Source organism: Pseudoxanthomonas daejeonensis (assembly GCF_022637495.1).
Taxonomy (GTDB): Bacteria; Pseudomonadota; Gammaproteobacteria; order Xanthomonadales; family Xanthomonadaceae; genus Pseudoxanthomonas; species Pseudoxanthomonas daejeonensis.
Genome location: NZ_CP093331.1, coordinates 967,393 through 1,194,968 on the forward strand (window position 1 = coordinate 967,393; position 227,576 = coordinate 1,194,968).

Here is a 227,576-nt window from a genome sequence, read left to right on the forward strand (position 1 = left end):
GCTTCGGTGCGACGTTGGCCAGCTGGGCCAGTTCCGGCCAGCTGTCGAGCGCATCGCGCAGCGAAGCCGGCCAGCGCGGCTCCTTCAGCGAGGCCAGCAGCTCGCCCAGTTCGCGCAGCGAGGCGATCGGGCGGTCGCCCAGCGCCAGTTCGATCCGACGGCGGTCGCCGAACAGGTTGCCCAGCAGCGGATGCACCGATCCGGTGGGGTTGTGCATCAGCAGCGCCGGACCGCCCTCGCGCAGCGCGCGCAGGCTCAGGGCGGTGCTCTCCAGCTCCGGATCGACCGGAGCATCGATCTCCAGCAGTTGCTGGTGGCGTGACAGGTGCTGCAGGAAGCTGCGCAGGTCGTGCATGGCGTGGCCGGGGGCATTGTTGACGTCCCGTACGCTAGTGCCGCTGCCGGTCGCCGGCGATGACGCAGGTCAAGCGCCTTGACCGTGATCAACGCGGGGACCGCGCGAGCCGGACACACTGCCGCCACGCCCTCGCCAGGAATCGACCCTATGACACTGCGCCCACGCGCGCGCCTGCTGTGCCTGCTGCTGGTCGCCGCTGCGGCGCCCGGCTGCGGCGGGCCGGCCGGATCCGACGCGACGACCTCCACCCTGGCCGCCGCGGCAACGGCGGCGCCCGTACTGCCACCTGCGGCGTCACCGGTCGCCACGCAGGACGGCCTGCTGCCGTTGCTGGAGGTGTTCCGGTCGCCCGCCTGCGGTTGCTGCGGTGCCTGGGTCGAACACATGCAGCACGCCGGCTTCCCCGTCCAGGTGCGCGAGGTCGACGACCTCGAAGCGGTGCGCCGGCAGATGGGCGTGCCGTTCGGCAAGGGGTCGTGCCATACCGCGCGTATCGATGGCTACATCGTCGAAGGCCACGTACCGGCCGCCGACATCCGGCGCCTGCTGGCCCAGCGCCCCAACGCGCGCGGCCTGGTCCTGCCGGGCATGCCGGCCGGCTCGCCAGGCATGGAAATGCCGGACGGCCACGAGCAGCCGTATACCGTCGAACTGGTAGGGCACGACGGCGTCAGCCGCGCCTGGTCCAGGCACGGCGACTAGGAGCGCGCGGGGCTCGACCGGGCACGCCATCGGCACCGAAGACAGGCCGGCCGGCAAAGCGCCGGCGCGGGTCGCGAACGCGTACGGCGCCGCGACGCCGTTGGCGCTGGCGGCAGTCAGCGCCTGCAAACAGGCGGCGTCGAGGACCGGCTCGGGCAACGTGCCCGGATCAACCGTCGTGACCCTCGTGGTACAGCTGGCCGCGAGGTTGGTGTCGGCGGCGATGGCGATGCCACCGGCCGGACTCACGCTGCACAGCTGTCCAGGTGATGAGAGGATGCTGGCGCTCCCGTTGGCGCCCGTCGGCAGCCGCGCGGCGAATGCGAAATTGCCGTCACCGGTGGCTACGGCCGCCTGCTGGGTGCTGGCGGGATTGCTGGCCCCCAGCTGCAGGACGACCGGCCCGGACTGGCCACTGGCGTGGCCGCGCACCTCGTACGCGAGGCCCCCGAGCAGGTCAGTGCAGCGCCGTTGCCGGCCTGCACCTGCACCTCATTGTTGAAGCTGACGCCGGTCCGTCCGGTCGCCGAGGCGCCCCCAGCACCGTCGCCGCTAGCAGGAGGCCAGCGCCACGCCCGCGTTGCGTCAGTACTTGAAGTTGAGCTTCACCCAGGCCGTGCGACCGGGTTCGTTGATCCGTTGCGGATCGGCGGGATAGCCGAAGGCGCTGTTGCCGGCGAGGTTGAGGTGCTCGCTGTAGGCGCGGTCGAACAGGTTGTCGATGCCAGCGGTCAGCTGCACGTGCTCGCTGAAGCGGTAGCCGCCGTTGAGCGAGAACACCGCGAAGCCCGGGCTCGGGCCCAGGTCGCGTCCGACGACATTGCCCTGGTCGGTGCTGACCCGGTCCTGCGCGGCGGCGATCCGCAGCAGCGTGCCCCACGACCAGTCGCCATGCTCGCCACTGGCGGACAGGCGCGCTTCCAGCGGCGGCATCTGCGGCAACGCACCTTCGGCGGTCTCGCCCCAGGCATAGGCCAGCACGCCGGACAGCTTGAGTCCGTCGCGCACCTTCCAGTCCAACCCCGCTTCGCCGCCGGCGATGTCGGCATCGACGTTCCGTGCGCGCGTGGTCGAGCCCATCGCCATGCCGCCCATCGGGCCGCTCATGTAGTCAAACAGGATGTAATCGTCGATGCGCCCCGCGTAGACCGAAGCCCACGCCTCGAGGTTGCCACGGCGGAACTGCAGGCCCGCGTCCAGCTGCGTGGTCCGCTCGGGCTGCACGCCGGCGAACGCGTTGGCCGCGCCGGCCGGTCCGCGCGTGGGCGAGAACAGCTCCCAGTAGTCGGGCATGCGCTCGGCATGGCCGACGCCGGCGTACCAGCCGAATTCGCCGGCCATGTCGTGCTCGTAGCGGACGAAGCCGCCCGGCAGCGTCTCGCTGCGGCGCTGGCCGGCGGTCGGATTGGGCATCGGCATCATGCCGCTGCCGGTGGTGGCGCGCAGGTCGTCGGCCTGGGCGCGGTCGATGCGCAGGCCCGACATCAGGTGGTGCACCTCGCTGATGTGCCAATGCGATTCGGCGAATACGCCCAGGGTGCGGAAGCGCGCATCCTCCGTCCACGGCTGGGCCTGGTAGGCACCCCGGCCCATCGCGCTGCGCTTGCGGTGCTCGCTCTGGCGGCCGTCGACGCCGGCGGTCACTTCCCAGCGGTCCTGCTGCCAGGTCAACGCCACGCGTCCGCCCTGGGTGGTGTCGCCGACATTGCTGGCCATCGGCATCGGCATGCTGCCGGTCGGGTCGGGGTCGCGCAGGCTGTAGTTGTCCATCACGTGGTCGACCTCGTTGCGGTAGACGTTCGCCGCCACCGCATCGAGCACGTCGCCGATGTGCTTCTTCTCGAAACGCAGGCCCAGGCCGTCGCGACGGAAGCGCGCGCCGTCCATGCCACGTCCGGCGTAGCGGGCCTGCGCATCGCCGGTACCCGCGCTCAGCTCCAGCACCGTGTCCGCATCGGGCGTCCAGCCCACCGCCGCGTCGGCGTTCCACTTGCGCCAGGCCGAGGGCACCTCGTCGCCGTTGCCGTCGCTGTAGTCGTCGGCCTCCGAACGGTTGGCCGACAGGCGCGCATAGCCGGCCGGCGTGCCGGCGCTGATGTCGGCGACCTGGTCGTTGCGGTTGTTGCTGCCGCCCAGCAGGCTGCCCTGCGCCTGCACGCCGGGCCGGTCGAAGTACGGGATCTCGCGCTCGAAGCGGACCGTGCCGGCCGATGCTCCGCCGCCCCACAGCACCGTCTGCGGGCCCTTGATGACGGTCAGCCGGTCGTAGGTCTCCGGGGCGATGTAGGACATCGCGTTGTCCATGCGCGAGGGGCAGGCGCCGCTGAGCGCGCCGTCGTTGGTCAGCAAGGCGATGCGCGAGCCGAACATGCCGCGCAGCACCGGGTCGCCGTTGGTGCCACCGCTGCGCAGCGTGGAAAAGCCGGGGATGGTCTTGAGGTAGTCGGCGCCGTCGCTGGCCGGGACCGGCTGGCGCGGCAGCTTCGGGTCGGTGACGAAGGTGGAGGCGGCGATCGGGGCGACGCCCAGCACGACCACGCCGTCCAGCTGGGTGACCGCCGCGGCTCCGGCGGCGCCATGCACGTGGTCGGTGGCGGGTCGGGCAAGGGCCGGCGCCGACACCGCCGCGCCGAGTACGGCAACGGCCAGGGCACGGGACAGCAGGGTTCTCTTCATGGCGCGTTCTCTTCTCTTTTCTCTCGTTCGATGTGGGCATTGTTTTGCCCGGGGTGCGCCCATGCCTTGATCCGAGTCAAACGTCCGCTGTACTCGATCACGCGCTTGACGTGGATCAAGCCGCACTTCGAATCGTTGCGCGTACGCCCCCGGATTGATGCAAATCAAGGACGCCCTGCCTTGCCCCCCGCAACCTTGGCCCCGTCAACCAACGACCCACAGAGAGAGCCCATGAAATCCCGTCACCCCCGTCTTGGCCGCGCCCTGTTCGCCGGTGCCCTGGCCGTCGCGATCTCTTCCGTCTTCGCCGGCCAGGCCATGGCGGCCAAGCCCGCCGCGGTCGCAGCCGATGCTTCGCTGCCGACCCTGCAGGCGGTCCTGACCTCGCCGCCGATGGTGCCGGCCCCGATCACGCGCAAGACCCCCGCCAAGGTCGTCGTCGACCTGGAGATGGTCGAGAAGGAAATGCGCCTGGCCGATGGCGTCACCTACAACTTCTGGACCTTCGGCGGCAGCGTTCCCGGCAGCTTCATCCGCGTGCGTGAAGGCGACACGGTGGAGTTCAAGCTGAAGAACCACCACAGCTCGCACATGCCGCACAACATCGACCTGCACGCCGTCAGCGGCCAGGGCGGCGGCGCCGAAGCCACCTTCACCCTGCCGGGCAAGGAAACGCAGTTCACCTTCAAGGCGCTCAACCCGGGCCTGTATGTCTACCACTGCGCGATGGCCCCGGTGGCCATGCACGTCGCCAACGGCATGTACGGCCTGATCCTGGTCGAGCCCGAGGAAGGCCTGGAGCCGGTCGACAAGGAGTTCTACGTGATGCAGAGCGACTTCTACACCGAAGGCGCGCACGGCGAACCGGGCCTGCAGCCCTTCAGCCTGGAGAAGGGCATCGCCGAGAACCCGGACTACGTGGTGTTCAACGGCTCGGTCGGCGCACTGACCGGCGACAACGCCCTGACCGCCACGGCCGGCGACAAGATCCGCATGTTCGTCGGCAACGGCGGCCCCAACATGGTGTCGAGCTTCCACGTCATCGGCGAGATCTTCGACAAGGTCTACTTCGAGGGCGGCTCCAAGTACCAGGAGAACGTGCAGACCACGCTGGTGCCGGCCGGTGGTTCGGCCATGGTCGAGTTCAAGGTCGACGTGCCGGGCAACTACGTGCTGGTCGACCACAGCATCTTCCGCGCCTTCCACAAGGGTGCGCTGGGCATCCTCAAGGTCGACGGCAAGGAGAACCACAACATCTACAGCGGCCAGCAGCACGACATCGACTACCCCGAAGGCGTGCCGCAGGGCAGCCACCACAAGTAAGCGGCCATGGAACTGACCCGTCCCCTGATGCTTCTCCTGGCCCTGGCCGCGGCTCCCGCCGCGGCCACGGGCCCGACCGGCACGATCGCCTACCGGTCGATCGAGGGTGGCCAGTTCCGTTCCGCGGTCCGTTTCGAGGAGGCCATCGGCACGGTGCCGGTGGCCTCTTACGCGTTGATGGCCCGTCCGGTCAGCAACCGGGATTTCGAAGATTTCGTGGCCCGCCAGCCCAAGTGGCGGCGCGACCGCATCCCCGCCCTGTTCTCAGGTGCGGGCTACCTGGACCACTGGGCGCAACCCGATGCCGCCGGCACCGGCCTGGACCCCGACGCCCCGGTCACGCAGGTGAACTGGTACGCCGCCGATGCCTACTGCCGCGATCAGGACGCGCGCCTGCCGACCTTCCTGGAATGGGAATACGCAGCCGCCGCCGACGCGAGCCGGCGCGACGCCCGCAACGACCCGCGCTGGCGCATGCGCCAGGTCAACGACGGCACCCCCCATGCCATCGACGCGTCGCCGCAGGCGCCCGCGAATGTGTACGGCGTGCATGGCCTGCACGGCGCCAACTGGGAATGGGTCGCAGACTTCGCCTCTTTGCTCGGCGATGGCGACCGCCGTGGCCAGGAGGATGGCGACAACCTGCGCTTCTGCGGCGCCACCGCACTGGCCTTCAACGACCCGGGCGACTACGGCGTGGTCAAGCGCTTCGTGCTGCTGTCGGCGCTGCAGCCCCGCAACTCCCTCGGCAACCTCGGTTTCCGCTGCGCAAGGAGCCAGCCATGAACCTCACGATCCGCCCCCTCCTCACGCTCGTGCTGCTGCTGTGCGGCGCGGCCGCATCGGCCCAGTCCCCGCAGGACGCCGCCACCGACACCACGACTGCGGCGCTGCCGGGCGATTCGGTCTACCAGCTCGATGCGCGTGCGATCGATACCCAGGGCCGCCTGTTGCGCTGGTCCGACCTGCGCGGCCAGCCGCAGCTGGTATCGATGTTCTATGCCAACTGCCACCTGATGTGCCCGCTGATCATCGAGAACGCCAAGGCCGTGCGCAAACAGCTGCCCGAGGCAGAACGCCAGCGGCTGGGCGTGGCGATGATCAGCCTGGATCCCAAGCGCGATACCCCCGCCGCACTGGCCGAAGTGGCGCGCAACCACCGCACGCCGGAGGACTGGCGCTTCCTGCGACCGGCACCCGATGACGTTCCGGGTCTGGCCAGCGTGCTGGATGTACGCTACCGGTTCCGCGAAGACGGCAGCATCAACCACACCAGTGTGCTGGTGCTGCTCGACGCGCAGGGCCGCATCCTGGCCCGATCCGAGGTCGTCGGCGCCGCACCGGACCCGGCCTTCCTCGCCCAGGTCCGCGCTGCGCTGGCTGCGGCGAACTGAATCCTTCCACCCACCCAAGCACGACAAGTCCTACAGGAGCACCCCCATGAAACTCACCCGCACCCTTGTTGCCATCGCCCTGTTCGGCGCCGCCGGCCTGGCCCAGGCCGCCGGCAACTGCACCATCTCGCTCAAGGGCGACGATGCGATGAAGTTCGACCTCAAGGAAGCCACCGTCTCGGCCGGCTGCGCCACCATCACCGTCGAACTGACCCACACCGGCAAGCTGCCGGCCGCGGCGATGGGCCATAACGTGGTCATCACCAAGACTGCCGACCTCGCCGGCCTCGCCCGCGATGCGATCAAGGCCGGCGCGGCCAAGAGCTACGTGCCGGAAGGCGACGCCCGCGCGATCGCCCACACCAAGATCATCGGCGGCGGCGAGAAGACCAAGATCACCTTCCCCGGCAAGGCGCTCACCGCCGGCGGCGACTACACCTTCTTCTGCAGCTTCCCCGGCCACTCGACCCTGATGAAGGGCAAGCTGGTCGTCACGAAGTAAACCACCCTCCCCGGTGGCTTACCCCGTGCCGCCGCTCCGGCGGCGGCACGGGTCTTTTTCTTCCCGGTTCCGCGCCAAGGCGGCGGAACGCACCACGCGAGGCTCCATGGAACTCGACATCATCCTTCGCACCGGGCCGGTCGACGTCGGACACATCGAACGCCTGCTGCTCGAGGCCGATCCGGCCGGGGTCGTCGACCTCGATGCCGCGAGCGGGCACCTGCGCATCTCCACCTGCGCCGCGCGCGACGAGGTCGCCGCGATCCTGGCCGCGGCCGGGCATCCGGTCGAGGTGCCTGACATCGTGATCGTGCCGTCCGTCTGCTGCGGCGGCTGCAGCGGCTGAGTCGCCTCAGTCCCACTCCATCCGGAACCAGGCCTGCAGGGACTCGCCTGGCTCGAGGATCCGCGGCTCGAGGTTGAACGCATCGGCCGGGCCGGTCTGGGGTTCGATGCAGGTCGAGTGCGCGGTTTCGTCGTAGACCACCCAGCGCTCGCAGTCCGAGGACAGGCGCAGGCGCTGTCCATCGCGATGGACCACCACCTCGCGTGTGTTGACGAAACAGTCGTCCCAGGGACCGGGCGTGGGCGGCACGGTGGGCCGCGTGGCGATGCCCTCGTCGTCGCGCGGATAGATCGCCGACGGGTGGAATTCGATGCGTCCGGGTTTGCGCAACCACGGATGCCAGCCCAGTACCACCGGCATCGCCTGCGCACCCGCGCGCACCGACAGGATCATCGCCAGGTGGCGGGGACCGGCCTCGATCCGCTGCCGCGCACTGCCGCCGAAGGGCCAGCGCAGGTCATGCGGAAGGCGCAGCGAAAGCTCGACCGAATGCGGATCGTGCGCCTCGACCGTCCACGGCAGCCACATCGACACGCCGTGGATCGCGTGGCCTTCGAGATTTCGCGGCAACTGCCACTGGCGTCCCGCGAAATCGAAGCGACCGTGGCGGATGCGCCCGGCCCACGGCAGCATCGGATAGCTGCCCCAGGCGATCGCCGCGGGGAACCCGTCGCCGGGCCCGACCAGCTGCGCGACATCGCGATAGTGGATTTGCGCGATGCGCCCACCGGCCTGCGGCGCGATCTCCACGCGCAAGGTGTCGTCGCCAATGTGCAACAGCGATCCGGGCGCCAGCGGCGCATCCGGATCGCCGACGGACGATGCGCCGTCCTCAGACACCATACGGATCGATCGGTACGATCCTGCCCTGCGCGTCGTGGTGCAGTTCGGCCACCTTGATCGAACGCAGGTGGGTGACGCCGCCCGACAAAAGGGAGTCGTGGTAGAACAGGTACCAGCGGCCTTCGAACTCGCAGATCGAATGGTGCGTCGTCCAGCCGACCACCGGTCGCAGCACCTGGCCCTGGTAGGTGAACGGCCCATACGGGTTGTCGCCCACGGCATAGCACAGCAGGTGGGTATTGCCGGTGGAGTACGAGAGGTAGTAGCGGCCCTCGTACAGGTGCAGCCACGGCCCCTCGAAATAGCGCCGGTTGTGGTCGCCGGCGCTCAACGGCTGCCCGTGCTCGTCCAGGATCAGGATCTCGCGCGTCTCCTCGACCAGCTCCTTCATGTCCGCGCGCAGGCGGCCGATGCGCGGCCCCAGCGCCGGTGCGTCGCCAGTGGGTTCCTCGTGCGCAACGGCGTGGACGTTGTCGCGGTACTTCTGCAGTTGCCCGCCCCAGATGCCGCCGAACAGCAGGTAATGCTCGCCGTCGGTGTCGGCGAACACGGCCGGGTCGATGGAGTAGGTGCCGGCGATCGGCTGCGGCTCGGGCTTGAACGGCCCGGCCGGATGGTCGCCCACGGCCACGCCGATCCGGAACAGCCCGTCGGCGCACTTGGCCGGGAAGTACAGGTAGTAGCGTCCGTCGCGGTACGCGGCATCGGGCGCCCACAGCTGCCGCTCCGCCCAGGGCACCTCGCTCACGTGCAGCGCCAGGCCGCAATCGGTGGCCGGGCCCTGAGGCGAGTCCATGGACAGGACGTGGTAGTCCTCCATGCAGAAGTGGTCGCCGTTGTCGTTGAACGACACGCCGCCCTCGATGTCGTGCGAGCAGTACACGTACAGCTTCCCGTCGAACACGTGCGCCGACGGGTCGGCGGTGTAGATGTGGGTGACCACCGGCGCGGAGATGGCCCGCGCGGCGAGCTCCTGCAGTTCCTCGGTCAGTGCGGTGCGTTCGGTGGGGGAAGGTTCTGACATCGGCTTGTCTCCGCAGGTCACGACGTTGCGCCGGCGAGCGCGCGACGATCGCCCAGCTCGCGCTCGATGCGCGATTCCATGGGCTTGTTGATTTCGTAGAAGAACAGCAGGGCCACGCACACCAGGAACGGCAGCGAGGCATAGACGCTCACCGCCAGGCGGATGCCATCCACGGCCTGTTGCGGCTGGCTGTCTGCGCCGGCCTGGTAGGCGTAGTGCGCCAGGATGCCGGCCACCAGCGCGCCGCCGATGCTCAGGCCAAGCTTCAGTCCGCACAACATCGCCGAGAAGATGATCGCGGTGGCGCGGCGGTTGTTCTTCCACTCCGAGTAGTCGGCCACGTCGGCGATCATCGCCCACAGCAGCGGGATGGTGATGCCGTAGAAGAAGCCGTGCAGGATCTGCGACACGAACACCAGGCCGATGCGGTCCGGCGGGTAGACGTAGAACGCAAGCATGAACAGCGTCGAGACGAACAGCGCCGCGCCGAAAACATCGCGCTTGCCGAAGCGGTCGGCCAGCCTCTTGGAGAAGCCGATGCCGACGATCATGAAGATGATGCCGCCCGCGTTGAACAGGCTGAAGGCCGAGGTCGGCGCATCTTCCGGCCACTGGAACGAGGTCAGGCCGATACCGGTGAGCACGGAATTCAGGCCGGCGATGAACGCGTTGAAGCCGATGCCCTGCAGGAACGCCGCCAGCGCCGCCTCGTCCAGGTAGTACTGGAAGTAGTAGACGTACATGCCACCCTTCAGCGCCAGGGTAGTGAACACCAGGATGGTCAGCAGCAGCATCACCACCCAGGGGCGGTTGCGCGCCAGGTCCGACAGGTCCTGGGCCACGCTGGACTTCTGCTCGGGGGCCGGCACGATGCGCTCGCGCGTGGTGAAGAAGGTGATCAGCAGGAATACGGTTCCGACCACCGCGAACAGCAGCATCGCGTTGTGGAAGCCCTGCACCTTGTCGCCGCCGCCCAGGATCAGCACCAGCGGCAGCAGCAGCGACTGGACCACCAGCTGGGCGACCATGACCGCCACGAAACGATAGGCCGACAGGCTGTTGCGCTGGGCCATGTTGCCGGTCAGCACGCCGCTCAGCGCGGCATACGGCAGGTTGCTGGCGGCATAGACGAGCACCAGCAGCGTGTAGGTGGTGGCGGCGTAGGCGACCTTGCCCGACGGCGCGAGGTCGGGCGTGCTGAAGGCCAGCAGTGACAGCACGCCGAACGGAACGGCGGTCCACAGGATCCAGGGACGGAACTTGCCCCAGCGGGTATTGGTGCGGTCGGCCAGCAGTGCGATCACCGGAGTGAACACGAAGGCACCGAGCAGGCCGACCACGAAAATGATCGTGGCCGCGGTTGCGGCCGGAATGCGGAACACATCGGTATAGAAGAACGCCAGGAACGTCACCAGCGTCTGGAAGATCAGATTGGCCGCGAGGTCGCCAAGGCTGTAGCCGACCTTCTCCCTGACGCTGAGGATTTCCGGGTTTTTGCTCATGTGTCCTCTGGCTGTTCTAGGTTGATCCGGGCAAGACTGGGCCACCGGCGTTGTGCAAGGAAGCGGCCCGCCCCGGCATGACGCCGGAACGGGCCGCTGGTTACCGCTGCATCATCCGTCCCGTGGCTCAGAACGTGCCGCGGATGCCGATGGAGTACGTGGTGCCTGGATCGTAGTAGTCGTTGACCGCATTCGGGAAGGCGAAGTAGGAACGACGCTCCTCGCCGGTGATGTTGAGGATGTTGAAGGTCAACTGCGGCTTGCCGGCGACCCAGTCCAGCGTGTACGAGGAGGACAGGTCGAGCTGGCCCCGGTCCTCGCCGTAGATCTGGGCGAACGGGATGCCCTGCTGGTTCGGACCGGTACCGGTGGCGCCCTCGGCCCAGGTGTACGACAGGCGCACCGAGGCGATGTCGTTCTCCCAGTACGTCGTGGCATTCCACATCGACGGCGACACGCCATAGACGTTGCCCGCCAGGGCCCTGGCGTCCGCGCCCAGCGTCTTGATGTCGATGTCGGTGTAGTTGGCCATGAAGCCGAGGCCTTCGAAGACGAAGCCCAGCGGCTGCACCCAGATCGCCTCCCAGCCGCGGATCTCGAGCTCGGCGTTTGCGTTGACCTGCTGGTTCACGTTGACGGTGGCCACGTTCGGGCCGCCGCGGTTGTTGATCGCCAGCTGCTGGGTGTCGTTCAGGTCATCGAACGGGATGCCCAGGTCGGTGAACGGACGGGTGGTCACGCCCTGGAAGGTGTAGCCCTCGATGCGCTTGTTGAAGAGGGTCAGGCCGACGAAGCCCTCGTCGCCCGTGTACCACTCGCCACCCAGGTCGAAGTTGTTGGAGATGTACGGGGTCAGGTCGGGGTTGCCCTGGTTGGCCACCTGCGCCGACTGGTCGGTGAAGGTGGTGGCAGGCAGCATCGAGCTCGGGTTCGGACGGGTCATGGTCCGCGAACCGGACATGCGCACGACCACGTCATCGGCCACGTCCCACGCTGCGCTGAACGACGGCAGCCACTCGCTGTAGTCGCCATCCAGGGACTGCCACTGGCGCACGCCGCCGATGGTGACCGGGCCGGATACGATCTGGTCGGTCTGGGCGTAACGCACGCCGAAGTTGAAGCGCAGGTTGCGGTTCCAGATTTCCGATTCGCCGTTCACTTCCACGTAGGCGGCGAAGGTGTCCTCGTCGAAGCCACCGGTGGCACCGCCGGTGTTCGGACCGCCGGACTCGGGGGCGTTGTCGCGGAAGAACGCATAGTTGGTGTCGTTCTTGAAGCGGCTGGCGTCGGCCACGATGAAGCCGTGCGGACCCGGGCGCAGGTAGCTGGCCAGCTCCGCGTTGGTGACCGCCGCCAGGGGGCCGCCGGCACAGGCCGGGCGCGGCACGGGCACGCTGCCGTCCGCGTTGAGGCCACGGCAGGCCAGGTCTTCCCAGGCGCCGCTGTTGTCGAAGCCTTGGATGCGGCGCTCGTTCTGGTCCCAGGCCACGCCGACCTTGACGTTCTTGTTGTCCTCGCCGAACTGCAGGTCGGCGCGCACGCCGCTGGTCTCGGTCACGCGCTTCTCGTTCTGCACGTTCAGGCGGCCGCCCACCCAGGTCCAGCCCAGGTTCGGATCATTGAGGTCCAGGCCGGTGTTCCACGACGGGATGGCTCCGCCGTTGGTGTAATCCAAAGTGGTGAACGGCGAATTGACCAGGATCGTGGGCGATTCGCGGAACATCCAGCTGCGGCTGGTGTTGGCCTGCACGTCGAGCCTGATGTTCTGCTCGTCGCCGAACCAGAAGCGGCCGCCCGGGGACACCTGCCAGTACTGCACGTCCTCGATGTACTCGCGGTGCTCGAGGAAGAACTGCGCGTTGGTGAAGGTGGCGCTGGTGACGACGTTGTTCGCGTCCAGCTGCATGTCCAGCGGGATCATGCCGCCGTTGCGGCCGACCAGGTTCATGTCGACGCGGCTGTTGGTGCGGCGCGCCTTGGTGTACATCGAGTCCAGCCAGAAGTGCATGGAATCGTTGGGCCGCCATTCGAACGAACCCAGGAAGCCGTCGCGGTCGCGGTCGCCGCTCATGTGCACCGGGCGGCCCAGGCGCGGGATCAGCGCCTCGCCGATCTGGGCGGGGGTCAGGCCGGGGTTGTTGGCCTGCAGCCAGGCTGCGTCGATGGGCGTTCCGGGGGTCAGTCCGGCAGCGATCGTCGACGGGTTGTTCGGAACCGCGTCGGGGATGCGCCAGCCGTTGCCGCCGGTCACGTTGCAGGGCTGTCCCAGGGCCGGGAAGCCACCGGCCGCGCCGCCGTTGCCGCACTGGGCGTTGGTCAGGTTCGGGTTGGTCCAGCCGATGGTCTCGTAGCCTTCCACGCCGATCTTGCCGCGCGTGGAGGTGAGGCCTACCAGCGCGCCGAAGGTGCCTTCCTCGTTGGTCCAGTTGCCGATCACCGAGCCGCGCGGGCTGACGCCGCCGGAGTTGGTGTTGTGGTCGGCCTGGAGCGAGTAGGTGATGTGGTTGCCGGAGATGTCGAACGGGCGCGAGTTGCGCATGTCGACCACGCCCGACGCGCCACCTTCGACCAGGCTCGCGGTGGGCGATTTGTACACGGTGACCTGGTTGAAGAACTCGGTCGGGAACAGGTTCAGGTCGACTTCGCGGTTCTGGTTGGTCGCGTCCAGGCCGATCGAGGCCGTGGCGACCGACGCACCGTTGATGGTGGTCTTGGTGAAGCTGTTGGGCAGGCCGCGGATGGCGATGTTCAGGCCTTCGCCGTTCACGTCGCGGTTGAGCTGGATGCCCGGCACGCGCGCCAGCGACTCGGCGATGTTGGTGTCGGGGAACTTGCCGATGTCCTCGGCAAAGATCGAATCGGTGAAGCCGGTCGAATCGCGCTTGGCTTCGGTCGAGTACTGCAGGCTTTGGCGGAAGCCCTTGACGACCACGCTGTCCAGGTCGGTGACCTGTTCGGCCGGCGCGGCCTGCGGGCCGGATTGCGCTTGCGGGGCCGCAACTTCCTGCGCCATGGCGGCGGTGGCGGCCATACCGAGGATCGCCGCGCTCAACGCGCGCGACAGCGTGTTTCTTGCAAGATGCTTCTGCACCGTACTCCCCTCCCGTTTCTGGTGATGAACCACCTCCAGAGGGAGGCGGCGCGTTTCGTCCCTACAGATACCCGGCTGGATCGCGTCCTAAACCGGGTCCCGCGAACGATTGCGGATGGTAGCGCTACCATATTTTAACGCGCACGCTGCATAGCAACATAGGATTCCAGCGCACCTGGCGGCGGCGGCGCGATTGATGCGATGCACCATGTTTTCAGGGTTTTTTCGCCGCCACAGCGGATCAGGCCTGTCGCGCTGGGCGCAACCGCGCGGCTGTGTTAATGATAGCGCTATCAGTTTTTCGGCCTCGGCCAGCCCTGGGAGGGGCGCTGCATGTACCGACTGCATGACCACCGCCGCTGCGTACAGGGCGCGAAATGAGCGCGGGCGCGATCGCCGACAAGGCCGCCGACACGCCGGGAGGCCGCTACCGCTGGCGCGTCTGCGCGATGCTGCTGGCCGCGACCACCATCAACTACATCGACCGGCAGGTGCTGGGCGTGCTGGCGCCGTTCCTGCAACAGGACATCGGCTGGAACGAAATCCAGTACGGCTACATCGTCACCGCCTTCCAGGCCGCCTACGCCATCGGCCTGCTCTGCGCCGGCGCGATCATCGACCGGCTCGGCACGCGGATCGGCTATGCGATCGCCATCGCGGTGTGGAGCGTGGCCGCGATGAGCCACGCCCTGGCGGCGACGGTCGGCGGTTTCATCCTCGCCCGCTTCTTCCTCGGCCTGGGCGAGGCCGGCAACTTCCCGGCGGCGATCAAGACCGTGGCCGAATGGTTTCCGCGGCGCGAGCGTGCCCTGGCCACCGGCATCTTCAATTCCGGCTCCAACATCGGCGCGATCGTGGCGCCGCTGATGGTGCCGGTCGTGGCCGTGGCTTGGGGCTGGCAGGCCGCGTTCCTGGTCACCGGCGTGCTCAGCGCGACCTGGCTGGTGGTCTGGCTGCTGTGGTACCGCGCACCGGAGCGGCAGCCGCACGTGTCCGCTGCCGAACTGCAATGGATCCGCAGCGATCCCCCGGAAGCGGTGGTGCGCGTGCCGTGGTCGCAGATCGTGCGCCATCGCCAGGCCTGGGCCTTCGTCGCCGCCAAGTTCCTCACCGACCCGATCTGGTGGTTCTTCCTGTTCTGGCTGCCCAAGTTCCTGCACAGCGAGTATGGCCTGACCCTGACCGGCCTGGGCCTGCCGCTGATCGCGATCTTCGTGATGGCCGACGTCGGCAGCATCGGTGGCGGCTGGCTGGCCGGTCGATTCGTCAGGCGCGGCTGGAGCATCAACCGCGCGCGCAAGACCGCGATGCTGGTCTGCGCGCTGTGCGTGGTGCCGATCATCTTTGCCGCGCGCGCCGACAACCTCTGGGTCGCGGTGGCACTGATCGGGCTGGCGACCGCCGGCCACCAGGGCTGGTCGGCGAACGTGTTCACCCTCACCTCCGACATGTTCCCGCGCCATGCGGTTGGATCGGTGGTGGGCATGGGCGGGTTCGCCGGCGCGGTGGGCGGCATGATGATCGCCACCTTCATCGGCTTCCTGCTGCAGACCACCGGCAGTTACGTGCCGGTCTTCCTGATGGCCGGTTCGGCCTACCTGGTCGCCCTGCTGGTGGTGCACCTGCTGGCGCCGCGGCTGGACCCGGCCAGGCTCCAGCAATCCGGACCCGAACTCCCGGCGGCCTGAGCCGCCACGACCCAAGTACGCAACGACCCGATGCGATCGATGAAGATTCTGCTGCTTTCCCTCGCGGCCACGGTGATGCTGGCCGCTGGTACGCGGGCGCACGCGGCGCAAGCCACCGCTGCGCCGGCATCCATCCACGAGACCGGCGTGCGTGGCTCGCTCGCGCTGATCGACGGCGGCCATCCCGCCGCCGTGCTTGTCGACGCGGGCGACCATCCCGGCGTGTTGCGTGCCGCGCGCGACCTGCGCGCAGACCTGTCGGCGGTGGCCGGTGGCGAGGCGGCGTTCTCGACCGGCCAGTCCCCGCAGCGGCTGGCCGTCATCGCCGGCACCCTCGGCCACAGCGCGCGCATCGACCGGATCGTGCGCGAACACGGCATCGACACGGGCGACGTGGCCGGTCGCAACGAGGCCTACCTGCTGCAGGTCGTCGAGAGCCCCGAACCGGGCATCGACCGCGCCCTGCTCATTGCCGGTGCCGACAAGCGCGGCACGATCTTCGGCGTGTACGAAATCTCGCGCCGCATCGGCGTGTCGCCGTGGACCTGGTGGGCGGACGTGCCGCCGCCGCGCCACGCCAACCTGCACGTCGCACCCGGCCGCTTCACCGACGCACCGAAGGTCCGGTACCGCGGCATCTTCATCAATGACGAGGACCCGGCGCTGGGCGGCTGGCTCAAGGCCACCTATGGCGGCGCCAACCACCAGTTCTACGAGCGCGTGTACCAGCTGATCCTGCGCCACAAGGCCAACTATCTGTGGCCGGCGATGTGGCAGCCGCGTGCCTTCTATGAAGACGACCCGCGCAACGCCGAGGTCGCCGACGAATACGGCGTGATCATCGCCACCACCCACCACGAGCCGATGATGCGCGCCCACGACGAGTGGTCGCGGCACGGCACAGGCCGCTGGGACTACAACAGCAACAGCAAGGTCCTGCAGGAATTCTGGCGCGGTGGCGTCGAGCGTTTGAAGGGCCACGAGGTGGTGGTCACACTGGGCATGCGCGGCGACGGCGACGAGGCCATGGCCGAGGGCACGGCGACCGCCCTGCTCGAGCGCATCGTCGACGACCAGCGCAAGATCATTGCCGAGGTCACCGGCAAGCCGGCCGAACAGACCCCGCAGGTCTGGGCCCTGTACAAGGAAGTGCAGGACTACTACGACGCCGGCATGCGCGTGCCCGACGACGTCACCCTGCTGTTCGCCGACGACAACTGGGGCAATATCCGGCGCCTGCCCGATCCCGCCAGCAAGCGCGCGGGCGGTTCGCGCCTTGGTGGATACGGCGTGTACTACCACTTCGACTACGTCGGGGGTCCGCGCAACTACAAGTGGCTCAACACCACCCAGGTCGAACGCGCCTGGGAGCAGATGCGCCTGGCCTGGGCGCACGGCGTCGAACGGCTTTGGATCGTGAACGTCGGCGACATCAAGCCGATGGAACTGCCGATCAGCGCCTTCCTCGACCAGGCCTGGAACCCGGACGCCGCGGATCTGGAATGGATCAGCCGCTATCCGGCCGCCTGGGCCGCCGAACAGTTCGGCCCGGCGCACGCCGCGGAGATCGGCTCGATCCTCTCCCGCTACACGCAGTACAACGCGCGGCGCAAGCCGGAACTGCTGTCGCCCGACACCTGGAGCCTGGTCCACGAGCACGAGGCCGATCGCGTGCTCGCAGGCTGGGATGCCCTGGTCAAGCGCACGCTCGAGCTCGGCGCGAAGATCCCCGCCAGCCACCGCGACGCCTGGTACCAGCTGGTCGAATACCCGGTGCTGGCCAGCGCCAACCTCAACCACCTGCACGTGGCCGTGGGGCGCAACCGGCTGTATGCCGCGCAGGGTCGCGCCTCGGCCAACCAGTGGGGCGAAAAAGCCCGCGAACTGTTCGCGCGCGACGCAGAACTGCAGCGCGTCTACGAGCAGGACATCGCCGGCGGCAAGTGGACCAGCATGATGTCGCAGCCGCGCATCGGCTACACCCACTGGCAGTCGCCCGAACGCAATGTCCTTCCCGCCCTGGCCACCGTCGACGTGCCGGAGAAGGGCGTCACCGGCGTGGCCATCGAAGGCGACGCGCGCCGCTGGCCCTACCCGCTGCAAGGCCCGCGCCTGCCGGTGCTCGATCCGGTCGGTGCGCCGAGCCGCGAGGTGGTGGTGTTCAACGGCGGCCGCCAGAAGATCGGCTTCACCGCCAGCACGAAGACACCATGGCTGAAGGTCTCGCCCGCGTCCGGCGACGTGCAGGACGCGCAGCCGCTGAAGATCGAAGTCGACTGGAATGCGCTGCCCGAGGGCGAGCACGAGGGCCGGCTCTACATCCGCGGCAAGGACTGGACCGAGGTGACGGTCACCGTGCCGGTCCACAAACCGCCGGCGCACCGTGGCGTGCGCGGCTTCGTTGAAGGCAATGGCGTGGTCGCGATCGAGGCCCAGCACCACAGTCGTGCCGTCGCCCCGGCCGGTGGCGCGTGGCAGGTGGTCCCGAACCTGGGCCGCACGCTCTCGGGCGTCACCGCGTGGCCGGCGACCGGCGAACCGGCGACGCCCGGTGGCGACGGCGCGCGCCTGGAATACCCGCTGGTCATGGACCACGACGGCGAGGTCGAGGTGCGCGTGGTGATGTCGCCCACCCTGGACATCCGCCATCGCGGCGGCCTGCGCTACGCCGTTTCCATCAACGACGAAACGACGCCGCAGGTGGTGAACATGCGCCTGGACCCGACCCCGGGAGACCGCGATTTCCGCGCCTGGGAAGCGGCGGTGATCGACAACTCGCACGTGGCCAGTTCGCGCCATCGCGTCCGCGCCGGTGCCAACACCCTCAGGCTGTGGCTGGTCGACCCGGGCGTGGTATTCCAGCGCATCGAAGTCGTGCGCCGGCCTTGGCCACCCACCACCCTGGGACCGCCGGAAAGCGCGCGCCGCTGACGGCACCCTGGCTACTCCATCCCCACGCACCCGATCCGGATCCATCCCCATGAACGCCACCGGCCGCCCCCTCCAGCTGCACGAAGACCGCCTGTTCCCCACCGAGCCGACCCAGCGCGGCATCGCCCGCCGCCTTTACGCGCAGGTCGCCACGCTGCCGATCGTCAGCCCGCACGGCCACACCGATCCGGCCTGGTTCGCCGGCAACGCGCCGTTCGCGAATGCGACCGAACTGCTGCTGGTGCCGGACCACTACGTGTTCCGGATGCTCTACAGCCAGGGGATAAGCCTCGACGCGCTGGGCATCCCGCGCGCCGACGGCAGCCGCGCCCAGGTCGACCCGCGCGCGGCCTGGCGCGTGTTCGCCGAGAACTTCCACCTGTTCCGCGGCACGCCCTCCTCGATGTGGCTCAACCATGTCTTCCACGACGTGTTCGGTCTTCGCTCGCGCCTGGATGCGGGCACGGCAGACGCGTACTACGACACCATCACCGCGGCGCTGCAGACCCCGCCCTTCCTGCCGCGCGCGCTGTTCGAGCGCTTCAACATCGAAGTGATCGCCACCACCGAATCGCCGCTGGATCCGCTGGAGCACCACGCGGTGATCCGCGAAAGCGGGTGGAAAGGGCGGGTCATCACCGCCTACCGGCCCGATCCGGTGGTCGATCCGGAACACGAGCAGTTCCCCGACGCGTTGCGCCGCTTCGGCGAGATCACCGGCGAAGACGTGCACAGCTGGCAGGGCTACCTGCGCGCGCACCGCCAGCGCCGTGCGTTCTTCGCCTCGATGGGCGCCACCTCCAGCGACCACGGCCATCCCACCTGCGCCACTGCCGACCTGTCGCCGGACGAAGCACGGCTGCTGTTCGCCAAGGTCGTCTCCGGCCGCTTCACCGCCGCCGAGGCCGAGCTGTTCCGCGCCCAGGTGCTGACCGAAATGGCCGCGATGAGCCTGGACGACGGCCTGGTGATGCAGATCCACCCGGGCTGCTTCCGCAACCACAATCGCGGCCTGTTCGAACGCTACGGCCGCGACAAGGGTGCCGACATTCCCTTGCGCACCGAGTACGTGCAGTCGCTCAAGCCGCTGCTGGACCGCTTCGGCAACGAGCCCGGCTTCACCCTGATCCTGTTCACCCTCGACGAGAGCACCTACTCGCGCGAGCTCGGTCCGCTGGCCGGCCACTACCCCTGCCTGTTCCTCGGCCCGGCCTGGTGGTTCCACGATGCCCCCGAGGGCATGTGGCGCTTCCGCGAACAGACCCTGGCCACCGCCGGCTTCTACAACACCGTCGGCTTCAACGACGACACCCGCGCGTTCCTCTCCATTCCCGCGCGGCACGATGTGGCCCGTCGCATCGACTGCGCGGTGCTGGCCAAGCTGGTGGCCGAACACCGGATCGACGAGGACGAAGCGACCGATGTGGCCATCGACCTGGCCTACCACCTGCCAAAGCGCGCCTACCGGTTGTGAGGGACTGCGCGGCCACGTTGCGTCCGCCGGCTACGCCACCGGCCTGCCCCGTAACGCGAGGCCCGTCCCTTTTCCCGGTGGGGGCGCGCGAGCGGCAGCGGAACAGGCGGCGCGCCCCGGGTCGTACAGGCCGGTCGCTTTTGCGGAGGTGTGGTGCCGCCACGAAGCGCATCGCATTGCTCATGGCCCTGGTCGTGTTGGCGCCGGTATCGGCGTCTGCCATCCAGCCTTCCCCTCGCGAACAGTTCCGGCTCGACAGTGGCTGGCGCTTCCACCGCGGCGATCCGCCGGGCGTCGAAGGCCGGCTTGATTACGACGTGCGCCCGGAGGTCGTGCAGAGCGCGGACGGCAAGGACGCCGACGCACGCCCGGATGCCGCGGAGAAGGTCGAAAGCACGCGCCAGGTGCTCAAGCTCTGGATCATGCCCACCGCCAACCTGCTCATTGCCGATCCCGCCAGGCGCCACGCGCGCCCGTCAGCGGCGCCTGGTGCGGGCGATCCAGGCAGCGACGTAGCTTTCGTGCAGGCCGCGTTCGATGACAGCAACTGGGATGAAGTAACCCTGCCGCACGACTGGGCCATCGCCGGCCCGTTCATCGCCGATGGGCCCTATGGCGGCATGGGCCGCCTGCCGAGCTGGGGCGTGGGCTGGTACCGGCGCACGCTCGACCTTCCGGCAAGCGCGGCCGGACGCCAGGTATTCCTCGACGTCGGCGGCGCGATGTCCTATGCCACGGTCTGGCTCAACGGCCATCTCGTCGGCGGCTGGCCTTACGGCTACAACAGCTGGCGCGTGGATCTCACCCCGTATGTCGCATTCGGCGGCAACAACCAGCTGGCGATCCGCCTGGACAACCCGCCCGGATCGGCTCGCTGGTATCCCGGCGGCGGCCTCTACCGCGACGTGTGGCTGACCCTCGCCGACCCGGTGCACGTCGCCCAGTGGGGCACGTACGTCACCACCACCGACGTGTCGGCCAGATCGGCCACGGTCAATCTGCGCGTGGACGTGGATAACGCCGGCGATCGCGATGCGCGGCTGCAGGTCGCCACCGACATCTTCGCGCTGGACCCGCACGGCGCCGTTTCCGGCAAGGCCATCGCGCGCATCGCGCCGCAACCGCTGGACGTCGCTGCCGGCGCCAGCGCGCGCCTGCAGTCTTCCGTCCGCATCGACACGCCGCGCCTGTGGGGCCCGCCGCCGAACCAGCAGCCGCACCGCCATGTGGCCATCACCACGCTCACCCGCGATGGCACGGTGGTCGACCGCTACGAAACCCGCTTTGGCATCCGCGAAGTCCGCTTCGATCCGGACCGCGGCATCGTGGTCAACGGCGAGCACATCCCGCTGCGCGGCGTGAACCAGCACCACGACCTGGGCGCGCTCGGCGCCGCGTTCAACCGGCGCGCGGCCGAACGCCAGCTGGAGATCCTGCGCGGCATGGGCGTCAATGCGATCCGCCTGGCGCACAACCCGCCCGACCCGCAGCTGCTCGACCTGGCCGACGGGATGGGCCTGCTGGTGATCGACGAGGTGTTCGATTCCTGGGAGCGCAAGAAGACCCCGCTGGATTTCCATCTCGTCTTCCCTGACTGGCACGAGGCCGACCTGCGCGCGATGGTCCGCCGCGACCGCAACCATCCCTCGGTCGTCCTGTGGAGCGTGGGCAACGAAGTCGGCGAGCAGTACACCGGCGAGGAAGGCGCGGCGATCGGTCGCCGGCTGAGCGCGATCGCGCACGAGGAAGACCCGACCCGCCCGACCGGCGCCTCGATGAACTGGGCCAAGCCGGACATGCCCTTCGCCAGCGCCTTCGACACCATCAGCCTGAACTACCAGGGCGAGGGCATCCGCCAGGACCCGGAGTTCGAAGGCACCGATCGCATCCGCACGCCGCCGCAGTACCCGGCCTTCCGCGCCGCGTTCCCGGACAAGGTGATCATGGGCAGCGAGACCGCCTCGGCGGCCAGCAGCCGCGGCGTCTACCTGTTCCCGGTATCGCCGCAGGCGAGCGCGCCGATCCGCGATGGCCGTGGCGGCGACTCGACGCTCAGGCAGGTCAGCGCGTACGAACAGCACGCGGTGGATTTCGGTTCCAGCGCTGACAAGGTGTTCGCCGCGCTGGACCGCCATCCCTACGTGGCCGGCGAGTTCGTCTGGAACGGCTTCGATTACCTCGGCGAGCCGACGCCCTACTACGACGCGCGCAGCTCCTACACCGGCATCATCGACCTGGCCGGCTTTCCCAAGGACCGCTACTGGCTGTACCAGTCGCGCTGGCGCCCGGACCTGCCGATGGCGCACCTGTTGCCGCACTGGACCTGGCCGGGTCGCGAAGGCCTGGTCACGCCCGTGCACGTGTTCACTTCGGGCGACGAGGCCGAACTGTTCGTCAACGGCGTCTCCCAGGGCCGCAGGAAGAAAGGGCCGTACGAATACCGGTTGCGCTGGGACCAGGTCGTCTACCAGCCCGGCGTACTGCGCGTGCAGGCGTACCGCGACGGCAAACCGTGGGCGGACGACGCCGTGCAGACCGCCGGCGCACCGGCGCGGCTGGAACTGGTCGCCGATCGCACCCGCATTGCCGGCGACGGCCGCGACCTGTCGTTCCTGACGGTACGCGTGCTCGATGCCGCCGGCCGCATGGTGCCTGCCGCACACAACCGCATCACTTTCAGCATCGAAGGCCCCGGCCAGATCGTGGCCACCGACAACGGCAATGCCGCCGACCTGACCGCGTTCCCCTCGCTTGAGCGCGATGCCTTCAGTGGCATGGCCCTGGCCATCGTGCGCGGCGTGCACGGCCAATCCGGCGCCGTGACCGTGCACGCCCGGGCCGCCGGCCTGCAGGGCGCAAGCATCAATCTCGCTACGTCGCCCGCCACATCTGCCCCACGCAATCGCTAGGAGACCTTCATGCGCGTCCACCTGCTGACACTTGCCGCCGCACTGGGCGTAGCCTCGATGTCGATGCCCTCCCAGGCGCGCGCCGCCACGCCGGCAAAGGCCGCGACGACGCTCAAGGGCGCCTTCGCCGACGACTTCCTGCTTGGCACCGCGGTCAACGACGACATCGTCTCCGGTCGCGACGCGCGCGCGCAGGCACTGGTGCCGCTGCACTTCAACGCGATCACGCTGGAGAACGCGATGAAGGCCGAAGTGGTCAATCCGCGCCCGGGCGTCTACGAGTTCGCCGGCGCCGATGCGTTCGTGGCCTTCGGCGAGCAGCACGGCATGTTCATCGTCGGCCACACCCTGGTCTGGCACAACCAGACGCCCGAGTGGTTCTTCAAGGCGCCCGATGGCACGCCGGTGGGCCGCGATGCACTGACCGAACGCATGCGCCAGCACATCCAGAAGGTCGCCGGGCGCTACGCCGGGCGCGTCGACGCCTGGGACGTGGTCAACGAGCAGATCGGCGAGGACGGCCAGTACCGCGACACCACCTGGGTCCGCGGAATCGGCGACGGCGATGAGCTTATTCGCCTGGCGTTCCGGTTCGCGGCGCAGTACGCGCCCGGTACGGAGCTGTACTACAACGACTTCAACGCCTGGCGGCCGGAGAAGCGCGACGGCATCGTGCGCATGGTGAAGATGCTGCAGGCGCACGGCATCCGCATCGACGGCATCGGCATCCAGGGACACTGGGGCCTGGACTATCCGGCCACCGCCGACATCGAAGCGGCGATCGACGCCTATGCCGCGCTCGGGGTCAAGGTGATGATCACCGAGCTGGACGTGGACGTGCTGCCGCTGACCAAGGAAGGCCAGATCATCGGCCAGGGCATGGCGCATCCGCAGTTCCAGCTGCCCGAGTTCAGGCGCTTCCTCGACCCGTACCGCGATGGCCTGCCGCCGGCGGTGCAGCAGCAGCTGGCCGACCGTTACGCCGAGCTGTTCCGCATCTTCCGCGGCCGGCGCGACAAGATCGACCGGGTGAGCGTCTGGGGCGTGCACGATTCCATGTCTTGGAAGAACGACTACCCGATCCCGCACCGGATCAACTATCCGCTGCTGTTCGATCGCCAGTACCGGCCCAAGCCGGCGCTGGACGCGGTGCTCGCGGTGCCGCGCGAGTAACTCCCCTCCCCGCGCCGGGCTCCCGCGGGCAAGCTGCGGGTTACCTGGCGAGCTCGCCCGAGACGTGTGCGGCAATCTCGCGGGTGCTCCTGACGAACTCGGCCTCGAGGTCGACGCCGCACTTGTTGGCAAGAACCATAATTGACCAGAGGCAGTCCGACAGTTCGTGCGCGAGCTTCGCCTGGCAATCGTCGATCGTGCGGATGCCGGCATGGGCTTGAATGAGCTTGGCCAGATCGCCCACATCGCCGACGAAGCCGAGCGCAAGCTCTTCCGTGTTCCAGGCGCGCCCGTACCTTTTCACCTCGAGCTGCTCGTACAAGCCGTTGAGTTGAAGTGCAGCCTTTTCAAGATCGCTGAAGTTCATCACCCGCCCCATAACGATTGAGCCACGCCAACCCGCCTGGCAGGTGCGGCTCGAAGGAATCGTTGGTCGGCACGGCCATCAAGGCGCGTCCGCCACCGCCAGAATGTTGAGACCGGCATGTTGTCGTCACCGCTTGCGAACCCAATGCCAACGGATGTCCCCCGGCGCATGATCGCGACTGCCTGTGGTTCAACGCCTGAAACACGCCGATCCGCGAAGCGGCTTCGGTTTGAGTGAATTGTCAGGCCGCTGATCAGCGACCACGGAAGTGCGACGCCTGTAGAAAGCGCAGCGCCGCAATCACTTGATCCGTCCGCTGGCTGGAAAGCGACCCGATGCGCTCACCCAAGCGACCCTTGTTGATGCTTGAGACTTGCGAAGAGATCACGACGCTTTGCCGTTCCAAGCCACCCTCTCCTGCATCCAGGAGAACAACTCCAGGTTCAGATACCCGCGTCAGGATGGAACTCAGCGAGCAGACCACAACGGTAGAGATCCTGGAATGGTTTAGCACATCGCTTTGAACCACAACGTGCGGGTGCGGCGATCCCGACCTGGAACCAATGGATTCGTCCGCAGCAACCCAGAAGATGTCGCCGTAACTGATCCGCGGCGCTGTTCCGTGCTCCTGCATCATTGCTCCTCGATCCTTTGCGATCATGCCCCGGCAGCGGGCTAACGCGTGAGTTGAGCCGTGCCGCAGCAGGGTCGGCTTGAACGACTTGTTAGGCCGCGCCGCCCGACAGCCTGGCCCAAGACTGCCGAAGGCCCACAAGATGGACGATGCCGATCAGCAGGCAGATTGAAGAGCTTACTGCCCAGAACGTCGTGCTGTTTCCGGGGAAGTACGCCATCACCGGCACGAACGCGACGCCCCGGACAATGTAGATGGCGGTGATGGCGGAGAGTGCGGTACGCAACAACGGCAGCTTGCGAATCACGCCGGCGCCGGACAGTGCGTAACCACTCCAGACAGCAAGAACGCCGGCAATGGCCAGGGTAACGACGGTGGGATACCAGTGGCCGGCCAAGTGCAGCTGTGCCATTTGCTCTCCGGCGCCCAGGAGCCGAAACAGCGGAGCGCCAACTGCCAGACACGCCAGATGCGCCAGCGCTGCGAGCCCGCTAAGGGCGCCGCCGACTACCAGAAGCTTGTTGGTTGGACTGGCCATGTAGCTCCCCAGCGGCCTAACACGCCTGAGTTAAGCCGACCTGCGAAGCAGGTGGCAGTTCCTACGAGAAAGTGGACACCGGCTCTCTAGCAGCACTGCTCGAACTCCACCGGTGAGCGGTACCCCAGCGCCGAATGCAGCCGCTGGTGGTTGTAGAACCTGACGTAGTCGTCGATGGCCATGCGCAGCGACCGGTCGCTGTCGAATGTGCCACGGTGGTACATGTCCGACTTCATCGACCTGTTCCATGACTCCATGTGCGCGTTGTCGTTCATCCGCCTGGGCCTGTTGACCGACTGCACCAACCCGGCGCGTCCCAGCCGGCGCCGGAAATCCCCCGCCATGAACTCGATCCCCCGATCACTGTGAAACAGCGTATCGCATGCCGGCGAGCGCGTACGCAGGGCCGCGGCCAGGGCGCGGCCGGTCAGCGCCGCCGTGCGCTCCACCCCCAGCGACCAGCCCAGCAGCCGCCGCGAGTACCGGTCCATGACCGTGGCCAGGTAGCGCCATTGGCCTTCGACCTTGAGGTAGGTCACATCACCGACCCAGACCTGGTCCGGCCCGCTACAGGGAGCCTCATGGGCACGGCTGGGGACGCTTTCCAGGAACCGCGCCAGTCCGGGCCGTCGCCGATAGAGCCCGGCCGAACAGGCGCGCACGCCTTCCTCGCGCATCAGGCGTTCCACGCGGCGGCGACCCACCTGCTCACCTTGGCGCCGCAGCGCGGCATGCACCCGCGGGCTGCCATAGGTTTCGCGGCTGGCGCCATGCACCTGCCGGATCTTCTCGACCAGCACTGCATCCTCCATCGCCCGGGCGCTGGCCGGCCGACGAACCCAGGCGTAGTAACCGGCGGCGCTGACGCCGTAAAGGCGGCACATGACCCTCACCGGACAGGCTTCTTTGTGATGTTCGATGAAGGCGAAGATTTCGCCTTTCGACCGGAAGTGAACGCGATCGCTTTTTTTAAAAGGTCATGCTCGACCTTGAGCTGCTCGTACTGCCGCTTGATCTGGCGAAGCGCCTTCAGCTCCGTGGCAACTTCCGGATCAACCTGCACACCCTTGGTCACGATGATTCCCTCCCGGGCGAGTCTGCGCCAACGAGACAGCATGTAGGGATGGATGTAAAGCGACTGGGCGACGTCGCTGACCAGGACGCCAGGTTGCTGGCTTAGGCGGACGGCAGCGGCTTTGAACTCATCGCTGTAGCGAGAGATGGTTCTGGGGCCAGGCTTTGGCATTGGGACACTCCTGAGGGTTAGGTCAGGGTGTCCACTGAACCGAAGGAACTACCGCGTCGGCTTGGACGAATTGTTAGGCCCCAAGCCAGCGCTACGCACTTGAAGACCATTTGTAGTGCATGAAAGCTTCCGGTGCTTCAATTACTAGCTCGACCTCATCCACGCCCGAGCGGATACGCCAGACCCGCCAAGCGCAGGCGGCCGGAATAGTAATGCCCGCAAGCATGAGCAAGTGAGAGGAGACCTCAGCCATGGCGGGCACGGCTTGGAATGGCATCGGTTCACCAAGCTCGTGTGAGGCATCAACCGAAACGCGAGCACCAACAAAGGCAGCCACTTCTGCGAAAGGAAATGCGCCGCGCCGCGCGACTGCGATCTCCACACGCTCTTCGGTGCACGAATCAGGGAACTCGAACTGGTCGGCTACGAAAATCTTCATATGGGGCCTAACGCCGGAGTTAAGCCGACCTGCGAAGCAGGTTCGGCTTGAACGAATAGTTAGACGCCCCACTAAACCTGATAGCCGAGCGCATAAAAGTATGCCTCCAGGTAGTGCACATAGGCGAACCCCACGCCAACTGCGACCAACAAGAGCACCCAGCCCCAGACCGACGGGCGCGTAGTTGGGCCCAGCACTTTTGATGCCCTCTCGCCGAACACAAGATAGGCAGTACCAAGCATGGCAAACAGCGGCTGGATGTACACGAACTTACCGCTGTAGCGCAGCGAGGCGACCTGACCCTGTGCCTCAGTAATCGGAATGTATGTGTACATCCCGAATGCAACTAGGGCCAGCAATAGCAGGATTGCCCCAAATGGACGGCTCGCGAAGTCATCCGGCAGGGCCTTTGCTCGCTTAGCAGGGTCCTTCTTTCGCTCCTCCATGGCGCGAACGATCGCGTCAGGTGAATTCTCTTGGCTCTCCACGTCCCCTTCCCCTTCTTGTCTAACGCCTAAGTTAAGCCGTGCCACGAAGTGGCATCGGCTTGAACGCCTTGTTGGGCAGGAAGAGAAAGAGCCACACGATCAGACGCGACGGCCGCTCCGAATGACCGAAGCCGCAAACCCGGACGCGCGCCCGGCAATCCATCCGCTGCCACCCTGGCCGACCGCGACGAGCCTACCGCTGCGAACCCGACTGCGCGCCCAGCGACGACGCCGAAGAAGAACGATGCCTGCCCACCCACAGGAAGTGACCGCCTGGCAACACCGCGAACTGTCCGATCCATACGAAGCTCCCCAACCTCGCGCTTTTCCACTGCCCAACGCTTGAATTAAGCCGACCTGCGAAGCAGGGTCGGCTTGAATGAATGGTTAGGTGCCAAGGCCAACGCTCTTGCCGCGCCGACCCACGAGCACCCGGACAATAAGTAATACGACAAAAGCTATAACGGCTCCCTGCACCAATGGCGTCGGGGTGACGCCACGTTGCGGCCAGAAGGAAAGCCAGACACTCAAGGCGGCGAAACACGCCAGAGCGAGCAATAGCAGGCCCTTGGCTATACGAACCGAGAACGGTGTCGCAAGAGCTGGGGCTGCGGCGAGCAAGAACCCTATGCCGCTTAGTGCCATACCTATCTGCCCCTGACTGACATTGCCTGATGCAAGAATCGCCAACAAAAGCACACCCACCGCAGCGAGGGCGGCGCCAGCGAGACCGGACAGAACCTTTAAGAGCCGCTGATAACGCATCCCTGGCACCTAACGCCAGAATTAAGCCGACCCGCGAAGCGGGTTCGGCTTGAATGAGTTGTTAGCACCCATTGCTAGCTAAAATTAATCGCAAACTGGATGCCGGAAACATGCGGTGACGCCTCAAGACTTGCCTTGTAGTCTGGAAGCTGTAACGCGGAAGAACTGAAGCGGCCGAAAAACTCCTCCATCTCTTCCCGCGGCACACCGTAGCAGTCAACCCGGAGAGTGACGGGCTTTCCGCGCGACTCGGGAAACTGCTCGGCGAGTTGCCCGTCAATGGCTGCATCCAGGCATGAGTACAGTCGTTGCTGCAGCTTTGTAAGTTTTAATGAAACGTCATGCCACGGACCTTCCTCGACGAGCACCATCTGCCACGGGTCTTTGGCTACGAAGTCGACGGTGATCTCGCCCATGGGTGCTAACTACCAGTAGACCCCCAGCGGGGGTGTAGCGCCGAGTTTGTAGGGCGGATCGGTGGGCCGTCAATCGAGAAACTCCTACGCCGATCACGGACTTGGCCGATACCTTCGTCGCCAGGCGACGTCCATGCTGCCTGCAAAGGCGGCATGGAGACCCCGGTATGTCTTATGACGGCGAGCAGGCCCCGGTACCGGGGCGGATCGGGCAGGCGCGGGAACCGCGGTTGCTGGAGCAAGTGAGCGCGCGGATGCGGCTCAAGCATTACAGCCGGCGCACGGAACAGGCGTATCTGTACTGGATACGCCGGTATATCCGGGCCTGGCTGCCGCGACATCCGCGCGAACTTGACGGGGCGGCGGTGGAGGCCTTCCTCACTCGCCTGGCCACGCGCGACAACGTGGCCGCCAGCACCCAGAACCAGGCCTTGTCGGCGCTGCTGTTCCTGTACCGGGAAGTGCTGGGCGTAGACCTGCCATGGATGGAGAACGTGGTCCGGGCCAAGCGGCCGCAGCGCCTGCCGGTGGTGCTCACGCGGGCGCAGGTGGCGCGGCTGCTCGAGCGCCTGGCCGGGCGCGAGGCGCTGATGGCCGGGCTGCTCTACGGCAGCGGCCTGCGGCTGATGGAGTGCGTGCGCCTTCGGGTCAAGGACGTGGGCCTGGAGCGCAACGAACTGGTCGTGCGCGACGGCAAGGGCGGCAAGGACCGCATGACCGTGCTTCCGTCTTCGTTGCGGGAGGCGCTGTCCCGGCAGGTTGCGGAAACACGCGTACTGCACGCGCGCGACCTGGCTTGTGGACTGGGCCGGGTGCACCTGCCGCATGCGCTCGCGCGCAAGTATCCGAATGCGGCGGCGGAACTGGCCTGGCAGTACGTGTTCCCGGCCACGCGCATCTCGGTGGATCCTCGCGACGGGGAGCGTCGGCGCCACCACATCGACGAGAAGGTGCTGCAGAAGGCAGTGCGGCGGGCGGCGCTGGAGTCCGGCTTCGACCGGCCGGTGACGCCGCACACGCTGCGCCACTGCTTCGCCACCCACCTGCTCGAATCGGGCGCCGACATACGCACCGTGCAGGAACTGCTCGGCCACAAGGATGTCGCCACGACGCAGATCTACACCCACGTGCTCAACCGCGGGGCGCTGGGCGTGCTCAGTCCGCTGGACCGCTGAAGCCCGGGCGACGGCGGGCGAGGCAGCGTGGTGCCCGGCTCGCGCTGGCGGCGATCCACGCCGGCACCGGATCGCCGCGGCCAGCGGCGGCCCTGCGCTCAGCCCAGCACCAGGTCCAGCAACAGCACCCCGGCCAGGCCGATCACCGAGATCAGCGACTCCATCACCGTCCACGACTGGAAGGTCTGTTTCATCGACAGGCCGAAGAACTCCTTGAACATCCAGAACGCGGAGTCGTTGACGTGCGAGCCGAACACGCTGCCGGCGCCCACCGCCAGCACCATCAGCTCGGCCGAGGCACCGGTGCTGGCGATCAGCGGCGCAACGATCCCGGCGGCGGTGATCACCGCCACCGTGGCCGAGCCGATCATCACCCGCAGGATGGCGGTGGCCAGCCATGCGAACACCAGCGGCGGCATGTGCCAGGTGGCGCTGAGCGCGGCGATGCGCGCGCCCACCCCGCTGTCCACCAGCACCTGCTTGAACACGCCGCCGGCGGTGATGATCAGCAGGATCACCGCGATGCCGGCGATGGCGGCGTTGAGCCAGCGCGTCTGCACCTCCAGGCCCACGCCGCGGCGATAGCCCAGCCACCAGAACGCGAGCAGCGTCGCCAGCAGCAGTGCCACGGTCGGACTGCCCAGGAACAGCAAAGCGGTGCGCAGCACGCCCCCGGGCAGCAGTGCGTGGGCCAGCACCGAGGCGCTGATCAGCAGCACCGGCGAGAGCGCGATCAGGAACGAGCTCCGCGCACCGGGCAGCTCGCGCGGCGCGCTGCTGGCGGTGAACAGGTCCGGCAGCGGCGGGTTGATCGACTGCAGGCGACGGCCCAGCCAAGGTCCGGCGATCACCACCGCCGGGATCGCCATCGCGATGCCGTACACCAGGGTCAGGCCCATGTCGGCGCCGAACGCGTTGACCAGCACCACCGGGCCCGGATGCGGCGGCAGGAAGCAGTGGGTGGTGCTGAGCGAGGCCACGGTCGGGAGGGCCAGGTACAGGATCGGCAGGCCGGTCCTGCGCGCGAGCGAGAAAATCAGCGGCACCAGGATGATGAAGCCGGCGTTGAAGTACAGCGGGATGCCGACCAGGAAGCCGGTGAGCAGCAGCGCCCACTGGATGTTCTGCTCGCCGAAACGGCCGATCAGGGTGATGGCGATCTTCTCCGCCGCCCCGCTCTCCTCCAGCACCTTGCCCAGAATCGCGCCGAGCACGATCACCAGCGCCAGCCCGCCCAGGGTGCTGCCGACGCCGGCGTCGATGGTCTTGAGCAGGTCCTGCGGCGTCATGCCCAGCAGCAGGCCCATCGGGATCGCCACGATCAGCAGCGACAGGAACGGACTGAGCTTGCGCGAAGTGAGGAAGATCTGCAGCGCGATTGCCGAGGCGATGATCAGGAACGTGGTCATGCGCCTGGCCCCTTGGCTGCCAGTGCCTCGCGTCCGGCGCGCAGGGTTTCGATGATCGTGTCGACGTCGTACACGCAGCCGGCCCAGGTCCCGCCGCCGGCTTCCTGCAGGGCAGCCCACAGACGGGTGTCGTCGGGCAGGCGCGGATGCGGGGCGATCGCCGGATGCAGCGTGCGCGCGGCCAGCACCACCGCGGCGGCGTCCGGATCGAGCGGCCGCTGCGGATCGTCGCCGATGAAATCCACGCGTCCTTCCAGGCGTTCGCGGTCGATCTGGATGCGCACGACATCGCCATCGCGCAGCCGGCCGAGCGGGCCGCCGGCAAGGGCCTCCGGGCCGACGTGGCCGATGCACGCGCCGGTGGACACGCCGGAGAAGCGCGCATCGGTCAGCACCGGCACGTGCTTGCCCCACGGCAGGTACTTCAGCGCCGAGGTCAGCTGGTAGGTCTCTTCCATGCCGGTGCCGGCGGGCCCGCAGCCGGCGAGCACGACCACGTCGCCGGCGCGCACCGCATCGTCGCCGCTGGACTTGATCGCGCGGATCGCGTCGCGCTCGGAGGCGAACACGCGCGCCGGGCCGGTGTGGCGGTAGACGTTGCTTTCGTCCACGAGCGAGGGATCGATCGCGGTGGCCTTCATCACCGAGCCTTCCGGGGCCAGGTTGCCGACCGGGAACACCATCGTGCTCGACAGCCCGGCCTTGCGCGCCGCGTCCGGTCCCATGATCACGACATCCGGATCGATGCCGTCCAGTTCACGCAGCCGTGCGCGCGCGGCCGCGCGGGTGGCGCTGTGTTCCCACCAGGCCAGGTTCTCGCCGACCGTGCGGCCGCTCACCGTCGCCGCGTCCAGGTGCAGCAGGCCCATGTCGCGCAGGTGCAGCATCACTTCGGGCACGCCGCCGGCCATGAACACCTGCACCGTGGGATGGTGGCGCGGGCCGTTGGGCAGCGCGTCGACCAGCCGCGGCGTGGCGCGGCTGGCGGCGATCCAGTCCTGCACCGTGGGCGGAGAGACGCCGGCGGCATGTGCGATCGCCGGCACGTGCAGCAGCAGGTTGGTCGAGCCGCCGAACGCGGCGTGGACCAGCAGGGCGTTCTCCACCGCGCGCCGGTCCAGGATCGCCGACAGCGGCGTGCCCTGCCCCGCCATGCGCAGCAGCGCCAGCGCCGAACGCCGCGCCATGTCGGTCCACACCGGTTCGCCGGACGGTGCCAGCGCGCTGTGCGGCAATGCGATGCCGAGTGCTTCGGCCACCACCTGCGAGGTCGCCGCGGTGCCGAGGAACTGGCAGCCGCCGCCGGGCGATCCGCAGGCGCGGCAACCCATCGCCGCCGCATGTTCCAGGTCGATGAGCCCATGCGCGAAGCGTGCGCCGATGGTCTGCACCTGGCCGGCATCTTCGGCGCCGCGCGCCGGCAGGGTCACCCCGCCGGGCACGATCACGCCGGGCAGGTCCGAACATCCTGCGAGCGCCAGCATCATCGCCGGCAGGCCCTTGTCGCAGGTGGCGATGCCGAGCACGCCGCGGCGCGTGGGCAGCGAGCGGATCAGCCGCCGCATCGCGATCGCCGCGTCGTTGCGGTACGGCAGGCTGTCGAACATGCCGGTCGTGCCCTGGGTGCGGCCGTCGCACGGATCCGAGCACATCACCGAGAACGGCAGCGCGCCATTGGCGGCGAAGGTTTCGGCCGCGGTGCGCACCAGCCGGTCGATCTCCCAGTGGCCGGTATGCAGGCCCAGTGCGAGCGGGGTGCCGTCGGCGCCGCGCAGTCCGCCCTGGGTGCTGACGATCAGGTACGGATCGCGCGCGACTTCGCTGGCGCGCCAGCCCATGCCCGCGTTCTGGGTCAGGCCGAACAGGTCGCCGCTGGCGGCCTCGCGCAGCATCCGCGCGTCGATCGGCAGGTGCCCGTGCGGGCCTTCGCCCGAGGTGCGCGTGGTGGCGAGCGGCGCACCGTCGCCGAGGATGGCGTCGAGGCCGTCGCCGGTCGCGCTCATCGCGGCGCGCCCGCGGGCGTGGCGTCTTCCACGAAGTTGCGCAGTACCAGGCCGCCGATGTCGATGGTCACCACGTCGCCCGGCTGCAGGGTGAAGTCCTCGCCCGGGACCACGCCGGTACCGGTGAACAGGAACGCGCCCTGCGGAAAGGCCAGCTCGCGGAACAGGTAAGCGGCCAGTTCGGGCAGCGCGCGTTTGATCTGCGAGCTGCGTGTCTGGCCGCCGAACACCGCCGCGCCTTCGCGGGCGATGCCCAGCGTGATCGGCAGGTCGCGCAGTTCATCGGCGCTGCACAGGCGGATCGACGGGCCGATCGCACAGGCACCGTCGTAGACCTTGGCCTGCGGCAGGTACAGCGGGTTCTCGCCCTCGATGCTGCGCGAGGAGACGTCATTGCCGGCGGTGAATCCGCGGATCGCGCCGGTGGCATCGAGCAGCAGCACCAGTTCCGGCTCGGGCACGTTCCAGTGGCTGTCGGCGCGGATGCGGATGCCGGCGCCGGGGCCGCGCACGCGCCAGCCCTGGGCCTTGAAGAACAGCTCCGGCCGCGCCGCCGAATAGACCTTCTGGTAGACGTCGGCGCTCTGCGATTCCGCCTCGCGCGCCATGCGGCTGCTCAGGTAGGTCACGCCGCTGGCCCAGGCCTCGTGGGTGTCCTCGATCGGGGCCAGCAGCGGCGCGTCGGCGCGGTCCCCGCGTGGCTGCGCGGCGAGCCTGGCGTCGGCCTGCGCGGCCGGCAATGCGAGCCACGCGGCGAGGGTGAAATCCAGCGGCAGCCAGTGGCCGTCGAGCGCCCAGCGCGGTCCGTCGGGCGTGGTGTGGCGGGTCAGGATCTCGGGCATGCGGGGCTCCACGGGACGGGTGGGAACGGCTACGTCGGGTGCGAAAACTCCATCGGCACTACGGGCGAACAGGCGAACAGGCGGTGTCGCGATCGATCAATCGGCCAGGGCGCGCGCCACCGCGGCGGGCGTGGCGTCGCCCAGCCGCGCATGGGCGCGGGCCAGTGCATCGACGAAACGCGCGTCGCCAGCCAGCGCACCGAACACGCTGTCCAGGGTGAGGAATGCGTCCACGTCGTGGCTGGCCTCGCCGGTTGTCGCCGCGCCGATCCGCGCCAGTGTGTCGGCCAGCGGATCGACGATCGCCACGCCTTCGCGCGCCTGCCGCCGCACGAACCGCAGCCAGCCGGCGACCGGCAGGCACAGGCGTTCGAGCGGACGGCCGGCGGCCAGCGCATCGGCGATCGTGCCGAGCAGCCGCACCGGGATCTTCTGCGATCCGTCCCATGCGATCTGCGCCAGCAGGTGGCGGATGGCCGGGTTGCGGAAGCGCGCCAGGATCGCGTCGATGTAGGCATCCGGATCGAAACCGCGCGGGAGCTGCAGCGTGGGCACGATGTCTTCGCGCATCAGCCGTTCGACGAAGCCGGCCAGTGCCGGTTCGCGCATCGCGTCGGCCACCGTTTCGATGCGCATGAGCGAACCGAGGTAGGCCAGCGTCGAATGCGGCGCATTGAGCAAACGCAGCTTGGCCCGGTCGTAGCCGGCGATCTCGTTGCTGAGGACCACGCCGGCGCGCTCCAGCGGTGGCCGTCCGTTGCGGAAGTCGTCCTCCACCACCCATTGGGCGTAGGGCTCGCGCTGGATCGGCCAGGCGTCCTCGACGCCCAGCCGCGAAGCGACCTGCGCGCGCAACGCGTCGTCGGTGGCCGGGGTGATGCTGTCGACCATCGAGCGCGGGAAGGCGACTTCGCTTTCGATCCAGTCGGCCAGCCCCTGGTCAGCCCGGTCTCGCTCGAGCTCGCGCGCGAACTGCAGCACCGCGCGACGCAGGCGCCCGCCGTTGTCGGCGAGGTTGTCGCAACTGAGTACGGTGTAAGGCTCGAACCCACGCGCGCGGCGCAGGCGCAATCCGGCGACCAGCCAGCCAATCGCACTTGCCGGTGCTTCCGGAGCAACCAGGTCGTGGACGATGTCAGGGTGCTGCAGGTCGACGCCGTCGGCAGACAGGCAATACCCCTTCTCGGTGATGGTCAGGGTCACCAGGCGCACGTCGCGGTCGGCCAGGCGCGCCAGCACCGCGGCGGCCTCGTCGCGCGCGCACAGCAGCTCGCGGATCGAACCGATCACCCGCAGGCGCGGCGCGCCGTCGGACGCCGATGCATCGGCGCGCGCGTCGCCGGGCAGCGCCAGGGTGTAGAGCCCGTCCTGCGGCCGCAGCGCATCGCGCACGCCGGCGCTGTGCAGCGATACCGCGCTGATCGCCCAGGCCGGGTCGGTCCCGAGCAGGTCGTCGATGTACGCCGCCTGGTGCGCGCGGTGGAACGCACCCGGTCCGAAGTGGACGATGCCGATGCGGGTGGCGTCGCGATCGTAGGCGGGCACCGCCACGCCGTCGCGCACGCGGGCGAGCGTGGCCTGCGACAGGCGGAGGAGCGGGGACGCGGACTGCGGGTTCATCGGGATCCTGTTGCGGAAGTACGTGGACGTGGGAGGGGTTGGCGGAACCGGCGACCCTGGGAGTTGCCACCGGTTCCGCCTCGCCTCGCCCGGCCCGCCTGGAGAGATCGGGCGGGCCGGGTGCAACGCGGGTCGAACGGGGCCGACCGATCAGTCGGCCCGGATCGTGAGCGGGGTGCGGGCGCGGATGTCGGCGCTGGACGCGCCCACCTGCACCTCGTAGCCGCCGGGGCTGACGACATAGGCCTGCGCCTTCTCGTCGTAGTGGCGCAGGTCCCTGGCCGGATCGAGCACGAAGCTGACCTCGCGCTCCTCGCCCGGCTGCAGGTGCACGCGCTGGAAGCCGCGCAGGTCCTTCAGCGCACGTCCTTCGCCGGCCTGGCGCGGATGCACGTACAGCTGCACGACTTCGTCGCCGGCGCGCTTGCCGCTGTTGCGCACCTTGACCGTCGCCTTGACCGGCTGCCCGGCGCGCGCGGTGGCGTGGTCGAGCTTCAGGCCCGCGTAGTCGAACGTCGTGTAGGACAGGCCGTGGCCGAACGGATACAGCGGCTCGCCCTCGAAGTAGCGATAGGTGCGACCGGCCATGGTGTAGTCGTCGAACGCCGGCATCTTCTCGCCGGCCTTGTAGAAGGTGACCGGCAGGCGGCCCGCGGGATTGGCATCGCCGAACAGCACGTCGGCCACCGCATTGCCGCCGCGCTGGCCCGGGTACCACGCGACCAGCACGCCGGGCACGTGTTCCTTGGCCCAGTCCACCGCCAGCGCAGAGCCGGTGGTCAGCACCAGCACCACCGGCTTGCCGGTCGCCTGCACCGCTTCCAGCAGCTTCTGCTGGGTCGCCGGCAGGCGCGTGTCGGTGCGGTCGCCACCGGCGAAGCCCGGATAGTTGACCGTCATCTCCTCGCCTTCCACGTCGCCGGTGAGTCCGCCGGCGAAGACCACCACGTCGGCATTGCGCGCCGCTTCCAGCGCTTCCTCGAACGGCGGCTTGGCCCCGGGCATGCGCCAGGCCAGGCGCACGCCGGCATCGCGTTCGCCTTCCTGGTATTCGAGCTTGAGGTCGTAGGCGCGGCCGGCTTCCAGCTGCACGGTCGCGCTGCTGGCAGTGAGCCGGTCGGCCTGCTGCCAGCGGTCGATCACGCGCTTGCCATCCAGGTACACGCGCACGCCATCGTTGGCGGCCGCTTCCAGTTCATAGCTGCCCGACACCGGCGGCAGCAGCTGGCCGCTCCAGCGGATGGAGAAGTTGTCGGCGGGGATGGCCTCGTCCGGACCGGCTTCGCCACGCGCCATCAGGTTGTCGGTCGGCGAGCCGCGGTCCCAGCTGAAGCCGATCACCGGATCGACGCGGACCAGGGCCGGCGTGCCGGACAGGTCGCGGTTGCGGAAGTATTCGCCGCGCAGGCCGCGTTCGTTCGCACCGGGCGACGGGCGCAGGTACTGCGCTTCGACCAGCGGCGTGGCCGCCGGATCGTTGCGGCCCTCGACCAGGTCCACGCCGCGCGCGTAGACCACTTCGGCCTGCGGTGCGGCCTCGCGGATGCCGCGCAGGATCGTCACCGGATCGGCCGGGGTGCCGTAGTAGTTGCCGAGCAGGGCCATGGTGTCGTCGGCGGTGGGGCCGATCACGGCGATGCGCTTGGCGTCGCGCGACAGCGGCAGCACGCCGTCGTTCTTCAGCAGCACGATCGACTCCTGCGCCATCTTCCGCGCCAGCGCATCGTGCGCCGGCGACTGGTTGGCCGAGTACGGGATCTGCGCCCACTTCACCTGCGCGGGCGGATCGAACATGCCCAGGCGCATGCGCGCGGTCATCAGCCGGGTGAGCGACTCATCCAACTCGGCTTCGGTGATCAGGCCCTTGCGCACCGCCACCGGCAGGTGCTCGGCGTAGGTGTTGCCGCAGTTGAGCTCGGTGCCCTTCTTCACCCCCAGCGCCGCGGCCTCCTCGGCCGTGGCGACGATGGCATGGGTGGTGTAGATGTCGCGGATCGCCCAGCAGTCCGACATCACGTAGCCCGTGAAGCCCCAGTCGCGGCGCAGGGTGTCCTGCAGCAGGAACTGGCTGGCACTGGCGGACTCGCCGTACACGCGGTTGTAGGCGCCCATCACCGCGTAGACGTCGCCTTCCTTGACCAGGGCCTCGAAGGCCGGCAGGTAGGTGTCGTACAGGTCCTGCCTGGACGGGTGCACGTCGAAGTGGTGACGGTCGGCCTCCGGGCCGCTGTGCACGGCCAGGTGCTTGGCGGTGGCGTCGAGCTTGCGGTACTTCGGGTCCAGCGGCTTGCCGGTGACCGGGTCCATGCCCTGCAGGCCGCGCACGAACGACACGCCCATCCGCGAGGTCAGGTACGGATCCTCGCCGTAGGTCTCCTGCCCCCGGCCCCAGCGCGGGTCGCGGAAGATGTTGATGTTGGGCGACCAGAAGGTCAGGCCCTGGTAGCGGCCGTGCTTGCCCTCGGCCAGGAAGCGGTGGTGCTTGGCCCGTGCCTCGTCGCTGATCGCGCTCGACACCTGGTCCATCAGCGGGATGTCGAACGAGGCGGCCATGCCGATCGCCTGCGGGAACACGGTCGCCCCGCCTGCGCGGGCCACGCCGTGCAGCGCCTCGTTCCACCAGTCGTAGGCCGGCAGGCCCAGGCGCTCGATCGCCGGGGAGTCGTTCTGCATCTGCGCGGCCTTCTCCTCCAGCGTCATCTGCGCGACCAGGGCCGCGGCGCGATCCTCGAAGCTGCGCTGGGTGTCCAGCCAGGGCCGCGCGGGTTCGGCGGCCTGCAATCCGGGCAGGGCCACCAGCAGTGCGACCACGCAGGCGCGCGCGAGCAGGCGCCGGCGCAGCGCGCCGCGCGTCAGGTTGGCGGGCGTGGCGGGCCTGGCCCGTGGGGACTGTCGGTTATGGGCATCCATCGTCGGCTTCTCCTGGCGTTCGGTCCGCGGGTTTTCGTGTGGGTCGGGCAGGCCGCTCAACGCGCGGCTTCCAGGCGGGCGTGCGGTCCGAGCGTGGCGCCGACGAATCCGCCGGCCACATCGGTACTCAGGACCGTGCCGTCGGCGTCGCGCACCAGCCACTGCACGCCCTTGCCGTCGTTGGCGTCGAAGCCGAAGCCGTAGACGCCCTGGTCGCCCTCGACATGCAGGGTCAGCTGACTGGCTCCGGCGATGGCCTGGCGGGCCACGACCTCGACGTCGCCACCGGCCTTCTTCTCCAGGAACACCTCGGCGCCGTCGCCATCGCGGCGCACGCCCAGGAAGTACCAGTGGGTATCGCCCTGGAACGCGGCCAGGCCCGCGGCCACGCCCGGCGCCGGCAGGTCCATGGCGGTGCTCGCCTCGAATACCTGGTGCTGCTGGCGGCGCGCATAGAACGCCGGGTTGACCTTCGAGTCCAGCCGTTCGGCGAGCGGGTGGATCGCCAGCCAGCCCGGGCGCGCGCTGCCGTCGTACCACGGCGTCTTCGGCACGCGCGGGGTCATCCAGCCCTTGCCCAGCTCGACGGTGTCGAACTCGTCGCGCCAGGTGAAGTTGCCGGTCATCGGCGCCTGGTCGACGGGCTTCTTCATGAACGATGGCCCCGGCAACACGTACGGGATCTCCTCGCCGTGCGGCAGGATCACCGGCCACCCATCCTTCCAGGTGACCGGCAGCACGAACGCCTCGCGACCGGTGTTGTAGTGATCCACGCCGTAGTTGCGGCTGGCCAGGAAAGTCGCCCACCAGGTGCCGTCCGGCCCCTGCACCAGGTCGGCGTGGCCGGCGTTGGTGATCGGCAGTGGGCGGTTCGGGTCCAGGTCGCGCTGGGTCAGGATCGGGTTGTCCGCGTACGGTTCGTACGGACCCCAGACATCACGGCTGCGCAGGATCACCTGCGAATGCTGCGGACCGGTGCCGCCCTCTGCATTGCTGAGGTAGTACCAGCCGTCGACCTTGTAGATGTGCGGGCCTTCGATCCAGATCGGGTTTTCTTCCGGCTTGACCCCGCCATCGATCAGCACCTTGCGCGGGCCGAACGGCTTCTTGCTGGCGATGTCGATCTGCTGCAGCCAGATGGCGCGGTGGCCGTCGTAGCGCACCGGCACTTCCGGTTCGTCGTTGTTGAGGATGTAGACCTTGCCGTCGTCATCGAAGAACAGCGACGGATCGATGCCACCGATGCCCGGCAGCCAGAACGGATCGGACCAGGGGCCGGCCGGATCGGTGGCGGTGACGATGAAGTTGCCGCCGGCATCGACCGAGGTGTTGACCACGTAGAAGGTGCCGTCGTGGTACTCGATGGACGGCGCGAACACGCCGCGCGACACGCCCAGGCCATCGAAATCCAGCTGCTCCGGGCGATGGATCGCGTTGCCCACCTGCGTCCAGTGCACCAGGTCCTGGCTCTCGAACACCGGGATGCCGGGGAAGAAGGTGAAGGTGGACGCCACCAGGTAGAACTTGCCGTTGGCGGCGGTCACCGCCGGGTCGGAATGGAAGCCCGACAGCACCGGGTTGCGGAAGCTGCCCTCCGGCAACGGAGTCTCGAACGCGGCGTCGCGCCCGGTGTACTCGAACCAGTCGAAGTACGCGGGCGCGGCGGCACCGCCGGCGGACGCCGCCGGCGCGGCCGTGCCTGCGTCCTTGTCCGCGCCGCAGGCCACCAGCAGCAATGCCGCCATTCCCGTCGCCAGCAGCCGCGGCATGCGGCCCTTCCCGTCCACCTGCGTCATTCCTGCTCCCCTCCATCCATTCCGGCTACTCCCTGGCTCGTCCTTCCGTCGTGGGCCGCGTTCGGCTCACCAGTCCCACATCGAGCCGTCTTCCAGCCGCGCGACCGGCAGCTGCTTGGGCGCATACGGATACTTCGCCGCCAGCTTCTCGTCGATGTCCACGCCGATGCCCGGCGTATCGCCGACATGCAGGCGGCCGGCGCGCAGCACGTAGTCGTGCGGAAAGACTTCGTCGGTCTCGTCGGTGTGGAACATGTATTCCTGGATGCCGAAGTTGGGCACCCAGGTGTCGAAGTGCAGCGCCGCGCCCATCGTCACCGGCGACAGGTCGGTGGCGCCGTGGAAACCGGTGCGCACCGAATGCAGCGCGGCGAAGTCGGCCAGGCGGCGCACGTGGGTGATGCCACCGCCATGCACGATGGTGGTGCGGATGTAGTCGATCAGCTGGTTCTCGATCAGGTGCTTGCAGTCCCAGATCGAATTGAACACCTCGCCTACCGCCAGCGCGGTGACCGAATGCTTGCGGATCAGCTCGAACGACTTCTGGTTTTCGGCGGGGGTGGCGTCCTCCAGCCAGAACAGGCGGTACGGCTCGAGGTCGCGGGCCAGGCGCGCGGCCTCGATCGGCGTCAGGCGGTGGTGCACGTCGTGCAGCAGTTCGACGTGGTTGCCGTGGTCCTTGCGCAGCTGCTCGAACAGCTGCGGCACCACTTCCAGGTAGCGCGGCGTATTCCACACCGTTTCCAGCGGCAGTTCGCTTTCGGCCGGCTCGTAGCCCTTGGCGTTGGAAACGCCATAGGCCTTCTTCACGCCGGGCACGCCGCACTGCGCGCGCACCGCCAGGAAGCCCTGCTCGATGAACTTGCCGACCGCGTCGGACGCCTCGGCGATGTCGCGGCCGTTGGCATGGCCGTACACCAGCGCGCCTTCGCGCGAACGGCCGCCGAGCAGCTGGTAGACCGGCAGGTTGGCCATCTTGCCGAGGATGTCCCACAGCGCGACGTCGACCGCGGCGATCGCGCTCATCGTCACCGGGCCGCGCCGCCAGTAGGCGCCGCGGTGCAGGAACTGCCACATGTCCTCGATCCGGCCGGCGTCGCGGCCGATCAGGTTCGGCACGACGTGGTCCTGCAGGTACGAGGCCACGGCCAGCTCGCGGCCGTTGAGGGTCGCGTCGCCCAGGCCGTAGACGCCCGAGCGGGTGGTGATCTTCAGGGTGACGAAGTTGCGGCCCGGGCAGGTGACGATGACTTTCGCATCGACGATCTCGCGATCGTTGCGGGAGCCCGGCTCCGGATGGGTATGGGTACTGGTTTCGGTGGCGGTGCTCATCGTGCGTGGTCGTCGTAGGGGATGGGGGGAATGGAAAGCTCGAACGGGCCGGCTGGCAGGCCGGCGCCGTCGAACAGCGTGCAAACAGGGCTGTCGGCCCAGCAGTAGCGGATGCGCGTGGCTTCATGCGCGGCCGGCGCGCGCAGGGTCACGCGGTGGTTCCAGATTTCCGCGCTCGCATAACGACACGAGCCCTTGTCCACGCCGCACAGCTCGAAGCCGATCGGGCCTTCGGCGCCGTAGGCGACCAGGCCATCGGTGACATCGCCGAACTCGACCACCACCGCGTCGCCATTGCGGCTGGCCGACAGCGGCGCCGGGCCGGTGGCCGCCAGCTTCTCGCCATAGACCACATGGCGCGCCGCGCGGGCCAGGCGCCGGGCGAGCTCCTGCTTGTTGCTCGGATGGATGTCGTAGCGGTCGCCCAGGTCGATCGCCACGACCATGCCCGAGCGCGGATCCTCGCCTGCCACCTGCCGTTGCGCGGCGCGCATCGAGGCCCAGTCGCTCTCGCCGGGCCTGGTCGCCGGCGCGCCGTAGTTGGGCAGCTGCACGATCAGCATCGGCAGGTCGGCGCCGAACTGCGAACGCCAGTCCGTGCGCAAAGCGCGCAGCAGGTCGGCGTAGCGGTCGTGTTCGAAGGTGTTGGACTCGCCCTGGTACCAGAGCGCGCCGCGCAGGCCGTAGCGGCCGAGCGGCGCGATCATGCCGTTGTGCAAGGTCGACAGCCCGGCGGCGGTCTGCCACGGCGCGCGCGGCGGCGTGCCCAGCTCAGGCGGAACGATGCGGTAGCTCCACTGCCCGTCCAGCGGCACGCGGCCGCCATCGGCGAAGTGCAGCGCGTGCACCGCGGCCGGTCCACCCAGGCCGCCATCGCGGTAGGTGTCGAGCACGTTCACCACCACCGTGTTCGCACCTTCGTGCAGCAGGCCCGGTGGCAACGTGTACTCGCGGCCCGGCCCGGCGCCGTAGGTGCTGCCGACCGCGCGCCCGTTCACCCAGGTCATGTCGATCTCGTCGGCCGGGCCCAGCGCGAGTACCGCTCCCTGCGCCGCCTGCGCGGCGGTCAGCTCGATCGTGGTCCGGTACCAGACCATGCCATTGAAATCGGCCAGCGCCGGAACGCCCCATTTCTCCCATGCGCCCAGCTGCGCCGGCGCCTTGCGCCAGTCTCCGGTGGGCTTGCCTTGCGCATTCCACGGCTCGTCGCCAGCGGCCACGCCGGGCCGGCCCGACCACCAGCGCTGCCACAGCGAACCCCAGTCGCCGACCGCGGCCACCGGATCGCCGGCATAGCGCGCCAACACGTCCAGTTCGCCGTCGTAGCCCCCGGCCGCGCGCAAAGCGGGCGCGCTGGTCCAGGCCTGGATGCGCGAACCGCCCCATGCCGCGTTGACCAGGCCCATCGGCACGTCAACGGTCTTCTGCAGCTCGCGCGCGAAGAAGTAGCAGGCCGCGGAGAAGTCGCGGACCGACTCGGAATCCACCGGCCGCCACTGCACCGGACTGGAGAACGTCGGCTGCGGCACGACGCTGCCGGCCTGCGGCACGGTCAGCAGGCGGATGCGGGCGTTGCTTGCGCTGGCGATCTCCGAGCGCGCATCGAGCGCGCGCCAGACCTGCAGCTCCATGTTCGACTGGCCCGAGCACAGCCAGACGTCGCCGACCAGCACGTCGGCGACGGACTGCTTCGCATCGGCGGTACTGGCGAGCAGCGTGTAGGGACCTCCGGCCTTCATCGCCGGCAGTTGCGTTTCCCAGCGGCCGTCATCGCCGGCGCGCACGCGGGCGCGCTTGCCGGCCAGCTCGACCTTCACCTCCTGCCCCGGCTGCGCCTGGCCCCAGACCCGCACGGGCTGTCCGCGCTGCAGGACGGCATGGTCCTGGAACATGGCGTGCAGCAGCGGCGTCTTCGCCTCTTCGGCCGCCGCGGGCACTGCCGCCGCCGCGACCATCGCGGCCAGCAGCAGGACCGTGCCACGCAGGCGGCACGCCGCCGCTTCCATCGCAGGGCTCATTTTCCGTCTCCCGGTGCGAACGGGAACTGCAGCGCCTGGTAGTACTCCAGGTCGTGCGCCGGCGGGGCCGCGCCTGCCGGCAGCGGCCGCTTGGAGAAGGTCTGGAAGTAGGCGATGGAGGCATCGCGCCACCACTGCGCTTCCTGTTCCTGGATCGCCAGGAACGCGGCGACCTGCGCATGCCGCTCCGGATCGATCTTCCCGGCCAGCCCGTCCCAGGTGCGGCGCATGCCGGTCACGTAGTCGACGCCGCGGCCGTAGCGCAGCACCAGCTCGTCCCACAGCGTTCTTCCCGACGCCATCCTGTGGTCCCAGGGCACGTGGTGGAACCACAGCAGGAATTCCTCCGGCACCGTGGACAGGTCCCCGAACTGCGCGGCCAGTGGCGGTGCGTACTGGGCCACGGCATTGGAACCGGTCGCGCTGCGATCAAAGCCAATGCCCTTCGCATCGGCACGGTGGTAGTACACCGAGGTCCAGTCCGCGCGCGGACCGCCGGCCACCCACGGCGCCGGTCCGTAATGGTGGCCCCGGCCCATCAGGTGGTGCAGGCCGAGCGGGGTCATGTAGTCGACCACCGCCTCGCGCGAACCCATCATCATCGCGACCACCAGATCGACCACGGCCGGATCGGTGGAGAAGGTCATCTTTACCCAGTCGCGGGCGATCGCCTCCGCTTCCAGGTACGGATCCCAGGCCAGGCGACCGAACGCGAACCAGTTGGCCTGGTCGAAGTGCGACCCGCTCCAGTTGCGGTCCACGCCGATGTTGGCCACGCCGGCCATGCCGGTCAGGGCGTGTCCGTCCAGCGAACCGTCGACCACCCTGGCCACGGTCGATCCCGGTCCGCTGGCGTGCGTGTCGGCGCGCAGCGCCTCCTCGTACATCGGCGCCAGATAGGCCAGGTGGGTGGCGAAGCCCAGGTACTCCTTGGTGATCTGGAACTCCATCATCAGCGGCGTCTTCGGCATCGCGCCGAACAGCGGATGGAACGGCTCGCGTGGCTGGAAGTCGATCGCGCCGTTCTTGACCTGCACCAGCACGTTCGGCGCGAACTTGCCGTCGTACGGGACGAACTCGGTGTACGCCTGCTTGGCGCGGTCGTCGGGTTCCTCGTGCGAATAGACGAACGCGCGCCACATCACGATGCCACCGTGCGGCGCCAGCGCCTCGGCCAGCATGTTGGCGCCGTCGGCGTGCGAGCGGCCGTAATCCTGCGGACCGGGCTGGCCTTCGGAGTTGGCCTTGACCAGGAAGCCGCCGAAACCGGGGATGGTGCGGTAGACCTCGTCGGTCTTGGCCTTCCACCAGCGGCGCACCGCCGGATCGAGCGGGTCGGCGGTCTTCAGGCCGCCGATCTCGATCGGCGCGCTGAAGCGCGCGCTCAGGTAGACCTTGATGCCGAACGGGCGGAACACTTCGGCCAGCGCCGCCGCCTTCTCCAGGTACATCGGCGTGAGCATCTGCGCGCTGGTGTTGACGTTGTTCAACACCGTGCCGTTGATGCCGATCGAGGCATTGGCACGGGCGTAGTCGGTGTAGCGCGGATCCTTCCAGCCCGGCAGCCTGTGCCAGTCGAAGATCGACTCGCCGGCGTAGCCACGCTCGACGTAGCGGTCCAGGTTGTCCCAGTGGTTGAGCACGCGCACCTTCGTGCGCGGCACCTCGCGGATATCCAGCGCATCCAGCGGCTGCGCGGTCTGGATCAGGCGCAGGAAATGGAAGGCGCCGTACAGCGCGCCGACATCCGTATTGGCAGCGACCACCGTGGCTGCCCGGCCGTCGATGCGCACACTGCGCACCAGGTAGCCCTCCTCGCCCAGTGTCGAGAGGTCCAGCTTCAGCGCGCGCAACTGGGGCGAGGACGCCGGCGTGCCGACCAGCAGCGCACCGGCGCGCCCGGCCTTCGGGACTACGGCCGGCGTGGTACCGAGCAGGCCCTGCAGGCCACGCAGCAATTCGTCGCGGGCAACCCGTTGGGTCGGGGTCGCGGTCGCGGCAGCCAGCTCGGTGGCCTGTGCGCGGTAGGCGGCCACCCGGCTTTCCTGCACCGGCAGGTAGCGCAGCCACAGGTCGTGGCCGTCCTCGGCCGCAGCCGGAAGCGTGGGCAGGAACAGGGCCAGGCCCAGGACGGCCATGGCGGTGCGGCCGATGCGGCGCAGCACCGCCCCGGTCCGGTAAAGGCTGGCGCGTTCGCCTGTGCCGTTTGATAGCGATACCATCAAGTCCTCCGGAGTGCTCTGATCGGGTCGGTTTTCCGTCTCCTGCGTGGTACTGGCGCGGCATGGACCACGACGCACCCGGCGCCATGGCGCTGGCCGTCGCCGCACGATCGAAGGGATACCCGTTGGAAAAGCCAAGGAAATCGGTGCGTCGCAAGGGTCGCGGCGTCACCATCGACGAGGTCGCGGCACTGGCCGGCGTCTCGCCGATGACCGTGTCGCGGGTGGTGAATGGACAGGGCAAGGTCCGCGACACCACGCGCGAGCGGGTAATGCAGGCAGTGCGCGAGCTGGACTACACGCCCAACCTGGCCGCCAGCTCGCTGGCGGCGGCGCAGCACACGCGCATCGCCCTGGTCTACAACAATCCCAGTGGCGCCTACCTGCGCGAGATGCTGGTCGGCCTGCTGCGCGTGGCTTCGCGCACGTCGATCCAGCTGGTGGTCGACTACTGGGACACGTCCGACGCCGATGCCGAACGCAAGGCCGCGCGGGCCATGGCCGGCAAGGTCGACGGGGTGATCCTGCCGCCGCCGGTGTGCGAATCGCATGCGGCGGTCAGCGAATTCGTGCGCGCCGACGTGCCGGTGGTGGCCATTGCCGCCGGCCGTTCCAGCGATGAGATCTCGTGCGTGCGCATCGACGACCTGCGCGCCGGCAAGGACCTGGCCGACTACCTGATCTCGCAGGGCCACAGCCGCATCGGCTTCATCAAGGGCCGCCCCGACCTGAGCGCCAGCGCCCGGCGCTACGAGGGCTTCCAGACGGCGATGTTCGAAGCCGGATTGTCGGTGGACGCGTCCCTGGTCCAGCAGGGCGACTACACCTACCGGTCCGGGCTGAAGGCGGGCGAGAAGATCCTCGCCCACAAGCGGCCGCCCACGGCGATCATCGCCTCCAACGACGACATGGCCGCCGCGGTGATCTCGGTCGCGCACCGGCGCGGCCTGGACGTGCCGCGCGACCTGGCGGTGGTGGGCTTCGACGACAGTTCCTCGGCGACCACGGTCTGGCCGGAGCTGACCACCATCCACCAGCCGATCGCTTCGATGGCCAACGCGGCCATCGACATCCTGTTGCGCACCATCCGCCGCAAGGACCGCAGCACGCGCGTACTGGTGGACCAGGTCGTGCCGCACCGGCTGATCGTGCGCGGCTCGGTCGCCCCGCCCGGCAAGCGCGGCTGAGGGCGCCTGTCGGGCAAGCCCAGCCGCTGAGACCGTGAGAGCGGAACCGGCAGACCCGGCCAACGACGCCGATCGGACAGGTCGGGCAAGCCCGGCCAGCGGCGCCGAACAGGCGGGTCGGGCAAGCCCGACCAGCGGCGCCGAACAGGCGGGTCGGGCAAGCCCGACCCCAATGGCGATGCGGTCGCAGCCGCCCATCGGTCCCCTCCTCTATGGGTGAATCACGCCGCCCCCGCGCCCAGGATGGCCCGCGCTTCCCACGCCTCCCTCAGGCGTGGGCGCCGGCATCGGCGGCGGGGGCGACGTACCGGCTCAACGCAGCAGGTACTGGTTGAGCAGGTTCTCGTAGCGCTCCTGCTTGCCGCTGGTCTGCTTCGGCTCGCCCTGCTTGAGGGCGATGCCGTGCAGGTCGGCGAGGGAGAGCTTGCCGTTCGCGAACGCCTGGCCATCGCCACCGTCGAAGCTGGCGTAGCGCTGCTTGCGCCAGGATTCCCACGGCGAATCGTTGAGCAGCGCGTGGGCCACTTCCAGGCCGCGCGCGAACGCGTCCATGCCGCCGATGTGCGCGATGAACAGGTCCTCCATGTCGGTGGACTCGCGGCGCGGCTTGGCGTCGAAGTTCAGGCCGCCGACCAGGCCGCCCTGGCGCAGCACCACCATCATCGCGCCGACGGTGTCGTACATGTCCGTCGGGAACTGGTCGGTGTCCCAGCCGTTCTGCGGATTGCCGCGATTGGCGTCGATGCTGCCCAGCAGGCCGTGGTCCGACGCGACCTGCAGGTCGTGCTCGAAAGTGTGGCCGGACAGGGTGGCGTGGTTGGCTTCGATGTTGAGCGCGAAGTCCTTCTCCAGGCCGTGCTCGCGCAGGAAGCCGGCAACGGTGGCCGAGTCGAAGTCGTACTGGTGCTTCATCGGCTCCATCGGCTTGGGCTCGATGAAGAACTTGCCCTTGAAGCCGATGCTGCGCGCGTAGTCGCGGGCCATGCCCAGGAAGCGGCCGAAGTGGGCCAGCTCGCGCTTCATGTCGGTGTTGACCAGCGAGGCGTAGCCTTCGCGGCCACCCCAGAACACGTAGTTTTCGCCGTTCAGTTCGACGGTGGCGTCCAGCGCGGCCTTGACCTGCACCGCGGCGCGGGCGACGACGGCGAAGTCCGGGTTGGTCGAAGCACCGTTCATGTAGCGCGGGTGCGAGAACAGGTTGGCCGTGCCCCACAGCAGCTTGACGCCGGTCGCCTGCTGGCGCTCCTTGGCCATCGCCACCAGGTGCTTGAGGTTCTTCTCGTACTGGCCGATGTCCTCGGCGTCCGGCGCCAGGTCCACGTCGTGGAAGCAGTAGTACGGCACACCGATCTTGGTGAAGAACTCGAACGCCGCGTCGACCTTGGCTTCGGCGGTGGCCATCGCCGTTTCCTTCTCCCACGGGAAGTGGCGCGTGCCCGGGCCGAACGGATCGTGGCCGGCGTTGCAGAAGGTGTGCCAGTAGCAGACGCCGAAACGCAGGTGCTCGCGCATGGTCTTGCCGCCGATCACCTTGTTCTCGTCGTAGACCTTGAACGCCAGCGGGTTGTCGGAACCGGGACCCTCGTAGGGGATCGCGCTGATACCGGGGAAATATTCCTTGGCGCCGATGAAGGGCTTGCTGCTCATGTCTGTGCTTCCGTCGGGAGTTGGGGGTGCGTGTCGATAGGGGTGATCAGGCGTACAGCGGCCGGATCGCATCGAGGTGGGAAAGGAAACGCTGGTACTGCGCCGCGTACGCGGCGGTGGCCTCGGCGTGCGGGTGCGCGGACAGGCGCGGATCCAGGCGCACGTGCGCGGCGGCGAGCGCGGCCAGGTCGGTACTGGCGTCACCGGCTCGCCGGGTCGCCCACAGCGCCTGCAGTGCCGCGCCGAACGCGGCGCCTTCGGCCTGTTCGGGCACGTCGACCGGCAGGCCGAACACGTCGGCCACCATCTGCCGCCAGATCGCGCTGTGGCTGCCGCCGCCGGTCAGGCGGATCGCCTCGAAGCGCATGCCCGCATCGATGAAGGCGTCGTAGCCGTTCTTCAGGCTGTAGACCGCGCCTTCCATCGCCGCGCGATACAGGTTGGCCGGGGTGAAATTGGTCGCGGTCATGCCGAACAGGCTGCCGCGGCCGTTGGGCAGGTTGGGCGTGCGCTCGCCGTTGAGGAACGGCAGCATCAGCAGGCCACCGGCGCCCGGCCGGGTGCTGGCCAGCAACGCGTCGCCGTCGCGGGTGGAGAAGTCGCACAGCCCGGCCACCGCTTCGGTGGCCACGGTGCAGTTCATCGTGCAGATCAGCGGCAGCCAGCCGCCGGTGGAATCGCAGAACGCGGCCCAGCGGCCGGCGTCATCGACGATCGGCCGGTCGGCATGCGCGAACAGCGTGCCGGAGGTCCCCAGGCTCATGCTGAGCACGCCAGGCGAGACGTTGCCGGTGCCGATCGCAGCCATCATGTTGTCGCCACCGCCCGCCGACACCTGCACGCCGCGTGGCAGGCCGAGCTCGTCGGCGATGTCCGCGGCGATCGGGAACAGCGCGTCGGCCTCCACCAGCGGCGGCAGGCAGTCGCGCAGGTCGCGGTCGCCGTCGGTCGCGGCGATCATCGCGTCCGACCATTGCCGGGTACGCACGTCCAGCCAGCCCGTGCCGGAGGCGTCGCCGCACTCCATCCAGCGCTCGCCGGTGAGCCAGAAATTCACGTAGTCGTGCGGCAGCATGATCGTCGCCAGCTGTGCGTAGGCCTGCGAGCGGTGCTCGCGGGTCCATGGCAGCTTGGAGGCGGTATAGCCGACCATGATCGGGTTGCCGGCGATATCGATCGCGCGCTGCGCTCCGCCGACCGCATCCATGATCAGGTCGCACTCGGCTGCGGTGCTGGTGTCGCACCACAGCTTGGCCGGGGCCAGCACGTTGCCCGCGCGGTCCAGCGGCACGAAGCCATGCTGCTGTCCGGAGACGCCGATCGCGATGGTCCGCGCACGCAGCGCCGGATCCAGCCGCGAGAAGCAGGCGCGGATCGCGTCGATCCACCATTCGGCGCGCTGCTCGCGGCTGCCGTCGTCGCCCGAGGCCAGTTCCAGCGCCTCGCCATGGGTCGCGGCGACCTGCCGCGACTGCGGATCGTAGGCCACGAGCTTGAGGCTCTGGGTGCCCACGTCCAGGCCGATGACGATCGGGTTGTTCCGGTCCATTCCGCTCATTCCGCCCGCTTGTGTTAGCGCTACCATTAAAATCAGGGAAAAACGGGCGCCTCGGCCCGTTGCTGGCCATGGCAGCGTCGCGATGCGAGCGACCATGGGCAGATGCGACTGTACCAGCCCCCCGGAAAATGGCTTGCTGCACTGCGCAACCGGGGCGGAAAGAGGGGTTTCACAGGCCCAGGCAGGTTCAATCCCGGGGCGCGTCGCGTCGCGTGATCCACCCCCGAGCAGGCGGGCATCCGCCCTCCCGGCGACGGCGCCGCTGTCGCGACGCGTTGATCGCCTGCATCAATGCAAAGCCGGTTTTTCGCCCGATTCCGCGCGAAACCGGAGCTGCCGGGCCGGCGCGCACGGGCAGCCGCCGTAAAATCATCGCGACCTCCTCCCATCGCCGCCCCCGCTGCTGTGCGCAGCGGCAGGACGGCCGTCCACGAGCAGCGCCCGCCATGAACACCCAGCACCGCAAGCCCCTGCCCGGCACCTCCCTGGACTGGTTCGACGCCCGCGAAGCGGTCGACGCGATCCGTCCCGGCGCCTGGGCTACCCTGTCCTACACCGCGCGCGTCCATGCCGAGAACCTGGTCCGCTGCGCCGATCCGGCCCAGCGCGACGCCTACCTGACACAGCTGGTCGAGCGCCGCCGCGACCTGGACTTCCCCTGGTTCCCGGTGCGCGTGGTCTGCCACGACATCCTCGGCCAGACCGCGCTGGTCGACCTGGCGGGCCTGCGCGACGCCATCGCCGACCAGGGCGGCGACCCGGCCCAGGTCAATCCGGTGGTGCCGGTGCAGCTGATCGTCGACCACTCGCTGGCGGTGGAGTGTGGCGGCTACGATCCCGATGCCTTCGCCAAGAACCGCACGATCGAGGACCGCCGCAACGCCGACCGATTCGATTTCATCGAATGGACCCGGCATGCGTTCCGCAACGTGGAAGTCATCCCGCCGGGCAACGGGATCATGCACCAGATCAATCTGGAGAAGATGTCGCCGGTGGTCTACACGCGCGACGGCGTCGCCTTCCCCGATACCTGCGTGGGCACCGACAGCCACACCCCGCACGTGGATGCACTCGGCGTGATCGCGGTGGGCGTCGGCGGCCTGGAAGCGGAGAACGTGATGCTCGGCCGCGCGTCGTGGATGCGCCTGCCCGACATCACCGGCGTCCGCCTCAGCGGCCGGCCGCAGCCGGGCATCACCGCCACCGACGTGGTGCTGGCGTTGACCGAATTCCTGCGCAAGGAAAAGGTCGTCGGCCATTACCTGGAGTTCTTCGGCGAAGGCGCTGCCGCGCTCACGATCGGTGACCGCGCTACCATCTCCAACATGTGCCCGGAGTACGGCGCCACCGCCGCGCTGTTCTACATCGATGGCCAGACCCTGGACTACCTGCGCCTCACCGGGCGCGAGGAAAAGCAGGTGCAGCTGGTGGAGACCTACGCGAAAGCCGCCGGCCTGTGGGCCGACGGCCTGGCCGACGTGGAGTACGAGCGCGTGCTGGAGTTCGACCTGTCGTCGGTCGTGCGCAACATGGCCGGTCCGTCCAACCCGCACCGGCGCCTGCCCACCAGCGCGCTGGCCGAACGCGGCATCGCCGACGAGGCCAAGCTGGAGGGCGCCCGCAGCGACGAGGCCAAGGGCCTGATGCCCGACGGGGCGGTGATCATCGCCGCCATCACCAGCTGCACCAACACCAGCAACCCGCGCAACGTGATCGCCGCCGCCCTGCTGGCGCGCAACGCGAACGCGAAGGGCCTGCTGCGCAAGCCGTGGGTGAAGAGCTCGCTGGCGCCGGGCTCCAAGGCCGTGCAGCTGTACCTGGAGGAATCGGGCCTGCTGCCGGACCTGGAGAAGCTCGGCTTCGGCATCGTCGCGTTCGCCTGCACGACCTGCAACGGCATGAGCGGCGCGCTGGACCCGGCGATCCAGCAGGAGATCATCGACCGCGACCTGTATTCCACCGCGGTGCTGTCGGGCAACCGCAACTTCGACGGACGCATCCATCCGTATGCGAAGCAGGCGTTCCTCGCCTCGCCGCCGCTGGTGATCGCCTACGCGATAGCCGGCACCGTGCGCTTCGACATCGAGAAGGACGTGCTCGGCCTGGACCCGGAAGGCAACGAAGTCCGGCTGAAGGACATCTGGCCCAGCGACGCGGAGATCGACGCGGTGGTCAAGGCCAGCGTCAAGCCCGAGCAGTTCCGCAAGGTGTACGGTCCGATGTTCGACGTGCGCGTCGAACATGTCGGCGCGATCGAGCCGCTGTACGACTGGCGCCCGCAGAGCACCTACATCCGTCGGCCGCCGTACTGGGAAGGCGCGCTCGCCGGCGAACGCACGCTGCGCGGCATGCGCCCGCTGGCGGTGCTCGGCGACAACATCACCACCGACCACCTGTCGCCGTCCAACGCGATCCTGGCCAGCAGCGCCGCCGGCGAGTACCTCACGAAGATGGGCGTGCCGGAGGAGGACTTCAATTCCTACGCGACCCATCGCGGCGACCACCTCACCGCGCAGCGCGCGACCTTCGCCAATCCCAAGCTGGTGAACGAGATGGCCGTGGTCGACGGGCAGGTGAAACCCGGTTCGCTGGCGCGCATCGAACCGGAGGGCGAGGTGGTGCGCATGTGGGAGGCGATCGAGACCTACATGGAGCGCAAGCAGCCGTTGCTGATCGTGGCCGGCGCCGACTACGGCCAGGGCAGCTCGCGCGACTGGGCCGCCAAGGGCGTGCGCCTGGCCGGCGTGGAGGCGATCGTCGCCGAGGGCTTCGAACGCATCCATCGCACCAACCTGATCGGCATGGGCGTGCTGCCGCTGGAGTTCAAGCCGGGGCAGAACCGCCAGACCTTCGGCATCGACGGCAGCGAGACCTTCGACGTGATCGGCGAGCGCCTCCCGCGCGCGGACCTGACCCTGGTCATCCACCGCCGCGATGGCGAGCGCGTCGAAGTCCCGGTGACCTGCCGCCTGGACACGGCCGAGGAGGTCTCGATCTACGAAGCCGGCGGCGTGCTGCAGCGCTTCGCCCAGGACTTCCTCGAGGCGGCGAAGGCGGCCTGACTTGGCCAGGCCCGGCGAGCTGTTCGTCATGTCGCGCGTGCCGCAGGCGCTGCGCGACGCGGGGTTGGGCGTACTGCGCGAGGCCGGGCTGGACACGGTGCTGGGCGAGGCGCTGTATCCGCTGCGCAACTGGCACCAGAGCCTGTCGGACCTGCATGCGCGCGAGGCGCGCGAATCCATGCGGCGGGCCTGCGCCGCCGTGGTGGCCGAAGCCTTCGAGATGCGGCTGGATCGACTGGAGAGCTCGGTGCACCGACGCATCCACTGGCAGTTCGTGCCGTCCGCCGGGCGGCCCGAAGGCCTGGGCAGGCTGATGGCCGCGGTGCGCGGACAGCTGCGCGCGCAGGGCCTGGTCGAAGCACAGGGCCATCGTCCGCATGTCACGGTCAGCTACCGGGCCAACCGGTCGATCGAACCACTTACCTTCGCGCCGCTGATCTGGCAGATCGACACCATCGAACTCGTCGAGGTTGCCGGCCATGGCAACAACTACCGCTACGACGTGGTCGACGCCTGGCAGTTGCGCCCACCGGTCGCACCGCCCGCGCAGCTCGACCTCCTCCAGTAACCCGAGCATTCCGGAACCACCGACCATGACCGCACTTCCGCAGCTCCGCATTCCCGCCACCTACATGCGCGGCGGCACCTCCAAGGGCGTGTTCTTCCGCCTCGAGGACCTGCCACCGGCCGCGCGCGTGCCGGGCCCGGCGCGCGACGGCCTGCTGCAGCGCGTAATCGGCTCACCCGACCCGTACAGCAAGCAGACCGACGGCATGGGCGGGGCGACCTCCAGCACCAGCAAGTGCGTGATCGTTTCGCCCAGCAGCCGTCCCGGCCACGACGTGGACTACCTCTACGGCCAGGTCTCGATCGACGCCGACTTCGTCGACTGGTCGGGCAATTGCGGCAACCTCTCCACCGCCGCCGGTGCGTTCGCGATCCATGCCGGTTACGTCGATCCGGCACGCGTGGGCGCCGACGGCGTGTGCACGGTGCGGATCTGGCAGGCCAACATCGGCAAGACCATCCTGGCGCACGTGCCGGTGAGTGGCGGCCAGGTGCAGGAGGACGGCGATTTCGAACTGGACGGGGTGACCTTCCCGGCCGCGGAGATCGTGCTGGAGTTCCTCGATCCGGCCGACGATGGAGAAGGCGATGCAGGCGGCGCGATGTTCCCCACCGGCCAGCTGGTCGACACGCTCGAGGTGGCCGGCGTCGGCACGCTGCAGGCGACGCTGATCACCGCCGGCATCCCCACCGTGTTCGTCCACGCCGCCGACCTGGGCTACGACGGCACCGAACTGCAGCCGGCGATCAACGGCGACACCGCTGCGCTGGCCCGCCTGGAAGCGGTGCGCGTGGCCGGCGCGCTGCGCATGGGCCTGATCCGTACGGCCGCCGAAGCCGCAACCCGGCAGCACACCCCGAAGGTCGCATTCGTCGCTCCGTCGCGCGCCTACGCCGCCTCCAGCGGCAAGGCCGTCGCCGCGGAGGACATCGACCTCAACGTGCGCGCGATGTCGATGGGCAAGCTGCACCACGCGATGATGGGCACCGCTTCGGTCGCCATTGCCGCCGCCGCCGCGGTGCCGGGAACGCTGGTCAACCTCGCCGCCGGTGGCGGCGTGCGCGACGTGGTCCGCTTCGGCCATCCCTCCGGTACGCTGCGCGTGGGCGCCACCGTGGCGCAGGTGGACGGGCAGTGGACGGTGACCCGCGCGGTGATGAGCCGCAGCGCGCGGATCCTGATGGAAGGCGCCGTGCGGGTGCCTGCCGCCACGTTGTAGGGATCGCCTCGCCAACCGCTGCACGACACGTGCTGCAACCGGCCGCGCGCGCGCAGCGCCGCAGCACGGACGGGTGGCGCCCGCACCTGTAGAATCGCCGCAACCGGCCGTCGGGGTGCAGGGACCGCACTGGGGCAGCGACGACCACGCAGGCACGGAGGCGAATGGATATCCCGCCGTTGAAGCGCAATGGGCTGCAGGCGTTGGCCGTACCGCTGTGCGCGTGTGCGGCGGGACTGATCGCGCAGCTGCTGTCTTTCGCCTTGTGGGTCCGCCCGGTCGGAACCACGGCGCTGTGGTTCCCGGGAGCGTTGGCACTCGCATTCATGGCCGCCCTCCCGCGGCGCCGCTGGCCCGTGGTCCTGGTCGCGCTGGGCGTGGGCGGCACGCTCGCCTTCCAACTCCGCGACGGCCTGTCGGTGCAGGCCGCCTACGGCTACGCCGGGCTGGTCGCGATGCTGCTGCCCACCGGGGTGATGCTGCGCTTCCCGCTGCGCGGCGAGCGCCTTTTCGTGCAGATGGGCGACCTGTTCCGCTACTACCTGGTCGCGGTACTGCTGTTCCCGATGGCCGGAACGGCGTGGGCGGTATACATCATCCTTTCGACCAAGCACCGGCTCGAGCTGTTCGCCGAGATCTGGTTCCTTTCGGTTCCCTGCTTCGCCGCCGCAGCGGCGATGGTGGCACCGCTGCTGATCGAAGGGCGGTCGTTCCTGCGCCTGGATCGTGCGCAGGCCGGACGCGAGGTCCAATGGACCGTGCTGTTCTGCGCGGCCAACCTGCTGCTGGCGGCGTTTCTCTGGAACACGCTTCCCGACAGCACGAACCGGCTGCCGGCGCTGGCGTTCTCCCCCATCCCGCTGCTGGTGCTGTCGGTGTTCCGGCTCGCGCCATTCGGGATATGCGCCACGTTCGTGGTGTCGATGACGCCGGCCACGGTGGCTGCCATCCACATGGACCTGCCGAACCGCAGCGACATCGGCCTGGTCAACACCCAGATCCTGCAGTGGTCGATCATCGCCGTCGGCTTCGTCATCCAGGCCCTGTCGCTCATGGTGCAGAGCTCCAGGTCGGCCCAGGCCCGGCTCGCCGAGACCGCGGCGCTGGCCATCAGGCGCCAGGAAGAGGAGCGGGCCAGCGTTTCACGCGAGCTGCACGATTCGATCGGCCAGCGCATCGCGCTGGCGGCGTTCACCCTGGGCAACCTGCCGGCACACGCCGCGGACGGCTCCACGCAGTCCATCGAAGACGTCAGGAGCAACCTGCTGGACGTGCTCGACGAAGTCCGCACCATTTCCCGCCAGCTCCACCCGTCGGCGATCTCGCAGGCCGGCCTGCCCGCCGCGCTTGAGGCGCTGGCGGGCGAAATCGGCCGCCACTGGCACGGCCGGGTCGAGCTGGACCTGGCCCCGATCGACACGGTGCCCGGCGAGGACGTCGCCCTGCACCTGTTCCGGATCGCGCAGGAAGCGGCGCGCAACGCCATCGAGCACGGCCAGCCGGCGACCCTGCTGTTCCGGCTGGGCGAGGACCGCTCGGGGCTCTACCTGGAAGTCGGCGACGACGGCCGTGGCTTCGACACGGCAAGCGCCAACCCCGACGCCGGGCTTGGGCTGCTCAACATGCGCGAGCGCTGCAGGCACATCGGCGCGGCGCTGGACATCATTTCCGACGACTCGGCTGGAGGCACACGGATATGCGTGAGACTGGAACGGTTGGCGTGACACGTACCCGGAAGTCCACGGTGCTGATCGCGGACGACCACCGGATGATGGCCGATGCGATCCATGTCTTCATCGGCGGACGTTTCGAGGTGGTCGCGGTGCTCGGCGACGGCCATGCGCTGCTCGATTCGATCCGCAGCCTCCAGCCCGACATCGTCCTGGCGGACATCAGCATGCCCGGGCTCACCGGCATCGAGGTGCTGCGCCGCGTCCGCGGGGAGGGCATGGAAACGGACTTCGTCTTCATGAGCGTCCACGCCGAACCGGTGGTGGTGCGCGAGGCCCTGGCCCAGGGCGCTCGCGGCTACGTGCTCAAGGGCGAAAGCGGCGAGAACCTGATCCACGCGCTGGACGAGGTCCTGGCCGGACGCAGCTGGGTGAGCCGTCCGCTGTGGGACCAGGTGCTCGGCCAGGTGCCGGTGCCGCGCCTGACTCCGCAGCAGTCGCGCATCCTCAGGATGATCGCCGAAGGCCAGCGCTCGCGCGAGATCGCCCAGACGCTGGCCATCTCGGTACGCACCGTGGACACCCATCGCCACTCGATCATGAAGCTCCTTGGCGTCAGCACTAGCATCGCCCTGGTCAACCAGGCGCTCAAGCTCGGCCTGCTGCACGCCCCGCACGGAACCACTTCACCGCCACACTAGCCGCTGCGGGCCGGTCACGCGGCGTTGCTGCAGAGACTGACGCCCGCATGGGCGTGAATGGCGAGCCACTGGACCGGTTGCGCACGTTGAATTCCCTCGGCTGGCGCATCGGGAGGCCGGCGCTGTCGCCGTTGTCCAGGCTCCAGCGGCGACATCCGAAGCCATGCCACGGACGCCCGGTACGCCCCATTACGCAGGTGCATCTACGTACTTCCCTGCATTTACAGCGCGCGCGTGCGCGGACGACCCTTCTGCCAGGCGCGACCGGATCGTCGGCGCGCACCGCTGCCGCGCGCAAGGAGAAGGCATGGACCCAAAGATGTGCACGTTCCGCGATCCGGGTATCCACCCGGCAAGCCAGGTGGATCACAGCCATCGCCCGCGGGTCACGGCCCGCCCAGCCACGGTGCGCCGCATCCGGCGCCCGTCGCCGGATGGCTGCATAGCCTTGTGCCTTGCAGTTGCGGGCACGCTCGCATCCGCCGCCCACGCGCAGGAGGTCCAACCGGCTGCGGATGCCCCGAACAACGGCACCGACCCTACCCGGCTCACCACCGCCGCCGTGCTGGCCTACGAGTACAACGACCTGGCGCCGGACATCTCGCGGCATGCACCGCGGCTGGAGCTGACCCTGCCTTTCGGGGCCAGGCAGGACTACAGCCTGCGCCTGCGCGTGCCGGTCGTGCGCAACGACATGGCCGGCAACGGCGACTTCGGCCTCGGCGATGTGACCGTAATGGGCACGCACGTGTTCGGGCACCCGGAAGCGCGGCCTGGTCGCGCAGGGCGAACTGGTCCTGGACACCGGCGCGCGGCCTGAACTGGGCGGCGGTCGCGATGTGTTCAAGGGCACCTTCATCTACGCCCGGTTCCTTCCCCGCGGCATCTTCGCGCCTGCGCTCGTGCACAGCTTCGACCTGGGTGGCGACTGGCAGCGGGCCGAAGTGGACATCACCACGTTCGACTTCTACTACGTGCCCAAGCTCGCCGATCCGGACTGGTTCGTCACCGTCGACCCTTCGCTCAACTTCGACTGGGAGAACGATCGCCGGTTCATCGGCCTGGCGGTCACTTTCGGCCGCTCGGTCGGACACGCGTTCGGTGGGCTGGCACAGCTCTACGCCAAGCCGACCGTCCTGGCAGGCAGCGAGCGCCCGGGCGACTTCAGCGTCGAGGTCGGCGTCAAGGTACTGGGCTTCTGAGTGCGTGGCGACGGCCCGGAGCGGGCCGCCGCGAACGGTCCGGGGGCCGTCCCTGGCCCCGGATCCGCAGCCCAACGCATTGCCTCGCGCGCCGCTACTGCAGCGGCTCGGCCACCGGGAACGACCAGCTGCCGCCGAGGATCTCCTGGCGTGGCCGGTACAGGCGGACCATGTAGTTCCAGCCTTCGGTGATCGGCAGGCAGTTGGGCGTCTGCGCGGTGCAGTCGCCGAACTGCAGGGTGATCGAACCGTCCTCGCCCTTCTCGCCGGTGACGCTGTTGATCGAGTAGGCGTTCAGGTCGTTGGGCTGGTAGTAGCCCTCGGCGTTGTAGACCGCTACCGACCAGAACGCATCCACCGGCACGTCGCCGACCACCAGCCGGTATGGCGTCTTGCCGTCGTTCTTTTCCGGGAACACGTTGAGGTAGACCGCGTCCTTGTCCGGGTTCAGGCCCCAGCCCGAGGCCGCCGCGGCAATGCGCCGCACCGGGTCGACCGAAGCGGCGTCCGGCCCGGCTGCGTAGCGCAGGTCGGGGATGGTGCCGGACAGGGCCAGCAGCGCGTCGCGGACCTTCTTCTGGCTGGCCGGGTCCCAGTCCGGGATCTCGAAGGTACCTGGCCCGCCGGGCTGCTCGACCGTGATCGCGTCCTGCAGGGCCTGGGCCTGCCTGAGGTCGTCCGGGTCGGCCGGGTCGGCGAGGGTGCGGATGCCCACCATCGCGTAGCGGGTACCGACGCTCTCGCGGGTCAGCGTGTGCGCGCCGGGCTCGTAGATCACGGCCGGATTGAAGTGGTCCTCGTTGATCACCAGCATCGACATGAAGCGCGAACCCGCATCGGGCAGGGTGACGGTGACCGGGCCGGCGTCCAGGTCGAAGACCGCCGACGAATAGATCGTGTCGCGGTTGAGCCGGATGATGGGCTGGTTGTCGACCGGGGCCGGCTCGCGGGTGTGCTTGAACTTGCCGAACGCACCCTCCTTCAGCTGCGCGCCCATGTACACGTCGGACTCGGCGCGGATGAAGTTGTCGGGAGTGACTACGATCTTGCCGTCGGCCGTCCGGGTCCAGCGCGAGGGGTCGCCGAGGTCGGGCACCGTGGAGGCGGGTGCGACGGGTGCAGCGGCCGATCCGTTCGCCGGCGCGTCGGCAGCGGCAGTGTCAGCCGCCGTCCCGGTGCGCTCGCCACAGGCGGCCAGGCTCGCCAGCAGCGCGGCGGACAGCAGGGTTGCGGCAATTCGATGGGTCTTCATGGGTGCCTCGTGAGGATTGCGTTCGGGGGTCCGGGCATTGCGGGGTGCGCCCGCGGCAACGGTCATTCGGCGGTGCGCACGGCCGGCGGCGCCTTCCAGGAGCCGTCCAGTGCCTCGGGCTTGGGCCAGTACTCGCGCATCACCATGAAGAACGGGCTCGCGGGCGCCGGCAGCCAGTTGGCTTCCTTGCCCTCGCCCGGCGATTCGTGCTGGATGTAGAGGGTGATCCCGCCGTCGGGATCGCGCACCAGGCTTTTCTCCATCGGCGAGTTGATCAGGTAGCGCTTGATCGGATTCTCGGTCAGCAGGCTGGCGGGCAGTTCGTACATGGTCAGCGACCAGAACGAATTGACCGGCGGCAGCTTGCCCGGCTCGAAGCGCACCGTGTAGCGGTTGTTCGCCCCGTCGAGTGGCTTGCCCTCCGAATCCACGAAATAGGCCGGGTAATTGGCTTCCTCCTTGGAGTTTCCGTAGATGCCCAGCAGGGCCGACGCCATCCGGGCCAGGTAGTCGTTGTCGAGGAACTCGCGCGTGCCGAATCCGTCGGCGCTGCTCTTCTTGCCGGTGTCGATCATCCCGGCCTTGTACTGCGCGAACGCGGCCAGCGCGTCGGCCATGCCGGCTTCCACCGCCTGGCGTTGTTCCGGCGACAGCGCGGCCACGTCGAATGTCTTCCCCGCACCGATGCCGGCCCTGGCGAAGCGCTCCATCAGCGCGGTCTCGCTCGGGTGGGTCGGTGCGTACTGCAGCAGGAAGTTGAGCAGCGCGAAGAACTCCGGCGAGGTCTTCTGCGCCTCGGGCGACAACGGCACCGGGAAGTCCACCGGCCGCAGCGGTTCCGGCGCGGCGGCGGCGGCGAACTGCGACAGCGGCTGCACCCGGTAGCCGGCCTGGACCTGCTTGACCGCGTCGATGTCATCCTCGCCGAACAGCTGGGTGCGGTAGAGCACGAAGGCCAGTTCGGTCTCCGAACGGATCACCGACTTGATCCCCTTCGGCACCTCCCCGTCCCAGCCGGGACCGGCCAGCAGGAAGTGGCCCGCGTCATTGCCGGTAGCCCGGCTGCCGACGTAGGCGAAGTTGTGGGTGTACATGTCGATGAACTGCAGCGAGTAGTAGCGGGCCGGATCCATGGCCGGCACGCTGATCACCAGCGGCTCGGCGCGCAGGTCGGCGCCGAGGAAGGAGTACGGCGTGTCCGAGTTGGGTGTCTGGATCGCCTTGTCCTGCGGGGTGAACACGCGCGCCACGTTGTGGACCTGGTTCCACGAGCCCTTGTACTCGGGGTTGGCCGTGTCGACGAAGTAGGAATGCTGGATCCGGTAGCTGTCGACCATCGGGAAGCCGTAGATGTAAGCCTCCCTGGTGATCGCACGCAGTTCGTCCGGCGAGGCCGCCATGCTGGCCGGTACCGGGCCCGCAGCCGCATCGGCCGGGCCCGTAGCCCGGTTGCAGGCCGCCTGGACCAGCGCGAGCATCGCCAGTCCCAGTAGCCAGCGGAGGCGGCGTCCCCGGATGCCGGCGCCCTCCGGACCTGCGTGTTGCACGTGGCCTTGCGCGATCGCTGCAGGCATAACGCTCATCGTGTCCCCTCCCGTCTGGTTCCATCTTCCGTCGATGACTGCACCGGTAGTGCCTGGTGCCGCGTCGTCACCGCCTACCCGGGCGTGGTGGCCCCTGGGTTGCCATCGTTCTGTTGCAGCTGGAGTGAAGATTGCGCGCACGGGCGGCCCGTGGACATCCGCGAATCAACCTACGGGATGATAGGTAAAAATGCGTAACGACCCGCTGCGGCGCAGCGGCGCTCCGCCCGCAGCGGCCGTTCAACGTCCCCGCACGGGTATGCATGGGTGCAGCCGAACCCGGTATGGATCGCGTGGATCAGCGGCGCGGCACGAACGGGAGCCTGGCGTGCGCGTCCAGCGCCGCCACTGCCGCCTGGCCCACCGCCACCGAGATCTGGTTGAGCCCGCTGACGACATCGCCGATCGCATACAGGCCGGGCACGCCGGTGGCCTGGTGGCTGCGATCGACTGGAATTTCGCCGGTGCCGGTGAGCGTGACGCCGGCCTGTTGCGCCAGCCGGGCACTGCTGCGACTGCCCAGGAAGGGATAGACGGTATCGAACCAGTCGCGGTCGCCATCGATGGCATAACCGCAGCGCCTGCCATCGAAGACCAGCTGCCCGCCCGCGGGCAGTACGCGCGCATCCAGGCCGCCCTCGCCGTCGAGCGTCCCGACCGTGTCGGTCGGCAGCAGGGTCAGGCGCGCGCTGTAGCCGCGCAGGAAACGTGCATGGGAGACGATCGACGCCCATGGGCCATGGATGCCGATATTCCGGTCGGTCACCTCGTAGGCATCGCAGACCGGGCACAGGCGCAAGGCGCCGCAGGCGATGGCGCCCTCGACGTCGTCGACTTCCGGGAGGCGGTCGGCCAGGCCGGTGGCGAGGATCACCGTGGGCGCGCGCCAGCGGTGGCCCTGCGCATCCGCCAGCTGGAATCCGTCGCCGTCGCGCAGCAGGCTGGTCACCGTGGCGCTTTCGAAACGTGCGCCGAAGGAAGTGGCCTGTTCGCGTAGTCGCGCCAGCAGGTCGATCCCGGCGATGCCCTGCGGGAATCCCGGGCAGTTGTTGCTCTCCGGGATCCAGCGGGCGCGGCTGGCGCCGGCGTCGAGCACGCACACCGTGCGCAGCAGGCGGCCCAGGTAGATCGCCGCGGTCAGCCCGGCCGGACCGGCGCCGACCACCACGACGTCGTCGCAGGAACTCCCGGCCATCGCCGCCTCTCGCGCTACTGGACTGGTGCACACGATAGGCATGGCGCGTGAAAGGCATGCGCAGGCCGCGATTCCACTCAGCCGCCTACACCTGCAGCGTCACGTCCATGAGCGTCGCGTCGTCCGCGTCCGGGCGGATCCGGAACCCGAGCTGCTGGCACATCGCCAGCATGGTCACGTTCTCGCGCAGGACCTGCCCTTCGACCACTTTCAGTCCAATGGTGCCGGCGTACTCGATCATGATCCGCATCAGCTGCCAGCCGATGCCGTAACCCTTCAGGTCCGAGCGCACGAGGATGCCGTACTCTGCCCGTTCGTAGTTGGCATCGGCGAGCAGGCGCACCGCGCCGAGCATCTCGCCGTTCTCCGGGTCGATCGCCACCAGCGCGATCGAGCGCGCGTAGTCGAGCTGGGTCAGGCGGGCGATGAATTCGTGGCTGAAATGGCGCACCGCGGAGAAAAAGCGCAGGCGCAGGTCCTCTTCGGTCACCCGCGAGAAGAACTGCAGGAACAGCGCTTCGTCCTCGGGCCGGACGGGGCGCACGAACATGCGCCGGCCGTGGGCCAGCTCGACATGGCGCTCCCATTCCTTCGGATACGGCCGGATCACGAAGCGCGAATGCCACGGCCCCTTCTGCGCCGGGCCCGGGTGCGGTGCCACCGCGACCCTGGCGTCCACCGCGACCACGCCATCCTTGTCGGCCAGCAGCGGATTGATGTCCAGTTCGCGCACCTGCGGGATGTCGGCCGCCAGCTGCGCGAGCTTGACCAGCACCAGCGCAACCGCGCGCTCGTCGGCGGCCGGCACGTCGCGGTAGGCCTTGAGGATGCGCGACACGCGCGTGCGCGAGATCAGGTCGTGGGCCAGGCGCAGGTCCAGCGGCGGAAGCGCCAGCGCCTTGTCGTCGATCACCTCCACCGCCGTGCCACCGCGACCGAACACCACCACCGGTCCGAACGTGGGATCGTCGGCCAGGCCGGCGATCAGCTCGCGCGCCTTGGGCCGCACGATCATCGGATGCACGGTCACGCCCTCGATCTTCGCGTCCGGCCTGAGTTCGCGCGCGCGGGCGAGGATCGCGGCGGCGGCTTCACGCACCGCAGCCTCGGTGGCCAGGTTCAGGCGCACGCCGTCAACGTCGGATTTGTGCACGATGTCGGGCGAGAGGATCTTCAGCGCGACCTGCTGGCCGGCCACCAGCGAAGGCGCGGCCGCAGCCACTGCGGCGTCAGCGTCGCGCGCCAGGGTCACCGGCGTGATCGGGATGCCGTAGGCCGCCATCAATGCGGTGACTTCCAGCGGGTCCAGCCACTGCCGTCCCTGCGCCAGCGCGCCGGCGACCACGGCCTGCGCGGCGGCGCTGTCGACCACGAAATCCTCGGGCAGGCTCGGGGGCGTCTCCATCAGCGCCTGCTGCGCCTCGCGATGCCGGACCAGGTAGGTGTAGCCGCGCACCGCGCCGGCCTCGGTGGTGTAGGTCGGCACGCCGGCCGCTTCGAGTGACTTCAGCGCTTCGGCTTCGCGGCCCAGCCAGACCCCCAGCACCGGCTTGCCGGCACCGGGTCGCGGCCGCCGCGACAGCACCTGCGTCACCGCGTCGGCGGCCTCGCTCGAGGAGGCCAGGGCGGTAGGCACGTTCATCACCAGCACCGCGTCGTTCTCGCGGTCCGACAACAGGGCTTCGAGCGCTTCCGAGTAGCGCGATGCGTCGGCGTCGCCGACGATGTCCACCGGATTGGAGCGCGACCAGGTCGGCGGCAGCACGCGGTCCAGGCGGCGCACGGTCGCCTCGTCCAGCGCGGCCAGGGTGCCGCCCAGGTCGACCAGCCGGTCCACCGCGAGCACGCCGATGCCGCCGCCGTTGGTCAGGATCGCCAGCCGCCGCCCCGGCGCCTGGCGCAGGTGGCCCAGGGTCTTGGCGGCGGCGAACAGTTCGTCCAGCGCCAGCACCCGCAGCAGGCCGGCGCGGCGGAAAGCGGCGTCGTAGACCGCGTCGGACCCGGCCAGCGCGCCGGTGTGCGTGGCCGCCGCCTTCGCCCCCTGCGCATGGCGGCCGGACTTGACCACCACGACGGGCTTGGCGCGCGCGGCCGCGCGGGCGGCGGACATGAACTTGCGCGCGTCGCGGATCGATTCGATGTAGAGCAGGATCGCGCGGGTTTTCGGGTCTTGCGCGAACCAGTCCAGCAGGTCGCCGAAGTCCACGTCCAGCGCATCGCCCAGCGAGACCACCGCCGAGAACCCGATCGAACGGGCCACGCCCCACTCCACCAGGCCCGACGCGACCGCGCCGGACTGGGACACCAGCGCCAGGTCGCCCTTGAGCGGGCTGCGCGCGGCGAAGCTGACGTTGAGCCCGGCGTGCGGCGCCATCACCCCCAGGCAGTTGGGTCCGACGATGCGCAGGCCGTGCGGACGGGCGATGTCGCGCAACTGCTCCAGCAGCGACCCGGGCCCCTGGCCCAGGCCGGCGGAGACCACCACAGCCGCCCGGGCGCCGACCGCCACCGCTTCGGCGATCACCCCGGGCACGGTCGCGGCCGGGGTGGAGACCACGACCAGTTCCGGCTTGAACGGCAGGTCGGCCAGCCGAGCCACCGCAGCCAGGCCGTCGATCTGGCGGTGCTTCGGATTGACCAGGCCCACCGGCCCGGCGAAACCGGCCTCCCGGAGGTTGCGTACCACCGCGCGCCCGACCGAACGCTCGCGGGGGCTGGCACCGACCACGGCGACCGAACGCGGACGGAATACCGCCTCCAGGGCATAGGTGCTCATCGCGTCGAACCTTCCTCGTCCATGGCGGGAACCATACAACCCGTCCGCCGGCAGGCCCACCCGGACAATGTGTCCGGTCCAATCGCCGCGGCCGGCGCGTATGCTGCCGGCCAGGGCTCACCCACTGCCAGCCGGCAGCCAGGCGGTTCTCCGTTCACGGGGCATGGCGACGGCCAGTTTCTATGGGTAACCCGGATGCCATCCGGCGCGCATTGATCACGATCAATGCCCGGATCACCCCACAGGGGGATGATTGCCCCCGTTCAGACTGAGGATCGGGCCGCATGCAAAGCGTGCAGGGGACATACAACGACAAGGTGGTGCGGCAGTTCGCGGTGATGACCGTGGTCTGGGGCATCGTGGGCATGGCCGTGGGCGTCCTCATCGCCGCCCAGCTGTACTGGCCGGCATTGAACTTCGACCTGCCGTGGCTCAGCTACGGCCGGTTGCGGCCACTGCACACCAATGCGGTGATCTTCGCCTTCGGTGGCAGCGCGCTGTTCGCCACCAGCCTGCACGTGGTCCAGCGCACCTGCCACGTGCGCCTGATCTCCGACCGGCTGGCCGCCTTCGTGTTCTGGGGCTGGCAGCTGGTGATCCTGCTGGCGGCGATCACCCTGCCGCTGGGCCTGACCCAGGGCAAGGAGTACGCCGAGCTGGAGTGGCCGGTCGACCTGCTGATCACGGTCGTCTGGGTGGCCTACGGGGCCCTGTTCTTCGGCACGATCGTCAAGCGCCGGGTCAAGCACATCTACGTGGCCAACTGGTTCTATGGCGCCTACATCATCGCCATCGCCCTGCTGCACATCGTCAACAACCTGGCCATCCCGGTCGGCCTGGGCAAGTCGTATTCGATCTACAGCGGCGCGGTCGATGCGATGGTGCAGTGGTGGTACGGCCACAATGCGGTCGGGTTCCTGCTGACCGCCGGCTTCCTCGGGATGATGTACTACTTCGTGCCCAAGCAGGCCGGGCGGCCGATCTACTCCTACCGCCTGTCGATCGTGCACTTCTGGGCGCTGATCGCCATCTATATGTGGGCCGGCCCGCACCACCTGCTGTACACGGCGCTTCCGGACTGGGCGCAGTCGCTGGGCATGGTGTTCTCGCTGATCCTGCTGGCCCCGTCCTGGGGCGGCGCGATCAATGGCGTGATGACCCTGTCGGGCGTCTGGTACAAGCTGCGCACCGACCCGATCCTGAAGTTCCTGATCGTGGCCATCTCGTTCTACATGATCGCCACCTTCGAGGGGCCGATGATGTCGATCAAGACGGTCAACTCGCTGTCCCACTACACCGACTGGACCGTGGGCCACGTCCACGCCGGCGCGCTGGGCTGGGTTGCGATGATCTCGATCGGCTCGATCTATTCGCTGCTGCCCAGGCTGCTCGGCCGCGAACAGATGTACTCGATCAAGGCGATCGACCTGCACTTCTGGATGCACACCCTGGGCGTGGTGTTCTACATCGCCTCGATGTGGATCGCCGGCGTGATGCAGGGCCTGATGTGGCGCGCCACCAACGACGACGGCACGCTGACCTACAGCTTCGTCGAGGCGCTCGCCGCGACCTATCCGTACTACCTGATCCGGCTGTTCGGCGGCCTGCTGGTCCTGGCCGGCATGTTCGTGATGGCCTGGAACCTGGTGCGCACCTACCGCGCCGCCCCCGCGATCGCCGAACAGCCGCTGCTGCCGGTCGACGCTTCCCAAGTGCGCGCCTGAGGCCCCCATGAGCGAACACAACCAGAATCCGCACGAGAAGATCGAGAAGAACGTCGGCCTGATGGCCGTACTGATCGCGGTCGCCATCTCCTTCGGCGGTCTTGCCCAGATCGTGCCGCTGATGTTCCAGGCCGAAGCGATCAAGCCGCTGGAAGGCGTGGAGCCCTACCCGGCGCTGCAACTGGCCGGCCGCGACGTGTACGTACGCGAGGGCTGCTACAACTGCCACTCGCAGATGGTCCGCACCCTGCGCTTCGAGACCGAACGCTACGGCCACTACTCGCTGGCGGGCGAATCGGTCTACGACCGTCCGTTCCAGTGGGGCAGCAAGCGCACCGGGCCGGACCTGGCCCGGGTCGGTGGCCGCTACTCCGACGACTGGCATCGCGTGCACCTGATCAACCCGCGCGACGTGGTGCCGGAATCGAACATGCCCGGCTTCCCCTGGCTGCAGGAAAACAAGGTCGACGGGAAGACAGTGGCCCGACGCATGTCCGCGCTCAAGACGCTGGGCGATCCCTACACCGACGAGCAGATCGCGCAGGCCGCCGCAGACGTAGAGGGCAAGACCGAACTGGATGCGATGGTCGCCTACCTGCAGGCGCTGGGCCGGCACGCGCCGCGTGGAGGCCAGCCATGATCGCCGGGCTGGTGACGGGGGCGCTGCTGGTGCTGTTCATCGGCGGCTGGATCTGGGCCTGGAGCCCGAAGCGCAAGCGTGCGTTCGACGAGGCGGCGCAGCTGCCGCTGGACGACGGCGACGCCGGCCTGCAAGACAAGGGGAACGTGGCATGACAAGCGGATGGACCTGGTTCGTCATCGTCCTGGTGGCCATCAACATCCTCGGATGCGTGTGGCTGCTGTGGTGGACCGCGCGGCGGCGCCCGGGCGATCCCAAGCCCGAGGACACGTCCCACATCTGGGACGGCGACATCACCGAGTACAACAAGCCGCTGCCGAAGTGGTGGATCAACCTGTTCTACCTGACCATCGTCTTCGCCATCGCCTACCTGTTCTGGTTCGGCGGCCTTGGCGGCGTGCCCAGCTACGGCGGCTGGACCTCGGTGAACGAGCACAGCAAGGAAAAAGCCATCGAGGACGCCAAGCTCGAGCAGACGTTCAAGCCCTTCGCCGGCCAGGCCATCGATGCGCTGGCGCAGGACCCGAAGGCGGTGGCCTTGGGCCGCTCGATCTTCAGCAACACCTGCGCCACCTGCCATGGCTCCTCGGGCCAGGGTGCGATCGGCTATCCGAACCTGACCGACGACATCTGGCACTGGGGCGGTTCGCCGGACCACATCCTGCAGACGGTGCTCGACGGGCGCGAGGGCATGATGCCCGAGTGGGGAACGGTGCTCACCGGCATGGGCGGCCCGGACGCGATCGACTACACCATCGCCTACGTGCGCACGCTGTCGGCGCCGGAAACGCTGCAGAACAACTACATGGCAGCGCGCGGCCGCAAGCTCTACGAGGGCGTGTGCGCGGCCTGCCACGGCATCGACGGCACCGGCAACGCGGACCTGGGCGCACCGGACCTGACCGACGCGTACTGGATGTACGGCAGCAGCCGCGAGAGCCTGTACCAGACCATCGCCCACGGCCGCCACGGCAGCATGCCGGCGCACCGCGAGCTGCTGGGCGAAACCCGTGCACGCCTGGTCGCCGCCTACGTCTGGTCGCTGTCGCATAATGCGACCCAGACAGGGAGCCAGCAGGGCGTGAAGTGACCGATTTCAGCGAGCCGCGCTTCGACCATCCCCCACGCCCGCTCGCGCAGCGCGTGGGGGCCATCGCCTGGCCCAGCTTCTTCGCCGCCGGCGTGGCGACGATGGTGTTCTTCGCCTTCGTCGACCCGCTGGCGCTGCGCGACCTCACTTTCCCGCAGCTGCAGATCACCCGCGAGCTCGGCTATACGCTGGGCTTCTTCATGTTCTGGCTGGCGACCGCGTCGTCCAGCCTGTTCACCTGGATCCTGCTGCGTCCGTCCAGTCGCTTCAACCGGCCGTTGCCGCCGGGATAGCCCGGGCGCGATGCGCGCCCCCTGCGGCAATTTGTCGTCTGGCGCACGGCGCGGGTTTGCGGATACTGGGATGGATGCGGAGCCACGATCCGCCAGCCACGCCGCGAGCGGCCAAGCCGACACCATGAACCCGACCCGATTCCCCCGCACCGGCCAGTCCAGCCCGCCCCGCTCCTGCGCACGCGCACGGCCGCAGCCAGGACGGCAACCATGAGCAAGCGCATCCCGCTGGACGTCGTCGACGACCAGGGAAACTCGTTCTACGTCAGCGAGCGCAAGGTCTATCCGCGCGACGTGTCCGGGCGCTTCAACCGCCTGCGCGTGGCCGCCGTAGTGTGGCTGCTGGGCATGTTCTACCTTTTCCCGTGGCTGCACTGGGATGGCCGCCAGGCGGTACTGTTCGACCTGCCGGCGCGCAAGTTCTACGTGTTCGGACTGGTGTTCTGGCCGCAGGACTTCCTGTTCCTGGCCCTGCTGCTGATCATCGCGGCGATGGCGCTGTTCTTCTTCACCGCGCTGGCCGGGCGGCTGTGGTGCGGATATGCCTGCCCGCAGACGGTGTGGACCGAAGTGTTCCTGTGGATGGAGCGCTGGACCGAGGGCGACCGCGGCAAGCGGATGAAGCTTGATGCCGGTCCGTGGACCGGCGAGAAGGTGCTGCGCAAGGGCGGCAAGCACGCGCTGTGGGCGGTGTTCGCGTTGTGGACCGGTTTCACCTTCGTCGGCTTCTTCACCCCGATCACCGACCTGGGCGCGCGCATCGTCCCGTTCGGCTGGGGTGGCTGGGAGACTTTCTGGGTGCTGTTCTATGCGCTGGCCACCTGGGGCAACGCCGGCTTCCTGCGCGAGCAGGTGTGCAAGTACATGTGCCCGTACGCGCGCTTCCAGAGCGCGATGTTCGATCGCAACACCCTGCTGATCGCCTACGACCCGATGCGCGGCGAGCCGCGCGGCCCGCGCAAGCGTGGCCTGGCCAGCGTGCTGCAGCGCGCCCGCGGGCTGATCGATCCGGTCGCCGCCTACGACTATGTGTTCCGGGCAAGCCGGCATCCTTCGGCGGCCGACAACCGGATCCAGGCGCACGGCACGATCAGCCTGGCCGGCGCCGGTGCGATGGCCGAGCCGCTGCCGAAATTCGCGGCCGAGGAACTGGGCGACTGCATCGACTGCACGATCTGCGTGCAGGTCTGTCCGACCGGCATCGACATCCGCAACGGGCTGCAGTACGAGTGCATCGCCTGCGGCGCCTGCATCGACGCCTGCGACGAGGTGATGGACAAGGTGGGCTACCCGCGTGGCCTGATCCGCTATTCGACCCAGAACGCGATCGACGGCAAGTCCACCCGCGTGCTGCGCCCGCGCATCCTCGTCTACGGGTTGCTGCTGCTGGGCCTGTGCGGCGCCTGGGCCTGGGGCGTGACCCACCGCAGCGAACTGATCGCCGAAGTATTGCGTGACCGCAATGCGCTGTATCGCGAGGCCGCCGACGGCCACGTCGAGAACGACTACACGCTCAAGCTGATCAACAAGAGCCAGGAAGCGCGCCGCTACCGCATCACCCTGGAGAGCGCCGGAGGGGCCGGCGCCAGCCTGCGCCTGTCCGGCCCATCGATGGTCGAAGCCGGTCCCGAGCAGGTCTTGCCGGTCACCTTGAGCGTCGCCGCCGATCCAGGCATCGGCGGTCGCCACGAGATCCGCTTCGTCGTCGAAAGCGAGGACGGTCGCGAGCGGCGCACCATCGACAGCAGTTTCTTCGGACCCACCCCATGAACGATTCGCCCGAAACCCGAGCCTCCACGTGGCGCAACCCGGTGATGTGGCTGGTGGTCGGCCTGCCGCTGCTGTCGATCGTCGCCGGCGTGGGCCTGCTGGTGATCGCCACGCGCACCGGCGGCGCCGATGCGGTCAACGACCCGGTGCGCCGCGTGGCGCAGATCCAGACCACCGACCTGGGCCCGGACGCGGAGGCGGGCAAGCGCGGCCTCAGCGCGGTGCTGCGGGTGGAGGACGGCATCGTCGAGGTGCTGCCGGCTACCGGTGATTTCGTGCGTGGCCAGCCGCTGCGCCTGGTCCTCGAACATCCGGCCCGCAAGGCCGAGGACCTGCACCTGGAACTGGTGCCCGAAGGGCCGGGCTGGCGCCTGCAGCAGGCGGTCGATCCACAGCACGACTGGGTGGTGCAACTGCAGGCCGCCGATGGCAGCTGGCGCCTGCACGGACGCCTGCCCAAACAGCAGCACGCCGCACGCCTGGCACCCTCGCTGGGCACGCCCTCGCCCGACGCGAGCGGCTGAGCAGCGTGTCCGTCGGCCCGACCTCGCTGTCGGCAGCAAGCCTGCCCGCGTCCGTCGCGGTCGCCGGTACCTGCCACCACTGCGGAGAGGCGCTGCCCACGCACGCGTGCGTGCAGGAACTCGACGGCCAAGCGCGTGCGTTCTGCTGCCAGGGCTGCGCCGCCGCGGCCGAGTGGATCGCCCGTGCCGAACTGGATGGCTACTACCGCCTGCGCAACGCCAATGCCGGCAGGGTCGGCGACGAGTTGCCGGACCTGTCGGTATGGGACCGATCCGACGTGCAGGCCGAGCATAGTCGCGTGGTCGAAGGCGGTCGCGAGATCACCGTGCTCACCGACGGCATGCGCTGCGCCGCCTGCGCGTGGCTGATCGACCGGGCGATGGCACGCGAACCAGGCGTGACCGACGCCACCGCGAACGCGGTCACCGGGCGGATCCGCATCACCTGGGATCCGGCGCGTACGACGCTGTCGGCGCCGTTGCAACGCCTGGCCATGCTCGGCTACCGGCCGTACCTGGCCGGCAGCGAGGCGCTGGAGCGCGAACGCGTGCGCGACCGCCGCCGCTGGCTGCTGCGGCTGGGCATCGCCGGCCTCGGCACGCTGCAGGCGATGATGCTGGCCGAGGCGCTGTACCTGGATTTCGACAACACCATGCCGGTGCCCACGCGCGACTTCTTCCGCTGGCTGACCTTCCTGCTGAGCACGCCGGTGGTGTTCTACTCCGGCTGGCCGTTCATCGCCGGGGCGATGCGCGAACTGCGCGAACGACGCCTGGGCATGGACGTGCTGGTTGCCGGCTCTGCCCTCCTGGCCTATTTCGCCAGCCTGTTCGAGACGATCCGCGGCGGCGAGCATGTCTGGTACGACGCGGCGGTGATGTTCGTGTTCCTGCTGCTGGCAGCGCGCATGCTCGAGCAGCGCGCGCGCAGCGTGGCCAGCGCGCAGGTCGATGCGCTCGCGCGGGCGCGCCCGGCCTTCGCCACGCGCGAACTGGACGATGGCGGGCGCGAGACGGTGCCGCTGTCCGCGCTGCGGGCCGGCGACATCGCCTGCGTGGCGGCCGGCGAATCGGTCCCCGCCGACGGCGTGCTGCTCGGCGAGGAGGCGTGGTTCGAAGAAGCCCTGCTCACCGGCGAATCGGCACCAGTCCGCAAGGTGGACGGCGACCCGGTGTACGCCGGAACCGTGTGCCGCGAGCGGCCGGCGCGGCTGCGCGTGACGTGCACCGGCCCGGCGACCCGGATCTCGCAGCTGGCACGGCTGGTCGAACAGGCGCAAGCGCACCGCCCTGCCCTGGCGCGCGTCGCCGACCGCCTCGCCAGCCGTTTCGTGCTGTTCCTGTTGCCGGTGGCGCTGCTGGTCTTCATCGGTTGGCGCTACCACGAACCGGCACGCGCGCTGGAAGTGACCTTGGCCCTGCTGGTGATCAGCTGCCCGTGCGCGCTGTCGCTGGCGGTGCCGGCCGCGCTGGCCGCCGCGCACGGCGCACTGGCACGCATCGGCCTGCTCGCCGTGCGCCCGGACGCGCTGGATACGCTGGGCCGCGCCACCGACATCGTCTTCGACAAGACCGGCACGCTCAGCGATGGCCGACCGGTGCTTGCCGCCGTGGAGACACCCGGCAACCTGATCCACCCAGACCTCGCTTTGCGCATCGCCGCGGCGCTCGAGCGCGACAGCGGCCATCCGCTGGCCAACGCGTTCGCCCGCGTCGACGCCTCGCCCCTGCCAGCCACCCAAGTCGAAACCGTGCCCGGCCGTGGCGTGCAGGGCCAGGTCGAAGGACGCACCTGGCGACTGGGCCGCGCCGATTTCGCCGGCGCCGGCGAGGACGATGGCGCGCTGTGGCTTGGCGATGGCACGAGCGCGTGCGCACGTTTCGTGCTGGAAGAGCGCGCCCGCGACGACGCGCCCGCCGCGCTTGCGCAGTTGCGTGCGCAGGGCCTGCACCTGCACCTGGCCAGTGGCGATGGCGCGGCGGCGGTCGCACGCATGGCCTCGTCCCTCCCGCTGGACGAGACCCACGCCCGGCAGGTGCCGGAAGACAAGCTGGCGCTGGTACGTCGGCTGCAGGCGCAAGGCCGCGTCGTAGCCATGGTCGGCGACGGCCTCAACGATGCTCCCGTACTCGCCGGCGCCGACGTATCGATCGCCATGGGCGAAGGTGCGCCGCTGGCGCACCGCGCCGCCGACATGGTCACCACCGGCGGCACCCTGCAGCGCATCCCCGAGGCGATCGTGCTCGCACGGCAGACCCATCGCATCATCCGGCAGAACCTCGCGTGGGCCGCCGGCTACAACCTGCTCGCATTGCCCCTGGCCGCGGCCGGCCTGGTCACGCCATGGCTGGCCGCGCTGGGCATGGCGCTGTCCTCGCTGGCCGTCACCCTCAACGCGCTGCGCCTGGCGCGGCCCACGAAGCCATCGGCGCACACGCTTGTCCCCGGCGCACCGTTGCCGGCGAAGGAAGCCCCATGAACATCCTGCTGCTGCTCATCCCGATCAGCCTCGTATTGATGGGCGTGGCCGTGGCCGCGTTCGTATGGGCGGTCAAGCGCGGCCAGTTCGACGACCTCGATACGCCGGCGCTGGACATACTCGAGGACGACGACCGTCCCGCGCCGCCGGTGGACCGGCGCGAGCGCTGAGGTGCCGATCGACCTGCCAACCGTGCTCGCCGCGCTGCTGGCCGGACTGCTCGGCGGCGTGCATTGCGCGGTGATGTGCGGCGGCATCGCCACCGGTTTCCCGACCATGGCCCCCGGGCGGCCGCTGGCGGTGGCCTGGCAGGCCAACCTCGGGCGCATCGGCGGATATGTCATCGCCGGCGCGCTGGCCGGCGGACTGGGCGGCGGACTGCTGCGCGTGCTGCGGATCGAGGCGCTCACCACCGGCGTGCGCATGGCGGCCGGCGTGGCGCTGATCCTGGTGGCGTTGCGCCTGCTTGATCGCGGCGGACGCTTGGATTTCTTCGCACGACCGGGCGTGCGCGCCTGGCGCTGGCTGCAGCCGCTGCATCGGCGCCTGCTGCCGGCCGATCGTCCGTGGCGGCGGATCGCGCTGGGCGCACTGTGGGGCTGGATGCCGTGCGGCCTGAGCCTGAGCCTGCTTACCGTGGCCTGGCTGCAGGCCAGCGCAGGCGGTGGCGCACTGGTGATGGCCGCTTTCGGCCTGGGTACGCTCCCGGTGATGCTGCCGCTGACCTGGTCGGGGGCACGCATGAACCGCTGGCTGCAACGACCCGGCCTGCGCCTGGCGCTGGGGGGCGTGGTGCTTGGCGCCGGGCTGCTGACCGTGGCCGCGCCTTGGCTGATGCAGGTGCCGGCGCTGCACGGACCGCTGGCGGCGCTGGGCTGCCGCCCCCTCGCCGGCTGAAGCCCGCGGCCGAGTCGCGGTCAGTCGCAAACGCAGTCGCGCCCGGCGTCCTTGGCCCGGTACAGCGCCTCGTCCGCGGCGCCGGTCCAGTCCTCGATCGATTCCATGCCCTGCCCCAGTTCGGCGACTCCGATGCTCAGGGTGACCGGCTCGCCGCCGACCGCCACCTGGGTGGCCACCGCGCGGCGCAGGCGCTCGGCCACTTCACGGGCGGCCTGGCGCTCGGTTCCGGGCAACAGCACGCCGAATTCGTCGCCACCATAGCGACCGGCCGTATCGGCGCTGCGCAGGCCCTCGCGCAGGATCGCGCAGACCTCGTGGATCACCTGGTCGCCCGCGAGGTGGCCGGCGCTGTCGTTGATCCGCTTGAACCGGTCGATGTCGACCATCAGCAAAGATGACACCGCGCCGTAGCGCTGGAAACGCCGCAGCTCCGCCCCGACCAGCGCCATCCATTGGGGGCGCGTGGCCAAGCCGGTCTGCGCATCGATCCGCGAGCCCTGTTCCAGCGCGCGCTTCTGCGCACGCACATTGTCGGCGAACATCCGCGTCGACGCGCCGACCGCCAGCAGGTACAGCATCAGGAACGGCAAGCACCACAGCATGGTGGCGAAGCTGCTGTGTGGCTGGAACGCAAAGCCGTTGAAGGCAGCGGTCACCAGCGCCACCAGCACCATCACTCCCATCGAGCGCCGGGTCAGCGGCCAACCACCGGCGACGGTACGGTCCATCGCCATCACCGACGCCAGCAGCGCACTGGGCAGGAGGTCGAACTGGGCCATCGCGATCCAGAATCCCGCCAACCCGGTATCGATGGTGAGGTTGCGGAACTCGGCCTTCAGCGGATCGGCCGTGGCATTGGACAGGCGCCAGGCCAGGACGGGCCAGCCCAGGCAGGTGAAGGCGAGCAGCAACAGCAACGTGGCCGACGCATCCTGCCCGAGCAACGCCGAGCCGATCCCGAGCATGCCGGCATAGAAGCCCAGCGCGCGCATGGCGCACGTGTACCGGATGAAATGCCGGATTCCGGATTCGGTCTGGGGTTGCAGCTGGGGCATGACGGACGACTGCGACGGGTGGCCAGCATAGACGCAAGTAGCATGCCATGCGGCGCGACGGGACTTTGACCGTGCGCACAGAACTGCGCCTGCAGCGGGATACGAAAAAGCCCGGCCTTGCGGCCGGGCTTTTCCCGAAAATGGCAGCCCCGGAAGGATTCGAACCTCCGAATGCCTGAGTCAGAGTCAGGTGCCTTACCGCTTGGCGACGGGGCTGTAGGCAGGCCGGAATTATAGTCCCGGCGGCGGGTGAATGCATCCCGCCAGTGGCGGAACCGGGCAAGCCTGGGCCTGCCCGATCCACCGCAGCCGCACCTCCCGGAAGGAGATGCGACCAGCCAAACGCATCAGCGCTTGGAGAACTGCGAAGCGCGGCGTGCCTTGTGCAGGCCGACCTTCTTGCGCTCGACCTCGCGCGCGTCGCGGGTCATGAACCCGGCCTTGCGCAGGTCGCTCTTCAGCGACTCGTCGTACTCGACCAGCGCGCGGGCGATGCCCAGGCGGATCGCACCGGCCTGGCCGGTGGTGCCGCCGCCGGCGGCGGTGACGACGATGTCGAACTTGTCCATGCTCTGGGTCAGCTCGAGCGGCTGGCGCACGATCATGCGCGCCGTTTCGCGACCGAAGAACTCGTCCAGCGGACGGCCGTTGACGGTGATGCTGCCATTACCCTTGCGCAGGAACACGCGGGCGGTGGAGGACTTGCGACGGCCGGTGCCGTAATTCTGAGTGGTAGCCATCGTTGTGCCTTAGATGTCCAGCGGCTGCGGCTGCTGCGCCGCGTGCGGGTGTTCGGAACCGGAGTAGACCTTGAGCTTGCGGTACATCGCACGACCCAGCGGACCCTTCGGCAGCATGCCCTTGACGGCGATCTCGAGCACGCGCTCGGGGTGGCGCTCCAGCGCCTGGCCCAATGACTCGCTCTTGAGGTTGCCGATGTACCCGGTGAAGCGGTAGTACATCTTGTCCTGCAGCTTCCTGCCGGTCACCGTGATCTTCTCGGCGTTGATCACGACGAGGTAATCGCCGGTATCGACGTGCGGGGTGTAGACGGGCTTGTGCTTGCCGCGCAGGCGGTGGGCGATTTCGGCGGCGAGGCGGCCGAGGGTCTTGCCGGAGGCGTCGACGAGATACCAGTCGCGCTGGACGGTCTCGGACTTGGCGATGAAAGTCTTCATGGGAACCTGGTGGTTGGTCGGGCGGATTCCGGGTCCGGATTGCCCGGGCGGAACTTTGCCTCGCGTTGTGAAAGGTGCAGCAAAGAGGCGGGATGATACCCGTCCGGGCCGCCCCGTGCAACTTGCCGGAGTGTTGTCCTCCCTGTCCCGCGTCGCGGCTTGGCAGCCCCCGGCCGCCCGGCGGACAATCCTGTGCCGGACCCTCCACTGGCCCGGCCGACGCGTCCTGGAGTCTGCATGTCCGCCGTTCGCCACCTGTCCCCGCTCGATCGCTTCCTCGTCGAGGCCCAGCGCGCGCTGGAAACCACCCTGGGCGACCCCCCGGCTTCCCGACCCTGTCCGGCGCAGGCCGCCGACCCGGTCCTGCCGAAGCCGGCCCGGCGCCACGCCGCCGGCCTGATGCGGATCAACCATGTCGGCGAGGTCTGTGCCCAGGGGCTGTACTTCGGCCAGGCCGCCGTTGCCCGGGATCCGGCCACGCGCGAGCACCTGCTGGAAGCGGCGCAGGAGGAGACCGACCACCTCGCATGGTGCGCGCAGCGACTGCGCGAGCTCGACAGCCGTCCCAGCCTGTTCAACCCGCTCTGGTACGCCGGCAGCTATGCGATCGGCACACTGGCCGGGCTGCGCGGGGACGGCTGGAACCTGGGCTTCGTGGTGGAGACCGAACGCCAGGTCGAGGCGCACCTGGACGAGCACCTGGAATCCCTGCCGGCCGCCGATGAACGCAGCCGGGAAATCATCCGGGTGATGAAGGAAGACGAGGCCCGCCACGCCGACCATGCCGAGCAGGCCGGGGCCAGGGTGCTGCCGGCCCCCATCCCGATGGTGATGGCCGGCGCCTCCCGGCTGATGAAACTGGTCGCCTACCGCCTCTGACCGCGCGCAGTTCTCCGGCCCGCGCAGCAGGGCTTGCCCCACTGCTCCCATGCGAGGCGGACCAGGCCTGCGGGGCAGATCCCGCCCCGCGATCCAGGCCGGCTCCGTGGCAGCCCGGGCGCTGCATGCTCAGGCCGGCGACACCAGCTTCAGGCCCGCCACTCCGGCCACGATCAGGCCGATGCAGGCCAGCCGGGCCGGCGACGCGCTCTCTCCCAGCAGCACGATGCCCATCAGCGCCACCCCGACCGCGCCGATGCCGGTCCATACCGCGTAGGCGGTCCCGACCGGGATCGAGCGCATGGCCAGGGTCATCAGGTACAGGCTCACGGCGGCCGCGGCGGCCGTGCCCAGGCTGGGCCAGAGCCGGGTGAAACCCTCGGTGTGCTTGAGGCCGAGGGCGAACCCGATCTCGAACAGGCCGGCCAGCAGCAGGTAGGTCCACGCCATCGTCATTTCTCCTTCGGTCGCGGGAATCAGAACGCAGGGATAAAAAAAGCGGCCCGGAGCAAGGCTCCGGACCGCCGTCGGTCTTCGTCCGCGGCCTGGGCCGCGCGCGGGACGTCCCGCGAATTCGTGCAGCGATCCTGCCACCGGCAGGCTGAATCCCCCGTCACCCGGCGACGCGGACAGGCCTATTCCGACAGGTTGCGCCCGTGGAACAGTTCTTCGATCTCGCGCTTGAGCAGCGCCTCGATCCGCATCCGCTCCTTGAACGAGAGATTCCGCGCCTTTTCCTCGAACAGGTAGGTGTCGAGGTCGAACTCCTTCAGGTGCGTCTTCGTATGGAAGATGTTTTCCTGGTAGACGTTCACGTCGATCGACTCGTAGCGCGACTTGATGTTCTTCGCCAGGTAGTCCTGGATCGAATTGATCTTGTGGTCGATGTAGTGCTTCTTGCCCTTGATGTCGCGGGTGAAGCCGCGCACGCGGTAGTCCATCACCACGATGTCGGACTCGAAGCTCTCGATCAGGTAGTTCAGCGCCTTCAGCGGCGAGATCACGCCACAGGTGGCCACGTCGATGTCCGCGCGGAAGGTCGCGATCCCGTTCTGCGGGTGCGTTTCCGGGTAGGTATGGACGGTGATGTGGCTCTTGTCCATGTGCGCGACCACGGCCTCGGAGATGACCTCCTTGCCGGCCTGCTTCTTGTCGATCACCGGTTCCTCGGAAATGAGGATGGTCACCGAGGCACCCTGGGGGTCGTAGTCCTGGCGGGCCACGTTCAGGATGTTGGCGCCGATGATCTGGGCCACGTCGGTCAGGATCTGGGTCAGACGGTCGGCGTTGTACGCCTCATCGATGTACTCGATGTAGCGCTGGCGCTCGTCTTCGGAGACCGCATAGCAGACGTCATAGATGTTGAAGCTCAGCGCCTTGGTCAGGTTGTTGAAGCCTTGCAGCCTCAGGCGCGGCAGCGGTTTGACCACGGCGGTCATGCCTCTGGGGGTGGAAAACGCGGCATTATGGGCCAAAGCCGGTGACCGCGGTATGTCTGGATGTCACCGGGGTTTGCCGGACGACCCGCGGCCGGCTATCTTCGGGCGCTTCGAATCCCATGAAACACAGGAACCTCGCCGTGACTCCCCTGCGCTTCACCAGCAGCCCGCTCTTGCTGGATCAGGCCGCCATCGAGCGTTTCCTGGCCCATTGCCAGCGCCGGCGCTACCCAAATCGCACCGACGTGTTCCGCCCGGGTGACCCGGCAGGCACGCTCTATTACGTGGTCAACGGCTCGGTCAGCATCATCGCCGAGGAAGAAGACGGCCGCGAACTGGTCCTTGGCTACTACGGCGCGGGCGAGTTCGTCGGCGAAATGGGCCTGTTCATCGAGTCCGACAGCCGCGAGGTCATCCTGCGCACCCGCAGCGCCTGCGAGCTGGCCGAAATCAGCTACGACCGCCTGCAGCAGCTGATGCTGGGCCCGCTGTCCGGCGACGCCCCGCGCCTGCTCTATTCCATCGGCGTGCAGCTCTCGCGCCGCCTGCTGACCACCAGCCGCAAGGCCAGCCGCCTGGCCTTCCTGGACGTCACCGACCGGATCGTGCGCACCCTGCACGACCTGGCCAAGGAGCCGGAGTCGATGAGCCACCCGCAGGGAACCCAGATGCGCGTATCGCGGCAGGAACTGGCGCGCCTGGTCGGGTGCTCGCGCGAGATGGCCGGCCGGGTGTTGAAGAAGCTCCAGATCGATGGCCAGTTGCATGCGCGTGGCAAGACCGTGGTGCTCTACGGCACCCGCTGACGGCCGCGGCGACCGGGCCGCGCATTGATGGAGTTCGGGGAAACTTTCTTCTGGTTCGTCCTGATCGGGCTGTGTGCGCAGCTGATCGACGGGGCGCTGGGCATGGCCTATGGCCTGGTGTCCTCGTCGGTGCTGCTGGGCATGGGCCTGCCCCCGGCCCAGGTCAGTGCCAGCATCCACGCCGCCGAGGTCTTCACCACCGGCGCCTCCGGGGCCTCGCACCTGGCCATGGGCAATGTCGACCGGCGCCTGTTCCTGCGCCTGGCCGTGCCTGGCGTGATCGGCGGCGTCATCGGCGCCTACGTCCTCACCCAGATCCCGGGCGAGATCATCCGACCGTTCGTCTACGCCTACCTGCTGGTCCTGTCCGTGCTGATCCTGGTCCGGGCCAGTGGCCGGCTGGTGCCACGACGCGAAGTCCGCCGGGTGCCCGTGCTGGGCTTCTTCGCCGGGCTGCTCGATGCCAGCGGCGGCGGCGGCTGGGGACCGCTGGCCACCTCGACGCTGCTGGCCGGCGGCGGCCAGGCGCGCACCGTGATCGGCTCGGTCAACGCGGCCGAGTTCGTGGTGACGCTGGCCGTCTCGATCACCTTTTTCCTGTCGATCGGCCTGGAGCACCTGCAGATCGTCGCCGGACTGCTGGTCGGCGGCATGATCGCCGCGCCGGTAGCCGCGGTGCTGGTCAAGCGCGTGCGCGAGCAGTGGGTACTTGTGGCCGTCGGTGTGCTGGTGCTGTGCATCAGCCTTTACCAGATCGGCCACGCGTTGCTGAACCTCTAGGCCGGCGGCCCGCGGTCAGGAGACCGGATCGCCGCCTCGATCGTGGCAACCCCAGTTGAGGATCGGCGTGCCCGCCGGCAACACCCGGCGGAACATCTCCACCCGACCCGGCTTCGGATTGACGACCACAGGCCGGCGCGCAGCCTGCAGCAACGGCAGGTCGGCGCTGCTGTCCGAATAGGCCGCCTCGATATCGATGTAGCCGCGTTCGCGCAGCATCCGCACCTTTTCCTGGTTGTGGCAATGACGCGTGGCCACGACCGCGCCCCAGCGCGGACCCACCGCGGTGCCGATCACCGGAACGTCCTCATGGGCGACGAAGGCCAGGATCGCCCGGGCCAGCTCGGGCGGCGCGCCGGTCGCCACGACCACCCGGTCGCCACGGAGCCGGTGCCGGGCGAAGACATCCAGCGCCACCGGCAGCAGGCGCGCGGCGATCCGCTCGCGATGCGTGGCCACGTAGCGGTCGATCACCCGGTCGAACTCGCGCGCCGCGTGCAGGCCGAAGCTGCCGATCCACACGTAGCCGGAGATGCCCCAGCGCCGGGTCGGCAGGAACGCGACCATCGGCCCGAGCACCGGCGTGGCCAGCAGCGCGGCGAGCATGCGCAGCGGATTGCGCCGGATCAGCCAGGCGAACAGGTGGCTGCCCGAATCCCCGTCGTACAGGGTGTGGTCGAAATCGAACACCACCAGCGGCGCACCCTCGCCGGGTGGCGGGTACTGCGCTGCGTCGTTCATGCGCCGGGGCTCATCCATTCGTGCCTACCTGTCGAAGAACAGCTGCCGCAAGGCCTCGCCCGGCTCCTCGGCACGCATGAAGGTCTCGCCGACCAGGAACGCATGCACCCCCGCCGCGCGCATCCGCGCCACGTCCTCGTGCACCAGGATTCCGCTCTCGGTGACCAGCAGGCGATCGCGCGGCACGGCGTTCTTCATCCCCAGGGTCACGTCGAGCGAGACCTCGAAGGTACGCAGGTTGCGGTTGTTGATGCCCACCAGCGGCACCGGCACCTGCAGCGCGCGCTCGAGTTCGTCGATGTCGTGGACCTCGACCAGCACGTCCATGCCCAGTTCCAGCGCCAGTCCCGACAGGTCGGCCAGGCGGGTGTCGTCCAGCGCGGCGACGATCAGCAGGATGCAGTCGGCGCCAAGTACGCGCGCTTCGTGCACCTGGTAGGCGTCGACGGTGAAATCCTTGCGCAGGACCGGCAGCGTGCAAGAGGCGCGCGCCTGCTGCAGGTAGTCGTCGCTGCCCTGGAAGAAGTCGGCGTCGGTCAGCACCGACAGGCAGGACGCGCCGCCGAATTCGTAGCTGACCGCGATCTCGGACGGCCGGAAGTCCGCGCGGATGACGCCCTTGGAGGGACTGGCCTTCTTCACTTCGGCGATGACGGCCGGATCGCCATGGGCGATCGCCGCCTGCATCGCCGCGGCGAATCCCCGCACCGGGCCGGCATCGCGCGCGCGCGCGGCCACGTCGGCCAGCGGCACGCGCGTGCGGCGCTCGGCGATCTCCTCGGCCTTGCGGGCGAGGATGGTCTGCAGGATGTCGCTCATCGGCGGTCGCGGGCTCTTGCTCGGCGGCGGACCGGCATTCTCGCACGAGCCGGCGCGGGCACGTCTTCCGGCGGGCTCAGCCGCCGGCGGAACCCGAAGCACGCTCCACGCGTGCCACGCGCAGTTCGTAGTGCGCATACCAGTGGGTGCGGCCATGGCGGCGCACTTCCGCATGTTCGGCATGCTGGCGCCACGCGCGGATCGCCGCCTCGCTTTCCCAGTACGACACCGTGATGCCGAAGCCGCCGGCGTCCCGCGCCGACTCCACGCCCAGGAAACCGGGTTGCTGCCGCGCGAGTTCGAGCATGCGGTCGGCCGCCGCTGCGTAGCCTTCCGGATCGGCGTCATTGCGCCGCGAACTGAACACCACCGCGTAATAGGGTGGCGCCGGCAGGCGCGCGAAGCCGGTGTCGCTCATGCCGGCGCAACCTGTCCGGACAGTTCGCGGGTGGTCTCGACGAAGCCGGCCAGTGCCTGCCGCGCCGCGCCGCTGTCGATCGCCGCACGCGCACGCACGAGGCCGTCGGCGATATCCGTCGCCACGCCCGCCACGTACAGCGCGGCAGCGGCATTGATCGCGACGATCTCGCGCGCCGGCCCCGGCACGCCCTCGAGCACGCCCAGCAGCATCGCGCGCGATTCGGCCGCATCGGCCACCTTGAGATTGCGGCTGGCCGACATGGCGATGCCGAAATCCTCCGGGTGGATCTCGTACTCGCGGACCACACCGTCGCGCAGCTCGCCGACCATGGTCGCCGCGCCCAGCGAGATCTCGTCCATGCCATCGCGGCCCCAGACCACCAGTGCGCGCTCGGCGCCCAGTTCGTGCAGCACGCGCGCCTGGATGCCGACCAGGTCCGGATGGAACACGCCCATCAGGATGTTCGGCGCACCGGCCGGGTTGGTCAGCGGGCCGAGGATGTTGAAGATCGTGCGCACGCCCATCTCGCGGCGCACCGGCGCGACGACCTTCATCGCCGGGTGGTGCACGGGCGCGAACATGAAGCCGATGCCGCAGCGTCCGATCGATTGCGCGACCTGGTCCGGCTGCAGATCGATCGACGCCCCCAGCGCCTCGAGCACGTCCGCGCTGCCGGACTTGGAGGAGACGCTGCGGTTGCCGTGCTTGGCCACCCGCGCACCCGCCGCGGCGGCCACGAACATCGAGCAGGTGGAGATGTTGAAGGTATGCGAGCCGTCGCCGCCGGTCCCGACGATGTCGACCAGCCGGCTGCGGTCGGCCACGTCCACGGTCAGCGAGAACTCGCGCATGACGGTGGCGGCTCCGGCGATCTCGCCGACCGTTTCCTTCTTCACCCGCAATCCGGTGAGGATCGCGGCGGTCATGACCGGCGAGACGTCGCCGCGCATCACCTGCCGCATCAACCCGACCATCTCGTCGTGGAAGATCTCGCGGTGTTCGATCGTGCGCTGCAGGGCTTCCTGGGGCGTGATGGTCATGGTGGTGCGGCTGGGTGGACAGTCCATCGCAGTCTACCTGCCCGGCCAGCGCGTGGCGGCCACGGTGGCGCCTGAAACGAAAAACGCCGGCATCGGCCGGCGTCGTTCGCTGCGTCAGCCGGCCGGGGCCGGGCAGTACGCGGATCAGTGCTTGAGGTTGCGGCGCAGGCGCTCGAGCGCCTGCAGCTGGGCGGTGACCTCGGCCAGGCGCTGCTGCGCCTCGGCCACTTCCATCGCTTCGCTGCGGTTGGCCAGCACGCGTTCGGCTTCTTCCTTGGCCTTGCGCACGGCGGCCTCGTCGATGTCCTCGGCGCGGATCGCGGTGTCGGCCAGGATCGTCACCACCTGCGGCTGCACCTCGAGGATGCCGCCGGAAATGGCGAAGTCCAGGTGCGCGCCGTCAGGCAGCGTCACCACGACCTTGCCCGGCTTCAGGCGGGTGATCAGCGGTGCGTGCCGCGGCGCGATGCCCAGCTCGCCCAGCTCGCCGGTGGCCACGACCAGGGTGGCCTCGCCGTGGAAGATCTCCTGCTCGGCGCTGACGATGTCGCAACGGATGGTGCTCATGGGGCCTCGCTGTGCTCAGTTCAGGAAGATCGCGATCAAGCGATCTTCTTGGCCTTCTCGACGGCTTCGTCGATGGTGCCGACCATGTAGAACGCCTGCTCCGGCAGGTGGTCGTACTCGCCGTCGCAGATGCCCTTGAAGCCGCGGATGGTGTCCTTCAGCGACACGTACTTGCCCGGCGAGCCGGTGAACACTTCGGCCACGTGGAACGGCTGGCTGAAGAAGCGCTCGATCTTGCGCGCGCGCGACACCGACAGCTTGTCCTCTTCCGACAGCTCGTCCATGCCCAGGATCGCGATGATGTCCTTCAGCTCCTTGTACTTCTGCAAGGTGGACTGCACGCGGCGGGCGGTGTCGTAGTGCTCGTGGCCGATGACGTTCGGGTCCAGCTGGCGGCTGGTGGAGTCCAGCGGATCCACGGCCGGGTAGATGCCCAGCGAGGCGATGTTTCGCGACAGCACGACGGTGGCGTCGAGGTGGGCGAAGGTGGTCGCCGGCGACGGGTCGGTCAGGTCGTCCGCGGGGACGTACACGGCCTGGATCGAGGTGATCGAACCGGTCTTGGTCGAGGTGATGCGTTCCTGCAGCACGCCCATTTCCTCGGCCAGGGTCGGCTGGTAGCCCACCGCCGACGGCATGCGGCCCAGCAGCGCCGAGACCTCGGTGCCGGCCAGGGTGTAGCGGTAGATGTTGTCGACGAACAGCAGCACGTCCTTGCCCTTGCCCGACGCGTCCTTCTCGTCGCGGAAGTACTCGGCCATGGTCAGGCCGGTCAGCGCGACGCGCAGGCGGTTGCCCGGCGGCTCGTTCATCTGGCCGTAGACCATCGCGACCTTGTCCAGGACGTTGGAGTCCTTCATCTCGTGGTAGAAGTCGTTGCCCTCGCGGGTACGCTCGCCCACGCCGGCGAACACCGACAGGCCCGAGTGCGCCTTGGCGATGTTGTTGATCAGTTCCATCATGTTGACGGTCTTGCCGACGCCGGCGCCGCCGAACAGGCCGACCTTGCCGCCCTTGGCGAACGGGCACATCAGGTCGATGACCTTGATGCCGGTCTCCAGCAGCTCGTTGCCCGAGGACTGGTCCTCGTACGACGGCGCGTTGCGGTGGATTTCCCAATGGTCGGAAGCCTGCACGTCGCCGGCCTCGTCGATCGGGCGGCCGAGCACGTCCATGATCCGGCCCAGGGTGCCGGCGCCGACCGGCACCGAGATCGCCTTGCCGGTGTTGGTCGCGACCAGGTTGCGCTTGAGGCCGTCGGTGGAACCCAGCGCGATGGTGCGGACCACGCCGTCGCCCAGCTGCTGCTGGACTTCGAGGGTGATGGCGGTGTTGTCGACCTTCAGCGCGTCGTACACCTTCGGCACTTCGGCGCGCGGGAACTCGACGTCGACGACGGCGCCGATGATCTGAACGATCTTGCCCTGACTCATGGTGGTTTCCTCAGACTCTTAAGTTTTTCTGCGCGACCGGGTCGCCGATGGTTTTCTTCGAGAAGCCCGCACATGGATGCGCGGACTCCTGCGATGGATTCGAACTAGACCGCTGCCGCGCCGCCCACGATCTCGGAGATTTCCTGGGTGATCGCCGCCTGCCGGGCCTTGTTGTAGACCAGGTTCAGCGTGCCGATCAGCTTGGTCGCGTTGTCGCTGGCCGACTTCATCGCGACCATGCGCGCGGCATGCTCGGACGCGACGTTTTCCAGCACCGACTGGTACACCAGCGACTCCACGTAGCGGGTCAGCACGTGCTCGAGCACGGTGCCGGCGTCGGGTTCGTAGATGTAGTCCCAGTCGTGGCTCGGCACCCCGGCCTGCGCGGCCGGCAACGGCAGCAGCTGGTCGAAGGTGGCCTTCTGGCTCATCGTGTTGACGAAGTGGTTGTAGACCACGAACACGCGGTCGACCTTGCCTTCGGTGTAGGCGTCGAGCATGACCTTGATCACGCCGACCAGGTCGTCCAGGTGCGGGATGTCGCCCAGGTGGGAGACGCTACCGACCATGTTCACCTTGATCCGGCGGAAGAAGGCCTGCGCCTTCTGGCCGACGGTGACCATGTCGACCTCGACGCCCTGCTCGTTGAACTGGCGGACTTCGCCCAGCAGCTTGCGGAACAGGTTGTTGTTCAGGCCGCCGGCCAGGCCGCGGTCGGACGAGATGACGATGTAGCCGACCCGCTTGACCTGCTCGCGCTCCACCAGGAACGGATGCTGGTAGTCGGTATTGGCCTGGGCCAGGTGGCCGATCACCTGCTTCATCGCCTGCGCGTAGGGACGCGAGGTGCGCATCCGCTCCTGCGCCTTGCGGATCTTGGAGGCCGAGACCATTTCCAGCGCGCGCGTCACCTTGCGGGTGTTCTGCACGCTCTTGATCTTGGTTTTGATTTCGCGTCCGCCAGCCATCTCTTCTTCCCGTTTGGCAGGCCGGTCGGCCTGCCGTGGACTTGGTTCCGTCACCGCGCGGGCCGGGGCCCGCCGATGTCGCGGCTTACCAGGTGCCGGTCTGCTTGAACTCGGCGATGCCCTTCTTGAACGCCGACTCGATCTCGTCGTTCCAGCCACCGGTGCTGTTGACCTGCTCGATCAGCGCGCCGGCGGTGTTGGCGAAGTGGGCGTGCAGGCCCTCCTCGAACGCGCCGATCTTGGCCACCGGCACGTCGTCCAGGTAACCCTCGTTGACCGCGTAGATCGACAGCGCCTGGTTGGCGATGGACATCGGCTGGTACTGCTTCTGCTTCATCAGCTCGGTGACGCGCTGGCCGCGCTCGAGCTGCTTGCGGGTGGCTTCGTCCAGGTCCGAGGCGAACTGCGCGAACGCAGCCAGCTCGCGGTACTGGGCCAGCGAGATGCGGATGCCGCCGGACAGCTTCTTGATGACCTTGGTCTGGGCGGCGCCACCGACGCGCGACACCGAGATGCCGGCGTTCACGGCCGGGCGGATGCCGGCGTTGAACAGGTCGGTTTCCAGGAAGATCTGGCCATCGGTGATCGAGATCACGTTGGTCGGCACGAACGCGGACACGTCACCGGCCTGCGTTTCGATGATCGGCAAAGCGGTCAGCGAACCGGTCTTGCCCTTCACCGCGCCGTTGGTGAACTTCTCGACGTACTCCTCGGACACGCGCGCGGCGCGCTCGAGCAGGCGGGAGTGCAGGTAGAACACGTCGCCCGGGTAGGCTTCGCGGCCCGGCGGGCGGCGCAGCAGCAGCGAGATCTGGCGGTAGGCCACGGCCTGCTTGGACAGGTCGTCGTAGACGATCAGCGCGTCTTCGCCGCGGTCCATGAAGTACTCGCCCATGGTGCAGCCGGAGTAGGCGCTGATGTACTGCATCGCGGCCGACTCCGAAGCGGTGGCGGCCACGACGATGGTGTGGGCCAGCGCGCCGTTCTCTTCCAGCTTGCGCACGATGTTGGCGACGGTCGAGGCCTTCTGGCCGATCGCCACGTACACGCACTTGATGCCGGTGTTCTTCTGGTTGATCACCGCGTCGATCGCCAGCGCGGTCTTGCCGGTCTGGCGGTCGCCGATGACCAGCTCGCGCTGGCCGCGGCCGATCGGGATCATCGCGTCGACGGTCTTGTAGCCGGTCTGCACCGGCTGGTCGACCGACTTGCGCCAGATCACGCCCGGGGCCACGCGCTCGACCGGAGCGGTCAGGGTGGCGCCCAGCGGGCCCTTGCCGTCGATCGGCTCGCCCAGCGCGTTGACCACTCGACCCAGCAGCTGCGGGCCGACCGGCACTTCGAGGATGCGGCCGGTGGTCTTGGCCACGTCGCCCTCGCGCAGGTGCTCGTAGTCGCCCAGGACCACGGCGCCGACCGAGTCGCGCTCAAGGTTCAGCGCGAGCGCGAACGTGGATTGTCCGTTCTCGGCCTGGGGCAGCTCGATCATTTCGCCCTGCATCACGTCGGCCAGGCCGAAGATGCGCACGATGCCGTCGGACACCGAGGTCACGGTGCCTTCGTTGCGGGCTTCAGCGGAGAGCTTGACCTGCTCGATGCGGGTCTTGATCAGGTCGCTGATTTCGGAAGGGTTGAGCGTGGTAGCCATTTGGATTCCTTGGAGTCGCGGGCCGGGGCTTGGCGACCTGAAAAGTGAACTGTCTGGTTGCAGCGTCCGGTCAGCCCGCCAGGGCGGTCCGCAGGCGCGCGAGCTTGCCCTTGAGCGAGCCGTCGATGACCACTTCGCCGGCGTCGATCACCGCGCCGCCGATGAGGCTGGCGTCCACCGCGGCGTCCAGCTCGACCTCGCGGCCGAAGCGGCGCTTGAGCGCGTCGCGCAGCGTGTCCAGTTCCTGCGACGAAAGTTCTGCGGCGGACGTGACGGTGGCGCGCACCACGTGCTGGTCGTCGGCGCGCAACTGCTCGTACAGGCCGGTGACTTCGGCCAGCAGCGGCAGCCGCCCGGCGTCAGCCAGCAGGCCCAGGAAGCGCGTGAACGACGCCTCGGCGCCCTGCGGCGAAAGCAGCGCGACCGCCTGCTCGCGGGCCAGCTCCGGATTGAGCAGCAAGCCGGCCACGCGCGGATCGGCGGCGACCTGGGCGGCGAAGCCCAGGGCCTGCGACCACGCGTCCACGCGGCCTTCGTCACGGGCAACCGAATAGGCGGCGCGTGCGTAGGGTCGGGCGAGGGTAAGGGCCTGGCTCATGCTCAGATCTCAGCCGCGAGTTCGTCCAACAGCGCCTTGTGCGCGTTGGCGTCGATCTCGCGACGGAGGAGCTTCTCGGCGCCGCTCACCGCCAGCAAGGACACCTGCTTGCGCAGGTCCTCGCGGGCACGGTTGGCGGACGCGTCGATCTCGGCCAGGGCGATCGACTTCTGCCGGCCGGCCTCGGCCACGGCATCCTCGCGCGCGGCGTCGACGATCTGGTTGGCGCGGGCATGGGCCTGGTCGATGATCTCGTTGGCCTTGCCACGCGCTTCCTTCAGCAGCTCGTTGACCTTGTCCTGCGCCTGCGCCAGGTCCTTCTGGCTGCGGTCGGCCGCGGCCAGGCCCTCGGCGATCTTCTGCTGGCGCTCCTCGATGGCCTTGAGCAGCGGCGGCCAGATCTTGGTGGCGATCAGCCAGATCAGCGCGGCGAAAGCCAGCGCCTGGGCGAAAAGGGTCAGATTGATGCTCATTGTTCCGCTCTGCCTGTGGTGACGGAACCGGCCATGCCGGCCGGCTCCTCCATCCTGTCAGCGCCGGCGCGGATGCGCAGGCGCCACTCGACGTTCGATCAACCGCCCAGCTGAGCCAGGAACGGCGCGACGAACGGCGAAGCGAAGGCGAACAGCAGGCCGACGGCGACGCTGATGATGAACGCGGCGTCGATCAGGCCGGCGGTGATGAACATGCGGACCTGCAGCACCGGGATCAGTTCCGGCTGGCGCGCGGCCGACTCCAGGAACTTGCCAGCCATGATGGCCAGACCCAGGCCGGCGCCCAGCGCGGCCAGGCCGATCATGATGCCGATGGCCAGAACGGTCGAAGCCTGGACGGAAGCGAGAGCGGTCAGTGCGATTTCCATGGTTTTCTCCGGAACGGATTGCTAGAAGTGAACGGTGGGAACAAAGGGTGAAGCAAAAGGGGAATGGAGCGTCAGTGACTGTCTTCGGACAGGCTGAGGTAAACGATCGACAGCATCATGAAGATGAACGCCTGCAGCGGAATGACCAGCAGGTGGAAGATCATCCAGCCGAAGCCGAAGGCCGCGCCCGCGAACATACCGGCGATGCCGGCGCCGCCGAGCACCCAGATCAGCAGGAACACGATCTCGCCGCCGAACATGTTGCCGAACAGTCGCATCGCCAGGGAGATCGGCTTGCTCAGCCACTCGACGATGTTGAGGATCAGGTTGAACGGCATCATCCACTTGCCGAACGGCGCGGTCAGGAATTCCTTGGTGAATCCACCCAGGCCCTTGGAACGCAGCGCGAAGAACAGCATCAGGAAGAACACGCTGACCGACATGCCCAGCGTGGCGTTCACGTCGGCGGTCGGGACCGGCTTCCAGTAGTGGATGCCCGCCCATCCCAGCGGGATCGCGAAGAAGTCCGCCGGGATCATCTTCAGCAGGTTCATCAGCAGGATCCAGAAGAACAGGGTGATCGCGATCGGCGTCACCAGCTTGCTGGTCCCGTGGTACGTGTCGCGCGCCTGCCGGTCGACGAACTCCAGGCAGATCTCGACGAAGGCCTGCCACTTGCCGGGCACGCCGGCGGTGGCATTGCGCGTGGCCAGCCAGAACATGAAGACCATCAACAGGCCCATCAGCACCGCGGTCACGAAGGTGTCCACGTGCAGCGTCCAGAAGCTGCCCTCGCCCACGTTCGCCGTCAGGTTCTGCAGATGGTGCTGGATGTAGCTGGTAGGGGTCAGTTCCGCCTCGCCCGCCATAAGTCCGATCTTCCTGTTCTAACGACCTGAATTGAAAACCCGAATCCGCCTGGACCGCACCCGCCGGAACCCGCCGCTCAGCGGCCCAGCGCCAGTGCGAACAACTGCGCAACCAGCACCACCACCGCCGCGACCAGCATCGGCAGCGGGGGCAAGCCCAGCGCCAGCACGCCCACCGCCAGCACCACGACCAGGACCAGCCACTTGGCCAGCACCCCGGCCACCAGCCTGGCCAGCGCCGGGACCGCGGCATCGATGCCGCCCCCCAGCGCGATCCGTGCCGAGAACCACCCGGCCAGGACCACCGCACCACCGCCCACCAGCGCCGCCACCGCCGACTGCACGCCCTGCCAGAGGCAGGCCAGCGCGACCAGAAGCGTCGCCCCTGCCTGCCAGGCGATCGCGCGACCGGCCTGTCGCCGGCCAGCGGCAACGGAGTTCAGCACGCGACGGTTACCTGCGGGAGTGAGCGGAAGGCCTGGGCCATGAAACGCGCCCTGCCGAGCCGCAAAATTATAGCAGTGAGACATTTTCGGGGACAACCGCCGGAGGTCTCCCCTCGGCGTGCGGAACTTCCCGCAAGGGACCGGGTCGATCCCCTACCGGGACGGAGAACCTCGTCGGTCAGTCCCGCCCAGGCCCCGGACCCCCACCCGGGGCCTTTCTTTGTCCAACGCGCACGAAGCCGGCGTGATCGCCGGTTTTCACCTCATATCCATGCGCCCGTCACCGGCCATGGACCGCGACGCAACCAGCATGACGGTCCCCCACTCCCCCCGGACCGCTCATGACCCGCTGCCGCACCCTGCCCGTCTTCCTGCCCCTGATCCTGCTCGCAGCCATCCCCGCAGCCCGCGCCCAGGACGCCGACCGGTTCACGCTGCGCGTGGGGGCGATGAGCGCCTCGGCCGATACCACCCTGTCGGCCTCGACCACGTTCATGGGCGAGCCGTACCGGTTTTCGGAAAACTTCGGTTTCGGCAGCGACGAGTGGGTCCCGCGGATCGACGGCGTGTTCCGTGTCGCCGACCGCCACCGCCTGGTGTTCGACTACTTCAATTACGACAAGAAGCGCCGCGAGACGCTCGGCGAGGACATATCGTTCGACGACGTCACCATTCCGGCCGGCAGCTTCGCCCGCGCAGAACTCGATTTCCAGCTGGCCAGCCTGCTGTACGACTACGCGGTGGTCGAGAACGAGGACTTCAGCCTGGGCCTGCAGATCGGTGCCGAATGGGCCAAGGCCGAAGCCACCCTGCTGGCCGAGGCCGGCGCCGGGCGCTGGACCGACCGCGCCAGCGAGGACGGTTTCGCGCCTGTGGTCGGCGTCCGGCTCACCGCGCGCCCGGGCGATCGCTGGCTGCTCAACCTGCAGGGTCAGTACCTGGACGCCGGCTGGGGTGACTTCGGTGATTACGACGGCAGCATCAGCCGCATCAACGCGCTCGCCGAGTACCGCTTCACCGACAATTTCGGCATGTTCGGCGGCTACGAGTGGTATCGGCTGGACGTCAAGCGCGACGTGCGCGGCGACTTCATCGACGACGGCATCGTCGGCTGGGACCAGCGCTTCAAGGGGCCGGTGGTGGGCGTGACGCTGGCGTTCTGACTGCCTGCACGACGTGCACCATGGGATCGCCGTGTCGGGATCCACCGCGGGTCGCGGATAAAAAAAGCCCCGGCCAGGCCGGGGCTTTCGCTTGCCGCTCGACGCGATGCGCCGTTACTTCTTCTTCGGGATGTAGAGGTCGGTGATCGTGCCCTCGTAGACCTCGGCCGCCATCGCCACCGTCTCGCCCAGGGTCGGATGCGGATGGATGGTCGCGCCGATGTCGCCGGCCTCGGCGCCCATCTCGATCGCCAGGGCGAGCTCGGAGATCAGGTCGCCGGCGTGCACGCCGGTGATGCCCGCGCCGATGATGCGATGGGTGTGCTCGTCGAAGATCAGCTTGGTGAAGCCTTCGCCCCGGCCGATGCCGACCGCGCGCGCCGAAGCGACCCACGGGAACTTGCCCACGCCGATCTTCAGGCCCTTGGCCTTGGCTTCGGTTTCGGTCACGCCGACCCACGCGATCTCCGGGTCGGTGTAGGCCACCGACGGGATCACCCGCGCCACCCACTCCTTCTTTTCACCGGCGGCCACTTCGGCGGCCAGCTTGCCTTCGTGCGTGGCCTTGTGCGCCAGCATCGGCTGCCCGACGAGGTCGCCGATGGCGAAGATGTGCGGCACGTTGGTGCGCATCTGCCGGTCCACCGCGATGAAGCCGCGTTCGCTGACCTGCACGCCGGCCTTGGCCGCATCGAGTTTCCCGCCGTTCGGCGAACGGCCCACCGCGACCAGCACGCGATCCCACGTGCCTGATTCCAGATCCGGCTTCTGGCCCTCGGTGGCGCTCTCGAACGACACGGTGATGCCCTTCTTCGAGGCTTCGACCTTCGCCGCCTTGGTCTTCAGGTGCACGACTACGCCCTGCTTCTTCAGGCGATCGGCCAGCGGCTTGACCATGTCCTTGTCCGCGCCCGGCATCAGCTGGTCCATGAATTCGACCACGGTGACTTCCGCGCCCAGCGCGCGATAGACCGTCGCCATTTCCAGGCCGATGATGCCGCCGCCCACGACCAGCAGCGACTTGGGCACCTCGGCCAGCTGCAGCGCGTCGGTGGAGTCCATCACCCGCGGGTCGTCCCACGGGAAGTTCGGCAGCTTCACCGCCTGCGAGCCGGCAGCGATGACGCACTGCTCGAAACGCAGCAGCTGGGTCTTGCCGTCTTCGCCGGTGATCTCCAGCTCGTTGGGCGAAACGAACTTCGCCACGCCCTGCACGGTGCGTACCTTGCGCTGCTTGGCCATGCCGGCCAGGCCCTTGGTGAACTGGCCGACGACCTTGTCCTGCTTGAAGCCGCGCAGCTTGTCCAGGTCGATCTTCGGCTTGCCGAAGCTGATGCCGATGTCGTCCGAATGCGCCGCTTCCTCGATCAGCGCCGCGGCATGCAGCAGCGCCTTGGACGGGATGCAACCGACGTTGAGGCACACGCCACCGAGCGCTGCGTAGCGCTCTACCAGCACCGTATCCAGGCCCAGGTCGGCGGCGCGGAACGCGGCGGTATAACCGCCGGGGCCCGAACCGATCACCACGAAGCGGCACTCGATGTCGGCCTGCCTGCCGGTGCCCAGCGCCGGCTTCGGTGCCGGAGGCTCGGCCGGGGCGCGATGCGAGGGCGCGACCGGCGGCTTGCTGCCCGGAGCCGCCGCTGCGGCAGGAGCGCCACCGGCCGATTCGAGCACCGCGACCACGTCGCCCTGCGACAGCGCATCGCCGAGCTTGATCTTCAGTTCCTTGACCACGCCATCGGCGGTGGACGGCACTTCCAGCGTGGCCTTGTCCGACTCCAGCGTGACCAGGCCCTGGTCCTTCTTGACCGTGTCGCCGACCTTGACCAGCACTTCGATCACCGGCACGCCGCTGTAGTCGCCGATGTCGGGCACCTTGATCGCGAGCGGGCCGGACGAAGCGGCGACGGCAGGCGCGGCCGGGGCCGATGCGGCAGCCGGAGCCGACGCGCTCGGCGCTGCGGCAGGCGCTGCGGGCTTCGGCGCGGCCGGCGCCGCAGCACCGGCGGCTTCCAGCACGACCACCACGCCGCCTTCCGACAGCCGGTCGCCGATCTTGACCTTGATCTCCTTGACCACGCCATCGGCGGTCGACGGCACTTCCAGCGTCGCCTTGTCCGATTCCAGCGTGACCAGGCCCTGGTCCTTCTTCACCGAGTCGCCGACGGCGACCAGCACTTCGATCACCGGCACATCGCTGTAGTCGCCGATGTCCGGAACCTTCACTTCGATCGTGTTCGCCATGTCCGCGTCCCCTTACAGCAGCACGCGGCGCATGTCCGCGAGGACCTGGGCCAGGTAGCTGGTGAAGCGCGCGGCGGCGGCGCCGTCGATCACGCGGTGGTCGTAGCTCAGCGACAGCGGCAGGGTCAGGCGCGGCACGAACTGCTTGCCGTCCCACACCGGCTGCATCGAAGACTTGGACACACCCAGGATCGCCACTTCGGGTGCATTGATGATCGGGGTGAACGCGGTCCCGCCGATGCCACCCAGCGAGCTGATCGAGAAGCAGCCGCCGCTCATGTCGGCCGGGCCGAGCTTGCCGTCGCGCGCCTTCTTGGCCAGATCGCCCATCTCCTGGGCGATCTGCAGCACGCCCTTCTTGTCGACGTCGCGGATCACCGGCACGACCAGCCCGTTGGGCGTATCGGCGGCGAAGCCGACATGGACGTACTTTTTGAGGGTCAGGTTTTCACCGGCCGCATCGAGCGACGCGTTGAAATCCGGGAACTGCTTCAGTGCAGCGGCGCTGGCCTTGAGCAGGAAGGCGAGCATGGTCAGCTTGATGCCCGACTTGGCCTTTTCCTGCTCGGCATTGAGCTGCACCCGCAGCGCCTCCAGGTCGGTGATGTCGGCCTGGTCGAACTGGGTCACGTGCGGGATGACCGCCCAGTTGCGCGCCAGGTTGGCCCCGGAGATCTTCTTGATCCGCGACAACGGCTGGGTTTCGGTTTCGCCGAACTTGCTGAAGTCCACCTTCGGCCACGGCAGCAGGTTGAGGCCACCGCCGCCGGCCGCCGGGGCACCGGACGACGCGGATGCGCCTCCGGCCAACGCGGCCTTGACGTAGCGCTGCACGTCTTCTTTCGAGATGCGGCCGGCGCGCTCGCTACCCTTGACCTGGGCCAGGTCCACGCCCAGTTCGCGCGCGAACAGGCGCACCGAAGGACTGGCGTACGGCACGTTCTCGGGCAGCACGCTGGCCGCCCCGAACTCCACCGGCGGGGTGCGCGGCGGGTTGGCCTGCGCACTGGCCGGACTGGTGGCCTGCACCTGTGCGATCTCGCGCTGGGCGATCTTGTCGGGCTGCGTGGCCACGGCCACCGGCTCGACCTTGGCGCCGGTCTCGGCGGTCTTCACCGGGCCGGGCGCAGCTTCGGCCTTGGCCGGCGCGGGCGACGCAGCGCCGTCAGCGGCCTCGATCAACGCCACCACGCCGCCCTCGGAGAGCGAGTCGCCGAGCTTGACCTTCAGCTCCTTGACCACGCCGGCGAAGGGCGCGGGCACTTCCAGCGTGGCCTTGTCCGACTCCAGCGTGACCAGGCCCTGGTCCTTGGTCACGGTGTCGCCGACGGCGACGAGGATCTCGATGACGGGCACGTCGCTGTAATCCCCGATGTCGGGGACGCGCGCTTCCTTGATTTCGGCCATGCCAGGACTCCGGCGGTTATGCGTGGGGAAAGACCCCTATTGTGTCCGCCCACGCCGCACCCGCCAACCTCCAGCGTGGGCATGTGGTTGTCCCGCCAGCCCTGTCCCGGACAGGTTTCAGCCGACACCAACGCACGGCGAGCACCCGAACCTCAGTACGCCGGCGCATGTGAAACGCGCCACGAGGATCGATCACCACGACCCGTACGGCATCAGGTTCGCGCATTGGCCGGTCCAGCCTTCGTCCGGCTCCTCACGTCGCGATCAGGTGCGTGAATCGTCGGACCGGGGCGCATCACGCAACGACGGGGCTCGCCGGCGATTGGCTGAACCTGCGCCGGCGCGTGCATTCGCGGGCAGGTTTTCGTTCATTGCCGCGCCGATAGGGTCAGCCGCGCCCACTCCAAGGGCACTAAAACAATGAACAGGAGAGTCCCCATGCGTTCCATTCGAATTTTGACCCTGGCCCTGATTCCTGCCCTGGCGTGCGCGCCGGCCTTCGCCCAGGACACGACCGACGCGGGCACCGCATCCGGCAAGCGCTTCGCCGTGGTCGGCAGCTACACCCACCTGGATCCGTCGGGCGACATCGCCCCGGGGCTGGACGTCGACGGCGGCGCCGCGCCGACCATCAGCGCGAGCTGGTTCGCCAACGACAACATGGCCGTCGAGCTGTGGGGCGCGGCCGACAAGTTCAACCATCGCGTGCGTGCCGACGGCGTCGGCAAGATCGGCACGGTCGAGCAGCAGCCGATCGCGCTGAGCGGCCAGTGGCACTTCGGCCAGGCCGACAGCGTCTTCCGTCCGTTCGTGGGCCTGGGCTACTACGAATCCAACTTCAGCAACGAAGACATCTCCGGCGGTGGTGACCACGTCGGCCTGGAGACGGCCAAGGGCGCGATCGGCACGGTCGGCATGGACTTCAACATCAACCCGACCTGGTTCGCCCGCACCGACGTGCGCTACATGCACGCGCGCCCGGAAGTACGCGTGGCTGGCGAAGGAACCGGGCAGGACCTCAAGCTCGATCCGTGGACCGTCGGCATCGGCCTGGGTGCGCGCTTCTGACCCCTGACGCGTCCGCACTCATCGAAAGGGCCCGGAGATGGGCCCTTTCTTTTACTTCCACCCCGTGCATGGAGCACCCGCGTCAACGTGGGGAACGGTCGTAGCCGCGGTATCGCTCGAAACGTCGCGCACGCCGGTGCAGTCCAAAGGCCTGTGCGGTCGCGTAGCCCAGCAGCAGTGCGGCGACGGCGAGCAGGCCGGCATGGCTCAGCCAGCCGCTTTCCGGCCATTGCGCACCGTGCAACCAGACCCGCGTCGCCTGGACGATACCGGCGCCGATCCGCACTGCGACCAGCAGGGTCAGCGCGAGCACCAGCCAGCGGTTGGACTGGTAGTACAGGCCCTGCGGCGTGGGCTCGAAACGCGTGAGCGCATGACCGAACGCGCCCAGCAGCAGTCCCGCCGGCCAGGCGATGGCGCAGTAGCGCCAGGCGTCGGGCCAGAAGAACCCGGCGATCAGCACCGACACGGCGAACAGCACCGTGGACACCAGCGACGCCCACCATCCCAGGGCCAGCACCCAGCTCCAGGCGCGCCGGCGCGCACTGCCCACGCGATAGCGCTGCCACAGCATCAGCGGCAGCAGCGCGAGCGACAGGACCAGCAACAGCGCCAGCAGGGGCAGCGCCAGCAGCAGCAACACCAGCAGCATTCCGATTCACCTTCAGCCGGATTGCACCCAGCTTACCGCTGCGCAGGTCGCGCGTTCCTACAGCGAATCGATCGGCGGCGCGCGCTGCGCCCTGACCGTGCGCTCGCGACGCAGCAGGTACAGGCCGCTGGCGACGATGATCGCCGCGCCGATCCAGGTCGTGGCATCGGGCCAGGTGCGCCAGAACAGCCAGTCCCAGGCGATCACCCAGACCAGACCGGTGTACTCCAGCGGCGCGATCAGCGAGGCTTCGCCGCGCATGAAGGCATTGGTGAGCGCGATCTGTCCCAGGGCCCCGGCCAGGCCCATGCCGAGGATCAGCGCGGTATGGTCCCAGCGCAGCGGCACCCAGCCGGGAATCGCCGCCAGGCCCGCGCCCACCGCCATGATCGCCAGGAACCAGACCACCATCGCCTGCGGGGTGTCGGTACGGGTCAGCAGGCTGACGGTCACCGCCGCGATGGCGTACGCAGTCGCGGCCAGCAGGACCATCAAACCCGGGAAAGAGATGATCCCGTCCACGCCCGGGCGCAGCACCACGATCACCCCGACCAAACCGATAGCGATCGCCGTCCAGCGCCGTGGCCCCACCTTCTCGCCCAGCAAGGGCACCGACAGCGCCGCCACCAGCAAGGGCGCGACGAAGTAGATCGAGTAGGCCGTGGACAGCGGCATGCGCTTCAGCGCGAACACGAAGCAGCCGATCATCACCATGCCCAGCACGCCGCGCAGCAGGTGCAGGCCCCAGCGCACCGGCACGATCGAGCGCGCCCCGGCGGTGGCCAGCACCCAGACCAGCACGAACGGCAAAGAGGCCGCGCCGCGCAGCAGGGTCACCTGCATGGGCGGATAGTGCGCGGCGAGTTGCTTCATGCCGGCGTCCATCAGCGAGAAAGCGGCGACGGCGGCGAGCATCCAGCCGATGGCGGCCAGCGGGGAACGGGACGGAGACATCGCCCATTATCGCTGTCCGCCGCCGGCGATGCCCGCCCCGGCGCGACCTGGTGGGCGCCGCGCCCTAGAATGGGCGCCATTCTTTCCGCAGGAGCCCTGCCATGCCTTCCTTCGACGTCGTCTCCGAAGTCGATATCCACGAGCTGACCAATGCGGTCGACCAGGCCAGCCGGGAGCTGACCACGCGCTTCGACTTCAAGGGCGTGGATGCGAAGTTCGAGCTCGAGGAAAACGTGGTCAGCCAGTCCGCGCCCAGCGACTTCCAGCTCAAGCAGATGACCGACATCCTCAAGCAGCGACTCACCGCCCGGGGCATCGACATCCGCTGCCTGGAGTTCGGCGACGTGGAGACCAACCTGGCCGGTGCCCGGCAGAAGGTCACCGTCAAGCAGGGCATCGAGCGCGACATCGCCAAGAAGATCACCACCACGCTCAAGGACGCCAAGCTCAAGGTCGACAGCCAGATCAACGGCGACAAGCTGCGGGTGAACGGCAAGAAGCGCGACGACCTGCAGGACGCCATCGCCGTGCTGCGCAAGGCCGACTTCGGCATCCCGCTGCAGTTCGACAACTTCCGCGACTGAGCCGGGGGAACGACCATGTCCGACGACCAGGATGCGCCGAACGGCCCGGGTGCCGAAGAGGCGATCGCCGCCACCCGCTCATGGCTGGAGAAGGCGGTCATCGGCCTGAACCTGTGCCCGTTCGCCAAGGCGGTGTACGTGAAGGAGCAGGTGCGGTTCGTGTTCAGCGATGCGACCACGCCCGAACAGCTGATCGAGCAGCTCGGCGAGGAGCTTCTGCTGCTGCGCGACACGCCTGCCGAGCAGGTCGACACCACGCTGCTGGTGCATCCGTACGTGCTGCAGGACTTCCTCGACTACAACGACTTCCTCGAGCAGGCCGACACGCTGGTCGAGGTCCTCGAGCTGGACGGGGAGCTGCAGGTGGCCAGTTTCCACCCGGACTACCAGTTCGCCGACAGCCGGCCCGACGACATCGAGAACTACAGCAACCGCGCGCCCTACCCGACCCTGCACCTGCTGCGCGAGGACAGCGTCAGCCGTGCGGTCGAGGTGTACCCGGACCCGGATTCGATCGTGGAGCGCAACTACGCCACGCTGCGCGAGCTGGGCCATGAAGGCTGGCGGAGGCTGTTCGACGACACGCCCCGCCACTGACCTGGCCTGCGCGACGGGGCGTCGCAGGGCCCGTCGGTACCTTCAGCCTGTCGCCAGTTGCGCTTCCAGCAGACGCTGCGCGTCTGCCAGCGAAGGGACAATGCGGTGCGCCAGCGCGCGCACGGCTGCATCGGGTTCGAGCATGTCGGGCACCTGCACCGGCGTCATGCCCGCGGCCAGGGCGGCGCGCACGCCGGTCGGCGAATCCTCGAGCACCAGGCAGCGCCCGGGCTCGACCCCGAGGGTCGACGCCGCCAGCAGGTAGACGTCCGGCGCCGGCTTGGGCCTGGGCACGTCGCTGCTGGTGCAGACCGCGTCGAAGTACGGCAGCAGTCCGGCGGCGTCGAGCTTGCGCATCGCCAGCGGACGGCGGGTCGAGGTCGCCACCGCACGCGGGATGCCGCGCGCGACCAGCCATTCAAGCAACTCGACGATGCCAGGACGATGATCGATGCCGGCGTCGGCCACTGCGTCGTACAGCGCTTCGGAGCGCAGCAGGAGTTCGTCGGCCGCGACCTCGCCGATCTGCTCGGTCAGCAGGCGACGGCACAGGCCATCGCCGCCGCCGATCATCTTCAACCACAGCGAATCGGGCAGCGCGTGGCCCAGTTCGCGCGCCGCCGATGCCATGCACGTGTTGATCGCACGCTCGCTGTCGAGCATCAGCCCGTCCATGTCGAAGATCACCGCATCGGGCAGGAACGGCAGCGGGGCGACGGGCGGCGCGGGGCTCACGCGGTTTCCGTGTTGAACAGGCGGGCCAGGTCGGCGGCGTCCAGCGCGCGCCACTGGCCCTCGGCCAGGTCGTCCAGCGCCAGCCCGCCGACCTGCGGCCGGTGCAGCGTTTCGACATGGTTGCCGATGGCGGCGAACATGCGCCGCACCTGGTGGTAGCGGCCTTCGTGCAGGGCCAGGCGCACGCGGCGCGGGCCCAGTACCTCGAGTTCCGCCGGCAGCAGCGGCGTGGTTTCCGCTTCGAGCATCAGGGTGCCGCTGGCGAACAGCGCGACCTCGTCGCCGCGCAGATCGTTGGCCAGCGTCGCCTCGTAGAACTTCGGCAGCTTCGATTTCGGCGAGACGATCCGGTGCAGCAACATGCCGTCGTCGGTCATCAGCAGCAGGCCGGTGGTATCGCGGTCCAGGCGCCCGACCGTGGACAGCACCGGATCGCGCTGGATGAAGCGCGGCGGCAGCAGGTCGTAGACCGTGCGGCCCTTGTCCTTGGTCGAACAGGTATGGCCGGCAGGCTTGTGCAGCATGAGCACCAGGCCCGAGGGCGGATCCAGCGGTTCGCCATCCACGCGCACGTTGTCGTGGTCGAGCGGGTCATCGGCGTACAGCACTTCGCCGGCGGCATCGGTGACGCGGCCCTCGCGGAACATCCAGGCCACTTCCTTGCGGCTGCCGTAGCCCAGGTTGGCCAGGTGCTTGACCAGCTTCATCGACTTGCTCATCGACGCCTCTCCCTCGTCGCCTTGACTCCAACGGCCGGACCCTTCGACGGCACGCTCTTCACCGCTTCGATCACCTTGAAACCGCCACCCTCGGCCAGCACCCGTCGCGAAGCGAATGCCTGGGCCAGGGTGTCCTCGTACGGGAGGTGGCGGTTGGCGACCAGCAGCAGGCGACCTCCGGGGCGCAACGCCTGCGCGGCGACCTCGATGAAGCGCTGGCCCAGCTCCGGCCGGTCGCCGCGATCGTGCGCATGGAACGGCGGATTGCTGACGATGAAGTCATAGCCACCTTCCGCCAGGCCGCGGGTGACGTCATGCCAGTGGAAGGCGAGCGTGGCGCGGTCGGCGTGGGCGGCGAGGTTGTCGCGTGCCAGCTCCAGCGCGCGTGCTTCGGCTTCGAACAGGTCCAGCGCGGTCGCGCCGGGGCAACGTGCCAGCACCTCGGCGGCCAGGTAGCCCCAGCCCGCGCCCAGGTCCGCGCCGCGACCGGCCAGGTCCGTGGGCAGGTGCGCGGCCAGCAGCGCCGACGCCGGATCGATCCGGTCCCAGGCGAACACGCCGGGACGGCAGCGGAAACGCCCGCCCAGGATCGAACGCGGCGCATCGGCCTGGCGCCAGCGCTCCAGCAATGCCGCGTCATGCGCGCCCGACAGTGGTGGCGTCCAGAACACGCGGCAATGGAACTTGGTCAGCGTGCCGCCGAGGCCGGCGAGCTGCTGCAGGTCCTTCTCGCGCGACTTCGCGCCTTCGTCATTGGCCACCGCGGCCACCACGCGCGCACCGGGCGCGGCCATTTCGACCGCGCGCGCCAGCAAAGCCTGGGCTTCGTCGCGCTGCCGCGGCGGCAGGACCAGCACCAGCGATGCGCCGGTTCCCGTATCGAGTTCGGCCTGCACCTGGAGCCCGGCCAGCTCCAGCCCATCGGCCAGCGGCTTGAAGCCCTGCTCGGCGTGCAGGCGATCCAGCGCGAACTGGCGCAGCGGCCAGCCGTCGCGCGCGCGCAGGAACGCGATGTCGCCGTGCCCAGGCCACGGCAGCGCGCCGCTTTCGAACGGCAGCATCAGGGCCTTCAGGGGTTCATCGTGGAGAGTCAAGCGGGAGGCGCCGTACCGGGCGGGCCATTATCCGCTATTGCCGGTGGCGGGCGGCCCACCGCGTCCCTGCACGGTGTCCAGGGGTCGCGCTGCGTTCACGCATCGCGGCCGGCGCGAACCGCCTGCCGCGATCCGGGCCGCACCTGACCCGGGTCAAGGCGCCTGCCGCCCCCTTGCGCGACCCTGCGCCTGCCCCCATGGAGCCTGCTATGGAAACCGCCGCACCCCCGCTGGAGATCGACGCTGACATCGTCGCGCGCGGGATGGGGCTGGACGTGGCCGCGTTCCGGAAACTGATGGACGACGGCAAGATCGCCACGCTGTGCGAGCGCGGTACCGGCGAGGATGCCGGCACGTGGCGGGCATCGTTCTACTACGCCGGAAAACGCGCGCGCTTCGTCATCGACGCGCAGGGCAACCTGCTGGACAGTTGATCCGCACAGGCACTCAGCGACGCGCGCGGGGTGGGACGGAGACCCTTTTCGTTGGCGGCTGGCCGGTGAGCGCGGCCTGCCGCACCCGGCTCAGGCTGCCCAGCGCGTACCGGTAAGACCATTCGACCAGTTCGCCCAGCCACGCATCGGGCAGGGTGCGGACATCGACCACGGTCACCCAGCGGTGGCGGCCACGCCAGCGCGCCGGGCGGATGCCGGGAATGTCGGTCAGCTCAAGGAACCGTTCCGGCGATGCCTTGAAGCTGAAGCGCCAGCGCTCCGGTTCGCTGGTCTTGAAGTAGGCGAAGGTCTTCCCGCCGATCGAATACACCAGGATGTTGGCCGGCGGGCCAGCCTCGCGGACCTGGGCACCGGCGAACGCGGCGCAGAACGTCTTGAGTTGCGTGGTGTCCACCCGTCCTCCGTCGCTTGCTGCACACGTGGGCGCGGCGCCCGTGATGCGAATGAGCCGTCCCGCGATCAGACCGGCGTCGGGTTGCGATAGGCGAAACCGGCCTGGTGCCAGTACGGATAGGGCTTCGTCACCACGCTGGCGGCATCGAGCCTGGCGACCTGCCCGGCATCCAGGTTCCAGCCGACCGCGCCGAGGTTCTGCGTGAGCTGCTCCTCGTTGCGCGCGCCGATGATGACGCTGGAGACGGTCGGCCGCTGCAGCAGCCAGTTCAGCGCAACCTGCGGCACGGTCCTGCCGGTCTCCGCGGCGACCTCGTCGAGCGCGTCGACCACGCGGTACAGGCGCTCTTCTTCAACCTGCGGGCCGGAGTCGACCGCGGTCTGCGACTGCAGCCGGCTGGACTCGGGCAGCGGCTGGCCGCGGCGGATCTTGCCAGTGAGCCGGCCCCAGCCCAGCGGGCTCCATACCACCGTGCCCACGCCCTGGTCTTCGGCCAGCGGCATCAGCTCCCACTCGTAGTCGCGGCCGAGCAGCGAGTAATACGCTTGGTGCGCGACGTAGCGGCTCCAGCCGTAGCGATCGGACGTCGCCAGCGACTTCATCAGGTGCCAGCCGGAGAAATTGGACACGCCCAGGTAGCGGATCTTGCCGACCCGCACCAGGTTGTCGAGCGTGGACAGCACCTCTTCCACCGGCGGACGGGCGTCGAAGCCGTGCAGCTGGAACAGGTCGATGTAATCGGTACCCAGCCGCCTCAATGCGGCGTCGACCGCGTTGATCAGGTGGTAGCGCGAGGAGCCGACCTGGTTCTCGCCGTCACCGGAGCGGAAGGTGGCCTTGGTGGAGATGAGAAGGGAATCGCGCGGGCGGCCCTTGATCGCTTCACCCAGGATTTCCTCGGCGGCGCCCTTGGAGTACACATCCGCGCTGTCGAACATGTTCAGACCGGCATCCAGGCAGATGTCGAGCAGACGCCGCGCCTGCGCGACATCGGTGCTGCCCCAGGCGCTGAACAGCGCGCCGCTGCCGCCGAAGGTGCCGGTGCCGAAACTCAGGACGGGAACACGAAGGCCGGAGCGGCCGAGATAACGGTATTCCATGGGGGAAATCCTTGCGGGGAAGCGGAGCGCCATTTCACTCCTGCAGCGTGACCGGCTCAAGGCCAGCGACGGGATGCTGGGTTGCGGCGACTTGGCCAGGCGCGTTCACCCGCATCCCTGGGAACGCGCTGCGCCCGGTCGCAGGAGTATGCTCGATGCATACCGCCGCCACGACAGGAATTCCCCCCATGCCGATCACACGTCACCAAGCGCAGGGCTTGCTGAGCACTGCCGAGATGGAGCTCTACGACGAGAGTCGAAGCAATCCGTTGCGCAAGCTCGACGAAGCCGCGCTGCAGAAGCGCATCGACCGCATGCGCCGCGCCCGCGAGCGCGCACGCGACCTGGTGCAGAAGCAGAAGCTGGCCTCGCGCGATGCCACCGGCAGCAAGCGAGGCACCAGTGGCGTGGCCAACCAGCGCAGCAAGGACAAGGCCGCACTGCTGGACGACATCCTCAAGCGCTTCGAAGGCGCGCTGAACCCGGGCGCCAAGGCAGCCGCCAAGCCGGCCGCCGCGACAGCCACAAAAAAGGCCGCCAGGAAGACGACCGCGACCAAGCCGAAGAAGGCATCACCCCGTGTCGTGGCGCGCGAGGCGTTGCGGCAGATGGCCGGCAGCACCGCAGCCCCCGCGAAGGCGCCGGCGCGCAAGATCAGCGCGCGCGACGTGGCGGCCAAGAAGCGCATCCAGGCGACACGGGCCAAGAAGAAAACCCTGGACAGGAATAGCCCGAACGAGCGCGCGCACCGGTCCTGGCAGAGCAGGGACGCGGTCGACGCGTCCTCCAGCGCCGGCCCGGGCTCCATGTCGCCCGGCGCCGCCAACAGGGCCAAGCGCCTGCATGCCGGCCAGAGCCGGACGAAGCCGATCCAGGGCAGCGTCAGCACCCGCGGCAAGCGCAACCAGGCCCGGCGCGACGGCCGCAACAGCGACGGCTGAATCTCGCGCGGGGCCATGGCGGCGACGGACGGAGTCCATGGGACTGGCGGCGTCGCCGCTTCTACCGGGACCTGCGACGACGGTGCGACCGGCTTCCACGCCAGCGCTTGCACGGTACGTAACCGGCTGACGCGCCTGCTCGCAAGAACGGCCGCATGCGCGGACATACACGCGCAGGTGCAGGCGCTATCCTTGCCACATGCAACTGCGCCATATCGCCGCCAACCGGTACGTGACTCCGCTCCGCGAAGGTGGCTCGATGCCGGCCGTGGTCGAGGCCGACGACCAGGGCCTGTACGTACTCAAGTTCCGCGGTGCCGGCCAGGGGCCGAAGGCGCTGGTAGCCGAGGCGATCAGCGGCGGACTGGCCCGCGCGCTGGACCTGCCGATGCCCGAGATCGTGCTGATGGACCTGGATGCCGAACTGGCGCGCACCGAGGGCGACCCGGAGATCCAGGACCTGATCAAGGCCAGCGCCGGGCTCAACCTGGCGATGGACTACCTGCCCGGCGCGATCAACTTCGACCCCGTCGCCGAACAGCCCGATGCCGACCTCGCTTCGCGCATCGTCTGGTTCGATGCGCTCACCAGCAATGTCGACCGCACCGCGCGCAACCCGAACATGCTCATCTGGCACGGGCGCCTGTACCTGATCGACCACGGTGCCTCGCTGTACTTCCACCATGGCTGGGACGGCGACATCTCCCAGGCCGGCAAGCCCTTCCCGCTGATCCGCGACCACGTGCTGCTGCGCTGGGCCAGCAGGCTCGCCGAGGTGGATGCCGACATGGCACGGCGGTTGCCCGACGCGGTCATCCGCGACGTCGTCGCCCAGGTGCCCGATGCGTGGCTGCAGGGTCCGGATGCATTCGCCGATCCCGCCACGCAGCGCGCGGCCTACGTCGATTACCTGGTGCGCCGGCTCGCGCAGCGCGAAGGCTTCGTGCAGGAGGCGATCCGTGCACGTGCATGACACCTACGACTACGCGGTGGTCCGCGTGGTGCCGCGCGTGGAGCGCGAGGAGTTCGTCAACGTCGGCGTGATCCTGTCGTGCGAACGCGCGAAGTTCCTGGAGGCCTGCATCGAAGTGGATGAAGCCCGCCTGCGCGCGCTCGACCCCGCGATCGACCTGGGCATGGTCGGCCGGCATCTCGACGCCATCGCGGCGATCTGTCGCGGCGGCGAGGCGGCGGCGCCGATCGGCCTGCTGCCGCCACGCGCGCGCTTCCACTGGCTCACCGCCAAGCGCAGCGCGATCATCCAGACCTCGCCGGTGCACATGGGCCGCTGCGGCGGCGACCTGGCGGCCACGCTCGACCACCTGATGGAACGGATGGTGCGGTTGACGAAGCCCGCGGGGTGATCGGGCGCCGGTTCACTGCTCCCGCGCAGGCGACGGCGCCGCGGGCGTGTCCGCTGCGTCACCGGCCGGCAGGCGCGCGATCCGCCAACCCGTGAAGCCCAGCAGCAACGTCAGCAGCGGCGCGGCGTAGTTGAACACCGCGAACGGGAGGTAAGCCATCGTGGACACGCCCAGCACCACCGACATGTAGGCGCCGCACGAGTTCCACGGCACCAGCGCCGAAGTGACGATGCCCGCATCGCCCGTCGCCCGCGACAGGTTCTCCGGCGCCAGGCCGCGTCGTGCGAACTCGGAGGCATACAGCCGGGTGGGCAGCAGCAGGGCGATGTACTGGTCCCCCGCTGCGATGTTCAGGCCGATGGACGTGCCCACCACTGAGGCGAACAGCCTGCCGGTGGTCCGTGCCCGGTGCAGCAGCGGCGCCACCAGCTTGCCGAGCAGGCCGAAGTCGTCGACCAGGATGCCGAAGGTGACCGCGCCGATGATCAGCCAGATGGTCAGCAGCATGCTGTCCATGCCGCCGCGCGAAAGCAGCGCGTCCACCTCCGCCATGCCGGTGTCCACGCTGAAGCCGTTGGCCATGGCCAGCCACACGCCCTTGATCGAGACCACGACCACCGACTCGTCCGCCGAGGCGACGAACTGCGCCACCGCCTGCGGCTGCAGCAACGTGGCCATCACCCCGGCCAGCAACGCCGAGCACATGATCGCCAGCGTCGCCGGCACCTTGCGCATCGACATCGCCAGCAGGAGCAGCAGCGGCAGCAGGTTCCAGGCGCTGATGTCGAAGAGCTGGTCGATGTGCGCCAGCTCGGACGATACGACCGCATCGGACAACCCGCCCCGCTGCGAAAACCCCAGCGCCACGAACACGGCCAGCGCGATGAGCCCTGCGGGGACCGTGGTCCAGGCCTGGTAGCGGATGTGCCGGAACAGGTCCACGCCGTTGAGCTGTGCGGCCAGCACCGTGGTTTCCGACAGCGGCGACGTCTTGTCGCCAACATAGGCGCCGGCGATCACCGCCCCGGCGGTCATCGCCGGCGACACGCCGATCATGTGCGCCAGCCCCATCAGGCCCACGCCGACCGTGCCGGCGGTGGTCCACGAACTGCCGATGCTCAGCGAGATCGCCGCGCAGACCAGGAACGCCACCGGCAGGAACCACGCCGGGCTGATCAGCTTGATGCCGTAGTACACCAGCGTGGGGATGGTGCCGGACATGTTCCAGGTACCGATCAGCGCACCGACCGCGAGCAGGATGAAGATCGCGCCGACCACGGTGGACAGGCCCTTCTGACCGGACTGCGCGATCGCCTCCCAGCGGTGACCGTTCTTGAGGATGACCGCGACCGCGGACATCGAGGCCAGGATCATCGCGACCTGCATCGGCCCGTCGATCGCGGCCATGCCGAACAGCGCGACCGAGGTGCCGACCAGCACCACCAGCACGACCAGCGGCAGGGCCGCGTCGAGGTAGGACGGCGCCCGGACCGGACGCGGGGTTTCGGGTGCGCGTTCCATGCTCGCTTCCCCAGGGTCGCCGTGGCTTCACGGCTTGCGACGGAGGCCGTCCGCCTCGCACGGCGACTATGCGCCGCGATCGGAAGCGTGTCGAGGCGCCTCCGCGCCACGGTGGATATCCGGACCTCAGGCGTCGTGCGGCTCCACCACTACCGCCGTGCCATAGCACAACACCTCGGTGAGCCCCGCCATGAGATCGGTGGCGTCGTACCGGACCGCGACGATGGCGTTTGCGCCCAGCTGTCGGGCGTGCTTCAGCATGTCGCGATAGGTTTCGTGGCGGGCCTGTTCGCACAGCTCGGTGTAGATGGTTATGTTGCCGCCGAACAGGGTTTGCAGCCCTCCAAGGAGGTTGCCGACGATCGAGCGGGACCTGACGGTGATGCCGCGCACCAGCCCGACGTTGCGGGTGATCCGGTAACCGGGAAGCTCCAGCGCCGTAGTGACCATCGAGTCGTCGAGCGAAGCGATCACCCGTCGGCTTCCCGAGGAGTTGTATGGATCCGTCATTGTTCTTCCAGCTGGGAAATGGATTCGATCCGGTTTGGCAATCCGGCATGGAGGGTCCGCGATGGCGCGTGCCGGGGCACGCTCGACACGCTCACTTCGAAGCGTCGCCCGCCACCACCGGATAGCCCAGGCTCACCCAGCCCTGGATGCCTTCATGGAGGACCGCTGTGTTCTCGAACCCCCCCTCCTCGCGCAGCCACTTGACCACCGAATCGGCGGCCGCGCGCGGGCACTCGCAGTAGGCGACGATCCACGTGCCGTCGCGCGGCAGGCTGGCGATGGCTTCCTCGCGATTGGCGTAATACGGCACCGGCACGGCACCCTCGATGTGCGCCATCTGCCACATCGAGGCCACCCGCGTATCGAGCAGGACCATGCGGCGTTGCGCACGCAGTTCGCGATCCAGCACCGAGGCGCTGACATAGCGCCCGTCCTTGAGTTCGCCGAAGTCCGGGGCCGCCCCTTGCGGGTTGATCACGTACTGGCCCAATGGCGGCGGCGTGCGCAACGCGCGCGTGGCCGTGCTCCAGCCCGTGCTGCGACTGCGCAGGAAGGCGGTGACATTGTCGATGTCGCTCGCGGACAGCACCTTGCCGAAGGCCGGCATCGGCGTTTCCTGGCGCCCCTCGACGATCGCATGGCGCAGGAAATGGTCCGGGGTCAGCGCCAGCATCGCCGCGTTGCCCAGTGCCGTGCCGGTGACGCCTTCACCCTCTGGGCCATGGCAGGTCACGCAGTTCTGGCGGTAGACCTGCGCCCCGCGGGCGACGTCGCCGGCGATCCGGTCGTGCCCCTTCCTGTAGTCCATCTCCAGCGGCTCGACCTTGGCCGTCTCGCGCAGCCACAAGGTCAGGTCGACGATGTCGCGCCGGGTCAGCGGGCCACCCACCTCATCGATGTAACCCCCCATCGGCGTGCCCTGCCGCCCGTAGGCGATGGCCTCGCGGATGGTCATCGGGAATCCGGATTCCAGCAGCGACTTGGAGCGCAGCGATGGTGCATGGTCGTTGGCATGTCCCTCGCGTTCCTTGCCGTGGCACAGGGCGCAGTACTGCTGGTAATTGTGCTCGGCCTTGACCGCGCCCTCCGGGGTCAGCGCCGGTCCCTGCTGGGCAGAGGCCGCGCCGGCGGAAAGGCTGGCGAGCAGGAATACGGCTGTGCGCAGGCGGCGATGCGTCATCTGGTTTCCCCATGGCAATGGCTGAGGCGGTGCGGAGGTTGCGGTGTGCGCACGTAGGCGCACGCAGCACGCCTCCGCCCTTACCAGGGCACCGGCTCCTGTCCCGCCGCTGCATGCTGACGTTATACAGGGCTCGGCCAGGCTTCGATCGGCCGCTGCCGCGCTGCCGCAGGACCGCGGGCGCGTCGATCGCGGCGGCGGCCTGGACGCCTGCGCGTCACCCCGTGTACTGCAAAGACACCCGCCTGGTCCCGCACAGCAGGCGGTAGCTGATGCGCTGGCTGCACGCCACGACCTGTACGGCCGGAACCTGCCGGCCCCACAGTTCCACCCGGCTGCCGAGGATCGCGACGGTCGCGGCGTCCAGGCCTCAGCGCGCCGCCTGCGCCTGGGCCCGTGCCGCCTCCACCGCCGCACGCGAATGCAGCAGGGGCTGCCCGCCCGCGTTGGGGGTGGCGGTACTTTCGAGCAGTCCGCGCAGCTGGGCGCCGCTGAGCTGCGGCGCCACGGTGAGCATCGCTGCGGCGGCGTTGACGACCAGCGGCACCGCCATCGAGGTACCGGATGGAAACGAGGCGCCGCCCCCTGGCAGGCGCGCCGGCACCCGCTCGCCGTTGGCGAACAGGGTGATCTCCGCGCCGGTGTTGGTCCAGTCGGTCGCCGCGCCGTTGCGGTCCACCGCGCCGACCAGGATGAAGTTGGGCAGGCTGAAGCGGGTGGCCGGGTTCTCGTCCTGCAGGCTGGCCCCGGCATTGCCGGCGGCGCCGACGAAGAGCGCCTGCGGTGCCGCGCGCATGCCCTGCTGCAGGACCCCGCGGATGCGCTCGACCGTGTAGCGTGCCAGCTCCTTGCGCTCGCCTTCCGGCATTTGCGGCGCACAGGCTTTCAGGTTGCCCAGGTAGGCGCGCTCGGATCGGCCCCAGGACATGTTGACCACGCGCGCGCCGTTGTCGACCAGGAACGCCAGCAGGTCGCCGATCGATTCGGCCTCGCGGTCGGCCAGCTCGCGCGTCCAGCACGGGACCGGCGGCCGTCCATGCCACCACTGCTGGCGCGCGACCACCAGCTCGGCCGCGGGCAGGCCGCGCAGCGCGATGTCGGCGATCGCTGTGCCGTGCACGTAGCCGCTCCAGCGGCCGGTGACGTCGTCGAACGCGTCGGCCTCCTCGGGTGTCTGCGCCTTCATGCGCGCAACGATCTCGCGCGCCTCGACGCTGTCGACGCCACCGTCGCGATCGTCCAGCGCCCGCAGGATCGCGTTCAACTCGTCCTGCCGTGCCAGCACGGCTTCGGGAAGCACCGCCATCGGCGTGTCCTGGCGCTGCTTGAACGCGTCGTAGCCCCGCACCAGTGGCCGGCCCGCGGCATCGTGCGCGACCTGTCCTGGAAACAGCGCCAGGTCCACCCCGCTGTCCCAGATGCCAATGCGCACCGGCGGTGCACCGGGCGTGGCGGCGATCGCCACCTTCCGTGCCTCCCAGAACGGAGCCGCCGTTTCGTCCGCGGCCACCGCAGAGGTGGCCAGTCCCCATATCAGCCACACGGCCGACAGTCGCACGCCAGCGCGTTTCATCGTGTCCATGCCCGTCCCCGTCCTGATTCCCCGAATCGCGGCCACACGTGCGCCATGCGCGCCGCGTGGTTCATTGCCTGCACGCTGCCGTGCCCGGCTACACCCACACGTCGTTCGGCGCGGTGTACGCGCCGCCGGCCTCGCCGGTGTTCACCACGCCCTTCGGCTCCACGAGCATGACGCAGCACTCGCGGGCCGCGACCGGCCGGTGCTCCACGCCCAGCGGCACCACGTACATTTCGCCGGCCGAAAGCCGGACCTCCCGGTCGCGGAACTGCAGGGTCATCTCGCCGTCCAGCACGATGAACACTTCATCGGTGTCCGCGTGCGAATGCCAGACGAACTCGCCCTGGATCCTGACCAGCTTGAACTGGTAGTCGTTCATTTCGGCGACCACCCGGGGCGACCAGTGCTCCGAGAAACGGGCGAGCTTGTCGCGCAGGTTGATGGCAGCGTCCGGCATCGCGCACCTGGTGGCAGGCCGTCCCGGTAGAGGGACATTGCGATCGATGTTCCGGCCGATGCGCGAAGGGTGTCAACCGCAGCCGGCGCCGGGCGGTCAGCCCACGTACTGGAGCGGCGCCCGTTTCACCGCGCACAGCAGGCGGTACGCGCTGGTCTGGCTGTGCGCCACCACCTGCGCGGCCGGCACCTGGTTGCCCCACAGCTCCACCCGGCTGCCGACACCGGCCTGCGGATGGTCGGTGAGGTCCACGGTGAGCATGTCCATGGAGACGCGACCGACCAGGCGGCCTGGCCGCTTGTCGATGGCCACCGGCGTGCCGTTGACCGCGAACTGCGGATAGCCGTCGGCATAGCCCATCGCGACCACGCCGATGCGCGTGGGCCGCTCGGTGACGAAGCGCGCGCCATAACCGACCGGCTCGCCGGCAGGCAGTTCGCGCACGGCGATCACCTTCGATTCCAGGGTCATCACCGGGCGTAGTTGCGCGGCGATGTCGTTCGCCTGCGCGAAGGGCGAAACGCCGTACAGCATCAGGCCCGGGCGTGCCCAATCGGCACGGGCCTGCGGCCAGCCGAGCAGCGCCGGCGAGTTGCACAGGCTGGTTTCACCGGCAAGACCCACGGTGACAGAGGCGAAGTTCGCCAGCTGCTCGGCGGTGCGCACGCAGTCGGGTTCGTCGGCGCGCGCGAAGTGGCTCATCTTCACGATGTCGCCGACATGCGGCAATGCGCGCAGCCTTTGCCAGGCATCGCGATAGTCCGCGGCGTCCAGGCCGACGCGGTGCATGCCCGAATCCAGCTTCAACCAGACCTGCAGTGGCCTGGGCAGCGGCGTGCGTTCCAGTGCTTCGACCTGCCAGCGCGCGTGGACCACGGTCCACAGGTCGTGCTGGACGACCAGCGCCAGTTCGGCGGCGTCGAAGAAGCCTTCCAGCAGCAGGATCGGCGCACGGATGCCGGCATCGCGCAACGCCAGCGCCTCTTCGATGCATGCCACCGCGAAGCCGTCGGCTTCATCCTGCAGCGCCAGCGCGCAACGCACGGCGCCGTGGCCGTAGGCGTCGGCCTTGACCACCGCCAGCGCGCGACCGCCACCGAGCTGGCGTGCCAGCCGGTAGTTGTGGCGCAAGGCTTCCAGGTCGATCAGGGCGCGGGCGGGACGCATCGTGGGTTGCGGCAGGCGTGTGCGGGCGGAAGGAGCACGCGCGCGATCAGGCGCGGTGTGCGCCCATTGTCGCCGGAATCGCCTCGCCGCCCACGTCGCTCTCGCGGGCACCGCCCGTGTAACGGGAGATATCCAGGCCTTCGCTGCGGATCCCGGTCGGGCGGTGGGCGATGACATCGGCCAGGAAGCGACCCGAGCCGCAGGCCATGGTCCAACCCAGGGTGCCGTGGCCGGTGTTGAGGAACAGGTTGCGCAGCACGGTTGCGCCCACCACCGGCGTGCCGTCCGGCGTGGCCGGGCGCAGGCCGGTCCAGAACTCGGCGCGGGCCAGGTCGCCACCCTGCGGATACAGGTCGTTGACCACCTTCTCCAGGGTCGCGCGGCGACGCGGATCCAGGTCCAGGTCGAAACCGGATACCTCGGCCATGCCACCGACGCGGATGCGGCGGTCGAAACGGGTGATGGCGATCTTGTAGGTCTCGTCGAGCACGGTCGACGCCGGCGCCATCGCCGCGTCGGTGATCGGGATCGTCAGTGAATAACCCTTGAGCGGATACACCGGCAGGCGCATGCCCAGCGGCTTGAGCAGCTTCGGCGACCAGCTGCCCAGGGCCAGCACGTAGCGGTCGGCGGTCTCGAGCTTGCCGTCGATGCGCACGCCGGTGACGCGATCGCCGTCGGACTCGATCCCTTCGATATTGGCGCCGTAACGGAACTCGACGCCTTTCAGGCGCGCCAGCGCTGCCAGGCGCTCGCAGAACAGCTGGCAGTCGCCGGTCTGGTCGCCCGGCAGGCGCAGGCCACCGACCAGCATGTCGGCGGTCGCGGCCAGCGCCGGTTCGACCCGGGCGACGCCGGCGCGGTCGAGCACTTCATACGGCACGCCGGCCTCGTCCAGCACGGCGATGTCGCGCGCGGCCGCGTCGAGCTGGGCCTGGGTGCGGAACAGCTGGGTGGTGCCCAGGCGACGGCCTTCGTAGGTCAGGCCGGTATCGGCGCGCAGTTCGTCCAGGCAGTCGCGGCTGTACTCGGCCAGGCGGACCATGCGCTCCTTGTTCACCGCGTATCGGTCGGCGGTGCAGTTGCGCAGCATCTGCGCCAGCCACAGGTACTGGTCCGGATCGAGCGTGGGCCTGATCGCCAGCGGCGCGTGCTTCTGGAACAGCCACTTCACCGCCTTCAACGGCACGCCCGGGGCGGCCCACGGCGAGGCATAGCCCGGCGAGATCTGCCCGGCGTTGGCATAGCTGGTCGAACGCGCCGGACCTGGCTCGCGGTCCACCACGGTCACCTCGAAGCCTGCCTGCGCCAGGTACCACGCGCTGGTCACGCCGATCACGCCACTGCCCAGTACCAGAACCCGCTGCATCGCACCGCCCTCGATTTAGGCGCTTCCACTGGATGAATGGGGAAGCTGCCGGCAAGGCGCGCAGTATATGGACGAATATCCGGTTGTTTTTTCCGTTTTTCTGGCGTGTTAAGGTGGATTCGCCTTAACAACCGGGCACTCCGTGGAGGTTTCCTTGGCCGCTGACCGTCCCGCCCGTCCGCGCCCCCAGCCGGCCCGCCCCGAGCGCGCCGCCCGCGACCTGGATCGCATCGACCGGCACATCCTGCGCATCCTCCAGCAGGAAGGGCGCATTTCCTTCACCGAACTGGGCGAGCGCGTGGGCCTGTCGACCACGCCGTGCACCGAGCGCGTGCGCCGGCTCGAACGCGACGGAGTGATCGAGGGCTACTACGCAAAGCTCAATCCGCAGGCGCTCAAGGCCGGCCTGCTGGTGTTCGTGGAGATCAGCCTGGCGTACAAGTCCGGCGATATCTTCGAGGAGTTCCGCCGCGCGGCGTTGAAGCTGCCCAACGTGCTGGAGTGCCACCTGATGTCCGGCGACTTCGACTACCTGATCAAGGCGCGCATCTCGGAAATGGCCTCCTACCGCAAGCTGCTGGGCAGCAGCCTGCTGACCCTGCCGCACGTGCGCGAGTCCAAGAGCTACATCGTGATGGAAGAGGTCAAGGAGACGCTGACGCTGGCGATCCCGGACTGAGGCTCTCGGGAACGGAACGACGTCTTCCCTGCCCGCGGCGTCGGTGTCGCGGCCTGAAGTCCGCTCCTACAGATGCCGACGCACCGCACCTCCGTAGGAGCGGGCATGACCGCGACACCGAGGACAGCGGAATCACGAAGCAGTCCCCTGTGCTCAAGGCTTCAGGCCGGTCGGAGTCCGGACGGCGTCGTCCCTGCCAATCGCATCGGTGTCGCGGCCTGAAGTCCGCTCCTGCAACGGCCAGCGCCTTCGCGCTTCTGTAGGAGCGGGCATGACCGCGACACCGAGGACAGCGGAATCACGAAGCAGTCCCCTGTGCTCAAGGCTTCAGGCCGGTCGGAGTCCGGACGGCGTCGTCCCTGCCAATCGCATCGGTGTCGCGGCCTGAAGTCCGCTCCTACAAATCCGGGTGCGCGCGTGGTCTGCGCACGGGTGAAAAGGAATCGGCGGCCGAGGCCGCCGATTCGCATGGCACCTGCGGGCGACTAACGCGTCACTCGGTCCAGCGCACCGCCGAGGCGGTCTTCGGCAGGATCTGTGCCGACAGCGTGCGGTCCTGCTCGAGCAGGTCGATGGCGTTGGCCAGGATCGCCGCGGCCTCGCGCTGCAGCGGATCCGGCCGCTTTTCGGCGGCCTTCTCGCGGGCGGCGTCGCGGACCACGTCGCGCTCGTTGGCGGTCAGGCCGTCGTCGGTTTCCTCGGCCAGCGGATCCAGGTCCAGGCCCTTCTCCTTGCGGATCACCTGGCGCTCCTTGCGCTGGGCTTCCTGACGATCGCGCTCGGCGCGTCGCTCGGTCTCGTTGAGCGACAGGTACTTCTTCGCCGCCTCGGCCCGGTAGTGGCTCACGTCCTCGCTCCACCACTGGAACTCGAGGTCGTCGGCGATGCGCGCGGCGTGCATCTGCTGCAGCTGCGGCAGCAACGGGGCGAAGTTGCCATAGCGTGCGTGCGGCACGGCGGCAATGCGCGTCCACGGCAGCGCGTTGTCGTAGGTGCTCTCGCCGAACTCGTTGGCGTCCACGCTCAGCGGATAGGTGATGTCCGGCACCACACCCTTGTTCTGCGTGCTGCCGCCGTCGGCGCGGAAGAACTGGGCGATGGTCAGCTTGACCTGGCCGTAGCGCGGGCCTTCGCCGGCCGCCGGCCAGCGGTCCAGGTCGAGCAGGTTCTGCACCGTGCCCTTGCCGAACGTGGTCTCGCCGATGATCAGCGCGCGACCGTAATCCTGCATCGCACCGGCGAAGATCTCCGACGCCGACGCCGAGCCGCGGTTCACCACCACCGCCAGCGGACCTTCCCAGGCCACACCGGGCGTGCGATCGCTGTAGACCTGCACGCGGCCACCGGATTCGCGCTGCTGCACGACCGGACCCTGGTCGATGAACAGGCCGGTCAGCTGCACCGCTTCGTCGAGCGAACCGCCGCCGTTGTTGCGCAGGTCCAGGACCACGCCGTCCACGCCCTTGGCCTTGAATTCGGCCAGCAGCCGGGCGACGTCGCGGGTCGCCGAGGTGTAGTCGTTGCCGTTGCGGCGACGGCCTTCGAAATCCTGGTAGAAGGTCGGCAGCTCGATCACGCCGATCAGGCGTTCCGGTGCGCCGGCATGCGCCGGGATCGTGTAGGTCTTGCTCTTGGCCGCCTGCTCGGCCAGCTGCACGCGCTGGCGGGTCAGGGTGACTGTGCGGTGGCCGCCGTCGATGCCGCTTTCGGCCGGGATGTACTCGAGCTTGACCTGCGTACCCTTGGTGCCGCGGATCTTGGCGACCACGTCGTCGATGCGCCAGCCGATCACGTCCTCGATCGTGCCGGTCTTGCCCTGGCCCACGCCGACGATGCGGTCGCCAGCCTTCAGCGTGCCGTCCATCGAGGCCGGGCCACCGGGGATGATCTCGCGGATCACGACCACGTCGTCCTGGCGCTGCAGCTGCGCACCGATGCCTTCCAGCGACAGCGACATCTGCTGGTTGAAGTTCTCGGCGCTGCGCGGATTGAGATAGTCGGTATGCGGGTCGACCGAAGCGGTGTAGGCGTTGAGGAACAGCGCGAACACGTCCTCGCCCTTGAGCTCGGACACCGAGCGGGCGACCTGCTCGTAGCGCTTGTCCAGCGTCTTGCGGATCTCGGCAGGTTCCTTGCCGGCGATCTTCAGCCGCAGCCAGTCGTTCATGACCGACTTGCGCCACAGCGCATCGAGCGCGGCGCTGTCGGCGGCCCACGGGGCCTTCTCGCGGTCGTATTCCCAGCGCTCGTTGCCGGTGAAGTCGAAATCCTTCTTCAACAGCTTGCGCGCGTAGTCCACGCGCTGCTCGACGCGTTCGCGGTAGATGCCGAACATGGCGAACGCCGCGGATGGATCTCCCTCGCGCACGGCGTCTCCCATCGAGGCGCGGTAAGGCTCGAAGCGGGCGATGTCGGCGGCGGTGAAAAACTGCCGGTTGCCGTCCAGAGCTTCCAGGTAGCGGCGGAAGATGTCTTCCGACAGGGCCTGGTCGGCCGGCCGCGGACGGTAGGCCAGGCGGCTGTCGGACAGCGCGCCATAGACCATCTTGGAGATGGTGGCCTGGTCGGCGGTGGGCGCGATCGCCAGCCGGTTGCCCGCCGGGTTGCCCACCTGGATACCGTCCGCGCGCGCCAGGAGGGCGAGCGGCGTGGCCAGCAGCAGGGCGGTGAACAGGGAAAGCGGGACGGAGAATCTGCGGTTCATGTAGGGGCTCATCGCCGGCGAAGCGCCGGTAGGGTCAGGCTGGACCAGGGCTGTGACCGGCGAACAGTGCCGGAAGTTGCACGCGCCGGCACCGGGCCATGCGGGCACGGTTCACCGCAGGCTAGCCGGCCGGGCGTACGGAAAAGTGAATGATCCGCCATCGATGGCGGCGTGGCGCAGCGGACGCCCGTGGCGCTCAGGCCGTGACCCCGGCACCGGCCGCCTGGCGGTCGGCGTGGTAGGACGAACGGACCATCGGGCCGGAGGCGACGTGGCTGAATCCCAGCTCGTAGCCGTACAGCTCCAGTTCCTTGTACTCGTCCGGGGTCCAGTAGCGCATCACCGGATGGTGGTGCGCGGTGGGCTGCAGGTACTGGCCGATGGTCACCATGTCCACGTCGTGGGCGCGCAGGTCGCGCAGGGTTGCCCGCACCTGCTCCATGGTCTCGCCCAGGCCGAGCATGATCCCGGACTTGGTCGGCAACGCCGGGTGCTGGGCCTTGAACTTCCGCAGCAGGGTCAGCGACCACTGGTAGTCGGCGCCGGGACGCACGTTGGGATACAGGTCCGGCACCGTCTCGATGTTGTGGTTGAACACGTCCGGCGGGTTCTGCGCGAGGATTTCCAGCGCGCGATCCATGCGGCCCTTGCCGCGGAAATCCGGGGTCAGGATCTCGATCCGGGTGCCCGGCGCGCGCTCGCGGATCGCGGCGATGCAGTCGACGAAATGCTGGGCGCCGCCGTCGCGCAGGTCATCGCGGTCGACGCTGGTGACGACGACGTACTTCAGGCCCATGTCGGCCACGGTGTCGCCCAGGCTCACCGGTTCGCTGGCATCGGGCGGTTTCGGCCGACCGTGGGCGACGTCGCAGAACGAGCAGCGCCGCGTGCAGACCTCGCCCAGGATCATGAACGTCGCGGTGCCATGGCCGAAGCATTCGTGGATGTTCGGGCAGCTGGCTTCCTCGCACACGGTGACCAGGCGGTTCTCGCGCAGCTTGGCCTTGAGGTTGGCCACCGCGTTGCCGGACGGGATCCGCACCCGGATCCAGGACGGCTTGCGCAGCACCGGCGCATCGGCGAACTGCACCGGCGAACGGCCGATCTTGTCGCCACCGAGCTGCTTGGTGCCGACCTGGAGCGTGCCGGCCTCCTGCGGTGCGGCCGGATCGGACAGGACCTGGAGCGGGATGGCACGGGAGGCTGGGGAAGTCATGGTGCCTATTGTAGGCCGGAGGCGACGAGGCTGCCCGGCGCAGGCGTGCCGGCGATGCAACGCTTGGGGCGATGGATGGAACGGCGGGCAGCGCCGCATTCGGAAAGTGGTGGGCCGACGCGCTTGATGGCACTGGAGCCGGCGGGAGCCAGAAAAAGCGTCGGCTTCGGACGGGGCCGCCGTGCCATGGGCAGAGGGCCCGCCCCTCGGCACGACATCGTGTCTTTACTCGGGCCGTGGCACATCCATGCGCCACTCGGGCCCTCGACCCATGGCACGACGTCCTTCGCGAACGTCCGGCCCAGCGCTTCGGTCACCAACGGCGATGCGCGTCATCGCTTCGGGAGGGGGCCCTCCACGACCGGAGCGGGCTGGTGCGATGCCTGCCGAGGTGAACTAAAGCAGGAGGTCCTGGCCACAGGCCAGGGCCGGGGGACATGGACGTCGGCAGGCATCGTGCCGGCCCGCCGCAGCCCACCGCACCGCCCATGCAAAACACGCGCCCCCGGGATGCGTACGGAAGGACGCCTCGGAATCAGCCCTGCAACAGATCCGGCAGGCCGGCCCGGGACTGCAGGTCCAGGCCGAACTGGCGGGCGACATGCCCCAGCAGCACCGGCTTGACTGCGTCCATGCCCGAGGGGCCACCCAGGTCCTGCAGCGAGGTCACCTGCAAGCCCTGGTAGCCGCAGGGGTTGATCCGGTGGAACGGCTCCAGGTCCATGCCGATGTTGAAGGCCAGGCCATGGAAGCTGCAGCCGCGGCGCACGCGGATGCCGAGCGCGGCGACCTTGGCATCGGCCACGTACACGCCCGGGGCGCCCTCGCGGCGCGTCGCGCCGATGTTCCATTCGTCCAGCGTGTCGATGATCGCCTGCTCGATCCTGCAGACGTAGTCGCGCACGCCGATCTTCAGCCGGCGCAGGTCCAGCAACGGGTACAGCACGATCTGGCCGGGGCCGTGGTAGGTGACCTGGCCGCCGCGGTCCACGTGCAGCACCGGGATATCGCCGGCCGCCAGCACGTGCTCGGGCTTGCCGGCCTGGCCCAGGGTGAACACCGGGTCGTGTTCGACGAGCCACAGCTCGTCGACGGTGTCGTCGGTGCGCGTGTCGGTGAAGCGCTGCATCGCGCGCCACACCGGCTCATAGGCCTGGCGGCCCAGGTCGTGGACCCGCGCGGGCAGCGGGGTTGCCACCCGCGGCATGTCGGTGGATGCGGCGCAGGTCGCGGCCTCGACGCCTACAGCGTCCACTTCACTTCCGGATGGTCGCGCAGGGCCTGGTGCGCCGCGTCGTACTGCGCGCGATCCTCGGCGCGGAACGCGATCCGCACGGACACGTACTTGCCGTTGCTGGAATGCTTCCACTGGATGCGCTCTTCGAGCACTTCCACGCCGAAATCGCCCAGCAGCCTGGGAAGTTCGGACTCGAGGCCGGTGCCTGCGTTGCCCATGGCACTGAGCTCGAAGGTGCCGGGGAACTGGAAGCCGTGTTCGGGATTGTCGGATTTGATTTCCATGCCCGCATTATCGGGGCGGGACGGCGGTATCCCAAGTGAAAGGCAGGACGGGTCGCACGGGCGCCGGAGACGGCTGCCCAGGTGTGGAACGGGCCTGGCCGCGCTGGTTCGACACGCGGGCAGCAGGACAGGCCCCGCTCTACGGGGCCGAGCCGGCCCTGCCCCGGTAATAGTCGCGCAGGACGAAGAACGCCTTCTTCGGCACGCCCTTCTCCGACAGCACGCCCTTGCGGTTGTAGCCGTCCTGGAGGCCGGCCAGCGGCCGGCGCGGGGAACGGAAGTCGGTGAGGATCCACGGCGAGGTGCCGGCGAAGCCCTCGATCCCGTCGAGCATGCGCAGCGTCCTGCGGTACAGCTCCTCCTGGTATTCCTCGGTCCAGATCGCGCCGGCATCGCCATGCAGGCCGGACTTGGCATCGGCGCCGAATTCGCTGACGAACACCGGCTTGTCGTAGGGAATCTGCCAGCGCACCCGGTCGAGCTTGTCCAGCGAGCCGTCGTACCAGCCGATGTACTGGTTGAAGCTGACCAGGTCGACCAGCTCGGCCAGCGGATCCTCGACCACCGCCACGTCCGGGTCGTCGGTGCGGTAGTGCTTTTCCATCGCCGCGCTGAGCAGGCGACTGTCGTCCAGCGTGCGGGCGCGCGCGGCCAGGCGCGACAGGAAGCGGTTGCGCGCGTCGGACACCGGCGTCTCGTTGGCCAGCGACCAGACGATCACCGACGCGCGGTTGCGGTCGCGGCCGATCATCGCCTCCAGCTGGGCCTCGGCGTTGCGATAGGTGGCCTCGTTGGCCCAGTCGATGGTCCAGTAGACCGGGATCTCCGACCACACCAGCAGGCCCATCTCGTCGGCAAGCCGCGCCATGTGCTCGCTGTGCGGGTAATGGGCGAGGCGGACGAAGTTGGCGTCCAGCGATTTCGCCCAGTCGAGCAGCTGCCTCGCCTGCTTCGCATCGCGTACGCGGCCGCCGCCCTCGGCCGAGTATTCCTCGTGCACCGAGATGCCGCGCAGGAACAGCGGCTCGCCGTTGAGCAGGAGCTGCCTGCCGCGGGTGGAGATCGTGCGCAGGCCGACGCGATCGACCAGCGTGTCGGCCCCGCTGGCGATCTCCAGCCGGTAGAGCTGCGGATGCTCCGGTGACCACAGCTGCGCATCGGGCACCCGGAAGCGGAACGTGGCCTGGCCGTCGGCGTCGGCACGTACGACCTGGTGCACGCCCAGGTCCGGCATCGATACGCCGACCTTCTCGCCGCCACGCGCGCCGTCGAGCTGCACGCTTCCCTTTATCTCGCGGTCTTCAAGGGACGCCAACGTGAGGCGGTAGTCGCGCACGAACACCGCCGGCACCACCACCAGCTCGACCGGGCGCGTGATGCCGCCGTAGTTCCACCAGTCGGTATTGAGCGTGGGCACGCCGTCGGCGCGGCGCTTGTTGTCGACCTTCAGCACCAGCGAGTTGCCGCGCGCCTGCAACCGGTCGGTCACTTCGAAACGGAACGGGGTGAAGCCACCCTCGTGCACGCCGAGCTTCCTGCCGTTGAGGTAGACGTCGGCGCGGTAGTTCACCGCACCGAACTCCAGGAAAACCCGGTCGGAGGCCTTGCGCGCGGGCGCGTCGAACTTCCTGCGGTACCAGACGCTGCCTTCGTAGTAGTACAGCTTCGGGTCCTGCGTATTCCAGTCGCCCGGCACCTGCAGCGAGGCGGCGCGATCGAAGTCGTACTCGACCAGGTCGGTCGGCGAATCGGGCTTCGCGTCGCGGAAATACGCGCCCTTGGGCGGATCGGCCTGCTGGTCGAACGGCTGGTAGCGGTAGTTGTAGTAGCCGTTTTCGTAGGGATCGACGATGACCTTCCACTCGCCGTCCAGCGAGTGCTTGGCGCGCGTGTAGACCTGCATCGGCGCTTCGGCGGCGAGCGCGGGGACGCAGGCTGCTGCCCACATCAACACGAACCGGCATAGGCCGGATAGGCGGGATTTCACGACAGGACTCCCCCGGTGAATCGCCGCCGACGCGGCCACCGACCGGAGGATAACCCCGCGGTGACGGGTGCGCCGCGGCGCGACTCGCGCGCCCCCGCACGCACGGAAAAAAAAGGGGCGGCCGTTTCCAGCCGCCCCATGCGGGGTGCCGGCGCGCGGGATGCGCGGCCGGCAGGTGCCGTCGGGGTTACTTCGCCAGTTCGGTGAGGGTCGAGTTCACCCAGCCCCTGTTGCCGAGCTCGTCCTCGACTTCCCACATGAGCTGCTCCTTGTTGCCGGTCGGATACAGCAGCATGTCCGGATCCAGCGAGCGCACAGCCGCGCCCGAGCCATTGGCGTTGGCAAGCAGGCGGGCCGGCTTGGTCACCCGCAGGGCCTGGGTGGCATTGGCCGCCGAAGCGTTGTCCGGCAGGCCGCCGAGCTGGGCGATCAGGTCGGTGTAGGCCTGCAGGTAGGCCAACGTGACCACCTGGCCGATCTCGGTGTTCGCGTACGCGCCGGCACCGGCTGCACCGAACTCGGAACCGGTGAACAGGCGTCCGCTGGCACCCCAGCCGATATCGGTCTTCTTGGCGCTGCCCTCGGCCATGGCCACCTGTTCGGAAGAGCGCACGTCGGTGACGGTCAGGACCACGTCGGCGGTCTTCTTCTTGAAGTTCAGACCACCGATCATGGAACCGGCGTTGCCGCCGACCAGCCCGCCGATCAGGCCGCTGATGGCGCTGCCACCGGCGTTGGAGTTCTGCGAGATCAGGTCAGGGATCATCACGTAATCGGCGGCCTTGATCTGGCCCTTGCCGATGTTGGAACCACCGCGCAGGTCACCGGCGGCGGCGAGGCTGCGCTCGGACTGGGCGGCAGCCATGCCGGCGCCGCGGTCGACCAGGGTGAAGCAGCGCGACTTGTTGACGAACACCTTGATCAGCCTGGACGGTGCCGGCAATTGCTGGCCGCTCCACCAGTTCACCGAATCCTCCGGTTCGAACACCGAGATGCTGCCCAGCGGCTTGGCGCACACCGGAATCTCCGCGGTCTGCTGCTTGCGCTGGTCCTGCGCGCTCTGCCTCTGCGCCTCTGCCCGGCCGGAAGTCCCCATCAGCGCGACCATCATCCCGACGGCCAGCACCGCTACTTCTGAATTCCATTTACGCATCGATCGATATCTCCCTTTTTGATGGATAGTGCGACCGACGCGGATCCGTGCTTCCGCTCATGGAAGCAACCCCACGCTTCCACGCCGGTTCCGCGATGATAGACCACGCGCTAATCCCGCTTGTCGCGCGCGCGGATCCGGCGCCGAAAACGCAGACAGCCGGCTTGCGCCGGCTGTCTGGTATTCCATCGCGGAACGCTGGACCTCAGTCCGAATCCCACCACATCCAGAACGCATCCCACAGGCGCTTGAAGAAACCGCCCTCTTCCACCGCGGTGGTTGCCACCAGCGGCGCCTGGGCGATGACCTTGCCGTCCAGCGACACCTTCACCGTGCCGATCTCCTGGCCGGCGGCGACCGGCGCGACCAGCGACTTGGGCACTTCCATCGCCGGCTTCAGCTCCGGATAGCGGCCTCGCGGCACGCTGACCAGCAGCGGTTCGGCCACGCCCAGCTGTACCTGGTCGGCCTTGCCTTTCCACACCTTCAGCTGCGCCACCGGCTTGCCGGGTTCGTACAGCTTGTGGGTCTCGAAGAAGCGGAAGCCCCAGTTGAGCAGGGCCAGGCTGTCGTCGGCGCGCTGGCGCTCCGAGCTCGAGCCCATCACCACCGCGACCAGGCGCTGGTCGTCGCGCTTGGCCGAGCTCATCAGGCAGTAGCCGGCGCCGGAATGGTGGCCGGTCTTGATCCCGTCCACGCTCGGATCGCGCCACAGCAGCAGGTTGCGGTTGGGCTGGGTGATGCCGTTGACCGTGAATTCCTTGACGCTGTTGAACGCGTAGGTCTCCGGGTAGTCGCGGATGAAGGCACGGCCCAGCAAGGCCAGGTCGTGCGCGGTGCTGTAGTGCTCCGGCGCGGACAGGCCGTGCGCGTTGACGAAGTGGCTGTTCTTCATGCCGATCTTCGCCGCGTAGCTGTTCATCAGGTCGGCGAAGGCCTCCTGGGTGCCGGCGACGTGCTCGGCCAGCGCGATCGCGGCGTCGTTGCCCGACTGCACCGCCATGCCCTTTTCCATGTCGCGCAGCGGTGCGCGCTGGTTGACCGGGAAGCCGCTGAAACTGCCATCGGTGCGGGCGCCGCCCTCGCGCCAGGCGCGCTCGCTCATCAGCACCTGGTCGTCGGGCTTGACCTTGCCGGCGGCGGTTTCGGCGGCGATCACGTAGGCGGTCATCACCTTGGTGATGCTGGCCGGTTCCACGCGCGCGTCGGCGTTCTCGCCGGCCAGGACCTGGCCGGTGGCGTAGTCCATCAACAGCCAGGCGGTGGACTGGGCCGGCTTGGGCGCGCCGGGAATGGCGACCGCAGACGGCGTGGCCGCGGCGGGGGCAGGCTGGGGCGCAGGCGCCTGGGCCAGGGCCAGGCCGATCGAGAACGTCGTGGCCAGGGCGGCGGCGAACATACCCTTGGAGGGCAGGCCTCTGGCGGGCGCGCCGGCGGCAAAACGGAACTTCATGCGGATGGGGACTCCTGCATTGGCCGGCACGGTGGCCGGCGGGGCTGACAGCGATGGCGTCCGGAAGCGACGCCCGCGTGGAAGAGGGGAATTGTAAGCATGGTGCGCCGCGGGCGCCGGTTCATTCACGGACCAGCTGCGGCGTCCCGAATCCGAGACCGGCGATGCGGCCCGCAAGTTCCGTCGCATCGGTGGCGCCGGGCGCCACGCGCAGGCGCCAGAAGGTGCGGCCGCCGGCGACCACGTCATCCAGCCGTGCGCCGGGAATGCCTGCGGCCAGTAGGCGCTCCAGCGCGCGCCTGGCGTTGTCCAGGCTGGAGAAGCTGGCGACCTGCAGTTCCGGGCCGGTCGCGGCCGGGCTCGCCGCCGCGGCACCTGCCAGGGGCGCCGACCCGGCGGGCGCATACGATCCGGATTGCGATACCGGCAGCATCGCCATGGCCTGGCCTGGGCCGGCGGGCGTCGCAGGCACCACGGGCGCAGTTGCCGCCGCCACGCCGGATGCCGGTGCGCTGGCAGCCACGCCAGCCGTCGAAGGCAACGCTTGCACGAGCTGGTCCATGCCGGTCGCCGGCGTGGCCGGCGCGGTCGTGGCCACGTTCCGGGACGGTGCCGGATCGGCCCTGCGGGCAGGGGCTGCGGCGCGACGCGGCGCGTCGTCGTCGCCAGGCTGCAAAGCGCGGACCTCCACCCGACCGGTGCCGCGCGCCACGATTCCCAGCTTCACCGCCGCCGCGTAGCTCAGGTCGACCACGCGACCTTCGTGGAAGGGGCCGCGGTCGTTGACCCGCACCACCACCGACTCGCCGTTGTCCAGGTTGGTGACCCGGGCGAAGCTGGGAAGCGGCAAGGTCTTGTGCGCGGCGGTGAACGCGTACATGTCGTACACCTCCTGGTTGGAGGTGCGGCGCCCGTGGAACTTGGCGCCGTAGTACGACGCGGTGCCTTTTTCGACGTAGCCCTTCGGGTGGTCCAGCACGTAGTACTTCTTGCCCAGCACCGAGTACGGCGAACGGTTGCCGACCGCCGAGGGCGGTTCACTGGTCACCTGCGGCTCGGGAATGCAGGCCACGTTGGGTATGTAGGTCGGCGTGGTGTCGCTGACGCCCGGCTTGTACAGGCCGCCGGCGGTGTAATCGCCGCGGGTGGTCGGATCCTCCTGCGCCGCCGCATACGGCGAAGCGCCGGAGCAGCCGGCTGGAACGCCGGACGTGGGCTCCTTGGACACGGCCTTCGCGCCGGCGACCGGCTTTCCATGCGCGGTAGCGGGCTTCTTCGGTGCACTGCTGCAGGCGGCGAGCGCCAGTACCGCCAGGATCAGCATGCCCTGCGGCAGCCCGGCTTTCATGCCGGCGGGATCTCGCGGCCGGCAATCGCCTGCGACAGCTGGTACACGGCCATCGCGTACATCTTGGAGATGTTGTAGCGGGTGATGGCGTAATAGTTCTGGAAGCCGAGCCAGTACTGCGGGCCGGCGCTGCCTTCCAGCGACACCGGGGTGGCGGTCGCGCCGGCCGGCACCGGCTGCTGCGGCGTGTAGCCGCGCGCGGCCAGGTCGGCGAGCGTGTGGCTGGGGATCCAGTCTTCCGGATTGAACGGCTCGCGCCCGGGCGCCAGCGTCGCCGGTACCGCCACCGGGCCGCCACGGACCCAGCCGCCCTTCTTCACGAAATAGTTGGCGACCGAAGCGAAGACGTCGTCGAGGCTGCCGAACAGGTCGCGGCGACCGTCGCCGTCGCCGTCCACCGCGAACTCGCGATAGCTCGAAGGCATGAACTGGCCCAAGCCCATCGCCCCGGCGTAGCTGCCCTTGAGCGCGGCGATGTCCAGCTTCTCTTCCTTGCCCAGCGCGAACAGCTGCGCCAGTTCGTGGCGGAAGAACAACTCGCGCCGCACTTCGCGTTCGAGCTTGGCCGGATCGCCGCTACGGGGGTAGCGGAACGCCAGCGTGTACAGCGCATCGAGCACCGAGTAGCGGCCCGTGTTGCCGCCATAGCTGGTTTCCACGCCGATGATCGCCACGATCAGCTCGGCCGGCACGCCGGTCTGCGCCTGAACCTTCTCAAGCGCCTCGCGGTGTTCGGCCAGGAATGCGCGGCCGCCATCGATGCGCGCCTGGCTGATGAACATCGGCCGGTACTCGTGCCACGGCTTGACCCGTTCGGCGGGGCGCGACATCGCCGTGACCACGCTGTCCAGGAACGTGGCCCCGGCCAGGGTCGCTTCGATTTCCGCCGCTGGAACACCGAAACGCACGGACGTATCGCGCACGAAGTTGGCGCGCGCGGTCTCGAACGGGACCGGGGCGAGGTCGACCGGCGGCGCCTTGGGTTTCTCGGGGGCGGCCTCGGCAGGCGTGGCAGCCTTCGCGACGGGCGTGGAGGCCGGCGGCGAAACGAACGCCTCCTTCGGGATGCAGCCGAGGAGGGTGAGGGCCAACAGGCTGGCGAGTGCGTGTTTCGTCATCGTCGGGAGCCTAGCATGTGCCTGCAAAGGCACGGAACCTTCGCATTTTCGCAATCGCATCCAGCGCATGCGTTCAGCGGATTCCATGCACCGGCCGGTGCGTGCGCACCGCCATCACCAGGCCCAGTCCGGCCAGCAGCGATACCGCCGACGTGCCGCCGTAGCTGAGCAAAGGCATCGGCACGCCCACCACCGGCAGCAGGCCCGAAACCATGCCGCCGTTGACCAGCACGTAGACGAAGAACGCCAGGCCCAGCGCGCCCGCGAGCAGGCGCGAATAGGTGTCGCGCGCTTCGACCGCGATCCACAGGCAGCGCCCGACCACGAACAGGTACAGCGCCAGCACCGCGGCCACGCCGATCCAGCCGAACTCCTCGCTCAGCACCGCGAAGATGAAGTCGGTGGTCTGCTCGGGGATGAAATTCAGGTGCGCCTGGCTGCCCTCGCCCCAGCCCTTGCCGGTGAGGCCGCCCGAACCGATCGCGATCTTGGACTGGATGATGTTCCAGCCGGTGCCCAGCGGATCGCGCTCGGGCTCCATGAACGTGAGGATGCGGTCCTTCTGGTACGGGCGCAGGAGCCAGATCCATGCCACCGGCGCGACTGCCGCCACGCCACCGATGGCCACGCCCACCCACCACCACGGCAGGCCCGCCAGCAACAACGCGAACACGCCGCTGGCGGCGATCAGCATCGCGGTACCGAAATCCGGCTGCAGCAGGATCAGTCCGGTCGGTACCGCGACCAGCAAAGCGGCCACGAGCACGGTGTCGACGCGTGGAGGCAGCGGCCGCTTGTGCAGGTACCAGGCGACCATCATCGGCAGGGTGATCTTCAGCAGTTCCGACGGCTGCAGGTAGAACACGCCCAGGTCGAGCCAGTGCCGGCCATGCTTGCCGGTGCCCACCAGCAATACCGCGATCAGCGGCAGCAGCGACAACGCGTACACCGAGGGCGACCAGGCGCGCAGGCGGATCACCGATACCCGCGACAGGGCCCACATCGCCAGCAGGCCGACCGCGAACCGCGCGCCCTGCGCCTTGATCAGCGCCGGGCCGCTGCTGGCGCCGCCGGCGCTGTACAGCACCGCCAGGCCCATCGCCATCAGCGCCGCCAGCGCGAGCAGCAACGGCCAGTCCAGCGTGCGCGACACGCGCGCGCCCATGTCCAGCAGCCAGCGCAGGAAATCCCTCACCGGTCGTCCTCCGCATCCGGAGGCGGCGGTACCCGTGGTCCGGATGCGGGATCGGCGACCCGGGGCGAGGCCGCGGGCGCTTCCGCCGCGGAAACGCCACTTGCAGCCCTCACCGGGACCGCGTTGTGCAGGCGCGCCCAGTTGCCCAGGCTGTTGGCGGATGGATTGCGATCGCTCGCCAACGCCGGGGAGCGCTGCGCGCTGGCGGCGGATGGCGTCTCCACGTCCGCCACGCTCGACGGCGGGGTGGAGGATGCGCCCGCGCTGGCGGTCGCGGCAGGTGCCGGTACGGTGGACGGCGCCGTTGCCGGCGGACAATCCGCCGCTTCCCCGGCACACCCCGGCGCGTCCACGCCGTCGATCGGCTCCATCCCCGCAGGCAGCTTGCCCAGCAGCCAGGCATCGAAGATCGCCCGCGCGATCGGCGCGGCGGTGCTGCCACCGTAGCCGCCGCCTTCCACCGCCACGGCCACGGCGATCTGCGGATCGTCGGCCGGGGCGTAGCCGATGAACAGCGCGCGATGGCGCAGGTGCATCGGCAGGCTGCGCGGATCGACCGCGGCGGTGCCGCGGCGACTGACAACCTGCGCAGTGCCGGTCTTGCCGGCGATCCGGTACGGGATGCCCGTGCCGATCGCGCGCGCCGTGCCGCCGGGGCCATGCACGGTCATGACCATGCCCTCGCCCACCACCTGCAGGTCCGCCGGGCTGTCGCTGATCTGGCCCGGTGCCGGCTGCGGCAGCGGCGCCCAAGGCGCGTCGAAGCGGTCGCGGCGCGCGTCGACCAGGTGCGGACGGCGCAGGCGGCCGCCGTCGGCGAGCGCGCCGGTGCCGCGCACCATCTGCAGCGGCGTCACCTTCCAGTCGCCCTGGCCGATGCTGATGTTGACCGTGTCGCCCGGATACCAGCGCTCCTTGCGGTTCTTCAGCTTCCACGCCGGGCTGGGCAGGATGCCGGTGTTCTCGCCGGCAAGGTCGATCCCGCTGGGCTGGCCGAAGCCGTAACGGCCCAGGTATTCCTGGATGCGGCCGATACCCATGTCCAGCGCCAGCTGGTAGTAGTAGGTGTTGACCGAATCGGCGATCGACTTGCGCGCGTCGGTCCAGCCGTGGCCGCCGCGATGCGAGTCGCCCCAGCCGCGGCTGGTGCCGGGCAGGTGGAACATGCCGGTGGACAGGGTCCGGTCCTCCGGCTTGCGGATGCCGCTGTCCAGGCCAGCCAGCGCCAGGAACGGCTTGAGCGTGGAACCCGGGGCCACGCCGCCGAGCACGGCGCGGTTGAACTGCGGGCGCGAGGGGTTGTCCATCAGCGCGCGGTAATCGTCGTGCGAGATGCCGTTGACGAACAGGTTCGGATCGAAGCCCGGAAGGCTGACCAGCGCCAGGATCTCGCCGGTGCGCGGATCCATCGCCACCGCCGTGCCTTCCAGTTCGCCGAACGCGGCCACGGCGGCGCGCTGCAGTTCGGCGTCGATCGACAGGCGCAGGTCGGCGCCCGGTCGCGCCGGCACGCGGCCGACGGTCCGCAGCGCGCGGCCCTGCACGTTGGTCTCGATCTGCTCGTAGCCGACCTGGCCGCGCAGCATCTCCTCGTAGGAGCGCTCGATGCCGGTCTTGCCGATGTGGCTCAGCGCCGCGCCGCCGTCGCCGAGCTTGGCCAGATCGTCTTCATCGACCCGGCCGACGTAGCCGATCACGTGCGAAAACAGGTCGCCGTAGGGATAGTGCCGGGTCAGGTAGGGCTGCAGCTCGACGCCCGGGAAGCGCCAGCGGTTGACCGCGAAGGCGGCCATCTCCTCGTCGCTCAGGCGCAGCTTCAGGGTGACCGGCAGGAAACCGCGGCCGGACTTGCGCTCCTTGCGGAAGTGCGCGATCTCGTCCTCGCTGAGCGCAATCACCTGGCCCAGTTCGGACAGCAGCGCATCGAGGTCGCCGGCCTTGTCGGGGGTGACGTCGAGGCGGAACGCGGGCAGGTTCTCGGCCAGCAGCCGGCCCTGGCGGTCGTAGATCATGCCGCGCGCCGGCACCACCGGGCGCGGGCGGATCCGGTTGGCTTCCGAGCGCGTGGAATAGTCGGCGTGCTGCAGCACCTGCAGGCGGAAGTACCACGCGCCCAGGCCGACCAGCGCCAGCGCCACGGCAAGGAAGCCGAGCGCGGCGCGGCGGCGGAACTGCTCGGCTTCGGCGTGCGGGTTCTTGAACGGTCGACGGCTGCTCATGCTCGCGCCGGCTCAGTTGCCGCGCCGGCCCAGACGCAGCGCGTCCAGCAGCAGGAACAGCGGCGGCCACAGCACCACGCCCAGCAGCGGCGCCCACCAGTAGTTCCAGGGCAGGGCCGCCTGGCCCAGCGCCAGGTGGATGGCCGCGACCACGATGCGATCGTTGAGCAGGAGTGCACCAATGGCCAGCGCCTGCTGCGAAAGCGGGAAGAAGCGCAGTCGCGCGCGGAAGCGCTGCAGGATGAAGGCCATGATCACCAGGCGCAGGGCCTGTTCGCCGAGCAGTCCGCCGTAGGCGATGTCGGCGGCCAGGCCGACGGCGAACGCCAGGCCCAGCCCGGCGCGCGAGGGCGCCTCGATCACCCAGTAGGCCAGGACCAGCGCCAGCCAGTACGGACGCAGCGGCTGCAGCATCTCAGGCAGGGGCAGCAGGCCGAGCAGCAGGGCCACGAACAGGCTCGCCGGCAGGATCCAACCCCCGTCGCGCAGGCGGCTCATCGTCGCGGCTCCGATGGTGCGGGCCCGGCGGGCACGGCTTCGGCGGACGCCGGAGCGACCCGCGGGGTCCGTGCCGCGCCTGCACCGGTGGGCGATGCGGCCCCGCCTGGCGCCGCCGCGGGCGCGTTGGGCGTGGCGACCACGCCAGCCGCGGAAGACCGCATCGCAGCGGCTCCATCCAGCGCCGTCGGCGCCGCCGCCGGTCCCCCGGCGGCCGGCAGGTCCGGATCGGCCGGGGTCGCGGGCGGCAACGTGCCGACCCGCAGCAGCAGCACGTCGCGGCCCCGGTCCAGCTGTGCCGCCGGCGAGAGCTCGCCGACCAGGAAGGCCTGGCTTTCGTCCGGGCGCAGCGCGGTGATCGTGGCGACCGGGAACCCCGCCGGGAACCGCCCGCCCAGTCCCGACGTCACCAGCACGTCGCCGACCTGCACGTCGCGGTTCAATGGCACGTCGCGCAGCTCGAGCCGGTCGCCGCCGCCATAGGCGATCAGGCGGACCCCATTGCGCGCGATCATCACCGGCACCGCATGGTCGGGGTCGGTCAGCAGCAGCACGGTCGACTGCATCGGGGTGACTCCGACCACCTGCCCGAGCAGGCCGCCGGCATCGATCACCGCCTGGCCGATGCTCACGCCCTGGCGGCTGCCTGCGGCCAGCACGAGCCGCTGCCGCGACGGTTCCAGGTCGATGTTCAGGATCGGCACCAGCTGTACGTCCAGGCCGCCGCGTTCGGCGACGCCGAGCAGGCCGCGCAGCTGCGCATTGTCCAGGGCGGCGTTGCGCAGCCGGGTCAGGCGTGCGTTGGCCAGCAGCAGGTCGTTGCGCAGCTGCCGGTTCTCCTCGAGCAGGGCACCACGCGAGGCCAGGCCTTCCTTCAGGCCGCCACCGACGCGCCCCGGCAGGCCGGCCAGCGCCCAGACCGGCTGGGCGACCAGGTCGGCCTGCGCGCGCAGCTGGCGCAGCCAGCCGCCACGGTGGTCGAGCACCAGCAACGTAGTGGCCAGGGCGAGATAGGCCAACAGCCGCAGCGTTCCGGCGGTGTCACCAGGGCGGGCAGCAGCGGCAGGTCCGGAATAGGACGACACGGAAGGCGTTCGGCGGTCGCGGCGGCAATGGGCAAGTATGGCGGCGGACGCGTGCACTGTGACAGGCCGCGCCGCCGCGGCCCGTCCACGCGTGCCCGGATCAGTCCGGCGCGAAGAACTCGTTGCCGTGCATGTCGACCAGCTCCAGCGCGCGGCCACCACCTCGCGCCACGCAGGTCAGCGGATCGTCGGCCACCTGCACGTGCAGGCCGGTCTCCTCGCCGATCAGCTTGTCCAGGTCGCGCAGCAGGGCGCCGCCGCCGGTCAGCACGATGCCGCGCTCGGCCACGTCGGCGCACAGCTCCGGCGGGGTCTGCTCCAGCGCCAGCCGCACCGCGGAAACAATCCCCGACAGCGGCTCGTGCAGCGCTTCAAGCACTTCGTTGGAGTTGATCTTGATCATCTTCGGCACGCCCTCGGCGAGGTTGCGCCCGGAGATCTCCATCTCGTGGACCACCGCCTGCGGGTAGGCACAGCCCAGCTCGACCTTGATCCGCTCGGCGGTGGCCTCGCCGATCAGCATGCCGTGGTTGCGGCGCACGTAGTTGGTGATCGCCTCGTCGAAGCGGTCGCCGCCGATGCGGACCGAGGCCGAATAGACGATGCCGTTCAGCGAGATGACCGCCACCTCGGTGGTGCCGCCGCCGATGTCGATGACCATCGAGCCACGGGCCTCCGACACCGGCATGCCCGCGCCGATCGCGGCGGCCATCGGCTCCTCGATCAGGTACACGTCGCGGGCGCCCGCCTCTTCGGCCGACTCCTTGATCGCGCGGCGCTCGACCTGGGTCGAACCGGCCGGCACGCAGACCAGAACGCGCGGGCTCGGGCGCAGGAAGCGCGACTTGTGCACCTTCTTGATGAAGTGCTTGAGCATCGCCTCGGTGTAGGTGAAGTCGGCGATCACGCCGTCCTTCATCGGGCGGATGGTGGTGATGTTGCCGGGGGTGCGGCCGAGCATCTGCTTGGCTTCCGCGCCGACTGCCGCGACCGAGCGGGTACCGCCGATGGCGCGGTCCTGGCGCACGGCGACCACCGAGGGCTCGTTCAGCACGATGCCCTGGCCACGCACGTAGATCAGGGTGTTGGCCGTGCCCAGATCGATGGACAGGTCGTTGGAGAACATGCCACGGAGCTTCTTGAACATCGGGAGGGGCGGTCCTGGGGCTGGCGGAGAGGGCCCGGCACCCGTCGCGCGGGGGATGGCGACGGTGGCGAAAATTTGGGCAGGCGTTCTGGCAAAACGCGGTCGGTTAGCCTAGCAACGGGACCGGGCGCGGGCAAGGAACTCCACGACGGAAAAGGCGGTTTTCGCTACGCTCTTCAGGCGGCGGTCGGGCCCCGTCGCGCGATTCCGGGCTGGCCGTGCCGGGACGCAGCCGGTAACCTTTGCGCCGCGGCGCGTCCGGTCCCGGACGCACCCGCCGCACCCCGCCTCGCCCGCCACCGGGCCTCCCGAGCAGCCAGCCGATGTCCACCCTGATCTGTGGTTCCCTTGCCTACGACACCATCATGGTGTTCCCGGACCAGTTCAAGAACCACATCCTGCCGGACAAGGTCCACATCCTGAACGTGTCGTTCCTGGTGCCGCGGATGCGCCGCGAATTCGGCGGCTGCGCCGGCAACATCGCCTACAACCTGCACCTGCTGGGCGGAAAGCCCGTCCCGATGGGCACCGTGGGCTCGGACTTCGGGCCGTACCGCGAGCATTTCCAGGCGCTGGGCATCGACCTGTCGCAGGTCAAGGTGATCGAGGAGCTGTTCACCCCGCAGGCGTTCATCACCACCGACCACGACAACAACCAGATCACCGCCTTCCATCCCGGCGCGATGATGCGTTCCTACGAGAACCACGTGCGCGACGTGCCCGGCATCACCCTGGGCCTGGTCGGGCCGGACGGGCGCGAGGGCATGCTGCAGAACGCGGTCGAGTTCAAGGAGATGGGCGTGCCGTTCATCTTCGACCCGGGCCAGGCGATGCCGCTGTTCAACGGCCAGGAGCTGCGCGACTTCATCGAGCAGGCCGATTACGTCGTGGTCAACGACTACGAATCCAACCTGCTGCAGGAACGCACCGGCTGGACCGACCGCGAGATCGTCTCGCGCGTCCAGGCCTACATCACCACCCAGGGCCCCAAGGGCGCGCTGGTGCACACGCCCGAGAAGACCTACGACATCCCGCCGGCGCACGAGCGCCGCGTGGTCGACCCGACCGGCTGCGGCGATGCGTTCCGTGCCGGCCTGATCCTGGGCATCGAGAAGGGCTACGACTGGCTGACCATCGGCCGCATGGGCAACCTGATGGGCGCCCTCAAGGTCGAACACCCCGGCACGCAGAACCAGCGCTTCGATTTCGACGGGTTCAACGACGAGTTCAAGCAGCAGTTCGGCTACGCGCTGTAACCGGGGAACCCGCCCGCGCCATCGCGGGCACGGGCCATGACACCGGCGCGCCGGTCAATGCCGCGACCAGTGGCTGCGACGCCCCGCTCCACCTGGATCCGCCCTACCCGGCGGCTTCGGCATGCTCCGCTTCGGCTCCGGTGTCGTACCCGGCCGACGCACGCTCCAGCCATGCCGGCAGGTCCCTGCGGCGCACGCCCTGGCGACGCGCGCATGCGAGCTGCCCGAGCATCCAGTCTCGCTTCAGCGGGTCATCCCCACCGAACGACAACGCCAGGTCGCGATCCATCCAGCGCCGGATCAGCACGAACAGCACCACGTGCAACGCGATGGCCAGCGTACTGACCACCGCCACGACCACGTAATCGGCGTTCACCACGGGCGCGCCGTGAGCCCTGGCTCAGTCCCAGCCCGGCATCTGGCTGCCGTCCAGGCCGCCGACGTCGAACACCGCGGTGCGGGTGCCGCCGGCCTTGACAGGAAATTCGATCGACACGCGCTGCGCCTTGCGCATCTGCTTCCACAGGCCGCGGTAGTCCTCGATGAACATGGCGATGGCCTCGTCGGTCTTCGGGCGCCAGGCGGACATGGCTTTCGCCGCGCCGTCGTCGAACGCCACCTTGACCTTGCAGCCGCCGTAGCAGTCGAAATCGCCGCCCTCCAGGACCAGGTAGGCGCTGCGCTTCCATTCCGGATGGTCGCGGATGACCAGCTGCACCGTCGCCGGCGCGCTGCCGCCGGTATCGAGCGCCTCGGTGCTGAAGATCGCCGCCGAACGCTGCTCGCCCTTGCCTGCGGCGACGCGTGCGTAGTTCCAGAGCGCGGCCATGCGGCGCTGCTCGCGCGCGGCCTCGGCCTTGGCGGTGACGTCGGCCAGGTCGGGCTCGACCGCCGAAGCGGCGTCGGTTGCGGGGTACTGCGCAAGCAGCGCGGCGCCATGCACGCGTGCCAGCTCCCAGTTGCCGGCCGTGATCGCAGCGTCGTACTCGCGCTGCAGCTGCGCCGCCGCCTGTTCCTTGGCCTGCGCCTCGGCGGCGGCCTGGGCCTGGCGCTGGGCTTCGCGGTCGGTGCAGGCCGTGCCGACGAGGACGCATGCCCCCAGCAGCACGGCGATCGCCAGGCGGGATGGAATCGGGTTCATGGCCGGGCTCCTTGCGTGCGCGGTGTTCGGATACGGAAGTAAAAACGCGCCGGCAAAGCCGGCGCGTCGGGTGTTACTGCTGCGGCGGCTGTTCGGCCTGCGGCTGCACCGGTACTTCTGCCGGTGCTGGTGCTGGCGGCGCTGCCGGTACGGCGGCGGCACTGGCCTTGGCCAGCACCGCCTCCACCGAGGCGGTGGTGATCGGGTGGTAGCCCGGGCGGGCGCGCTCGAACACTTCTTGGGCGAAAGCCAGTCCGTCGGGCGTTTTCACCAGCTCCTCGTAGATCGGCATGATCAGCTTGCGCCGGCCGACGCGCTCGATGAACTCGCCCGCGGCCGGGCGCGCTTCCAGGTAGCCGCTGCGCAGCGCCAGCGGATACCAGCGCATCGCGATCTCGCCGTTGCCGGTGCCACTGAACTTGTAGGCCGCATCGAGCTGGGCCAGCTGCTCGGGCTTGAGCGTGGCGCCCATGCCTTCCAGGAAATGCACCCAGGCCTGCGTGCCCCACTCGCTGCTGATCTGCGGGTTGGGCAGCTGCGCGCTGCCGCGCCAGGCGATCCGCGCGGTGTCGACGTTGGAGAACGTGCGCGACTGCGCGGTCGGCGCGAACGCCGGGATGCCGGGCTGGTTGAGCCACGCATCCAGTTCGTCCTCGCGCACCGCGTTGGGGTTCTTCGGCAGCAGGTTCTTCTTCAGGTAGGCGATGAACTGGTCGCTGTCCGCGCTCTGGAAGGCATGGTCGTCGAACCAGCCGCGCAGGAACGGATCGAATACCTCGCGGCCGAAGCGTTGCTCCAGGAACTGCAGGAACCAGGCGCCCTTGACGTAGGCCACCTCGCTCAGCGCCTCGTCCGGGTCGCGCTCGCCCAGCGGCGGCAGCACCAGCGCCTGGTTGGCCGGGCTCATGCCGACCAGGTCGGCCTTCAGCCCGGCCTGGTCGATCTGGCGCTCCATGTTCGCCATCTCCTCGCCGTACAGCGACTCGGTGATCCGGCCCTGCACGTAGGTGGTGAAGCCCTCGTTGAGCCAGATGTCCTTCCAGCTGGCGTTGGTCACCAGGTTGCCGGACCAGCTGTGCGCCAGCTCATGGGCGATCAGCGAGACCAGCGACTTGTCGCCGACGATCACGGTCGGGGTGATGAAGCTCAGGCGCGGATTCTCCATGCCGCCGAACGGGAACGACGGCGGCAGCACCAGCATGTCGTAGCGCTCCCAGCGGTAGGGGCCGTAGAGCTGCTCGGTGGCGACGATCATCTGCTCGGTGTCGGCGAACTCGGCGGTGGCGCGATCGACCATCGCCGGCTCGGCCCACACGCCGCTGCGCCCGGAGATCGGCTTGAACACCAGGTCGCCGGCGGCGATGGCAAGCAGGTACGAGGGGATCGGCTGCGGCATCTTGAACGTGTACTGGCCGTCGCGCACCGCCGCCGGGTCGTTGTCGGCGCTCATCAGCACCATCACGTCGGGCCGGGTGTTGACCGTCGCGCTGTAGGTGAAGCGCACGCTCGGCGTGTCCTGCAGCGGCACCCAGCTGCGCGCGTGGATGGCCTGCGACTGGCTGAACATGAAGGGCAGCTGCTTGCCCTCGGTCATCGACGGCTCCAGCCACTGCAGGCCCGAGGCGGTCGGCGCGGTGTGGTAGGTGACGCGGACCTGCGGGTTGCGCTGCGGCGACTCGATGGTCAGCTTGCTGCCGAACACCGGATCGGCATCGGCCAGGGCGAACTGCAGCGGCGCCCAGGTGCCGTCGGCCTGGCCTTCGACTTTCTGGATGGTCAGCTCGCGGGTGTCGAGCACCAGCTGCGTGGCCTTGGGGTCGGTCCAGTCCAGGGTATAGGTGGCGGTGCCGGCCAGCTGCTTCTGGTCGAAGTCCAGCTTCAGGTCCAGGGCCAGGTCGGTGATCCGGACCCGGTCCGGCTCGGCGAAGGAATTCTCATCGTGGCGGCGCGAGGAGGCCGCGGCTTCCTTGGCGGGGCTGGCAGCGGGCTGGGCATCGGCCGGGCCGGCCTTGTCGCCGGAGCAGCCACTGGCGACCGCGACCATGGCGAGGGAAAACAGGAGGGAAAGGCGCATGCGGGCACGGAGCCTGGATCTGGGGAAGTGCGCAGTTTAACCGCGCCATGCGCTGGCCGGCCGCGGCGGGCCACGAATCGGGCTTGGCCAACACGAAAATGAACAGTCGCAGCACGCCCCGCTGTTGTAGGAGCGGGCATGACCGCGACCCGACGCCGCCAGGCAGGCCTGCGCCCTCGCTACCCCGAAGTCCCGGTCGCGGTCATGCCCGCTCCTACGAATCTTCGCCGTACCACCGCCGCACGCGGTCTCAGACCTTGTAGCCGGTATGCACGGCCACTATCCCGCCACTCAGGTTGAGGTGGCCGCAGCGCGACAGGCCAGCCTCTTCCATCATCGCCTGCAGCTGCGCCTGCGGCGGGTGCTTGCGGATGCTCTCGGCCAGATACTGGTAGCTGTCGGGATCGCCGGCGAACAGGCTGCCCAGCTTCGGCAGCACCTTGAACGAGTGGAAGTCGTACAGCGGCTTGAACCACTCGGCTTTCACCTCGGAGAACTCCAACACCCGCGCCTGGCCGCCCACGCGCAGCACGCGCGCGATCTCGCGCAGCGCGGCGTCCTTGTCGGTGACGTTGCGCAGGCCGAAGGCCATGGTCACCAGGTCGAAGCTGGCGTCCGGGAACGGCAGCTTCTCGGCGTTGCACTGCACGTATTCCAGGCCGGCGACCAGGCCGCGGTCGGTCAGCCGGTCGCGGCCGACCGAAAGCATGCCGGCGTTGATGTCGCCCAGCACAATGCTGCCGGTGTCGCCCACGCGCGGCTTGAGCAGCGCGGCGATATCGCCGGTGCCGCCGGCCAGGTCCAGCACGCGGTCGCCCGGCTTCACCTGGCAGGTCGCGGTGAAATAGCGCTTCCAGACCCGGTGGACGCCCAGGCTCATCAGGTCGTTCATCAGGTCGTACTTGCCGGCGACCGAGGTGAACACCTCGCCGACCAGCTTCTGCTTGTCGCCGGCGGGAACGTCGCGGAAACCGAAATGGGTGGTGCCGGTTTCGTACGGGGAAGGCTTGTCGTGGGCGTGGCTCATGCGCCGATTATGGCACCGGCGCCGCGGCGGCGCCGGACAGGCGATGCAATGCCCGAGTCGAACCGGCAGACTGGCGGCCTTCCCACCACGTCGCCGCCATGACCACTCCCGACTATCGCGCCATGCTCGCCGTCGCCGTCGAAGAGGCCCGCCTGGGCCTGTCCGAAGGCGGCATCCCCATCGGCGCGGCCCTGTTTTCGCGCGACGGCACCCTGCTCGGCCGCGGCCACAACCGCCGCGTGCAGGAAGACGATCCCTCGGTGCACGGCGAAACCGACGCGTTCCGCAAGGCGGGACGGCAGCGTTCCTATCGCGACACGATCATGGTCACCACGCTGTCGCCGTGCTGGTACTGCAGCGGACTGGTGCGCCAGTTCGGCATCGGCACGGTGGTGATGGGCGAATCGGCCAACTTCTGCGGCGGCCACGACTGGCTGCGCGAGCATGGCGTCGAAGTGGTCGACCTGGCCGATCCGGAGTGCATCGCCATGCTCGGCGACTGGATCGCCGCCAATCCGGGGGTGTGGCACGAGGATATCGGCGAGGACTAGGCTGGGGGCCGCCGCGGGGGATACGGCGCGTTTCCGATGAGATCTGCCGGCCCGTGCCAACGGTCCGACTGCACGCCCTTCCATCGACCGGTTTCTCCAGCAACACCGTACGCACGCGCTCCACCTCCCTTCGCACCACGCCTGAGAGGTCCGCCATGCTCGAGCTGCTGAATCTGTCCGTCCTCGGGACCGTCCACACCGCATTGGCAATCGTCGCGGTCATCGCCGGCATCGTTGCCCTGGCGCGCCATGGTGAGATCGGCACATCTACCCGGCCTGGCCTGGTCTATGTCCTCTTCACCGTCGCCACCAGCGTCACCGGCCTTTTCATCTTCCGCCACGGCGGCTTCGGCCCGCCGCACGTGCTGTCGATCACGACCCTGGTCGTGATTGCGCTGGCCTGGTGGGCCGAGCGGCGCGGAAGATCGGCCGGCCTGTCGCGCTATGTGGCGGTGCTGGGCTATTCGCTGACCCTGTTCTTCCACCTGATCCCGGGACTGACCAAAACCGGCACCCGCCTGCCTCTGGGCGACCCGGCTTTCGCGGGGCCGGAAGACCCGACGCTGAAGGCGCTGGTCGGAGTGGGCTTCATGGTCTATCTGGTCGGGGCCACCGTGCAAGCCGCGCGCATCCGCCGCTCGCGGCGACTGCCCGTTATCGCGTGAATGCGACCCTCCCGCGCCGTCATAGGCGCGGGAGTTCTGCGGGTCAGAGGATGTAGCGGCTCAGGTCCGGATCCTGGACCAGTTCGCCCAGGTGCGCATCGACGTAGGCGCGGTCGATGGTGACCGCCTGTCCGTCGCGGTCGGGCGCTTCGTAGCTGAGCGTGTCGAGCAGGCGCTCGAGCACGGTGTGCAGGCGGCGCGCGCCGATGTTCTCCTGGCGCTCGTTGACCTGGGCGGCGATCTCGGCCAGCCGTTCCACCGCCTCGGGTTCGAACCGCAGCGTCACGCCCTCGGTCGCCAGCAGCTCCACGTACTGGCGGGTCAGCGCGGCCTTCGGCTCGGTGAGGATGCGGACGAAATCGCCCTTGCTCAGCGCCGAGAGCTCGACCCGGATCGGGAAACGGCCCTGCAGTTCCGGGATCAGGTCGCTGGGCTTGGCCAGGTGGAACGCGCCGGAGGCGATGAACAGGATGTGGTCGGTCTTGACCGTGCCGTACTTGGTCGAGACGTTGGAGCCTTCCACCAGCGGCAGCAGGTCGCGCTGCACGCCTTCGCGGCTGACGTCGCCGCCGGACGCGTTCGAATCGCCGCGCTTGGCGACCTTGTCGATCTCATCGATGAACACGATGCCGTGCTGCTCGCAGGCTTCGATCGCGGCGGCACGGACGTCGTCCTCGTTGACCAGGCGACCCGCCTCTTCCTCGACCAGCAACGGGCGTGCAGCCTTGATCGAGACCGTGCGCTGCTGGGTCTTGCCGCCGCCGATATTGGCGAACATCTGCCGCAGCTGCTGGCCCATTTCCTCCATGCCCGGCGGGGTCATGATGTCCACACCCGCATTGGCGGCCAGCTCCAGCTCGATCTCGCGCTCGTCCAGTTCGCCGGCGCGCAGCATCTTGCGGAACTTGGCGCGGGTGGAGTCTTCAGGGCCGGAAACCTGTACTTCCGCCACCGCACCGGGATCGAATCCCATCGGCGCGGCACGACGCGGCAGCAGGGCATCGAGGATGCGTTCCTCGGCGCGCTCCTCGGCCTGCAGGCGCACGCGCGCCTTGGCCTGCTCGCGGTACATCTTCACTGCGGTATCGGCCAGGTCGCGCACGATCTGCTCGACGTCCTTGCCGACGTAGCCCACTTCGGTGAAGCGGGTGGCCTCGACCTTGACGAACGGCGCGTTGGCCAGCGTCGCCAGCCGGCGCGCGATCTCGGTCTTGCCCACGCCGGTGGGGCCGATCATGAGGATGTTCTTGGGCATGACCTCGTTGCGCAGCTCGGGCTCCAGCTGCATGCGCCGCCAGCGGTTGCGCAGGGCGATGGCCACGGCGCGCTTGGCCGGGTGCTGGCCGACGATGTGCCGGTCCAGCTCCTGCACGATCTCGCGCGGGGTCATGGTGGCGGAGGTGGCATCGATCTTGTGCGACATGGACTTCTCACGAATGGGTGGAAAGTGCAGCGAGGTGGATGCCCGTCATCGGCATGCCCCGGGAATCGGGGCTTCGCGCGATGCGGCGGGGGTGTTGCGGGTCGAGGGAACGGCGTCCGCGTTGCGCGTGGGCGACAGCGCCGATGCGCCGGCCTCGATCAGAGTTCTTCGACCACGACATTGCGGTTGGTGTAGATGCAGATGTCGCCGGCGATGTTCAGCGCTTCCACGGCGATGGATTTCGCATCCAGCGCGGTGTGCGCCATCAGCGCGCGCGCGGCCGACAACGCATAGGAGCCGCCCGAGCCGATCGCGATGATCCCGTCTTCGGGCTCGATCACGTCGCCGGTGCCGCTGATGATCAGCGAGGTGTCCTGGTCGGCCACCGCCAGCAGCGCTTCGAGCTTCCCGTAGCGCCGGTCGGTGCGCCAGTCCTTGGCCAGCTCGACCGCGGCGCGCTGCAGCTGGCCGTGCTTCTCGAGCTTGGCTTCGAACAGTTCGAACAGGGTGAAGGCATCGGCGGCGGCGCCGGCGAAACCGGCCAGCACCTGGCCGTCGCGGCCGAGGCGACGCACCTTGCGCGCGTTGCCCTTCATCACCGTGTGGCCGAGGGTGACCTGGCCATCACCGGCGACGGCGACCTTGCCGTCGCGGCGCACGGAAATGATGGTGGTGGCGTGGAATACGTTGGGGTTCTGGCTGGGGTCCATGCGGCCTCCGGGAGCTGTCCAACGAAGGTGGGGACGCCCGGGCCGCGATCAAGCCTCGTCGCGTGCATCCGCGTTCAGGCACGTACCGCGGTGCAGGAGAAGCAACCGCGCCGGGCATTGTGCAGCTGCACGTAGGCCACCTGTTCGCGCTGGAACGCGGTGTCCAGCCAGGCCGACACTTCGCCACCCTCGCGGACCTCCGCGTCGACCATCATGTGCGCCGCATCGTACGCCCGCAGCGAGATCAGCCGGGTCGATACATAGGCGGGCACCAGGCCCGCGGCCAGGGTTGGGCGGCATGCGCCGCGACGGACGAAGATCGGCCCGGACGCGCGGTAGGGCGTGGCCTCCGGCTGGTGGACGTACGGCAACAACAGCAGCTCCTCGCCCACCCGCGCGTCTTCCAGGCTGACGCGGCACGGGTAGCCGCTGTCGGCATCGGCGAAGACGCGCATCGCGCCATGGCCGGCCAGTTCGCGGTCGTCCAGCGCGAACAGGGACTGGAAGGGTCGGGGGTCGATACCGAGCAGGCGGAACGGCGACATGGGGTGGTTCCCGGAGGATGTTCCGGGCGATCCTGCGGAAAGGCCGGCGCATCCGCTCGCCGGATCCGGACATCACATTGCGATGGCTACTGGCCGCCGCCGCCGCGACGCTTGGCGCGCGGATGCGCCGCGTCGTAGACCTTGGCCAGGTGCTGGAAGTCCAGGTGGGTGTAGATCTGCGTGGTGGCGATGTCGGCATGGCCCAGCAGCTCCTGCACGCCGCGCAGGTCGCCGGAGGATTCGAGCACGTGGCTGGCGAAACTGTGCCGCAGCATGTGCGGGTGCACGTTCTTGAACAGCCCCTGGCGCGCGGCCAGCTGGCGGATCCGGATCTGCACCGCGCGCTGGCTGATCGGACCGCCGCCGCGGCCAGGGAAGACGAATGCGTCGCTGCCCGCGCCTGTTTCGGCACGCCATGCATCGAGCGCGCGTCGCGCGTGCGAGCCCACCGGCACGCTGCGCTGCTTGCCGCCCTTGCCAAGCACGGTGACCAGTCCCGAATCGGCCTGCAGGTCGCGCCAGCGCAACCCGCACAGTTCGCTCAGGCGCAGGCCCGAGGAATAGAACAGTTCCAGCAGCGCCCGGTCTCGCAGGCCCAGCGGCACGTCGGTCGGCACTTCGACCAGGCGCACCGCTTCGTCCACGTCCAGCACCTGCGGCAGGCGGCGCGGGGCCTTCGGTGCGCGCAGGCCGGCGGCCGGACTGGCCGGGATCGCGCCGTTGCGCAACAGCCAGGCGAAGTAGCTGCGGCACGCCGACAGCCGTCGCTGCAGGCTCTTGGGCGACAGTCCGCGCCGGTGCTCGGCGGCGACGAATTCGCGCAGGTGCGTGCTGTCCAGTCGTGCGGGGGCATCGATGCCCTGTGCCTGCGACCAGGCCTGCAGCGCCTCCAGGTCGCGCCGGTAGGCATCGAGCGTGTGCACGGACATCGCCCGCTCCACCCGCAGGTGGTCGAGGAAGTTCTCGATGCCGCTCATCGGCAGACGGATCCGTCATGCATGTGCACATGATGCGCGCAAACCGCATCGGCGGCGATGGCCGCCGTGGCGCGCGTGCAACCAGCCCGCGATCAATGGGCGCGCGCTATCGGCCGGGGTAGGCACCGCTTCCGAACGGGCCTTCGGCCATGCCGCGAACGCGGCAGCCGGGCAGGCCCGGCTCTACGGGAAGCGGGTGTCGGGAACCCTCAGTCGCCGAAGCGCTGCAGCGCGACCACCAGCGATTCGCCCATCATCCGCAGGAACAGCGTGCCCATGCCCGGATAGAAGCGGTTGCCATCGTGGCTGCCGACCGCGACCAGGCCCACGCCGGTCAGCGGCAGAAGTGCACTGGACTGCACTTCCTCCTCGCGCACGCCGTACAGCACCGCGTTCTTCTCGGCCTGGAGTCGGCCACATAGCGGCTCGCCGTCACGGAGCGCGTCGCGGAACGGGGCAAGCTCCGGCTCGCCCTCGCCGCGCACCTGCAGCCATTCGGCGTCTTCCATGCCGGCGACGGGTCGGAACGAGACGATCCGCACCAGGTCGCCGCTGAAGTCCTCGGCCAGCGAAGCGGCCATCGCCCGCAATGTGTCGGCGTAGTTTTCCTGTCGCATCAGCGACAGGGTCAGCTGGTGGGTACGCACCGCCAGCCGTTCGTTGACCTGGGCATTGGACGACAGCTCGGCCAGGCGCCGCGACAGTTCGCGGTTCTTGTCGCGCAGCACTTCCAGCTGGTAACTGGCCAGCGAGGCGGTGCGGCCGTCGTCACGCGGTACCACCAGGCTCAGCGCCAGGTCGGGGAACTGCTTGAGGAAGCCCGGATGCCGGCGCAGCCAGGCCGCGACCTCGTGCGCGCCCAGCTTGTCCTGGCCGTGCTTGTCCTGAACCTGGTCGCTCATGCCTGCCATTCCCCTTCGAATACGAATGCCGCCGGTCCGGCCATGATGACCTGCGCGTCGTCGGCCGGCCAGCGGATGCGCAGGTCGCCGCCGGGCAACGAGACCGTCGCTTCGCGCGCCAGGCGCCCGCGGCGCACCAGCGAGGCCACGGCCGCGCACGCACCGCTGCCGCAGGCCAGGGTCTCGCCGACACCGCGCTCGTAGACCCGCAGGCGGACGTGGTCCGGCGCCAGCACCTGGACGAAACCGGCGTTGCACGACTGCGGGAATGCCGGCGAGCGCTGCAGCGCGGCGCCGATGCCGGCCACGGCCGCGGTGGCTATGTCGTCGACTTCGATGACCGCATGCGGATTGCCCATCGACACCGCACCGAAGGCCACGCGCGCGCCATCGAGTTCGAGCACGTATTCCGGCTGCCCGCCATCGAAACCGGCCAGGGGCACGTCGGCCGGCGCGAAACGCGGCACGCCCATGGCGATGGCGTAGCGATCCTGGCCGAGGTTCTCGACGTCGTGCGTGCCCACGGGGCTGTCCACGGTGAAGCGCGTCCCGGCTGCGGTGCCGTCGCGCACCAGCCAGGCGGCGATGCAGCGCGCGCCGTTGCCGCACTGCCCGGAGGGAGTGCCGTCGGCGTTCCAGATGCCATAGGCCGCCACCGCGCCGGGACTGCGCGGCGGTTCCACGGTCAGGATCTGGTCGCAGCCCACGCCCATGTGGCGGTCCGCCAGCCGGGCCGCGAGCGCGGCGTCCGGCGGCGCCATGCCGTTGCGCAGGTCGAGGACGACGAAATCATTGCCAGCGCCGTGCATCTTGCTGAAGCGCACGCGCTCAGCCATCCCCGTCGTCCGACTTTGACGCAGGATCGGCCGGATCGGCGGCAGGGTCCGTCGCCGGATCACCTGCCGGCGGTGGCGCGGGTAGCGCATCGGCAGGCGCAGGTGCGGGCGCAGCCGGTTCGGTGGGCGCAGTTTCCTCCACCGGTACCGGCTTCTGCGGCAATACCAGCGGACCCTTGTTGCCGCACGCGGCGAGCAGCAATGCAGTGGCGACGGCGAGGACAGGCAGCTTGGCGTTCATGCGTCCGGAGTATAGCGAGGCTCCGGCAACGCGCCGTGTGTGGACCCTGGGCGCGGACCGGGCCCTGGCGGTCGCGATCCTGCGCGAGGCCAATCGCCCCGCCTATGACGGCGGGTCGGTCGCGTCCGGCGGCGGCTCGGGACGCAGCCACAGCCAGGTGCCGACCACCGCCATGCAGCCGATCGGCAGGACCACCATCCAGGCGCGATGCGACGGGACCGCGACCATCACCAGCAGCAGCATCGCCGCGCAGAGCAGCATGGTCCAGGTCGCCGCCCACTTCGCCCGGCGCGGCACCGCGCGATGCTGGCGCCAGGCCCGGATCATCGGACCGAAATGCGCATGCGCCAGCAACCGCTGCTCCAGCCGTTCAGAACCGCGCGTGGCGGCCCATGCCGCAATGAGCACGAATACGGTGGTCGGCAGCCCCGGCACGAAGATGCCGACGATGCCCACGCCCAGGCTCAGGTAGGCCAGCAGCCACCAGGCCCAGCGGAACCGCTTGCGGTCGCGATCACCCATGGGCGCCCATCATAGGCACCTGCGTCAGGGCTTATCGGCCACGCCCAGCTGCCCGAGCACGAAGGCGTAGTACTCGGCCTGCTCGCGGAAGCGCTGGAAGCGGCCGGACTTGCCGCCATGCCCGGCTTCCATGTTGGTGCGGAACACCACCGGCAGCGAACCGGTGTTGACGTCGCGCAGCCTGGCCACCCACTTGGCCGGCTCCCAGTACTGCACCTGCGAATCCCACAGGCCGGTGCCGACGAACAGCGCCGGATAGTCCTGCGCCTTGACGTTGTCGTAGGGCGAATAGGTGAGCATGTAGTCGTAGAACGGCTTCTGCTCCGGGTTGCCCCATTCGTCGTACTCGTTGGTGGTCAGCGGGATGCTGGCGTCGAGCATGGTGGTGACCACGTCCACGAACGGCACCTGCGCCACCATCACCCGGTAATCCTGCGGCGACTGGTTGGCGACCGCCCCCATCAGCAGCCCTCCAGCGCTGCCGCCCGAGGCGGCCACCCGGCCCGGTGCGGCGTAACCCTGCTGCACCAGGCCACGGGTCACGTCGATGAAATCATTGAACGTGTTCTGCTTGTTGAGCAGCTTGCCGTCCTCGTACCACTGCCGGCCCATTTCCTGGCCGCCGCGGATGTGCGCGATCGCATAGACCACGCCGCGGTCGAGCAGGCTCACCACCGGCCCGTTGAAACCCGGATCCATCGAGATGCCGTAGCTGCCGTACGCGTACTGGAACAGCGGCGCGGTGCCATCCTTGACGAAGCCCTTCCTGTAGACCAGCGACACCGGCACCTTCACCCCGTCGCGCGCGGTGATCCACACGCGTTCGGTCACGTACTGCGCCGGGTCGTAGCCGGGGACCGGCTGCTGCTTGAGCAGCCGCCGCTCGCCCGTGGCCACGTTGAGCTCATAGGTCGTCGCCGGCGTGGCCAGCGAAGTGTAGCTGTAGCGCAGCCACGGCGACTCCGGTTCGGCATTGACCGACAGGCCCATCGAATAGGCCGGCTCGTCGGCATCCACGTACTGCTGGCTGCCATCGGGTTTGAGCAGGCGCAGGCGCTCCAGGCCGCCGGAGCGCTCGGCCACCGCGGTGAAGCCATCGAACAGCTCCACGTCCTCGAGGAACACGGCCGGGTCGTGGGCAAGCCAGTCGGTCCACTGCGCGCGCGAGGTCGCATCGCTGGGTGCGGTGACCAGCTTGAAGTTGGTCGCCGCCTTGCCGTCGGCGCCCGGCGCATTGGTCCGGATCACCCAGCGCCCGTCGAGGTGGTCGGCGTCGTACTCGACGTCGCGCTGGCGCGGGGCCAGCACGGTGAACGCGCGCGGATCGGCGGCCGGCGCATAGCGCAACTCCGACGACACCGTGCTTTCCACGCCGATGGTGATGAACCGGTCGTCGCGACTGCGGCCGATGCCCATGTAGAAGCTGTCGTCGTCTTCCTCGTAGACCAGGGCGTCCTGCGCCACCGGCGTGCCGAGCACGTGCTTCTTCACCCGCACGGTCAGCAGCGTCTCCGGATCGTTCTCGACGTAGAACAGCGTGCGGTTGTCGTCGGCCCAGACGATGTTGGGCGATACGCCTTCGATGGTCTCGGCGAACGCCTGGCCGGTCTCCAGGTCGCGGAAGCGGATCGTGTACTGGCGGCGGCCGATGTCGTCGTCCGCCCAGGCCAGGATCCGGTTGTCCTGGCTGACCGCGTAGTCGCCGACGCTGAAATAGCCCTTGTCCGCGGCCAGCGCGTTGACGTCCAGCAGTACCTGCTCGCCGGCGAAGTCGCCGCGCGCGTTGGCCGCCTGGATCGACAGCGCGTCGATGCCGGCACCGTCACGGCGGCGCGCGTGCACCGGATAGTCCTTGCCGGTCTCGAAGCGCGAGTAGTACCACCAGCCGCGCTCGCGGTACGGCACCGAGCTGTCGTCCTGCTTGATGCGGCCGACGATCTCGCCGTAGAGCTTTTCCTGCAACGGCTTGAGCGGCGCCATCACCGTGTCGGTGTACGCGTTCTCCGCTTCCAGGTAGGCCAGCACGGCCGGGTCCTTGCGGTCGTCGTCGCGCAGCCAGAAGTAATCGTCCTCGCGCGTGGCGCCGAACGGTGCCTTGACCGTATGCGGCTTGCGCGCCGCATCGGGCGGGGTCGGGGCGGCGGAAGCGGGCGCGTTGGGCATGGTCATCAGGCTGGGAGGAGGAACGGGAGGACAGGTCTCATCGATGGGGTTCCGTCAGGGGAAATCCAAGCCATGTCCGGCCAGGCGGTCCAGCTGCAGGATCCACCGGGCGCCGGCACAGGGAGATCGGGCGGCTGAAACAGCGCCCCCGGCCGGAGCCGGGGGCGGGAACATCACTTCCTGCTGTCCTTGGCCGCGGCTGGCGCGGCGCCGCCCGACAGCCGTTCCCACAGGAAGCTGTAGGCCAGTGCCGACATGTGCGCGGCCTGGGCGTTGTTGGCCGCGCCGCCGTGGCCACCTTCGATGTTCTCGTAGTAGGTCACGTCCTTGCCGGCCTCGATCATCTTCGCCGCCATCTTGCGCGCGTGGCCGGGATGGACGCGGTCGTCGCGGGTGGAGGTGAGGAAGATCACCGGCGGATACTGCTTGCCGGCATCGAACAGGTGGTACGGCGAGAAGGTCTTGATGAACTCCCAGTCGGCGGTGTCCGGATTGCCGTACTCGGCCATCCACGACGCGCCGGCAAGCAGCTTGTTGTAGCGCTTCATGTCCAGCAGGGGCACCTGCACCACGACCGCGCCGAACAGCTCCGGGTACTGGGTCAGCATGTTGCCGGTGAGCAGGCCGCCATTGCTGCCGCCCTGCACGCCCAGGTGCGCAGGCGAGGTGATCCGGCGCTTGACCAGGTCCTGGGCCACCGCGGCGAAGTCCTCGTAGGCCTTGTGCCGGTTGGCCTTGAGCGCCGCCTGGTGCCAGCGCGGGCCGTACTCGCCGCCACCGCGGATGTTGGCCACCACGTACACGCCGCCCTTGTCCAGCCACGCGCGACCGAGGCCGCCCGAGTAGCCCGGCGTCATCGAAATCTCGAAACCGCCGTAGCCGTAAAGCAGGGTCGGGTTGGTGCCGTCCAGTTCGAGGTCCTTTGGACGGACCAGGAAGTACGGCACCTGCGTACCGTCCTTCGAGGTGGCGAAATGCTGCTCCACCACGTCGCGGCTGGCATCGAAGAAGGCCGGCATGGCCTTCAGCGCCTGCGGCGGCGTGGCCGGCGCCGATGCGTCGGCGAGCAGCAGCGTGGTCGGGGTGAGGTACCCGGTGGTGGTCACCCACAGCAGGTCGCTCTCGTCGGCGTCCACAGCGCCCACGCTGGTGGTGCCGATCTCGTCGGCGCCGATCCTGAGCGGCTGCGACGTCCAGCCGTCCTCGCCGTGGGTCAGCACGCTGACGCGGTTCTTGACGTCGTCGAGCACGTTGAGCACGACGTGGTTGCGGGTGATCGTCGCGCTGGCCAGCGAGGTGCGCTCGCTGGGCTCGAACAGCACGTCGAACTCGCGCTTGCCGGCGATGAATCCGTCGAAGTCGGCGACGATGAACGAGCCGGCCTTGTAGGTCTTGCCGCCGACGGTCCAGGGCTCGCGCAGTTCCAGTCCCAGCCACTGCCGCTGCACCGACTTCTGCGCCGAATTGGGTACGTCGACCTTGACCAGTTCGCCGCCCTTGCCGAGCAGGTACAGCTCGTCGTTGTAGAACGCCAGCGTACGGGTGACGAAGTCGCGCTGGTAACCCGGCGTGTCGTCGTGGCCGGCGGCGATGTACATGTCGTCGGCCTTGCCTTCGTACACGACCTGCGCCGACGCCAGCGGGGTGCCGCGCTTCCAGCGCTTGACCACGCGCGGGTAGCCCGACTCGGTCATCGTGCCGGCGCCGAAATCGGTGTAGACGTAGACGTTGTCCTGGTCGATCCAGCCCAGCCCGCCCTTGGCCTCCGGGCGGAAGAAGCCGTTTTCGACCCAGGCCTTCTTCGACACGTCGAACTCGCGGGTCACGTCGGCGTCGGCGCCACCGCGCGACAGCGCGACCAGGCAACGCTCATAGGCAGGACGCAGGCAGTCGGCGCCGTGCCAGACCCAGTTCTCGCCTTCGGCCTTGTTCAAGGCGTCCAGGTCGATGATGGTTTCCCACGCCGGGTTCGGCTTGCGGTATTCCTCCAGCGTGGTCCGGCGCCAGATGCCTCGCTCGTGGTTCTTGTCCTTCCAGAAGTTGTAGTACCACCGGCCGATCTTCTGCACGCCGGGGATCTTGGCGTCCGAATCGAGCACTTCGCGGATGCCCGCCTCCATCTGCTTGAACCCGGGCGTCGTTGCCAGTGCGGCATCGGTCTTCGCGTTCTGGGCGCGGACCCAGGCCAGCTGCTTGTCGCCGGTGACATCCTCTAGCCACTGGTGGGGGTCGGTGGCCACGGCAGGCTCCTGGGCATGGGCCGCACCGGCGGCGATGAGGCTTGCGAAGAGGCAAGCCTGGGTAAAACGGGACATCAAGCGGCTCCGGGTCTGGAAATACAGACCCGGGACGCTAGCACAGCACCCGCGGCCCGCCCCCTGCCGATGGTCAGGACGGGCGCCCGCACCCGCACCCCGCCAGCGGGTGCCGCCAAGCCCGATCAGCCCACCAGCGCGTGGTCCGGCGGCGACGCAGGGCGGCGCGAGGCCGCACCCGCGACGATCCTGCGCCGCGCCTGCCGGCGCCCGCGACGCCGCGATGCCGAGCCCGCGGTCCGCAGCCCCTGCGGCAGTCGGAACCGGTGCAGGGCCCACCAGGCCACCGCCGGCATCGCGACCAGCCACATCGGCCACCAGCCCAGCCATGCGCTGGACCCGCGCAGTGCGGGAAACAGGATCACGGCCAGCAGGCCGGCGACCAGCCAGTGCCGCAGCAACCGGTCCAGGACCGGATCCGGACGGGTCGCGGACAGATACAGGGCGAAGACGGCGTGCGTGGGCGACCAGGTCGGCATGGCGGCGGTTCCTCGGGTTGGGATCCGCAGCCTGCGTCGGGGGCATCTCAGGGGCTGCGACCGTCGTCATTGGACCGGTGCTCCGCGCCGATACCCCGGCACCGCTGTCCGCGTGCGCCTGCTCTCGTAGCGCGGGGTTTACCCCGCTACCCCTTGGGCGCGCCGGAAGAGAGCAGCGGGGCAAGTCCCGCGCTACGAAGCACGGCGTCGCGGAAGCGGGACGGCTTCGAAGGGCCCGGGCATCGCCCCGTCCGGAGCCGATGCGCATAGGCCTGGTCGGTGCCTGCAGCGCCTGCCGCGGCCGCTAGCGGTCGTACTGCGACAGCGCCAGTGAAAGCAGCGACTTGGCCTGCTCGCGCAGCATCGGTGGCTCGATGATCTCCGCGTCGCCGCCGTAATGGAGCACGTCCATCAGCAGCTCGCGCGACACGCTGTAGGGGATCTTCAGTTCGTAGCGGCCATCGGCCAGGAAGCGGCCCTGCTGCTTGGAATGCCAGTGTTCGTCGGCGACCCAGCGCGCGACCTTGGGACTGAACACGATCGTCGCCCAGCCCTTGGGCTCGCCGGAGAAGATGCCGTAGCTGGACGCCAGGTGCTGGTCCAGCACCTCGTTGTCCACGTCCTGGGCCACGTCGTCGAGCAGGCGCGCCTGGACCACGCGGTCCACGGCAAAGCTGCGCAGTGCGTCGCGTTCGTGGTCCCAGGCATCGAGGTACCAGTTGTCGCGGTAATGGGTGATCCGCTGCGGCGAGACCTTGCGGCGGGTGGTCTCGTCGGTGGAGCGGGCGCGGTATTCGAAGGCGATCCGGCGCCGCTCCAGCACCGCCGAGGCGACGGCCCGGAAGCTGTTCTCGTCCAGGCGGCGGCCGCGGTGCGGGATCACGCGCACGCGCTCCACCGGCCACTGGCTGGCGCCCGCCTGCGCGGCGAGCAGGCCCTCGATCCGCTGCTGCAACGGTGCCAGCACGGTCGACAGCACGCCGCCACCGGTGCGGCGCAGCAACTGCTGCGAGGCGAGCAACGCGTAGAGCTCTTCGGAACTGAGCCACAGGCCGGGCAGTTCGAAGCGGTCGCTCTCCGCGGCGACGTAACGGAAACCCGCTTCGCCGTCGCCTTCGATCGGCGCCATCAGCGCATCGCGCAGGAACGCCAGGTCGCGATAGACGGTGGCGCGCGAGCAGCCCAGTTCTTCCTGCAGCCGCGGCACCGTGACCGGATAGCGCGCGGCCTTGAGGATGCGATGCAGCGCGTTGATGCGTTCGTAGCGGTCCATGGCGCCGATTATGGCGCGTCTGGCGCGACTCCGGCGGCCGGGCGACCGGCGTTGCCGAACTGCCGACCGGCGCCCCGGACCGCGGCGCGCCGCGATGGCAGAATCGGCCAGGCGGGGAAGTACTGCACATCAGGTGGCCAGGCCACCGATCCGGGGAGAAACCATGGAATCCAGCCTTCACGAGCGCGCGCCCCATGATCCGGGGGCACTGGCGACGACGACACTGCAGGCGCGCCTGCGCCCCTGGCTGGGCGCGCTGTGCGATGCCGGCTGCGGGCTGGTGCTCTGGGTGGCCCTGAGCAGCGCGCTGCTGCTCGGCGCCAGCGGCACCCTGCGCAAGCTGGTCGACCTGCAGGTCTGGGGCCTGGGCCTGGGCGTGCTGCTGGCCGCCGCCGGCTTCGGCCTGCTCTGGCCGCGCCCGACGGCGCCGGGGCGCTGGTGGATCAGGACGGTCACCGCGCTGGCGCTGGTCGCTGCCAGCGGCGTCGCGCTGGCCGGGCTGCATCTGCAACCGCAACCGGACCCGGCGTTCCTCGCGCTGTGCGCCCTGCTCGCCTGCATCGGCGCGCTGGCCACGGTCGCCGGCCTGTCGATGCTGGAGGGCGGCCAGGCCGGGCTGCTGCTGCCGACCCGCCTGGCGCTGTCCCTGCTGTGCGGGGCGACGCTGCTGTTCGCGCTGATCGCACTGCGCTGGCCGGGGCCGATCATGGCCGCCGGTCCGGTGCCTTCGCTGCTGTTGCTGGTGCTGGTGGCCGCCGCGATGGTGGTGGCCAGCTGGATGGCGCAGGGAGGCCTGCGCGCATGGACACGGCACCGCGGCTGCTGGCTGGTGCTGGGCCTGCTGGCGATCCTGCCGTTGCTGGCCGTCGCCCTGCTCTACCTGCAGCCCGGCTGGGCCCGCGTGCTGTGGCCGCTGGTCGCGCTGTCCGTGCTGGCCGGTGCGGTGATCGAACGCCTGCAGGTGCGATGAGCGCGGCGGCGGCGGAAGCGCAACGGTCCGCATCCTGCTGCAACGGGGACTGCCCCGGCAGGAACGTGCTTGACCGCGACACCGAAGCCGATGGAGCGCGTGTTGGTGGCCCGCATTCCCGACGCCCCTGTCGCGGTCACCCGCTCCTGCAGGGTCCGGATGCCCGCCGCAATCAGCCGAGGAAACGCCCCGCGCCCTGCGCCAGCAGGTCAGCGGCGATGGCCTTGCCCAGGGCCTGCGGTTGCGCGGCGACGCCTTCGGCCTGCGCCTGCACGCCGCTGCCGTCGGCGGCCGAGCCGACCCAGGCGCGCAACTGCAGGCGATCGCCATCCAGTTCGGCGTAAGCGGCCACCGGCACATGGCAGCTTCCGTGCAGGGCGCGATTGAGCGCCCGCTCCGCTTCGATGCGGATCCGCGTGGGTCCGTGTTCGAGCGCCGCCACCAGCGAAGCGACACGCGTGTCGCCGGCGCGCGTCTCCACCGCCACCACCGCCTGCGCCGGGGCCGGCAACCAGTCCGGCGGCGCGAGCCGGGCACGGATGCGCGCATCCAGTCCCAGGCGCTGCAGGCCGGCGCAGGCCAGCACGATGGCGTCGTATTCGCCCGCGTCCAGCTTGGCCAGGCGCGTGTTGACGTTGCCGCGCAGGTCGCGCAGCAGCAGGTCCGGCCTGCGTGCGCGCAGTTGCGCCTGGCGTCGCAGCGAGGAGGTGCCGACCACTGCGCCCTGCGGCAATGCCTCGATGCCGTCGAAGGTATTGCTGACGAAGGCGTCCGCCGGATCGGCGCGCTCGAGCACGGCCGGCAGCTCGAAGCCCGGCTCCAGTTCCATCGGCACGTCCTTGAGCGAATGCACCGCGCAGTCCGCTTCGTCGCGCTGCATGGCCAGTTCGAGTTCTTTCAGGAACAGGCCCTTGCCACCGATCGCCGCCAGCGAACGGTCCAGCTGCTCGTCGCCACGGGTGCTCATCGGCACCAGCACGACCTCCAGGCCCGGGTGGGCGGCACGCAGGCGGGCGGCGACGTGTTCGCTCTGCCACAGGGCGAGCGGGCTCTTGCGGGTGGCGATGCGCAGGGGGGTATCCATGCGCGCATTATCGGGGATCGGGGCCGGATCGCGGAAACGCCGGGTCTTCCGCGAAAGCGGACGTGACCGCGCCCGGGGCGTCGGGAATACGGAAGCCCGCCGGTGCCGATGCCACCCGGTCGCGGGGAAGCCCGCTTCCTACAGGTGCCGCAAGGTCTGCCGCAGGAACGGCACGCAGCGGCGGCTGACTTCCAGCGGCATGCCGCCGCTGCGCAGGACCGCATGCACGTGGCCATCGGTGCCGCGGCGCAGTTCGACCAGTTCCTGGCGGGCGACCAGGCAGTTGCGGTGGATGCGGACGAAGCGGTCGGCGAACTCGTCCTCGAGCGACTTCAACGATTCCTCGATCAGGTCCTCGCCGCGCGCGTGGTGCACGACCACGTACTTCTCCTCGGCCTGCAGGTAGCGCACCTCGTCGATCGGCACCAGGCGCAGGCTGCCGCGCAGGCGCGCGCACAGGTGGGTGCGGCGCGCGTCGTCGGCGGACGGGCGCCCGGCAAGGAAGGTGCGCACGCGCTCCAGCGCGGCGGCCAGCCGCTCCGGCCGCACCGGCTTGACCAGGTAATCGATCGCCGAGGCCTCGAATGCCGACAGCGCATGCGCGTCGTAGGCGGTGCAGAACACCACCGCAGTCGGCGGGCGGTGCGCGGCGAGCTGCCGCGCGGTCTCCAGCCCGTCGATGCCGGGCATCGCGATATCCAGCAGCACCACGTGCGGCCGGTGCTCGGCGCACGCATCGAGCACCTGCTGGCCGTCGCCGGCCTCGGCCACCACCTCCACGCCCGATTCGTCGGCGAGCAGCATCCGCAGGCGCTCGCGCGCCATCGGTTCGTCGTCGGCGATTACCAGCTTCAGACTCATGCCAGCATCAGGCTCATGCGTTCAGGGGCAGCGTGATCTCGCAGGCATAGTAGCCGCCGCTCCAGCCGGACGTCACCCGCGCCTGCGGCCCGAAGCGCCAGGCCAGGCGGTGGGCGATGCTGCGCTGGGCGTGGCCGGCGCCCACGTGCAGCGAGGCCAGCGCGCCGGACGACGGATCCTGGGGCGATGGCGCCGGGTTGCGCACGCCCAGGTGCAACGCCTGGCCCTCCACCCGCAGCGCGATCGAGACCACGCCGCCTTCCGGCAGGCGCGAGATGCCGTGCAGCACCGCGTTCTCGACCAGCGGCTGCAGGGTCAGGCGCGGCAGGACCAGGTCCCAGGGCAGCGGTTCGCCCTTGTCCCATTCCACGCGCAGGCGGTCGCCCAGGCGCAGTTGCTCGATCGACAGGTACTGCGTGGCGAGCTCGCACTCGGCAGCCAGGGTCGAATCACCCTCGCCGGCGCCCAGCGCAGCGCGGAACAGGTCCGACAGGTCCAGCACCGCGCGCTCGGCGACCACCGGATCGCGGCGCAGCAGGCCGGCGATCAGGTTCATGCTGTTGAACAGGAAATGCGGGCGGATCCTCGCCTGCAATGCATCGGCCTCGGCGCGCGCATTGGCCTCGACCTGCGCGGCCCAGCGGTCGCTGACGTAGAAGTGGCGCAGGGCCAGGGCGACGATCAACGAGGCGACCGCGGCGCTGCCGGTGGTGAAGCGCCAGAAGCCCACGCCCAGCGGCTCGGCGCCCAGCGTGCTGTACAGCGCGTGGATCACGCCGGCGCCGGCGAACGCCACCGTCGCCGCAAGCGCCACCGCGGCCAGTGCGCCGACCCGTTGCGGCAGGCGCGAGATCGGCGCACGCAGCTTGCACAGCAGCACCGCCATCGCCAGCGACAGCCACAGCGCCAGGCCGCTGGCCGACAGGAAGCGGGCGAGGGTCCAGGTCCGCGCATCGTCCGGCGCCAGCACCAGCACGACGACGACCAGTTCGGCCAGGCCGAGCATCGCCGCCAGCCGCCGCAGGCGGCACAGGTCCGGCAGCCAGGGCGCTTCGCGGCGCGGATCGCGCATCGGTCAGGCCACCAGCCGCCGGTCCAGCCAGTCGCCCAGGTCGGCGATCTCCTGCGCACAGACCTGGTGCGCCATCGGATAGCGGTGCCACTGCACGTCGAAGCCGACCCGCTCCAGCATCTGCGCGCTGGCCTGGCCGTACTGCACGGGAATCACCGGGTCGCTGTCGCCATGGGCGAAGAACACCGGCTGCGCGACCGCATTGGCGTGGCGCTGCGCGGCCATCGCCACGCCGCCCGGCAGGTAGGTCGACAGCGCCACCAGTCCGGCGAGCGGCTCGTGCCGGCGCAGGCCCGCGGCCAGGGTGATCGCCCCACCCTGCGAGAAGCCGGCCAGCAGCACGCGCGACGGCGGAATGCCGCGCTCGCCCTCGCGTGCGACCAGCGCTTCGACCTGCGCCACCGATTCTTCGATGCCGGCGGCCTCGGCGCGCGTGGCGAAGTCCATGCCGACGATGTCGTACCAGGCACGCATGCGCATGCCGCCGTTGATCGTCACCGGGCGCTCGGGCGCGTGCGGGAAGACGAAACGCAATGCCGGCCAGTGCCTGCGCACCAGCTCTGGCACGATCGGAGCGAAGTCGTTGCCGTCCGCGCCCAGGCCATGCAGCCACAGCACGGTCCATTCCGGCGCAGCGCCGGTTTCCTGCTCAACGCACTCCAGCAGCGGCATTGCCGACCATCCTTCCCCGTGGGACAGCCGGCATTATGCCTGCGGGGGCGTGGCCGCCGCGCGCAGTTCGGTGGCCCGGCGCAGCACCGGTGGCGGCTCCAGTTCCTCGGGGATGCACAGGATGCGGTGGCGGCGCAGCCAGCGACCCGGTGTGCGCGCGGAGGTGATCCACACGGTCGGGATCGCCAGGATCATGCCCACCACCACCGGCGCCATCCACAGCGCCAGGCCCGGCGACACGGCCCAGGCCAGCGCCCCCATGAACAGGCCGAACAGGCTCAGGCCGGCATAGCTGCGCACCAGGCTGGACAGCGGCACGCTGCCGTCGTCGCGGCGTTGCGCCTCCCAGCCCGAGTCGCGCCCGGCCAGCACCTCGGCCACGCCGCGCGATTGCCGGTACATCACGATCGGCGCCATCAGCGCAGCCAGCAGGCTCTCGATGAGCACGCCGATGAAAGCCCGCGCGGCACCGCCCGCGCCGCGACGCGCATCGGCGTCGGTCAGCATCGCCACGAAGCCGAACACCTTGGGCGCGAACAGCACGCCCATGGTCGCGGCGAACAGCCAGGCCACGCGTTCGGCGTCGCGCGCGGCCCAGTAGCGCAGCGGCGAGAATCCCGGCAGCTGGAAGCCGTCCCAGACCAGGTCGGAGTTGTAGAGCGGGATGGCCAGGCCCACCAGCATCAGCATCGCCCACATCGGCGCGGTGAAGTAATGGCCGATGCCGACCATCATGTGCATGCGGCTGATCCAGTGCAGGCCGGCGCTGCCGACGACCTTGCCGTGCTGCAGGTTGCCCTGGCACCAGCGGCGGTCGCGCACCAGCAGGTCGGTGAGCGAGGGCGGTCCTTCCTCGTAGCTGCCGTCCAGCTGCGGCACCAGGTGGATGGCCCAGCCGCCGCGGCGCATCAGCGCGGCCTCGACGAAATCGTGGCTCAGCACATGGCCGCCGAACGGCTGCCGCCCCGGCAGCTCCGGCAGGCCGGCGTGTTCGGCGAAGGCGCGGGTGCGCAGCATCGCGTTGTGGCCCCAGTAGTTGCCCTCGCTGCCATGCCACCAGGTGACGCCACGCGCGATCACCGGCCCGTACACGTGGCCCCCGAACTGCTGCATCCGCGCGAACAGGGTCTGGCCGTTGACCACGCGCGGCAGCGTCTGCAGCACGCCCACGCCCGGATGGTGCTCCAGCGCCGAGGCCAGCCGCACCAGGGTGGAACCGCTCATCACGCTGTCCGCGTCGAGGATCAGCATCTGCGGATAGGCGCCGCCGAAGCGCTGCACCCACTCGGCGATGTTGCCGGCCTTGCGCCCGGTGTTGTCGGTACGGCGGCGATAGAACAGGTGGCCGTGGGCGCCGGTGCGCTCCAGCAAAGCGGCGAATTCCTCGAGCTCGGCCTTGGCAACCTCCTCGCGGCGGCTGTCGCTGAGCACGAAGAAATCGAAGGCGTGCAGCTGGCCGGTGGCGGCCACCGATTCGTACACCGCCTGCAGTCCCGCCATGATCCGCGCCGGATCCTCGTGGTAGGTCGGCATCAGCAGGGCGGTGCGCACGCCGGGCACGGGCAACGGGCTGTCGGGATCGATGCCCAGCACGTTGGCGCGCCCGGCCAGCAGCAGCACGAAGCCACAGCCGGCGCTGACGCTGGACAGTGCGATCCACGCGAACAGGGCCACGAACAGCACCAGCAGCACCCCGTCCAGCACGCTGAGCCCGCCTACGCGCAGCACCTGCAGCATGCCCATCGCCGCCACTGCGGTGAGCACGGCGGTGCTGCCGATCACCAGCAGGCGTCGCCAGCCCATCCCGCGGGGCGAGGTGGCCGGACGCGTGGCGGACAGCCGACCCTGGCGCAGGCTCTGGCCGGGCATCGGCATCGGCGACTCGGCCGAGGGAAGCCACACGGTCCCGGCTGCGTTGGATGCAACTCCTGTCGGCGCGCTCATCGCCGCGCTCTTCGGATGAGGTCGGTGGTCCTGCCAGCGGAACGAATGGATGCTGCGACCACGCGGTTTCTCCGGGGAGCGCGACGACCGTGCCCCCCAAGGCAATGGCGCGTCGCAGACCCTCTATTGTGCGGCGCATCACCGGCCTTCCCGCAAGGGGCGCCGCGGCCCGGTTCAGGCCGGTTTATCCGGTAACCGCTTCCACGCACCGGGCTCGCACGCCCGGCCGGTTCAATCCGCCTCCTGCGGCGGCACGACGACCCCGTCCGGATCGACCGCCAGGCGTCCGGCCAGCAGCACTGCCTGGGTGCGGTTGTTGACCCCGAGCTTGCGCAGCACCGCGGTCACGTGCGCCTTGATCGTCGCCTCCGACACGCCCAGGTCCCAGGCGATCTGCTTGTTGAGCCGTCCTTCGCCGAGCATCTGCAGCACGCGGAACTGCTGCGGGGTCAGTTCGCGCAGGCGCTGCGCCACGGCCTGTTCGTCGCGGTCCATCGCCGGCGCGGCGGCCGCGGCGGCCGGCGCCCAGCGCTCGCCGTCGAGCACCAGGCCGACCGCCTCGCCGATGGTGTCCGAATCGGCCGACTTGGGGATGAAGCCGAGCGCGCCGTGGTCCAGCGCGCGGCGCATGACGCTCGGTTCCTCGCGGGCCGAGACCACCACCACCGGCAACTGCGGATGCAGCGCGCGCAAATGCACCAGCGCGCTGAACCCGTGCGCGCCGGGCATGTTGAGGTCCATCAGCAGCAGGTCCGCGTCCGGGTGCGCTTCGACCAGGCCGTACAGCGCGTCGACGCTGTCGGCTTCGTGCAGGGTCGCTGCCGGCAGGATCCGCTGCACCGCGCCGCGCAGGGCTTCGCGGAACAGCGGATGGTCGTCGGCGATCAGGATCGTGGACATTCGGTGTTGCGTTCCAGCGGAGGGGTCATTTCACCTTGCGTTCGTTGACCAGCGACTCGACGACCGACGGATCGGCCAGGGTCGAGGTGTCGCCAAGCTGGTCCGGCGCATTCTCTGCGATCTTGCGCAGGATCCGGCGCATGATCTTGCCCGATCGCGTCTTCGGCAGGCCCGGCGCCCATTGCAGGTGGTCGGGCGTGGCGATCGGGCCGATCTCCTTGCGCACCCAGGCCACCAGTTCCTTCTGCAGCTCGTCGCTCTGCGCCTCGCCGACCTTGAGGGTCACGTAGGCGTAGATGCCCTGGCCCTTGATGTCGTGCGGGAAGCCGACCACCGCTGCTTCGGCCACCTTCGGATGCGAGACCAGCGCGCTCTCCACCTCGGCGGTGCCGATGCGATGGCCGGAGACATTGATGACGTCGTCCACGCGGCCGGTGATCCAGTAGTAGCCGTCGCCGTCGCGGCGGCAACCGTCGCCGGTGAAGTAGGTGCCCGGGTAGGTGCGGAAATAGGTGTCGATGAAGCGCTGGTGGTCGCCGTAGACCGTGCGCATCTGTCCTGGCCAGGAATCGAGCAGGACCAGGTTGCCTTCGGCAGCGCCCTCCAGGCGATCGCCATTGGCGTCGACCAGCGCCGGCTGCACGCCGAAGAACGGCAGCGAGGCCGAGCCGGGCTTGAGGTCGGTGGCGCCGGGCAGCGGCGAGATCAGGATGCCGCCGGTCTCGGTCTGCCACCAGGTATCGACCACCGGGCAACGGGCATCGCCGACCACGTCGTAGTACCAGCGCCAGGCTTCGGGATTGATCGGCTCGCCGACGCTGCCGAGCAGGCGCAGCGAGGCGCGCGAGGTCTTCTTCACCGGCGCCTCGCCCTCGCGCATCAGCGCGCGGATCGCGGTCGGGGCGGTGTAGAAGATGGTGACCTGGTGCTTGTCGATCACTTCCCAGAAGCGCGACACGCTCGGGTAGTTGGGCACGCCCTCGAACACCACCGAGGTGGCGCCGTTGGCCAGCGGCCCGTAGACGATGTAGCTGTGGCCGGTGACCCAGCCCACGTCGGCGGTGCACCAGTAGATGTCGTCCTCGCGCAGGTCGAACACCGACTCGTGGGTATAGGCCGCGAACAACAGGTAGCCGGCGGTGGTGTGCAGCACGCCCTTGGGCTTGCCGGTCGAGCCGGACGTGTAAAGGATGAAGAGCGGGTCCTCGGCGTTCATCCGCTCCGGTTCGCACTGCGCCGGCTGGCCTTCGACCACATCGTGGAACCAGCGGTCGCGCGGGGCCTGCATGTCCACCGCGCCGCCGGTGTGGCGCACCACCAGCACGGTCTCGACGGTATTGGTGCCGGGCAGCTTCAGCGCGGCGTCGACATTGGCCTTGAGCGGGATCTTCTTGGCCCCGCGCAGGCCTTCGTCGGCGGTGATCACCAGCTTGCTGCCGCAGTCGGCCACGCGGTCGGCGATCGAGTTCGGGGCGAAACCGCCGAACACCACCGAGTGGATCGCGCCGATGCGGGCGCAGGCCAGCATCGCCACCACCGCGTCGGGGATCATCGGCAGGTAGATGGTCACCCGGTCGCCCTTGGTCACGCCCAGGTTGCGCAGCGCATTGCCGAGGCGGCACACGCGCTCGTACAGCTCGCGATAGGTGACTTTCTGCGCTGGCGCATCCGGGCTGTCGGGCTCGAACAGCAGCGCGGTCTTGTCGCCGCGCTGCGCCAGCTGCCGGTCCAGGCAGTTGACCGACGCATTGAGCTCGCCATCGGCGAACCAGCGGATGTGGAAGTCATCCAGTGCGTAGCTGACGTCCTTGATCACGGTCGGCTCGCGGAACCAGTCCAGGCGGGTGGCGGCCTTGCGCCAGAAACCCTCCGGATCCTGCACCGATTCGCGATACAGGCGTTCGTAGTCGTCCTTGCCGATGCGCGCGTGCGCGGCGAACTCGGGCTTGACGGGATACAGGTCGGACATGGCGTCTCCCTCCGAAAGATGCCGGGTGACCGGCCGCGCGGGGCGTGGCGATCACGACTGATGGATCGACAGTCTGACGCATCCACCGTGACGCATTGCAGCAGCATGGCTAAGACCTTGGTCGAAGGCGGGCCACCGCGGAGCGGTCGCAACGGCATGCACGCCCCGCAACTGCGGGCCCGGGTCGACGTCGCCGGGCCGGATTCGACTAATGGCGAATAGGCGCTCCCCGCGGCCATGCGCAGTCTGCGGTCACCGGCCGCGCGCCCAGCGTGGCCGCTCGTCGCTTCGCTGCAGGCGCCACCCAACGAGGGAGAGAGGGGCAAATGAACAAGCATCCATCCAGATTGCTGCGACGGCCATTGGCCGTGGCACTGCTGGTCGCTCTGGTGGCGCCGGGCGCCGCGTTCGCGCAGACCGCGCGCGAGAAGGCGCTGGAGGCCCGCGTGGCCGAGCTCGAACGCCAGGTCCAGCTGCTCGTCTCCGGACAGCAGACCCAGCAGACCCAGATCAGCGAGACGCAGACCCAGATCACCGAGGTCAAGACCGCCACCGCGGCGACGGCGGCCGCACCGGCCGATGGCAAGCCGAAGATCCAGACCGCGCCTATCCTGCCCGCCGGAAACCCGGGCAGCGTCTTCACCTACGGCGGCTTCATCAAGCTCGATGCGATGGTCACCGACACCAGCGACGGCCGCATCGCGGACGGGTCCTCCGGCCGCATGTTCTACGTGCCCAGCACCATCCCGGTGGGCGGGCCGGCCGCCGATGGCGGCGACCCGTACACCGATTTCCACGCCCAGTTCTCGCGCTTCTGGCTGAGCGCCGACCACGTCACCGAGGGCGGCGACAAGCTCAAGGGCTTCGTGGAGATGGATTTCTTCGGCGGCGGCAGCAACGCGCTGGCCGGCAACGAGATCGCCACCAATACCTACGCCGTCACCCTGCGCCAGGCTTACGTGAGCTGGAACAAGTGGCTGGCCGGCCAGACCTGGTCCAACTTCCAGGACACCGCCGCCCTGCCCGATGCGGTCGACTTCGTCGGCGTCACCGACGGCACCGTGTTCGTGCGCCAGGCGCAGGTGCGCTACACCAGTGGTCCCTGGTCGGTCGCGCTGGAGAACCCGAACACCACGATGCAGGCCTACGCGCCGAACGCGGCCGCGGCCGGCGCGCGCACCACCACCGGCGACAACAACGTCCCGGACCTGACCGCGCGCTACAACATGAAGGGCGACTGGGGCCACTTCTCCGTCGCCGGCCTGCTGCGCCAGTTCAAGTCCGGCGACAACACCGACAGCGGCGGCGCGGTCAGCGTCTCGGGCAAGTTCAACCTCGGCGACAGCGACGACATCCGCTACATGGGCAACTACGGCAGCGGCATCGGACGCTACATGGCCTTCGGCCTGGGCAGCGACGTGATGCAGGACGCCAGTGGCGACATCGAGGCGATGAACGGCTGGGGCGGCTTCGTGGCCTGGCGCCATGTCTTCAACCCGAAGCTGCGCGGCAACCTGATGTATTCGGCCGCCGCCTTCGACAACGACGTCGCCCTGGTCGGCTGGGGCGTGACCGAGCGTTCGCAGTCCTACCACGCCAACCTGATCTATTCGCCGCTGCCCAAGCTGGACATCGGCGCGGAGATCGGCTGGGGCCAACGTTCGCTCGAGGATGATCGCGAAGGCGACCTCAAGCGCGTCCAGACACACGTCAAATACAGCTTCTGAGGGAGGGGATCCACATGAGCGCAACCACGCACCATCATTCGCCGCAGGGCGAAATCGGCAAGGGCCACAAGAAGGTCATTTTCGCCTCGAGCCTTGGCACGGTCTTCGAGTGGTACGACTTCTACCTGTACGGTTCGCTGGCGGCGATCATCGCCAAGCAGTTCTTCAGCGGGGTCAACGAGACCACCGGCTTCATCTTCGCCCTGCTCGCGTTCGCCGCCGGTTTCGCGGTGCGTCCGTTCGGCGCGGCGTTCTTCGGCAGCCTCGGCGACCGCATCGGCCGCAAGTACACGTTCCTGGTCACCATCGTGCTGATGGGCACGTCGACCTTCCTGGTCGGCATCCTGCCCTCCTACGCCACCATCGGCATCGCCGCACCGATCATCCTGATCGCGCTACGCCTCGCGCAGGGCCTGGCACTGGGCGGCGAGTACGGCGGCGCGGCCACCTACGTGGCCGAGCACGCGCCGGACGGCAAACGCGGCCTGTACACCAGCTTCATCCAGACCACCGCCACGCTCGGCCTGTTCCTGTCGCTGCTGGTGATCCTGGCCTGCCGCCTGACCCTGGGCACCGAGGCGTTCGAGGCCTGGGGCTGGCGCATCCCGTTCCTGGTGTCGATCGTGCTGCTCGGCATCTCGGTGTGGATCCGCCTGCAACTGTCCGAATCGCCGCTGTTCCAGCAGATGAAGTCGGAAGGCAAGGGCTCCAAGCAGCCGTTCCGTGATTCGATCAAGGGCGGCAACCTGAGGCTGATGCTGCTGGTCCTGCTCGGCGCCACCGCCGGCCAGGCCGTGGTCTGGTACGGCGGCCAGTTCTACTCGCTGTTCTTCCTGACCCAGGCGCTCAAGGTCGACGGCACCACCGCCAACCTGCTGATCGCCGCCGCGCTGGTGCTGGGCACGCCGTTCTTCATCGTGTTCGGCTGGCTGTCCGACAAGATCGGCCGCAAGAAGATCATCCTCGTCGGCTGCGCGCTGGCGGCGTTGACCTACTTCCCGATCTTCAAGGGCCTTACCCACTTCGCCAACCCGGCGATCGAGGAAGCCCGCCAGAGCGCGCCGGCCACGGTCCACGCCGACCCGAACACCTGTTCGTTCCAGTTCGACCCGATCGGCAAGAAGGTGTTCACCAACTCGTGCGATGTCGCCGCGGCCGCGCTGGCCAAGGCCGGCATCCCGTACGAGATCGTGCCGGTCCCGGCCGGTTCCGTGGCCCGGATCAGCATCGGCGGTACCGACGTCGAGGCCTACGATGCGGCGGGCCTGTCCAAGGACGAGGTCAAGAGCAAGGCCGACGCGTTCACCAAGCTGCTGAAGAGCACGCTCGGTGCGGCCGGCTACCCGGAGAAGGCCGACCCGGCGCGCATCAACATCCCGGCGACGCTGTTCCTGCTGTGGGTGCTGGTGATCTACGTGACCATGGTCTATGGCCCGATCGCCGCCTACCTGGTCGAGCTGTTCCCGACCCGGATCCGCTACACCTCGATGTCGCTGCCCTACCACATCGGCAACGGCTGGTTCGGCGGATTCCTGCCGACCATCTCCTTCGCCCTGGTGGCGGCCACCGGCAACATGTACTTCGGCCTGTGGTACCCGATCGCGATCGCGGTGATGACCGTGGTGATCGGCGGCCTGTTCCTGCACGAGACCAAGGACGTCGACATCTCGAAGTAACTCCTCCCCCCGCCGGCGGCAACGCCGGCACCCCCCGGCGCCGGCCCTCCCCAGGGCCGGCGCTTTCTTTTTCGGGGCGTGGCAGCGGCCGCGCCGACCGATCCGGCATCAGGCCGTGTCGTTACGACCCGGCCTCGACGGCCAACGGGCCTCGCGCAATGCCAGGCCCAGCAGCAGGCCGCCGAAGGCGGCGTAGACGCTGGCGGTGGTCTGGTGAGCGAACATCGACTGGGTCAGGCCACTGAGTACGAACACCAGTACCAGCATCGCCCCGGCCGAGGCCGAGCCGCGCAGGCGGCCTGCCTTCACTCCGCGGCGCAAGCGCAGGAACAGCCACAACGGGACGCCGTACAGCATCGCCAGCGCCACTACGCCGGGAATGCCCATGGTCGCGGCCCACTCGGCGAGGTCGTTGTGTGCATGGCCGAGGTGGCAGCGCTCGACGTGGCGCTCGGTGTCGTGCTGGCAGGCCGGCAGCCGCTGCATCGCCCGGTCGAACTCGCCGAAGCCCACGCCCGTCCACGGCGCAGCGAAGAATGCCTCGCCAGCGACCTGCAGCCGTTCCAGGCGCGCGCCCGCGGAGGAGTTGTGGTCGCCGCGGTCCATCCGCTCCAGGTCCTGGCGCAACTCGGTCAACCGCATCTGCTGGGTCAGTGCCGGAACCGAAGCGACCAGGACGATACCGGCGGCCACCACCGCCCCCAGCAGGATGCTGCGGCTGCGAGGGCTGCGCCACCCGCTGCCCAGCACCAGCACCAGCAACAGCAACAACATTCCCGGCCAGGCCCCGCGCGTGCCGCTGAGCAGGATCGCCAGCACGCCCAGCGCCAGCCCGAACCCGGACCAGTGCCAGCTGCGCGGCGGCCGGCAGAACACCGCCAGCACCATCAGCACCAGGACCACGTCGGCGAAGACGATTTCGTTGAGCCAGCCGCCCGCGCGGACAGCCCCCGCCAGCACCTGGGTCAGGGCGAGCGCCGCGGCGGCCATCAATCCCACCAGCGAACCGCGCCACAGCAGGTCCCGCGGCGGCTGCAGCGCCCACGCCCAGGCCATGACCCAGGGCAGCACCAGCAGGCGATCGCGTTCGTCGATGCCCTGGGTGGTGTCCAGCATCAGGGCCGAAGCCATCGCCACCAGTACCGGGACGATGCCCGCCAACGCCACCAGCACCCACGGCCAGCCGATCTCCCGCGTCGCCCGGGCCACCCGCAGCGGGACCAGCAGGGTCGAAGCCAGCAGCAGCAGGCCGAATGGCAACAAGCCCTTGGGTATGGCCAGGGTCAGCGCCGGAAGGCACCAGACCCCCAGTGCGGCACAGGCCCGAGCCCAGCGCAGCCTCCGACCCTCTTGATTGTCCAACCGTTCGTTCATCGCGATCCCGCGCCAGGTACGACGCATCTTCCCCTGCTTTCCCGGAACACTCACTAAGCCGGCGAACCCTGCCTAGTCCGTCTCGCGTCCCTGCACGGCATCGGCCCGCGCCCGCTCTTCTTGCGTGGCCGTGCATTCTCCCGCTACCGCACCCGGCGGCACCAGCCACCAGCGGCGGCGGTTGGAGATACCGGCCAGTTCGATCCGTTGCCGGTCGATGCAGCCTTCCAGTGCATCTTGCTGGACCAGCAGCCAGCGACCGGGCGCCTGCGCCTGCCAGGCCGCGCCGCGATCGAGCTGGACCTCCCAGGACTGTTTGAAGCCGAAGTCCACCACCGGGCGGTCCGCCATGAGCATGTTCTGCTCCTTCCAGGCGACCAGGCCCAACTCGGCGTCCGGGCCGATCCGGCGACCCGCGTCGGCCATCACTCCGCGCGCGGAACTCGCGTCGTTCAGGGCCTGGTAACCGACCAGGCTGAAGGCCACCCACAGGCCCGCCAGCGTGGCGAAGAGCGCCACCACCGCGCGCCGACGGAAAGCCAGCACACAGGCCAGGCCCCAGGCACCGGTCGCCAGCAGCATCCAGCCGACGGCGCGGATCGCGTCAGGATCCAGCCCGCGCTGCTCCTCCATCCTCACCACCAGCGAACCACTGCCGCGCAGCAGGGCGAAGCCGCCGCCCAGGAGCAGGACCACCAGCGCCAGCGACAGTGCAAGCAACAGGACCCGCGCCCAGCCCCGGCGCAGCAGCCCCGGCAGCAACGGCGCCAGCGCCAGGCACATCATCGGCAGCGCCGGCATGATGTAGACGTCGCGCTTGCCGGCGGGAATCGAAAAGAAGGCCAGGACCAGTACCCACCACGCCAGCGGCAGCAGGTAGCGCGCGTCGCGGCGTTTCAGCCGCCGCCACCAGGCCGGCAGCGCCCACGGCAACGCCAGCACCGGCGGGATCCACATCGTCAGCATCACCCCGAGGTGGTACCAGGCCGGCTGGTGGTGGTCCCAGGATTGCGAATAGCGCCGGGCGGTCTGCCGGAACAGGATGTCGTCCAGGTAGGCGCGGTATTCGGGCAGGTTCTTGGACAGGGCCACCGCGACCACCGGCACCAGCCAGATCGACACCGCCGCCAGGAACGCCAACGGCCCGAGCCAGAAGCGCGGATCGCGCACGTGCACCCTGACCCGCGGCCAGCCACGCCACGAAGCGATCGCCGCGGGCAGGATCATCAGCAGCGCGATCGCGCCCACGCCCTTGGTGATCGTGCCAAGTCCGGCGGCGAACCAGCCCAGCGCCCACCAGCGCCAGTCCGGGCCGCGCAGCAGGTGCCGCAGCAGGCCGTAGTTGGCCAGGGTGATGAAGAAGGTCACCAGCGGATCGATCTGCGCCTTCTTGGACTGCCAGGTGAACTGGAACGCGAACAGCAAAGCCCACGCCGCATACAGGCCCACCTTGCGCGTCCACAGCCGCCGGCCCAGGTCCTGCACGCACCACAGCGTGCCCAGCGCGGCCAGCAGGGACGGCAGCAGGAAGGCCACGCGCCAGTTGCCGAATACGCTGTAGAACGCCGCCTGCAGCCACATCAGCATCGGCGGCTTGTCGGAATAGAGCTCGATCCCGCGGTGCGGGAACAGCCAGTTGCCGCTCTCCACCATCTGCTTGGCGACCAGGGCGAAACGCGGCTCGTCGGCCGGCCACGGGTCGCGCAGGCCCAGCCCGGCACCGAGCACGAGCAGTGCGGTGATCCAGAACAGCCAGTTGTCGCGTGTGCGCGTGTCCGCGCTCAGGGATGGGATCGGCATGGCGGCCGATGATAACGGGCGCTCAGTCGGACTTCTGTAGGCGCGCGTAGAAGAAGCCGTCCATCCCGTCCTCGCCCGGCAGGCGCTGGCGACCGACGCCGGCGGGGTGGCCGAACGCCGCGGGCAACGGACTCGCCACCGCATCGGCGGTACGGGCCAGGAACGCGTCGACCTGGGTCGCGTTTTCCTCAGGCAGGATCGAACAGGTCGCGTACAGGAGCACGCCGCCCGGGCGCAGCAGCGGCCAGGCCGCGTCGAGCAGCCGGGCCTGGACCTGGACCAGTGCGGCGAGATCCTCCTCGCGCCGGTGCAGCAGGATGTCGGGCTGGCGCCGGACCACGCCGGTAGCCGAGCACGGCGCATCGAGCAGGATCGCATCGAAGGTGAAACCGTCCCACCACAGCGCCGGCATGGTCGCGTCGGCCACCCGCACCTGGACGCGGCCGGTCGTACCGGGTTCGTACACGCCGGAGCGTCGCAGGTTTTCCTCGATCCTCGGTACGCGGCGCGGATCCACCTCCAGCGCCAGCAGTTCCAGCGCCGGGTCGCGCTCGAGCAGGTGCGCGGCCTTGCCGCCGGGCGCTGCACAGGCGTCCAGCACCCGCGCCCCGGGCTCGGCGCCCAGTGCGTCGGCGGCCTGCTGCGCCGAGCCATCCTGCACCGCGACCAGGCCTTCGTCGAAACCGGGCAGCGCGGCCACCGGCACCGGCACTTCCAGGCACAACGCGTCGGCCAGGCGCGGATCGGTGGTGCTGGCAATGCCGGCCGCCTCGAGCCGGGCGCGGTATTCGTCGCGTGCGATCCGACTGCGGTTCACCCGCAGCCATAACGGTGCGGGCTGAGCGCTGGCAGCAAACACCTCGGGTGCCTGCGCAGGCCAAGCCGCCTCGATCCGCCCACGCAGCCAGTCTGGCCAGGCCGCGGCCGGATCGGCGGGCGCGAAGCCCTCACGCTGGGCGCGGCGCAGCAGGGCGTTGACCAGCCCGGCCTGGTGCGGACGGCCCAGCGCGCGCGCAGCTTCCACGGTGGCGGCCAACGCTGCATGCGCCGGCAGTTGCAGCGCATCGAGCTGGGCGCAACCGGCCAGCAGCAGGGCCATCAGCGGGCCGTCACCTGTCCCTGGCGGCTTCTGCAACCAGCCGCGCAAGGCCGGCGCGTAGCGATAGCGTCCCCGCAGCGCGGTGAAGGCGATCGCCTCCAGCAACGCGCGATCGCGCGGGTCGGACAGGCGCGGCAGCGTCGCCGCCAGCTCCGACTTCAGCGAACGACCGCGATGCACGACCGCATCGAGCACCTGCGCCGACAGCACGCGCACCTGCACGCCCGGGGCGCCGGCGCCTGCCAGGTGGGTCCGCTCCGGGCGCGGCGCCGGAGGCCGGCGATGGTCGGGAGGCCGAGGCGTCACCGGTCAGCCGTCCGGACCAGGTCGCGACGTGCGTTGAGCCAGTCGGCCGCGGTGATCGCCCGGCCGCCATCGCGCTGGACCACGCGCAGGCGCAGAACGCCCTGCCCGCAGGCGACATCGATGCCTTCGCGGCCGGCCGCCAACAGGGTGCCCGGCGCCGCGGCGTGGTCTGCATCCAGCGCGACCGCGCCGTGGATGCGCAGCCGCTCGCCGGCCACCATCGCTTCGGCCACCGGCCACGGATCGAAGGCGCGCACCGTCCGCGCAAGCACGCTGGCCGCTGCCGTCCAGTCCAGCCGCGCCTCGGCCTTGTCCAGCTTGTGCGCGTAGGTCGCGCCTTCCTCCGGCTGTGGCCGCGGTACCGGACGGATGCCGGCACGCAGCAGGCCCAGCCCGTCGGCGAGGACCTGCGCGCCCATTTCGGCGAGCCGGTCATGCAGCTGCCCGCCGGTTTCATCGGCGCCGATCGGGGTGGACTGGTCGAGGAGCACCGGACCGGTGTCCAACCCGGCGTCCATCTGCATGAGGCATACGCCGGTGAGCGCGTCCCCGGCCTGGATGGCACGCTGGATCGGCGCGGCGCCGCGCCAGCGCGGCAACAGCGAGGCGTGGACGTTCCAGCAGCCGGCGACAGGAATATCGAGCACCGCCTGCGGCAGGATCAGGCCATAGGCCACCACCACCATCAGGTCCGGCGCGAGCTCGCGCAGGGCAGCCTGGGCGGAGCGCCGACGCAGGCTCTCCGGCTGCAGCACCGGGATGCCGCGGGCGATCGCCTCCAGCTTGACCGGCGAAGCGGACAGGCCGCGGCCACGGCCGGCCGGCCGGTCCGGCTGGGTATAGACGGCTACCACCTCGTGGTGCCTGGCGGCGGCACGCAGCGAGGGCACGGCGAAATCCGGCGTGCCGGCGAAGACGATTTTCATGCGGAAGGGGTTCGAGGGAGCGGGAAGGAGGGGACGGAGCTGCGGACGACCGTCACCGGCCTGGGCCAGGACCCGGCCCGCACCCGATGCCGTCGCGGACGGCGCCGCACCTTTCGGTCTCAGGCCGCGTGCTTGCGCGCCTTCGCCAGCTTCTTGCGCACCATCTCGCGCTTGAGCGGCGAGAGGTAGTCGACGAACAGCTTGCCTTCCAGGTGATCCATCTCGTGCTGGATGCACACCGCCAGCAGGCCATCGGTACTGAGCTCCTGCTCGCGGCCCTGGCGATCCAGGTGGCGCACGGTGATGGCATTGGCGCGGGTCACGTCGGCGAAAATCCCGGGTACCGACAGGCAGCCTTCCTGGTAGACCTGTTCGCCATCGCGGACGGTGATCTGCGGGTTGATGAAGACCATCGGCTGGTCCTTGCCCTCGCTGACGTCGATGACCATGAAACGCAGGTGGGTATCGACCTGGCTGGCGGCCAGGCCGATGCCCGGCGCGGCATACATGGTCTCGAACATGTCGTCGAGCAGGGTCTGGAACTCCGGCGTGGTCACCTGCGCCGGGTCGACCGGCGCGGCCCGGGTACGCAGGCGCGGATCGGGAAACTCGAGGATGGGCAGCAAGGCCATGGGGGAACTCCGAGGGGGATGACCGGGACAAACCGGCCCGCCGTCGCAATTCTAGCGCGGAAGCTTGCGCAACGGCCTGAATTCTGGACTATAGTCGCCTGACCTGTTGGGGAAATCAGGCGAGAACGCAACCATGCTCACACGCCTTCGGACGGTACTTGCCGTCGCGATGATGACCGTCGCCACCTATGCTGCCGCCGTCGAGTCGCGGGGCAGTCATCCGGACACGTACGTCGTGGTCCGGGGCGACACGCTCTGGGATATTGCCGGACGCTTCCTCGGCAAGCCGTGGCTGTGGCCGGAAATCTGGCAGGCCAATCCACAGGTCGCCAATCCACACCTGATCTTTCCGGGCGACGTCCTGAGCCTGGCCTACCTGGACCGCGTCGCGGTACAGGCCGGCCCGCGCGAAGAGGCCCCGATCGGCGCGGTTCCGCTGTCGGAAATCGAGCCGTTCCTCAAGGACCTGCGCGTCACCGACGCCTTCGAGCACCTGCCCTACGTGGTCGGGTTCGAAGACAACCGCCTGCGCGGCAGCGCCGGCCAGATCGCCTACGTGAAGGGACTCGACGGCGTACAGGCCGGCCAGCGCTACATGGTGCTGCGCCCGACCGTGCGTTACGCCCTGCCGCGGCCGTTCCAGCACCTGGAGGCCGACGGCCGCCCGATGCCGCTGGACGGCGTGCTGTGGAGCCAGTACGTACCGCCGACCACCCGCAACGAAGCCCTCGGCTACGAGCTGTCCAAGGTCAATGTCGGCACGGTCACCCGCGCTTCGGGCACCGGCGGCGTCGAAGTGGCCACCCTGAGCCTGGAGGACAGTGGTCACGAGGTCCGTGCCGGCGACCGCGTGGTCCCGGTCGAGGCGCAGGCCTACGACCTGCAGTTCTTCCCGCATCCGCCGGCTTCGCAACCGGCCGATGTCAGCGTGCTGGCCGTTGCCGTCAGCGCCACCGCCGGTGGCCCGCGTGACGTCATCGCGATCTCCGCCGGCCGTCTGGACGGCATCGACAACGGCACCGTCTTCTCGCTGTGGCGACCGGGCCGCCACATCAACGACCGCGTGAACGGTGCCCGCACCTCGCGCATGGACGACCAGTTCACCGGCAACGGCAGCACGGTCGCCCTGCCGGAGGAGTACGCCGCCCATGCGATGGTGTTCCGCACCTTCGACAAGGTGAGCTATGCGCTGGTGATGGACGGGACCAAGCCGGTCCGGGTCGGTTTCCAGGCACGGCATCCCGACGCGCAGTAAGCGCCGGAGAATTCCTACAGCACGCGACGACGGCGCCCGAGGGCGCCGTCGTCGTTTCCGGGTAACGATCCTGCGATGCCCGCGCCCTGCCCACCCGATCCCTTGGCGCTGCTGCGACGGCTGCTGGCAGGGGAGCGTCGTGCACCGCATCGTGCGCTGCCACCCCCTGGCGGGCCGGGCGATCCGGAACTGCGCGCGGGGAAGGAGGCCATCCCTGCCGCCGCCCTCGATCGCGCGCTGGCCTGGCTGGCGCATCCGGGCCACCACCTGATCGGCAACGACGATCCGCGCTATCCGCCGCTGCTGCGGCAGGCGCCGGATCCGCCGCTGGCCCTGTTCGTCGACGGCGACCCGGACATGCTGTGGCGACCGTCGATCGCCGTGGTCGGCAGCCGCAGCGCCAGCCAGGGCGGACGCGACACCGCCCGGCTGTTCGCCGACGCGTTGTGCCGGGCCGGGCTGGCCGTCACCAGCGGCCTGGCCGCGGGCATCGATGCCGCTGCGCACGAAGCGGCGCTGGCCACCGGCGGACTCACCGTGGCCGTGCTCGGCACCGGAGCGGACGTGCCCTACCCGCCCCGCCATGACCGCCTGCGCGATCGCATCGCCATCTCCGGTGCGGTGGTAAGCGAACACCTGCCCGGTACCCCGCCCCGCGCCTGGCACTTCCCCGGCCGCAACCGGATCATCGCCGGACTTTCGCTGGGCACCCTGGTAGTCGAGGCGGCCGTGCGCTCGGGGGCGCTGATCACCGCCCGCCTGGCCGCAGAGGCCGGGCGCGAGGTCTTCGCCATCCCCGGCTCGATCCACCTCCCCCAGGCCCGTGGCTGCCATCGCCTGATCCGCGACGGGGCCCAACTGGTCGAGCACCCGGACGAAGTTCTGGCTGGAATCGCAGCGCTGGCCGGGCGCCTGGCCACCTCCCTTGGGCCGCACGCCAGGTCCACGGACGCCCCGACGACGCGCTCCGCGAGGCCTTCATGCGCCCCCCGCGGCGACACTGTCGACCACGACAGATTGTGGGCCGCCCTCGGCTACGACCCAACCCCTATGGATCTGCTGGTCGAGCGCACCGGATTGACGACCGCCGCCCTGTCCTCCATGCTGCTGGCCATGGAACTGGATGGGCGGGTCGCGGTCGAACATGGCCGCTACGCACGCAGGTCCACCGGCGGCGACGCGATCGCCTGACCGGGGTGGCAGGCGTGGGCACTTTGCCCGTGGTTCCCCACCCCACGGCGTCCCGAACGGGGCGCAGGCCGAGGGCAATGAAAGAAAGCATTCTGGACGTTCTGCTTTATCTCTTCGAACACTACATCGGTGACGATGCGGACACCCTCCGCGACCGCGATCCGCTGCAGGAAGGGCTGATCGAAGCCGGCTTCAGTCCAAGCGAAATCAGCAAGGCCTTCGACTGGCTCGACGGGCTGGCGGAGCAGCGCCCGGCCGCAGGCGATGCGCGCGTCGACGGCCCGGTGCGGGTCTACCACGGACCCGAGCTGGACAAGCTCGACGTGGAATGCCGCGGCTTCCTGCTGTTCCTGGAACAGCAGCGCGTGCTCGATGCGGACCAGCGCGAGCTGGTGCTGGACCGGGCCATGGCCCTGGACCAGGACGAGCTGGACCTGGATGACCTCAAGTGGGTGATCCTGATGGTGCTGTTCAACCAGCCCGGCGCCGAAGCGGCGTACGCGTGGATGGAAACGCAGATGTTCGGCGAGGAAGCCGAACCGGTGCACTGATCGGCATCCGCGTGCCACGATGACCCCGGAAGCCGGCGCAAGCCGGCTTCCGCGCATCCGGGGCATGGGGTAACGTGGACGCGCACGCTACGGGGAATCACATGAGCGACTGGTATTACGCCACTGCCGACGGGCAGCGGCACGGCCCTTTGCAGGCCGCGGATTTGCGCGCACTCGCCGCCAGTGGCGCGATCGGTGCGCAGACACTGGTGTGGCGCGACGGCCAGGCGCAGTGGCGTCCATTGCAGGATTTCACCGCCGAGCTGGAACTGGCGGCACTGCCGCCGCCCTTGCCCGCGGCGTCGATTGCGCCCGTGGCTTCCGCGCCGCGGCCCTCCGGCCTGTCCGGTTGCGCGATCGCCGCGTTGATCGGTGTTGCGGGCGTGTTCTTGATCGCCGTCGTCGGCATCCTTGCCGCGATCGCCCTGCCCGCGTACCAGGACTACACCCTGCGCGCGCACACGTCCGCCACCATCGCGCAGGCCCAGGCATTGCAGTCGGCGGTTACCGAGTTCATGGCCGCCAACGACCGCTGCCCTCGCAACGGCGATGAAGGCTTCGGCGATGCGGACAGCTACGCGCAGGCGAACCTGGGCCCGGTGACGTTCGGCGAATTCGAAGGCAGCGACCTGTGCGGGCTGGAAGCGACCATCGCGGCCCCCGGCAAGCCCGCGCTGGACGGCAACGCGATCTGGCTGGAATACGACCCCAACGGTGCCGGCTGGCAGTGCAGCTCGGAAGTCGAGGACAAGTACCTGCCGGTCTCCTGCCGTGGCTGAGACGCGCCCCACCGATCCATCCAGCAAGGAACGCACCGCATGACCGAGTGGTACTACGCCGATCGCCAGCGCAGGCAGATCGGCCCGCAGCCGGCAGAAGCCCTCGTCCAGCGCTTCCGCGCCGGCGAGATCGATGCGGCGACCCTGGTCTGGCGGGACGGGTTGCCAGCCTGGCAGCCGCTGGGTTCGCTGCGGGCCGAGTTGGGCCTGGAGGACGCGGCGGCGACCCTGGACTTCCGCATCGAACCGGTCCTGGCCGCCTCCGCGCCGCCGGCCGATGCAACGCCAGCGGCCGCCCCGGGCGGCGGCGGCGTGGCGCCTGCCTCCGCGGGGGCCTACAGCCCCTACTCCGCACCGGTGGCAATGATGGATGTCCGTGCCGGCGCCGACCCGGTCCACGGCGGCGACGTGGTCATGGCAGGCCTGTGGCGCCGCTTCGCCGCCAGTGTCGTCGACGGCCTGGTCACCGGCGTGCTCAGTTACGCCCTGCTGATCCCGCTGATGCTGGTATTCGGCATGAGCCTGTCGAGCCTGGCCCAGAACGAGCTCGCGGGGGCAGGGGCCAGCGTGACCTTCCTGTTCCTGAACTACGCGATCAGCTTCGGCGTGCCGATGCTGTATTTCGCGTGGATGCACTCGTCCGGCACCCAGGCCAGCCTGGGCAAGATGGCGGTCGGGGCCAAGGTCGTGCGCACCAACGGCGAGCCGATCGGCTTCGGCCGGGCCCTCCTGCGCTACCTGGCCTACCTGCTGTTCGTGCTCTTCACCTGCGGCCTGGGCGTGCTGATCTCGGGCCTGATGGTCGCCTTCACCGAGCGCAAGCAGGCCCTGCACGACATGCTGTGCGACACCCTGGTGGTGGACAAGTGGGCCTACACTGACCGCCCGGAATGGCAGGAACGCGGGCTCGGCACGGTCACCGTGGTGATCCTGGTGCTGTTCGCCCTGATGTTCGTGGCGATGGCGGTGGCGGCGATCGCGATGATCGGACTGTTGTCGTCGATGAAGTGGTAAAAGGGCTCCCCATCGGGCCGGGCGGCGGAACGCCCGGCTTGACACGGCCGGCCACGGCGTGATTCACGTATAAAAAGGACAGCGACCACGCCCGGGGGCCCCCTCCCGGGCGTCGGCTTCTCTGGCGACAGCGTTCTTCACGTGACGCTAACCGCCCGCATCCGGTCCCGGAAGGACCGCCGCCGCACCCAGACTATTGCCATGCCCAAGCATCTCCTCATCGTCGAATCGCCCGCCAAGGCCAAGACGATCAACAAATATCTCGGCAAGGACTTCACCGTCCTGGCCTCCTATGGGCACGTGCGCGACCTGGTGCCCAAGGAGGGAGCGGTCGATCCCGAGCGCGGCTTCGCCATGCGCTACGACCTGATCGAGAAGAACGAGAAGCACGTCGAGGCGATCGCCAGGGCGGCAAAGGCGGCCGACGACATCTGGCTGGCGACCGACCCGGACCGCGAAGGCGAGGCGATCAGCTGGCACATCGCCGAGATCCTCAAGGAACGCGGCCTGCTCGGCAACAAGCCGCTGCACCGGGTGGTGTTCACCGAGATCACCCCGCGTGCGATCAAGGAGGCGATGACCCAGCCGCGCGCGATCGCCGTGGACCTGGTCGATGCACAGCAGGCGCGCAGGGCGCTCGACTACCTGGTCGGCTTCAACCTCTCGCCGGTGCTGTGGCGCAAGGTGCAGCCGGGCCTGTCGGCCGGCCGCGTGCAGTCGCCCGCGCTGCGGATGATCGTCGAACGCGAGGAGGAGATCGAAGCGTTCCGGGCGCGCGAGTACTGGAGCATCGGTGCCGAGCTGGCCCACGCCTCGCAGCCGTTCACCGCCAAGCTCATCAAGCTCGACGGGCAGAAGTTCGAACAGTTCACCATCACCGATGGCGACACCGCCGAAGCGGCGCGCCTGCGCCTGCAGCAGGCAGCCGCCGGTGCGCTGCATGTCACCGACGTGGCCAGCAAGGAGCGCAAGCGCCGCCCGGCGCCGCCGTTCACCACCTCGACCCTGCAGCAGGAAGCATCGCGCAAGCTCGGCTTCACCACGCGCAAGACCATGCAGGTCGCGCAGAAGCTGTATGAAGGCGTGGCCCTGGGCGACGAAGGCACGGTCGGCCTGATCAGCTACATGCGTACCGACTCGGTGAGCCTGTCGCAGGAAGCCCTGGCCGAGATCCGGGACGTGATCGCGCGCGACTACGGCACCGCTTCGGTACCCGACAAGCCCAACGTCTACCAGACCAAGTCCAAGAACGCGCAGGAAGCGCACGAGGCCGTGCGCCCGACCGCCGCGTTGCGCACGCCTTCGCAGGTGGCGCGCTTCCTCACCGACGACGAGCGCAAGCTCTACGAACTGGTGTGGAAGCGCGCGGTCGCCAGCCAGATGGTGCCGGCCACGCTCAACACCGTCTCGGTCGACCTGGCCGCCGGCAGCGAGCACGTGTTCCGCGCCAGCGGCACCACGGTGGTGTTCGCCGGCTTCCTGGCGGTGTACGAGGAAGGCAAGGACAGCAAGGCCGCCGAGGACGAGGACGAAGGCCGCAAGCTGCCGGCGATGAAGACCGGCGACCGCGTGCCGCTGGATCGCATCCACGCCGACCAGCACTTCACCCAGCCGCCGCCGCGCTTCACCGAAGCGGCGCTGGTCAAGGCGCTGGAGGAATACGGGATCGGCCGGCCGTCCACCTACGCCTCGATCATCCAGACCCTGCTGTTCCGCAAGTACACCGAGATGGAAGGCCGCGCGTTCAAACCCACCGACGTGGGTCGCGCGGTCAGCAAGTTCCTGTCCGTTCATTTCACCCGCTACGTGGACTACGACTTCACCGCGAACCTGGAAGACGAGCTCGATGCCGTCTCCCGCGGAGAGGAACAGTGGGTGCCGTTGATGGCGAAGTTCTGGGCCCCGTTCAAGGAACTGGTCGAGGACAAGAAGGAATCGCTGGACCGCACCGACGCCGGCAGCTCGCGCGCGTTGGGCACCGATCCGAAGAGCGGCAAGGAAGTCAGCGCGCGCATCGGCCGCTTCGGGCCGATGGTGCAGATCGGTACGGTCGAGGACGAGGAAAAGCCCAAGTTCGCTTCGCTGCAGCCGGGCCAGAGCATCTATTCGATCTCGCTCGACGATGCCCTGAAGCTGTTCGACATGCCGCGCAACCTCGGCGAGAACAACGGCGAGCAGGTCAGCGTCGGCATCGGCCGCTTCGGCCCCTTCGCCAAGCGTGGCAGCGTCTATGCCTCGCTCAAGAAGGAAGACGACCCGTTCAAGATCGACCTTGCCCGCGCGGTGTTCCTGATCGAGGAGAAGGAAGAGATCGCGCGCAACCGGATCATCAAGGAATTCCCGGGCAGCGAGATCCAGGTGCTCAACGGCCGCTTCGGTCCGTACCTGAGCGACGGCAAGCTCAACGGCAAGATCCCCAAGGACCGCGAACCCGCCTCGCTGACCCTGGCGGAAGTGCAGAAGCTGATGGAGGAGACCGGCAAGCCGGCCCGCCGCGGCTTCGGCGCCAAGAAGACGGCTGCTAAGAAGATCGTCGCGAAGAAGGCCCTTGCCAAGGAAGCCGCTGCGCCGAAGAAGGCCGCGACGAAGAAGGCACCGGCGAAAAAGACCGCGAAGAAGGCGGCGAAGAAGAAGCCCGCTAGTAAGGCCGCAATGAAGAAGGCGCCGCCGAAGAAAGCGGCGCGGTCGGCCGCGGACGACGCCCCCCCGTTCTGAGAACCCGGTCACCCCGGACCTTCATCCCGCGCCATCAATCGCGCGACTAACATCGCCCGCCATGGCCCGCACCCTCGCCATCGACGAAGCCTCCGCGCTGCTCCAGCGCGGAGGCGTGCTCGCCTACCCGACCGAGGCGGTTTGGGGGCTGGGCTGCGATCCGGACAACGAGGCCGCCGTCCTGCGCCTGCTGGAACTCAAGCAGCGCCCGGTCGAGAAGGGCCTGATCCTGGTCACCGCGCACCTGGATCCGCTGCGCCGCTGGCTCGACCTTCCCGCGCTGCCGGCCGAACGCCTGGCGCGCGTGCTGGCCAGCTGGCCCGGGCCGCACACATGGGTGATGCCGGCCGCCGCCGACGCGCCGGCATGGATCACCGGTGGGCGCGACAGCATCGCGGTGCGGATCAGCGACCACCCGGTCGTCATTGCCCTGTGCGAGGCGTTCGGGGGCGCGCTCGTTTCCACCAGCGCCAACCGCGGCGGTGAACCCCCGGCGCGCAGCCGATCCGAACTGGATCCGGTGCTGGACGAGGCCATCGACGGGATCGTCGCCGGCGATACCGGGGAGCTGGCGCAACCCACGCCGATCCGCGTCGCCCTCGACGGCAGCCTCCTGCGATCCTGATTGCAAGCTGGCATCCACGCGCGTGGCGCTAGGATGGCGACATGTACTGCCTTCCGCTCCGGCGCACCTGCATCGCCCTCGCCGTAGCGACTGCTCCGGCGCAACGCGGCGGCAATCCGACGGACTGACCATGCGCGGCCACGCGACACTCCTGCTCCTGCCGCTTTTTGCCATCCTGCCGGCCCCGCCTGCTGGCGCGCAGCAGGCGGCCACGGGCGGCGTGACCATCTATCGCTGCGTCGACAGCGGCGGCCAGCTGGTCGCGCTGCGCGATTCGCCCTGCCGCGACGGCGAACGCCAGGAAACGGTGCAGATGCAGCGCCCGCAGGATCCGCCGGCGCGGGCCGCTTCCACCGCTACGCCGGTAGCGGCCAGCGCACCGGTCGCGCCCGATCGCGAAGTCCGCATCATCACCGTGGCAGAGCCGGCACCGGTGTACGAGTGCACCGCACCGGACGGCACGACCTACACCAGCGCCTCCGGCGAAGGCCAGTCGCGCTGGGTGCCGTTGTGGACGATGGGCTACCCGGTGGGACCGGGGCCACGGCCACGGCCGCGACCGCCGCAGCCCGGCCTGCCGCCGGTCAGGCCCGCCGGTCCCGCTCCGGTTGCCGCCGGTGCGGGCCGGCCTCACGGCGGCGGGCACAGGCCATCGCCCGGGGTGATCGTGCCCGGCGGCACCTGGGTGCGTGACTCGTGCGTGCGCCTGTCGCGGGAGGAGGTGTGCGGAGCGCTCTCGGACCGGCGCTACGAGATCCTGCGCGTCTACCATGCCGGCATGCCGAGCGAACGTGCGGCGCTGGATCGCGAACAGCGCGAAATCGATGCACGCATGGCCAACGAATGCAGGACGCCCTGAACGCATGTTCCGCCTGAACCGACGCTTCTTTTTCCGCCCGATGCACGTATCGCTGGTACTCCTGCTGTGCACCCTTGCGGGTACGGCCGCCGCACAAGGCACCACGATCTACCGCTGCACCGACGCAGCCGGCGAACTCACCGTGCAGAACCGGCCCTGCCCGGCGGGCAGCACCCAGCGCCAACAACAGGTGCAGGGCGTCTCCAGTGCGCCGGCCGGCGCCACGCCCACGGCGGCTCCCCTACCGGCTCCAGCCGCCATGCCGCCCCCGGCTCCCGTGCCGGCTGCGACGGCGCAGGTGCTGACGGACGCCGCGCCCACGGCGCTCCAGACGATCTACCGCTGCACTGACGCCGCCGGCAACCTGACCGTGCAGAACCTGCCCTGTCCTTCCGGAACGACCCAGCGCCAGCAGCAGGTTCAGGGCGTGTCGAACACACCGGCGCGCGCACCGACCGCATCCCCGACGCCCCCTGCCCCGGCGACCACCGACAGCGGTGGATTCGTCAGCACGTCCACCGGTCCCGAGCCGCGCATCCTCGACAGTGCCAACCTGCCACGGACCCCGCCGCCGCAAGCACCCGAACCCGACCCCGGGCGTCTGCCGCCTCCGCCGCTGTTCCGCTGCACCACCTACGACAACGACGCCTATCTGAGCGAAGAACAGGAGCAGCCGCCGCGCTGCCTGGCGTTGCGTACCGTCGGCCTGGACGGCAATCCGGCCGGTGGCGCCGGCAGGGCCTGCGAAGTGGTACGCGACCGGTGCGCGCGCGTCCCCGATGGCTCGGCCTGCGAAGCGTGGCATCGCTATGCACGCGAAGCCGAATCACGCTTCCGCTTCGCCCACCCGGACAACGTCGAACGACGTCGCATCGAATACGAGCGCCTGGCGAAGATCGTCGGCGAAAGCTGCGGTTGAGCGGCAGCATCCTGCCCGGACACCCGGCGCCTTCGCGAGCCCGCCTCCGCTGATCCCTGCAAAATCCCGTCGCAGCCCCACCCTTGCAGGAGCGGGTGCGACCGCGATCCCGATTCCCCTACCCCGGGCGTCACGCCCCCTGTGGTGTGCCGCGCGAGCCGGAACCACGTGTCGCCGGTGGCACGTCGCGTCGACTCAGCCCGACCAGGGCACGCTCAGTCCGACTGCCAGCAGGAACAGCGCGAATATCCGCCGCAATGCCTCGCCGCTGAGCCGGTGTGCCAGCCGCGTGCCCCAGGGCGCGGCCACGACCGAAGCCACTGCCACGCCCACGGCAGCGGGCAGGTAGACGTACCCCCACCCGTGCGCAGGCAGCGCGCCGGCCGGTGCATGCATCGCGTAGCCCAGCGCGCTGGACAGTCCGATCGCCACGCCGCAAGCGCTCGAGGTGCCGACGGCGCGCACTGGCCTGACCCCGCGCCAGACCAGGAGCGGCACGGTCATGCTGCCGCCACCGATCCCGACCACCGCCGACAACGCGCCGATGCCGCCACCGGCCACGCTCATCGGCCAGCCGCGCGGAGCCTGCACTTCGCTGCCATCGCCCGGGGCGCGGGTGCGCCCGAAGCCGATCTGCCACGCCGCCACCAGGCAATAGACCGCGACGATCCAGCGCAGCGCACCATCATCCAGCGCCACGGCAACGCCACTGCCCAGCCAGCCTCCCAGCAGCAGGCCCGGCACCATCCACGCGACCGTGGGCCATAGCACGCTGCCGCGCCGGGCATGCGCACGCGCGGACGAGGCGGCGGTGAGCACGATGCTGGCGAGGGAGCTGGCCAGCGCGGCGTGCATCGCCGCCTCCGGCGGCACGCCGAACAGCGGCAACAGCCAGGCCAGTGCCGCGACCAGCACCAGGCCGCCGCCGATCCCGAGCAGGCCGGCGAGGACGCCGGCCACCAGGCCCAGCAGCGGGAACAGCAGGAATATCAGCGGTGACAAGATGACGCCTCCGGTGCGGGCCCCGTCGTGACGCGGAACGGCGCGAAGGCCGCATTGTCACGGCCATTCAGGCGCGTTGGGTATATTCGAGCGCATGTCGCCGCCCGCCACCACCCTTTCGCTCCAATACCTCCACCGTTCCGCACTGGCACTGCTGCTGGCCGTGCCCTCGCTCGCCCTCGCCCAGGCCTCCGCTTCCGGGGCGGACAACGATGCGGCGATGAAGGCCGCCATTGGCGCCGCGCAGCGCGGCCAGCTGGCGGCAGGACAGGCCGAATCCCTGCGCAACGATCCGCGCCGGCCGTGGCTGGAATACGCCCAGCTGTCGCGCAACCTCGACACGGCCGATGCCGCGCAGGTCCGTGCCTTCCTGCAACGATACGACGGCCAGGCATCCGCCAACGCGCTGCGCCCGCTGTGGCTGGCCTCGCTTTCGCGGCGCCAGCAGTGGAACGATTTCCTCGCAGACTGGCGCCCCAGTGACGATGCCGCGCTGCGCTGCGCGCGGCTCAACGCGCAGCAGGCGCTCGGTCGCACCGAAGCGGACTGGAACAGCGACGCGCAGGCCCTGTGGCGAAGCGGCAAGTCGCTGCCCGATGCCTGCGACACGACCTTCGCCACCCTGGCCGCGCGTGGCGGCCTGGACGATGCACTGCGCTGGGAACGCTTCGACCTGGCCGTGGCCGAGGGCGATCCGGGCGTGATGCGCAGCGCGGCGCGCGGCCTTGCGGCCGATGCGCTCGCGCTGGCCCAGGACTATGCCGCCTTCGTGCAGGCCCCGCATGCACGCGCCGCGCAATGGCCGCGCGACGCGCGCAGCCGGCAGGTCGCCGCCGCCGGCCTTGCGAAGCTGGCCAGGAACGACCCCGATGGCGCCGAGCGCCAGCTTGCGCAGCTGGCGCCGGTACTGGGCATGGATGAAGCGCAGCGTGGCCAGGTGCAGTACCAGGTCGCGCTGTGGACCGTGGCCTCTTACCTGCCCGATTCGGCGCGGCGGCTGGCCGCGGTGCCCGAACCGGCCTATGACGAACGCCTGCACGAGTGGCGCGCGCGCGAAGCGATGGCCCGCAGCGACTGGAAGGCCGCGCTCGACGCGATCCGCAGGATGCCGACGAAGCAACGCGAGGACTCGCGCTGGCGCTGGTTCGAAGGCCGCATGCTGGAAAAGACCGGTCGCGGCGCCGAAGCACAGGCGCTGTTCCGCAGCGCGGCCGCTTCGCCGACCTTCCATGGATTCCTCGCCGCCGACCGGCTCAAGTTGCCCTATGCCTTGTGCCCGTGGGACCCGGCCGACCCGCCGGCGCTGCGCAAGGAGGTCGCGCGCGATCCTGCACTGGTCCGTGCGCTGGCGCTGCAGCGGATCGACCAGCCGGGCTGGGCGGTGCGCGAGTGGAACGATGCGCTGACCCGCTTCGACGACGCCCGCCGCCGCACGGCGGTAGCGCTGGCGCAGGAACAAGGCTGGTTCGACCGCGCGGTGTTCTCGCTGGGCAAGCAGCCCGACGAGCAGCGCCTGTACAAGCTGCGCTTCCCGCTGCACCACGACGCCGACATCCGCGCGGCCGCCAGGCGCAACGACCTGGATCCGGCCTGGATCGCCGCCGAGATCCGCGCCGAGAGCACTTTCAATCCCAATGCGCGCTCGCCGGCCAACGCGCGCGGCCTGATGCAGTTGCTGCCGGGCACCGCCGCCGGCGTGGCCCAGCGCACCGGGCTGCCGTATGCCGGCGCCGAAAGCCTGTACGACTCGTCCACCAACATCGCCCTGGGCAGCGCCTACCTGCGCGAGATGGAGGACAAGTACGGCCAGACCTACCAGGCCATCGCCGCCTACAACGCCGGGCCGACGCCAACTGCACGCTGGCTGTCGCAGCGGCCCTCGCACGATCCGGACCTGTGGATCGAGACGATCAGCTACAAGGAAACCCGCGACTACGTGGCCCGCGTGCTGGCCTTCAGCGCGATCTACGACTGGCTGCTCAACAAGGACGCGCTCCCGGTCAGCGAACGCCTGCTCGGCCACAACGCGGGCGCGCGCAAGCGCTTCGCCTGCCCGACTCCGGCATTGGCGATCTGAGCCGGAGGGGCCGCACGCTACGATGGGCGCCATGGATACCTATCTTGTCGGCGGCGCGGTACGCGATGAACTGCTGGGACTGGCGCCCGGGGACCGCGACTGGGTCGTGGTCGGCGCCACGCCGCAACGGATGCTCGATGCCGGCTTCAAGCCGGTAGGCAGCGACTTCCCGGTGTTCCTGCACCCGCGCACCGGCGAGGAACACGCGTTGGCCCGGACCGAGCGCAAGAGCGGGCGTGGCCATCGTGGATTCGTGGTCGACGCCGATCCGGCGGTGACCCTGGAAGAAGACCTGCAACGCCGCGACTTCACCATCAACGCGATCGCCCGCGACGCGCAGGGCGACCTGGTCGATCCCTATGGCGGCGTGGACGACATCGATGCGCGCGTGCTGCGCCATGTGGGGCCTGCCTTCGCCGAGGATCCGCTGCGCGTGCTGCGTGCGGGCCGCTTCATGGCCCGCTTCGCACCGCTGGGTTTCACCGTCGCGCCGGAAACCCTGTTGCTGATGCGGCAGATGGTCGCCAGCGGCGAACTCGATGCGCTGGTGCCCGAGCGCGTCTGGCAGGAACTGCGCAAGGCGCTGGCCGCGCCGCAGCCCTCGGCGTTCCTCGCCACGATGCATGCCTGCGGCGCGCTGGCGGCGATCCTGCCCGAGGTCGATGCGCTGTACGGCGTGCCGCAGCGCGCGGAGTACCACCCCGAAATCGACACCGGCGTGCACCAGCAGATGGTCAGCGACATGGCCGCGCGCCTGGCTCCCGGCGATGACCTGGCCGGCTTCGCCGCGCTCACCCACGACCTGGGCAAGGCACTGACGCCGGGCGACGTCTTGCCCAAGCACATCGGCCACGAACATGCCGGCCTCAAGCCACTGGCCGCGCTGTGCGAACGGCTGAAGGTGCCGCTCGAACACCGCCGCCTGGCCGAAGCGGTGTGCCGCGAACACCTCAACGTCCACCGCCTGGCCGAACTGCGCGATGCGACCGTGCTCGAACTGCTCGAGCGCTGCGATGCCCTCCGCCGGCCCGAACGCGTGGCGCGTATCGCGCTGACCTGCGAGGCCGACGCGCGTGGCCGCCTCGGCAGCGAGGATGCCGACTACCCGCAGGGCCCCGAGTTGCGCCGGGTGCACGCGGCCGCGCTGGCGGTGAACGCGCGCGATCTGGACGGCGGCGGAGGCCTCAGTGGGCCGCAGGTCGGGGAAGCCGTGCGCCGTGCGCGCGTGGCCGCGATCGGACAGGCCCGCACGCTGCGCCGGTCGCAGGAATCCGGCGGCGCCTGACGTCGCGGCCCACCGGCTTTCGCCTGCAGGTACCCTTGCGTTGCGCGGGCATTGCCGCGATGCCAGGGAAGTAGTTCGTGCACGACGCCAATGCTCCCCTTCCCACCGTGCTGCGACCGCTCCTGCTTGCGCTGGCGCTGGCATGCCCGCCGGCAACGGCCGCCGAGCCGCCGCCTCGCGATTACGCCAACCCCATCCTGTTCGCCGACTACTCCGATCCCGACGTGATCCGGGTCGGCGACGACTACATCATGGTCGCCTCGACCTTCCACTTCTCGCCGGGCCTGCCGGTGCTGACATCGAAGGATCTCGTGCACTGGACCATCGCCGGCCATGCCCTGCCGCGGCTGCCGTTCGGACCCGCCTACGACCTGCCCGGCCCGCTCGACTTCGACGACAGCTCCGCGCGCGCGCGCCTGGACCCGGCGATGGGCCACCGCTACAGCGCCGGCGTGTGGGCACCGTCGATCCGCCACCACGACGGCCGCTTCTTCATCTTCTTCGCCACGCCGACCGACGGCATCTTCATGGTTTCCGCGGAGAAACCCCAGGGCCCGTGGAGTTCGCCGGTCGCGCTGGTCGCGCAGGCCGGTTTCGAGGATCCATCCCCGCTGTGGGACGACGACGGCAGCGCCTGGCTGGTCCACTCGAAGGTCGGCGCCGGTCCGCTGATCCTGCGGCGGATGACGCCCGATGGCACCCGCGTGCTCGACGCCGGTACCGTGATCGTCGAAGACCCGGTGAACCTGCCGGTCCTGGAAGGCCCCAAGCTGCTCAAGCGCAATGGCTGGTACTACATCTTCGCGCCCTACGGTGGCGTGGAGAAAGGCCCGCAGGCGGTGCTGCGCGCGCGCGACATCCGCGGTCCCTACGAATGGCGCACCGTGCTCGCCCAGGGCGATACCGATGTGCAGGCGCCGCACCAGGGCGGTTACGTGGAGACGCCGTCGGGCGAAGGCTGGTTTGCCCACTTCAACAGCACCGGCGCCTACGGGCGCATCGTCCACCTGCAACCGGTGCGGTGGATCGACGACTGGCCGCTGATCGGCGAGCCCGTCTCCGCCACCACCGGCCAGCCGGTCGCCACGCATCGCATGCCCGACGTCGGCCGCGTGCATCCGACCATGCATCCGCAGACCTCCGACACGTTCGACGCCACCACCCTCGGCCCGCAGTGGGAGTGGAACCACAACCCGGTCGATACGCACTGGAGCCTGGCCGCACGCAGGGGCTACCTGCGCCTGACGGCGATGTACGCGCCCGGCTTCCTGGCCGCGCGCAACACGCTCACCCAGGTCCACCACGGCAGCGCCTCGCGTACCACCGTGCGGATGGACGTATCGGCGCTGCAGGACGGCGAACGCGCCGGGCTGGCGATGCTGCAGGTGCAGCCGAACTGGATCGGGGTGGCGCGGCAAGACGGCGTACGTCACCTGGTGTTCGCTTCGGCCGGCGTGGAAACCCGCGGCCCGCGCGTGGACGGCACCACCGTACAGCTGCGCCAGCACGTCGCCGACCAGGGCGTGCGCTACGAATACAGCCTCGACGACGGCCGCAGCTTCGTCGCGCTCGGCGAGGCCAGGCCCATGCGCTTCAGCTGGTGGAAGGGCGCGCGGCCGGCGCTTTTCAACTGGTCGACCGTGGACAACTCGACCACGCGCGGGCACGTGGACATCGACCGGGTGCAGGTGGAGACGCTGGCACCGATACGGCGCTGAACCGGCGACCGGATCCGTCGTGACAGCCCCCCGCACCGGCGATGCGTGGAAGCGATGCCGGGCGGCCAGACGGACTCCGGACTAGGGCAGCCGCTCCAGTCGTCCCTTGCGGCGGACGATGTTCTTGTAGTCCCACTGGATCGTCCGCGACTTGCCGACCCAGCGCTGCAGGTCGGCGATGTCGATCTCCGACACCTCGTTGTAGAACACCGAGGCGTCCTTGAACTTCTTGCCGACGACGGCCAGCCCGGCCTCGTCGAAGTCGGCGCCGCTCCAGAACATCAGGCGAATGCCCGGCTTCTGCAGGCTGTAGCCGGCGATCGGATTGCCGTCCAGGAACCACACCGGATGCGCGTGCCAGATCCTGTTTTCGGCACCCGGCAGGTGGGCGTCGATCTCATGGGCGAGCAACTCGCAGACCGCGCGATGGGCCGGCTTCTGGCATGCGTTGTAGGCCTGGATCTCGGGGTGCATGGCATCACTCCAACGACAGGGCGGTGACGGAAATGGAGATGGATGGATTCGCGCACTGCAGCAGCGTCCGGTCCGGGCGCCATCTCCGACCGCCTCAGGGACCGGCCTTGATCGCGTAAGCCGCGGCACCGAGTCCGGCGACCAGCACGACCAGGACCACGAAGCCGAAACGCAGGCGCAGCGGAATCGGAATGCGACCGAGCTCGCGTTCGGTCAGGCGGGTGTCAAGGAGCCAGCCGTGACTGCATTGCGTGCAGGCCAGCTGGTAGCGCTTGTCGTAGACGAACCCGAAGAGCAGGTCGAACTCGCCGAACTTGTACCTGAGCTGCGGCTCGAACGGCCTGACCTCGTCGCAGCGTGGGCAATGGTGGTCCTCGTGCGGGCCGATGGCCAACACCCGCTCTCCCTGGCCGACCATGAACATCATGCTTGCATCCTCTCCGACACGTGCATGCCTGGAACCGGGTTCCGTTCCGGTGGATCGAAGGCCAGCAGGACTGCTGCCCCGCGAAGCCCGACCGCCGCTGCCCGACTGGACGGGGACTGTCGCACGCCGCGGTCTACCCGGCTACAAGCCGGTCACGGATTGGGCCGCCCGAACTCCTGGACGCGATCCGCTGCGGCCCGTGTCGATTCCGGCGCCGGCCGGCCGTCGTACCCCGAAGCCCGCGTGGACGGCCGCACGCCGCCTGGCAGGGCGTTACCCACTGACGAGGACACGGACATGCGCGTGATGGTGATAGTGAAGGCCTCGCCCGGCTCCGAGGCCGGCACGATGCCGGACGAACGACTGCTGGCCGACATGGGCCGGTTCAACGAGGAGCTGGTCAGGGCCGGAGTGATGCTGGCCGGCGAAGGCCTGCATCCGACCTCGCGCGGCGTGCGCGTCCAGTTCTCCGGCAGCGGGCGCACGGTGGTCGATGGCCCGTTCGCCGAGACCAAGGAGCTGGTCGCCGGATTCTGGCTGTGGCAGGTGCGCTCGATGGACGAGGCCATCGAATGGGTCAAGCGCTGCCCGAACCCGCACATGGAAGACAGCGAGATCGAAATCCGGCCGGTGTTCGAGGAAGACGACTTCGGCGCCGAGTTCACCCCCGAGCTGCGAGAGCAGGAACGCCGCCTGCGCGACGAGATCGCCGCGCGCAATTGAGTGCCCACTCCTGGAGGACATGCACATGCAACTGAACACCTACCTGAGCTTCGGCGGCGACTGCCGCCAGGCGCTGGAGTCGTACGCGGAACTGCTGGGCGGCACGGTCATGGGGATGATGACCTTCGGCGAGATGCCACCGCAGGAAGGCTGCGGCGAAATGCCGGCTTCGGTGAAGGACCGGATCATGCACGGCTGCGTCGAGATCGGCGGGCACCTGCTGATGGGCACCGATGCCACGCCGGACCATCCCTACCGGGGGATCACCGGTTCCTACATCACGTTCCAGACCGCGGATGTCGCCGAGTCGGAGCGGGTGTTCGCCGCGCTGTCCCGGGACGCGCGGCGGATCGAGATGCCGCTGCAGCAGACGTTCTGGGCCAAGCGTTACGGCAGCCTGGTGGACCGCCATGGGGTGCCGTGGATGGTCAACTGCTCCGATCCCTGCCCCGAGGGCTGAACCCCATCTCCCGCCACGCGCAACGGAAACCCGCCCATGCCCCGCAAGCTCTTCGTCAACCTGCCGGTGAAGGACCTCGATCGTTCGGTCGCGTTCTTCACCGCGCTGGGCTTCAGTTTCAACCCCCAATTCACCGATGCGAACGCCACCTGCATGATCGTCTCCGACGACAGCTTCGTGATGCTGCTGGTGGAGCCGTTCTTCCAGGGCTTCACCGCCAAGCCGCTCGGCGACGCCCGCCAGCAGACCGAAGTACTGCTGGCGTTCTCGCTGGAAAGCCGCGAGGAGGTGGACGAACTGGTCGGCAAGGCGGTGGCCGCGGGCGCGACCATCACCCAGCCGGCGCGCGACCACGGATTCATGTACCAGCAGAGCTTCGCCGACCTCGACGGCCACCAGTGGGAGCCCTTCTTCATGGACCCGGACGCGGTGCCGCCTTCGACATGATGGAGCGGGCACTTGTCCGGCTCGCGCGGCGATGGTGTGATCGCCACGCATGAGCGACCACCGGCCCCACCACGATATCCATCGCACCATCGACGCCGTCTGGCGGATGGAGTCGGCGCGCGTCATCGCCGGGCTGGTGCGCATGGTCCGCGACGTCGGCCTGGCCGAGGAACTGGCGCAGGACGCACTGGTCGCGGCGCTGGAGAAATGGCCAGAGAGCGGCGTGCCGGACAACCCGGCCGCGTGGCTGACCACCACCGCGCGCAATCGTGCGATCGACCGCCTGCGCCACCTCAAGCTGCGCGACCAGAAGCATGTGGAGATCGCCTACGAGCTGGAGCAGTGGCAGGCCGAAGTCGACCAGCACAACGGGGAGCTGCTCGATGATCCGGTCGGCGACGACCTGCTGCGGCTGATGTTCATCAGCTGCCACCCGGTGCTGCCGCCGGAATCGCGCGTTGCGTTGACCCTGCGGCTGCTTGGCGGCCTGGAGACGGGAGAGATCGCACGCGCATTCCTCGCCGCCGAAGCCACCGTGGCCCAGCGCATCGTCCGCGCCAAGCGCACGCTGGCCGAGGCGAACGTGCCGTTCGAGATCCCGCGCCGCGAGGAGCTGCCCGAGCGCCTGTCGGCCGTGCTCGGGGTGATCTACCTGGTCTTCAACGAAGGCTATGCGGCCAGCAGCGGCGACCACTGGATCCGCCCGGGGCTGTGCGAGGAAGCGCTGCGCCTGGGACGCGTGCTGGCCGGACTGATGCCGGACGAATCGGAAGTGCTGGGACTGGTCGCGCTGATGGAAATCCAGGCCTCGCGCCTGCACGCACGCATCGGCGCGGATGGCGAACCGGTGCTGCTGCTGGACCAGGACCGCTCGCGCTGGGACCGGCTGCTGGTCGGCCGCGGCCTGGCCGCGCTGGAGCGCGCGCAAAGACTGGGCGGTGCACTTGGGCCCTATGCATTGCAGGCAGCGATCGCGGCCTGCCACGCGCGCGCGGTCACCGCCGCCGATACCGACTGGGTGCGCATCGTCGCCTTGTACGATGCTCTCGCGCAGCTTTCGCCATCGCCCGTGGTCGAACTCAACCGCGCGGTGGCAGTCTCGATGGCGTTCGGCCCCGAGGCCGCGCTTGGGCGCGTGGACGCACTGCGTGACGAACCAAAGCTGGCGAGCTACCACCTGTTGCCGAGCGTACGTGGCGACCTGCTGTTCCGCCTCGGCCGCCTCGGCGAGGCACGCGGCGAATTCGAGCGTGCCGCGGCGATGACCGGCAACACCCGCGAACGCGACCTGCTCCTGGCGCGGGCGGCGGAATGCCAGCCCTGACATCCCTGCCTTGCAGGAGCGGGCACGACCGCGACACCCAGGCCGTCGAAAGCGGCCGGAACATCGCCCGTACCGACGCGCCGGCTTCGCGACAAGAAGCCGGTCCCGCCAAGACTGTCCCCGGAATCAGACCTTGATATGCCAGCCGCGCCGGTCCATCGCACGCACGACCAGCCACCAGAACCCGACGAACGCCAGCGCGAACGCGAGTGACGGCAGGTAGGGACCGAAGCGCGGCGTCATCCAGCCTGCGAATCCGATCCGGTAGACAGGCTCCCACCAGCCCAACGCCGCGAACAGGTACACCATCACCGCCGAACCCGCGTAGGCGGCGATCGCATTGACGCCGAAGCTGCGACCCAGCGCCGGCCAGCGCCGCCGATTGACCAGCACATGGGCCGCGGCCAGCGCGAGCATCGCCCAGCCCCCGCTCCACAGCACATAGGACGACGTCCACAGGTTCTTGTTCCATGGCAGCAGCTGCGCCCAGAGCAGGCCCAGCAGCAGCGCGGCAACGCCACCGATGCAGAGCGCGCGCGGCCGGCCGTGCCGCAGCCAGTCACCTGCACGCAGGCCCAGCAATGTGGTCGCCAAGGCCCCGAGCGTGCTCGGCAGGCCTTCGGGATCGTGACCCCGCCCCGTCATCGGATCGAACTGGTACAGCCACGGCCCCAGCAATGCGGTATCGACGCGACTGGCAAGGTTGACCCACGGCTCCAGGCTGCCACCCCAGGCCAGCAGCACCCACCAGCCCAGCAACAGCGCACCGGTCAGCAGCCACTGCGCGCGTGGCCGCAGCCACAACGCCACCGCGCCGGCGGCGAGGAAGCACAGGCCGATCCGCTGCAGCACGCCCCAGGGCCTGAAATGCGGCATTTCCATCCACCACCACGCCAGCACGTGCAGCAGCAGGCCGAGGCCGATGATGCGCAACGCACGCACGGTGACCGAGCGCATCAATGCGCCGCGATCGGCTCCGGCTTCCATGCGCGGCACCACGCCCAGTGCGATCGAGACACCGACGATGAACAGGAAGAACGGGAACACCAGGTCGGTCGGCGTGCAGCCGTGCCATTCGGCGTGCAGCAGCGGTGCGTACACATGACCCCAGTCGCCGGGATTGTTCACCAGCAGCATCGCCGCCACGGTCAGCCCGCGCAGCGCATCGACCGAAGCGAAGCGCGGCGCGCGCGGGCTGGCGGTCACGCCCGCCACGCCGGGAATGCGGTCACGCGACATCCTCGCGCGCGCCGGCGATCCAGGTCGAGCGCACCTGCAGCGCGTCGTCCAGCAGGACCAGGTCGGCCTGGAAGCCGGGCGCGATGCGTCCATGGCGCCGGCCCAGGCCGAGGAATTCGGCCGGGTAGGTCGCGGCCATGCGCGCGGCCTCGTCCAGTGGCAACCCCAGCAGCTGTACGCAGTTGCGCACGGCGGTCGCCATGTCCAGCGCCGAGCCCGCCAGCGCGCCGGCGGCGTTGCGCACGACGCCATCCACGGCGGTGATCACTTCGCCATACAGCGCGAAGGCCGGATCGTCCGAACCCACCATCGGCATCGCATCGGTGACCAGGAAGATCTTGCCGGGCGGCTTGGCCGCCAGGGCCACCCGCAGGCTGGCCGGATGCACGTGCACGCCGTCGACGATGACGCCGCACCAGCTGTCGCGATCTTCCAGCGCGGCACCGACCGCGCCGGGCTCGCGCCCCTGCAGCGGCGTCATCGCGTTGTACAGGTGGGTGAAGCCGCGCAGGCCCGCATCCAGTCCTGCGCGCGTCTGCTCGTAAGTGGCGGCGGTGTGGCCGGCGACGACGATGGCGCCACGGGCGACCATCATCCGGATCGTGTCCAGCGGCACCTGCTCCGGCGCCAGGGTGATCAGGGTGACGCCGTTGTCCAGCGAGGTCGCCATTGTCGCTTCGACGGCATCCGGTACGCGGAACTTCGCCGCATCGTGGGTGCCCTTGCGTGCCGGCGCGATGTACGGGCCTTCCAGGTGCACGCCGAGCACGCCGGGCACGCCCGCCGTGATCGCGTCGCGGGTCGCGTCGACCGCACGCGCCATGACCGCGGCATCGTCGCTGATCAGGGTCGGCAGGAAACCGGTGGTGCCGAACCTGCGGTGCGCGCGCCCGATCGCGGCGATCGCTTCGACACGCGTGTCGTTGTTGAACAGCACGCCACCGCCGCCGTTGACCTGCGCATCGATGAAGCCGGGCAGCAGCCAGCCGCCCTCGAGGTCGTGCACTTCATCGGCCCGCGCGCGCGCCTGTCCCGCTGGAACCAGTGCGGCGATGCCACCGGCGGCGTCGAGCAGCACCGCAAGGTGGTCGGAGAAGCCGTCTTCGACCAGGACCTTCGCGTTGACCAGCGCGCGCAGCGCCATCAGACCGTCTCCGTGACCTTGTTGAGGTGCGGCGGCAGGTCGGGATTGTGGCCGCGCCGCAGCGCCAGCGCGTTGATCGCGCGATAGAAGCTCTGCACGGTGAGCAGCGGAGCCAGCGCGGGATGCGCGGCCTGCGCCAGTGGCAACTGGACGCTGGAAGGCGCCGTGGACGACGCCCCCCGTGCCGAGGCCACCCAGACCTCCGCACCGCGCGCGTGGAACTCGTCGGCCACGGCGAGCGCGCCGGCGCCGGTTTCATCCGGCTGCGCGAACACCAGCACCGGGAATCCGGCCCCGACCAGTGCCATAGGCCCATGCTTGACCTCGGCCGAGCTGTAGGCCTCGGCATGCAGGCCGCAGGTTTCCTTGAACTTCAGTGCCGCTTCCTGGGCCGCGCCCAGGCCCAGGCCACGGCCGAGCACGAACAGGTTGCGTGCATCGACCAGCCCGTCGGTAAGCGTCGACCAGTCCTGGTTCCATGCTTCGCCCAGCGACTGCGGCAGGGTATCCAGTGCGGCAAGCAGTCCGGGCTCGTCCTTCCAGTGCGCGACCAGCTGGGCGATGGCCGCCAGCGAAGCCAGGTAGCTCTTGGTCGCGGCGACGCTCTTCTCCGGGCCGGCGCCCAGCGGTATCACCGTGTCGGCCAGTTGCGCCAGCGGCGAGTCCTCGACGTTGACCAGCGCCACCACGCGTGCGCCTGCGGCCTTGGCGGCTTCGGCGTTGCGCAGCAGGTCAGGGCTCTTGCCCGACTGCGAGATGGCGATGAACAACGCACCTTCCAGTCGCAGCGGCGCGGCGTACACCGAGCCGATCGACGGCGACAGCGACGCGGTGACGATCCCCAGCTGGGTTTCGATCAGGTACTTGGCGTAAGTGGCGGCATGATCGGAGCTGCCGCGCGCGCAGGTGGCCACGAATGGTGGTGGCGATGCCCGCAGTTGCGATGCCAGCGCGGCGACGGTTTCTCGGTTGCGCGCGAACTGCCCGGCGACCAGGGCCGCGGTTTCCGCTGCCTCGTTGAACATCAGGGTCTGGTGTGCTGCGGGCAGCGCGATCGGCATGTTCATGCTTCTGAGGAAGGGGTCGGAGGTCGCGGGCGCGCCTGCAGCGGCGCCGGCGCGGTGGAGCCGCGGACCACCAGCTGCGGCACGAAGCCCTGGTTGGTCACGGCCAGCGGGTGGTCGTCGTAGGCGTCCTGGCGCAGGCTGCCGATCAGCAGGCGCGCCGCGTGCCGGGCAATGTCCTCGGTGGCCTGCTTGGCGGTGGTCAGCGCGGGCCACGACTGGCGCGAGAACGGGCTGTCCTCGAATCCGGCGATGGACAGGTCGTAGGGCACGTTCAACCCCACCGATTTCGCCGCGGCCAGCACGCCGGCGGCGATCTCGTCGTTGCTGCCGAAGATCGCGGTCGGCGGCTCGCGCAGCGCGAGCAGGCGACGCGCACCGCGGAACCCGTCGTCGAAGGTGTAGTCGCCCGGGACCACCAGGTGCTTGTCCAGGACGATGCCGTAGTCCTTGAGCGCCGCTTCGTAGCCGGCGTAGCGCTCGCCGGAGGAGTGGTGCTGCGCCCCGCCCCAGAGGAAACCGATGCGCTGGTGGCCGAGCTGGATCAGGTGCTCGGTGACTTCGTACGCGGCGTCGCGGTCGTCGATGTAGACGCAGGGACCGTCGCCGGGATCCTCGGTGGCGGCGATGATCCGCACCACGCGGATGCCCTTCGCGACCAGCGCGGCGACCAGGTCCGGCCGCTCGGACATCGGCGCGGTCAGCACCAGCCCGGCCAGGCGCGAGCGCTGCACCAGCTCGGCCAGTTCCTCGGCCAGCAGTGGCGAGGTGGAATCGCAGGGCTGGATCTGCAGGCCGAATCCGGTCTCGCGACAGGCGGCGAGTACGCCGTTCTGCACGCCGATGATGTGGTACGCGTTGGGGTTGTCGTACACCAGGCCGATCACGAACGGCGTGCCGCTGCGCAGGTTGCGCGCCGTGGCGTCGGGCTCGTAGTCGAGGTCGGCGATGGCGGCCAGCACGCGCGAGCGCGTGGCCTGCATCACCGACGGTTCGTTGTTGATTACCCGCGACACCGTCTTGAGCGAGACTTTCGCCCGCTCGGCGACGTCCTTGATGGTCGGCCTGCGCATGCCTTCAGCTGCCTTTTGAATCGATCCGCCGTCCATGATGCGGCAATCAGCGCGCCGCCGGCAGTCCGGCACGGTGGCCGCGCAGGGCGTAGTAGAGGATGTACAGGTAGCAGGGAACCATCAGCCCGGCGAAGACCCACTGGAAGTCGGCGTGCTGCTTCAGCACGGCGAACGCCTGCGGAATGATCGCGCCACCGGCGATACCCATGATCAGCAATGCCGAACCGATTTCGGTGAAGCGGCCCAGGCCGCGGATCGCCAGCGGGAAGATCGCCGGCCACATCATCGCGTTGGCGAAGCCCAGCGCGGCGACGAAGCCCACCGATACGTAGCCCTGGGTCAACAGCGCGCCCAGCGAAAGCAGTACGCCCAGCACCGCCGACACGCTGAGCCAGCGCTCCTGCGAGACGAAGCGCGGGATCAACGCCAGGCCGGCCAGGTACCCCAGCAGCATCGCGGCCAGGGTGAAGGAGGTGAAGAACTTGGTCTGGTCCAGCGGCAGGCCGAAGGCGTGGCCGTAGGTGCCGATCGCATCACCGGCCATCACTTCCACGCCGACGTAGACGAACAGGCACAGCACGCCCAGCCACAGGTGCGGGAACTGGAAGATGCTGGTGCGCCCGCGGGCACCACCGGCAGCCGGCGTCGCATTGGCCTCCGCCGGGCTGATTTCCGGCAGCGGCGAGAACAGCACCGCAACGGCCAGCAGCAACAGGATCCCGGCCATGACCAGGTACGGCGTGTGGATCTTGGCGGCGAACTCGTTGAGCAGCTGGGCCTTGGTCGCCGCGTCGGCCACCTCGACCTGGCCGGCCAGGTCGCCGATGCCGTGCAGCACCAGCGAACCGATCAGGATCGGCGCGAGGATGCCGGCGATCTTGTTGCAGATGCCCATCAGCGCGATGCGCCGGGCCGCGCTCTCGATCGGGCCCAGGATGGAAATGTAGGGATTGACCGCGGTCTGCAGCAGCGCCAGGCCACCGCCGATCACGAACAGGCCGCCCAGCGCACCGCCGAACCAGCGCCGCGTGGCGAACTCGCCGAACATCATCGCGCCGACCGCCATCACCGCCAGGCTCAGCGCCAGGCCCTTCTTCATGCCGGTGCCCTTGAGGATCCACGACGAAGGCAGCGCGAGGAAGAAGTAGGAAAGGTAGAACACCATCAGCACCAGGAACGCCGAGATCTCGCTGACGTCGAAGGCGAGCTTGACGAAGGTGATCAGCGGCCCGTTGATCCAGGTGAAGAACCCGATGATGAAAAACAGGCCGCCCACGATCGCGATGGACGTGGCCAGGCCGGTGCGCGCGGGCGCGGTGGTGGTAGCGGACATGGATTGCGGTGCCTCCCCGGCAGGTGGTCGTTTCGCCCCGGGCGCCGTCGCCGGCGCAGGTCAGGAGCGGGAACAACGTTGTCACATTCTTTCCGCCGGCGCGCCCTCCTTGTCAACCGCGTGTCGCCTTCCTTGACCACGGGACGTGCTGCTTCGCAGCATGGATTCGCACTGGGCATTAAAGATGAATACGTCGTATGTGCCTGATTTAGCACCATGAATGTACTCAATAGGAGATGACAGCGCTGACGAAATGACGATTTTGGTGCGAGACGACACAAGCCCCAAGCAATTTGTCGTGATGTGTTGACATCGTTGTCAGACCACTTCCACACTCCGTCGCATTCGTGCCACCGGCCAGGGAAATCCGGCGCACGCCAGCTACGGGGAATCCGCGTGCCAGCAGCCGCAAATGCAACACCCCTGCCGGGCCGACTGTCGCAGCCGTTCATCGCGGCCGACGTCGGCGGCACCCATGTCCGCATCGGCCTGGTCCAGGCCGGTGGCGAAGCCGGTGCGCCCCTCCAGGTGCTCGCCTACAGCAAGTTCCGTTGCGCCGACTACGCGGGACTGGCCGACATCCTGCACGACTTCATCGCCAGCCTTCCCGGCGCCCGCGGGGCAACGGTGCGCGTGGCGGTGATCGCCAGCGCCGGCTATCCACTGGCCGACGGCACGGTGATCACGGCCAACCTCCCCTGGCGCCTGTCGCCCGTGGAGATCCGCGACAGCCTGGGCCTGGACGCGGTGCACCTGGCCAACGATTTCGAAGCCGTGGCCCACGCCGTGGCCCACCTGGGTGCCAACGAAGTGCTGCAGCTCGCCGGCCCCGAACGCACCGCGTCCGGTCCACTGCTCGTGCTCGGCCCCGGTACCGGCCTGGGCGCGGCGGTGTGGATCCCGACCGCCACGCGTCCGGTGGTGCTGGCCACGGAAGCCGGCCAGGCCGCGCTTGCGGTCGGGACCGAGCTGGAGATGTCGCTGTTGCGGCAGATGCTCGGCCAGCGCAGCCACGTCCCGGTCGAGCACGCGCTGTCCGGCCCGGGCCTGATGAACCTCTACAACGCGCTGTGCGCATTGCGCGGGGTGACTCCGGTCTTCGCGCGGCCCGGCGAAGTGACCGCCGCCGCCCTGGACGGCAGCGACGCGCTCGCGCGCGAAAGCCTGGAAGTGTTCTGCGGCCTGCTCGGCAGCACCGTGGGCGACATGGCGCTGCTGTACGGCGTGCAGGGCGTCTACCTGGCCGGCGGAATCCTGCCGCACATCCGCGAGTTCCTGGTCCGCAGCGACTTCGTCGCCCGGTTCCTCAACAAGGGGCCGATGCGCGAGGCGCTTGAGCGGGTGTCGGTAAGGCTGGTCGAGCACGGGCAGCTGGGCGTCATCGGCGCCGCCAGCTGGTACCTGGGCTCCGGTTTTTCAGAAGAAGTGCGGTGACGGCGTCAGAACGAGCCGGGGGAAGTGCCACGGGTCAGACATCGATCGCTCCACGCCGTTGCACCTGAAGCAGTCGTCGCCGGAGGTGGGTCTCCGGTGGAACTCAAACAATGATGGGAGAGACATCATGAAGCACCGCAAGTCCGTACTTTCCGCCGCCGTCGCCACCTGTCTTGGCTTCGCCGTGCAGGTCCATGCGCAGGAAGCCGCCACGCCGGCCACCCCTGCCGCACCGGCCACCGACCAGGCCAGTGCAACCGAACTCGACGGCATCGTCGTCGTCGGCATCCGCGGCAGCCTCAAGCAGGCGCTCGACGCCAAGCGCGACGCCGACAACATCGTCGACGTGATCACCGCCGAGGACGTGGGCAAGTTCCCGGCGACCAACGTCGCCGAAGCGATCACGATCATCCCGGGCGTGACCATCGACCGGGCCTTCGGCCAGGGCGAGAAGGTCTCGATCCTGGGCACCGACCCGGCGTTGAACCGCACCCTGCTCAACGGCCAGACCGTGGCGTCGGCCGACTGGTTCATCACCGACCAGCCGGGCCGTACCTTCAACTACTCCCTGCTGGCGCCGCAGATCGTCGGTCGCGTCGAGGTGTTCAAGTCCCCGGAAGCCCACATCGACGAAGGTTCGATCGGCGGCACCGTCAACATCGTCACCCGCAAGCCGCTGGACCTGAGCAAGACCACCGTCTCCGGGCAGATCGGCTACCTGTACAACGACCGCGTCGAGAGCGGCGACCCGCAGGTCTCGGTCCTGCTGGGCTGGAAGAACGACGCCGACAACTTCGGCGTCATCGTCGCCGCGCAGCGTGCCGACGAAACCATCCGCCGCGACGGCATCGAGTCCTACGGCACCGTGACCGGCCGCGACTATGCCTACGGCGCCGGCGGTGGTGGTTCGATCTTCAACCTGCCCGCCGACTGGTCCCAGGCGCCGGTGAACGGCGTGCAGCCCACGCTTCCGGCCTCGTGCGTGGGGGCATGCGCCACGACCCTGCTCGCCAACCAGGATGCCGTCGGCCCGAACTCGATCAGCGCGCACTACTTCGAACAGGAGCGCAACCGCGACACGATCTCGGTGGCCCTGCAGTTCAAGCCGGTCGAGCAGCTGGACATCGAGTTCAACGCGCTCAACGTCAAGGCCGACTTCGACAACATGAGCCACTCCATGTTCGCCTTCCAGGGCAACGCGTGGAACGGCCTGATGAAGATGACCGACCTGACCGTCGATGGCGGCGTGATCACCAAGGCCACGTTCGACAACGCGCTGGTCGTGTACGACCTGATCAACCGCGAGGCCACCGTCGATACCGATTCCTACGACCTGAAGGCGACCTGGAACGACGAGCGCTGGTTCGCCTCGACCCACCTGGGCAGCTCCAAGGCCACCGGCGGCACCGGCCGCCAGGTCTACGGCGAGTTCCTGAACTGGTCCGACTACAGCTACGACATCAGCGGCAACCGCAGCCTGACCTTCCACGGCGCCAACCCGTTCCTGGATCCGAATGCATTCCAGATCGACGGCGGCTGGGGCGCGGACCCGAGCAGCGCCGCCACCTGGAACCCGGGCTGGGGCGGCAACATCGTGTTCAAGCCGACCTGGGACGAGGAGAAGTACGGCCAGGTCGACTTCGGCCTGCGCCTGGATTCGCCGGTCTACCAGGTCCGCTTCGGCTTCAAGCGCCGCGAGCACGAGACCGGGCAGCGGATGGGCGGCGTTTCGCTGGCCACCGTCGCCGGCTACGGCAACGCGCTGGCGTCGGAGTTCAGCCCGCGCCCGCTGCCGGACAACTACCTCAGCGGCTTCAGCAACGTCGGCGACCTCAACGAGCGCTTCACCATCGACGGCTGGGCGCTGGCCGACTGGATCCTCAGCGGCGACTGGCTGGCTCCGTGGCAGACGATGCCGGAACCGAGCACGTTCAACGACCCGTCGTTCGCGGCCAACACCTGGACCATCACCGAGGACATCAACGCGTTCTACGTGCAGGGTGACTTCAGCTGGAACAGCTTCCGCGGCAACTTCGGCGTGCGCTACGTGGAAACCGAGTCCGACAGCATGGGCTGGGCGTGCACGGTCAACGTGAGCCCCTGCCCGGCGACCGCCTATGCGCCGACCAGCGTCAAGAAGAAGTACGACAACCTGCTGCCCAACGTGAACGTCGCCTACGAGGCCACCGACGACGTGGTGCTGCGCTTCTCGGCGGCCCAGGTGATGTCGCGCCCGAACTACGGCGACATGTCCAGCTACCTGTGGCTGGGCGACCAGACCCTGACCGGCGGCGGCGGCAACCCGGACCTGGATCCGTACCAGTCCACCAACTGGGACTTCTCGGCCGAGTGGTACTTCAGCGAGAACTCGATCCTGGCCGGCACGCTGTTCTACAAGGACGTGTCCGACTACGTCCTGGTCACCACCCAGGAAGAGACCCACTTCAACCAGAACCAGGGTCGCGACACGATCTATGACGTCTCGCGCCCGAACAACGCCGGCGACGCCAGCATCCAGGGCTTCTCGGCCGCGTTCCAGCAGTCGTTCGACAACGGCCTGGGCCTGCTGGCCAACTACACCTACGCCAATGCCGAGGCCGACAACGGCGACCCGCTGCCGTACAACTCGAAGAACCAGATCAACGTCAGCCCGTTCTTCGAGAACGACGACTGGAGCGCGCGCGTCACCTACTCCTGGCGCTCGAAGTACTACACGCAGGTCGATCGCGGCAACTTCCTGGTCACCGACGACTACGACTCGCTGGACGCGAACCTCACGTACAAGATCAACGACTTCCTGAGCGTGAGCGTCGACGGCATGAACCTGCTCGATTCCAACTACTACACGTACGCGGAAGTCGACGGGATCGCCAACACCGAGAAGCTGGTCCGCGGCGATTACCGCACCGGCCGCCGCTACATGGCGACCCTGCGCGTGCAGTTCTGATCGAAGCAACATGACGGCAGCGCAGGCTGACCGTTACGGGCGGGCCTGGAGAAATCCGGGCCCGTTCCGTTTTTCGGGCACGTCCGGCAATGCCTCACCGCACCACAAGGGAGTGACGATGAACCGATCCACTTTTTCCCGGACCGCGCAGCTGCTGTGCGTGGCAGGCCTGGCCGCCGCGCTGGCTGCCTGTTCCGGCCAGCCGCAATCACCCGCGGATGCGACGCCTGCGCAGGCACCGGCTGCCGAGGCACCCGCGATCTCGCTGATCCCGCTGCCTGCCATCGCCGTTCCCGGCGAAGGCCGCTTCGTACTGTCCCCGGCCACGCCGTTGCTGGCCGACGGGGATGCCGCGCGCACGGTCGCCGGCCAGTTCGCCGCGCTCGTGGCCAAGGGCCTGGCGGTGGAACCCCGGCTCCTGGACGGCACCGATGCCGATGGCGCCGAAGCGAAGGGTGCGATCCGCTTCTCGATCGACCCGTCCCGCGCAGGCGCCGGTGCCGAGTCCTACTTGCTGGAGGTGAAGCCGGCGGGCGTGACCGTCAGCGCCGGCGATGCCGCCGGCCTGTTCTACGGCGCCATGAGCCTGGCGCAGCTGGCGACCGCGGACGACGCCGGGGCGGTCTCGGTGCCCGCGGTACGCATCGAAGACGCGCCGCGCTTCGCCTGGCGCGGTTTCATGATGGATCCGTCGCGCCATTTCTGGAGCGTGGACCAGGTCAAGCAGGTCATCGACGCGATGGCCATGCACAAGCTCAACACGCTGCACTGGCACCTGACCGACGACCAGGGCTGGCGCGTGGAGATCAAGCAGTATCCGAAGCTGACGGAGATTGGTGGTTGCCGCATACCGGCCGGCGATGGCGGCATCGAGCCGGCCACCGGCAAGCCGCGCCAATACTGCGGCTTCTATACCCAGGACCAGGTCCGCGAGATCGTCGCCTACGCGGCGGCCCGGCATATCACGGTGGTCCCGGAGCTCAACCAGCCCGGCCACGCCACCGCCGCGATCGCCGCCTATCCGGAACTGGGCACGACCGACCAGAAGCTGGTGCCGTCCAGCGAGTGGGGCGTGTTCCCGAACCTGTTCAACACCGAGGAAAGCACGATCACGTTCCTGGAGAACGTGATGGACGAACTGATCCCGCTGTTCCCCGGCACCTATTTCCACGTCGGTGGCGACGAAGCGGTCAAGGACCAGTGGGAGGCTTCGGCGCGCGTGCAGGAGCGCATGCGCGAAGTCGGTGCCAAGACCGAGATGGAGATGCAGAGCCATATCGTGGCCCGGCTGCAGAAGTACCTGGCCGCGCACGGCAAGCGCCTGATCGGCTGGGACGAGATCCTCGAAGGCCCGATGCCCGCCGAGGCCACGGTGATGTCCTGGCGCGGCATCGAAGGCGGGCTGAAGGCCGCGCGCGAAGGCCACGACGTGGTGATGACGCCGTCGAGCGACCTGTACCTGGACTACCTGCAGACCCACTCGCCGGATGAACCCCCGGGTCGCCCGGCCACGATCCCGATGCGGCAGGTCTACGACTTCGAACCGGTGCCGAAGGAGCTCGAGGAAAGCCAGCGCCACCACATCCTTGGCCTGCAGGCGAACATGTGGACCGAGCACACCCGCACCTTCGAGCGCCTGCAGCACAACGTCTTCCCGCGCCTGGCCGCGGTCGCCGAGACCGGCTGGACGCCCAAGGAACGCAAGGACTACGCCGGCTTCCTGCGTCGCCTGCCCGACCAGCTCGAACGCTACCGGCACTGGGGCGTGGGCTACGCGCAGACGCCGTTCCAGGTCGATGCCACCGCCGAGCACGACCGCAAGGCCGGCACGGCGACGGTCACGCTGGAGAGTCCGCTCGCCTACGAAGTGCGTTACACGACCGATGGCAGCGAACCGACCGCCTCTTCGACGCTGTACAAAGCACCGGTGCCGGTCACCTTGCCGGCGCAGTTGCGTGCGGCTGCATTCGCCGACGGCCATGCGCTGGCGACTGCACGCACCCACACGTACGACGCCACCTCGCTGCTCACCCGGACCGACGAGCAGCTCGCCACCTGTCCCGACGCAGGTCGCCTGCTGCTGCGCCTGGAAGACGATGGCCCGGCCGATGGCGAGCGTGCGATCTTCAACACCACGATCTTCTATCCGTGCTGGCAGTGGAACGGCGCCGACCTGGACGGCGTAGCTTCGATGAAGGTGCGCGCGGGCAAGATCCCGTATTACTTCCAGCTCGCGCACGACGAACCGGCGCGCCGCTTCGAACCGGCCCGCTCGGCGCATGGTGAGCTGGACATCCACGCCGACGGCTGCGGCGGCGAGCGCATCGCCAGTGTGCCTTTGCCGGCCAAGCCTGGCGCGGATGGTTTCATCGATATCGTCGCGGAACTGCCGCAGGGCGTGGCGGGCAAGCGCGACCTGTGCCTGCGCTTCACCGGCGATACGCGACCGACCATGTGGGTGCTGGATCGGGCGACGCTGCAGCTGCGCTGAGGGCCGCACCCGGGTCGCGCACGACGGGGAACACTCCGCCGTGCGCGGCCTTTTTTTATAGCCGGATCGTGGCGTGCCGGCCGGCGAGCGCATTCGCGTGCATGGCCCGGTAAAGCTGCTCCAGGTCGACGGCCATCGCCTCCGGATCGAACAGGCGCGCTGCGGGCAGCAGCGTAGCCAGGCGCGCGCGCAGGTCGCCGCGGGCCGCGGCGTCGTTGCCGAGCCGCACCGCCAGTTCCACCAGCGAGTTCCGGTCGGCCGCGATGCATCCGGGCAGTCCCAGCGCGGTCAGCAGGCTGGTCGCCATGCGCCCGGCGAACGTCGTGCCGGGGAACGTCAGCAGCGGCACGCCCATCCGCAACGCGTCGCTGGCCGTCGTGCCGGAGTTGTAGGGCCAGGTGTCCAGGGCGACGTCGGCCAGGGCGAGCCGGGCCAGGTGCTGCTCGCGTGGCGCCTGCGGGGCGAACACGATGCGTTCGGGTGCGATCCCGCGTGCCGCGGCTTCGCGGCGCAGGTTGTCGCGGGCGATGTCGTCGCGCGGCGGCGCCAGCCACAGCAGCGACCCGGGTACGCGCGCGAGGATCGCGCACCAGTCGTCCCACAGCGATGGATGCAGCTTGTAGGCCTGGTTGAAGCTGCAGAACACGACGGCATCTTCCGGAAGTCCGGCCACGTCGCGGCGCATCGCGGGCACGGGATGGTGCGCGGCGTTGGGCTGGAAACAGTGCGGCAGCAGGGCCAGCGCCTCGCTGAAGCCATCCGCCATCGCTTCGGGCGTGGCGACCGCATCGCCGATGACGTAATCGGCCAGGCGCGCATCCCCGAGCGTACCGATGTATCCAAGCCAGGATGCGATGACCGGCGCCGGCCGCAGCGCGACGATGCCCATCCGCGATTGCGAGGTGTAACCGTTGAGATCCACCAGCACGTCGAGCCGGTCCGCGGCGATCCGCTGCGCGGCGCTGCGATCGTCGGCTTCGATCTCCACGAAACGGTCCGCCGCGCGCCTCGCCCGCTCCCGCCACGCGTCGTCAGTCGGCGGACCGTGCGCGTACAGCACGACCTCGCAGCGCTCGCGATCGTGCGCGGCGATGGCATCGAGTGCGAGGAACGAAACGGCATGCGCACGGAAATCGGATGACAGGTAGCCCACGCGCAGGCGCCGGCCCGGCAGCGGCGCGGGCGGCGCCGAAAGGGCCGGCTGCGTGGACAGCGATCCCCATTGGGTGGCGGCGAACCGGGCCGCGGCCGAACGCTGCACGTGGGCGTCGGCCTCGGGCAGGGCCAGCAGCAGCAGCGGTGCGAAATCGCTGCGCTCCGCATGCGCACAGGCCGCCAGCAGGTCCTGCGGATGCGGCCCGGATGCCGGATCCCAATCGGCCATGTAACGGCGCAGCAGCAGCGCGTCGCCCACGCTGCGCAGGTTTCCCGGCTCCAGCGCCAGGGCACTGCGGTAGGCCGCAAGCGCCTCCTCGCGCCGGCCGGTTTCCTCCAGCAATCCGCCCAGCTTCTGCCAGGCGATGACGAGCGTGCCGTCCATGCGCAGTGCCTTCCGGTAGGCGGCCTCCGCTTCGTCGTGGGACAGGCGCCTCTGTTCGGCCAGGCCGAGGTTGACCCAGGTGCCGGCGCCGGCACCCAGGGCCACGGCACGCCGGTAGCAGGCGACCGCCTGGGCCACCTCCTGCCGCGCGCTGTGGATCACCCCGGCAAGGTTCCATCCATCCGCATGCCGGGGCACCTGGCGCAGCAACAGCTGCAGCATGCCCAGCGCCTGCTGCGACTGGCCCTGGCGGAAGGCGGCAAAGGCGCGCGCATACAGCTCCGACGCTGGAATCGTCGTACTCACCACCGGCGGCCAATGCAGTTCGGGGCGGGGCGCGTTCGAACGTCAGCCATGGCCACGCTCGTACCGCAGCAGCGCATCGCGCCAGGGTGTCAGCGCGGTCAACATGCCCAGCCCGACCCCCACCCCGTTGGCCAGCGCGTCGGCCGGATCGGCCATGCGCGTGCTGGTGAGCGCACCCTGCGCCAGCTCCAGCGCAATGCCCATCAGTACCAGCCCCGCCGCGACCGACAGCAGGTACCTGCCATGTGCGAACACCTGCACGGCGGCTGCGGCCAGCAGCGCGTAGGCCAGCAGGTGCTCGAGCTTGTCGCCATGCCGCGGCAGCTCGACCGGCGGGGGCGGCGTCAGGCTGAACACGATCACCAGCAACACCGCGAACGACCATAGGCCCAGCCACAGCCAGGGGCGCCGGAACCGCTTGAGCGGACTCACAGCCGCCAGCTCAGGTCGCCCAGCAGGAAGGCCGCACCCAGGTCGATGTCGCGCGCGAAGGCCATGGCCTGGAAGCGTTCGCCCATGTGTGCCGGCAAGGTGAGGCGCTTGACCTCCTGGCGCAGTCTCATCACCCCGGCCTCGTCGCTGCGCGCTTCGGCATCGGCCAGCAGGCGGTCGATGCCATTGCCAAGCAGGAAGCTGGCCTGGCTGCAGTAACCGGCCAGGTCGAATCCGGCGCCCGTGCCGGCCTCGGCCAGCGCGGTGAAATCCACCGAAGCGGTGAGGTCCTGCAAACCCGGCCGGCCGAGCACGTCGGCGTGGACGTGCTGGCGGTAGAACGCACGCAGGGTGCCTTCGTCGCGCTCCGGCAGGTAGTACTCGCTGCGCGGATAGCCATAGTCGAAGAACAGCATCGCCCCGGAACGCAGCCCGCCGGCCACCGCCTGCAACCAGTACGGCAGTTGCGGCAGCAGTTCGGAACGGTACCCGTCCGCGAACGGCGTGCCGAGGCCATGCTCGACGTGGCGCACGGCCGCCGCCAGCAGCGCATCGGCGGGACGGTCGCTCGTCATGAACCGACCTTCGCCATCGAGGGTCACGTGTTCCTCGAACACCTCGCCGTCGCGCAGGGTGAAGCGCGGCGTCGGCAAGGCATCGATGACTTCGTTGGCGAACAGCACGCCATCCCAGTCATCCTCGAACGGACGATCCAGCCACTCCACCAGGTCGAACACGGATGGGGTCAGCGTGCGCTGCAGGCGTTCGCGCTGGCGTTCGCGCAGGTCCGCGCTGGGTTCGAGGATCGAGTAGCGGTCCGGCAGTGCGTCGAGCTGCAGCAGGCGCTTGAGCGCCACCTCGGCGAAAGCGCCGCTGCCGCCGCCGACCTCAAGCACCCGCGCGCGCGGATCCAGCGCCTGCAGGGCGATGGCCAGTACACCGGACACGGTGGCTGCGAACAGCCGGCCCTGCTCCGGCGCGGTCACGAAATCGCCGCCACCGCCGAACTTGGTACTGCCGGCGCTGTAGTACCCCAGCCCGGGCGCGTACAGGCACAGCTCCATGAAGCGCGAGAACGGGATCGTGCCGCCCGACGCGGCGATCTCGGCACGGATGTGCGCGGCCAGCGTATCGCTGTGCTGGAGCGCCAGCGGGTCGGGAGGCGGCAGGTCGGCGTGCATCGGCATCGTCAGGCAGGGACAATGGCCAGCATAGCCGAGCGAGGTTGCTGATGAATTCCGATCGCCCCGTCGCCCTCGTCACTGGCGCAGCCCGCCGGATCGGCGCTTCGATCGCGCGCAGGCTGCATGCGGGCGGCTACGACCTTGCACTGCACCACCTGCACTCCGGCGCAGACATGGCCGCGCTGGTCGCGGAGCTGGACGGGCTTCGCCCGGGCAGCGTGCGCGTGCTGCAGGCCGACCTGCGCCAGTTCGACCGCCTGCCCGAGCTGGTCGCATCGGCCGTGGGCCACTTCGGCCGGCTCGATGCACTGGTGAACAACGCCTCCAACTTCCATCCGACGCCCCTGGGCACGCTGACGCCGCAGCACTGGGACGACCTGTTCGCGGTCAACGCGCGCGCGCCCCTGTTCCTGGCGCAGGCGGCCATGCCGCACCTGCGCGCAAGCCGGGGCGCGATCGTGAACCTGGCCGACGTCTACGCCGGGCGGCCGTTGCGTGACCATGCGGTCTACTCGGCCGCCAAGGCCGCCCTGGTTTCGCTCACCCGCGCGCTTGCGCAGGAAATGGCACCCCAGGTCCGCGTGAACGCAGTCGCGCCCGGCGCGATCCTGTGGCCCGAGAGCGGCCAACCCGTGGAAGCGCAACAGGCGATCCTCGCCGCCACCGCACTCGGGCGCGCCGGCTTCCCGGGGGACGTCGCCGCCGCCGTGGCGTGGCTGCTCTCCGCCGAGGCCGCCTACGTCACCGGCCAGGTGCTGCATGTGGATGGCGGACGGGAACGCTGAGCGCGGCTTCCGCGCGTCGGGACCACAACAATGTCGCCTGTGCCGACGCCGTCGGCTTCGCTGCCTGAAGTCCGCTCCTACAAAAGCCGGGGGTACTTGCTTCCTGTAGGAGCGGGCATGACCGCGATCGGGCGCCGGAATCACGATGGCGTCGCCTGTGCCGACCACGGCGGCTTCGCGGCCTGGCGACCGCGCCTACAACGGCACCACCTCGAAGGCGACGCCGTACTGCCGATGCGCGCGCCACAGGTCGGCGAGCGCGCGTCCGCCAAGCGGATCGACGAACGCGGGTGCGATGTCCGCCAGCGGCTTGAGCACGAACGCATGCTTAAGCTCCGGGCGCGGCACCCGCACCCGCTCGCCATCGCGGACCACCTGGTCGCCGTAGAACACAACGTCCACGTCCAGGGTCCGGTCCGACAGGCGCGGTCCGCTGCGGTCGCGGCCATGCCGGTCTTCCAGCGCGTGCAGCCAGTCTTCCAGCGCCGGCAGCGGCATGGCGGTTCGCAGCGCGACTGCGGCATTGACGAATGGCGCGCCTTCGAATCCCACCGCCGCGGTGCGATACGCGGGCGAGACCCGCAATGCGCCAAACGCCGCCTGCAATTCCGCCAGCGCCGCGCGCAGGTGGCGTTCGGGCGCGATGTTGCTGCCCAGGCTCAGCAGCACTTCCGCCGGCGCGTGCGTGGTCGCGGGCATTGCGGGTTCCATGTCTGGCGTTCGCGGAGGGGGCAGTGGCTACTGCTGCGCGGACTGGTCGCCCGGGTCCTGCCGTGACGGTCCGCGCCGCGGGGGCAGCGGCGGCAGCGGCGCGGCTTCCTCGGTCGTGGCCAGCGCCGGCTCCCACGGGAAGCGCGGCAGGGTCCGCACCGCGTTTTCCAGCTTGCGCGACCAGTTGTCGTGGATGTCGGCGTACAGCGGCGTGTCGCCTTCAAGGCGCACCTGCTGGCTGATGCGCAGGTCGCCGGCGCGGATCAGCGCGATGTCGATCGGCAGGCCGACCGACAGGTTGGAGCGGATGGTCGAATCCAGCGACACCAGCGCACAGCGCGCGGCGTCCTCCAGCGCGGTCTCCGGCCGGATGATCCGGTCCAGGATCGGCTTGCCGTACTTGGATTCGCCGATCTGCAGGTACGGCGTCTCCGGCGAAGCGGCGATGCAGTTGCCGAGCGGATAGACCAGGTACAGGCCCGGCCGCTCGCCGGCGACCTGTCCGCCCAGGATCAGCGTGGCCTGGGTGCTGACCCCGCCGTGCTGGCCGCTGTCGTAGGCCTGCACCTGGCTGGCGACCAGGACCTCGCCCACGTACTCGGCCACTTCGAACAGGTGCCTGAACGTGCGCAGGCTGCGCGTGGCGGAGGGGTCCTCGGCATCGCGTCGCAACCGCGAGACCGCCAGCTGGGTCGTGGCCAGGTTGCCCGAACTCATCACCACGAACACGCGCTCGCCCGGATAGTCGAACACGTGCAGCTTGCGGTGCACGCGCACGTCGTCGAGCGAGGCGTTGGTGCGGGTGTCCGCGGCGAAGACCAGGCCTTCGTCCACTTCGATGCCGACGCAGTAGGTCATGTCCGGATCTTGTTCCTGTGCACGGCGATTCTACACGCTGGCCAGCGGCGGACCGTCGCACGCGGCGACGCCTCCGTGCCTGTCAGCCCATGAAATAGCCTTCGGCGATGGCCTCGTGGAGTCCCCCGAGGTAGATCTGCGCCTCGTCCATGAAGCGTGCCGGGTCGCCGGCGGCCAGCACTGCCGGATCGGCCTGGCGGACCAGCCCGCTGGCCCGCGTGAGCGCACGCTCGACCAGCGGCCGCGGCGGCATCGCCGGCAGGATCCGCTGCACCCGGGTCAGGCAGAACTGCACGCTGCGCGGGAACTCGGCGTTGTGCAGCAGGAACCGCAAGGCATGCGCGGCCGAAACACGCTGGCGCACGTGGCGCCGGTACATCTGGTAGGCGGCCAGCGCGCGCAGCACCGCCATCCACTGCATGTTCTGGTAGGCCTCGCGATCGTCCACGTTGCGCGGCGTGACCAGGCCCGACGCCCCGGCATCGATGATGCGCGTGGTCATGTCGGCCTGCTCGATCGCCGTGCCCAGGCGCAGGAAGTGGAAACCGATGTCGCGGCTGACATTGGCGGCGAGCAGGCCGGACACCTTCAGGCAGCCGTCGGTGATGCGGTTGATGAAGTCCAGCCGGTAGCGCCGGGTCAGCACGCGCTCGCCATCGGCGTCGATGTACAGGTGCAGGTCGTTGACCGCCTCCCATACCTCCTGCGGCAGCGCATCGCGGATGCCGCGAAGGATCTCGCGCGCGCTGTCCACCGTGGCGCGCAGCGACGACGGATTGCGCGGATCGAGCAGCAGGAAATCGAGCACGTCGGCGTCTTCCGGATCCGCATGCACGTCCAGGAACAGTGCTTCGGCACCGACCGTGGCGATCATCGGCCGCCAGGTGAAGCGCACCGAACGCGGCAGGTCCAGCTGCACCAGGCTGCCCACGCCGACCAGGCGTGCGGTGTTCTCGGTACGGCGCAGGTAGCGGCTGAACCAGTACAGCTGGTCGGCGACGCGGGCCAGCATCAGGCGTCGTCCTCCACGTCGACCACCCAGGTGTCCTTGGCGCCGCCGCCCTGCGAGGAATTGACCACCAGCGATCCCTCGGTCATCGCCACGCGGGTGAGCCCGCCGGTGGTCACGTAGGTGTCCTCGCGGGAAAGGATGAACGGGCGCAGGTCGATGTGCCGGGCCGACGGTCCCTCCGCCGTCACGATCGGCGCGGTGGACAGCGCCAGGGTGGGCTGGGCCATGTAGTTGCGCGGATCGGCCTCGATCAGCGCGTGGAATTTCTCGCGCTCCTTCCTGCTGGCGCGCGGTCCGATCAGCATGCCGTAGCCGCCCGATTCGTTGGCCGGCTTGACCACCAGGCTCTCGAGGTTGTCCAGCACGTAGCGGCGGTCCTTGGCCTTGTGGCACAGGTAGCTGGGCACGTTGGGCAGGATCGGCTCCTGGTCCAGGTAGTAGCGGATCATCTTCGGCACGTAGGCGAACACCACCTTGTCATCGGCGACGCCGGCGCCGGGCGCATTGGCCAGCGCCACCTTGCCGGCACGCCAGCTGCGGATCAGCCCGGGCACGCCGAGCATCGAGTCGGGATGGAAGACTTCCGGGTCGAGGAACAGGTCGTCCACGCGGCGATACACCACGTCCACCCGCTGTGGGCCGTACACGGTGCGCATGTAGGTGCAGTCGTCGTCGGCGACGAACAGGTCGCCGCCCTCCACCAGCTCGATGCCCATCGCCTGGGCCAGGTAGGCGTGCTCGAAGTAGGCGCTGTTGAACACGCCCGGCGTCAGCAGGGCGATGGCCGGGGTATCGCCCGGTCGCGGCGACAGCGCGGCCAGGGTGTCGTAGAGCTGGGCCGGGTAGTCGTCCACCGGCAGGATCGCGCTGGTCCCGAACAGTTCCGGGAAAACGCGCTTGGCGACCATCCTGTTCTCGAGCATGTAGGACACGCCCGAGGGAATGCGCAGGTTGTCCTCCAGCGCATACAGCGTGCCGTCGCCATCGCGGACCAGGTCCGATCCGCAGATGTGCGCCCATACGTCCAGCGGCGGGCGCACGCCGATGCACTGTTCGCGGAAGTTGACCGACTTCTTCAGCAGCATCGCCGGGAACACCTTGTCCCTGACGATCTTCTGCTCGCCGTAGACATCGCCGATGAACAGGTTCAACGCCTGCATGCGCTGCTTCAGGCCGGCCTCGGTGCGCTGCCATTCGCGGCGGTCGAGGATGCGCGGGATCAGGTCGAACGGCAGCGTGCGGTCGACGTTGCGGCCATCGGTGTAGACGGTGAAGGTAATGCCCATGACCCGCGCGGCGACGTCGGCGGCGAGCTGGCGCTCGGCCAGTTCACGGCCGGACAGTCCTGCAAGGTATTCGACCAGGTGGCGTGCGGCGGGACGCGGCCGGCCGGCCGAATCGATCAGCTCGTCATACGAAGGGGTCCGGTACTTCGCCCAATCCATCGCGCCTGCCTGCCGGGAACCCGGCGTCCCCGCGCCGGTGATGCACTGCAACATGCACCCGGCCCGCGCAGGCCGTCAAGCGCTTCCGGGCCTCGGCCCCGCACGGGAACTCAGGCGCGCGTGCGCTCGATCACCACGCCCACCGCCTGCGCGCCGCGCACCGCGCCAGGCTTGCTCAGCTTCAGTCGCAGCCACGGCACGCCAAACTCCTCGAGCACGATCGCCGCGCAACGCTCGGCCAGGGTCTCGACCAGGCCGAAGTCCGACTGGCCGACGAACTCGATCAGCCGCTTGCTGACTTCCTTGTAGTTGAGCGTAAGGGCGATGTCGTCGCTGGCCGCAGGCACGCGGTTGTCGAACGCCATCTCCAGGTCGAAGCGCAGGGTCTGGCGGATCCGCCGCTCCCAGTCGTAGATGCCGATCAGCGCCTCGATCTCGAGGCCTTCGATGAATACCTTGTCCATCGCCGGATTATCGCGCCCCCGCCACGGCCGGCAAGCTGGCCATGTCCCAGCGCGGGGTCACCTTCACTTCGGTGCCGTCGTGCTGCCCGGCCTGCAGGCGCAAGGCGCCGGCGAAGGCGATCATCGCGCCGTTGTCGGTGCACAGCGCCGGTCGCGGGAAGCAGGCGCGCCCGCCCCGCTGCGCGCACATCGCCTGCAGCCTGGCGCGCAGCCGCTTGTTGGCGCCGACACCCCCTGCGACCACAAGCGTGTCGCACCCGGCCGCGTCCAGCGCGCGCTGGCACTTGATCGCCAGGGTGTCGACCACCGCATCCTCGAAGCCGCGGGCGATGTCGGCGCGGGTCTGGGTAGCCTGGTCGGACTGCTGCCAGGCCAGCAGGACCTGGGTCTTCAGGCCGCTGAAGCTGAAATCCAGCCCGGGCCGGTCGGTCATCGGCCGGGCGAAGCGGAACGCGCCGGGGACGCCCTGTTCGGCCAGCGCGGCCAGCTGCGGGCCGCCCGGATACGGCAGGCCCATCATCTTGGCGGTCTTGTCGAAGGCTTCGCCGGCGGCGTCGTCCAGGGTTTCGCCCAGCAGGCGGTAGCGGCCGATCGCATCCACCGCGACCAGCTGGGTGTGCCCCCCGGAAACCAGCAGGGCAACGAACGGGGGCTCGGGCGGGTCGTCCTCCATCAGCGGGGCCAGCAGGTGGCCCTCCATGTGATGGACGCCGACGGCCGGCACGTCCAGCGCCCAGGCCAGGGCCCGGGCGGTGCCTGCCCCGACCAGCAGGGCCCCGACCAGGCCCGGGCCGGCGGTATAGGCCACCCCGTCCAGGTCGGAGGTCGCCAGGCCCGCTTCGGCCAGGGTCTGGCGGACCAGCGGCACCAGCTTGCGCACGTGGTCCCGGCTGGCCAGTTCCGGCACCACCCCGCCGTACTCGGCGTGCAGGGCGATCTGGCTGTAGACCGCATGGGCGCGCAGGCCCGCCGCCCCGCCGATCGCCGTGTCGTACACGGCTACGCCGGTTTCATCGCAGGAGGTTTCGATGCCAAGGACGCGCATGGGGTTCGGGGACCGGAACGGGGGCTGGAAAGATGTTCCGGACCCGGCTTGCGGCCGCCCCCGGAGCCCGGCTATCATACGCGGCTCTCACCGGGGCCGACCCGGTAATTTGTGTCCGGAGATTCCATGCCCAGCGTCAAAGTCCGCGAGAACGAGCCCTTCGAGTTTGCGCTGCGTCGCTTCAAGCGCACCTGCGAAAAGGCCGGTGTTCTGGCCGAAACCCGCAAGCGCGAGTTCTACGAGAAGCCGACCCAGGAGCGCAAGCGCAAGGCCGCCGCGGCGGTGAAGCGCCAGGTGCGCCGGATGTCGCGCGACGTCACCAAGCGCCAGCGCCTGTACTGACGTACCGACCGGGCAAGGCGCGGCCGCCCTTGGGCGCCGCCGCCGACCCGGCTACGAGGCTGATCCGAAAGCCGGCACGCCCACGCGTCGCCGGCTTTTTGTGTTTCCCGTCCACGCCTGCCCGATGGCCTCCCGGCCGTCGCGCAAGCCCGCCAGACCCAGAGGTGTTGCCATGAGCCTGAAGCAGCGACTGACCGACGACATGAAGGCCGCCATGAAGAGCGGCGACAAGGATTCGCTGGGCGTGATCCGGTTGATCAACGCCGCGATCAAGCAGCGGGAAGTGGACGAGCGCATCGAGCTGGACGATGCCGCGGTGGTGGGCGTGCTCGACAAGATGGTCAAGCAGCGCCGCGACTCGGTGTCGCAGTACGAAGCGGCCAACCGCGAGGACCTGGCTGCGATCGAGCGCGCCGAAATCGTCGTCATCGACCGCTACGTGCCGGCCAAGATGGACGAGGCGGCGATCATGGCCGCGATCGATGCCGCGATCGCGCAGACCGGCGCGGCCAGCGCGGCGGACATGGGCAAGCTCATGGGCGTGCTCAAGCCGCAGCTGGCCGGGCAGGCCGACATGGGCCAGGTTTCGACGCTGGTGAAGCGCCGGCTCGCAGGCTGAATACCCGCGACCGCTCCTTGCGGCCGTCGCGTACGCCCAGTTCCGAAGGCGCAGACCACGCCGTCACGCCTGCGCTGCTGCAATGCGGCCCCACCTCCCCGAGGCCATGGCGATGACACCCGATCCGCTTGGCCGGTCGCGTCGCCGATCCCCGCTCGCATTCTTCGCGCCATGCCTGTTGCTGGCGGGTTGCATCAGCAGCCATCACCCGCCAGTCAACGAGTCCGGAAAGCCGGGGGTCGCCACCCCCGCGGCGTCCTACGCCGCTGGCACGGGCCCCTCCCCGGCGCTGCCGCCTCCTGAAGCCTCGATGCTGCCCGTGGTCGAGATCGCTCCCGCGGTGGGCTGGGCGGGCAACGATGCGCCGCGACCGGCGAACGGCTTCGCGGTGACGGCTTTCGCGCGCGGACTCGACCATCCACGCACGCTGCTGGTGTTGCCCAATGGCGACGTCCTGGTCGCCGAAACCAACCGCCCCGAGCCCACGCGGCCGCCGGAGGGATTGCGGCCCAGGGCGATGGCCGCCGTGCAGAAGCGCGCCGGCGCCGGTGTCCCCAGCGCCGACCGCATCACCCTGCTGCGCGACGGCGACGGCGACGGCGCGGCCGAGCAGCAGCATGCATTCCTCACCGGCCTGCATTCACCGTTCGGCATGGCGCTGGCCGGCGACACGCTGTACGTCGCCAATGCCGATGCGCTCGTCGCGGTGCCCTACAGGGCCGGTGCGACGACGATCAGCGCCACGCCACGCAAGGTGGCGGACCTGCCGGCAGGCCGCAACCACCACTGGACCAAGTCCCTGGTCGCCAGCGCCGACGGTCGCCGGCTGTACGTGGGCGTCGGCTCCAACAGCAACATCGCCGAGCACGGCATGGACGAGGAAGTCGACCGCGCGGCGGTACTGGAGGTCGACCCCGCCACCGGCAGCGTGCGCAACTACGCTTCGGGGCTGCGCAACCCCACCGCGCTGGCGATCCATCCCCACGACCGCACGCTGTGGGCGGTGGTCAACGAGCGCGACGAGATCGGCAACGACCTGGTTCCGGATTACCTCACCGCGGTGCGGGAAGGCGCGTTCTACGGCTGGCCCTGGAGCTACTTCGGCCAGCACGTGGATGCGCGCGTGCAGCCGCAGGATCCGGTGCAGGTCGCCCGTGCCATCGCACCCGACTACGCGCTGGGCTCGCACGTCGCCCCGCTGGGCCTGGCGCTCCAATCCGGTGGAGGCATGCCGCCCCGCTATCGCGAAGGCGCGTTCATCGGCTTGCACGGCTCCTGGAACCGCCAGCCCAAGGTCGGCTACCGGGTGGTCTTCGTCCCGTTCGTGGACGGACGCCCGGCGGGTCCGATCGAGCCGGTGCTGGAGGGCTTCGTCAACGAAGGTGGCGACGCGCAGGGTCGCCCGGTGGGCGTGGCGGTCGACCGGCGCGGCGGCGTCCTCGTCGCCGACGATGTCGGCAACGCGGTCTGGCGCGTGACCGCGGCGGGCGCACCCTGATCCTTGCGGCATGGCCATGCGCAGGCGCGACAATGCGTGCCTGCCCGACCCCGGATGCACGCCCATGGCCGATGCCGCCTCCACCATCCTGCTCCGCGCCGCGCGCCGCGACGACGTGCCGCTGATCCTGTCGCTGATCGGCGAGCTGGCCGAGTACGAACGGCTGGCGCACGAGGCCGTCGCCGAACCGGCGGCAATGGAGGAAGCATTGTTCGGCCCGGTACCGGCCGCCGAGGTCGTGATCGCGGAGGTCGACGGGCAAGGCGCGGGGTTCGCCCTGTTCTTCACCAGCTTCTCGACCTTCCTGGGGCGGCGCGGCCTGCACCTGGAAGACCTGTTCGTGCGCCCCGCCTTCCGCGGACGCGGCATCGGGAAGCGGCTGATGCTGCACCTGGCCCGGCTTGCGGTCGAACGCGGCCATGGCCGCTTCGAATGGTCGGTGCTGGACTGGAACACGCCGGCGATCGATTTCTACCGCAGCCTTGGCGCCGCTCCCCTGGACGGATGGACGACGCAGCGCGTGAGCGGCGATGCGTTGCAGGCGCTCGCCCGCAGGCAGCCATAAGCCGCAGCTGCGCCGCTCACGCACCCGCCACGCGGTCCCGGCCAAGCTGCGATCTCCGCACCGACCCGCGCCGATGCGATGAAACCCCTGTCGCCCGCCAAGCTGCGCCGCCATCTCGACCGCCTGGAACAGAGCCTGCCCGCGGCGCTGCTCAAGCGTTTCGTCGAGGCCGACCTGGTGACCCAGGCCGCGTCGCTGTCGTTCTACACGCTGCTGTCGCTGGCACCCCTGCTGGTCCTGCTGCTATGGCTCACCGCCTCGCTCTACCCGCCGGCGCAGGAATCGCTGGTGGCGCAGATCGACGGCCTCGCCGGGGCCAACGCCGCCGCGGTCGCCCAGACCGTGATCCAGAATGCCGACGCGCGGCCCGATACCGGCTCGCTGGCCGGCCTGTGGAGCCTGGCCCTCCTGTTCATCGGCTCGACCGTGGTCTTCGCCCAGCTGCAGGGTGCGCTCAACCTGATCTTCCGCACAGGCGGCGAACAGCTGGGCGGACTGCGCGCCTGGCTGCGCAAGCGGGTGTTCTCGCTGGGCGTGGTGCTGGCGCTGGGGTTCCTGCTGATCGTGTCGATGATCGCCACCACCGCGCTGCAGGTGGTGTTCGCCCAGCTGCCCTCGGTGCTGCCGGCGATCGGTTACGCAACCACGCTGCTGCTGTATGCGCTGGCGTTCGCCTTCCTCTACCACTACCTGCCCGACCGGCGCGTGGCCTGGCGGCAGGCGTTCCTCGGCGGCGCGATCACCGCGCTGCTGTTCGCCCTGGGCCGCTACCTGATCGGCCTGTACCTGGCCCAGGCCGCGCCCGGCAGCGCCTACGGCTCGATGGGCGCGCTGGTCCTGCTGCTGGTCTGGATGTATTACGCCGCCGTGGTGTTCTTCGCCGGCGCGCTGATCACCGCGGTGATCGACGAGCGCATGCATTCCCGTTTGAAGCTGCGCGCGGCCGGGTTCGGCGCCGGAACCCGGGAAGACGCCGAACCTGCGGCGGACGGCGGCACTCCCGACGCCTAGAAGCCGGCCGTCTCGCTCTGCCGGTGCCTGGGACCGGAGCCGCGTGGCATCCTAGTGCGATGGCCCGCCTGTCCGACGCGTTCATCGACGACCTGCTCGCACGCACCGACATCGTCGAGGTGGTGGGTTCGCGCGTGCCGCTCAAGCGCAAGGGCCGCGAGTACAGCGCGCCCTGCCCGTTCCACGACGAGCGCACGCCCTCGTTCTACGTCTCCCCGACCAAGCAGTTCTACCACTGCTTCGGCTGCGGCGCGCACGGCACCGCGATCAGCTTCCTGATGAACTACGACCGGCTCGAATTCCTCGATGCGGTCGAGGAACTGGCGCGCAGGTCCGGCATCGAGGTGCCCAAGGAAACGCGGCAGAACAACCAGGACAGCGACCTGCGCGACCAGTACGCGGCCTTGGAGGCCGCGGCGAAGCTGTTCCAGCGCCAGCTGGCCGAAAGTCCGCGCGCGCGTGACTACCTGGATGGCCGTGGCGTGGATGCGGAGAACCGCGCACGCTTCGCCATCGGCTACGCCGCCGACGGCTATTCCACGCTCAAGGACGCGCTGGGCACCGACGAGCGCCGGCTGAAGCTGCTCGAGCGCACCGGCATGCTGTCCAAGAACGACCGCGGGCATGTCTACGACAAGTTCCGCGACCGGGTGATGTTCCCGATCCACGACCGCCGGGGCCGGGTGATCGCGTTCGGCGGCCGCGTCCTCGACAAGGACGCCAGCCCCAAGTACCTCAACTCGCCGGAGACGGCGCTGTTCCACAAGGGCCGCGAGCTGTACGGGCTTTGGCAGGCGCGCCAGGCCAACCAGAAGCTCGAGCGACTGATCGTGGTCGAGGGCTACATGGACGTGGTCGCGCTGTTCCAGCATGGCGTGACCCAGGCCGTGGCCACGCTCGGCACCGCCACCACCGCCGACCACGCCGAGCTGCTGTTCCGCAACGCGCCGGATGTGTACTTCTGCTTCGACGGCGACGCGGCAGGGCGGCGCGCGGGCTGGCGCGCGGTCGAATCGGTGCTGCCGCGGATGAAGGACGGCCGCCAGGCGTTCTTCCTGTTCCTGCCCGACGGCGAGGACCCGGACACGATCGTGCACAAGGAAGGCGCAGCCGGCTTCGACGCCCGCCTGGCCCAGGCCACCCCGCTGTCGCAGTTCTTCTTCGACGAGATCGGGCGCGACACCAACCGCGGCACGCTCGACGGCCGCGCGCGCCTGGCCGAGCGCGCGCGACCCCTGCTCGCCCAGCTGCCCGACGGCGCGTTTGCCGACCTGATGCGCCAGGAGCTGCAGCGGCAGACCGGCGTGGACACGAATCGTCCGGTCGCGGAGCCGGCACGGCCGGCATCGCGCGGCAGCGCTCCGGCGCAGAAGCGCAGCCTCGTGCGCAGCGTGATCGCGCTCCTGCTGCAGCAGCCGGGACTGGGCCTGCAACTCGAACAACCCTACCGTTTCGCCGAGCTGCGACTGCCGGGCCTTCCGTTGCTGCTGGAGATCCTCGACGTGGTCCGCCAGCGCCCGGAAATCAGCACCGGGGCGCTGCTCGAACACTTCGCCGAACACGAACAGGCCGAGGCGCTGCGCAAGCTCGCCGCGCAGGCATTGCCGGGCGAAGAAGCCAAGTGGGTCGACGAACTGCACGATGCGATCGCGCAGCTGGAAGAGCAGACGCTGCGGCAACGCATCGACGAGCTCAACCAGAAGCAGCGCGCGCAAGGCCTGGACGAAACCGACAAGTACGAGCAGCGCATGCTGCTGCAGGCACTGGTACGGCGCGGCTGAGGCGGCTTACCCTGCGGCCATACCGTCAGGGAATCCTCCATGCGTCCTCTGCTGCTCGCCGTCCTTCTCTCCGCGATACTTCCCGCGCATGCACTGGCAGCCGACGGCGGCAAGGTCGATCGCCAGACCACCGGCAACCGCACCACCGAAAACGTGCCCACGGTGCCGGCCGAACTGATGGAGCGGCTCAACCGCTACCAGAACACCCGCGCCGCCAGCCTGGCCGGATGGACGCGCGAGGGCTGCCTGCTGGTCAGCACACGCTTCGCCGAAACCGCGCAGGCGCACCGCGTGTGCGAACCGCTGGGCATGCGCGAGCAGCTGACCTTCTATCCCGAGCCCGTCACCGGCCTGGTGCCGGCGCCGGCCCAGGCCTGGCGCGATGGTTTCGTCTTCGCCAAGGACCGCGGCGGCGACGAGTTCTCGCAGCTCTACTGGTTCGACGAGGCCAGCCGCGGCACCACCCTGCTGACCGACGGCAAGCGCAGCCAGAACAGCGGCGCGGTGGTCAGCCGCGATGGCGGCCTGCTGGCCTGGTCGAGCACCTCGCGCAACGGCACCGATCGCGACATCTGGGTCCGCGACACGCGCAGCGGCCAGGCGCGCGCCGTGCTCACCGAAGGTGGCAGCTGGGGCGCGAGCGATTTCTCGGCCGATGGCAAACGACTGCTGGTCAGCCGCTACGTCTCGGCCAACGAAAGCTATCCGGGCGAACTGGACCTGGCCAGCGGCAAGCTCACGATGTTCCCGGTCGATGGCGGCAAGGCCTCGATGGGCCAGTTCCAGTACGCGCCGGGCGGCAAGGGCGTGTTCTACATTTCCGACGAGGACATCGACGGCAAGCCGCAGCAGTTCCGCACGCTGCGCTGGCACGGACCGGGCATGGGCGCGCCGAAGCTGCTCAGTGCGCATATCCCCTGGGACGTGGACGAGGTGCGCATCGCCGGCGACGGCCGCCACCTGGCCTACAGCACCAACGAAGACGGCATCTCGCGCCTGCACGTGCTGCGCCTGCCCGGCCTGGAGCCGGTGCAGCTGCCCGCGCTGGACCGGCTGCCGGTCGGCGTGATCGGCAATTTCGATTTCTCCCCAGACGGCAAGCGCCTGGCGCTGGACCTCAACAGCGCCACCTCGCCCAGCGACGTGTATGTGCTAGACCTCGCGGGCACGGCACTGGCGCGCTGGACCCGCAGTGAAGTCGGCGGCCTGGATGCCTCCACGTTCGTCGCGCCCACGCTGGTGCGTTATCCGACCTTCGATGAAGTCGACGGCAAGCCGCGCACCATCCCGGCGTTCTACTACCGTCCGGCGAAGCCTGCGGCCTCGGGTAGGCATCCGGTGCTGATCAGCATCCATGGCGGTCCGGAGGGACAGTCGCAGCCGGTGTTCAATCCGTCGGTGCAGTTCATGCTCGCCGACCTGGGCGTGGCGGTACTGGTGCCGAACGTGCGCGGTTCCTCCGGCTACGGCAAGGACTACCTGCAGGCCGACAACGGGCCGCTGCGCGAGGATTCGGTCAAGGACATCGGCGCGTTGCTGGACTGGATCGCGCAACAGCCCGAGCTGGATCCGTCGCGCGTGGCGGTGATGGGCGGCAGCTACGGCGGCTACATGGTGCTGTCCTCGCTGATGCATTACAGCGAACGCCTCCGCGCCGGGATCGACGTGGTCGGCATCTCCGATTTCCGCACGTTCCTCAAGAACACCGAGGACTACCGCCGCGACCTGCGCCGCGCCGAGTACGGCGACGAGCGCAACCCGGCGATGGCCGCGTTCTTCGAGAAGATCGCCCCGCTCAACCACGCCGACCGCATCCGCGCGCCCCTGTTCGTCGCCCAGGGTCGCAACGATCCGCGCGTGCCGTGGACCGAGGCGGTGCAGATCGTCGAAGCGGTGCGCGGAAACGGCCAGCCGGTGTGGTACCTGGAGTTCGCCGACGAAGGCCACGGCTTCCGCAAGAAGGCCAACAGCGACTATTTCAGCGCCGCCTCGATGCTGTTCCTGCAGCAGCACCTGCTCGGCGCTCAGGGCGCGTTCGCCGAACCGCGCGCCGGCCTGCGCACCGGTGGCCAGCCCGACGCCCAGGACCTGGCGCGGCTGCAGGCGCAGGGCGTGCGCACGGTCATCGACCTGCGCGGTGCCGGCGAAGCGCGCGGCTTCGACGAGGCGGCCGAGGCCGCCCGCCTGGGCATGGCGTACGTGACCCTGCCCATCGCCGGCAAGGACGACATCACTCCGGCCAATGCCGATGCGCTGCGGGCTCTGCTCGAGCGGCACGGCGATGCTGGCGTGCTGGTGCATTGCGCCTCCGGAAACCGCGTCGGCGCGCTGCTGGCGCTGGATGCCGCCCGCGCAGGCGCCCCGGCCGGTGAAGCACTCGCACTGGGCAGGAAGGCCGGCCTGAAGTCGCTGGAGCCGGTGGTGGCCGCCCAGCTCGGCGACCTCGCACCACGCGCCGCCGACTGAAGGGCGCCACCCTGGCGCTCAGGGTCCGCGTGCTAGGATCGCGCATCGAAGGGGAGTAGCCCCCCGCGCTGTTGCCGTCATTACGGACTCCGGTCCCGGCGCAGCGGCAGGCCTTGCGGCCTGTGGGCAAGACCTTCGCCGTCCCACGGCGAAGGTGCGTCCGTTTCCCGGTGCATGCCCGCTGTGGCCCTGGATTTTCCCGGAGCCCCCCATGCACTGCCCCGCCTGCAAGACCGTGACCCTGGCCATGACCGAACGCCAGGGCATCGAAATCGACTATTGCCCCGAGTGCCGCGGCGTCTGGCTCGACCGCGGCGAACTGGATCGCCTGCTGGCCCGCGCCGAGACGGACGCCCCGCCGCCGCCGCCGCGTCCCGCCTACCGCAACGACGACCGCCCGCGCCACGACCGGCACGATGCGTACGCGCACGGCCACAAGCCGCGCAAGCCCAAGTCGTTGCTCGGCGAGCTTTTCGACTTCTAGCCCCCCGTTCCGTATCGTCCGCTGACCCCACGACGCCGCGTGCACCCGCACGCTGGCAACCTCCGACCGCACCTCCAAGACACCACATCCCATGGAATCCCTGTTCACCCCGGAAATCCTCATCGCCCTGGCCACCCTGACCGCGCTTGAACTGGTCCTGGGCATCGACAACATCATCTTCATCTCGATCCTGGCCGGTCGCCTGCCGCCCGAGCAGCGCGCCCGAGCGCGCCGCCTGGGCATCGCCGGCGCGGCCATCACCCGCCTGGCTTTGCTGTTCGCCATCGTCTGGATCACCCGCCTGACCTATCCGGTGTTCGAAGTCTTCGGCCAGGCGTTCTCATGGCGCGACATGATCCTGATCGGCGGCGGCCTGTTCCTGATCGCCAAGGCCACCCTCGAGATCCACCACAAGGTCGAGGGCGCCGGCGGCGACCCGTCGCTCAAGCGCGTGGCGACCTCGTTCGCCGGCGTGATCGCCCAGATCATGGTGCTGGACATCGTGTTCTCGCTGGACTCGATCATCACCGCGGTGGGCATGGTCGACGAGCGCTGGGTGATGGTCACCGCGATCGTGGTGTCGATCGCCTTCATGCTGGCCTTCGCCGGCCCGATCGGCGAGTTCGTCGAACGCCACCCGACGGTCAAGGTGCTCGCGCTGAGCTTCCTGATCATGATCGGCCTGGTGCTGATCGCCGACGGCTTCGGCATGCACATCCCGAAGGGCTACGTGTACACCGCCATGGCCTTCTCGGTGTTCGTGGAGGCGATCAACATGTGGATACGCAACCGCGAGAAGAAGACCGCGAATGCGGCCAAGGCCGAAGGCGGCGGCTGACGCGACGGGCCGCTCCGCGTGCGGGGCGGCCTGCGTGCATGGCGCATGCGATGCCGGCGGTTCGCGCCGTCGGCATCGGCGCCCGCGAAAGTTTCGAGGATGCCAGGCCGGTTGCGCCGCTCCGGCGCAACCGGCTCCCACTCAGCTGCCCAGCAGCAACGGCAGCCAGTGGTCGACCAGCAGGAAGGCGAACAGCGCCATCAGGTAGATGATCGAATAGTTGAACACGCGCATGGCGAAGAACTCGTCCGGCGGGTCCAGCAGTCGCCAGGCGTACCAGAGGAACACGCTACCCAGCACCAGCGCGCCACCCAGGTAGAAGAATCCGCTCATCGCGAACACCACCGGCAGGATGCTCACCTGCAGAAGCAGCACGGTGTAGAACAGGATCTGCCAGCGCGTGTAGGTGACGCCGTGGGTCACCGGCAGCATCGGGATCAGCGCGCGCGCATAGTCCTCGCGGCGGAAGATCGCCAGCGCCCAGAAATGCGGCGGCGTCCACACGAAGATGATCAGCACCAGCAACAGCGCGTGCTGCCAGTCCCACGGACCGTCCATGTTGGTGACCGCGGCCCAGCCCAGCAGCGGCGGTGCCGCGCCGGCGACGCCGCCGATCACGATGTTCTGCGGCGTGGCGCGCTTGAGGTAGCCGGTATAGACCACCGCGTAGCCGATCAGCGAGGCGAAGGTCAGCAACGCGGTGACCGTGTTCACCAGCGTGACCAGGATCGCCATCGACGCCACGCCCAGCACGACCGCGAACACCAGTACCTGCATCGGCCGCAGTGCGCCGGTGGCCAGGGGCCGGTGCGCCGTGCGTGCCATGACCTTGTCGATGCGCTGGTCGATCAGGTGGTTGATGGCCGCGGCCGACGAGGACGCCAGCCAGATGCCGACCAGGCCGAACACCGCTTCGCGCGCCGGTGGCAGCCCGGGCACGGCCAGGAACATGCCGACCAGCGCGGTGAACACCAGCAACGCGACCACGCGCGGCTTGGTCAGCTCCAGGTACTGGCGCCAGAGGGGAATGGCGTTCATGCGACCGACTCGGGTTCCTTCAGGCGCGCCAGAACGCTCACCAGAACGAACAGCAACGCCAGCGCGCCGGCGTTATGCAGCACCGCGACCACCAGCGGCAAGGCCAGCTTCACGTTGAGCACGCCGAGGCTGACCTGCACGACCACCAGCAGGCCCAGTGCCGCGGCCCAGCCGCGCATGCCGGGCGTGCGGTACAGGCGCAGCGCCAGCCACAACAGGTAGATCGCCACGACCACCGCCATCATCCGGTGCACCAGCTGTATGGCGATGCGCGAGGCGCCATCCAGCACGCCGCCTTCGTAGTCCACGCCGACGCCGCGCCAGAGCACGAAGCCCTCGCGGAAATCCGCAGGCGGCCACCACTGGCCCACGCACTTCGGGAAGTCCAGGTAATGGTGCTGCGCCGTGGTCCAGCCTCCGCCGCCGCAGGCCAGCGCCGCGTAGTTGGCACTGGTCCAGCCGCCGAGGGCGATCTGCACGCCCAGCACGATGATTCCGCCGATGACCCAGCGCCGCAGCACGCGCGCATCGGCCAGGCGGATCGGCAGGTCGGTGGCGCGCCAGGCCATCCACAGCAGCAGCGAGAACGTGGCCAGGCCACCGAGTAGGTGGCCCATCACGATGATCGGCTTGAGCAGCAGTGTCACCGTCCACTTGCCCAGCAACGCCTGGAAGACGATCACCGCCAGGGTCAGCACCGCGGCCCGCGCCAGGTCGATGTTCGACCAGCGCAGCGCGGCCAGCAGCAGGATCGCCTCGCCCGCGCCAGCGAGGGCGAATGCCAGGCCGATGTGTCCGTACATGTAGGCCGGGATCGCGCCAGCCACCAGCAAAGAGGCACCCACGATCTGGGCGATGCCAAACCGCCGTCGACGCGCGGCCAGCAACGCAAGCACCAGCACCAGCACGCCGAGCGAAGCGGCCAGGTGGCGGTGCACCTGTTCGCGCCAGGCCTTGTGCGTCTCGAACGGCCGGATCTCGCTGGCCACGTGCGCGGCGGCATCCTGCTGTGCCGAGGGCCAGGTGGCGCGGCCGTAGCAGGTCGGCCAGTCCGGGCAGCTCAGGCCCGCGTCGGACAGGCGCACGAAGGCACCGAACACCACCACGCAGGTGGTGAGCAGCACCGCCAGCCAGGCCAGGCGGTGGAAATGGCGGGCCAGCGCGGGACGGACGATCGCGTTCATCGGCGCACGGACCTCACTTCAGCTTCAGCAGCTTGGCGATATCGGCGCGCATGCCGACCGGATCGGCATGCGGCGGATAGCGCAGGATCACGAAACCGTTCGGATCGACCACGTACAGCGGGATACCGGCCGGATCGTCCAGCTGCGGCAGTGCCGCGCGCAGCGCCGCGTCGTCGCGCAACGGGCGCAGTTCCGGCAGCGCCGGCGCACCTTCGGGCAACGAACCCAGCCACAGGATCTCGACCTTGTCGGCGTTGTGGCCGAACAGCTGCCAGACCTTGTCCAGTTCGGCGAGCAGGCGCTCGCACTCGACCGTGCAGGCCGGCGGCGGGGCGACCACGATCCGCCACGTACGTGCTTCCGGATTCCAGTCGTAACGGCTTCCGTCGGCGAGCAGCGGCGCGGCCTTGCGCAGGTCGGCCGGAGGCTGCAGCAGTTCGCCGTGGTTCTTCAGGCCGGCCGGCATCCAGCCGCTCAGGCGCAGCAGCATGGCGCCGAAGGCGGTGCCGAAGAACAGGAGGAACAGTGCGATGAGCATCAGGCGTCCGCGGCGGGTGCGGGCGGCATCGGGAGTGAGAACGGTCATGGGGTGGGATTTTCGCACGAGAGGCGAGGTCGACGGCATGCCAGTGCGTTCAGCGCCGGCGACGCTCGCGCACGGTGAGCAGCAATGCGATCACCAGCACGGCCGCGGCCAGGGCGAACCACTGCACCGCATAGCCGAGGTGGCGCTCCGGCGGGAGGGTATTGGGCAGCAGCTCCAGGTCACGGGCATAACCCAGCGACAGGGCCGGATCCAGCCGCAGCACGCGCGGCGCCAGCGTCGACAGGTTCAGGGCGGTGGCGAGCGATTGCGGTTCCAGCGCGACCACCAACAGCGTACCGTCGGCCTGCGCGGCGATGGCCGGCGTGACCAGGCCCGAGGACGGCGGCGGCAGCAGCAGCCCTGACACCTGCGTC

The 227,576-nt window shown here is 69.2% G+C and carries 204 protein-coding genes and 1 tRNA gene (2 of these 205 only partly in view); 77 read left to right on the forward strand and 128 right to left on the reverse strand.

Features of this window, described 5'->3' with window-relative positions:
- Positions 1-355, reverse strand: partial view of a UbiD family decarboxylase gene (locus tag MNQ95_RS04430; RefSeq protein WP_162411460.1) — the 5' portion only. The gene continues 1,130 nt to the left of window position 1, outside the view; 355 of the gene's 1,485 nt are visible here — the first part of the coding sequence; its start codon is at positions 353-355; its stop codon lies off the left edge, out of view.
- Positions 356-505: 150 nt separating this feature from the next.
- Between MNQ95_RS04430 and MNQ95_RS04435 the strand changes: the two genes are divergently transcribed.
- Positions 506-1,060, forward strand: a complete 555-nt coding sequence (locus tag MNQ95_RS04435; RefSeq protein WP_241953931.1) for a DUF411 domain-containing protein — start codon at positions 506-508, stop codon at positions 1,058-1,060.
- 585 nt (positions 1,061-1,645) lie between these two features.
- On the opposite strand, the gene MNQ95_RS04440 is transcribed toward MNQ95_RS04435, so the two are convergent.
- Positions 1,646-3,736 carry a TonB-dependent copper receptor gene (locus MNQ95_RS04440; protein WP_162411461.1) on the reverse strand — a complete coding sequence of 697 codons (2,091 nt, stop codon included), beginning with the start codon at positions 3,734-3,736 and terminating at the stop codon, positions 1,646-1,648.
- 231 nt (positions 3,737-3,967) lie between these two features.
- On the opposite strand from MNQ95_RS04440, the gene nirK reads away from it, so the two are divergent.
- From nirK to MNQ95_RS04465, 5 genes are all read left to right on the forward strand, one after another.
- Positions 3,968-5,059 carry a copper-containing nitrite reductase gene (gene nirK, locus MNQ95_RS04445; protein WP_162411462.1) on the forward strand — a complete coding sequence of 364 codons (1,092 nt, stop codon included), beginning with the start codon at positions 3,968-3,970 and terminating at the stop codon, positions 5,057-5,059.
- A gap of 6 nt (positions 5,060-5,065) precedes the next feature.
- Complete coding sequence (locus MNQ95_RS04450; RefSeq protein WP_241953932.1) at positions 5,066-5,845, forward strand: formylglycine-generating enzyme family protein; 780 nt, start codon at positions 5,066-5,068, stop codon at positions 5,843-5,845.
- A complete protein-coding gene (locus MNQ95_RS04455; protein ID WP_241953933.1) occupies positions 5,842-6,453 on the forward strand; it encodes an SCO family protein in 612 nt (203 codons plus the stop codon). Before MNQ95_RS04450 ends, MNQ95_RS04455 begins: the two co-directional genes overlap by 4 nt.
- 46 nt (positions 6,454-6,499) lie before the next feature.
- Entirely contained in the window at positions 6,500-6,955 is a 456-nt protein-coding gene (gene azu, locus MNQ95_RS04460; protein WP_162411465.1) for an azurin, read from the forward strand.
- A 106-nt stretch (positions 6,956-7,061) separates the two neighbouring features.
- The gene (locus tag MNQ95_RS04465; protein WP_162411466.1) at positions 7,062-7,301 is read left to right on the forward strand and encodes a hypothetical protein; all 240 of its coding nucleotides are present in this window, start codon (positions 7,062-7,064) and stop codon (positions 7,299-7,301) included.
- A 6-nt stretch (positions 7,302-7,307) separates the two neighbouring features.
- Here MNQ95_RS04465 and MNQ95_RS04470 read toward each other — a convergent pair whose 3' ends face one another.
- The 4 genes from MNQ95_RS04470 to MNQ95_RS04485 all read right to left on the reverse strand — a co-directional run bounded on the left by MNQ95_RS04470 (position 7,308) and on the right by MNQ95_RS04485 (position 13,761).
- The gene (locus tag MNQ95_RS04470; protein WP_425605706.1) at positions 7,308-8,144 is read right to left on the reverse strand and encodes an aldose 1-epimerase; all 837 of its coding nucleotides are present in this window, start codon (positions 8,142-8,144) and stop codon (positions 7,308-7,310) included.
- Positions 8,134-9,168 carry a glycoside hydrolase family 43 protein gene (locus MNQ95_RS04475; RefSeq protein ID WP_162411468.1) on the reverse strand — a complete coding sequence of 345 codons (1,035 nt, stop codon included), beginning with the start codon at positions 9,166-9,168 and terminating at the stop codon, positions 8,134-8,136. The genes MNQ95_RS04470 and MNQ95_RS04475 overlap by 11 nt, the downstream gene beginning before the upstream one ends.
- 17 nt (positions 9,169-9,185) lie before the next feature.
- Positions 9,186-10,670: an MFS transporter gene (locus MNQ95_RS04480; protein ID WP_241953935.1), complete on the reverse strand. Its 1,485-nt coding sequence runs from the start codon at positions 10,668-10,670 to the stop codon at positions 9,186-9,188.
- Positions 10,671-10,797: 127 nt separating this feature from the next.
- Positions 10,798-13,761 carry a TonB-dependent receptor gene (locus tag MNQ95_RS04485; RefSeq protein ID WP_241953936.1) on the reverse strand — a complete coding sequence of 988 codons (2,964 nt, stop codon included), beginning with the start codon at positions 13,759-13,761 and terminating at the stop codon, positions 10,798-10,800.
- 377 nt (positions 13,762-14,138) lie between these two features.
- Here MNQ95_RS04485 and MNQ95_RS04490 point away from each other — a divergent pair, with 377 nt between their 5' ends.
- The 5 genes from MNQ95_RS04490 to MNQ95_RS04510 all read left to right on the forward strand — a co-directional run bounded on the left by MNQ95_RS04490 (position 14,139) and on the right by MNQ95_RS04510 (position 23,936).
- On the forward strand, positions 14,139-15,449 hold the full coding sequence (locus MNQ95_RS04490; protein ID WP_162411471.1) for an MFS transporter: 1,311 nt from the start codon (positions 14,139-14,141) through the stop codon (positions 15,447-15,449).
- 39 nt (positions 15,450-15,488) lie between these two features.
- Positions 15,489-18,380, forward strand: coding sequence for a glycosyl hydrolase 115 family protein (locus MNQ95_RS04495; RefSeq protein WP_241953937.1), 2,892 nt, complete (start codon positions 15,489-15,491; stop codon positions 18,378-18,380).
- A 49-nt stretch (positions 18,381-18,429) separates the two neighbouring features.
- Entirely contained in the window at positions 18,430-19,854 is a 1,425-nt protein-coding gene (gene uxaC / locus MNQ95_RS04500) for a glucuronate isomerase (protein ID WP_241953938.1), read from the forward strand.
- A 182-nt stretch (positions 19,855-20,036) separates the two neighbouring features.
- Entirely contained in the window at positions 20,037-22,763 is a 2,727-nt protein-coding gene (gene galB, locus MNQ95_RS04505) for a beta-galactosidase GalB (protein ID WP_241953939.1), read from the forward strand.
- Positions 22,764-22,772: 9 nt separating this feature from the next.
- Positions 22,773-23,936 carry an endo-1,4-beta-xylanase gene (locus MNQ95_RS04510; RefSeq protein ID WP_425605707.1) on the forward strand — a complete coding sequence of 388 codons (1,164 nt, stop codon included), beginning with the start codon at positions 22,773-22,775 and terminating at the stop codon, positions 23,934-23,936.
- Between the two features lie 40 nt (positions 23,937-23,976).
- On the opposite strand, the gene MNQ95_RS04515 is transcribed toward MNQ95_RS04510, so the two are convergent.
- The 9 genes from MNQ95_RS04515 to MNQ95_RS04555 all read right to left on the reverse strand — a co-directional run bounded on the left by MNQ95_RS04515 (position 23,977) and on the right by MNQ95_RS04555 (position 28,829).
- Positions 23,977-24,303, reverse strand: a complete 327-nt coding sequence (locus MNQ95_RS04515; protein ID WP_162411475.1) for a nucleoside triphosphate pyrophosphohydrolase family protein — start codon at positions 24,301-24,303, stop codon at positions 23,977-23,979.
- A gap of 253 nt (positions 24,304-24,556) precedes the next feature.
- A complete protein-coding gene (locus tag MNQ95_RS04520) occupies positions 24,557-24,940 on the reverse strand; it encodes a type II toxin-antitoxin system PemK/MazF family toxin (RefSeq protein WP_241953940.1) in 384 nt (127 codons plus the stop codon).
- 88 nt (positions 24,941-25,028) lie between these two features.
- Complete coding sequence (locus MNQ95_RS04525; protein WP_241953941.1) at positions 25,029-25,475, reverse strand: hypothetical protein; 447 nt, start codon at positions 25,473-25,475, stop codon at positions 25,029-25,031.
- Between the two features lie 86 nt (positions 25,476-25,561).
- Positions 25,562-26,407: an IS3 family transposase gene (locus tag MNQ95_RS04530; protein WP_338423341.1), complete on the reverse strand. Its 846-nt coding sequence runs from the start codon at positions 26,405-26,407 to the stop codon at positions 25,562-25,564.
- The gene (locus MNQ95_RS04535; RefSeq protein ID WP_162411589.1) at positions 26,365-26,721 is read right to left on the reverse strand and encodes a transposase; all 357 of its coding nucleotides are present in this window, start codon (positions 26,719-26,721) and stop codon (positions 26,365-26,367) included. Before MNQ95_RS04535 ends, MNQ95_RS04530 begins: the two co-directional genes overlap by 43 nt.
- A 91-nt stretch (positions 26,722-26,812) precedes the next feature.
- Positions 26,813-27,160 carry a hypothetical protein gene (locus tag MNQ95_RS04540; protein WP_241953942.1) on the reverse strand — a complete coding sequence of 116 codons (348 nt, stop codon included), beginning with the start codon at positions 27,158-27,160 and terminating at the stop codon, positions 26,813-26,815.
- A 71-nt stretch (positions 27,161-27,231) separates the two neighbouring features.
- Positions 27,232-27,648: a hypothetical protein gene (locus MNQ95_RS04545; RefSeq protein WP_241953943.1), complete on the reverse strand. Its 417-nt coding sequence runs from the start codon at positions 27,646-27,648 to the stop codon at positions 27,232-27,234.
- 387 nt (positions 27,649-28,035) lie between these two features.
- On the reverse strand, positions 28,036-28,413 hold the full coding sequence (locus MNQ95_RS04550; RefSeq protein ID WP_241953944.1) for a hypothetical protein: 378 nt from the start codon (positions 28,411-28,413) through the stop codon (positions 28,036-28,038).
- A gap of 74 nt (positions 28,414-28,487) precedes the next feature.
- The gene (locus MNQ95_RS04555; protein WP_241953945.1) at positions 28,488-28,829 is read right to left on the reverse strand and encodes a hypothetical protein; all 342 of its coding nucleotides are present in this window, start codon (positions 28,827-28,829) and stop codon (positions 28,488-28,490) included.
- Between the two features lie 167 nt (positions 28,830-28,996).
- On the opposite strand from MNQ95_RS04555, the gene MNQ95_RS04560 reads away from it, so the two are divergent.
- A complete protein-coding gene (locus tag MNQ95_RS04560; protein ID WP_277884376.1) occupies positions 28,997-30,004 on the forward strand; it encodes an integron integrase in 1,008 nt (335 codons plus the stop codon).
- Between the two features lie 98 nt (positions 30,005-30,102).
- Here MNQ95_RS04560 and MNQ95_RS04565 read toward each other — a convergent pair whose 3' ends face one another.
- The 9 genes from MNQ95_RS04565 to MNQ95_RS04605 form a co-directional block, all read right to left on the reverse strand.
- Positions 30,103-31,413 carry a GntT/GntP/DsdX family permease gene (locus MNQ95_RS04565; RefSeq protein ID WP_241953946.1) on the reverse strand — a complete coding sequence of 437 codons (1,311 nt, stop codon included), beginning with the start codon at positions 31,411-31,413 and terminating at the stop codon, positions 30,103-30,105.
- Positions 31,410-33,416: a YjhG/YagF family D-xylonate dehydratase gene (locus MNQ95_RS04570; protein ID WP_241953947.1), complete on the reverse strand. Its 2,007-nt coding sequence runs from the start codon at positions 33,414-33,416 to the stop codon at positions 31,410-31,412. Before MNQ95_RS04570 ends, MNQ95_RS04565 begins: the two co-directional genes overlap by 4 nt.
- The gene (locus MNQ95_RS04575; protein ID WP_241953948.1) at positions 33,413-34,258 is read right to left on the reverse strand and encodes a fumarylacetoacetate hydrolase family protein; all 846 of its coding nucleotides are present in this window, start codon (positions 34,256-34,258) and stop codon (positions 33,413-33,415) included. The genes MNQ95_RS04570 and MNQ95_RS04575 overlap by 4 nt, the downstream gene beginning before the upstream one ends.
- A 96-nt stretch (positions 34,259-34,354) precedes the next feature.
- Positions 34,355-35,878, reverse strand: a complete 1,524-nt coding sequence (locus MNQ95_RS04580) for a mannitol dehydrogenase family protein (RefSeq protein WP_241953949.1) — start codon at positions 35,876-35,878, stop codon at positions 34,355-34,357.
- A 150-nt stretch (positions 35,879-36,028) separates the two neighbouring features.
- Positions 36,029-38,788, reverse strand: a complete 2,760-nt coding sequence (locus MNQ95_RS04585) for a glycoside hydrolase family 3 protein (protein WP_241953950.1) — start codon at positions 38,786-38,788, stop codon at positions 36,029-36,031.
- A gap of 56 nt (positions 38,789-38,844) precedes the next feature.
- Positions 38,845-40,533: a glycoside hydrolase family 43 protein gene (locus MNQ95_RS04590; protein WP_241954358.1), complete on the reverse strand. Its 1,689-nt coding sequence runs from the start codon at positions 40,531-40,533 to the stop codon at positions 38,845-38,847.
- 117 nt (positions 40,534-40,650) lie between these two features.
- Positions 40,651-41,916, reverse strand: a complete 1,266-nt coding sequence (manD, locus tag MNQ95_RS04595) for a D-mannonate dehydratase ManD (RefSeq protein WP_162411268.1) — start codon at positions 41,914-41,916, stop codon at positions 40,651-40,653.
- On the reverse strand, positions 41,913-43,934 hold the full coding sequence (locus tag MNQ95_RS04600; RefSeq protein WP_241953951.1) for a sialate O-acetylesterase: 2,022 nt from the start codon (positions 43,932-43,934) through the stop codon (positions 41,913-41,915). The genes manD and MNQ95_RS04600 overlap by 4 nt, the downstream gene beginning before the upstream one ends.
- Positions 43,931-46,072 (reverse strand): alpha-glucuronidase family glycosyl hydrolase, encoded by a 2,142-nt coding sequence (locus MNQ95_RS04605; protein ID WP_241954359.1) that lies wholly within the window; start codon positions 46,070-46,072, stop codon positions 43,931-43,933. The genes MNQ95_RS04600 and MNQ95_RS04605 overlap by 4 nt, the downstream gene beginning before the upstream one ends.
- 209 nt (positions 46,073-46,281) lie before the next feature.
- On the opposite strand from MNQ95_RS04605, the gene MNQ95_RS04610 reads away from it, so the two are divergent.
- Positions 46,282-47,343 (forward strand): LacI family DNA-binding transcriptional regulator, encoded by a 1,062-nt coding sequence (locus MNQ95_RS04610; protein WP_162411269.1) that lies wholly within the window; start codon positions 46,282-46,284, stop codon positions 47,341-47,343.
- A 312-nt stretch (positions 47,344-47,655) separates the two neighbouring features.
- Here the strand turns inward: MNQ95_RS04610 and xylA are convergent, their stop codons facing one another.
- Positions 47,656-48,990, reverse strand: a complete 1,335-nt coding sequence (xylA, locus tag MNQ95_RS04615; protein ID WP_241953952.1) for a xylose isomerase — start codon at positions 48,988-48,990, stop codon at positions 47,656-47,658.
- A gap of 46 nt (positions 48,991-49,036) precedes the next feature.
- On the reverse strand, positions 49,037-50,539 hold the full coding sequence (gene xylB, locus MNQ95_RS04620; protein ID WP_241953953.1) for a xylulokinase: 1,503 nt from the start codon (positions 50,537-50,539) through the stop codon (positions 49,037-49,039).
- A gap of 455 nt (positions 50,540-50,994) precedes the next feature.
- On the opposite strand from xylB, the gene acnD reads away from it, so the two are divergent.
- From acnD to MNQ95_RS04655, 7 genes are all read left to right on the forward strand, one after another.
- Entirely contained in the window at positions 50,995-53,610 is a 2,616-nt protein-coding gene (acnD, locus tag MNQ95_RS04625) for a Fe/S-dependent 2-methylisocitrate dehydratase AcnD (RefSeq protein ID WP_241953954.1), read from the forward strand.
- A 1-nt stretch (position 53,611) separates the two neighbouring features.
- Positions 53,612-54,178 (forward strand): 2'-5' RNA ligase family protein, encoded by a 567-nt coding sequence (locus MNQ95_RS04630; protein WP_241953955.1) that lies wholly within the window; start codon positions 53,612-53,614, stop codon positions 54,176-54,178.
- A gap of 25 nt (positions 54,179-54,203) precedes the next feature.
- Positions 54,204-55,397 carry a 2-methylaconitate cis-trans isomerase PrpF gene (gene prpF, locus MNQ95_RS04635; RefSeq protein WP_241953956.1) on the forward strand — a complete coding sequence of 398 codons (1,194 nt, stop codon included), beginning with the start codon at positions 54,204-54,206 and terminating at the stop codon, positions 55,395-55,397.
- 164 nt (positions 55,398-55,561) lie between these two features.
- Entirely contained in the window at positions 55,562-57,121 is a 1,560-nt protein-coding gene (locus MNQ95_RS04640; RefSeq protein ID WP_241953957.1) for a sensor histidine kinase, read from the forward strand.
- Positions 57,118-57,768 (forward strand): response regulator, encoded by a 651-nt coding sequence (locus MNQ95_RS04645; protein ID WP_241953958.1) that lies wholly within the window; start codon positions 57,118-57,120, stop codon positions 57,766-57,768. The genes MNQ95_RS04640 and MNQ95_RS04645 overlap by 4 nt, the downstream gene beginning before the upstream one ends.
- A gap of 307 nt (positions 57,769-58,075) precedes the next feature.
- Positions 58,076-58,588, forward strand: coding sequence for a hypothetical protein (locus MNQ95_RS04650; protein ID WP_241953959.1), 513 nt, complete (start codon positions 58,076-58,078; stop codon positions 58,586-58,588).
- A 19-nt stretch (positions 58,589-58,607) separates the two neighbouring features.
- Complete coding sequence (locus MNQ95_RS04655) at positions 58,608-58,970, forward strand: hypothetical protein (protein ID WP_241953960.1); 363 nt, start codon at positions 58,608-58,610, stop codon at positions 58,968-58,970.
- A gap of 94 nt (positions 58,971-59,064) precedes the next feature.
- On the opposite strand, the gene MNQ95_RS04660 is transcribed toward MNQ95_RS04655, so the two are convergent.
- The 4 genes from MNQ95_RS04660 to MNQ95_RS04675 form a co-directional block, all read right to left on the reverse strand.
- Complete coding sequence (locus tag MNQ95_RS04660; protein ID WP_241953961.1) at positions 59,065-60,222, reverse strand: DUF1214 domain-containing protein; 1,158 nt, start codon at positions 60,220-60,222, stop codon at positions 59,065-59,067.
- A gap of 62 nt (positions 60,223-60,284) precedes the next feature.
- Complete coding sequence (locus MNQ95_RS04665; protein WP_241953962.1) at positions 60,285-61,805, reverse strand: DUF1254 domain-containing protein; 1,521 nt, start codon at positions 61,803-61,805, stop codon at positions 60,285-60,287.
- Between the two features lie 298 nt (positions 61,806-62,103).
- Positions 62,104-63,000, reverse strand: coding sequence for an NAD(P)/FAD-dependent oxidoreductase (locus MNQ95_RS04670; protein ID WP_241953963.1), 897 nt, complete (start codon positions 62,998-63,000; stop codon positions 62,104-62,106).
- An 85-nt stretch (positions 63,001-63,085) separates the two neighbouring features.
- Positions 63,086-65,776: a bifunctional acetate--CoA ligase family protein/GNAT family N-acetyltransferase gene (locus MNQ95_RS04675; RefSeq protein ID WP_241953964.1), complete on the reverse strand. Its 2,691-nt coding sequence runs from the start codon at positions 65,774-65,776 to the stop codon at positions 63,086-63,088.
- A gap of 284 nt (positions 65,777-66,060) precedes the next feature.
- Between MNQ95_RS04675 and ccoN the strand changes: the two genes are divergently transcribed.
- The 10 genes from ccoN (at position 66,061) to MNQ95_RS04725 (ending at position 75,194) form a co-directional block, all read left to right on the forward strand.
- Positions 66,061-67,500 (forward strand): cytochrome-c oxidase, cbb3-type subunit I, encoded by a 1,440-nt coding sequence (gene ccoN / locus MNQ95_RS04680; protein ID WP_162411280.1) that lies wholly within the window; start codon positions 66,061-66,063, stop codon positions 67,498-67,500.
- A gap of 7 nt (positions 67,501-67,507) precedes the next feature.
- Entirely contained in the window at positions 67,508-68,140 is a 633-nt protein-coding gene (gene ccoO / locus MNQ95_RS04685) for a cytochrome-c oxidase, cbb3-type subunit II (RefSeq protein ID WP_162411281.1), read from the forward strand.
- Positions 68,137-68,295: a cbb3-type cytochrome oxidase subunit 3 gene (locus MNQ95_RS04690; protein WP_162411282.1), complete on the forward strand. Its 159-nt coding sequence runs from the start codon at positions 68,137-68,139 to the stop codon at positions 68,293-68,295. The genes ccoO and MNQ95_RS04690 overlap by 4 nt, the downstream gene beginning before the upstream one ends.
- Positions 68,292-69,230, forward strand: coding sequence for a cytochrome-c oxidase, cbb3-type subunit III (gene ccoP / locus MNQ95_RS04695; protein ID WP_162411283.1), 939 nt, complete (start codon positions 68,292-68,294; stop codon positions 69,228-69,230). Before MNQ95_RS04690 ends, ccoP begins: the two co-directional genes overlap by 4 nt.
- Positions 69,227-69,523, forward strand: a complete 297-nt coding sequence (locus tag MNQ95_RS04700; RefSeq protein ID WP_162411284.1) for a hypothetical protein — start codon at positions 69,227-69,229, stop codon at positions 69,521-69,523. The genes ccoP and MNQ95_RS04700 overlap by 4 nt, the downstream gene beginning before the upstream one ends.
- A gap of 210 nt (positions 69,524-69,733) precedes the next feature.
- Positions 69,734-71,293: a 4Fe-4S dicluster domain-containing protein gene (locus MNQ95_RS04705; protein WP_162411285.1), complete on the forward strand. Its 1,560-nt coding sequence runs from the start codon at positions 69,734-69,736 to the stop codon at positions 71,291-71,293.
- Positions 71,290-71,817 carry a FixH family protein gene (locus MNQ95_RS04710; RefSeq protein WP_162411286.1) on the forward strand — a complete coding sequence of 176 codons (528 nt, stop codon included), beginning with the start codon at positions 71,290-71,292 and terminating at the stop codon, positions 71,815-71,817. The genes MNQ95_RS04705 and MNQ95_RS04710 overlap by 4 nt, the downstream gene beginning before the upstream one ends.
- Before the next feature lie 5 nt (positions 71,818-71,822).
- Positions 71,823-74,297 carry a heavy metal translocating P-type ATPase gene (locus tag MNQ95_RS04715; protein WP_241953965.1) on the forward strand — a complete coding sequence of 825 codons (2,475 nt, stop codon included), beginning with the start codon at positions 71,823-71,825 and terminating at the stop codon, positions 74,295-74,297.
- The gene (ccoS, locus tag MNQ95_RS04720) at positions 74,294-74,467 is read left to right on the forward strand and encodes a cbb3-type cytochrome oxidase assembly protein CcoS (protein WP_162411287.1); all 174 of its coding nucleotides are present in this window, start codon (positions 74,294-74,296) and stop codon (positions 74,465-74,467) included. The genes MNQ95_RS04715 and ccoS overlap by 4 nt, the downstream gene beginning before the upstream one ends.
- Position 74,468: 1 nt before the next feature.
- A complete protein-coding gene (locus tag MNQ95_RS04725; RefSeq protein ID WP_241953966.1) occupies positions 74,469-75,194 on the forward strand; it encodes a sulfite exporter TauE/SafE family protein in 726 nt (241 codons plus the stop codon).
- Positions 75,195-75,214: 20 nt separating this feature from the next.
- On the opposite strand, the gene MNQ95_RS04730 is transcribed toward MNQ95_RS04725, so the two are convergent.
- From MNQ95_RS04730 to rplM, 4 genes are all read right to left on the reverse strand, one after another.
- Positions 75,215-76,189 carry a sensor domain-containing diguanylate cyclase gene (locus MNQ95_RS04730; protein ID WP_241953967.1) on the reverse strand — a complete coding sequence of 325 codons (975 nt, stop codon included), beginning with the start codon at positions 76,187-76,189 and terminating at the stop codon, positions 75,215-75,217.
- 204 nt (positions 76,190-76,393) lie between these two features.
- A tRNA-Gln gene (locus MNQ95_RS04735) sits at positions 76,394-76,468 on the reverse strand.
- Between the two features lie 131 nt (positions 76,469-76,599).
- Complete coding sequence (gene rpsI, locus MNQ95_RS04740; protein ID WP_162411290.1) at positions 76,600-76,992, reverse strand: 30S ribosomal protein S9; 393 nt, start codon at positions 76,990-76,992, stop codon at positions 76,600-76,602.
- Positions 76,993-77,001: 9 nt separating this feature from the next.
- Positions 77,002-77,430, reverse strand: coding sequence for a 50S ribosomal protein L13 (gene rplM, locus MNQ95_RS04745; protein ID WP_162411291.1), 429 nt, complete (start codon positions 77,428-77,430; stop codon positions 77,002-77,004).
- 237 nt (positions 77,431-77,667) lie between these two features.
- Here rplM and coq7 point away from each other — a divergent pair, with 237 nt between their 5' ends.
- Complete coding sequence (coq7, locus tag MNQ95_RS04750) at positions 77,668-78,309, forward strand: 2-polyprenyl-3-methyl-6-methoxy-1,4-benzoquinone monooxygenase (RefSeq protein ID WP_241953968.1); 642 nt, start codon at positions 77,668-77,670, stop codon at positions 78,307-78,309.
- A 129-nt stretch (positions 78,310-78,438) separates the two neighbouring features.
- Here coq7 and sugE read toward each other — a convergent pair whose 3' ends face one another.
- Positions 78,439-78,759 carry a quaternary ammonium compound efflux SMR transporter SugE gene (sugE, locus tag MNQ95_RS04755; RefSeq protein ID WP_162411293.1) on the reverse strand — a complete coding sequence of 107 codons (321 nt, stop codon included), beginning with the start codon at positions 78,757-78,759 and terminating at the stop codon, positions 78,439-78,441.
- Between the two features lie 185 nt (positions 78,760-78,944).
- Positions 78,945-79,739: an adenosylmethionine decarboxylase gene (gene speD / locus MNQ95_RS04760; protein ID WP_162411332.1), complete on the reverse strand. Its 795-nt coding sequence runs from the start codon at positions 79,737-79,739 to the stop codon at positions 78,945-78,947.
- A 128-nt stretch (positions 79,740-79,867) separates the two neighbouring features.
- On the opposite strand from speD, the gene crp reads away from it, so the two are divergent.
- Both crp and MNQ95_RS04770 read left to right on the forward strand, forming a co-directional pair.
- Positions 79,868-80,554, forward strand: coding sequence for a cAMP-activated global transcriptional regulator CRP (gene crp / locus MNQ95_RS04765; RefSeq protein WP_162411294.1), 687 nt, complete (start codon positions 79,868-79,870; stop codon positions 80,552-80,554).
- Positions 80,555-80,581: 27 nt separating this feature from the next.
- On the forward strand, positions 80,582-81,334 hold the full coding sequence (locus MNQ95_RS04770) for a sulfite exporter TauE/SafE family protein (RefSeq protein WP_162411295.1): 753 nt from the start codon (positions 80,582-80,584) through the stop codon (positions 81,332-81,334).
- A gap of 15 nt (positions 81,335-81,349) precedes the next feature.
- On the opposite strand, the gene MNQ95_RS04775 is transcribed toward MNQ95_RS04770, so the two are convergent.
- From MNQ95_RS04775 to MNQ95_RS04835, 13 genes are all read right to left on the reverse strand, one after another.
- Positions 81,350-82,075: a haloacid dehalogenase-like hydrolase gene (locus tag MNQ95_RS04775; RefSeq protein ID WP_241953969.1), complete on the reverse strand. Its 726-nt coding sequence runs from the start codon at positions 82,073-82,075 to the stop codon at positions 81,350-81,352.
- A gap of 24 nt (positions 82,076-82,099) precedes the next feature.
- Complete coding sequence (gene trpC, locus MNQ95_RS04780; protein ID WP_241953970.1) at positions 82,100-82,894, reverse strand: indole-3-glycerol phosphate synthase TrpC; 795 nt, start codon at positions 82,892-82,894, stop codon at positions 82,100-82,102.
- Between the two features lie 76 nt (positions 82,895-82,970).
- On the reverse strand, positions 82,971-83,312 hold the full coding sequence (locus MNQ95_RS04785) for an antibiotic biosynthesis monooxygenase family protein (RefSeq protein ID WP_162411298.1): 342 nt from the start codon (positions 83,310-83,312) through the stop codon (positions 82,971-82,973).
- A complete protein-coding gene (gene trpD / locus MNQ95_RS04790) occupies positions 83,309-84,355 on the reverse strand; it encodes an anthranilate phosphoribosyltransferase (RefSeq protein WP_162411333.1) in 1,047 nt (348 codons plus the stop codon). The genes MNQ95_RS04785 and trpD overlap by 4 nt, the downstream gene beginning before the upstream one ends.
- Before the next feature lie 144 nt (positions 84,356-84,499).
- Positions 84,500-84,922, reverse strand: coding sequence for a F0F1 ATP synthase subunit epsilon (locus MNQ95_RS04795; protein ID WP_162411299.1), 423 nt, complete (start codon positions 84,920-84,922; stop codon positions 84,500-84,502).
- Between the two features lie 35 nt (positions 84,923-84,957).
- Positions 84,958-86,355, reverse strand: coding sequence for a F0F1 ATP synthase subunit beta (atpD, locus tag MNQ95_RS04800; protein WP_162411300.1), 1,398 nt, complete (start codon positions 86,353-86,355; stop codon positions 84,958-84,960).
- 104 nt (positions 86,356-86,459) lie between these two features.
- Positions 86,460-87,323 carry a F0F1 ATP synthase subunit gamma gene (atpG, locus tag MNQ95_RS04805; protein WP_162411301.1) on the reverse strand — a complete coding sequence of 288 codons (864 nt, stop codon included), beginning with the start codon at positions 87,321-87,323 and terminating at the stop codon, positions 86,460-86,462.
- 85 nt (positions 87,324-87,408) lie between these two features.
- Positions 87,409-88,971: a F0F1 ATP synthase subunit alpha gene (gene atpA / locus MNQ95_RS04810; RefSeq protein WP_162411302.1), complete on the reverse strand. Its 1,563-nt coding sequence runs from the start codon at positions 88,969-88,971 to the stop codon at positions 87,409-87,411.
- Between the two features lie 70 nt (positions 88,972-89,041).
- The gene (locus tag MNQ95_RS04815) at positions 89,042-89,569 is read right to left on the reverse strand and encodes a F0F1 ATP synthase subunit delta (RefSeq protein WP_162411303.1); all 528 of its coding nucleotides are present in this window, start codon (positions 89,567-89,569) and stop codon (positions 89,042-89,044) included.
- A 2-nt stretch (positions 89,570-89,571) separates the two neighbouring features.
- On the reverse strand, positions 89,572-90,042 hold the full coding sequence (locus MNQ95_RS04820) for a F0F1 ATP synthase subunit B (protein ID WP_241953971.1): 471 nt from the start codon (positions 90,040-90,042) through the stop codon (positions 89,572-89,574).
- A gap of 98 nt (positions 90,043-90,140) precedes the next feature.
- A complete protein-coding gene (gene atpE / locus MNQ95_RS04825) occupies positions 90,141-90,431 on the reverse strand; it encodes a F0F1 ATP synthase subunit C (protein ID WP_162376963.1) in 291 nt (96 codons plus the stop codon).
- Between the two features lie 71 nt (positions 90,432-90,502).
- Positions 90,503-91,300 (reverse strand): F0F1 ATP synthase subunit A, encoded by a 798-nt coding sequence (gene atpB, locus MNQ95_RS04830; protein WP_241953972.1) that lies wholly within the window; start codon positions 91,298-91,300, stop codon positions 90,503-90,505.
- A gap of 77 nt (positions 91,301-91,377) precedes the next feature.
- On the reverse strand, positions 91,378-91,746 hold the full coding sequence (locus MNQ95_RS04835) for a hypothetical protein (protein ID WP_241953973.1): 369 nt from the start codon (positions 91,744-91,746) through the stop codon (positions 91,378-91,380).
- Positions 91,747-92,087: 341 nt separating this feature from the next.
- Between MNQ95_RS04835 and MNQ95_RS04840 the strand changes: the two genes are divergently transcribed.
- Positions 92,088-92,909: a hypothetical protein gene (locus MNQ95_RS04840; RefSeq protein WP_241953974.1), complete on the forward strand. Its 822-nt coding sequence runs from the start codon at positions 92,088-92,090 to the stop codon at positions 92,907-92,909.
- 114 nt (positions 92,910-93,023) lie between these two features.
- Here MNQ95_RS04840 and lpdA read toward each other — a convergent pair whose 3' ends face one another.
- Both lpdA and aceF read right to left on the reverse strand, forming a co-directional pair.
- Complete coding sequence (gene lpdA, locus MNQ95_RS04845) at positions 93,024-95,156, reverse strand: dihydrolipoyl dehydrogenase (protein ID WP_241953975.1); 2,133 nt, start codon at positions 95,154-95,156, stop codon at positions 93,024-93,026.
- Positions 95,157-95,168: 12 nt separating this feature from the next.
- The gene (gene aceF, locus MNQ95_RS04850; protein WP_241953976.1) at positions 95,169-96,563 is read right to left on the reverse strand and encodes a dihydrolipoyllysine-residue acetyltransferase; all 1,395 of its coding nucleotides are present in this window, start codon (positions 96,561-96,563) and stop codon (positions 95,169-95,171) included.
- A 438-nt stretch (positions 96,564-97,001) separates the two neighbouring features.
- On the opposite strand from aceF, the gene MNQ95_RS04855 reads away from it, so the two are divergent.
- A complete protein-coding gene (locus MNQ95_RS04855; protein ID WP_162411310.1) occupies positions 97,002-97,631 on the forward strand; it encodes an OmpW/AlkL family protein in 630 nt (209 codons plus the stop codon).
- Positions 97,632-97,713: 82 nt separating this feature from the next.
- Here the strand turns inward: MNQ95_RS04855 and MNQ95_RS04860 are convergent, their stop codons facing one another.
- Both MNQ95_RS04860 and MNQ95_RS04865 read right to left on the reverse strand, forming a co-directional pair.
- A complete protein-coding gene (locus MNQ95_RS04860) occupies positions 97,714-98,283 on the reverse strand; it encodes a CcdC protein domain-containing protein (protein ID WP_238390418.1) in 570 nt (189 codons plus the stop codon).
- A gap of 57 nt (positions 98,284-98,340) precedes the next feature.
- Complete coding sequence (locus MNQ95_RS04865) at positions 98,341-99,237, reverse strand: DMT family transporter (protein ID WP_162411311.1); 897 nt, start codon at positions 99,235-99,237, stop codon at positions 98,341-98,343.
- A gap of 101 nt (positions 99,238-99,338) precedes the next feature.
- Here MNQ95_RS04865 and MNQ95_RS04870 point away from each other — a divergent pair, with 101 nt between their 5' ends.
- Positions 99,339-99,821, forward strand: a complete 483-nt coding sequence (locus MNQ95_RS04870; protein ID WP_241953977.1) for a YajQ family cyclic di-GMP-binding protein — start codon at positions 99,339-99,341, stop codon at positions 99,819-99,821.
- Between the two features lie 15 nt (positions 99,822-99,836).
- A complete protein-coding gene (locus MNQ95_RS04875) occupies positions 99,837-100,418 on the forward strand; it encodes a DUF1415 domain-containing protein (protein WP_162411313.1) in 582 nt (193 codons plus the stop codon).
- 42 nt (positions 100,419-100,460) lie between these two features.
- Here MNQ95_RS04875 and MNQ95_RS04880 read toward each other — a convergent pair whose 3' ends face one another.
- Genes MNQ95_RS04880 through MNQ95_RS04890 form a run of 3 tightly spaced genes read right to left on the reverse strand, consistent with a single transcriptional unit; the run spans position 100,461 to position 102,933 of the window.
- The gene (locus MNQ95_RS04880; protein ID WP_241954360.1) at positions 100,461-101,093 is read right to left on the reverse strand and encodes an HAD family hydrolase; all 633 of its coding nucleotides are present in this window, start codon (positions 101,091-101,093) and stop codon (positions 100,461-100,463) included.
- Positions 101,094-101,149: 56 nt separating this feature from the next.
- Positions 101,150-101,860 (reverse strand): pseudouridine synthase, encoded by a 711-nt coding sequence (locus MNQ95_RS04885; RefSeq protein ID WP_241954361.1) that lies wholly within the window; start codon positions 101,858-101,860, stop codon positions 101,150-101,152.
- Between the two features lie 8 nt (positions 101,861-101,868).
- The gene (locus MNQ95_RS04890; protein ID WP_241953978.1) at positions 101,869-102,933 is read right to left on the reverse strand and encodes a class I SAM-dependent methyltransferase; all 1,065 of its coding nucleotides are present in this window, start codon (positions 102,931-102,933) and stop codon (positions 101,869-101,871) included.
- Between the two features lie 242 nt (positions 102,934-103,175).
- On the opposite strand from MNQ95_RS04890, the gene MNQ95_RS04895 reads away from it, so the two are divergent.
- On the forward strand, positions 103,176-103,400 hold the full coding sequence (locus MNQ95_RS04895; RefSeq protein ID WP_162411315.1) for a DUF6522 family protein: 225 nt from the start codon (positions 103,176-103,178) through the stop codon (positions 103,398-103,400).
- 13 nt (positions 103,401-103,413) lie between these two features.
- Here the strand turns inward: MNQ95_RS04895 and MNQ95_RS04900 are convergent, their stop codons facing one another.
- On the reverse strand, positions 103,414-103,815 hold the full coding sequence (locus tag MNQ95_RS04900) for an MmcQ/YjbR family DNA-binding protein (RefSeq protein ID WP_162411316.1): 402 nt from the start codon (positions 103,813-103,815) through the stop codon (positions 103,414-103,416).
- 65 nt (positions 103,816-103,880) lie between these two features.
- The gene (locus tag MNQ95_RS04905; protein ID WP_162411317.1) at positions 103,881-104,915 is read right to left on the reverse strand and encodes an aldo/keto reductase; all 1,035 of its coding nucleotides are present in this window, start codon (positions 104,913-104,915) and stop codon (positions 103,881-103,883) included.
- A gap of 188 nt (positions 104,916-105,103) precedes the next feature.
- Here MNQ95_RS04905 and MNQ95_RS04910 point away from each other — a divergent pair, with 188 nt between their 5' ends.
- The 3 genes from MNQ95_RS04910 to MNQ95_RS04920 all read left to right on the forward strand — a co-directional run bounded on the left by MNQ95_RS04910 (position 105,104) and on the right by MNQ95_RS04920 (position 107,220).
- On the forward strand, positions 105,104-105,856 hold the full coding sequence (locus MNQ95_RS04910) for a hypothetical protein (protein WP_162411318.1): 753 nt from the start codon (positions 105,104-105,106) through the stop codon (positions 105,854-105,856).
- A 205-nt stretch (positions 105,857-106,061) separates the two neighbouring features.
- Positions 106,062-106,829 (forward strand): HipA family kinase, encoded by a 768-nt coding sequence (locus tag MNQ95_RS04915; protein ID WP_162411337.1) that lies wholly within the window; start codon positions 106,062-106,064, stop codon positions 106,827-106,829.
- On the forward strand, positions 106,816-107,220 hold the full coding sequence (locus MNQ95_RS04920; protein WP_162411319.1) for a DUF3037 domain-containing protein: 405 nt from the start codon (positions 106,816-106,818) through the stop codon (positions 107,218-107,220). The genes MNQ95_RS04915 and MNQ95_RS04920 overlap by 14 nt, the downstream gene beginning before the upstream one ends.
- Positions 107,221-107,232: 12 nt before the next feature.
- On the opposite strand, the gene MNQ95_RS04925 is transcribed toward MNQ95_RS04920, so the two are convergent.
- From MNQ95_RS04925 to MNQ95_RS04955, 7 genes are all read right to left on the reverse strand, one after another.
- A complete protein-coding gene (locus MNQ95_RS04925; protein ID WP_241953979.1) occupies positions 107,233-108,741 on the reverse strand; it encodes a Na+/H+ antiporter NhaC family protein in 1,509 nt (502 codons plus the stop codon).
- Between the two features lie 126 nt (positions 108,742-108,867).
- Positions 108,868-109,251, reverse strand: a complete 384-nt coding sequence (locus tag MNQ95_RS04930) for a YbjQ family protein (RefSeq protein ID WP_162411321.1) — start codon at positions 109,249-109,251, stop codon at positions 108,868-108,870.
- 91 nt (positions 109,252-109,342) lie between these two features.
- Positions 109,343-110,431, reverse strand: a complete 1,089-nt coding sequence (locus MNQ95_RS04935) for a c-type cytochrome (protein WP_162411322.1) — start codon at positions 110,429-110,431, stop codon at positions 109,343-109,345.
- Positions 110,432-110,801: 370 nt separating this feature from the next.
- On the reverse strand, positions 110,802-112,013 hold the full coding sequence (locus tag MNQ95_RS04940; protein WP_241953980.1) for a S8 family peptidase: 1,212 nt from the start codon (positions 112,011-112,013) through the stop codon (positions 110,802-110,804).
- Positions 112,014-112,101: 88 nt separating this feature from the next.
- A complete protein-coding gene (locus tag MNQ95_RS04945; RefSeq protein ID WP_162411324.1) occupies positions 112,102-112,467 on the reverse strand; it encodes a cupin domain-containing protein in 366 nt (121 codons plus the stop codon).
- Between the two features lie 96 nt (positions 112,468-112,563).
- Positions 112,564-113,634 (reverse strand): alanine racemase, encoded by a 1,071-nt coding sequence (gene alr / locus MNQ95_RS04950; protein WP_241953981.1) that lies wholly within the window; start codon positions 113,632-113,634, stop codon positions 112,564-112,566.
- 46 nt (positions 113,635-113,680) lie between these two features.
- Positions 113,681-115,003, reverse strand: a complete 1,323-nt coding sequence (locus MNQ95_RS04955) for a D-amino acid dehydrogenase (RefSeq protein WP_162411326.1) — start codon at positions 115,001-115,003, stop codon at positions 113,681-113,683.
- A 154-nt stretch (positions 115,004-115,157) separates the two neighbouring features.
- On the opposite strand from MNQ95_RS04955, the gene MNQ95_RS04960 reads away from it, so the two are divergent.
- The gene (locus tag MNQ95_RS04960) at positions 115,158-115,682 is read left to right on the forward strand and encodes a winged helix-turn-helix transcriptional regulator (RefSeq protein ID WP_241953982.1); all 525 of its coding nucleotides are present in this window, start codon (positions 115,158-115,160) and stop codon (positions 115,680-115,682) included.
- 493 nt (positions 115,683-116,175) lie between these two features.
- Here the strand turns inward: MNQ95_RS04960 and MNQ95_RS04965 are convergent, their stop codons facing one another.
- The 14 genes from MNQ95_RS04965 to MNQ95_RS05030 all read right to left on the reverse strand — a co-directional run bounded on the left by MNQ95_RS04965 (position 116,176) and on the right by MNQ95_RS05030 (position 134,326).
- Positions 116,176-118,386, reverse strand: a complete 2,211-nt coding sequence (locus MNQ95_RS04965) for a carboxy terminal-processing peptidase (protein WP_241953983.1) — start codon at positions 118,384-118,386, stop codon at positions 116,176-116,178.
- A gap of 196 nt (positions 118,387-118,582) precedes the next feature.
- Positions 118,583-119,602 carry a lipoyl synthase gene (lipA, locus tag MNQ95_RS04970; RefSeq protein WP_241953984.1) on the reverse strand — a complete coding sequence of 340 codons (1,020 nt, stop codon included), beginning with the start codon at positions 119,600-119,602 and terminating at the stop codon, positions 118,583-118,585.
- A gap of 535 nt (positions 119,603-120,137) precedes the next feature.
- Positions 120,138-120,857: a lipoyl(octanoyl) transferase LipB gene (gene lipB, locus MNQ95_RS04975; RefSeq protein WP_425605708.1), complete on the reverse strand. Its 720-nt coding sequence runs from the start codon at positions 120,855-120,857 to the stop codon at positions 120,138-120,140.
- Positions 120,845-121,123 carry a DUF493 family protein gene (locus MNQ95_RS04980; RefSeq protein WP_162407925.1) on the reverse strand — a complete coding sequence of 93 codons (279 nt, stop codon included), beginning with the start codon at positions 121,121-121,123 and terminating at the stop codon, positions 120,845-120,847. Before MNQ95_RS04980 ends, lipB begins: the two co-directional genes overlap by 13 nt.
- Before the next feature lie 139 nt (positions 121,124-121,262).
- Positions 121,263-123,071 carry a glycoside hydrolase family 2 protein gene (locus MNQ95_RS04985; protein WP_241953985.1) on the reverse strand — a complete coding sequence of 603 codons (1,809 nt, stop codon included), beginning with the start codon at positions 123,069-123,071 and terminating at the stop codon, positions 121,263-121,265.
- A 226-nt stretch (positions 123,072-123,297) separates the two neighbouring features.
- The gene (locus MNQ95_RS04990; RefSeq protein WP_241954363.1) at positions 123,298-124,221 is read right to left on the reverse strand and encodes a CsgG/HfaB family protein; all 924 of its coding nucleotides are present in this window, start codon (positions 124,219-124,221) and stop codon (positions 123,298-123,300) included.
- A gap of 247 nt (positions 124,222-124,468) precedes the next feature.
- Positions 124,469-125,716, reverse strand: a complete 1,248-nt coding sequence (locus MNQ95_RS04995; protein ID WP_425605709.1) for a D-alanyl-D-alanine carboxypeptidase family protein — start codon at positions 125,714-125,716, stop codon at positions 124,469-124,471.
- 121 nt (positions 125,717-125,837) lie between these two features.
- A complete protein-coding gene (locus MNQ95_RS05000; RefSeq protein WP_241953986.1) occupies positions 125,838-127,064 on the reverse strand; it encodes a septal ring lytic transglycosylase RlpA family protein in 1,227 nt (408 codons plus the stop codon).
- Entirely contained in the window at positions 127,061-128,182 is a 1,122-nt protein-coding gene (gene mltB, locus MNQ95_RS05005; RefSeq protein ID WP_241953987.1) for a lytic murein transglycosylase B, read from the reverse strand. Before mltB ends, MNQ95_RS05000 begins: the two co-directional genes overlap by 4 nt.
- Positions 128,183-128,255: 73 nt before the next feature.
- A complete protein-coding gene (gene rodA, locus MNQ95_RS05010; RefSeq protein ID WP_162407929.1) occupies positions 128,256-129,377 on the reverse strand; it encodes a rod shape-determining protein RodA in 1,122 nt (373 codons plus the stop codon).
- Complete coding sequence (mrdA, locus tag MNQ95_RS05015; protein ID WP_241953988.1) at positions 129,374-131,596, reverse strand: penicillin-binding protein 2; 2,223 nt, start codon at positions 131,594-131,596, stop codon at positions 129,374-129,376. Before mrdA ends, rodA begins: the two co-directional genes overlap by 4 nt.
- 12 nt (positions 131,597-131,608) lie before the next feature.
- Positions 131,609-132,094, reverse strand: a complete 486-nt coding sequence (mreD, locus tag MNQ95_RS05020) for a rod shape-determining protein MreD (protein ID WP_241953989.1) — start codon at positions 132,092-132,094, stop codon at positions 131,609-131,611.
- Positions 132,091-133,179 carry a rod shape-determining protein MreC gene (gene mreC / locus MNQ95_RS05025; protein ID WP_241953990.1) on the reverse strand — a complete coding sequence of 363 codons (1,089 nt, stop codon included), beginning with the start codon at positions 133,177-133,179 and terminating at the stop codon, positions 132,091-132,093. The genes mreD and mreC overlap by 4 nt, the downstream gene beginning before the upstream one ends.
- Positions 133,180-133,279: 100 nt before the next feature.
- The gene (locus MNQ95_RS05030) at positions 133,280-134,326 is read right to left on the reverse strand and encodes a rod shape-determining protein (RefSeq protein ID WP_162407933.1); all 1,047 of its coding nucleotides are present in this window, start codon (positions 134,324-134,326) and stop codon (positions 133,280-133,282) included.
- Positions 134,327-134,649: 323 nt separating this feature from the next.
- On the opposite strand from MNQ95_RS05030, the gene MNQ95_RS05035 reads away from it, so the two are divergent.
- The gene (locus tag MNQ95_RS05035; protein WP_241953991.1) at positions 134,650-135,582 is read left to right on the forward strand and encodes a carbohydrate kinase family protein; all 933 of its coding nucleotides are present in this window, start codon (positions 134,650-134,652) and stop codon (positions 135,580-135,582) included.
- Between the two features lie 103 nt (positions 135,583-135,685).
- Here MNQ95_RS05035 and MNQ95_RS05040 read toward each other — a convergent pair whose 3' ends face one another.
- The 4 genes from MNQ95_RS05040 to ubiE form a co-directional block, all read right to left on the reverse strand.
- Positions 135,686-135,958: a hypothetical protein gene (locus tag MNQ95_RS05040; protein ID WP_241953992.1), complete on the reverse strand. Its 273-nt coding sequence runs from the start codon at positions 135,956-135,958 to the stop codon at positions 135,686-135,688.
- 24 nt (positions 135,959-135,982) lie between these two features.
- Positions 135,983-136,723, reverse strand: a complete 741-nt coding sequence (locus MNQ95_RS05045; RefSeq protein ID WP_241953993.1) for a hypothetical protein — start codon at positions 136,721-136,723, stop codon at positions 135,983-135,985.
- A gap of 73 nt (positions 136,724-136,796) precedes the next feature.
- On the reverse strand, positions 136,797-138,797 hold the full coding sequence (locus tag MNQ95_RS05050; RefSeq protein WP_241953994.1) for a M1 family metallopeptidase: 2,001 nt from the start codon (positions 138,795-138,797) through the stop codon (positions 136,797-136,799).
- 250 nt (positions 138,798-139,047) lie between these two features.
- On the reverse strand, positions 139,048-139,824 hold the full coding sequence (ubiE, locus tag MNQ95_RS05055; protein ID WP_241953995.1) for a bifunctional demethylmenaquinone methyltransferase/2-methoxy-6-polyprenyl-1,4-benzoquinol methylase UbiE: 777 nt from the start codon (positions 139,822-139,824) through the stop codon (positions 139,048-139,050).
- A 98-nt stretch (positions 139,825-139,922) separates the two neighbouring features.
- Between ubiE and MNQ95_RS05060 the strand changes: the two genes are divergently transcribed.
- Positions 139,923-140,375 (forward strand): nucleoside deaminase, encoded by a 453-nt coding sequence (locus MNQ95_RS05060; protein ID WP_241953996.1) that lies wholly within the window; start codon positions 139,923-139,925, stop codon positions 140,373-140,375.
- 155 nt (positions 140,376-140,530) lie between these two features.
- A complete protein-coding gene (locus MNQ95_RS05065; RefSeq protein WP_241953997.1) occupies positions 140,531-141,040 on the forward strand; it encodes a DUF2306 domain-containing protein in 510 nt (169 codons plus the stop codon).
- Positions 141,041-141,083: 43 nt separating this feature from the next.
- Here MNQ95_RS05065 and hslU read toward each other — a convergent pair whose 3' ends face one another.
- The 12 genes from hslU to MNQ95_RS05125 form a co-directional block, all read right to left on the reverse strand.
- A complete protein-coding gene (gene hslU, locus MNQ95_RS05070; protein WP_241953998.1) occupies positions 141,084-142,463 on the reverse strand; it encodes an ATP-dependent protease ATPase subunit HslU in 1,380 nt (459 codons plus the stop codon).
- Positions 142,464-142,621: 158 nt separating this feature from the next.
- Complete coding sequence (gene hslV / locus MNQ95_RS05075) at positions 142,622-143,173, reverse strand: ATP-dependent protease subunit HslV (RefSeq protein ID WP_162407942.1); 552 nt, start codon at positions 143,171-143,173, stop codon at positions 142,622-142,624.
- Positions 143,174-143,247: 74 nt separating this feature from the next.
- Positions 143,248-143,718 carry a DUF1203 domain-containing protein gene (locus MNQ95_RS05080; RefSeq protein WP_241953999.1) on the reverse strand — a complete coding sequence of 157 codons (471 nt, stop codon included), beginning with the start codon at positions 143,716-143,718 and terminating at the stop codon, positions 143,248-143,250.
- Positions 143,719-143,804: 86 nt separating this feature from the next.
- On the reverse strand, positions 143,805-144,695 hold the full coding sequence (gene xerC, locus MNQ95_RS05085; protein WP_162407944.1) for a tyrosine recombinase XerC: 891 nt from the start codon (positions 144,693-144,695) through the stop codon (positions 143,805-143,807).
- A gap of 209 nt (positions 144,696-144,904) precedes the next feature.
- Positions 144,905-145,597, reverse strand: coding sequence for a DUF484 family protein (locus tag MNQ95_RS05090; RefSeq protein ID WP_162407945.1), 693 nt, complete (start codon positions 145,595-145,597; stop codon positions 144,905-144,907).
- Positions 145,594-146,433, reverse strand: a complete 840-nt coding sequence (gene dapF / locus MNQ95_RS05095) for a diaminopimelate epimerase (protein WP_241954000.1) — start codon at positions 146,431-146,433, stop codon at positions 145,594-145,596. Before dapF ends, MNQ95_RS05090 begins: the two co-directional genes overlap by 4 nt.
- The gene (gene lptM, locus MNQ95_RS05100) at positions 146,426-146,674 is read right to left on the reverse strand and encodes an LPS translocon maturation chaperone LptM (RefSeq protein ID WP_241954001.1); all 249 of its coding nucleotides are present in this window, start codon (positions 146,672-146,674) and stop codon (positions 146,426-146,428) included. The genes dapF and lptM overlap by 8 nt, the downstream gene beginning before the upstream one ends.
- Before the next feature lie 102 nt (positions 146,675-146,776).
- Positions 146,777-147,196, reverse strand: coding sequence for a YbaN family protein (locus MNQ95_RS05105; RefSeq protein WP_162407948.1), 420 nt, complete (start codon positions 147,194-147,196; stop codon positions 146,777-146,779).
- Positions 147,197-147,220: 24 nt separating this feature from the next.
- Positions 147,221-149,359: a S9 family peptidase gene (locus MNQ95_RS05110; protein WP_338423333.1), complete on the reverse strand. Its 2,139-nt coding sequence runs from the start codon at positions 149,357-149,359 to the stop codon at positions 147,221-147,223.
- Between the two features lie 173 nt (positions 149,360-149,532).
- A complete protein-coding gene (locus tag MNQ95_RS05115; RefSeq protein ID WP_162407950.1) occupies positions 149,533-151,674 on the reverse strand; it encodes a prolyl oligopeptidase family serine peptidase in 2,142 nt (713 codons plus the stop codon).
- Positions 151,675-151,799: 125 nt separating this feature from the next.
- Positions 151,800-152,153: a hypothetical protein gene (locus MNQ95_RS05120; RefSeq protein ID WP_241954002.1), complete on the reverse strand. Its 354-nt coding sequence runs from the start codon at positions 152,151-152,153 to the stop codon at positions 151,800-151,802.
- 304 nt (positions 152,154-152,457) lie between these two features.
- Positions 152,458-153,426, reverse strand: coding sequence for a helix-turn-helix transcriptional regulator (locus MNQ95_RS05125; RefSeq protein WP_162407952.1), 969 nt, complete (start codon positions 153,424-153,426; stop codon positions 152,458-152,460).
- A 163-nt stretch (positions 153,427-153,589) separates the two neighbouring features.
- Between MNQ95_RS05125 and MNQ95_RS05130 the strand changes: the two genes are divergently transcribed.
- The gene (locus tag MNQ95_RS05130; RefSeq protein WP_241954003.1) at positions 153,590-154,396 is read left to right on the forward strand and encodes a hypothetical protein; all 807 of its coding nucleotides are present in this window, start codon (positions 153,590-153,592) and stop codon (positions 154,394-154,396) included.
- A gap of 172 nt (positions 154,397-154,568) precedes the next feature.
- Here the strand turns inward: MNQ95_RS05130 and hemC are convergent, their stop codons facing one another.
- The 7 genes from hemC to acs form a co-directional block, all read right to left on the reverse strand.
- Positions 154,569-155,480, reverse strand: a complete 912-nt coding sequence (gene hemC, locus MNQ95_RS05135; RefSeq protein WP_241954004.1) for a hydroxymethylbilane synthase — start codon at positions 155,478-155,480, stop codon at positions 154,569-154,571.
- Positions 155,481-155,618: 138 nt separating this feature from the next.
- Positions 155,619-156,341, reverse strand: coding sequence for a LytR/AlgR family response regulator transcription factor (locus MNQ95_RS05140; protein ID WP_202922797.1), 723 nt, complete (start codon positions 156,339-156,341; stop codon positions 155,619-155,621).
- A gap of 13 nt (positions 156,342-156,354) precedes the next feature.
- The gene (locus MNQ95_RS05145; protein ID WP_241954005.1) at positions 156,355-157,413 is read right to left on the reverse strand and encodes a sensor histidine kinase; all 1,059 of its coding nucleotides are present in this window, start codon (positions 157,411-157,413) and stop codon (positions 156,355-156,357) included.
- Positions 157,414-157,416: 3 nt separating this feature from the next.
- The gene (locus tag MNQ95_RS05150) at positions 157,417-158,085 is read right to left on the reverse strand and encodes an alpha/beta hydrolase (protein ID WP_241954006.1); all 669 of its coding nucleotides are present in this window, start codon (positions 158,083-158,085) and stop codon (positions 157,417-157,419) included.
- A 33-nt stretch (positions 158,086-158,118) separates the two neighbouring features.
- On the reverse strand, positions 158,119-160,029 hold the full coding sequence (mdoH, locus tag MNQ95_RS05155) for a glucans biosynthesis glucosyltransferase MdoH (RefSeq protein WP_241954007.1): 1,911 nt from the start codon (positions 160,027-160,029) through the stop codon (positions 158,119-158,121).
- A gap of 231 nt (positions 160,030-160,260) precedes the next feature.
- Positions 160,261-160,929, reverse strand: a complete 669-nt coding sequence (locus MNQ95_RS05160) for a response regulator transcription factor (RefSeq protein WP_162407958.1) — start codon at positions 160,927-160,929, stop codon at positions 160,261-160,263.
- A 25-nt stretch (positions 160,930-160,954) separates the two neighbouring features.
- On the reverse strand, positions 160,955-162,898 hold the full coding sequence (gene acs / locus MNQ95_RS05165; protein WP_241954008.1) for an acetate--CoA ligase: 1,944 nt from the start codon (positions 162,896-162,898) through the stop codon (positions 160,955-160,957).
- 326 nt (positions 162,899-163,224) lie between these two features.
- Here acs and MNQ95_RS05170 point away from each other — a divergent pair, with 326 nt between their 5' ends.
- Entirely contained in the window at positions 163,225-164,625 is a 1,401-nt protein-coding gene (locus MNQ95_RS05170) for a DcaP family trimeric outer membrane transporter (protein WP_162407960.1), read from the forward strand.
- Positions 164,626-164,639: 14 nt separating this feature from the next.
- Positions 164,640-166,301, forward strand: coding sequence for an MFS transporter (locus MNQ95_RS05175; protein WP_241954009.1), 1,662 nt, complete (start codon positions 164,640-164,642; stop codon positions 166,299-166,301).
- Positions 166,302-166,409: 108 nt separating this feature from the next.
- Here MNQ95_RS05175 and MNQ95_RS05180 read toward each other — a convergent pair whose 3' ends face one another.
- The 5 genes from MNQ95_RS05180 to def all read right to left on the reverse strand — a co-directional run bounded on the left by MNQ95_RS05180 (position 166,410) and on the right by def (position 172,438).
- Complete coding sequence (locus MNQ95_RS05180; RefSeq protein ID WP_162407962.1) at positions 166,410-167,675, reverse strand: O-antigen ligase family protein; 1,266 nt, start codon at positions 167,673-167,675, stop codon at positions 166,410-166,412.
- A gap of 72 nt (positions 167,676-167,747) precedes the next feature.
- On the reverse strand, positions 167,748-169,475 hold the full coding sequence (locus MNQ95_RS05185; RefSeq protein ID WP_162407963.1) for an ArnT family glycosyltransferase: 1,728 nt from the start codon (positions 169,473-169,475) through the stop codon (positions 167,748-167,750).
- Positions 169,476-169,497: 22 nt separating this feature from the next.
- Complete coding sequence (gene rsmB / locus MNQ95_RS05190; protein ID WP_425605732.1) at positions 169,498-170,796, reverse strand: 16S rRNA (cytosine(967)-C(5))-methyltransferase RsmB; 1,299 nt, start codon at positions 170,794-170,796, stop codon at positions 169,498-169,500.
- Positions 170,797-170,876: 80 nt separating this feature from the next.
- Positions 170,877-171,806 carry a methionyl-tRNA formyltransferase gene (fmt, locus tag MNQ95_RS05195; protein ID WP_241954010.1) on the reverse strand — a complete coding sequence of 310 codons (930 nt, stop codon included), beginning with the start codon at positions 171,804-171,806 and terminating at the stop codon, positions 170,877-170,879.
- 119 nt (positions 171,807-171,925) lie between these two features.
- On the reverse strand, positions 171,926-172,438 hold the full coding sequence (def, locus tag MNQ95_RS05200; RefSeq protein WP_162407965.1) for a peptide deformylase: 513 nt from the start codon (positions 172,436-172,438) through the stop codon (positions 171,926-171,928).
- Between the two features lie 133 nt (positions 172,439-172,571).
- On the opposite strand from def, the gene MNQ95_RS05205 reads away from it, so the two are divergent.
- The 9 genes from MNQ95_RS05205 to MNQ95_RS05250 all read left to right on the forward strand — a co-directional run bounded on the left by MNQ95_RS05205 (position 172,572) and on the right by MNQ95_RS05250 (position 182,346).
- Positions 172,572-173,693, forward strand: a complete 1,122-nt coding sequence (locus MNQ95_RS05205; protein ID WP_162407966.1) for a LysM peptidoglycan-binding domain-containing protein — start codon at positions 172,572-172,574, stop codon at positions 173,691-173,693.
- 75 nt (positions 173,694-173,768) lie between these two features.
- Entirely contained in the window at positions 173,769-174,884 is a 1,116-nt protein-coding gene (gene dprA / locus MNQ95_RS05210; protein ID WP_241954011.1) for a DNA-processing protein DprA, read from the forward strand.
- A 77-nt stretch (positions 174,885-174,961) separates the two neighbouring features.
- On the forward strand, positions 174,962-175,435 hold the full coding sequence (locus MNQ95_RS05215) for a DUF494 family protein (protein WP_162407968.1): 474 nt from the start codon (positions 174,962-174,964) through the stop codon (positions 175,433-175,435).
- 101 nt (positions 175,436-175,536) lie between these two features.
- Complete coding sequence (locus MNQ95_RS15825; RefSeq protein ID WP_162407969.1) at positions 175,537-176,214, forward strand: pilin; 678 nt, start codon at positions 175,537-175,539, stop codon at positions 176,212-176,214.
- A 39-nt stretch (positions 176,215-176,253) separates the two neighbouring features.
- The gene (locus MNQ95_RS05230) at positions 176,254-177,228 is read left to right on the forward strand and encodes an RDD family protein (RefSeq protein ID WP_241954012.1); all 975 of its coding nucleotides are present in this window, start codon (positions 176,254-176,256) and stop codon (positions 177,226-177,228) included.
- 201 nt (positions 177,229-177,429) lie between these two features.
- The gene (locus MNQ95_RS05235; protein ID WP_241954013.1) at positions 177,430-179,943 is read left to right on the forward strand and encodes a DNA topoisomerase I; all 2,514 of its coding nucleotides are present in this window, start codon (positions 177,430-177,432) and stop codon (positions 179,941-179,943) included.
- A 61-nt stretch (positions 179,944-180,004) separates the two neighbouring features.
- Positions 180,005-180,568: an L-threonylcarbamoyladenylate synthase type 1 TsaC gene (gene tsaC / locus MNQ95_RS05240; protein ID WP_241954014.1), complete on the forward strand. Its 564-nt coding sequence runs from the start codon at positions 180,005-180,007 to the stop codon at positions 180,566-180,568.
- A gap of 130 nt (positions 180,569-180,698) precedes the next feature.
- Complete coding sequence (locus MNQ95_RS05245) at positions 180,699-181,427, forward strand: DUF4124 domain-containing protein (RefSeq protein ID WP_241954015.1); 729 nt, start codon at positions 180,699-180,701, stop codon at positions 181,425-181,427.
- Positions 181,428-181,431: 4 nt separating this feature from the next.
- Positions 181,432-182,346 (forward strand): DUF4124 domain-containing protein, encoded by a 915-nt coding sequence (locus MNQ95_RS05250; protein WP_162407974.1) that lies wholly within the window; start codon positions 181,432-181,434, stop codon positions 182,344-182,346.
- Positions 182,347-182,541: 195 nt separating this feature from the next.
- Here MNQ95_RS05250 and MNQ95_RS05255 read toward each other — a convergent pair whose 3' ends face one another.
- Positions 182,542-183,348: a sulfite exporter TauE/SafE family protein gene (locus MNQ95_RS05255; protein ID WP_241954016.1), complete on the reverse strand. Its 807-nt coding sequence runs from the start codon at positions 183,346-183,348 to the stop codon at positions 182,542-182,544.
- Between the two features lie 94 nt (positions 183,349-183,442).
- Between MNQ95_RS05255 and MNQ95_RS05260 the strand changes: the two genes are divergently transcribed.
- From MNQ95_RS05260 to MNQ95_RS05270, 3 genes are all read left to right on the forward strand, one after another.
- A complete protein-coding gene (locus MNQ95_RS05260; protein ID WP_162407975.1) occupies positions 183,443-185,425 on the forward strand; it encodes a transglycosylase SLT domain-containing protein in 1,983 nt (660 codons plus the stop codon).
- Positions 185,426-185,456: 31 nt separating this feature from the next.
- Positions 185,457-186,710 carry a multifunctional CCA addition/repair protein gene (locus MNQ95_RS05265; protein ID WP_162407976.1) on the forward strand — a complete coding sequence of 418 codons (1,254 nt, stop codon included), beginning with the start codon at positions 185,457-185,459 and terminating at the stop codon, positions 186,708-186,710.
- A gap of 107 nt (positions 186,711-186,817) precedes the next feature.
- Positions 186,818-188,428: a glycoside hydrolase family 43 protein gene (locus MNQ95_RS05270; protein WP_241954017.1), complete on the forward strand. Its 1,611-nt coding sequence runs from the start codon at positions 186,818-186,820 to the stop codon at positions 188,426-188,428.
- Positions 188,429-188,509: 81 nt separating this feature from the next.
- Here the strand turns inward: MNQ95_RS05270 and MNQ95_RS05275 are convergent, their stop codons facing one another.
- Both MNQ95_RS05275 and MNQ95_RS05280 read right to left on the reverse strand, forming a co-directional pair.
- Positions 188,510-188,902, reverse strand: coding sequence for a DUF1801 domain-containing protein (locus tag MNQ95_RS05275; protein WP_241954018.1), 393 nt, complete (start codon positions 188,900-188,902; stop codon positions 188,510-188,512).
- Positions 188,903-188,996: 94 nt separating this feature from the next.
- Complete coding sequence (locus tag MNQ95_RS05280) at positions 188,997-189,329, reverse strand: hypothetical protein (protein WP_338423334.1); 333 nt, start codon at positions 189,327-189,329, stop codon at positions 188,997-188,999.
- Between the two features lie 297 nt (positions 189,330-189,626).
- On the opposite strand from MNQ95_RS05280, the gene MNQ95_RS05285 reads away from it, so the two are divergent.
- From MNQ95_RS05285 to MNQ95_RS05300, 4 genes are read left to right on the forward strand one after another with little or no spacing between them, the layout of a single operon-like run.
- A complete protein-coding gene (locus MNQ95_RS05285) occupies positions 189,627-190,052 on the forward strand; it encodes a YciI family protein (protein ID WP_162407978.1) in 426 nt (141 codons plus the stop codon).
- 25 nt (positions 190,053-190,077) lie between these two features.
- A complete protein-coding gene (locus tag MNQ95_RS05290; protein ID WP_241954019.1) occupies positions 190,078-190,512 on the forward strand; it encodes a VOC family protein in 435 nt (144 codons plus the stop codon).
- 36 nt (positions 190,513-190,548) lie between these two features.
- Positions 190,549-190,959 carry a VOC family protein gene (locus tag MNQ95_RS05295; RefSeq protein WP_241954020.1) on the forward strand — a complete coding sequence of 137 codons (411 nt, stop codon included), beginning with the start codon at positions 190,549-190,551 and terminating at the stop codon, positions 190,957-190,959.
- Between the two features lie 49 nt (positions 190,960-191,008).
- The gene (locus MNQ95_RS05300) at positions 191,009-192,283 is read left to right on the forward strand and encodes an RNA polymerase sigma factor (RefSeq protein WP_162407981.1); all 1,275 of its coding nucleotides are present in this window, start codon (positions 191,009-191,011) and stop codon (positions 192,281-192,283) included.
- Between the two features lie 126 nt (positions 192,284-192,409).
- Here MNQ95_RS05300 and MNQ95_RS05305 read toward each other — a convergent pair whose 3' ends face one another.
- Genes MNQ95_RS05305 through MNQ95_RS05325 form a run of 5 tightly spaced genes read right to left on the reverse strand, consistent with a single transcriptional unit; the run spans position 192,410 to position 198,136 of the window.
- Complete coding sequence (locus MNQ95_RS05305) at positions 192,410-193,522, reverse strand: acyltransferase family protein (RefSeq protein ID WP_425605710.1); 1,113 nt, start codon at positions 193,520-193,522, stop codon at positions 192,410-192,412.
- Positions 193,512-194,666 carry an N-acetylglucosamine-6-phosphate deacetylase gene (gene nagA / locus MNQ95_RS05310; protein WP_241954021.1) on the reverse strand — a complete coding sequence of 385 codons (1,155 nt, stop codon included), beginning with the start codon at positions 194,664-194,666 and terminating at the stop codon, positions 193,512-193,514. The genes MNQ95_RS05305 and nagA overlap by 11 nt, the downstream gene beginning before the upstream one ends.
- A complete protein-coding gene (locus tag MNQ95_RS05315) occupies positions 194,666-195,733 on the reverse strand; it encodes an SIS domain-containing protein (protein ID WP_425501281.1) in 1,068 nt (355 codons plus the stop codon). The genes nagA and MNQ95_RS05315 overlap by 1 nt, the downstream gene beginning before the upstream one ends.
- Positions 195,730-196,803 (reverse strand): LacI family DNA-binding transcriptional regulator, encoded by a 1,074-nt coding sequence (locus MNQ95_RS05320; RefSeq protein ID WP_162407984.1) that lies wholly within the window; start codon positions 196,801-196,803, stop codon positions 195,730-195,732. Before MNQ95_RS05320 ends, MNQ95_RS05315 begins: the two co-directional genes overlap by 4 nt.
- 46 nt (positions 196,804-196,849) lie before the next feature.
- A complete protein-coding gene (locus MNQ95_RS05325) occupies positions 196,850-198,136 on the reverse strand; it encodes a sugar MFS transporter (protein ID WP_162407985.1) in 1,287 nt (428 codons plus the stop codon).
- Between the two features lie 396 nt (positions 198,137-198,532).
- On the opposite strand from MNQ95_RS05325, the gene MNQ95_RS05330 reads away from it, so the two are divergent.
- From MNQ95_RS05330 to MNQ95_RS05340, 3 genes are all read left to right on the forward strand, one after another.
- Positions 198,533-199,570, forward strand: coding sequence for a glucokinase family protein (locus tag MNQ95_RS05330; RefSeq protein WP_241954022.1), 1,038 nt, complete (start codon positions 198,533-198,535; stop codon positions 199,568-199,570).
- Between the two features lie 127 nt (positions 199,571-199,697).
- A complete protein-coding gene (locus tag MNQ95_RS05335) occupies positions 199,698-202,517 on the forward strand; it encodes a TonB-dependent receptor (protein ID WP_241954023.1) in 2,820 nt (939 codons plus the stop codon).
- A gap of 118 nt (positions 202,518-202,635) precedes the next feature.
- Positions 202,636-205,008, forward strand: coding sequence for a family 20 glycosylhydrolase (locus MNQ95_RS05340; RefSeq protein ID WP_241954024.1), 2,373 nt, complete (start codon positions 202,636-202,638; stop codon positions 205,006-205,008).
- 55 nt (positions 205,009-205,063) lie between these two features.
- Here MNQ95_RS05340 and MNQ95_RS05345 read toward each other — a convergent pair whose 3' ends face one another.
- Genes MNQ95_RS05345 through MNQ95_RS05355 form a run of 3 tightly spaced genes read right to left on the reverse strand, consistent with a single transcriptional unit; the run spans position 205,064 to position 208,467 of the window.
- Positions 205,064-206,854: an O-linked N-acetylglucosamine transferase, SPINDLY family protein gene (locus MNQ95_RS05345; protein ID WP_241954025.1), complete on the reverse strand. Its 1,791-nt coding sequence runs from the start codon at positions 206,852-206,854 to the stop codon at positions 205,064-205,066.
- Positions 206,855-206,896: 42 nt separating this feature from the next.
- Positions 206,897-207,286, reverse strand: a complete 390-nt coding sequence (locus tag MNQ95_RS05350) for a VanZ family protein (RefSeq protein WP_162407990.1) — start codon at positions 207,284-207,286, stop codon at positions 206,897-206,899.
- Positions 207,283-208,467 (reverse strand): class I SAM-dependent methyltransferase, encoded by a 1,185-nt coding sequence (locus MNQ95_RS05355; RefSeq protein ID WP_202922799.1) that lies wholly within the window; start codon positions 208,465-208,467, stop codon positions 207,283-207,285. The genes MNQ95_RS05350 and MNQ95_RS05355 overlap by 4 nt, the downstream gene beginning before the upstream one ends.
- 50 nt (positions 208,468-208,517) lie before the next feature.
- Between MNQ95_RS05355 and MNQ95_RS05360 the strand changes: the two genes are divergently transcribed.
- Positions 208,518-209,255: a pteridine reductase gene (locus tag MNQ95_RS05360; RefSeq protein WP_241954026.1), complete on the forward strand. Its 738-nt coding sequence runs from the start codon at positions 208,518-208,520 to the stop codon at positions 209,253-209,255.
- Between the two features lie 195 nt (positions 209,256-209,450).
- Here MNQ95_RS05360 and folK read toward each other — a convergent pair whose 3' ends face one another.
- From folK to tsaD, 6 genes are all read right to left on the reverse strand, one after another.
- A complete protein-coding gene (folK, locus tag MNQ95_RS05365) occupies positions 209,451-209,954 on the reverse strand; it encodes a 2-amino-4-hydroxy-6-hydroxymethyldihydropteridine diphosphokinase (protein ID WP_162407993.1) in 504 nt (167 codons plus the stop codon).
- A gap of 39 nt (positions 209,955-209,993) precedes the next feature.
- Complete coding sequence (locus MNQ95_RS05370; RefSeq protein WP_241954027.1) at positions 209,994-210,824, reverse strand: proteasome-type protease; 831 nt, start codon at positions 210,822-210,824, stop codon at positions 209,994-209,996.
- 82 nt (positions 210,825-210,906) lie between these two features.
- Positions 210,907-211,836: an alpha-E domain-containing protein gene (locus MNQ95_RS05375; RefSeq protein WP_162407995.1), complete on the reverse strand. Its 930-nt coding sequence runs from the start codon at positions 211,834-211,836 to the stop codon at positions 210,907-210,909.
- Positions 211,836-213,281, reverse strand: a complete 1,446-nt coding sequence (locus MNQ95_RS05380) for a circularly permuted type 2 ATP-grasp protein (RefSeq protein ID WP_162407996.1) — start codon at positions 213,279-213,281, stop codon at positions 211,836-211,838. Before MNQ95_RS05380 ends, MNQ95_RS05375 begins: the two co-directional genes overlap by 1 nt.
- 110 nt (positions 213,282-213,391) lie before the next feature.
- The gene (gene folB / locus MNQ95_RS05385) at positions 213,392-213,745 is read right to left on the reverse strand and encodes a dihydroneopterin aldolase (RefSeq protein ID WP_162407997.1); all 354 of its coding nucleotides are present in this window, start codon (positions 213,743-213,745) and stop codon (positions 213,392-213,394) included.
- A 7-nt stretch (positions 213,746-213,752) separates the two neighbouring features.
- Positions 213,753-214,790, reverse strand: a complete 1,038-nt coding sequence (gene tsaD / locus MNQ95_RS05390) for a tRNA (adenosine(37)-N6)-threonylcarbamoyltransferase complex transferase subunit TsaD (protein WP_162407998.1) — start codon at positions 214,788-214,790, stop codon at positions 213,753-213,755.
- Positions 214,791-214,916: 126 nt separating this feature from the next.
- On the opposite strand from tsaD, the gene rpsU reads away from it, so the two are divergent.
- The 9 genes from rpsU to MNQ95_RS05435 all read left to right on the forward strand — a co-directional run bounded on the left by rpsU (position 214,917) and on the right by MNQ95_RS05435 (position 224,394).
- Entirely contained in the window at positions 214,917-215,132 is a 216-nt protein-coding gene (gene rpsU / locus MNQ95_RS05395) for a 30S ribosomal protein S21 (protein WP_052631395.1), read from the forward strand.
- 172 nt (positions 215,133-215,304) lie between these two features.
- Positions 215,305-215,751: a GatB/YqeY domain-containing protein gene (locus tag MNQ95_RS05400; RefSeq protein ID WP_162407999.1), complete on the forward strand. Its 447-nt coding sequence runs from the start codon at positions 215,305-215,307 to the stop codon at positions 215,749-215,751.
- 112 nt (positions 215,752-215,863) lie between these two features.
- The gene (locus MNQ95_RS05405; protein ID WP_425605733.1) at positions 215,864-217,249 is read left to right on the forward strand and encodes a PQQ-dependent sugar dehydrogenase; all 1,386 of its coding nucleotides are present in this window, start codon (positions 215,864-215,866) and stop codon (positions 217,247-217,249) included.
- A 64-nt stretch (positions 217,250-217,313) separates the two neighbouring features.
- Positions 217,314-217,814 (forward strand): GNAT family N-acetyltransferase, encoded by a 501-nt coding sequence (locus MNQ95_RS05410; protein ID WP_241954028.1) that lies wholly within the window; start codon positions 217,314-217,316, stop codon positions 217,812-217,814.
- A 78-nt stretch (positions 217,815-217,892) separates the two neighbouring features.
- On the forward strand, positions 217,893-218,825 hold the full coding sequence (locus MNQ95_RS05415) for a YihY/virulence factor BrkB family protein (RefSeq protein ID WP_162408002.1): 933 nt from the start codon (positions 217,893-217,895) through the stop codon (positions 218,823-218,825).
- Between the two features lie 59 nt (positions 218,826-218,884).
- Complete coding sequence (dnaG, locus tag MNQ95_RS05420) at positions 218,885-220,606, forward strand: DNA primase (RefSeq protein WP_241954029.1); 1,722 nt, start codon at positions 218,885-218,887, stop codon at positions 220,604-220,606.
- Between the two features lie 39 nt (positions 220,607-220,645).
- Positions 220,646-223,072, forward strand: a complete 2,427-nt coding sequence (locus MNQ95_RS05425) for a prolyl oligopeptidase family serine peptidase (protein ID WP_241954030.1) — start codon at positions 220,646-220,648, stop codon at positions 223,070-223,072.
- 211 nt (positions 223,073-223,283) lie between these two features.
- Positions 223,284-223,556 (forward strand): TFIIB-type zinc ribbon-containing protein, encoded by a 273-nt coding sequence (locus MNQ95_RS05430; protein ID WP_241954031.1) that lies wholly within the window; start codon positions 223,284-223,286, stop codon positions 223,554-223,556.
- 91 nt (positions 223,557-223,647) lie between these two features.
- Complete coding sequence (locus tag MNQ95_RS05435) at positions 223,648-224,394, forward strand: TerC family protein (RefSeq protein WP_162408006.1); 747 nt, start codon at positions 223,648-223,650, stop codon at positions 224,392-224,394.
- 141 nt (positions 224,395-224,535) lie between these two features.
- On the opposite strand, the gene MNQ95_RS05440 is transcribed toward MNQ95_RS05435, so the two are convergent.
- The 4 genes in view from MNQ95_RS05440 to MNQ95_RS05455 are tightly spaced (at most 49 nt apart) and all read right to left on the reverse strand, a layout consistent with a single transcriptional unit that may run on beyond the window.
- The gene (locus tag MNQ95_RS05440) at positions 224,536-225,432 is read right to left on the reverse strand and encodes a heme o synthase (RefSeq protein WP_241954032.1); all 897 of its coding nucleotides are present in this window, start codon (positions 225,430-225,432) and stop codon (positions 224,536-224,538) included.
- A complete protein-coding gene (locus MNQ95_RS05445; protein WP_241954033.1) occupies positions 225,429-226,616 on the reverse strand; it encodes a COX15/CtaA family protein in 1,188 nt (395 codons plus the stop codon). The genes MNQ95_RS05440 and MNQ95_RS05445 overlap by 4 nt, the downstream gene beginning before the upstream one ends.
- Positions 226,617-226,629: 13 nt before the next feature.
- Positions 226,630-227,202, reverse strand: coding sequence for a hypothetical protein (locus MNQ95_RS05450; protein ID WP_241954034.1), 573 nt, complete (start codon positions 227,200-227,202; stop codon positions 226,630-226,632).
- A gap of 49 nt (positions 227,203-227,251) precedes the next feature.
- On the reverse strand, positions 227,252-227,576 hold the end of the coding sequence (locus MNQ95_RS05455) for an SURF1 family protein (protein WP_241954035.1). The gene runs 401 nt beyond the window's last position; only the last 325 of its 726 coding nucleotides appear in the window; its start codon lies beyond the right edge, outside the window; the stop codon is at positions 227,252-227,254.

Bases quoted from the DNA above. Each gene is read 5' to 3' on its own strand.
- MNQ95_RS04435 (WP_241953931.1), top strand. From the start codon at position 506: ATGACACTGCGCCCACGCGCGCGCCTGCTGTGCCTGCTGCTGGTCGCC.
- MNQ95_RS04440 (WP_162411461.1), bottom strand. From the start codon at position 3,736: ATGAAGAGAACCCTGCTGTCCCGTGCCCTGGCCGTTGCCGTACTCGGC.
- nirK (WP_162411462.1), top strand. From the start codon at position 3,968: ATGAAATCCCGTCACCCCCGTCTTGGCCGCGCCCTGTTCGCCGGTGCC.
- MNQ95_RS04450 (WP_241953932.1), top strand. From the start codon at position 5,066: ATGGAACTGACCCGTCCCCTGATGCTTCTCCTGGCCCTGGCCGCGGCT.
- MNQ95_RS04455 (WP_241953933.1), top strand. From the start codon at position 5,842: ATGAACCTCACGATCCGCCCCCTCCTCACGCTCGTGCTGCTGCTGTGC.
- azu (WP_162411465.1), top strand. From the start codon at position 6,500: ATGAAACTCACCCGCACCCTTGTTGCCATCGCCCTGTTCGGCGCCGCC.
- MNQ95_RS04465 (WP_162411466.1), top strand. From the start codon at position 7,062: ATGGAACTCGACATCATCCTTCGCACCGGGCCGGTCGACGTCGGACAC.
- MNQ95_RS04470 (WP_425605706.1), bottom strand. From the start codon at position 8,144: ATGGTGTCTGAGGACGGCGCATCGTCCGTCGGCGATCCGGATGCGCCG.
- MNQ95_RS04475 (WP_162411468.1), bottom strand. From the start codon at position 9,168: ATGTCAGAACCTTCCCCCACCGAACGCACCGCACTGACCGAGGAACTG.
- MNQ95_RS04480 (WP_241953935.1), bottom strand. From the start codon at position 10,670: ATGAGCAAAAACCCGGAAATCCTCAGCGTCAGGGAGAAGGTCGGCTAC.
- MNQ95_RS04490 (WP_162411471.1), top strand. From the start codon at position 14,139: ATGAGCGCGGGCGCGATCGCCGACAAGGCCGCCGACACGCCGGGAGGC.
- MNQ95_RS04495 (WP_241953937.1), top strand. From the start codon at position 15,489: ATGAAGATTCTGCTGCTTTCCCTCGCGGCCACGGTGATGCTGGCCGCT.
- uxaC (WP_241953938.1), top strand. From the start codon at position 18,430: ATGAACGCCACCGGCCGCCCCCTCCAGCTGCACGAAGACCGCCTGTTC.
- galB (WP_241953939.1), top strand. From the start codon at position 20,037: ATGGCCCTGGTCGTGTTGGCGCCGGTATCGGCGTCTGCCATCCAGCCT.
- MNQ95_RS04510 (WP_425605707.1), top strand. From the start codon at position 22,773: ATGCGCGTCCACCTGCTGACACTTGCCGCCGCACTGGGCGTAGCCTCG.
- MNQ95_RS04515 (WP_162411475.1), bottom strand. From the start codon at position 24,303: ATGAACTTCAGCGATCTTGAAAAGGCTGCACTTCAACTCAACGGCTTG.
- MNQ95_RS04520 (WP_241953940.1), bottom strand. From the start codon at position 24,940: ATGATGCAGGAGCACGGAACAGCGCCGCGGATCAGTTACGGCGACATC.
- MNQ95_RS04525 (WP_241953941.1), bottom strand. From the start codon at position 25,475: ATGGCCAGTCCAACCAACAAGCTTCTGGTAGTCGGCGGCGCCCTTAGC.
- MNQ95_RS04535 (WP_162411589.1), bottom strand. From the start codon at position 26,721: ATGCCAAAGCCTGGCCCCAGAACCATCTCTCGCTACAGCGATGAGTTC.
- MNQ95_RS04540 (WP_241953942.1), bottom strand. From the start codon at position 27,160: ATGAAGATTTTCGTAGCCGACCAGTTCGAGTTCCCTGATTCGTGCACC.
- MNQ95_RS04550 (WP_241953944.1), bottom strand. From the start codon at position 28,413: ATGCGTTATCAGCGGCTCTTAAAGGTTCTGTCCGGTCTCGCTGGCGCC.
- MNQ95_RS04555 (WP_241953945.1), bottom strand. From the start codon at position 28,829: ATGGGCGAGATCACCGTCGACTTCGTAGCCAAAGACCCGTGGCAGATG.
- MNQ95_RS04560 (WP_277884376.1), top strand. From the start codon at position 28,997: ATGTCTTATGACGGCGAGCAGGCCCCGGTACCGGGGCGGATCGGGCAG.
- MNQ95_RS04565 (WP_241953946.1), bottom strand. From the start codon at position 31,413: ATGACCACGTTCCTGATCATCGCCTCGGCAATCGCGCTGCAGATCTTC.
- MNQ95_RS04570 (WP_241953947.1), bottom strand. From the start codon at position 33,416: ATGAGCGCGACCGGCGACGGCCTCGACGCCATCCTCGGCGACGGTGCG.
- MNQ95_RS04575 (WP_241953948.1), bottom strand. From the start codon at position 34,258: ATGCCCGAGATCCTGACCCGCCACACCACGCCCGACGGACCGCGCTGG.
- MNQ95_RS04580 (WP_241953949.1), bottom strand. From the start codon at position 35,878: ATGAACCCGCAGTCCGCGTCCCCGCTCCTCCGCCTGTCGCAGGCCACG.
- MNQ95_RS04585 (WP_241953950.1), bottom strand. From the start codon at position 38,788: ATGGATGCCCATAACCGACAGTCCCCACGGGCCAGGCCCGCCACGCCC.
- MNQ95_RS04590 (WP_241954358.1), bottom strand. From the start codon at position 40,533: ATGGCGGCATTGCTGCTGGTGGCCTGCGGCGCGGACAAGGACGCAGGC.
- manD (WP_162411268.1), bottom strand. From the start codon at position 41,916: ATGAGCACCGCCACCGAAACCAGTACCCATACCCATCCGGAGCCGGGC.
- MNQ95_RS04600 (WP_241953951.1), bottom strand. From the start codon at position 43,934: ATGAGCCCTGCGATGGAAGCGGCGGCGTGCCGCCTGCGTGGCACGGTC.
- MNQ95_RS04605 (WP_241954359.1), bottom strand. From the start codon at position 46,072: ATGGCCGTCCTGGGCCTGGCCCTGTTCCTGCCCACGCTTCCGGCTGCG.
- xylA (WP_241953952.1), bottom strand. From the start codon at position 48,990: ATGAGCAGCAAGCCCTTCATCGGCGCCAAGGAATATTTCCCCGGTATC.
- xylB (WP_241953953.1), bottom strand. From the start codon at position 50,539: ATGGACCGGAACAACCCGATCGTCATCGGCCTGGACGTGGGCACCCAG.
- acnD (WP_241953954.1), top strand. From the start codon at position 50,995: ATGAACACCCAGCACCGCAAGCCCCTGCCCGGCACCTCCCTGGACTGG.
- prpF (WP_241953956.1), top strand. From the start codon at position 54,204: ATGACCGCACTTCCGCAGCTCCGCATTCCCGCCACCTACATGCGCGGC.
- MNQ95_RS04640 (WP_241953957.1), top strand. From the start codon at position 55,562: ATGGATATCCCGCCGTTGAAGCGCAATGGGCTGCAGGCGTTGGCCGTA.
- MNQ95_RS04650 (WP_241953959.1), top strand. From the start codon at position 58,076: ATGGACCCAAAGATGTGCACGTTCCGCGATCCGGGTATCCACCCGGCA.
- MNQ95_RS04660 (WP_241953961.1), bottom strand. From the start codon at position 60,222: ATGAAGACCCATCGAATTGCCGCAACCCTGCTGTCCGCCGCGCTGCTG.
- MNQ95_RS04665 (WP_241953962.1), bottom strand. From the start codon at position 61,805: ATGAGCGTTATGCCTGCAGCGATCGCGCAAGGCCACGTGCAACACGCA.
- MNQ95_RS04670 (WP_241953963.1), bottom strand. From the start codon at position 63,000: ATGGCCGGGAGTTCCTGCGACGACGTCGTGGTGGTCGGCGCCGGTCCG.
- MNQ95_RS04675 (WP_241953964.1), bottom strand. From the start codon at position 65,776: ATGAGCACCTATGCCCTGGAGGCGGTATTCCGTCCGCGTTCGGTCGCC.
- ccoN (WP_162411280.1), top strand. From the start codon at position 66,061: ATGCAAAGCGTGCAGGGGACATACAACGACAAGGTGGTGCGGCAGTTC.
- ccoO (WP_162411281.1), top strand. From the start codon at position 67,508: ATGAGCGAACACAACCAGAATCCGCACGAGAAGATCGAGAAGAACGTC.
- MNQ95_RS04690 (WP_162411282.1), top strand. From the start codon at position 68,137: ATGATCGCCGGGCTGGTGACGGGGGCGCTGCTGGTGCTGTTCATCGGC.
- ccoP (WP_162411283.1), top strand. From the start codon at position 68,292: ATGACAAGCGGATGGACCTGGTTCGTCATCGTCCTGGTGGCCATCAAC.
- MNQ95_RS04705 (WP_162411285.1), top strand. From the start codon at position 69,734: ATGAGCAAGCGCATCCCGCTGGACGTCGTCGACGACCAGGGAAACTCG.
- MNQ95_RS04710 (WP_162411286.1), top strand. From the start codon at position 71,290: ATGAACGATTCGCCCGAAACCCGAGCCTCCACGTGGCGCAACCCGGTG.
- ccoS (WP_162411287.1), top strand. From the start codon at position 74,294: ATGAACATCCTGCTGCTGCTCATCCCGATCAGCCTCGTATTGATGGGC.
- MNQ95_RS04730 (WP_241953967.1), bottom strand. From the start codon at position 76,189: ATGCGCGCGCTGGGCTTCTATGCCGGCATGCTCGGGATCGGCTCGGCG.
- rpsI (WP_162411290.1), bottom strand. From the start codon at position 76,992: ATGGCTACCACTCAGAATTACGGCACCGGCCGTCGCAAGTCCTCCACC.
- rplM (WP_162411291.1), bottom strand. From the start codon at position 77,430: ATGAAGACTTTCATCGCCAAGTCCGAGACCGTCCAGCGCGACTGGTAT.
- coq7 (WP_241953968.1), top strand. From the start codon at position 77,668: ATGTCCGCCGTTCGCCACCTGTCCCCGCTCGATCGCTTCCTCGTCGAG.
- sugE (WP_162411293.1), bottom strand. From the start codon at position 78,759: ATGGCGTGGACCTACCTGCTGCTGGCCGGCCTGTTCGAGATCGGGTTC.
- crp (WP_162411294.1), top strand. From the start codon at position 79,868: ATGAAACACAGGAACCTCGCCGTGACTCCCCTGCGCTTCACCAGCAGC.
- MNQ95_RS04770 (WP_162411295.1), top strand. From the start codon at position 80,582: ATGGAGTTCGGGGAAACTTTCTTCTGGTTCGTCCTGATCGGGCTGTGT.
- MNQ95_RS04775 (WP_241953969.1), bottom strand. From the start codon at position 82,075: ATGAACGACGCAGCGCAGTACCCGCCACCCGGCGAGGGTGCGCCGCTG.
- trpC (WP_241953970.1), bottom strand. From the start codon at position 82,894: ATGAGCGACATCCTGCAGACCATCCTCGCCCGCAAGGCCGAGGAGATC.
- MNQ95_RS04785 (WP_162411298.1), bottom strand. From the start codon at position 83,312: ATGAGCGACACCGGCTTCGCGCGCCTGCCGGCGCCACCCTATTACGCG.
- trpD (WP_162411333.1), bottom strand. From the start codon at position 84,355: ATGACCATCACGCCCCAGGAAGCCCTGCAGCGCACGATCGAACACCGC.
- MNQ95_RS04795 (WP_162411299.1), bottom strand. From the start codon at position 84,922: ATGAGCACCATCCGTTGCGACATCGTCAGCGCCGAGCAGGAGATCTTC.
- atpD (WP_162411300.1), bottom strand. From the start codon at position 86,355: ATGAGTCAGGGCAAGATCGTTCAGATCATCGGCGCCGTCGTCGACGTC.
- atpG (WP_162411301.1), bottom strand. From the start codon at position 87,323: ATGGCTGGCGGACGCGAAATCAAAACCAAGATCAAGAGCGTGCAGAAC.
- atpA (WP_162411302.1), bottom strand. From the start codon at position 88,971: ATGGCTACCACGCTCAACCCTTCCGAAATCAGCGACCTGATCAAGACC.
- MNQ95_RS04815 (WP_162411303.1), bottom strand. From the start codon at position 89,569: ATGAGCCAGGCCCTTACCCTCGCCCGACCCTACGCACGCGCCGCCTAT.
- MNQ95_RS04820 (WP_241953971.1), bottom strand. From the start codon at position 90,042: ATGAGCATCAATCTGACCCTTTTCGCCCAGGCGCTGGCTTTCGCCGCG.
- atpE (WP_162376963.1), bottom strand. From the start codon at position 90,431: ATGGAAATCGCACTGACCGCTCTCGCTTCCGTCCAGGCTTCGACCGTT.
- atpB (WP_241953972.1), bottom strand. From the start codon at position 91,300: ATGGCGGGCGAGGCGGAACTGACCCCTACCAGCTACATCCAGCACCAT.
- MNQ95_RS04840 (WP_241953974.1), top strand. From the start codon at position 92,088: ATGACCCGCTGCCGCACCCTGCCCGTCTTCCTGCCCCTGATCCTGCTC.
- lpdA (WP_241953975.1), bottom strand. From the start codon at position 95,156: ATGGCGAACACGATCGAAGTGAAGGTTCCGGACATCGGCGACTACAGC.
- aceF (WP_241953976.1), bottom strand. From the start codon at position 96,563: ATGGCCGAAATCAAGGAAGCGCGCGTCCCCGACATCGGGGATTACAGC.
- MNQ95_RS04855 (WP_162411310.1), top strand. From the start codon at position 97,002: ATGCGTTCCATTCGAATTTTGACCCTGGCCCTGATTCCTGCCCTGGCG.
- MNQ95_RS04860 (WP_238390418.1), bottom strand. From the start codon at position 98,283: ATGCTGCTGGTGTTGCTGCTGCTGGCGCTGCCCCTGCTGGCGCTGTTG.
- MNQ95_RS04865 (WP_162411311.1), bottom strand. From the start codon at position 99,237: ATGTCTCCGTCCCGTTCCCCGCTGGCCGCCATCGGCTGGATGCTCGCC.
- MNQ95_RS04870 (WP_241953977.1), top strand. From the start codon at position 99,339: ATGCCTTCCTTCGACGTCGTCTCCGAAGTCGATATCCACGAGCTGACC.
- MNQ95_RS04875 (WP_162411313.1), top strand. From the start codon at position 99,837: ATGTCCGACGACCAGGATGCGCCGAACGGCCCGGGTGCCGAAGAGGCG.
- MNQ95_RS04880 (WP_241954360.1), bottom strand. From the start codon at position 101,093: ATGGACGGGCTGATGCTCGACAGCGAGCGTGCGATCAACACGTGCATG.
- MNQ95_RS04885 (WP_241954361.1), bottom strand. From the start codon at position 101,860: ATGAAGCTGGTCAAGCACCTGGCCAACCTGGGCTACGGCAGCCGCAAG.
- MNQ95_RS04890 (WP_241953978.1), bottom strand. From the start codon at position 102,933: ATGCTGCCGTTCGAAAGCGGCGCGCTGCCGTGGCCTGGGCACGGCGAC.
- MNQ95_RS04895 (WP_162411315.1), top strand. From the start codon at position 103,176: ATGGAAACCGCCGCACCCCCGCTGGAGATCGACGCTGACATCGTCGCG.
- MNQ95_RS04905 (WP_162411317.1), bottom strand. From the start codon at position 104,915: ATGGAATACCGTTATCTCGGCCGCTCCGGCCTTCGTGTTCCCGTCCTG.
- MNQ95_RS04910 (WP_162411318.1), top strand. From the start codon at position 105,104: ATGCCGATCACACGTCACCAAGCGCAGGGCTTGCTGAGCACTGCCGAG.
- MNQ95_RS04925 (WP_241953979.1), bottom strand. From the start codon at position 108,741: ATGGAACGCGCACCCGAAACCCCGCGTCCGGTCCGGGCGCCGTCCTAC.
- MNQ95_RS04930 (WP_162411321.1), bottom strand. From the start codon at position 109,251: ATGACGGATCCATACAACTCCTCGGGAAGCCGACGGGTGATCGCTTCG.
- MNQ95_RS04935 (WP_162411322.1), bottom strand. From the start codon at position 110,431: ATGACGCATCGCCGCCTGCGCACAGCCGTATTCCTGCTCGCCAGCCTT.
- MNQ95_RS04940 (WP_241953980.1), bottom strand. From the start codon at position 112,013: ATGGACACGATGAAACGCGCTGGCGTGCGACTGTCGGCCGTGTGGCTG.
- MNQ95_RS04945 (WP_162411324.1), bottom strand. From the start codon at position 112,467: ATGCCGGACGCTGCCATCAACCTGCGCGACAAGCTCGCCCGTTTCTCG.
- alr (WP_241953981.1), bottom strand. From the start codon at position 113,634: ATGCGTCCCGCCCGCGCCCTGATCGACCTGGAAGCCTTGCGCCACAAC.
- MNQ95_RS04955 (WP_162411326.1), bottom strand. From the start codon at position 115,003: ATGCAGCGGGTTCTGGTACTGGGCAGTGGCGTGATCGGCGTGACCAGC.
- MNQ95_RS04965 (WP_241953983.1), bottom strand. From the start codon at position 118,386: ATGAACCGCAGATTCTCCGTCCCGCTTTCCCTGTTCACCGCCCTGCTG.
- lipA (WP_241953984.1), bottom strand. From the start codon at position 119,602: ATGACTTCCCCAGCCTCCCGTGCCATCCCGCTCCAGGTCCTGTCCGAT.
- MNQ95_RS04980 (WP_162407925.1), bottom strand. From the start codon at position 121,123: ATGGAAATCAAATCCGACAATCCCGAACACGGCTTCCAGTTCCCCGGC.
- MNQ95_RS04985 (WP_241953985.1), bottom strand. From the start codon at position 123,071: ATGTGGGCAGCAGCCTGCGTCCCCGCGCTCGCCGCCGAAGCGCCGATG.
- MNQ95_RS04990 (WP_241954363.1), bottom strand. From the start codon at position 124,221: ATGATGGTCGCGCTGATGGGGACTTCCGGCCGGGCAGAGGCGCAGAGG.
- MNQ95_RS04995 (WP_425605709.1), bottom strand. From the start codon at position 125,716: ATGAAGTTCCGTTTTGCCGCCGGCGCGCCCGCCAGAGGCCTGCCCTCC.
- MNQ95_RS05000 (WP_241953986.1), bottom strand. From the start codon at position 127,064: ATGAAAGCCGGGCTGCCGCAGGGCATGCTGATCCTGGCGGTACTGGCG.
- mltB (WP_241953987.1), bottom strand. From the start codon at position 128,182: ATGACGAAACACGCACTCGCCAGCCTGTTGGCCCTCACCCTCCTCGGC.
- mrdA (WP_241953988.1), bottom strand. From the start codon at position 131,596: ATGAGCAGCCGTCGACCGTTCAAGAACCCGCACGCCGAAGCCGAGCAG.
- mreD (WP_241953989.1), bottom strand. From the start codon at position 132,094: ATGAGCCGCCTGCGCGACGGGGGTTGGATCCTGCCGGCGAGCCTGTTC.
- MNQ95_RS05030 (WP_162407933.1), bottom strand. From the start codon at position 134,326: ATGTTCAAGAAGCTCCGTGGCATGTTCTCCAACGACCTGTCCATCGAT.
- MNQ95_RS05035 (WP_241953991.1), top strand. From the start codon at position 134,650: ATGTCCACCCTGATCTGTGGTTCCCTTGCCTACGACACCATCATGGTG.
- MNQ95_RS05045 (WP_241953993.1), bottom strand. From the start codon at position 136,723: ATGAACCCGATTCCATCCCGCCTGGCGATCGCCGTGCTGCTGGGGGCA.
- MNQ95_RS05050 (WP_241953994.1), bottom strand. From the start codon at position 138,797: ATGCGCCTTTCCCTCCTGTTTTCCCTCGCCATGGTCGCGGTCGCCAGT.
- ubiE (WP_241953995.1), bottom strand. From the start codon at position 139,824: ATGAGCCACGCCCACGACAAGCCTTCCCCGTACGAAACCGGCACCACC.
- MNQ95_RS05060 (WP_241953996.1), top strand. From the start codon at position 139,923: ATGACCACTCCCGACTATCGCGCCATGCTCGCCGTCGCCGTCGAAGAG.
- MNQ95_RS05065 (WP_241953997.1), top strand. From the start codon at position 140,531: ATGCTCGAGCTGCTGAATCTGTCCGTCCTCGGGACCGTCCACACCGCA.
- hslU (WP_241953998.1), bottom strand. From the start codon at position 142,463: ATGTCGCACAAGATCGATGCCACCTCCGCCACCATGACCCCGCGCGAG.
- hslV (WP_162407942.1), bottom strand. From the start codon at position 143,173: ATGGACCCCAGCCAGAACCCCAACGTATTCCACGCCACCACCATCATT.
- MNQ95_RS05080 (WP_241953999.1), bottom strand. From the start codon at position 143,718: ATGTCGCCGTTCCGCCTGCTCGGTATCGACCCCCGACCCTTCCAGTCC.
- xerC (WP_162407944.1), bottom strand. From the start codon at position 144,695: ATGAGCGGCATCGAGAACTTCCTCGACCACCTGCGGGTGGAGCGGGCG.
- MNQ95_RS05090 (WP_162407945.1), bottom strand. From the start codon at position 145,597: ATGAGCGACCAGGTTCAGGACAAGCACGGCCAGGACAAGCTGGGCGCG.
- dapF (WP_241954000.1), bottom strand. From the start codon at position 146,433: ATGGCTGAGCGCGTGCGCTTCAGCAAGATGCACGGCGCTGGCAATGAT.
- lptM (WP_241954001.1), bottom strand. From the start codon at position 146,674: ATGAACGCCAAGCTGCCTGTCCTCGCCGTCGCCACTGCATTGCTGCTC.
- MNQ95_RS05105 (WP_162407948.1), bottom strand. From the start codon at position 147,196: ATGGGTGATCGCGACCGCAAGCGGTTCCGCTGGGCCTGGTGGCTGCTG.
- MNQ95_RS05110 (WP_338423333.1), bottom strand. From the start codon at position 149,359: ATGCCCAACGCGCCCGCTTCCGCCGCCCCGACCCCGCCCGATGCGGCG.
- MNQ95_RS05115 (WP_162407950.1), bottom strand. From the start codon at position 151,674: ATGTCCCGTTTTACCCAGGCTTGCCTCTTCGCAAGCCTCATCGCCGCC.
- MNQ95_RS05120 (WP_241954002.1), bottom strand. From the start codon at position 152,153: ATGCCGACCTGGTCGCCCACGCACGCCGTCTTCGCCCTGTATCTGTCC.
- MNQ95_RS05125 (WP_162407952.1), bottom strand. From the start codon at position 153,426: ATGGACCGCTACGAACGCATCAACGCGCTGCATCGCATCCTCAAGGCC.
- MNQ95_RS05130 (WP_241954003.1), top strand. From the start codon at position 153,590: ATGGAATCCAGCCTTCACGAGCGCGCGCCCCATGATCCGGGGGCACTG.
- hemC (WP_241954004.1), bottom strand. From the start codon at position 155,480: ATGGATACCCCCCTGCGCATCGCCACCCGCAAGAGCCCGCTCGCCCTG.
- MNQ95_RS05140 (WP_202922797.1), bottom strand. From the start codon at position 156,341: ATGAGTCTGAAGCTGGTAATCGCCGACGACGAACCGATGGCGCGCGAG.
- MNQ95_RS05145 (WP_241954005.1), bottom strand. From the start codon at position 157,413: ATGCGCGATCCGCGCCGCGAAGCGCCCTGGCTGCCGGACCTGTGCCGC.
- MNQ95_RS05150 (WP_241954006.1), bottom strand. From the start codon at position 158,085: ATGCCGCTGCTGGAGTGCGTTGAGCAGGAAACCGGCGCTGCGCCGGAA.
- mdoH (WP_241954007.1), bottom strand. From the start codon at position 160,029: ATGAGCGCGCCGACAGGAGTTGCATCCAACGCAGCCGGGACCGTGTGG.
- MNQ95_RS05160 (WP_162407958.1), bottom strand. From the start codon at position 160,929: ATGTCCACGATCCTGATCGCCGACGACCATCCGCTGTTCCGCGAAGCC.
- acs (WP_241954008.1), bottom strand. From the start codon at position 162,898: ATGTCCGACCTGTATCCCGTCAAGCCCGAGTTCGCCGCGCACGCGCGC.
- MNQ95_RS05170 (WP_162407960.1), top strand. From the start codon at position 163,225: ATGAACAAGCATCCATCCAGATTGCTGCGACGGCCATTGGCCGTGGCA.
- MNQ95_RS05175 (WP_241954009.1), top strand. From the start codon at position 164,640: ATGAGCGCAACCACGCACCATCATTCGCCGCAGGGCGAAATCGGCAAG.
- MNQ95_RS05180 (WP_162407962.1), bottom strand. From the start codon at position 167,675: ATGAACGAACGGTTGGACAATCAAGAGGGTCGGAGGCTGCGCTGGGCT.
- MNQ95_RS05185 (WP_162407963.1), bottom strand. From the start codon at position 169,475: ATGCCGATCCCATCCCTGAGCGCGGACACGCGCACACGCGACAACTGG.
- fmt (WP_241954010.1), bottom strand. From the start codon at position 171,806: ATGAAAATCGTCTTCGCCGGCACGCCGGATTTCGCCGTGCCCTCGCTG.
- def (WP_162407965.1), bottom strand. From the start codon at position 172,438: ATGGCCTTGCTGCCCATCCTCGAGTTTCCCGATCCGCGCCTGCGTACC.
- MNQ95_RS05205 (WP_162407966.1), top strand. From the start codon at position 172,572: ATGCTCACACGCCTTCGGACGGTACTTGCCGTCGCGATGATGACCGTC.
- dprA (WP_241954011.1), top strand. From the start codon at position 173,769: ATGCCCGCGCCCTGCCCACCCGATCCCTTGGCGCTGCTGCGACGGCTG.
- MNQ95_RS05215 (WP_162407968.1), top strand. From the start codon at position 174,962: ATGAAAGAAAGCATTCTGGACGTTCTGCTTTATCTCTTCGAACACTAC.
- MNQ95_RS15825 (WP_162407969.1), top strand. From the start codon at position 175,537: ATGAGCGACTGGTATTACGCCACTGCCGACGGGCAGCGGCACGGCCCT.
- MNQ95_RS05230 (WP_241954012.1), top strand. From the start codon at position 176,254: ATGACCGAGTGGTACTACGCCGATCGCCAGCGCAGGCAGATCGGCCCG.
- MNQ95_RS05235 (WP_241954013.1), top strand. From the start codon at position 177,430: ATGCCCAAGCATCTCCTCATCGTCGAATCGCCCGCCAAGGCCAAGACG.
- tsaC (WP_241954014.1), top strand. From the start codon at position 180,005: ATGGCCCGCACCCTCGCCATCGACGAAGCCTCCGCGCTGCTCCAGCGC.
- MNQ95_RS05245 (WP_241954015.1), top strand. From the start codon at position 180,699: ATGCGCGGCCACGCGACACTCCTGCTCCTGCCGCTTTTTGCCATCCTG.
- MNQ95_RS05250 (WP_162407974.1), top strand. From the start codon at position 181,432: ATGTTCCGCCTGAACCGACGCTTCTTTTTCCGCCCGATGCACGTATCG.
- MNQ95_RS05260 (WP_162407975.1), top strand. From the start codon at position 183,443: ATGTCGCCGCCCGCCACCACCCTTTCGCTCCAATACCTCCACCGTTCC.
- MNQ95_RS05265 (WP_162407976.1), top strand. From the start codon at position 185,457: ATGGATACCTATCTTGTCGGCGGCGCGGTACGCGATGAACTGCTGGGA.
- MNQ95_RS05275 (WP_241954018.1), bottom strand. From the start codon at position 188,902: ATGCACCCCGAGATCCAGGCCTACAACGCATGCCAGAAGCCGGCCCAT.
- MNQ95_RS05280 (WP_338423334.1), bottom strand. From the start codon at position 189,329: ATGATGTTCATGGTCGGCCAGGGAGAGCGGGTGTTGGCCATCGGCCCG.
- MNQ95_RS05285 (WP_162407978.1), top strand. From the start codon at position 189,627: ATGCGCGTGATGGTGATAGTGAAGGCCTCGCCCGGCTCCGAGGCCGGC.
- MNQ95_RS05290 (WP_241954019.1), top strand. From the start codon at position 190,078: ATGCAACTGAACACCTACCTGAGCTTCGGCGGCGACTGCCGCCAGGCG.
- MNQ95_RS05295 (WP_241954020.1), top strand. From the start codon at position 190,549: ATGCCCCGCAAGCTCTTCGTCAACCTGCCGGTGAAGGACCTCGATCGT.
- MNQ95_RS05300 (WP_162407981.1), top strand. From the start codon at position 191,009: ATGAGCGACCACCGGCCCCACCACGATATCCATCGCACCATCGACGCC.
- MNQ95_RS05305 (WP_425605710.1), bottom strand. From the start codon at position 193,522: ATGTCGCGTGACCGCATTCCCGGCGTGGCGGGCGTGACCGCCAGCCCG.
- nagA (WP_241954021.1), bottom strand. From the start codon at position 194,666: ATGGCGCTGCGCGCGCTGGTCAACGCGAAGGTCCTGGTCGAAGACGGC.
- MNQ95_RS05315 (WP_425501281.1), bottom strand. From the start codon at position 195,733: ATGAACATGCCGATCGCGCTGCCCGCAGCACACCAGACCCTGATGTTC.
- MNQ95_RS05320 (WP_162407984.1), bottom strand. From the start codon at position 196,803: ATGCGCAGGCCGACCATCAAGGACGTCGCCGAGCGGGCGAAAGTCTCG.
- MNQ95_RS05325 (WP_162407985.1), bottom strand. From the start codon at position 198,136: ATGTCCGCTACCACCACCGCGCCCGCGCGCACCGGCCTGGCCACGTCC.
- MNQ95_RS05335 (WP_241954023.1), top strand. From the start codon at position 199,698: ATGAAGCACCGCAAGTCCGTACTTTCCGCCGCCGTCGCCACCTGTCTT.
- MNQ95_RS05340 (WP_241954024.1), top strand. From the start codon at position 202,636: ATGAACCGATCCACTTTTTCCCGGACCGCGCAGCTGCTGTGCGTGGCA.
- MNQ95_RS05355 (WP_202922799.1), bottom strand. From the start codon at position 208,467: ATGCACGCCGACCTGCCGCCTCCCGACCCGCTGGCGCTCCAGCACAGC.
- MNQ95_RS05360 (WP_241954026.1), top strand. From the start codon at position 208,518: ATGAATTCCGATCGCCCCGTCGCCCTCGTCACTGGCGCAGCCCGCCGG.
- folK (WP_162407993.1), bottom strand. From the start codon at position 209,954: ATGCCCGCGACCACGCACGCGCCGGCGGAAGTGCTGCTGAGCCTGGGC.
- MNQ95_RS05370 (WP_241954027.1), bottom strand. From the start codon at position 210,824: ATGACCTACTGCGTCGGCATCGAAGTGGACGAAGGCCTGGTCTTCGCC.
- MNQ95_RS05375 (WP_162407995.1), bottom strand. From the start codon at position 211,836: ATGCTGGCCCGCGTCGCCGACCAGCTGTACTGGTTCAGCCGCTACCTG.
- MNQ95_RS05380 (WP_162407996.1), bottom strand. From the start codon at position 213,281: ATGGATTGGGCGAAGTACCGGACCCCTTCGTATGACGAGCTGATCGAT.
- folB (WP_162407997.1), bottom strand. From the start codon at position 213,745: ATGGACAAGGTATTCATCGAAGGCCTCGAGATCGAGGCGCTGATCGGC.
- tsaD (WP_162407998.1), bottom strand. From the start codon at position 214,790: ATGCGCGTCCTTGGCATCGAAACCTCCTGCGATGAAACCGGCGTAGCC.
- rpsU (WP_052631395.1), top strand. From the start codon at position 214,917: ATGCCCAGCGTCAAAGTCCGCGAGAACGAGCCCTTCGAGTTTGCGCTG.
- MNQ95_RS05400 (WP_162407999.1), top strand. From the start codon at position 215,305: ATGAGCCTGAAGCAGCGACTGACCGACGACATGAAGGCCGCCATGAAG.
- MNQ95_RS05405 (WP_425605733.1), top strand. From the start codon at position 215,864: ATGACACCCGATCCGCTTGGCCGGTCGCGTCGCCGATCCCCGCTCGCA.
- MNQ95_RS05410 (WP_241954028.1), top strand. From the start codon at position 217,314: ATGGCCGATGCCGCCTCCACCATCCTGCTCCGCGCCGCGCGCCGCGAC.
- MNQ95_RS05415 (WP_162408002.1), top strand. From the start codon at position 217,893: ATGAAACCCCTGTCGCCCGCCAAGCTGCGCCGCCATCTCGACCGCCTG.
- dnaG (WP_241954029.1), top strand. From the start codon at position 218,885: ATGGCCCGCCTGTCCGACGCGTTCATCGACGACCTGCTCGCACGCACC.
- MNQ95_RS05425 (WP_241954030.1), top strand. From the start codon at position 220,646: ATGCGTCCTCTGCTGCTCGCCGTCCTTCTCTCCGCGATACTTCCCGCG.
- MNQ95_RS05430 (WP_241954031.1), top strand. From the start codon at position 223,284: ATGCACTGCCCCGCCTGCAAGACCGTGACCCTGGCCATGACCGAACGC.
- MNQ95_RS05435 (WP_162408006.1), top strand. From the start codon at position 223,648: ATGGAATCCCTGTTCACCCCGGAAATCCTCATCGCCCTGGCCACCCTG.
- MNQ95_RS05440 (WP_241954032.1), bottom strand. From the start codon at position 225,432: ATGAACGCCATTCCCCTCTGGCGCCAGTACCTGGAGCTGACCAAGCCG.
- MNQ95_RS05445 (WP_241954033.1), bottom strand. From the start codon at position 226,616: ATGAACGCGATCGTCCGTCCCGCGCTGGCCCGCCATTTCCACCGCCTG.
- MNQ95_RS05450 (WP_241954034.1), bottom strand. From the start codon at position 227,202: ATGACCGTTCTCACTCCCGATGCCGCCCGCACCCGCCGCGGACGCCTG.